The organism is Mesorhizobium kowhaii (genome assembly GCF_003253745.1).
Taxonomy (GTDB): domain Bacteria; phylum Pseudomonadota; class Alphaproteobacteria; order Rhizobiales; family Rhizobiaceae; genus Mesorhizobium; species Mesorhizobium kowhaii.
The window spans coordinates 1-230686 of sequence record NZ_MZXV01000062.1 but is presented as its reverse complement, the minus strand read 5'-3'; the positions used below and the strand labels follow the sequence as shown (position 1 = coordinate 230686).

204 protein-coding genes, 7 tRNA genes and 6 pseudogenes (1 of these 217 cut by a window edge) are annotated in these 230686 nt (G+C 61.4%); 117 read left to right on the top strand and 100 right to left on the bottom strand.

What is annotated here, in order from left to right; genetic code table 11:
• The 4 genes from B5V02_RS29105 to B5V02_RS29090 all read right to left on the bottom strand — a co-directional run.
• Window positions 1-715: the 5' portion of an ABC transporter permease gene (locus tag B5V02_RS29105; RefSeq protein WP_111547454.1), read on the bottom strand. The gene continues 155 nt to the left of window position 1, outside the view; only the first 715 of its 870 coding nucleotides appear in the window; the start codon lies at window positions 713-715; its stop codon lies beyond the left edge, outside the window.
• Window positions 712-1659, bottom strand: coding sequence for an ABC transporter permease (locus B5V02_RS29100; protein ID WP_111547453.1), 948 nt, complete (start codon window positions 1657-1659; stop codon window positions 712-714). Before B5V02_RS29100 ends, B5V02_RS29105 begins: the two co-directional genes overlap by 4 nt.
• 82 nt (window positions 1660-1741) lie before the next feature.
• The gene (locus B5V02_RS29095; RefSeq protein ID WP_111547452.1) at window positions 1742-3220 is read right to left on the bottom strand and encodes an ABC transporter substrate-binding protein; all 1479 of its coding nucleotides are present in this window, start codon (window positions 3218-3220) and stop codon (window positions 1742-1744) included.
• A 162-nt stretch (window positions 3221-3382) separates the two neighbouring features.
• Complete coding sequence (locus tag B5V02_RS29090) at window positions 3383-4663, bottom strand: acetylornithine deacetylase/succinyl-diaminopimelate desuccinylase family protein (protein ID WP_111547451.1); 1281 nt, start codon at window positions 4661-4663, stop codon at window positions 3383-3385.
• Between the two features lie 221 nt (window positions 4664-4884).
• Between B5V02_RS29090 and B5V02_RS29085 the strand changes: the two genes are divergently transcribed.
• The 3 genes from B5V02_RS29085 (at window position 4885) to B5V02_RS29075 (ending at window position 8265) form a co-directional block, all read left to right on the top strand.
• On the top strand, window positions 4885-5313 hold the full coding sequence (locus B5V02_RS29085; RefSeq protein WP_111547450.1) for a L,D-transpeptidase: 429 nt from the start codon (window positions 4885-4887) through the stop codon (window positions 5311-5313).
• A 370-nt stretch (window positions 5314-5683) separates the two neighbouring features.
• On the top strand, window positions 5684-6892 hold the full coding sequence (locus tag B5V02_RS29080; protein WP_111547449.1) for a carboxylate--amine ligase: 1209 nt from the start codon (window positions 5684-5686) through the stop codon (window positions 6890-6892).
• 185 nt (window positions 6893-7077) lie between these two features.
• The gene (locus tag B5V02_RS29075) at window positions 7078-8265 is read left to right on the top strand and encodes an NAD(P)-binding domain-containing protein (protein WP_245446253.1); all 1188 of its coding nucleotides are present in this window, start codon (window positions 7078-7080) and stop codon (window positions 8263-8265) included.
• On the opposite strand, the gene B5V02_RS29070 is transcribed toward B5V02_RS29075, so the two are convergent.
• The 11 genes from B5V02_RS29070 to B5V02_RS29020 form a co-directional block, all read right to left on the bottom strand.
• Complete coding sequence (locus tag B5V02_RS29070; RefSeq protein WP_245446251.1) at window positions 8244-9194, bottom strand: class I SAM-dependent methyltransferase; 951 nt, start codon at window positions 9192-9194, stop codon at window positions 8244-8246. The two genes, B5V02_RS29075 and B5V02_RS29070, sit on opposite strands and share 22 nt — an antisense overlap.
• Complete coding sequence (locus B5V02_RS29065) at window positions 9187-10176, bottom strand: lipid A biosynthesis lauroyl acyltransferase (protein WP_167458718.1); 990 nt, start codon at window positions 10174-10176, stop codon at window positions 9187-9189. Before B5V02_RS29065 ends, B5V02_RS29070 begins: the two co-directional genes overlap by 8 nt.
• A gap of 13 nt (window positions 10177-10189) precedes the next feature.
• Window positions 10190-11218: a zinc-binding dehydrogenase gene (locus B5V02_RS29060; RefSeq protein WP_111547447.1), complete on the bottom strand. Its 1029-nt coding sequence runs from the start codon at window positions 11216-11218 to the stop codon at window positions 10190-10192.
• A 36-nt stretch (window positions 11219-11254) separates the two neighbouring features.
• Entirely contained in the window at window positions 11255-12526 is a 1272-nt protein-coding gene (locus B5V02_RS29055) for a beta-ketoacyl-ACP synthase (protein WP_111547446.1), read from the bottom strand.
• A 54-nt stretch (window positions 12527-12580) separates the two neighbouring features.
• Window positions 12581-13771: a beta-ketoacyl-ACP synthase gene (locus tag B5V02_RS29050; RefSeq protein WP_111547445.1), complete on the bottom strand. Its 1191-nt coding sequence runs from the start codon at window positions 13769-13771 to the stop codon at window positions 12581-12583.
• A gap of 56 nt (window positions 13772-13827) precedes the next feature.
• Window positions 13828-14109 carry an acyl carrier protein gene (locus B5V02_RS29045; protein WP_010909964.1) on the bottom strand — a complete coding sequence of 94 codons (282 nt, stop codon included), beginning with the start codon at window positions 14107-14109 and terminating at the stop codon, window positions 13828-13830.
• A gap of 278 nt (window positions 14110-14387) precedes the next feature.
• Window positions 14388-15530 carry a slipin family protein gene (locus B5V02_RS29040; RefSeq protein WP_167458717.1) on the bottom strand — a complete coding sequence of 381 codons (1143 nt, stop codon included), beginning with the start codon at window positions 15528-15530 and terminating at the stop codon, window positions 14388-14390.
• Window positions 15531-15900: 370 nt separating this feature from the next.
• Window positions 15901-15967, bottom strand: a tRNA-Met gene (locus tag B5V02_RS29035).
• 1 nt (window position 15968) lies between these two features.
• Window positions 15969-16043: transfer RNA gene (locus B5V02_RS29030), tRNA-OTHER, on the bottom strand.
• Window positions 16044-16272: 229 nt separating this feature from the next.
• Window positions 16273-16821: a histidine phosphatase family protein gene (locus B5V02_RS29025; protein ID WP_111547444.1), complete on the bottom strand. Its 549-nt coding sequence runs from the start codon at window positions 16819-16821 to the stop codon at window positions 16273-16275.
• Window positions 16822-16918: 97 nt separating this feature from the next.
• Window positions 16919-19939, bottom strand: a complete 3021-nt coding sequence (locus tag B5V02_RS29020; protein ID WP_111547443.1) for a caspase family protein — start codon at window positions 19937-19939, stop codon at window positions 16919-16921.
• Window positions 19940-20066: 127 nt separating this feature from the next.
• Between B5V02_RS29020 and B5V02_RS29015 the strand changes: the two genes are divergently transcribed.
• From B5V02_RS29015 to B5V02_RS29005, 3 genes are all read left to right on the top strand, one after another.
• Window positions 20067-21017, top strand: coding sequence for an AEC family transporter (locus B5V02_RS29015; protein WP_111547442.1), 951 nt, complete (start codon window positions 20067-20069; stop codon window positions 21015-21017).
• Between the two features lie 196 nt (window positions 21018-21213).
• Window positions 21214-22671 (top strand): NAD-dependent succinate-semialdehyde dehydrogenase, encoded by a 1458-nt coding sequence (locus B5V02_RS29010; protein ID WP_111547441.1) that lies wholly within the window; start codon window positions 21214-21216, stop codon window positions 22669-22671.
• A 91-nt stretch (window positions 22672-22762) separates the two neighbouring features.
• Window positions 22763-23785, top strand: a complete 1023-nt coding sequence (locus B5V02_RS29005) for an aldose epimerase family protein (protein ID WP_111547440.1) — start codon at window positions 22763-22765, stop codon at window positions 23783-23785.
• A gap of 9 nt (window positions 23786-23794) precedes the next feature.
• Here the strand turns inward: B5V02_RS29005 and B5V02_RS29000 are convergent, their stop codons facing one another.
• Window positions 23795-24718, bottom strand: coding sequence for a sugar kinase (locus B5V02_RS29000; protein WP_111547439.1), 924 nt, complete (start codon window positions 24716-24718; stop codon window positions 23795-23797).
• A gap of 151 nt (window positions 24719-24869) precedes the next feature.
• Here B5V02_RS29000 and B5V02_RS28995 point away from each other — a divergent pair, with 151 nt between their 5' ends.
• Both B5V02_RS28995 and B5V02_RS28990 read left to right on the top strand, forming a co-directional pair.
• Window positions 24870-25319: a FixH family protein gene (locus B5V02_RS28995; protein WP_111547438.1), complete on the top strand. Its 450-nt coding sequence runs from the start codon at window positions 24870-24872 to the stop codon at window positions 25317-25319.
• 7 nt (window positions 25320-25326) lie between these two features.
• Entirely contained in the window at window positions 25327-26526 is a 1200-nt protein-coding gene (locus B5V02_RS28990) for a cytochrome-c peroxidase (protein ID WP_111547437.1), read from the top strand.
• 1 nt (window position 26527) lies between these two features.
• On the opposite strand, the gene B5V02_RS28985 is transcribed toward B5V02_RS28990, so the two are convergent.
• Window positions 26528-26980, bottom strand: a complete 453-nt coding sequence (locus tag B5V02_RS28985; RefSeq protein WP_111547436.1) for an Lrp/AsnC family transcriptional regulator — start codon at window positions 26978-26980, stop codon at window positions 26528-26530.
• Between the two features lie 162 nt (window positions 26981-27142).
• On the opposite strand from B5V02_RS28985, the gene putA reads away from it, so the two are divergent.
• Window positions 27143-30754, top strand: a complete 3612-nt coding sequence (gene putA / locus B5V02_RS28980) for a bifunctional proline dehydrogenase/L-glutamate gamma-semialdehyde dehydrogenase PutA (protein ID WP_111547435.1) — start codon at window positions 27143-27145, stop codon at window positions 30752-30754.
• A gap of 138 nt (window positions 30755-30892) precedes the next feature.
• Here putA and B5V02_RS28975 read toward each other — a convergent pair whose 3' ends face one another.
• The 5 genes from B5V02_RS28975 to B5V02_RS28955 all read right to left on the bottom strand — a co-directional run bounded on the left by B5V02_RS28975 (window position 30893) and on the right by B5V02_RS28955 (window position 35426).
• Complete coding sequence (locus B5V02_RS28975; RefSeq protein WP_425374424.1) at window positions 30893-31207, bottom strand: VOC family protein; 315 nt, start codon at window positions 31205-31207, stop codon at window positions 30893-30895.
• Between the two features lie 59 nt (window positions 31208-31266).
• Entirely contained in the window at window positions 31267-31581 is a 315-nt protein-coding gene (gene hmuQ, locus B5V02_RS28970) for a heme-degrading protein HmuQ (RefSeq protein ID WP_111547652.1), read from the bottom strand.
• A 60-nt stretch (window positions 31582-31641) separates the two neighbouring features.
• Entirely contained in the window at window positions 31642-32427 is a 786-nt protein-coding gene (locus B5V02_RS28965; RefSeq protein ID WP_245446249.1) for a TonB family protein, read from the bottom strand.
• A gap of 318 nt (window positions 32428-32745) precedes the next feature.
• Entirely contained in the window at window positions 32746-33189 is a 444-nt protein-coding gene (locus B5V02_RS28960) for a hypothetical protein (RefSeq protein WP_111547434.1), read from the bottom strand.
• 5 nt (window positions 33190-33194) lie between these two features.
• Complete coding sequence (locus B5V02_RS28955) at window positions 33195-35426, bottom strand: TonB-dependent hemoglobin/transferrin/lactoferrin family receptor (RefSeq protein ID WP_208647155.1); 2232 nt, start codon at window positions 35424-35426, stop codon at window positions 33195-33197.
• A gap of 200 nt (window positions 35427-35626) precedes the next feature.
• On the opposite strand from B5V02_RS28955, the gene hemP reads away from it, so the two are divergent.
• The 5 genes from hemP to B5V02_RS28930 are packed head-to-tail and all read left to right on the top strand — an operon-like array spanning window position 35627 to window position 39776.
• Window positions 35627-35833, top strand: a complete 207-nt coding sequence (gene hemP, locus B5V02_RS28950) for a hemin uptake protein HemP (RefSeq protein ID WP_111547432.1) — start codon at window positions 35627-35629, stop codon at window positions 35831-35833.
• A gap of 17 nt (window positions 35834-35850) precedes the next feature.
• Window positions 35851-36912: a hemin-degrading factor gene (locus tag B5V02_RS28945; RefSeq protein WP_111547431.1), complete on the top strand. Its 1062-nt coding sequence runs from the start codon at window positions 35851-35853 to the stop codon at window positions 36910-36912.
• 11 nt (window positions 36913-36923) lie between these two features.
• Complete coding sequence (locus B5V02_RS28940) at window positions 36924-37832, top strand: heme/hemin ABC transporter substrate-binding protein (protein WP_111547430.1); 909 nt, start codon at window positions 36924-36926, stop codon at window positions 37830-37832.
• Window positions 37833-37843: 11 nt separating this feature from the next.
• Window positions 37844-38947, top strand: a complete 1104-nt coding sequence (locus B5V02_RS28935) for a FecCD family ABC transporter permease (protein WP_111547650.1) — start codon at window positions 37844-37846, stop codon at window positions 38945-38947.
• 40 nt (window positions 38948-38987) lie between these two features.
• Window positions 38988-39776: a heme ABC transporter ATP-binding protein gene (locus B5V02_RS28930; protein ID WP_111547429.1), complete on the top strand. Its 789-nt coding sequence runs from the start codon at window positions 38988-38990 to the stop codon at window positions 39774-39776.
• 29 nt (window positions 39777-39805) lie between these two features.
• Here B5V02_RS28930 and rirA read toward each other — a convergent pair whose 3' ends face one another.
• A complete protein-coding gene (gene rirA, locus B5V02_RS28925; protein WP_111547428.1) occupies window positions 39806-40270 on the bottom strand; it encodes an iron-responsive transcriptional regulator RirA in 465 nt (154 codons plus the stop codon).
• A gap of 273 nt (window positions 40271-40543) precedes the next feature.
• On the opposite strand from rirA, the gene B5V02_RS28920 reads away from it, so the two are divergent.
• From B5V02_RS28920 to B5V02_RS28910, 3 genes are all read left to right on the top strand, one after another.
• Window positions 40544-41839, top strand: coding sequence for a DUF445 domain-containing protein (locus B5V02_RS28920; protein ID WP_111547427.1), 1296 nt, complete (start codon window positions 40544-40546; stop codon window positions 41837-41839).
• 109 nt (window positions 41840-41948) lie between these two features.
• Complete coding sequence (locus B5V02_RS28915; RefSeq protein ID WP_111547426.1) at window positions 41949-42377, top strand: phasin family protein; 429 nt, start codon at window positions 41949-41951, stop codon at window positions 42375-42377.
• Between the two features lie 193 nt (window positions 42378-42570).
• Window positions 42571-43068: a MaoC family dehydratase gene (locus tag B5V02_RS28910; protein ID WP_111547425.1), complete on the top strand. Its 498-nt coding sequence runs from the start codon at window positions 42571-42573 to the stop codon at window positions 43066-43068.
• Window positions 43069-43091: 23 nt separating this feature from the next.
• Here B5V02_RS28910 and B5V02_RS28905 read toward each other — a convergent pair whose 3' ends face one another.
• Window positions 43092-44546 (bottom strand): MFS transporter, encoded by a 1455-nt coding sequence (locus B5V02_RS28905; protein WP_111547424.1) that lies wholly within the window; start codon window positions 44544-44546, stop codon window positions 43092-43094.
• Between the two features lie 132 nt (window positions 44547-44678).
• Here B5V02_RS28905 and B5V02_RS28900 point away from each other — a divergent pair, with 132 nt between their 5' ends.
• Window positions 44679-45569 (top strand): LysR family transcriptional regulator, encoded by an 891-nt coding sequence (locus tag B5V02_RS28900; protein WP_111547423.1) that lies wholly within the window; start codon window positions 44679-44681, stop codon window positions 45567-45569.
• Window positions 45570-45585: 16 nt separating this feature from the next.
• On the opposite strand, the gene B5V02_RS28895 is transcribed toward B5V02_RS28900, so the two are convergent.
• On the bottom strand, window positions 45586-46989 hold the full coding sequence (locus tag B5V02_RS28895) for an aminotransferase-like domain-containing protein (RefSeq protein ID WP_111547422.1): 1404 nt from the start codon (window positions 46987-46989) through the stop codon (window positions 45586-45588).
• A 106-nt stretch (window positions 46990-47095) separates the two neighbouring features.
• Here B5V02_RS28895 and B5V02_RS28890 point away from each other — a divergent pair, with 106 nt between their 5' ends.
• Window positions 47096-47959, top strand: a complete 864-nt coding sequence (locus B5V02_RS28890) for a DMT family transporter (protein ID WP_111547421.1) — start codon at window positions 47096-47098, stop codon at window positions 47957-47959.
• 112 nt (window positions 47960-48071) lie between these two features.
• Here the strand turns inward: B5V02_RS28890 and B5V02_RS28885 are convergent, their stop codons facing one another.
• The 3 genes from B5V02_RS28885 to B5V02_RS28875 all read right to left on the bottom strand — a co-directional run bounded on the left by B5V02_RS28885 (window position 48072) and on the right by B5V02_RS28875 (window position 50591).
• Window positions 48072-49112 (bottom strand): zinc-dependent alcohol dehydrogenase family protein, encoded by a 1041-nt coding sequence (locus B5V02_RS28885; RefSeq protein ID WP_111547420.1) that lies wholly within the window; start codon window positions 49110-49112, stop codon window positions 48072-48074.
• Window positions 49113-49240: 128 nt separating this feature from the next.
• Complete coding sequence (gene maiA / locus B5V02_RS28880; RefSeq protein ID WP_111547419.1) at window positions 49241-49891, bottom strand: maleylacetoacetate isomerase; 651 nt, start codon at window positions 49889-49891, stop codon at window positions 49241-49243.
• Between the two features lie 4 nt (window positions 49892-49895).
• Window positions 49896-50591, bottom strand: a complete 696-nt coding sequence (locus B5V02_RS28875; protein ID WP_111547418.1) for a fumarylacetoacetate hydrolase family protein — start codon at window positions 50589-50591, stop codon at window positions 49896-49898.
• 267 nt (window positions 50592-50858) lie between these two features.
• Between B5V02_RS28875 and B5V02_RS28870 the strand changes: the two genes are divergently transcribed.
• Entirely contained in the window at window positions 50859-51542 is a 684-nt protein-coding gene (locus B5V02_RS28870; RefSeq protein WP_167458715.1) for a response regulator, read from the top strand.
• Window positions 51543-51998: 456 nt separating this feature from the next.
• On the opposite strand, the gene B5V02_RS42790 is transcribed toward B5V02_RS28870, so the two are convergent.
• The 5 genes from B5V02_RS42790 to B5V02_RS28850 form a co-directional block, all read right to left on the bottom strand.
• Window positions 51999-52508, bottom strand: coding sequence for an imm11 family protein (locus B5V02_RS42790; RefSeq protein WP_425374427.1), 510 nt, complete (start codon window positions 52506-52508; stop codon window positions 51999-52001).
• A gap of 94 nt (window positions 52509-52602) precedes the next feature.
• A complete protein-coding gene (locus B5V02_RS28860) occupies window positions 52603-54129 on the bottom strand; it encodes an RHS repeat-associated core domain-containing protein (protein WP_111547415.1) in 1527 nt (508 codons plus the stop codon).
• A 59-nt stretch (window positions 54130-54188) separates the two neighbouring features.
• Window positions 54189-54620 carry a hypothetical protein gene (locus tag B5V02_RS40235; protein WP_146606172.1) on the bottom strand — a complete coding sequence of 144 codons (432 nt, stop codon included), beginning with the start codon at window positions 54618-54620 and terminating at the stop codon, window positions 54189-54191.
• Window positions 54621-54650: 30 nt separating this feature from the next.
• Window positions 54651-55991 carry a hybrid sensor histidine kinase/response regulator gene (locus tag B5V02_RS28855; protein WP_111547414.1) on the bottom strand — a complete coding sequence of 447 codons (1341 nt, stop codon included), beginning with the start codon at window positions 55989-55991 and terminating at the stop codon, window positions 54651-54653.
• A gap of 1 nt (window position 55992) precedes the next feature.
• Entirely contained in the window at window positions 55993-57177 is a 1185-nt protein-coding gene (locus B5V02_RS28850; protein WP_167458714.1) for an FIST signal transduction protein, read from the bottom strand.
• Window positions 57178-57425: 248 nt separating this feature from the next.
• Between B5V02_RS28850 and B5V02_RS28845 the strand changes: the two genes are divergently transcribed.
• From B5V02_RS28845 to B5V02_RS28830, 4 genes are all read left to right on the top strand, one after another.
• Window positions 57426-57926 carry a (2Fe-2S)-binding protein gene (locus tag B5V02_RS28845; RefSeq protein WP_111547412.1) on the top strand — a complete coding sequence of 167 codons (501 nt, stop codon included), beginning with the start codon at window positions 57426-57428 and terminating at the stop codon, window positions 57924-57926.
• A 117-nt stretch (window positions 57927-58043) separates the two neighbouring features.
• Window positions 58044-60395 (top strand): xanthine dehydrogenase family protein molybdopterin-binding subunit, encoded by a 2352-nt coding sequence (locus B5V02_RS28840; RefSeq protein ID WP_111547411.1) that lies wholly within the window; start codon window positions 58044-58046, stop codon window positions 60393-60395.
• Between the two features lie 11 nt (window positions 60396-60406).
• Window positions 60407-61204, top strand: coding sequence for an FAD binding domain-containing protein (locus B5V02_RS28835; RefSeq protein WP_111547410.1), 798 nt, complete (start codon window positions 60407-60409; stop codon window positions 61202-61204).
• Window positions 61205-61607: 403 nt separating this feature from the next.
• Window positions 61608-62630, top strand: a complete 1023-nt coding sequence (locus tag B5V02_RS28830; protein ID WP_111547409.1) for an acyltransferase family protein — start codon at window positions 61608-61610, stop codon at window positions 62628-62630.
• A gap of 41 nt (window positions 62631-62671) precedes the next feature.
• On the opposite strand, the gene B5V02_RS28825 is transcribed toward B5V02_RS28830, so the two are convergent.
• The 3 genes from B5V02_RS28825 to B5V02_RS28815 form a co-directional block, all read right to left on the bottom strand.
• Complete coding sequence (locus B5V02_RS28825) at window positions 62672-63157, bottom strand: SRPBCC family protein (RefSeq protein WP_111547408.1); 486 nt, start codon at window positions 63155-63157, stop codon at window positions 62672-62674.
• Between the two features lie 93 nt (window positions 63158-63250).
• Complete coding sequence (locus tag B5V02_RS28820; protein WP_111547407.1) at window positions 63251-63748, bottom strand: GNAT family N-acetyltransferase; 498 nt, start codon at window positions 63746-63748, stop codon at window positions 63251-63253.
• Window positions 63745-64545 carry a copper homeostasis protein CutC gene (locus tag B5V02_RS28815; RefSeq protein WP_111547406.1) on the bottom strand — a complete coding sequence of 267 codons (801 nt, stop codon included), beginning with the start codon at window positions 64543-64545 and terminating at the stop codon, window positions 63745-63747. The genes B5V02_RS28820 and B5V02_RS28815 overlap by 4 nt, the downstream gene beginning before the upstream one ends.
• Window positions 64546-64714: 169 nt before the next feature.
• Between B5V02_RS28815 and B5V02_RS28810 the strand changes: the two genes are divergently transcribed.
• Together B5V02_RS28810 and B5V02_RS28805 are read left to right on the top strand one after the other, a co-directional pair.
• The gene (locus B5V02_RS28810) at window positions 64715-65143 is read left to right on the top strand and encodes an SRPBCC family protein (protein ID WP_111547405.1); all 429 of its coding nucleotides are present in this window, start codon (window positions 64715-64717) and stop codon (window positions 65141-65143) included.
• 106 nt (window positions 65144-65249) lie between these two features.
• Entirely contained in the window at window positions 65250-65705 is a 456-nt protein-coding gene (locus B5V02_RS28805; protein ID WP_111547404.1) for a carboxymuconolactone decarboxylase family protein, read from the top strand.
• 69 nt (window positions 65706-65774) lie between these two features.
• On the opposite strand, the gene B5V02_RS28800 is transcribed toward B5V02_RS28805, so the two are convergent.
• On the bottom strand, window positions 65775-66206 hold the full coding sequence (locus tag B5V02_RS28800) for a cupin domain-containing protein (RefSeq protein ID WP_111547403.1): 432 nt from the start codon (window positions 66204-66206) through the stop codon (window positions 65775-65777).
• Between the two features lie 118 nt (window positions 66207-66324).
• Window positions 66325-67158: a PA3715 family protein gene (locus B5V02_RS28795; RefSeq protein ID WP_111547402.1), complete on the bottom strand. Its 834-nt coding sequence runs from the start codon at window positions 67156-67158 to the stop codon at window positions 66325-66327.
• Window positions 67159-67465: 307 nt separating this feature from the next.
• Between B5V02_RS28795 and B5V02_RS28790 the strand changes: the two genes are divergently transcribed.
• The gene (locus B5V02_RS28790; protein ID WP_146606171.1) at window positions 67466-67777 is read left to right on the top strand and encodes a hypothetical protein; all 312 of its coding nucleotides are present in this window, start codon (window positions 67466-67468) and stop codon (window positions 67775-67777) included.
• Window positions 67778-67792: 15 nt separating this feature from the next.
• Here B5V02_RS28790 and B5V02_RS28785 read toward each other — a convergent pair whose 3' ends face one another.
• Window positions 67793-68065, bottom strand: a complete 273-nt coding sequence (locus tag B5V02_RS28785; protein WP_167458713.1) for a hypothetical protein — start codon at window positions 68063-68065, stop codon at window positions 67793-67795.
• A 377-nt stretch (window positions 68066-68442) separates the two neighbouring features.
• On the opposite strand from B5V02_RS28785, the gene B5V02_RS28780 reads away from it, so the two are divergent.
• On the top strand, window positions 68443-68745 hold the full coding sequence (locus tag B5V02_RS28780) for a DUF1330 domain-containing protein (protein ID WP_111547648.1): 303 nt from the start codon (window positions 68443-68445) through the stop codon (window positions 68743-68745).
• A 189-nt stretch (window positions 68746-68934) separates the two neighbouring features.
• A complete protein-coding gene (locus B5V02_RS41220; RefSeq protein WP_146606170.1) occupies window positions 68935-69342 on the top strand; it encodes a hypothetical protein in 408 nt (135 codons plus the stop codon).
• 824 nt (window positions 69343-70166) lie between these two features.
• Here the strand turns inward: B5V02_RS41220 and B5V02_RS28765 are convergent.
• Window positions 70167-70242 (bottom strand) — tRNA-Gly (locus B5V02_RS28765).
• A 157-nt stretch (window positions 70243-70399) separates the two neighbouring features.
• Here B5V02_RS28765 and B5V02_RS28760 point away from each other — a divergent pair.
• Window positions 70400-70684 (top strand): hypothetical protein, encoded by a 285-nt coding sequence (locus B5V02_RS28760; RefSeq protein ID WP_245446247.1) that lies wholly within the window; start codon window positions 70400-70402, stop codon window positions 70682-70684.
• Between the two features lie 49 nt (window positions 70685-70733).
• On the opposite strand, the gene B5V02_RS28755 is transcribed toward B5V02_RS28760, so the two are convergent.
• The 5 genes from B5V02_RS28755 to B5V02_RS40225 form a co-directional block, all read right to left on the bottom strand.
• A tRNA-Gly gene (locus B5V02_RS28755) sits at window positions 70734-70809 on the bottom strand.
• Between the two features lie 1249 nt (window positions 70810-72058).
• Window positions 72059-72352, bottom strand: coding sequence for a hypothetical protein (locus B5V02_RS28745; protein WP_208647154.1), 294 nt, complete (start codon window positions 72350-72352; stop codon window positions 72059-72061).
• Window positions 72353-72626: 274 nt separating this feature from the next.
• Window positions 72627-72974: a hypothetical protein gene (locus B5V02_RS40230; RefSeq protein ID WP_146606169.1), complete on the bottom strand. Its 348-nt coding sequence runs from the start codon at window positions 72972-72974 to the stop codon at window positions 72627-72629.
• An 80-nt stretch (window positions 72975-73054) separates the two neighbouring features.
• Complete coding sequence (locus B5V02_RS28740; protein ID WP_111547398.1) at window positions 73055-73306, bottom strand: hypothetical protein; 252 nt, start codon at window positions 73304-73306, stop codon at window positions 73055-73057.
• A complete protein-coding gene (locus B5V02_RS40225) occupies window positions 73303-73536 on the bottom strand; it encodes a hypothetical protein (protein ID WP_146606168.1) in 234 nt (77 codons plus the stop codon). The genes B5V02_RS28740 and B5V02_RS40225 overlap by 4 nt, the downstream gene beginning before the upstream one ends.
• Window positions 73537-73871: 335 nt before the next feature.
• Here B5V02_RS40225 and B5V02_RS41215 point away from each other — a divergent pair, with 335 nt between their 5' ends.
• Window positions 73872-74327 carry a hypothetical protein gene (locus tag B5V02_RS41215; protein ID WP_111547397.1) on the top strand — a complete coding sequence of 152 codons (456 nt, stop codon included), beginning with the start codon at window positions 73872-73874 and terminating at the stop codon, window positions 74325-74327.
• Window positions 74328-74564: 237 nt separating this feature from the next.
• The gene (locus tag B5V02_RS28730; protein WP_146606167.1) at window positions 74565-74888 is read left to right on the top strand and encodes a hypothetical protein; all 324 of its coding nucleotides are present in this window, start codon (window positions 74565-74567) and stop codon (window positions 74886-74888) included.
• Here B5V02_RS28730 and B5V02_RS40220 read toward each other — a convergent pair.
• The 3 genes from B5V02_RS40220 to B5V02_RS28715 all read right to left on the bottom strand — a co-directional run bounded on the left by B5V02_RS40220 (window position 74864) and on the right by B5V02_RS28715 (window position 76294).
• Entirely contained in the window at window positions 74864-75082 is a 219-nt protein-coding gene (locus B5V02_RS40220; protein ID WP_146606166.1) for a hypothetical protein, read from the bottom strand. The two genes, B5V02_RS28730 and B5V02_RS40220, sit on opposite strands and share 25 nt — an antisense overlap.
• Before the next feature lie 169 nt (window positions 75083-75251).
• Window positions 75252-76202: a hypothetical protein gene (locus tag B5V02_RS28720; protein WP_146606165.1), complete on the bottom strand. Its 951-nt coding sequence runs from the start codon at window positions 76200-76202 to the stop codon at window positions 75252-75254.
• A 17-nt stretch (window positions 76203-76219) separates the two neighbouring features.
• Window positions 76220-76294, bottom strand: a tRNA-Asn gene (locus tag B5V02_RS28715).
• Between the two features lie 224 nt (window positions 76295-76518).
• Here B5V02_RS28715 and B5V02_RS28710 point away from each other — a divergent pair.
• Entirely contained in the window at window positions 76519-76776 is a 258-nt protein-coding gene (locus B5V02_RS28710; protein WP_111547644.1) for a hypothetical protein, read from the top strand.
• A gap of 16 nt (window positions 76777-76792) precedes the next feature.
• Here B5V02_RS28710 and B5V02_RS42315 read toward each other — a convergent pair whose 3' ends face one another.
• On the bottom strand, window positions 76793-76927 hold the full coding sequence (locus tag B5V02_RS42315) for a hypothetical protein (RefSeq protein ID WP_281004996.1): 135 nt from the start codon (window positions 76925-76927) through the stop codon (window positions 76793-76795).
• A gap of 307 nt (window positions 76928-77234) precedes the next feature.
• Between B5V02_RS42315 and B5V02_RS28705 the strand changes: the two genes are divergently transcribed.
• The 4 genes from B5V02_RS28705 to B5V02_RS28690 all read left to right on the top strand — a co-directional run bounded on the left by B5V02_RS28705 (window position 77235) and on the right by B5V02_RS28690 (window position 80685).
• Window positions 77235-77308, top strand: a tRNA-Cys gene (locus tag B5V02_RS28705).
• 90 nt (window positions 77309-77398) lie between these two features.
• Window positions 77399-78067: a protein-L-isoaspartate O-methyltransferase family protein gene (locus B5V02_RS28700; protein ID WP_111547393.1), complete on the top strand. Its 669-nt coding sequence runs from the start codon at window positions 77399-77401 to the stop codon at window positions 78065-78067.
• A 178-nt stretch (window positions 78068-78245) separates the two neighbouring features.
• Entirely contained in the window at window positions 78246-79637 is a 1392-nt protein-coding gene (locus B5V02_RS28695; protein ID WP_208647153.1) for a TolC family outer membrane protein, read from the top strand.
• A gap of 214 nt (window positions 79638-79851) precedes the next feature.
• The gene (locus tag B5V02_RS28690; protein WP_111547392.1) at window positions 79852-80685 is read left to right on the top strand and encodes a PopZ family protein; all 834 of its coding nucleotides are present in this window, start codon (window positions 79852-79854) and stop codon (window positions 80683-80685) included.
• 127 nt (window positions 80686-80812) lie between these two features.
• Here B5V02_RS28690 and B5V02_RS28685 read toward each other — a convergent pair whose 3' ends face one another.
• Complete coding sequence (locus tag B5V02_RS28685) at window positions 80813-81445, bottom strand: bleomycin resistance protein (RefSeq protein WP_111547391.1); 633 nt, start codon at window positions 81443-81445, stop codon at window positions 80813-80815.
• A gap of 309 nt (window positions 81446-81754) precedes the next feature.
• Here B5V02_RS28685 and B5V02_RS28680 point away from each other — a divergent pair, with 309 nt between their 5' ends.
• The 4 genes from B5V02_RS28680 to B5V02_RS28665 all read left to right on the top strand — a co-directional run bounded on the left by B5V02_RS28680 (window position 81755) and on the right by B5V02_RS28665 (window position 88987).
• Window positions 81755-84538: a valine--tRNA ligase gene (locus B5V02_RS28680; protein ID WP_111547390.1), complete on the top strand. Its 2784-nt coding sequence runs from the start codon at window positions 81755-81757 to the stop codon at window positions 84536-84538.
• 359 nt (window positions 84539-84897) lie between these two features.
• The gene (locus B5V02_RS28675; protein ID WP_111547389.1) at window positions 84898-86145 is read left to right on the top strand and encodes an OmpP1/FadL family transporter; all 1248 of its coding nucleotides are present in this window, start codon (window positions 84898-84900) and stop codon (window positions 86143-86145) included.
• Between the two features lie 291 nt (window positions 86146-86436).
• Window positions 86437-88161: a dihydroxy-acid dehydratase gene (gene ilvD / locus B5V02_RS28670; RefSeq protein WP_111547388.1), complete on the top strand. Its 1725-nt coding sequence runs from the start codon at window positions 86437-86439 to the stop codon at window positions 88159-88161.
• Window positions 88148-88987 carry a tetratricopeptide repeat protein gene (locus B5V02_RS28665; RefSeq protein ID WP_111547387.1) on the top strand — a complete coding sequence of 280 codons (840 nt, stop codon included), beginning with the start codon at window positions 88148-88150 and terminating at the stop codon, window positions 88985-88987. Before ilvD ends, B5V02_RS28665 begins: the two co-directional genes overlap by 14 nt.
• Window positions 88988-89029: 42 nt before the next feature.
• On the opposite strand, the gene B5V02_RS28660 is transcribed toward B5V02_RS28665, so the two are convergent.
• The 4 genes from B5V02_RS28660 to erpA all read right to left on the bottom strand — a co-directional run bounded on the left by B5V02_RS28660 (window position 89030) and on the right by erpA (window position 90992).
• Window positions 89030-89347 (bottom strand): hypothetical protein, encoded by a 318-nt coding sequence (locus B5V02_RS28660; protein WP_167458711.1) that lies wholly within the window; start codon window positions 89345-89347, stop codon window positions 89030-89032.
• Window positions 89348-89434: 87 nt separating this feature from the next.
• Entirely contained in the window at window positions 89435-90229 is a 795-nt protein-coding gene (gene xth, locus B5V02_RS28655; protein ID WP_111547386.1) for an exodeoxyribonuclease III, read from the bottom strand.
• Between the two features lie 17 nt (window positions 90230-90246).
• Window positions 90247-90642: a VOC family protein gene (locus tag B5V02_RS28650; RefSeq protein WP_111547385.1), complete on the bottom strand. Its 396-nt coding sequence runs from the start codon at window positions 90640-90642 to the stop codon at window positions 90247-90249.
• Between the two features lie 2 nt (window positions 90643-90644).
• Window positions 90645-90992, bottom strand: a complete 348-nt coding sequence (gene erpA, locus B5V02_RS28645) for an iron-sulfur cluster insertion protein ErpA (RefSeq protein ID WP_111547384.1) — start codon at window positions 90990-90992, stop codon at window positions 90645-90647.
• 102 nt (window positions 90993-91094) lie between these two features.
• Between erpA and B5V02_RS28640 the strand changes: the two genes are divergently transcribed.
• The 14 genes and pseudogenes from B5V02_RS28640 to B5V02_RS28575 all read left to right on the top strand — a co-directional run.
• Complete coding sequence (locus B5V02_RS28640; RefSeq protein WP_111547383.1) at window positions 91095-92309, top strand: deoxyguanosinetriphosphate triphosphohydrolase; 1215 nt, start codon at window positions 91095-91097, stop codon at window positions 92307-92309.
• 75 nt (window positions 92310-92384) lie between these two features.
• Window positions 92385-94142 (top strand): arginine--tRNA ligase, encoded by a 1758-nt coding sequence (gene argS / locus B5V02_RS28635; protein ID WP_111547382.1) that lies wholly within the window; start codon window positions 92385-92387, stop codon window positions 94140-94142.
• Between the two features lie 103 nt (window positions 94143-94245).
• Complete coding sequence (locus tag B5V02_RS28630; RefSeq protein WP_111547381.1) at window positions 94246-97704, top strand: SPOR domain-containing protein; 3459 nt, start codon at window positions 94246-94248, stop codon at window positions 97702-97704.
• Between the two features lie 132 nt (window positions 97705-97836).
• Window positions 97837-98856 carry a beta-N-acetylhexosaminidase gene (gene nagZ, locus B5V02_RS28625; RefSeq protein WP_111547380.1) on the top strand — a complete coding sequence of 340 codons (1020 nt, stop codon included), beginning with the start codon at window positions 97837-97839 and terminating at the stop codon, window positions 98854-98856.
• Between the two features lie 60 nt (window positions 98857-98916).
• A complete protein-coding gene (locus B5V02_RS28620; protein ID WP_111547641.1) occupies window positions 98917-99717 on the top strand; it encodes a segregation and condensation protein A in 801 nt (266 codons plus the stop codon).
• Window positions 99714-100478: an SMC-Scp complex subunit ScpB gene (scpB, locus tag B5V02_RS28615; RefSeq protein ID WP_111547379.1), complete on the top strand. Its 765-nt coding sequence runs from the start codon at window positions 99714-99716 to the stop codon at window positions 100476-100478. The genes B5V02_RS28620 and scpB overlap by 4 nt, the downstream gene beginning before the upstream one ends.
• Before the next feature lie 169 nt (window positions 100479-100647).
• Complete coding sequence (locus B5V02_RS28610; protein WP_095087696.1) at window positions 100648-100869, top strand: twin-arginine translocase TatA/TatE family subunit; 222 nt, start codon at window positions 100648-100650, stop codon at window positions 100867-100869.
• Between the two features lie 30 nt (window positions 100870-100899).
• Window positions 100900-101697 carry a Sec-independent protein translocase protein TatB gene (tatB, locus tag B5V02_RS28605; RefSeq protein WP_111547378.1) on the top strand — a complete coding sequence of 266 codons (798 nt, stop codon included), beginning with the start codon at window positions 100900-100902 and terminating at the stop codon, window positions 101695-101697.
• Entirely contained in the window at window positions 101694-102557 is an 864-nt protein-coding gene (gene tatC / locus B5V02_RS28600; RefSeq protein WP_111547377.1) for a twin-arginine translocase subunit TatC, read from the top strand. Before tatB ends, tatC begins: the two co-directional genes overlap by 4 nt.
• Before the next feature lie 350 nt (window positions 102558-102907).
• Entirely contained in the window at window positions 102908-104212 is a 1305-nt protein-coding gene (gene serS / locus B5V02_RS28595) for a serine--tRNA ligase (RefSeq protein WP_111547640.1), read from the top strand.
• The gene (surE, locus tag B5V02_RS28590) at window positions 104212-104970 is read left to right on the top strand and encodes a 5'/3'-nucleotidase SurE (protein ID WP_111547376.1); all 759 of its coding nucleotides are present in this window, start codon (window positions 104212-104214) and stop codon (window positions 104968-104970) included. Before serS ends, surE begins: the two co-directional genes overlap by 1 nt.
• Window positions 104967-105626: a protein-L-isoaspartate(D-aspartate) O-methyltransferase gene (locus tag B5V02_RS28585; protein WP_111547375.1), complete on the top strand. Its 660-nt coding sequence runs from the start codon at window positions 104967-104969 to the stop codon at window positions 105624-105626. The genes surE and B5V02_RS28585 overlap by 4 nt, the downstream gene beginning before the upstream one ends.
• Window positions 105627-105743: 117 nt before the next feature.
• A complete protein-coding gene (locus B5V02_RS28580) occupies window positions 105744-107273 on the top strand; it encodes a LysM peptidoglycan-binding domain-containing M23 family metallopeptidase (protein WP_111547374.1) in 1530 nt (509 codons plus the stop codon).
• Window positions 107274-107468: 195 nt separating this feature from the next.
• Window positions 107469-108398, top strand: a pseudogene (locus tag B5V02_RS28575) (translation factor GTPase family protein); the annotation flags it as partial.
• Between the two features lie 21 nt (window positions 108399-108419).
• Here B5V02_RS28575 and B5V02_RS28570 read toward each other — a convergent pair.
• Complete coding sequence (locus B5V02_RS28570) at window positions 108420-109295, bottom strand: ATP-binding protein (protein WP_111547639.1); 876 nt, start codon at window positions 109293-109295, stop codon at window positions 108420-108422.
• Between the two features lie 282 nt (window positions 109296-109577).
• On the opposite strand from B5V02_RS28570, the gene yajC reads away from it, so the two are divergent.
• From yajC to B5V02_RS28540, 6 genes and pseudogenes are all read left to right on the top strand, one after another.
• Window positions 109578-109919 (top strand): preprotein translocase subunit YajC, encoded by a 342-nt coding sequence (gene yajC, locus B5V02_RS28565; protein WP_010909882.1) that lies wholly within the window; start codon window positions 109578-109580, stop codon window positions 109917-109919.
• Window positions 109920-109970: 51 nt separating this feature from the next.
• Window positions 109971-112523 carry a protein translocase subunit SecDF gene (gene secDF, locus B5V02_RS28560; protein ID WP_111547373.1) on the top strand — a complete coding sequence of 851 codons (2553 nt, stop codon included), beginning with the start codon at window positions 109971-109973 and terminating at the stop codon, window positions 112521-112523.
• A gap of 28 nt (window positions 112524-112551) precedes the next feature.
• Window positions 112552-112944: an Mth938-like domain-containing protein gene (locus tag B5V02_RS28555; protein ID WP_111547372.1), complete on the top strand. Its 393-nt coding sequence runs from the start codon at window positions 112552-112554 to the stop codon at window positions 112942-112944.
• A gap of 1 nt (window position 112945) precedes the next feature.
• Window positions 112946-113788, top strand: a complete 843-nt coding sequence (locus B5V02_RS28550; protein ID WP_167458710.1) for a phytoene/squalene synthase family protein — start codon at window positions 112946-112948, stop codon at window positions 113786-113788.
• A gap of 93 nt (window positions 113789-113881) precedes the next feature.
• On the top strand, window positions 113882-114304 hold the full coding sequence (locus B5V02_RS28545; protein WP_342633884.1) for a hypothetical protein: 423 nt from the start codon (window positions 113882-113884) through the stop codon (window positions 114302-114304).
• Window positions 114304-115254 (top strand): annotated as a pseudogene (locus B5V02_RS28540) (sterol desaturase family protein). Before B5V02_RS28545 ends, B5V02_RS28540 begins: the two are co-directional and overlap by 1 nt.
• Before the next feature lie 8 nt (window positions 115255-115262).
• On the opposite strand, the gene B5V02_RS28535 reads toward B5V02_RS28540, so the two are convergent.
• From B5V02_RS28535 to B5V02_RS28520, 4 genes are all read right to left on the bottom strand, one after another.
• Complete coding sequence (locus B5V02_RS28535; RefSeq protein ID WP_111547370.1) at window positions 115263-115571, bottom strand: type II toxin-antitoxin system ParD family antitoxin; 309 nt, start codon at window positions 115569-115571, stop codon at window positions 115263-115265.
• A gap of 77 nt (window positions 115572-115648) precedes the next feature.
• Window positions 115649-117061, bottom strand: a complete 1413-nt coding sequence (gene trmFO, locus B5V02_RS28530) for a methylenetetrahydrofolate--tRNA-(uracil(54)-C(5))-methyltransferase (FADH(2)-oxidizing) TrmFO (protein ID WP_111547369.1) — start codon at window positions 117059-117061, stop codon at window positions 115649-115651.
• A 374-nt stretch (window positions 117062-117435) separates the two neighbouring features.
• Window positions 117436-117576, bottom strand: coding sequence for a DUF1127 domain-containing protein (locus B5V02_RS28525; RefSeq protein ID WP_013895120.1), 141 nt, complete (start codon window positions 117574-117576; stop codon window positions 117436-117438).
• A 48-nt stretch (window positions 117577-117624) separates the two neighbouring features.
• The gene (locus B5V02_RS28520; protein ID WP_013531315.1) at window positions 117625-117765 is read right to left on the bottom strand and encodes a DUF1127 domain-containing protein; all 141 of its coding nucleotides are present in this window, start codon (window positions 117763-117765) and stop codon (window positions 117625-117627) included.
• 238 nt (window positions 117766-118003) lie between these two features.
• Between B5V02_RS28520 and B5V02_RS28515 the strand changes: the two genes are divergently transcribed.
• The 3 genes from B5V02_RS28515 to B5V02_RS28505 all read left to right on the top strand — a co-directional run bounded on the left by B5V02_RS28515 (window position 118004) and on the right by B5V02_RS28505 (window position 121308).
• Window positions 118004-119122 carry a DUF2157 domain-containing protein gene (locus B5V02_RS28515; protein ID WP_111547368.1) on the top strand — a complete coding sequence of 373 codons (1119 nt, stop codon included), beginning with the start codon at window positions 118004-118006 and terminating at the stop codon, window positions 119120-119122.
• On the top strand, window positions 119119-119703 hold the full coding sequence (locus B5V02_RS28510) for a GDYXXLXY domain-containing protein (protein ID WP_111547367.1): 585 nt from the start codon (window positions 119119-119121) through the stop codon (window positions 119701-119703). The genes B5V02_RS28515 and B5V02_RS28510 overlap by 4 nt, the downstream gene beginning before the upstream one ends.
• Before the next feature lie 156 nt (window positions 119704-119859).
• Window positions 119860-121308, top strand: coding sequence for an aromatic amino acid lyase (locus B5V02_RS28505; RefSeq protein ID WP_111547366.1), 1449 nt, complete (start codon window positions 119860-119862; stop codon window positions 121306-121308).
• A 36-nt stretch (window positions 121309-121344) separates the two neighbouring features.
• On the opposite strand, the gene B5V02_RS28500 is transcribed toward B5V02_RS28505, so the two are convergent.
• Window positions 121345-121429: transfer RNA gene (locus B5V02_RS28500), tRNA-Leu, on the bottom strand.
• A gap of 374 nt (window positions 121430-121803) precedes the next feature.
• Between B5V02_RS28500 and tig the strand changes: the two genes are divergently transcribed.
• The 5 genes from tig to B5V02_RS28475 all read left to right on the top strand — a co-directional run bounded on the left by tig (window position 121804) and on the right by B5V02_RS28475 (window position 126717).
• Window positions 121804-123264 carry a trigger factor gene (gene tig / locus B5V02_RS28495; RefSeq protein WP_111547365.1) on the top strand — a complete coding sequence of 487 codons (1461 nt, stop codon included), beginning with the start codon at window positions 121804-121806 and terminating at the stop codon, window positions 123262-123264.
• A gap of 164 nt (window positions 123265-123428) precedes the next feature.
• A complete protein-coding gene (locus tag B5V02_RS28490) occupies window positions 123429-123950 on the top strand; it encodes a hypothetical protein (protein ID WP_111547637.1) in 522 nt (173 codons plus the stop codon).
• A 193-nt stretch (window positions 123951-124143) separates the two neighbouring features.
• Entirely contained in the window at window positions 124144-124524 is a 381-nt protein-coding gene (locus B5V02_RS28485) for a c-type cytochrome (RefSeq protein ID WP_111547364.1), read from the top strand.
• A 66-nt stretch (window positions 124525-124590) separates the two neighbouring features.
• The gene (locus B5V02_RS28480; RefSeq protein ID WP_111547363.1) at window positions 124591-125526 is read left to right on the top strand and encodes a heme o synthase; all 936 of its coding nucleotides are present in this window, start codon (window positions 124591-124593) and stop codon (window positions 125524-125526) included.
• A 378-nt stretch (window positions 125527-125904) separates the two neighbouring features.
• Window positions 125905-126717, top strand: a complete 813-nt coding sequence (locus B5V02_RS28475; protein ID WP_111547636.1) for a DUF2189 domain-containing protein — start codon at window positions 125905-125907, stop codon at window positions 126715-126717.
• A gap of 55 nt (window positions 126718-126772) precedes the next feature.
• Here the strand turns inward: B5V02_RS28475 and B5V02_RS28470 are convergent, their stop codons facing one another.
• The 13 genes from B5V02_RS28470 to B5V02_RS28410 form a co-directional block, all read right to left on the bottom strand.
• On the bottom strand, window positions 126773-127246 hold the full coding sequence (locus B5V02_RS28470; protein ID WP_111547362.1) for an aminoacyl-tRNA deacylase: 474 nt from the start codon (window positions 127244-127246) through the stop codon (window positions 126773-126775).
• Window positions 127247-127289: 43 nt separating this feature from the next.
• The gene (locus B5V02_RS28465; RefSeq protein WP_111547361.1) at window positions 127290-127691 is read right to left on the bottom strand and encodes a cytochrome C oxidase subunit IV family protein; all 402 of its coding nucleotides are present in this window, start codon (window positions 127689-127691) and stop codon (window positions 127290-127292) included.
• Between the two features lie 9 nt (window positions 127692-127700).
• The gene (locus tag B5V02_RS28460) at window positions 127701-128420 is read right to left on the bottom strand and encodes a heme-copper oxidase subunit III family protein (RefSeq protein ID WP_111547360.1); all 720 of its coding nucleotides are present in this window, start codon (window positions 128418-128420) and stop codon (window positions 127701-127703) included.
• 13 nt (window positions 128421-128433) lie between these two features.
• Window positions 128434-129138: a cytochrome c oxidase subunit 3 gene (locus tag B5V02_RS28455; RefSeq protein WP_111547359.1), complete on the bottom strand. Its 705-nt coding sequence runs from the start codon at window positions 129136-129138 to the stop codon at window positions 128434-128436.
• The gene (gene ctaD / locus B5V02_RS28450) at window positions 129135-130904 is read right to left on the bottom strand and encodes a cytochrome c oxidase subunit I (protein ID WP_111547358.1); all 1770 of its coding nucleotides are present in this window, start codon (window positions 130902-130904) and stop codon (window positions 129135-129137) included. The genes B5V02_RS28455 and ctaD overlap by 4 nt, the downstream gene beginning before the upstream one ends.
• Before the next feature lie 21 nt (window positions 130905-130925).
• The gene (locus B5V02_RS28445; protein ID WP_111547357.1) at window positions 130926-131810 is read right to left on the bottom strand and encodes a cytochrome c oxidase subunit II; all 885 of its coding nucleotides are present in this window, start codon (window positions 131808-131810) and stop codon (window positions 130926-130928) included.
• 212 nt (window positions 131811-132022) lie between these two features.
• Window positions 132023-133339 carry a M20 family metallopeptidase gene (locus B5V02_RS28440; RefSeq protein WP_111547356.1) on the bottom strand — a complete coding sequence of 439 codons (1317 nt, stop codon included), beginning with the start codon at window positions 133337-133339 and terminating at the stop codon, window positions 132023-132025.
• Complete coding sequence (locus tag B5V02_RS28435) at window positions 133339-134298, bottom strand: ABC transporter permease (RefSeq protein WP_111547355.1); 960 nt, start codon at window positions 134296-134298, stop codon at window positions 133339-133341. Before B5V02_RS28435 ends, B5V02_RS28440 begins: the two co-directional genes overlap by 1 nt.
• Window positions 134295-135281, bottom strand: coding sequence for an ABC transporter permease (locus tag B5V02_RS28430; RefSeq protein ID WP_111547354.1), 987 nt, complete (start codon window positions 135279-135281; stop codon window positions 134295-134297). The genes B5V02_RS28435 and B5V02_RS28430 overlap by 4 nt, the downstream gene beginning before the upstream one ends.
• Before the next feature lie 8 nt (window positions 135282-135289).
• Entirely contained in the window at window positions 135290-136276 is a 987-nt protein-coding gene (locus B5V02_RS28425; protein ID WP_111547353.1) for an autoinducer 2 ABC transporter substrate-binding protein, read from the bottom strand.
• Window positions 136277-136310: 34 nt separating this feature from the next.
• Complete coding sequence (locus B5V02_RS28420) at window positions 136311-137081, bottom strand: ATP-binding cassette domain-containing protein (RefSeq protein ID WP_111547352.1); 771 nt, start codon at window positions 137079-137081, stop codon at window positions 136311-136313.
• Window positions 137082-137108: 27 nt separating this feature from the next.
• Complete coding sequence (locus B5V02_RS28415; protein WP_111547351.1) at window positions 137109-137885, bottom strand: glutamine amidotransferase; 777 nt, start codon at window positions 137883-137885, stop codon at window positions 137109-137111.
• A 72-nt stretch (window positions 137886-137957) separates the two neighbouring features.
• Window positions 137958-139076: a PfkB family carbohydrate kinase gene (locus B5V02_RS28410; protein ID WP_245446276.1), complete on the bottom strand. Its 1119-nt coding sequence runs from the start codon at window positions 139074-139076 to the stop codon at window positions 137958-137960.
• 178 nt (window positions 139077-139254) lie between these two features.
• On the opposite strand from B5V02_RS28410, the gene B5V02_RS40215 reads away from it, so the two are divergent.
• Entirely contained in the window at window positions 139255-139542 is a 288-nt protein-coding gene (locus B5V02_RS40215; RefSeq protein WP_146606164.1) for a hypothetical protein, read from the top strand.
• On the opposite strand, the gene B5V02_RS28405 is transcribed toward B5V02_RS40215, so the two are convergent.
• Window positions 139521-140294: a hypothetical protein gene (locus tag B5V02_RS28405; RefSeq protein ID WP_111547349.1), complete on the bottom strand. Its 774-nt coding sequence runs from the start codon at window positions 140292-140294 to the stop codon at window positions 139521-139523. The two genes, B5V02_RS40215 and B5V02_RS28405, sit on opposite strands and share 22 nt — an antisense overlap.
• A 452-nt stretch (window positions 140295-140746) precedes the next feature.
• On the opposite strand from B5V02_RS28405, the gene B5V02_RS28400 reads away from it, so the two are divergent.
• On the top strand, window positions 140747-141613 hold the full coding sequence (locus tag B5V02_RS28400; RefSeq protein WP_111547348.1) for a class I SAM-dependent methyltransferase: 867 nt from the start codon (window positions 140747-140749) through the stop codon (window positions 141611-141613).
• A gap of 594 nt (window positions 141614-142207) precedes the next feature.
• Complete coding sequence (locus tag B5V02_RS28390; protein ID WP_111547635.1) at window positions 142208-144790, top strand: bifunctional diguanylate cyclase/phosphodiesterase; 2583 nt, start codon at window positions 142208-142210, stop codon at window positions 144788-144790.
• Window positions 144791-145089: 299 nt separating this feature from the next.
• Here B5V02_RS28390 and B5V02_RS28385 read toward each other — a convergent pair.
• Window positions 145090-145257, bottom strand: a pseudogene (locus tag B5V02_RS28385) (JAB domain-containing protein); the annotation flags it as partial.
• Window positions 145258-146139: 882 nt separating this feature from the next.
• Window positions 146140-147057 (bottom strand): AraC family transcriptional regulator, encoded by a 918-nt coding sequence (locus tag B5V02_RS28375; RefSeq protein WP_111547633.1) that lies wholly within the window; start codon window positions 147055-147057, stop codon window positions 146140-146142.
• A gap of 134 nt (window positions 147058-147191) precedes the next feature.
• Between B5V02_RS28375 and B5V02_RS28370 the strand changes: the two genes are divergently transcribed.
• The 3 genes from B5V02_RS28370 (at window position 147192) to B5V02_RS28360 (ending at window position 148697) form a co-directional block, all read left to right on the top strand.
• Window positions 147192-147932, top strand: coding sequence for an SDR family NAD(P)-dependent oxidoreductase (locus tag B5V02_RS28370; protein WP_111547347.1), 741 nt, complete (start codon window positions 147192-147194; stop codon window positions 147930-147932).
• Between the two features lie 175 nt (window positions 147933-148107).
• Window positions 148108-148347 (top strand): VOC family protein, encoded by a 240-nt coding sequence (locus tag B5V02_RS41960; protein WP_245446244.1) that lies wholly within the window; start codon window positions 148108-148110, stop codon window positions 148345-148347.
• 5 nt (window positions 148348-148352) lie between these two features.
• On the top strand, window positions 148353-148697 hold the full coding sequence (locus B5V02_RS28360; protein ID WP_111547632.1) for a nuclear transport factor 2 family protein: 345 nt from the start codon (window positions 148353-148355) through the stop codon (window positions 148695-148697).
• Between the two features lie 787 nt (window positions 148698-149484).
• Here the strand turns inward: B5V02_RS28360 and B5V02_RS28355 are convergent.
• On the bottom strand, window positions 149485-149718 hold the full coding sequence (locus B5V02_RS28355; protein ID WP_111547346.1) for a DNA-binding protein: 234 nt from the start codon (window positions 149716-149718) through the stop codon (window positions 149485-149487).
• Between the two features lie 387 nt (window positions 149719-150105).
• On the opposite strand from B5V02_RS28355, the gene B5V02_RS28350 reads away from it, so the two are divergent.
• The 8 genes from B5V02_RS28350 (at window position 150106) to B5V02_RS28315 (ending at window position 155800) form a co-directional block, all read left to right on the top strand.
• The gene (locus B5V02_RS28350) at window positions 150106-151392 is read left to right on the top strand and encodes a sensor histidine kinase (protein ID WP_111547345.1); all 1287 of its coding nucleotides are present in this window, start codon (window positions 150106-150108) and stop codon (window positions 151390-151392) included.
• Between the two features lie 21 nt (window positions 151393-151413).
• Entirely contained in the window at window positions 151414-151638 is a 225-nt protein-coding gene (locus B5V02_RS28345; protein ID WP_111547344.1) for a LacI family transcriptional regulator, read from the top strand.
• Between the two features lie 549 nt (window positions 151639-152187).
• A complete protein-coding gene (locus tag B5V02_RS28340; protein ID WP_208647152.1) occupies window positions 152188-152568 on the top strand; it encodes a hypothetical protein in 381 nt (126 codons plus the stop codon).
• A gap of 40 nt (window positions 152569-152608) precedes the next feature.
• Window positions 152609-153178: a MotA/TolQ/ExbB proton channel family protein gene (locus B5V02_RS28335; protein ID WP_111547342.1), complete on the top strand. Its 570-nt coding sequence runs from the start codon at window positions 152609-152611 to the stop codon at window positions 153176-153178.
• Window positions 153171-153761 carry a hypothetical protein gene (locus B5V02_RS28330; RefSeq protein ID WP_111547341.1) on the top strand — a complete coding sequence of 197 codons (591 nt, stop codon included), beginning with the start codon at window positions 153171-153173 and terminating at the stop codon, window positions 153759-153761. The genes B5V02_RS28335 and B5V02_RS28330 overlap by 8 nt, the downstream gene beginning before the upstream one ends.
• The gene (locus tag B5V02_RS28325) at window positions 153758-154273 is read left to right on the top strand and encodes a hypothetical protein (RefSeq protein ID WP_111547340.1); all 516 of its coding nucleotides are present in this window, start codon (window positions 153758-153760) and stop codon (window positions 154271-154273) included. Before B5V02_RS28330 ends, B5V02_RS28325 begins: the two co-directional genes overlap by 4 nt.
• A gap of 6 nt (window positions 154274-154279) precedes the next feature.
• On the top strand, window positions 154280-154654 hold the full coding sequence (locus tag B5V02_RS28320; RefSeq protein WP_111547339.1) for a DUF1275 family protein: 375 nt from the start codon (window positions 154280-154282) through the stop codon (window positions 154652-154654).
• 219 nt (window positions 154655-154873) lie between these two features.
• Entirely contained in the window at window positions 154874-155800 is a 927-nt protein-coding gene (locus B5V02_RS28315; protein WP_208647160.1) for a ring-cleaving dioxygenase, read from the top strand.
• 75 nt (window positions 155801-155875) lie between these two features.
• Here B5V02_RS28315 and B5V02_RS28310 read toward each other — a convergent pair whose 3' ends face one another.
• Together B5V02_RS28310 and B5V02_RS28305 are read right to left on the bottom strand one after the other, a co-directional pair.
• Entirely contained in the window at window positions 155876-157306 is a 1431-nt protein-coding gene (locus B5V02_RS28310; protein ID WP_111547337.1) for a glucoamylase family protein, read from the bottom strand.
• A 241-nt stretch (window positions 157307-157547) separates the two neighbouring features.
• The gene (locus B5V02_RS28305; RefSeq protein ID WP_111547336.1) at window positions 157548-158183 is read right to left on the bottom strand and encodes a response regulator transcription factor; all 636 of its coding nucleotides are present in this window, start codon (window positions 158181-158183) and stop codon (window positions 157548-157550) included.
• A gap of 341 nt (window positions 158184-158524) precedes the next feature.
• Between B5V02_RS28305 and B5V02_RS41955 the strand changes: the two are divergent.
• Window positions 158525-158806 (top strand): annotated as a pseudogene (locus tag B5V02_RS41955) (response regulator transcription factor); the annotation flags it as partial.
• On the opposite strand, the gene B5V02_RS28295 reads toward B5V02_RS41955, so the two are convergent.
• Window positions 158769-165140, bottom strand: coding sequence for an ATP-binding sensor histidine kinase (locus B5V02_RS28295; protein WP_425374426.1), 6372 nt, complete (start codon window positions 165138-165140; stop codon window positions 158769-158771). The pseudogene B5V02_RS41955 and the gene B5V02_RS28295 sit on opposite strands and share 38 nt — an antisense overlap.
• A gap of 533 nt (window positions 165141-165673) precedes the next feature.
• Between B5V02_RS28295 and B5V02_RS28290 the strand changes: the two genes are divergently transcribed.
• Complete coding sequence (locus B5V02_RS28290) at window positions 165674-166696, top strand: IS110 family RNA-guided transposase (RefSeq protein WP_111547631.1); 1023 nt, start codon at window positions 165674-165676, stop codon at window positions 166694-166696.
• Between the two features lie 1197 nt (window positions 166697-167893).
• On the opposite strand, the pseudogene B5V02_RS28285 reads toward B5V02_RS28290, so the two are convergent.
• The 10 genes and pseudogenes from B5V02_RS28285 to B5V02_RS28240 all read right to left on the bottom strand — a co-directional run bounded on the left by B5V02_RS28285 (window position 167894) and on the right by B5V02_RS28240 (window position 175579).
• A pseudogene (locus B5V02_RS28285) lies at window positions 167894-168183 on the bottom strand (hypothetical protein).
• Between the two features lie 58 nt (window positions 168184-168241).
• Window positions 168242-168472, bottom strand: coding sequence for a helix-turn-helix domain-containing protein (locus B5V02_RS28280; protein ID WP_111547630.1), 231 nt, complete (start codon window positions 168470-168472; stop codon window positions 168242-168244).
• A gap of 719 nt (window positions 168473-169191) precedes the next feature.
• Entirely contained in the window at window positions 169192-169710 is a 519-nt protein-coding gene (locus B5V02_RS28275) for a Dps family protein (RefSeq protein WP_111547333.1), read from the bottom strand.
• Between the two features lie 67 nt (window positions 169711-169777).
• On the bottom strand, window positions 169778-170458 hold the full coding sequence (locus B5V02_RS28270) for a YoaK family protein (RefSeq protein ID WP_111547332.1): 681 nt from the start codon (window positions 170456-170458) through the stop codon (window positions 169778-169780).
• A gap of 89 nt (window positions 170459-170547) precedes the next feature.
• Window positions 170548-171048 carry a DoxX family protein gene (locus B5V02_RS28265; RefSeq protein WP_111547331.1) on the bottom strand — a complete coding sequence of 167 codons (501 nt, stop codon included), beginning with the start codon at window positions 171046-171048 and terminating at the stop codon, window positions 170548-170550.
• A 15-nt stretch (window positions 171049-171063) separates the two neighbouring features.
• On the bottom strand, window positions 171064-172953 hold the full coding sequence (locus tag B5V02_RS28260) for an amidohydrolase (protein ID WP_111547330.1): 1890 nt from the start codon (window positions 172951-172953) through the stop codon (window positions 171064-171066).
• 27 nt (window positions 172954-172980) lie between these two features.
• The gene (locus B5V02_RS28255) at window positions 172981-173268 is read right to left on the bottom strand and encodes a XapX domain-containing protein (protein ID WP_111547329.1); all 288 of its coding nucleotides are present in this window, start codon (window positions 173266-173268) and stop codon (window positions 172981-172983) included.
• Between the two features lie 65 nt (window positions 173269-173333).
• Window positions 173334-173981, bottom strand: coding sequence for a hydrolase (locus tag B5V02_RS28250; RefSeq protein WP_208647159.1), 648 nt, complete (start codon window positions 173979-173981; stop codon window positions 173334-173336).
• A gap of 274 nt (window positions 173982-174255) precedes the next feature.
• Window positions 174256-174900, bottom strand: a complete 645-nt coding sequence (locus B5V02_RS28245) for an NADPH-dependent F420 reductase (protein ID WP_111547327.1) — start codon at window positions 174898-174900, stop codon at window positions 174256-174258.
• A 127-nt stretch (window positions 174901-175027) separates the two neighbouring features.
• On the bottom strand, window positions 175028-175579 hold the full coding sequence (locus B5V02_RS28240) for an Rrf2 family transcriptional regulator (protein ID WP_245446242.1): 552 nt from the start codon (window positions 175577-175579) through the stop codon (window positions 175028-175030).
• 548 nt (window positions 175580-176127) lie between these two features.
• On the opposite strand from B5V02_RS28240, the gene B5V02_RS28235 reads away from it, so the two are divergent.
• The 6 genes from B5V02_RS28235 (at window position 176128) to B5V02_RS28210 (ending at window position 183639) form a co-directional block, all read left to right on the top strand.
• Window positions 176128-177084 carry a patatin-like phospholipase family protein gene (locus B5V02_RS28235; protein WP_167458707.1) on the top strand — a complete coding sequence of 319 codons (957 nt, stop codon included), beginning with the start codon at window positions 176128-176130 and terminating at the stop codon, window positions 177082-177084.
• 79 nt (window positions 177085-177163) lie between these two features.
• Entirely contained in the window at window positions 177164-178339 is a 1176-nt protein-coding gene (locus B5V02_RS28230) for an HlyD family secretion protein (RefSeq protein WP_245446273.1), read from the top strand.
• Window positions 178339-180681 (top strand): ABC transporter permease, encoded by a 2343-nt coding sequence (locus tag B5V02_RS28225; protein WP_111547324.1) that lies wholly within the window; start codon window positions 178339-178341, stop codon window positions 180679-180681. Before B5V02_RS28230 ends, B5V02_RS28225 begins: the two co-directional genes overlap by 1 nt.
• Window positions 180617-181648 carry an HlyD family secretion protein gene (locus B5V02_RS28220; protein ID WP_111547323.1) on the top strand — a complete coding sequence of 344 codons (1032 nt, stop codon included), beginning with the start codon at window positions 180617-180619 and terminating at the stop codon, window positions 181646-181648. Before B5V02_RS28225 ends, B5V02_RS28220 begins: the two co-directional genes overlap by 65 nt.
• Before the next feature lie 16 nt (window positions 181649-181664).
• Window positions 181665-182102: an ABC transporter permease gene (locus tag B5V02_RS28215; protein ID WP_111547322.1), complete on the top strand. Its 438-nt coding sequence runs from the start codon at window positions 181665-181667 to the stop codon at window positions 182100-182102.
• Window positions 182103-182124: 22 nt separating this feature from the next.
• Entirely contained in the window at window positions 182125-183639 is a 1515-nt protein-coding gene (locus B5V02_RS28210; protein WP_111547321.1) for a cyclic nucleotide-binding domain-containing protein, read from the top strand.
• Between the two features lie 395 nt (window positions 183640-184034).
• Here the strand turns inward: B5V02_RS28210 and B5V02_RS40210 are convergent, their stop codons facing one another.
• Window positions 184035-184340, bottom strand: a complete 306-nt coding sequence (locus tag B5V02_RS40210) for a hypothetical protein (protein ID WP_146606163.1) — start codon at window positions 184338-184340, stop codon at window positions 184035-184037.
• 403 nt (window positions 184341-184743) lie between these two features.
• Here B5V02_RS40210 and B5V02_RS28205 point away from each other — a divergent pair, with 403 nt between their 5' ends.
• The 12 genes from B5V02_RS28205 (at window position 184744) to B5V02_RS28155 (ending at window position 200621) form a co-directional block, all read left to right on the top strand.
• A complete protein-coding gene (locus tag B5V02_RS28205) occupies window positions 184744-185505 on the top strand; it encodes an ATP-binding protein (protein ID WP_111547320.1) in 762 nt (253 codons plus the stop codon).
• Between the two features lie 34 nt (window positions 185506-185539).
• The gene (locus B5V02_RS28200; protein ID WP_111547319.1) at window positions 185540-185755 is read left to right on the top strand and encodes a hypothetical protein; all 216 of its coding nucleotides are present in this window, start codon (window positions 185540-185542) and stop codon (window positions 185753-185755) included.
• A 276-nt stretch (window positions 185756-186031) separates the two neighbouring features.
• A complete protein-coding gene (locus B5V02_RS28195) occupies window positions 186032-187411 on the top strand; it encodes an NAD(P)/FAD-dependent oxidoreductase (RefSeq protein ID WP_111547318.1) in 1380 nt (459 codons plus the stop codon).
• 64 nt (window positions 187412-187475) lie between these two features.
• Complete coding sequence (locus tag B5V02_RS40860; RefSeq protein ID WP_167458706.1) at window positions 187476-187643, top strand: hypothetical protein; 168 nt, start codon at window positions 187476-187478, stop codon at window positions 187641-187643.
• A 181-nt stretch (window positions 187644-187824) separates the two neighbouring features.
• Window positions 187825-189045 (top strand): acyl-CoA dehydrogenase family protein, encoded by a 1221-nt coding sequence (locus B5V02_RS28190; protein ID WP_111547317.1) that lies wholly within the window; start codon window positions 187825-187827, stop codon window positions 189043-189045.
• Window positions 189046-189113: 68 nt separating this feature from the next.
• Window positions 189114-189917: an enoyl-CoA hydratase-related protein gene (locus B5V02_RS28185; RefSeq protein WP_111547316.1), complete on the top strand. Its 804-nt coding sequence runs from the start codon at window positions 189114-189116 to the stop codon at window positions 189915-189917.
• A 39-nt stretch (window positions 189918-189956) separates the two neighbouring features.
• Window positions 189957-191183, top strand: coding sequence for a CaiB/BaiF CoA transferase family protein (locus B5V02_RS28180; protein ID WP_111547315.1), 1227 nt, complete (start codon window positions 189957-189959; stop codon window positions 191181-191183).
• A gap of 70 nt (window positions 191184-191253) precedes the next feature.
• Window positions 191254-192039 (top strand): enoyl-CoA hydratase, encoded by a 786-nt coding sequence (locus tag B5V02_RS28175; RefSeq protein WP_111547628.1) that lies wholly within the window; start codon window positions 191254-191256, stop codon window positions 192037-192039.
• A gap of 76 nt (window positions 192040-192115) precedes the next feature.
• A complete protein-coding gene (locus tag B5V02_RS28170) occupies window positions 192116-193060 on the top strand; it encodes a 3-hydroxyacyl-CoA dehydrogenase (protein ID WP_111547314.1) in 945 nt (314 codons plus the stop codon).
• 3 nt (window positions 193061-193063) lie between these two features.
• Window positions 193064-194044 (top strand): 3-hydroxyacyl-CoA dehydrogenase NAD-binding domain-containing protein, encoded by a 981-nt coding sequence (locus tag B5V02_RS28165; RefSeq protein ID WP_111547313.1) that lies wholly within the window; start codon window positions 193064-193066, stop codon window positions 194042-194044.
• Window positions 194045-194142: 98 nt separating this feature from the next.
• Window positions 194143-195795 (top strand): fatty acid--CoA ligase, encoded by a 1653-nt coding sequence (locus tag B5V02_RS28160; RefSeq protein ID WP_111547627.1) that lies wholly within the window; start codon window positions 194143-194145, stop codon window positions 195793-195795.
• A gap of 551 nt (window positions 195796-196346) precedes the next feature.
• On the top strand, window positions 196347-200621 hold the full coding sequence (locus tag B5V02_RS28155; RefSeq protein WP_167458705.1) for a PAS domain-containing protein: 4275 nt from the start codon (window positions 196347-196349) through the stop codon (window positions 200619-200621).
• On the opposite strand, the gene B5V02_RS28150 is transcribed toward B5V02_RS28155, so the two are convergent.
• Complete coding sequence (locus B5V02_RS28150; RefSeq protein ID WP_245446270.1) at window positions 200512-200835, bottom strand: response regulator transcription factor; 324 nt, start codon at window positions 200833-200835, stop codon at window positions 200512-200514. The two genes, B5V02_RS28155 and B5V02_RS28150, sit on opposite strands and share 110 nt — an antisense overlap.
• A gap of 414 nt (window positions 200836-201249) precedes the next feature.
• Between B5V02_RS28150 and B5V02_RS28145 the strand changes: the two genes are divergently transcribed.
• The 9 genes from B5V02_RS28145 to cyoD all read left to right on the top strand — a co-directional run bounded on the left by B5V02_RS28145 (window position 201250) and on the right by cyoD (window position 210369).
• Complete coding sequence (locus B5V02_RS28145) at window positions 201250-201888, top strand: response regulator transcription factor (RefSeq protein WP_111547310.1); 639 nt, start codon at window positions 201250-201252, stop codon at window positions 201886-201888.
• A 168-nt stretch (window positions 201889-202056) separates the two neighbouring features.
• On the top strand, window positions 202057-202683 hold the full coding sequence (locus B5V02_RS28140) for a helix-turn-helix domain-containing protein (RefSeq protein ID WP_146606162.1): 627 nt from the start codon (window positions 202057-202059) through the stop codon (window positions 202681-202683).
• Window positions 202671-203177, top strand: a complete 507-nt coding sequence (locus tag B5V02_RS28135) for a sigma-70 family RNA polymerase sigma factor (RefSeq protein WP_111547308.1) — start codon at window positions 202671-202673, stop codon at window positions 203175-203177. The genes B5V02_RS28140 and B5V02_RS28135 overlap by 13 nt, the downstream gene beginning before the upstream one ends.
• Before the next feature lie 214 nt (window positions 203178-203391).
• Window positions 203392-205104, top strand: coding sequence for a thiamine pyrophosphate-dependent enzyme (locus B5V02_RS28130; RefSeq protein ID WP_111547307.1), 1713 nt, complete (start codon window positions 203392-203394; stop codon window positions 205102-205104).
• Window positions 205105-205472: 368 nt separating this feature from the next.
• The gene (locus B5V02_RS28125; protein WP_111547306.1) at window positions 205473-206504 is read left to right on the top strand and encodes a heme o synthase; all 1032 of its coding nucleotides are present in this window, start codon (window positions 205473-205475) and stop codon (window positions 206502-206504) included.
• 1 nt (window position 206505) lies between these two features.
• Window positions 206506-207384, top strand: a complete 879-nt coding sequence (gene cyoA, locus B5V02_RS28120) for a ubiquinol oxidase subunit II (RefSeq protein WP_208647151.1) — start codon at window positions 206506-206508, stop codon at window positions 207382-207384.
• Window positions 207381-209357 (top strand): cytochrome o ubiquinol oxidase subunit I, encoded by a 1977-nt coding sequence (gene cyoB / locus B5V02_RS28115; protein ID WP_111547304.1) that lies wholly within the window; start codon window positions 207381-207383, stop codon window positions 209355-209357. Before cyoA ends, cyoB begins: the two co-directional genes overlap by 4 nt.
• Window positions 209354-209980, top strand: a complete 627-nt coding sequence (gene cyoC, locus B5V02_RS28110; RefSeq protein WP_111547303.1) for a cytochrome o ubiquinol oxidase subunit III — start codon at window positions 209354-209356, stop codon at window positions 209978-209980. Before cyoB ends, cyoC begins: the two co-directional genes overlap by 4 nt.
• Window positions 209977-210369: a cytochrome o ubiquinol oxidase subunit IV gene (gene cyoD, locus B5V02_RS28105; RefSeq protein WP_111547302.1), complete on the top strand. Its 393-nt coding sequence runs from the start codon at window positions 209977-209979 to the stop codon at window positions 210367-210369. The genes cyoC and cyoD overlap by 4 nt, the downstream gene beginning before the upstream one ends.
• A 244-nt stretch (window positions 210370-210613) precedes the next feature.
• Here cyoD and B5V02_RS40205 read toward each other — a convergent pair whose 3' ends face one another.
• Window positions 210614-210808: a hypothetical protein gene (locus tag B5V02_RS40205; protein WP_146606161.1), complete on the bottom strand. Its 195-nt coding sequence runs from the start codon at window positions 210806-210808 to the stop codon at window positions 210614-210616.
• Window positions 210809-210933: 125 nt separating this feature from the next.
• Complete coding sequence (betI, locus tag B5V02_RS28100; RefSeq protein WP_111547301.1) at window positions 210934-211566, bottom strand: transcriptional regulator BetI; 633 nt, start codon at window positions 211564-211566, stop codon at window positions 210934-210936.
• A 119-nt stretch (window positions 211567-211685) separates the two neighbouring features.
• On the opposite strand from betI, the gene B5V02_RS28095 reads away from it, so the two are divergent.
• Entirely contained in the window at window positions 211686-212711 is a 1026-nt protein-coding gene (locus B5V02_RS28095) for an alcohol dehydrogenase catalytic domain-containing protein (protein ID WP_111547300.1), read from the top strand.
• A gap of 51 nt (window positions 212712-212762) precedes the next feature.
• Here B5V02_RS28095 and B5V02_RS28090 read toward each other — a convergent pair whose 3' ends face one another.
• Window positions 212763-213425, bottom strand: coding sequence for a TetR/AcrR family transcriptional regulator (locus B5V02_RS28090; RefSeq protein ID WP_111547299.1), 663 nt, complete (start codon window positions 213423-213425; stop codon window positions 212763-212765).
• A complete protein-coding gene (locus tag B5V02_RS28085) occupies window positions 213407-215311 on the bottom strand; it encodes an alkyl/aryl-sulfatase (RefSeq protein ID WP_167458704.1) in 1905 nt (634 codons plus the stop codon). Before B5V02_RS28085 ends, B5V02_RS28090 begins: the two co-directional genes overlap by 19 nt.
• A gap of 138 nt (window positions 215312-215449) precedes the next feature.
• On the opposite strand from B5V02_RS28085, the gene B5V02_RS28080 reads away from it, so the two are divergent.
• The gene (locus B5V02_RS28080; RefSeq protein WP_111547626.1) at window positions 215450-217015 is read left to right on the top strand and encodes an ABC transporter substrate-binding protein; all 1566 of its coding nucleotides are present in this window, start codon (window positions 215450-215452) and stop codon (window positions 217013-217015) included.
• Between the two features lie 453 nt (window positions 217016-217468).
• On the opposite strand, the gene B5V02_RS41950 is transcribed toward B5V02_RS28080, so the two are convergent.
• The 3 genes and pseudogenes from B5V02_RS41950 to B5V02_RS28065 all read right to left on the bottom strand — a co-directional run bounded on the left by B5V02_RS41950 (window position 217469) and on the right by B5V02_RS28065 (window position 220581).
• Complete coding sequence (locus B5V02_RS41950) at window positions 217469-217702, bottom strand: MerR family transcriptional regulator (protein WP_111547297.1); 234 nt, start codon at window positions 217700-217702, stop codon at window positions 217469-217471.
• A 619-nt stretch (window positions 217703-218321) separates the two neighbouring features.
• Window positions 218322-219323: an ornithine cyclodeaminase family protein gene (locus B5V02_RS28070; protein ID WP_111547296.1), complete on the bottom strand. Its 1002-nt coding sequence runs from the start codon at window positions 219321-219323 to the stop codon at window positions 218322-218324.
• Between the two features lie 185 nt (window positions 219324-219508).
• Window positions 219509-220581: pseudogene (locus B5V02_RS28065) on the bottom strand (IS630 family transposase).
• Window positions 220582-220989: 408 nt separating this feature from the next.
• Between B5V02_RS28065 and B5V02_RS28060 the strand changes: the two are divergent.
• The 3 genes from B5V02_RS28060 (at window position 220990) to B5V02_RS28050 (ending at window position 229183) form a co-directional block, all read left to right on the top strand.
• Window positions 220990-223974 carry a TrlF family AAA-like ATPase gene (locus B5V02_RS28060; RefSeq protein WP_111547295.1) on the top strand — a complete coding sequence of 995 codons (2985 nt, stop codon included), beginning with the start codon at window positions 220990-220992 and terminating at the stop codon, window positions 223972-223974.
• Window positions 223975-224456: 482 nt separating this feature from the next.
• On the top strand, window positions 224457-225716 hold the full coding sequence (locus B5V02_RS28055; protein ID WP_111547625.1) for a metallophosphoesterase family protein: 1260 nt from the start codon (window positions 224457-224459) through the stop codon (window positions 225714-225716).
• Window positions 225713-229183 carry an ATP-binding protein gene (locus B5V02_RS28050; RefSeq protein WP_111547294.1) on the top strand — a complete coding sequence of 1157 codons (3471 nt, stop codon included), beginning with the start codon at window positions 225713-225715 and terminating at the stop codon, window positions 229181-229183. The genes B5V02_RS28055 and B5V02_RS28050 overlap by 4 nt, the downstream gene beginning before the upstream one ends.
• Before the next feature lie 153 nt (window positions 229184-229336).
• On the opposite strand, the gene B5V02_RS28045 is transcribed toward B5V02_RS28050, so the two are convergent.
• On the bottom strand, window positions 229337-230272 hold the full coding sequence (locus B5V02_RS28045; RefSeq protein ID WP_111547624.1) for a LysR substrate-binding domain-containing protein: 936 nt from the start codon (window positions 230270-230272) through the stop codon (window positions 229337-229339).
• Between the last annotated feature and the right edge of the window lie 414 nt (window positions 230273-230686).

Below are 230686 nucleotides of genomic sequence, written 5' to 3'. Positions count from 1 at the left end.
CCCAGCTCGGCATTGGCGGCTGCGCGCCCAGACCCAGATAGGAAAGCCCGGCTTCGGCCAGGATGCCCAGCGCGAACTGGATGGTGCCTTGCACCAGGAGCAGCGTGGCAATGTTGGGCAGCACATGTTCGATGCTGATCTGCGTGCTGCTCTTGCCGGCGGCGCGCGCGGCAAGAATGAACTCGCGCGGCCAGATCGCCAGCGCGCCGGCGCGGGCGACGCGCGCAAACACCGGAATGTTGAAGATGCCGATGGCGATGATGGCATTGACGGCGCCCGGCCCGAAGATGGCGGTGATCATGATGGCCGACAGCAGAGCAGGGAAGGCGAAGACGAGGTCGTTCAGCCGCATCAGCGCCTCGTCAACGAGGCCGCCGCGGGCCGCGGCAAAGGCGCCGAGCGGCACGCCGATCCCCATGCCGATGCCGACCGCGACCAGCGCCACGGCAATCGAATTGCGGGCGCCGACCATGACCATCGACAGGATGTCGCGGCCGAAATGATCGGTGCCGAACCAATGCGCCAGCGAGGGGGCTTGCGTCTTGTCGGCGATCACCAGTTTCGTGACGTCGTAGGGTGTCCAGGCGTAGGAGACGATCGCCATCGCCAGGATCAGCAAGGTGATGAAGAAGCCGGCAACGAAAGCGGTATTCCTGAACGCCTTGGCCAGGATGCTGCCGAACTTCTCCTCGGGGATGTCGATGTGCAGCGTCATTGCCGGCTCCTAAGGCGCGGATCGACGACCGCATAGGAGAGATCGACGAGGAGGTTGACGGCTATGACGGCGGCGACCAGCAGCATGACGACGCTTTCGACGACGATCAGGTCGCGCTGGGTGATCGCCTGGAACACCAGCCGGCCTAGGCCGGGCAGATAAAAGACATTCTCGATGATGATGGTGCCGGCAAGCAGGAAGGCGAACTGCAGGCCAAGAATGGTCAGCACCGGAATCATGGCGTTGCGCAGCGCGTGCCGCCACAACACGGCGCGGTAGGGCAGGCCCTTGGCGCGGGCGGTGCGGATATAGTCCTCGTTCAGCACCTCGATCAGCGCCGAGCGGGTGACGCGCGCCAGGATCGCGGCCTGCGGCAAGGCAAGCGCCACTGCCGGCAGCAGCAGCGATTTCAGCGCCGGCCAGACGCCGGCGCTCCAGCCGGGAAAGCCGCCGGCGGGAACCAGCCGCAGCCAGACGGCGAAGACATAGATCAGCATCAGCGCGAACCAGAAATTGGGGACAGCGACGCCAAGCTGAGCGGCGCCCATCGCCACCGTGTCGCCGGCCCGTCCGCGACGGCTGGCGGAATACAGGCCGACCGGAATGGCGATGACGGTGGAGAGTGCCAGCGCAATCAGCGCCAGCGGCAGGGAGACGGCCAGCCGCTCGCGCACCAGATCGATGACCGGCACCGAATAGGTGTAGGAGCGGCCGAAATCGAGGCTGAGCAGGCCGCCGGTCCAATGCAGATAGCGCCAAGGCAGCGGCGCGTTGAGGCCCAACTGGTTGCGCAGCAGCTCGACCTGGTCGGCGCTGGCGTTCATGCCCAGCATCAGCCGGGCCGGATCACCGGGCAGGATCTCCAGCACGGCGAACACCACCATGGATGCCAGCACCAGTGTGGCGACGGCGATGGCAAGGCGCTTGAGGAGATAGGCGGTCATGGAAGGTGAACTGAAGAGATCGAGCGCCCACACTGTCGCTGGGGCGCGAAGGAGCGCAAGCGTCGCCTTTTGGCCAACAGCCTCACTCGCTCCACTTCACCTTGGTCAGGTCGTTGGCCTGGATCGGCGCGTTTTCCCATAACCCTTGCAGCTTGGCATCCCAGACGCCGACCTTGGGCAGTTCGAAGAGGAAGCCGACCACGGCATCATCGGCCAGGATCTTCTGTGCCTGTCCCAGCAATTCCTTGCGCTTGGCCTCGTCGGAGGTGAGGTTCAGATCGGCAATCACCTTGTCGAAGGCCGGATTGTCGTAGTTGAAGTAATAATCCTTGCGCGAATAGATATCGATGTCGTTGGGCTCGGTGTGCGAGACGATGGTCAGGTCGTAATCCTTCTTGGTGAACACCTGATCCAGCCACTGCGCCCATTCGACCGGGATGATCTCGAGATCGATGCCGACGTCGCGAAGTTCCGAGGCGATGATCTCGCCGCCGAGCCGCGCGTAAGAGGGCGGCGGCAATTTCAGCGTCGCCTTGAAGCCGTTCTCCAGTCCCGCTTCCTTCAGCAGTTCCTTGGCCTTGGCGACATCATGCGGATAGCGGCCGGTGAGGTCGAGATAGTCCTTGTTGGCCGGTGACATGTGCGAGCCGATCGGCACTCCGAGGCCGGCCGAGGCGCCGTCGATGATCGCCTTGCGGTCGAGCGCATAGGAGATCGCCTGCCTCACCTGCAGCTTGTCGAAAGGCGGCTTCTTGTTGTTGATCGACAGGATGGTTTCGCCCTCGGTTGCGCCGATCACCACCTTGAAGCGCGGGTCGTCCTTGACCTGCGCGACGCTGTCGGCATCGAAGAACGGGAAAGCCTGGATGTCGCCCGAGAGCAGCGCGGGCACATAGGCGGCGGCATCCGGCACGATGCGGAACTCGGCCTTGTCGAGCGACGCCGGCGTGCCCCAGTAATTGTCCGATTTGACCAGCGTGATCGACGATCCCTTGGCCCAGCTCTGGAATTTGAACGGGCCGGTGCCGATCGGCTTCTCCTTGTTGGTGTCGGCCGATTCAGGCGCCACGATCACTGCGTCGCCCCAGCCCATATTGTAGAGGAAGGAGCCTTGAGGGTTCTTCAACGTCACCTTGACCGTTGCCGGGTCGACCACGTCGACCGTTTCGATGGCGGCGAACAGGCCTTTCTGCGCATTGACCGAGTTGTCGGCGCGGGCGCGGTCCAGCGAGAATTTCACGTCGCTGGCGTCGAAATCGGTGCCGTCGTGGAATTTGACGCTGGTGTGCAGCTTGAAGGTGTAGACCTTGCCGTCATCGGAAATGGTCCAGCTTTCTGCCAGATCCGGCAGCACCTCGCCATTCGGCCCGATGCGGGTCAGGCCCTCGAACACATTGGCGTAGAGAACCTCATCGATGGCCGCGGCAGCACCGGCGGTCGGATCAAGATGCGGCGGTTCGAGCGGAATGCCGATGACCAGGTCGGTTCGCGCGGCAAACGCCGAGGTGCCAGTGGCCAGCGACAGCATCGCAGCCGCCAGAATGGTTTTCCACAATCTCATCGTGCAACTCCCCATGCGTTTCAGACACGTGCTCAAACCGGGGCGATAGAAGCGTGATTTTGCCACGGAGTAAATTGCGTTTCGTTCTGCCCGGCGGGATGGCCGGGAATGTTTTTGCCGTGGCAGCCCTGTCTGCAGGTCGAAGCTTGTTGCGATGCAAAGCTATCCCGCTTCTGTGCCGCGCAGCAGCACATTGAGCCCGATCGCCATCACCTTGGCAGCCTCCACCATGTCCGATATCCCGACCCATTCGTCCGGCCGGTGGGCGAGGTCGAGAATGCCGGGGCCATAGGCGATGCAATCATAGGTATGGCCGATGCGGGCAATGTGCTTCTGGTCGTAGGTGCCGGGCGAAATGACATAGTCCGGTTCGCGGTCGAAGATCGCCATGATGCCTTGCGCCACCGCCTTGACCACGGGCGCGTCGCGATCGGTCATCAGCGGCAGCACTTCCATCAGGTCGCGGATATCATAGTCGAATTTTTTCCGCTCGCGCTTCAACCGGTCGAGAATGCCGGTCACTTCACCTTTGACCGTGTCGAGGTCCTCCTCGAGCAGGAAGCGGCGGTCGATGGTCAGCCGGCAGGAATCGGGCACGTTGGGCGAAGGCAGGCCGGGTCGGAAATCCTCGGTCTGGCCACCGTGGATGGAGTTGATGTTCATGGTCGAGCGCTTGGCGCCTTCGGGCACGACCGGCATGCGCGTCATCTTGCGCTCGAGCGCGGGGAACAGTTCATCCTCGAAGGCCTGCAGTACGGCGCCCATATGGCGTACCGCATTGTCGCCGAGAAACGGCATCGAGCCATGCGCGATCTCGCCCTTGGTTTCGATCTCCGCCCACCAGACGCCGCGATGACCAAGGCAGATGCGGTCCTTGTTCAGCGGCTCGGGAATAATGACGTGGTCGACCCTGGGTTTCGAGAAATAGCCGAGCCTGGCCAGATGGGCGACGCCGCCGAAGCCGCCGGACTCCTCATCGACGGTGCCCGATATTTCGATGGCGCCGGGAAAGTCGGGAAACACCTCCAAGAAGGCTTCGGCGGCAATGACCGAGGCGGCCAGGCCGCCCTTCATGTCGCAGGCACCACGGCCGTAGACCTTGCCGTCCCGGACGACGCCGGCAAAGGGATCGACGGTCCAGCCTTCGCCCGCTTCGACAACGTCGATATGCGAGTTGAAGTGGACGCAGGCGCCAGGCGAGCGTCCGTCGAAACGGGCAACGACATTGACACGCGGGTAGCGATCGGTGTCGCCGGGCGTGCCTTCGGCGCGGATGAATTCGGTCTCGAAGCCGCTCTTCTTCAGCCGCGCACTGAGATATTCGGCGCATGGCCGGTAGGCCTCGCCCGGTGGGTTGATGGTCGGAAAACGGATCAGGTCGGCGGTCAGCGCGACGACATCGTCGCGCCGGTCATCGATTGCCTTGAGGAGTCGCTCGTTCATGCGACGAGTTGAGCAGCGATATCTGCGATTTTGCAAGCCCGCTGGTGATCAGGCCCGTGCGGCGTGTCGTTGCGGCAACTATCGCGCGAAATCGTTCAAATTCGCTGCTTTGGATTGGCGAATTGGTCAAGGAGTGTGTGCTATCCGTTCACCTGCCATTAAAAAGATGAAAAATAACGTGATGGCAGGCAAGTAAGGGGCAATCAAAGGGGTTTGATCGCATGAAAAAGACAGTTCTCATGGCAGCCGTGTTTGTCGCGATGCTGTTCGGTGCCGCGGGGCAGGGTTGGGCAGCCAGCCTCGTTGCAAGCATAGACGTGTCGTCGCAGACGATGACGGTCAGATATGGCTTTTCGGTTTATCGATGGAGCGTGTCCACCGCGCGACCCGGCTATTTCACGCCGCGCGGCACCTATCGGCCGCAACGCACGGCCCGGATGTGGTATTCGCGCAAATACCATATGTCGCCAATGCCTTATTCCGTGTTCTTCCGTGGTGGCTATGCCATCCACGGAACCGGCGCCGTCAGGCAGCTCGGCAGGCCGGCATCGCATGGCTGCGTGCGGCTGCACACGGCCAACGCCGCAGCCTTCTATTCGATGGTGCGGGAAGTGGGTTTCGGCAACACGCGGATTGTCGTGACGAACTAGTGCCGTCGGGCATCGTCCGGATCGCGGCGCAGTTTTGTCTTATGTTAGCCGGTTCAACGTCGGTGGATCGCTGAACCGGTCTAACTTGTTGCTTTTATGCACACTTTTCCTGAATTGCCATGGCCGTCGAGGCCAGTGGCAATTCGGGACGCGTACATTCCTGGCATAGTCACTGCCGGCTACTGGGGCCTCTTTCTAAAGCGGCGCCAATTTTCATTACCATGTAGAAAGCATTGGTATGAGACTTTCCGCCGGTAGCGGCGGCACCTGGGCGACCAGTTTTCTATATTAGATGTCTCTTACTTTTTGCAGGCCAGGAAATCGGTAACCAGAAGTCTTGCCGCTGCGTACCGATTGTCGGAATTGACGGATGCTCTCCCAGCTAAAAATGGACGATCGTGTTTCCAGTCGGCCCGCCGGGGTGGTTATTCTTGGTGGGGCGCACGGGACTCTGGCGCTGGCCAGGAGCCTTGGCGCGCAGAAAGTGCCGGTCTGGCTGATAAGCGCCGACACGCCTTTTCCCCGCTTTTCGCGTTACGCTCATCGGCAGATGACATGGCCAGGCCCCGAGGATGACGGCGCCGTTGCCTTCCTGCTCAAGCTGGCTGAGACCCAGGGATTGGACGGCTTTCTCCTGATTCCCGGCGGCGACCCTGAAGTTCGCTTTGTGTCGCAAGCCATCGAGCAACTGTCCGATGTATTCGACGTTGTGCTGCCACCGTGGCAGCAGCTGAAATGGGTTTGTGAGAAGCCGCTTCTGTATCGCCGTGCCCGCGAACTGGCACTCGCCATTCCGCTGACCTTCGAGTTTACTTCGCTGGAGCAGGCAAGGGCCGCCGAGCTTCGCTTTCCCGTCATCCTGAAGCCGAACATGGGCGGCCGCAGCCGTTTCGCTCGCGCAAAAGCCATTCTTACCAACGACCAGGCGTCGTTCTTGACAGCCTATAAATGGGCCGCCGAAGAGATCGGTTTCGAGAATGTCGTCGTTCAGGAAATGATACCGGGGGGAGGCGAAAGCCAGTTTTCCTACGCGGCGCTGTGGAACCGGGGCGCGCCGGTAGCCGAGTTTACCGCCCGTCGCAGCCGGCAATATCCGGTCGATTTCGGCTATACCAGCACGTTCGTGGAGGTCGTCGACGAACCGCAACTGATCGACGCCGCGCGCCGGCTTCTTGGATCGATCGCACACCACGGACTGGTGGAGGTCGAATTCAAGCGCGACCGCCGCGATGGCTCGTTGAAGATACTCGATGTCAATCCGCGGCCCTGGACATGGTTTGGGCTTGCCGCTGCCGCGGGCGTCGATCTCGGCGCCATGCTTTGGGCAATCAAGTCGGGCCACGAGGTCGGCGCGGTCTCGGCGCGGCCGAATACGTCCTGGATGTATCTGGTTCGGGACATGGTGGCCGTCAGCAAGTTGATCTCAAGTGGCCGGCTGACAAAGCGGGCCTATTTGCGCTCATTTGGCTCGGTACGGGCATGGGCAACATTCACGGCAAGCGACCCGATGCCGGGCCTGATCGACATACCATTGACTGTGTGGAGAGTGCTGACGAGGCGGATACTTCGTACGCGGTGAAATCAGTGCCTGGCAATGCCGGATAAGCTGCCGGTCAGGTAGAAGAATGCTGACTATTTCCGCAATCTTAACTCAAGGACGTTTAGGACGGCGACGTGACTGAGTGAGTTTCCGGTCGAGATCCGGCTTGCAGAGATCCACGAGAACCATGACATGACCGCTCCCATGCCCAGACCGATTGCGAGGTGGCTGTGATCGGTGCCGGACCGTTCGGGCTGGCCGTTGCTTCCGCCCTCAAGGCGGCGGGCATTGAAACGCTTGCCCTTGGCGGCGCGATGTCCTTCTGGCGCGACCACATGCCAAGAGGCATGAGACTGCGCTCACCCTGGCATGCGACCTATATCGGCCACACCAAAGGTGCGCTCTCGCTCGATTCCTACGCAGCGTTCCTTGGAATCTCGCCGCGCGAACCGCTGCTGCTCGAAAATTTCGTCGACTATGGACTGTGGATACAGGCCCAGACGGTTGCCGATCTGGATACGCGCTGGGTTAGCCGCGTCGAGACGGCGAAGGGAGGGTTTCGCCTCGCTCTTGCCGATGGCGATGCCGTCCATGCGCGGCGTGTCGTCGTTGCCACCGGGCTGATGAACCAGCAGATGATCCCCGCCGTCTTCAATGGATTGCCCGCCGAACTGGTCAGCCATGCCAGCGAACATGCCGGCTACGAGGCCTTCCGCGGCAAGCGGGTCGCCGTCATCGGGCGCGGGCAGAGTGCCTGCGAATCCGCGGTACTGCTCAAGCGAAGCGGGGCGGATGTCGAACTTGTCTGCCGTGGCGACATCCATTGGCTTGGGTATCGAACGCTGTCGGGAAACAAAAGCTGGAGTTTGCGCGACTTCGCTTCGGAGCGCCTTGCGTCCCCCTCCAGGGTCGGCCCCTTCCCACTGTCCTGGCTGGTTGAAGCTCCAGGCTTCGTGCACCGGTTTCCGGAGGCAGCCAGAGACGGGCTCAACCTGCGCAGTCTTGGGGCAGGCGCGTCAGGCTGGCTGAAGCCGGACTTCGACGGAATAAAAGTCAATGCCGGCAGCAGGATTGTTGGCGCGGCCGCCAAAGGCCACGCCATCGAACTGCGGTTCGAGAAGGATGCCGCCACCTTCGATCACGTCCTGCTGGGCACGGGCTACCAGATCGATGTTGCCAGGCTCGGGCTGTTCGCGCCCGATGTGCTTGCCGCGATTGCGCGCCGGGAAGGCGCTCCGGTGCTCTCCGCGGGATTCGAGTCGAGCATTCCTGGCCTGCATTTCGTTGGCGCGAGCGCCGTCGGCAGTTTTGGCCCCCTGATGCGTTTCACCGCCGGCACGCCATACGCCGCGCGCAACGTCACCCGTTTCGTCAAGGCCAGAGGCAAGGGCTACGCCGCGGCGCGAAACTGAAAGACCGCGTAGTCGATGGTTCGGATCGCGTCGAGGAAACCGGGCATCGGCGGTACAGAAAGTTCCACGAAAATGCCGGCTTCGCGGATTGCGGGCCTTGCCCAATCGATGGCGCGGTGGCTTGAGCTTCCGTAGACGATGAAACAGTTCCGCGGGCGCCGTTCGAGCGACGACACGAGATTTTTCAGCACGATGTCGAAAACGTCCTTCGAAAAAGGATTGTAGAAATAAACCACCAGGGGCGCATCGGGAAATTCGTAAGCTGCTGCATCCGCCTCGACGACACTGAGTGCCCGGCATTTCTGCGACGGATCCCTGAAGCGCTTTATGTTGCTTCTGGCGATTTCGACCAGCTCGCGTGCGAACTCTACCCCGATGATTTCTGCAAACGGATATCGCGACGCCAGCAATAGCGTTCGCGATTTTCCAGAGCCGATATCGATGAATGTATGGCCCTGGAGATCTTGGGGCAGCGACTTCATGATGAAATCAAAGGTTCTTGGCGAGGTGCATACGGCTTCGTTGCCCTTGTTGCGATGCGGGCCAACGACATCCAGCGCGGCGAGCTGGATTGAGCCAGCCGTATCGACATCGTGCCGGCGATCCCATTTTCGCGCGAGGCGGTCGGCGACGATATAACGGACGTTTCGCAAGACAAAGCCAACGCTTGCGCCAATCCCATGCCGACGAACGAGCCTGATCGGCTCCAGCAAGCCCCGCTGGCGGATATAGGACCAGGCCCTGCCAAAACGGCCGAACGAACGGTCTTCGAGGCTATCCCGGTCCAGGCGACGCGTTTCGAGACTAACCATGCAACGGGTCCAGCCGATGAATATCTCTGAGATATTTGCACCCCGGCCGTTTAAGATTCCCTGACCAACAAAGCTACGAATGTCAGGACCGGTAAGCCAATCAACGGGCTCAGGCACCAGCGACTGGCGCTTTTGCCTGCGTGGGCCGCTTTCCCCGCCGGCCGCCGCCGATCTCCCACCTTTTATGGAACCACATCCACTGGCCGGGATCTTCGCGTACCCACCGCTCGACTACGTCGTTGAGAAGCTGTGTGGTGGCGTGGACATCAACGATGCCGTCAGCGGTGCGCGGCAAGATCAGCCTGTCCTCGATCTCGAGCCGGAAGCGGTTGCCCGGAAGCCTGACGCAGCGCGCCGGATAGACGTCGCAGTCGTAGTGACGGGCAAGGGTGCCCAGGACGCGATTGCTCTGGCAGGGACGGCCGAAGAATGTCGTCTCCAGGCCGTTGGAGAATTTCTGGTCGACCAAGACGCCGATGTTGCCGCCGTTCTCCAGGACGCCGGCCAACGCGAACGAGGCACCGGCCATCGATGGCAGCAATGAGCCCATGGTCGAGCGGCGCGTCGAGAGGATGTAGTCGGCGAGATAGGGATTGTTGGGCGGGCGAAACAGCGCCGTGATGTTCATGCCGAAGGTCGCGGCGGCCACCGGCAACAATTCGAAATTGCCGAGATGGCCGGTGAAGACGATATGCGGCTGCTTTTCGGCGGCGATCTCGACGAAGTGTTCTATCCCCTTGACCTCGACCCGTCCCGGGCTGGTGGCGGCGGGGTCGTAGTCGAACAGGGCGTCGAGAAAGATGTATTCGGCGGCGAGGCGGGCCATGTTGCCCCACATGTCCGATGCGATGGCCTGGATCTCGGCTTCGCTCTTTCCCGGATAGGCCTTGCGCAAATTGTCGACGGCGACCTGATGGCGCCCCACCCGGGGGCCGACACGGCGTGCGACGCGGTCAGCGAAATTCAGCGCGCTGTCGGCCGGCAGCAAGCGCAGGACCGAGATGATCAGCATCGCCGCACGTGCAACCAGCCAGTAGTTCAACTGGCGCAGCTGCCTGCCATAGCGAAATTTGAGATCCCGGCGAAACTTCTTGAACACTGAGGTCAAGGCTCTATGTGACGCGCAGGATGATCTTGCCGAACACGTCGCGGCCTTCCATGCGCTTCAGCGCGGCATCGATATCGCCGAAGCCGACTTCGGTGTCGATGACCGGTGCGACCTGTCCCGCCGCCATTTTCTGCATGGCGTTGGCCATGTTCTCCATGCGGCAGCCGAAGGAACCGAGCAGTTTCAATTGCTGCTGGAACAGCTGCATCAAATTGATCTGCGTCGACACGCCCGAGGTCGAGCCGCAGGTCACCAGGCGACCGCCGCGCTTCAGGCACAGCATCGAGGCGGCAAAGGTGTCGGCGCCGACATGTTCGAAGACGACATCGACGCCCTTCTTCTTGGTCAGCTTGCGCACGACGCCTTCGAAGCGGTCGTCGCGATAGTTGATGACATGGTCGGCGCCGAGCGCTTTGGCCTTGTCGATCTTGTCGTTCGAGCCGACCGTGGTGATGATCGTGCAGCCCATCCGCTTCGCCAGCTGGATGGCCGCCGAGCCGATGCCGGAGCCGCCGGCATGGACAAGGATGGTCTCGCCGGGCTGCAGCCTGGCGTTGTCGAACAGCATGTGCTCGACGGTGCCGAAGGTGACTGGCGCCACCGCAGCGCCGATATCGGTCACGCCGGGCGGGGCGGGGACCAGCAGGCGCGCCGGCAGGTTGATCTTCTCCTGCGCGAAGCCGTCGAGATGGAAGCCGTGAACGCCCGAAACATGTTCGCAGAGATTGTCGCGGCCTTCGCGGCAGGCACGGCAAAGGCCGCAGGTGCGCGCGCCGTAGATCGACACCAACTGTCCGGGCAAGAGACTGGAAACGCCGGGACCGACCGCCTCGACCTCGCCGGAGGCTTCCGCGCCGACGACCAGCGGCAGCTTGCGCTTGGCGAAGGCCATGCCGCGCCAGCCCCAGACGTCGATGTGGTTCAGCGCCACCGCCTTGATGCGCAGTGTGACTTCGCCGAGTGCCGGCGGCGGAGGAGGCGGCAGGTCCACCGTCTCAAGACGGCGGTCCTCGATAAGTTGCAGTGCGCGCATGGAGCCTGTCGGTTCTGATTGGCGGAAAAAGGTCGCTTAGACCGGTTCCCGCGCCATGACAAGGCAAGTGTTCTGGCCGCCGAAGCCGAAGGAGTTCGACAGAACGCTGCGGACCTCGGCGTTGCGCTTCTTGTTCGGCACCACGTCGAGCACGATCGCCGGGTCGGGATTGTCGTAGTTGATGGTCGGCGGAATGACGCTTTCGCGCATCGTCATCAGCGAGAACGCCGCCTCGACAGCACCGGCCGCCGACAGTGTGTGGCCGATCATCGACTTGTTCGACGAGACCGGCATCGAGCCGATCCGCTCACCGAACACCGTCGACAGCGACAGGTGCTCCATCTTGTCGTTTTCCGGCGTCGAGGTGCCATGGGCATTGACGTAGTCGATCTCGTCTTTGCCCAGGCCGGCGTCGGCAAGGGCGGCACGAACCGCCGCGATCGCCGGCGAACCGTCCGGCTTGGAGCGGGTGCGGTGGAAGTCGTCGGCCTTTTCGCCACAGCCGCGCAGAATGCCGAGGACGGTGGCTCCACGGGCAAGTGCTGCTTCCAGCGATTCCAGCACGAGCGCGCCGGAGCCTTCGGCCAGCACGAAGCCGTCGCGATCCTTGGAGAAGGGTTTTGATGCTTTTTCCGGGATGTCGTTGTGGGTGGAAAGCGCCGACAGCAGCGAGAAACGGATCAGTGCCTCGGCGGTCGCCGAACCGTCGGCGCCGATCGACAGCGCCCGGTCGCATTCGCCGCGGCGGATCGCCTCGACGCCGAGCTGGATGGCGGTGGCGCCGGAGGCACAAGCGGTCGACAGCGTGATCGGCAGGCCGCGCGTGCCGAAGCGGTCGGCGAGCCGGTCGGCGATCGAACCGAATTGCGTGGTCTCGAAAATGTCTGTCACCTTCAGCCCGCGCGCCACCCGCAGCAGCCTTTCGGCGCCGGCATCCTTTTTGTCGGAATTGTAGAGCGAGAAGCGTTCGTGCCAGTCGAGTTCGACCGGTGGCGAAGCAAGGAACAGAGGACCACCGAAGTCACTGGAATTGAGACCGGCTTCGGCCACGGCCTCGTGCGCGGCGGTTTCGGCAAGCTCATAGGTGAGGGGGCTGGCACCTTTCGAACTCGACGCCAGGAAGTCGACGGTGCCGGAGATGCGGGTGTTGAGATGGTCGACCGGAAAGCGGGTGATCGGGTGGATGCCCGATTTGCCGGAAGTCAGCGCTGCCCAATTGTCGGCCTTGCCGACGCCAAGCGAGGTCACCACGCCGATGCCGGTGACGGCGACGATTGGCCTGCCCATGTGATCGTTCAGATTGGCCATCCGGGAGCCCTCGACCTTCTAGTCTCGTTACAGCATGGATTGCGGAGCGCCGCCTCAGGCGGCGTTGACCAGCGCCATGCCCTCGAATTGGTGATAGCCGATAGCCGTTGCAAGGACGGTTGCGGGAACGCCTTCGAATGGCGTCTCGGCAGCGGCATCAAAAACGGGGTAGGCGGCCTTGCGGTCGATGGCGAGTGCGGCCAGCGCTACGGCGAACGGAAACTGCGCTTCCTTCATATGTCCGGTCAGCGTCGAGAAGCCGCGAGAAGCGATCGCCGGATTGGCATCGAGCGCTGCTTTCTCGGCGGTGGTTGCGGCATGCGCGCCCGACGCGCCCGACAGGGCAAGCAGCTTGCCGTTCGGCAGCGCCGCTTGGCTGAGCAGCGCGGCGATCTCCGCGTCGAGTTCTCCGCGCCGCCGCCTGGCGCGGCCGGAGACGATCGGCCCGAGCTCGGCATAGATCTTGCGCCCACGGCTTGTCGCGTGTTCGCGCTGCTCCAGCACCAGGAAGGCACCGCCGGAGCCTGACACCACGCCGCCGCCTTCAGCGCCCTGTCTTTGCCAGACCGGCTTCCACGGGCCGCGATGCAAATAACCGGCAAGCTCGTAGCCGAGCAGCATGTCGGAATGTTCGGTCTGGAAGGCGCCGCCGACCAGGATATGCGTCGACTGGCCGGAGCGGATGCGCGCGGCGGCCGTTTCGACGGCGGCGACGCCCGCACCTTCCTCGCCCATGAAGGTTCTAGACGAGCCGGTCACCTTGTGGACGATGGAGATATTGCCGGCGAGCAGATTGGAAAGCTGCGCCAGGAACAGCGTCGGCCGCAATTCGGTGGTCAGCTTCTCGTTGAGCAGCACATCGCGGTCGTTGCGGCTTTCCGAAGCGGCGAGAATGGCGGCGTCGACCGCCTCGTCGCGCTCGCCGCCACCGGCGGCCACCACCATGTCCATGGTTGCGCAGAGGTCGTCATTGCCCTTGATGCCGGCATCGTCCAGCGCTAGGCCGGCAGCATAGGTGCCGAGCCTCTGCCAGGTCTCCATCTGACGCTGGTCGCCGCGCTTGGCGATCTGCAGGTTCCAGTCGATCTCGGGCAGCGGATGGACAGTGTAGGGCGCGAAACGCGCGGCTTCGAGCACCGGCTGCAGACCCGGCTGCGCGAGCTTCTGCCAATGGGCGTCCGGACCCTCTCCCAGCGAGGAGACAAGGCCGATACCAGTGATGACGACGTCGTGGGGGCTGCTCATGGGCGGCTTTGTGGGTCAGGCGGCAGAGCGCGTCAAGGTCGCGCGCTCAACTGACGTCAGGCGGTCTTGGCGGCGACCAGCGCGTCGATCTTGGCGCACAGGTTCTTCATGACGAAGTAATCGTCGGTCGAAGCCTTGCCGTCATTGACCTCCTGGGTCCACTTTTCCAGCGGCACCTTGATGCCGAATTCCTTGTCGATGGCGAAGACGATGTCGAGGAAATCGAGGCTATCGATGCCGAGATCGTCGATCGTGTGGCTCTCGGGCGTAATGGTGTCGATATCGATCTCGCTGGTGTCGGCAATGATCTTGGCGACTTTGTCGAACGTGGTGGACAAGGGCTTTTCCTTCGGTTGCGGGCGGAATCTGTCCGCATGTGTTTGGGCGCTGTCTAATCGGTTTTTCCCGGCAGGAAAAGGCCTGATACGCCGGGCGCAGATGGGAAGCGCCCTATGGAAACGCAAGAAGAGCCGCCGGTTGACCGGCGGCTCTTCCCATTGACGTTACGTCAGCTTAAAGCGCGTCGCGTTGAAAACGGATTCATGCGACGCGCTTTAAGTCTTTTTTCCATGCATGTCGTTTTCCCAAAACCGGACCCACTTTTGGGCGACATGCATTAGCTGTCGCGGAGCTTGACCAGGTCGTTGAGCAGTCCGCCCGTTCCATTGTGGACGGTCAGCCGCTCGACCTTGCCGGCGATGGTTTCCAGAGCCTCGAGCTCCTTCAGCCGCAGCATCACCGGGTTCTCCGCCATCACCCGGGCCGTGTTGAGCAGCGAACGCGTGGCGTTCGTCTCCTCGCGGCGGCGGATGATGTTGGCCTCGGCCTGCTTTTCAGCCGACACCACCTGGTTGAGGATCTCGCGCATCTCGCCCGGCAGGATGACATCCTTGAGGGCGATATCGCTGACCTCCACACCGATCTCGGCCATGTCGGCGCGGGCCTTGGCCGCCGCTTCCTCGTCGACCGTCACCTTCTTTTCAAGGATCTGGTCGAGCGTCAGCGCGCTCAGCGTCTTGCGGAAGGCGTACTGCAGGGCGCGGTAGAGGGCTTCGGAGAAGTCCTTGACAGCGCTCACCGCCTTGACCGGATCGACGACCCGGTATTCGGCGGCGATGTTGACGCGGATCGTGACGCGATCCTTGGTCAGCACTTCCTGCCCGGCAACGTCGAGCGACTGGCGCTTGAGGTCGACGACCTTGATCTGCACCATGCGTCCGACGTTCCAAAAAGCATGCACGCCCGCCGTCAGCGTCCTGACCAGGACACCGTCGATGAACAGCAGTCCGGCCTGGCCGTCGACGACCGGATGGACGGACATCAATTCCGTCTTCCGGGCCTGGCCGAGCCGGCGCATGACCGCCGCATCGATGGCGAGATCGGCCGACGTGTCGATCGACGTCACCTTCCACGGACCGGCATCCGTCCACAGCACGAGCTTGCGATCCGGCGCCAGCACGGCATGCAGGTTGCCGTCACGCTCGATGACGGCGACGTCCGTGCGCCCGGTGCGAACGACGGTGAAATGACGCGCGGCCACATTCGGGAGCTTGTCGAACAACGCCTTCTCGTATGCCGAAACGAATTCCGGGTTCTTCAGATCGTGCCGTGACACCTCAAGGCTTCCGCGCCGGTTGGCGAGCCAATATTCGCCCGGCAGCAGGACAGCCTTGATCTCACCCTTGTAGAGGGTGAGGGCACGTTCGTTTTCCCTTACGAGGGCGCGCTCGCGTCCAAGAACCTTGTCGAGAATGGTCATTGTCTTACTCCTGTCGGGCATGGCCCCATGCGAGGCGTCAAGTCATGCGTCGATCTTCCCTTCGTTTCTCGTTTCACATCGTCTCTAACGTCATGGTCCGGGCACGAATGATCCGGGGACTGGTGGCATCAATCCGTGGCGGGCCCTCGGGAGCGGATCGCGGGGCAGGGAAGCGGGCGCCGGAGGCCTTGGCCTCCCTTGCCGGCGACACTGCGCCTTGACCATCACCGCGGGCCTGGCCGCGAGCCGATGGCGAAAGACTCTCAGGATGATCCGCGCCCGAGGGCTTGGATCGTCCGTCAGGTCTTTCGCATTCCAGCCCCGGACCGTTTTCAGATAACACCTGGCAGGGTGCTGGCTTGTCAGCCAATGGAGAAGGAATCGAACCTTCGACAGTCAGATTATGAATCTGATGCTCTAACCAAACTGAGCTATCCGTGGTGCGGATGAAGGGACTCGAACCCCCGACCTCCGGACCCAAGTCCGGCGCTCTCCCAACTGAGCTACATCCACGATCCCAATCCCCCAAGCGGCACCGTATACAGGGCGGCAAAGCCGCCTGCACGGGCGGAGACGAGAGCTCCAACCGTTGTGCTCACTTCGGTTTTCGTGACCGGGTGCGCGCCTATAGACCCTGCGACGGGTTGTCGCAAGCGGCATCGTCGTGGCCTATTTACGGCTTCTTTCAGCGGTGGCATTTCGGCAACACCGCGCCCAACGTCGACGACGAAGCGCCAGCCTGTCAGAAGGTGACCCGGCCGAGCACGCGCAGGCCGTCGCCCTGCGGCTCGACGACCACGGCCTCGCCTTCGCGCGGCGAGACGCCGGTCAGCGCCACGATGTCTTCCAGATGGGTGACCATGACCAGATTGTCGGAGCCGGAATAGGCGCGGATTTCCTTCATGATCGCCGCGATCTGCGCGGCTTTCTGCGTTTCATCGCCCTTCAGGAGATCGAGCGGCGCGAAGAGCTCCGGCTCGGCCTCGAAAGCGATGCGCGCGGTGTCGAGACAGCGGCAATAGCGGCTGGACAGCACACGCTCGATGGGTGCCGCGCGGGCGGCAAACAGGGCGCCGATCTTGCTCGCCTGCTGCTTACCGCGCGCCGACAGGTTGACCTGGGTGGCACAGCTGTCGATGTCGAAATTGGCCGGATCGGTGGTGCCGGTGACCATGGCATGACGCAGCAGCACGACGTGGCCGCCATCGCGCAACAGCGCCCAGCCGGCGTCTGTGGCGTGGGCTGCGGCCGGGATGGCGAGCAGAAGCAAAGCCAGCACAAATCGAATCATAGGCTATCCTTCTCCGGTTCCCGGCAATGGGTTCCGGTGACCGGACCTATAGGGACGGTAAAGCCAGCCGAAAGACAAGGTGCGGTCGGGTGGAGCCCTACTTCTTCGCCATTTGCTTCTTCGCCAGATCGATCTTCTTGTCGGTCAGCGGGATGGGCATCGTGTAGCCGGCTTCGGTAAAGCCCTGCTTGGCGCTCTCGAAGAATTCGATCGCTTTTCGATATTCGGCCTTGCCGCCGCCATAGCTGGCGCGGTTCCAATGGATGTCGCCGAGATTATTCTGTTCGAAGGCCCACTGCATCGGCTGGCTTTCGCGGGTGAACACCTTCAGCGCTGCCGTGAAGGCTGCCTCGGCATCGCTGAGATATTTGTCGGTCCGCTGGAGATTGCCAAGGTTGAGCAGGCTCATGCCGATGCCGTTCTGGGCGTTGGCCCAGTCGACGGGTGCGGCTTCGATGGTCAACACTTCAAGTGCCGCCCGCCGCGCGGCGATGGACTCAAGCAAGGTCTTAGGGTCGGCGTTGCTCATGCTCAGCCAGTGCAGCGTCGAGCCGAGGCCCGCCTGGGTCAGCGCCCATTGCCGCGGGTTCGTCTCGCGCTTGTATTCACGCAACGCATCGCGAAAGGCGGCGATGGCCTCGCCATAGTATTCCGGCTTGTCGGTCACGCCGCCGAGAAGCCGCAGCGTGTTGCCAAGACTGTACTGGCTTGCCGCCCAGTCGAGCGGGAATTTTCGTCTGACATAGACCTGTCGGGCTGCCCGGAACGATGCGGCCGACTGATCGAGCATGGCCACATCGCGGGTGCGCTGGCCAAGCGTCTGATAGATAGAACCGAGATTGTTCTGGGCGGATGCCCAGTCCTTCGGAAATCGTTGCCGGGTAAACACCGTCAGCGCATCGCCATATGCTGAGGCAGCCTCTTCGAGCGCATCGGTGCCCATGTCGAAGCGTGCGACGCCACTCAGCGCGTTGCCGAGGTTGAGCCGGGTAGTCGCCCACGCCACCGGAAAGGTTTCGCGGGTTCGCACCTTGAGCGCTGCGCGGAACGCATCGGCCGCCTCATCGATCTTTGCCTTGTCGTTGAGCTGGATGCCAAGCGTCACAAGCGTGTTGCCGAGATTGTTCTCGACCATCCCCCACTCCACCGGAGTTTTCTCGCGTGTGTATTCCTCAAGTGCCAGCCGGTAGGCAGCCTCCGCTTGCGCCAGATGTTCGCCGGCTGGCTCACGCTCGGACAGCGCGTAGAGCACGATGCCGAGAATCATCTGCGACGACGCCCAGTCGAGAGGTACCTTGTCGCGCGGTCGTTTCTCCAGCGCGGCGCGCATTGCCGTCACCGCTTCATTCAATCGCTTCGGGTCGCTCTGCCGTTCGCCGATCGTCAACAGGACATTGCCGAGATTGCCTTGGGCCGCAGCCCAGTTGATGTCATCCTTCACGCGTTCGAACACGACAAGCGAATCGCGAAAGATCTGCGCCGCTTCTTCGAGATGCGCGGTTTCGGTCTCGCGCTCGCCGATGGTCTGCAGCACCACCGCCACGTTGTTGCGGGTGATCGCCCAGTCGCGGTTCTGTTCGCCATTGGGGATGAAGTTCAGGATGACGCGATAGGCCTCGATGGAATGCTGCAGGGCATCGAGATCGCCGGTGGCATTGCCGGAAGCGTTCAGCGCCTCGGCTTCCTGGCTCTTGTAGTTCCAGCGCAGCTTGTCGTCCCACTTTTCGGCCAGCGAAAACGCCTTGGCGTAATCGCCGGCGGCGGACTTGTAGTCGAAGACCAGCGCCGAGGCATCGGCCCGCCTGGCGTAGATCGCGGCATCGGCAAGGCGCTTCTGCTTGACGAGGCCTTCAGCTTCATCGACCACATCGCTTGTCTGCTCGACCCGGCCGACCGCGTCATCCAGGAATTTGCGCGCCGTCACGATGGCGCCCTGGCCGATGGCCTTGTCGGCGGAGGCGACCAAGCGTTTGATCTCGGGATCGTCGGTGCGCAGCGCGGCGCGCTCGGACATCATCTTCTTCAGGCGCTCGGCCTGGGCGTCGAGCACCTTTTGCAGATCTGTCGGATCCTCGGGGATTTTTTCCGTGCCGAGCGCCTTCAGCACGCCATAGAGCGCGTCGAGCGGCACGCCTTCCTGCAGCGAGGCCAGCTCTACTTGCGCCCGCTTAGGGTCGGGCAGGTCGGAAATGGTCAACAGCAGCTGCCGCCGCTCGCCAGTGATCAACCCGTCGTCGCCGGTCGGTTCGGGTGGTGCAATGCCGAAATAGAGCAGGCGGCGCAGGCTCTCATTGACCCAAGGGCGCTGCTTGGCCTTGGTGTCGAGATAGACTTCCTCCGTCACCATGCGCATGACCGAGCCGAACTCGGTGCCTTTCATCGCCGCGAGATGACGCAGCAGGGCGGCCGCGTAGGGGCTGTTTTCGCCAGCGGCGCCATCGAGCGCCGGGCGACCGGGTTCGGCGGCGAAGCCGACCACGGTGCCCAGGCTCGCGTCTGTCGCCGGCGTGTTGCCGAGAGCCTTGGCGCCGCGCACCGGTCCCAGCCCGCCGGCACCAATCGGCGAGGCGGAAGCGGTCGGCGCGCGTCGCACCATGGCGTCCGCCGGAAACGGATTGGTGCGGCAGGCATCAAGCAGCACGATCGTCACCGGCACGGTCTTTTTCAACGCGTCCATAACGGCGGAAATCGGCACCAGGGCCGCGTCGGCATCTTCCAGGGACGATATGTCGGCATCGACCGGAACCAGATAGTTCTCGCCGCCGGCCTCGATGCCATGACCGGAATAGTAGATGAAGGCGACATCGGCGCCTTCGGCATCCTCGACGAACCGTTCGAGGTCGCGCTTCAGCTTGGCGGCGTCGCGGTCGGTGACGTTACGCGCGTCGAAGCCGAGGTCGGTCAGCATCTTGGCCACGTCGCGTGCGTCGTTGGCCGGGTTGGGGAGGGCGGCGATGTGTTCGTATTTCGACTGGCCGATGATCAGCGCCACGCCCTTGAGGCTTTTCGTTTCGGCGGCCTGAAGCGCTGTCGCCGCAAGGCAAAACAGCACGGCGACGAAAGCTGTCAGCCACGCCTGCCGGACAAGATTACGCTTTGAAGTTTCGACAAAGGCCATTTGTCATTCGCGCCCGCCCTGATAATCCAAACCCTCTATAACGCTGCCAGTCTACCATGATCAAATTCGGCATGATCAAATTCAGGCGCGATTGCGCCGCGACCGTGGCTCGCCTATCACGGGAAAAATGTCTCCGCTCACCGAAACCGTCCTTTTCGTCTTCAGCCTTGTCGCGATCGGCTATCTCGCCGGGTTCACCGGCTATCTCAGACCGGCGAGCGGCGAGGGTATATCCGATTTCGCGATCAGCGTGGCGATGCCGCTGCTGTTGTTCCAGACCATGGTGAATGCCGATTTCCACGGCGTCGCGCCATGGTCGCTGTGGGGCGCCTATTTCGCGGCAGTGGCGATCACCTGGGCCGCCGGCCATCTCGTCACCACGCGGATCTTCGGACGGGATGCACGTGCCGGGGTCGTCGGCGGCGTGTCGTCGGCCTACTCCAATGTCGTGCTGCTCGGTGCTCCCTTCATTCTCGGCATTTTCGGCCCGAGCGGCTTCGAAGTGCTGTCGCTGCTCGTCTCCGTGCACCTGCCGATCATGATGATGGCTTCGATCGTCCTCTTCGAGATGTTCGGTCGCGGCAGCGTCGAGACCATGCATCCCCTGCGCATCATCCGCAGTTTCCTGAGACGGCTGTTCATCAATCCGCTGATCATCGGCATTCTGGCAGGGCTCGCTTGGCGCCTCAGCGGCGCGCCGCTGCCCGACCTTGTCATGCGGCTGGTCGATGCGCTGGCCGATACGGCCGGGCCGGTGGCGCTGTTTGCCATGGGGCTCAGCCTGCGCCGTTTCGGCATTTCCGGCAATGTCCGGCCGGCGCTGGCGCTTTCGGTGCTGAAGCTGTTCCTGATGCCGGCGCTGGTTCTTGCCTTCGTCTGGCTGCTCGGCTTGCCGCCCCTGACGGCCAAGGTGGCGGTCGTGGTGGCGGCGCTGCCATCCGGCATCAATTCCTATCTCATCGCCGTCCAGTTCAACACCGGCCAGGCGCTGGCGTCGAACCAGATGACCATCGCCACGGCCTGCGCCGCCGTCACCACGGCTTTCTGGCTGACGGTGGTCGTGCAGGTTTTCGGGTAGGGATATTTGAGACCCGTTCATGCCTGCCAGCCCTCGTCTCCCGCTGGCCCAACCCCTATATGCCATCTTGCGATTGCTTGCCGGCCTTGCCCTAGGTAAAGAGCAGTGGCTTTGGTGTGCCGGCTTCAGTCCATTGCGCACGCTCGCCGAAGACTTCACAGACCGGCCCGTCAGTGCGCCAAACGGAGGATAGACCATGCTTCAGAAAACCAGCCATTTCATGCGGCAGGCCAATCTCATCAATGGCGAATGGGTGCAGGCCGACAGCGGCCAGACGGTCGATGTCAACAATCCGGCCACCGGCCTCAAGATCGGGACCGTGCCGAAGTCGGGCAAGGCCGAGACCCGCCGCGCCATCGAGGCCGCTGAAACCGCCTTCAAGTCGTGGCGCAAGACGACCGCGCTCGAGCGCTCGAAGCTGCTGCGCAAGCTGCACGACGCGATGATGGACAATCAGGATGTGCTGGCCGAGCTGCTGACCATCGAGCAGGGCAAGTCGCTGTTCGAATCGAAGGGCGAGATTGGCTCGGCCGCCTCTTATATCCTGTGGTTCGCCGAGGAAGGCCGCCGCACCTACGGTGACGTCGTGCCGTCGCCTTGGGCCGACCGCCGCATCCTGGTGACCAAGGAACCGGTCGGCGTCATCGCCGCCATCACGCCGTGGAATTTCCCGTCCTCGATGCTGGCTCGCAAGCTCGGACCGGCACTTGCCGCCGGCTGCACCGCGGTCGTCAAGCCTGCGTCGCAGACGCCGTACTCGGGTCTGGCCTGGGGCGCGCTTGCCGAGGAAGTCGGCTTCCCCAAGGGCGTCATCAACATCCTGACCGGTTCGGCCAGCGAGATCGGCGACGAGATCTGCGCCAATCCTCTGGTGTCGAAGATCACCTTCACCGGATCGACCGAGGTCGGTAAGCTTCTCATCCAGAAGTCGTCCGTCACCGTCAAGAAGGTGTCGATGGAGCTCGGCGGCAACGCGCCGTTCATCGTCTTCGACGACGCCGACCTCGAACGTGCCGTTGCCGGTGCGATCACCGCCAAGTACCGCAACTCCGGCCAGACCTGCGTCTGCACCAACCGTTTCCTGGTTCAGGCTGGCGTCTATGACAAGTTCGTCGAGAAACTCGCTGCCGCCAGCAACGGGTTGAAGGTCGGTTCCGGCCTCGAGGACGGCGTCCAGCAGGGACCGCTGATCGACGAGAAGGCGGTCGAGAAGGTCGAAGAGCTAATTGCCGACGCCACTGCCAAGGGCGGCAAGATCGTTGCCGGCGGCAAGCGCCACGCGCTCGGCGGCTCGTTCTTTCAGCCGACGGTCATTGCCAACGCGACACCCAAGATGCGCTTCATGAAGGAAGAGATCTTTGGCCCGGTCGCCCCGGTGTTCAAGTTCGAGTCCGAGGAAGAGGCAATCGCGCTCGCCAACGACACCGAATTCGGCCTCGCCTGCTATTTCTACACCGGCGATCTCGGCCGCGCCTTCCGCGTCATGGAAGGGCTGAAATACGGCATGGTCGGCGTCAATGAAGGCCTTATCACCACGCCCGAGGCGCCGTTCGGCGGCGTCAAGGAATCCGGCCTCGGCAAGGAAGGCGGACATCAGGGCATCGAGGATTACCTTGACACCAAATATGTCTGCATCGGCGGCCTCGGCCTCTGATACACTATCCCCAGGTGGGCAGATATGTGACCTGCTCACCTGGGTCGAGAAAACCAGCCGAAATCCTCTGGATCAACTGGCGTTTGCGGGCATGGCAATGAAGGACGGCGAGGTTTTCGGCACGACGCAGGCAGGCGAGCCGGTGCGTCGCTTCACGATCAGGGGCGGTGGTCTCACCGCCAACATCATCGGGCTGGGCGCGATCATCCAGGATTTGCGCCTCACCGGGCACGATGCGCCGCTGGTGCTCGGCTATAACAATTTGGAAGCCTATGAGACCGACACCGCTTTCTTCGGCGCGGTCGTCGGCCGCTATGCCAATCGCATCCGAGACGGCCGCTTCACCATCGCCGGCCAGCGCTATCAGACCGAACGCAACTTCCTCGACAAGCATACGCTGCATGGCGGCTCGCAAGGCTATTTCCACCGGCCGTGGACGGTTTCGCTGCATGGCAGGGATTTCGTCACGCTGACGCTGCATGATCCCGACGGCACGATGGGCTTTCCCGGCGCGCTCGACGTCACCTGCACCTACCGGCTGAAGATCCCCGGCACGCTCAGCGTCGAACTGACCGCGACCTGCGAGGAGCCGACGCTGTGCAATCTCACCCAGCACTCCTATTTCAACCTGGATGATGGTGGCGCTGGCGACATTCTCGACCACAGGATGATGCTGAATGCCGGCGCCTATCTGCCGGTCGATGGCGACATGATCCCGACCGGCGTGGTCAAGCCGGTTGACGGCACGCCCTTCGATTTTCGTCAGGCGCGGTCGCTGCGCATGGAGACCGAGGGCGAACAGCTGCCCTACGACCAGAATTTCTGCCTCGCTCCGACGCGCGGGCCGCTCAAGCAGGCGGCTTGGACGCAAGGGGCGAGTTCCGGTGTCGAGATGGAGGTCTGGACCACGGAGCCCGGAGTCCAGCTCTACACCGGCCAGTACGTGACGCCGCGCAAGGGGTTGGAAGGACGAGACTACAAGGCCTTCTGCGGTTTCTGCCTGGAGCCGCAAGTGTGGCCGGATGCGCCGAACCGGCCGTATTTCCCGCAGGCAACGCTGTGGCCGGGCGCGATCTACCATCATGTGACGGAGTATCGGTTCCGGCTTCCGTAGTTCTTCAGATCATTCGTTTTCGAACGCCGCTCGCAACGTCTCGAACGGCGCCAGCGCGCCGCGCACCTGTACCACGGCGGCGGCGACGCGATGGGCGCGCAATGCGGCATTTGCCGGGGCGTGGCGGGCGAGGCGTGCGGCCAGATAGGCGCCATTGAAGGAATCGCCGGCGCCGGTTGTGTCGACGGGTGCCTCGACATGGATCGCCGGCACGTCGTGCAATGTTCCGTTTTCGGCAATCAGCGCCGGCGCCTCGCCGTTCTTGACGACGACCTCGCTGACCATTTGCCCGAGCCGTTCGGCGGTCGCTTGCGGCGTTGCATCCTCAAACAGCATCTGCTCGTCGGGAAAGGTCGGCAAGGCGATGTCGGTGACGGCAAGCGCTTCGGCGATCGCTGCCTGCGCATCCTCGCGCCGGCGCCAGAGCCGCGGCCGGTAGTTGGGGTCGAAGGCGACAGTCGAGCCAGCCGCGCGCGCCTTGGCCACAGCCGCCAATAGCGTGGCGCGCGCGGCGTCCTCCAGAATTGCCAAAGTGATACCGGAAAAGTATACAAGCGACTGATTTTCCAGGTTTTTCGACAATGCGGCCGGATCCGAGGCGAGCTGCCGGGCGGCGGCGTCGCCGCGCCAGTAGGTGAAGGAGCGCTCGGCACCGGTCAGTGTGATCGCATAGAGGCCGGGCCTTGCCCCCGCTATGATCGGGCTGGAGCCGATGCCGATGCCGTTTTCGGCGAAGAAACCGATCTGGCCTTGCGAGAAGGGATCGTCGCCGAAGGCCGAGACATAGGTGGCTGGCCGCTCAGTGCTCAACGCGTGCAGCGCCCACAGCGTGTTGAACGTGTCGCCGGCAAAGCCCATGCGCCAGTTCGGCCCCGTCTGGCCCGACAGTTCAAGCATGCATTCGCCGATCGAGGCGACGCCGTTTCCCGCCATCTACAATCCTCCAATGATCCCGGTGCTGTAGCTTTTTGCCACCGGCAGCGCCATGCTTGGCAAGCAGGGTTTTTTCCGCCACAGCGTTTTCCCACAGGCTGGCGGGACGCGATCCGTCCGGCAAAACGTTGTCTGCAGAAGAGGAACCGGTTTGGCATCGTTATGGCGTTATCTTCTGGCGGGTCTTGGTCTGGCTGCCTTGCTGGTCGGCATTCTCGCGGTCGTCTATCTGACGGCGCCGCGATCGTCGCAGCCTGCCGTCCCGGATGTGTCGCGCACGAAGAACACCGACAACGGGCTTTTCGTGGCAAGCTTTTCGCCCGAGCGGGGCGTTGTGCGGCAAGGCGAACTGGAATCCTGGCTGCTGACCCTGAAGACAAAAGCCGGCGCGCCGGTGGAGGGGGCCGCGATCGCGATTTCCGGCGGCATGCCGCAGCACAATCACGGCCTGCCGACCAGCCCGCAAGCGACCGACTATCTCGGCGACGGGCGCTATCGGATCGAAGGGGTGAAATTCACGATGAGTGGCTGGTGGCAACTGCACTTCGCCATCTCGGCCACGGCCGGCTCCGACACGGTGCTGTTCAACGTGGTGCTGTGAGCGACCGATGAGGCACTTTCCGCGTGTTCTGACGCTGATGGTGGCGGTCATCCTTGCCGGGTGCGGAGAGCCGGATTTTTCCGATACCGAAAAGAAGACCATCGCCTCGCTGGCGCTGTCGGCGCTGCCGTCGCTGAAGCCCGACACCACCAATCGTTTTGCCGATGTGCCGGCCGCTGCCGCTCTCGGCTCGACGCTGTTCTTCGACCAGGGGATGAGCCGTGATGGCACGGTGTCGTGCTCGACCTGCCACAAGATCGACCGCCAGTTCCAGGACGACCTGCCGCAAGCAGTCGGCGTCGGCCACACCAATCGGCGCACCATGCCGCTGGCCGGCGTCGCGCGCGATCCCTGGTTCTTCTGGGATGGCCGCCGCGACAGCCTGTGGGCGCAAGCGCTGACGCCGCTCGAAAACCCGCTGGAGCAGGCGGGAAACCGCGCCGCCTATGCGCATTATATCAAGGCGCGATTCGGCGAGCGCTATGAGCGCATCTTCGGGCCGCTGCCCGATTTCGCCGGCATGCCGTTGAATGCCAGCCCGCTCGGAAACGATGCCGAGAAGGCCGCCTGGAACGCGATGAGCGGCGCGCAGCGCGACGCGATCAACGGCGTCTATGCCAATATCGGCAAGGCGATAGCCGCCTTCGAACGGTCGATCGAGCCGGCGCCGACGCGCTTCGACCGCTTTGCGCTGGACCTCGTCACCGGCGCCGAGCCAAAAGGCGATGCGGCCTTTTCCAAGGAGGAAATCCTCGGTCTGAAACTGTTCATCGGCAAGGCCAATTGCGTGACCTGTCACGATGGCCCGCGCTTCACCGACAACAGTTTTCACAACACCGGCGTGCCGCCCGTTGCGGATCTGCCGCCGGATCGCGGCCGCATCGATGCGGTGGCGCAGGTCGAGGCCGACCCGTTCAACTGTTTAGGCGCCTTTCGTGACGGCGATGCCAGCGCCTGTGGCGAGCTGCGTTTCATGGTCAAGGACGCGCCGCAGCTGATCCGGGCCTACAAGACACCGTCGTTGCGCGGCGCGGCGACGCGCCCACCCTATATGCATGCCGGGCAATTCTCGTCGCTTGACGAGGTGGTCGCGCATTACGCCAAGGCAGCGCCCAGTGTCGAGGGGACATCCGAAATCCATCCGCTGGAGCTGTCGGACCGCGAACGTGCGGCACTGGTGGCCTTCCTGAAGACGCTGGCGGAGTGATCTACCGGTCCTTCACCGTCTCCATCGCCACGAAGGTCGAGGTCTGGGCGACATGGGGCAAGGCCGAGATGCGCTCGCCAAGCACGCGGCGATAGGCGGCGATATCCCGGGTGCGGACCTTCAGCAGGTAGTCGAAGCTCGACGCCATCATGTGGCACTGCTCGATCTCCGGCACCCCCTGCACGGACCGGTTGAAGGCATCGAGCGCGGCTGATCGGGTGTCGGACAGTTTCACCTGGACGAAGGCGACATGGCCTTCGCCCATGCGCTCGCGGTCGATGATCGCCTGGTAACCCCTGATGTAGCCGTCCTTCTCCAGCCGCTTCACCCGCGCCTGTACCGGCGTCTTCGACAGGCCGACCTTTGCCGCCAGTTCGGACATCGAAAGCCGGCCATCGCTTGCCAATGCCGACAAGATGTTCCTGTCGATGCGGTCCAATTGGTCTTCTGTCATCGAAAGTGCAGTCCATCTGCCAATTCTGGACCGCAATGATAGATCGAATGACCCAAAGTGTCGATTTCTTCGGACCGACTGAAATTCGCACCTGTGCTAGCTTGCGCCATTCGGTCCGGTGACCGCCGGCCCGATCCCCTTTGCTCGATCCATGGGACCGCCATGCCAGCGCTTGATGCCATCCGCCAGCAGATCCGCGCCAACTATCTGCCCGACGAAGACGAAGCCGTGAGGCGACTGGCCGAGGCGACCGGGCTTTCCGCGAAAGACCGCAAGGCGATCTCGGCCCGCGCCGCCGATCTGGTGCGGGCGGTGCGCGGCTCATCTGATCCAAGGCTGATGGAAGTGTTCCTCTCCGCCTATGGCCTTTCCACCAAGGAAGGTGTGGCGCTGATGTGCCTGGCCGAGGCGCTGCTGCGCGTGCCCGACACCGAGACGATGGACGATCTCATCGCCGACAAGATTGCGCCGCACGACTGGTCGGCGCATTCCGGTGGTTCGAGTTCCATCTTCGTCAATGCCTCGACCTGGGCGCTTATGCTGACCGGCCGCGTCCTCGATGAAGGCGAGGGCGGCATCGAAGGCACGCTGCGCTCAATGGTGCGCCGGCTGGGCGAGCCGGTCATCCGCAAGGCGGTGGCCGCAGCCATGCGTGAGATGGGCGAGCAGTTCGTGCTCGGCCGTACCATCACCGAGGCCGTCAAGCGCGGCCGGCCGATGACGCAGAAGGGCTATCTCTATTCCTTCGACATGCTGGGCGAGGCGGCCCGCACCGAGGCTGACGCGCTGCGCTATCACAAGGCCTATGCCGACGCGATTTCCTCGCTCGACGCGGGTTCCAACGGGCCGGACATTCGCCAGAATCACGGCATCTCGGTCAAGCTTTCGGCACTGCATCCGCGCTACGAGGTGGCGCAGAAGGACGAAATGCTGCCTGTCTTGGCCGAGCGGCTGTTGTCGCTGGCACTCGCCGCGCGGCATTCGCGCATGGGCCTCAACATCGACGCCGAGGAGGCCGACCGCCTCGATCTGTCGCTCGATGTGATCGAGCGCGTGCTGGCCGAGCCGGAGCTTGCCGGCTGGAACGGCTTTGGCGTCGTCGTCCAGGCCTATGGCCCGCGCGCCGCCTTTGCCATCGACTGGCTCTATGCGCTGGCCAAGAAATACGACCGCACCATCATGGTGCGGCTGGTCAAGGGCGCCTATTGGGACACCGAGATCAAGCGGGCGCAGACGCTCGGCCTCACCGGCTATCCAGTCTTCACCCGCAAGGCCAACACCGATGTCTCCTACATGGCTTGCGCCAAAAAGCTGCTGTCGATGACCGACCGCATCTATCCGCAATTCGCCACCCACAACGCCCACACCGTCGCCGCCATCCTGTCGATGTCGGGAGACCGCGATTCCTTCGAGTTCCAGCGCCTGCACGGCATGGGCGAGGCGCTGCACGAGACCGTGCGCCGGTCCGAAGGCACGCGCTGCCGCATCTATGCGCCGGTCGGCGCGCATTCCGATCTGCTTGCCTATCTGGTTCGGCGGCTGCTGGAGAACGGCGCCAATTCCTCCTTCGTGCATCAGCTGACCGACGAGGAGGTCGAGCCGGAGGACATCGCCCGCGATCCGCTCGAAACGGTCGAGGACCAGGGCCCCGCCGCCAATCCGGCGATTGCCCGGCCTTCCCAGATCTTCGGCGCTGGGCGCCGCAATTCGAAGGGTTTTGATATCACCGACACGGTGACGCTGGCGGCGATCGACAAGGCCAGGGCGGCGTTCGCAGGCCCCGACCGCTGGCATGCCAAGCCGATCACGCGGGCCGCCGGCTATGGCAAGCAGCGGCCGATCGTGAATCCGGCCAAGCCTTCCGAAGTGGTCGGCACGGTCAGCGAAGCCACCGCCAAGCAGGTGGCGACCGCCGTGCGCATTGCCGTCGAGGCACAGCCGACCTGGGCAAAGCGTCCTGCCGCCGAGCGCGCCGCCATCCTCAACCGCGCTGCCGATCTCTATGAGGCCAACGCCGTCGAGTTCTTCGCGCTGGCCACCCGGGAAGCCGGCAAATCGCTGGCCGACGGTGTGGCTGAGGTGCGCGAGGCGGTCGACTTCCTGCGCTATTACGCTGCCGAGGCGGCCATTGCCGAACCGGGCACGCAGGCGCGCGGCGCCATCGTCTGCATTTCGCCGTGGAATTTTCCGCTCGCCATTTTCACCGGCCAGATCGCGGCGGCACTCGTCACCGGCAATTCGGTGATCGCCAAGCCGGCCGAACAGACGCCACTGATCGCTTTCCGCGCCGTCGAAATGCTGCGCGAGGCCGGTGTGCCGGAAGATGTCATCCAGCTTCTGCCTGGCGACGGCCCCTCGGTCGGCGGCCCGCTGACTGCTGATCCACGCATTGCCGGCGTCTGCTTCACCGGCTCGACCGAGGTCGCCAAGCTGATCGAGAAGCAACTGGCCGAGACAGCCGCGCCCGACGCCATGCTCATCGCCGAGACTGGCGGTCTCAACGCCATGATCGTCGATTCCACCGCGCTGCCCGAACAGGCGGTGCGCGACATCCTGGCCTCGGCCTTCCAGAGCGCTGGCCAGCGCTGCTCGGCGCTGCGTGTGCTCTATGTGCAGAAGGACGTCGAGAAGAAGATGCTGGAGATGCTGAAGGGCGCCATGGAGGCGCTCAGCATCGGTGACCCCTGGCGGATTTCGACCGATGTCGGCCCGGTCATCGACGACGAGGCGCAGACTTCGATCCGCGAGTACTGCACGAAGATGGGACTGCAGGGCCGGCTGATCGCCAAGCTCGAAGCACCGAAGGATGGCCGCTTCGTCGCCCCGCATGTCTTCCGGGTCAAGGGCATCGAGGACATGGAGCGCGAGGTGTTCGGGCCGGTGCTGCATGTCGCCACGTTCGATGCCGACGAGATCGATGCAGTCATCGCCGCCATCAACCGCAAGGGCTATGGCCTGACCTTCGGCCTGCACACCCGCATCGAGGGCCGCGTGCAGCATTTCGTCGACGGCATCCATGCCGGCAACATCTATGTCAACCGCAACCAGATCGGCGCCGTCGTCGGTTCGCAGCCATTTGGCGGCGAGGGGCTGTCAGGCACCGGGCCGAAGGCCGGCGGCCCGCACTATCTCCGCCGCTTCCGCAAAGGGCCGGAGGCCGGCACGCACATTGCCGAAGGCCACAAGGTGACGGCGACCGAACTAGCCGACAATCTGCCCGATCCGACGTTGGGCGGCTGGTCGACGCGGCCCGACCGGGTCGCCATTCTAAGGAAGCATCTGCGCGGCAAGGGTGCGGCGGCGATTGGTGCCGCCGCCGGCATCGACTTCGGCCAGGTCGACCTGCCCGGGCCGACCGGCGAGGCCAACACGCTGTCGCTGTCACCGCGCGGAAGGGTGCTGTGCCTTGGCCCGGATGGCGACACGCTGCTCGCGCAGACGATCCAGGCGCTCGCTGCCGGCAATGCGGTGCTGGCGGTGGCGCCCGGCGCACCGGCGGCACTCTCGGCGTTGACCGGCAAGGGCCTGCCGCTGGCCGCCATAGACGGCCGGCCTGATCCGGTCGAAGCGCGCTCGCTGCGCGTCGATGTCGTTGCTTTCTCGGGCACACCGGAGGCTGCCCGTATCGTGCGCAAGGTCATCGCCGACCGCACCGGCCCAATCGTGTCGCTGGTCAGCGAGGTGCTCAACCCGGCGGCCTATGCGCATGAACGCGCCGTCTGCGTCGACACCACCGCGGCAGGCGGCAATGCCAGCCTGCTGGCCGGCTCCTAGAGCGGTTCATCGTTTCACGGAAACGCAGAACCGCTCTATCTCTTTGTTTTGACGCAATTCCCTAAGGGAAAGCGCTACGCGCTTTTCCCGGGAAAACCGTTTCACACTTTTCCTGGAATTGCTCCAATGGCCGGCTGCTCACACCTCTTCGGGTGCGCAGCCGAACCTCAGCAAATTGCCGTGCGGGTCCCGGATATAGAATTCCTTCATGTTCCACGGCCGCAAGGTGAACGGACTGAGCTGCCCCACCCCGCGCGCTGAAAATTCGGCATGCAGTGCCGGCACCTCGCCGCCCCTGATGTAGCAGGACGAGACTTCTGGAAGCTTGCGGTCGTCACTCTTCCAGAAATGGATTTCGATGTCGCCACGGCGCACGATCAGATAGTCGTCCATCTCCGGCTCGACGACACCGAAGGCGAGCTCGTCGCGATAGAAATCGCGGCGTCTCCACAATGTCGGGTGAGGGCAGGACCGGAATGCTGCGCGCGGGGTCCTCGCGAGGCTTTGTCATCTCAGGCACCTTCCACGACGGAAAAGCCCTCGAATTGCGGATGGCCGAGATAGTGGACTTTCGTCGTGCCGACATTTCTGTGGGCGGCGCGAAAATTCTCCGATTTGGTCCAGGCGACAAAATCATCGTGGCTCGCCCACACCGTGTGCGAGGCAAACAGCGTGTAGCCTTCAGCCTCGTTGACCGGGCCGCGCAGCAGATGGAATTCCCGGAAGCCTGCCATCTCCGCAAGGCTGGAATCGCGGTTCTTCCAGACGGCTTCGAAGTCAGCCTCCGAGCCGTTCTGCACCTTGAAGCGGTTCATGGCGATGTACATGGCGGTTCCTTTCATGCGGATGTTGATGGTTGGCGCCGCAGCAGTTTGTTCTGTGCACATTCAAAATGGGCCGATTTCGGCCTCGAACACCAAACTATTGCTTGCGGCTTGTGATGGAATTGGCGGGAAGGGCGCAGCCTTGCGGACGATGCCGAGCACGACTTGATCGAAGTTTGGCGATCCGGAGCTCTGCAGAATGCGCAGGTCATCGATGCCGCCACGGCTGCCTATGGCGAATGTCACAACGGCATTGTTGCGAGCGGCCAATTGCACTGAAGGCGGAACGCCACGATTGACACGGCTGAGCTTTCTGATGACGTCGCCGCGGTAGCTGTCTTCCGCGGCGCGGCCTGCCTCTTTCTGCTTTTTGCCCTTGCTGGCTGCCTGCGCCAACCGGTCCTGGCCGTCCGCCGTGCCGCGCTTCTCATCCGATTGGCTGGTTCTGGGCGGCGCGGCTGCCGGACTTGGCCTGGCGCTTGGGATCGGTGGCTGCTCTGGAACGGCGGCAGGCGCCTCGGTACTTTCGGCCTGAACAGTCGGCTGTGCCGGCGTCTCAGTCTTCGGAGCCACGCTCTGGTCATCGGAGCGTGGGGCGCCGGCCACCAGTATGTCCGGCGTCACCGCTGGTTGTTTAACGGCTTCCGGCAAAGGCTCGACGGGCTGCTTTGTCGCGTCCCTCGCGGGCTGGGAAGGTTCGGTTGGTGGCGTCGGCCTGGCTGCCTTTACCGGCTCTGGTTTGGTCGGTTGCGGGTTCGGCACCAGCGTGACCTTCATTACTGCCGGTTCCCGATCCAGTGCGCTGCCGACAACATTTGTGCCCGACTGATCGCTGCCTTCCGACTGCATGGCGCCCTGGGTATCGAATGTCCCTGAAGGCGAAATCAGAAAAGCCGCCGCCACCGCGGCATGGAGCAGGCAGGAGGCGACGATCGCCGCCGTCCATTTGCGGTTCCAGGCCGATGGCCGCGGCGGCGCAAGCGGCTCGGCTGGTACTATCGCCAGCTCAGCGCCGGCTTCGGGGAGAGGACTGATGTCACGCATGTCGCGGGACGAGACCTGCAGCGACCCGTGCGGATTTGTCAAATCAAGATCGCTTGGTCCAAACGACAAGCCGGCCGAGGCCATGCCACTGCGTTTTGCAGGAATGCGGGATGCAGTCCCACTTCAGACGCCGAAAGCGATACCGGTCTTGGTGTCCGTCTTCAGCTTGCGCATGCAGGCATTCGGTTCAACGCCGGTGCCAGCGCATTCCGTTGCGCTGTTGATCAGCACGCGGCTGACCTTGGCGCAGTCGGTGCCGGCCAGGTCAAAACGTGTCACCTTGGTCTTGCCCGCCGGCAGTTCCTTGAAGTCGAGGACGGTCAACCGGTCGACGACACCGGCTTGGTTGAACAATGCGATCTCGAACGCCGCCTTGGAAAGGTCGGCGCCAAGATTGTTGCTGACCACGAAGGTCAGGCGGCAGCCCTTGTCGGAGGCTTGCGCGCCATTGAGTTCGAGGGTCAGTGCGGGGACCGGCACGGACTGCTCAGCCCACGCCGGAACCATCGCAAGCGACATCGCCAACGCCGAGGTCAGCAGACGAAGCGATGTCGTCAAGCTCGTCATTGCCGTCAGCCTCCAAAGCGCATGGTTGCCGCCAGCTTCAGCGTGACGCCCGGTTCGTAGACCGCAACCGTGGTGCTGCCGTTCAACGGGTTGGCGTATTTGACATCGAACAGATTGTCGGCGCGGAAATCGACCTTCAGATTGTCGGTCGCCTGATAGCTGGCGAAGGCGTTGACCAGCGTATAGTCCTTGGCCACCGCATTGCCCTTCGGCTTGCCATTGTACTGCACCTCGCCGCCGACGGTGAGCTTGTCCTCGAGGAAGCGCAGGCCGAGCTGGGCGGTGACCTGGGAGGACGGGATGGTGGCCAGATCAGCCCGGTCACCTTCATAGGATATGGTGTGACCATTGATGATCGAGGCGGAAAGTCCGGCGTAGCCCCACGCCGCATCGTAAACGCCTTCCATCTCGAAGCCGTTGATCTTGGCCTTGGCGAAATTCTGGTACTGGAAGCAGATCGGGATGCCCGGGCCGAACGGACAGCCGCTGGTCGGGTCGAACGGCGACAGCGTCACGCCTTCGATATAGTCGTCGACGTTGTTGTTGAAATAGGCTGCCTTGAGACGGAGCGCGTCGCCGGCCTCCAGGATGTCATTTTGCTTGTAGTTGACGCCGAATTCCGTCGTCTTGGCGGTTTCAGGCCGCAAATTGGGGTTGGGCAGGAACGGGAAAGAGACGCCCGCCGGATGGTTGCCGCTGATCAGCGTCTCCGTCAGCGAGGGCGACCGGTAGCCTTCCGCGTAGGTGCCGTAGAACTGCAGGCCGGCAAGGCCAGCGCTTTCGAAGGGCGAGACGCCGACGGTGATGCGTGGCGACACCCTGTCGCCCGATGTCTCGTGGGTGTCATCCTTGAGGCTGTAATTGTCGTAACGCAGCCCGGCGATGACTTCGAGCCAGTCCCAGGTGAGCTTGTCCTGGACATAGGCGCCGGAAACGTTGCGCTTGCCCGAAGGCGTGTAGAAACTGTCGCCGCCGGCTGTGCCGCCGGTCTTGACGTTGTCGCCTACCCAGTCACCGCCATAGGTCAGTTCGTGCGCGACGCTGGCAGTCTCGAATCTGGACGTGTTCCAGATGTCGATGCTGGTCGTGCCGACATCGAAGGTCGACGTCGAACCTGTCGGCAGTACCACGGGAAGACCGGTGACTGGGTCAAAGCGGTTCTGCGGGACAAGGCTGGTCAGGTCGAGGTTGGTCTTGTTGTAGGAGGTGTTGATGTGGAGATCGAGCCAGCTCTTGTCTTCGTCGGTGACGTTGTAGCGGGCCGTGAAGGTGTTCGACTTCAGGTCGACATCATTCACCGGCACGCCGCGGCTGATCTCGTTCCAGCCATCGCTTGAGCCGACCCAGCCGAGCTTCAGTTCACTGTTGTCGGTCGGCCGGATGGTGGTCTTGAGCAGGCCGCTCAGCACATCGAAGCCGGTGCCCTTGACGGTGTCGCCACCGCCATCCTTGTAGTCGTCATAGTTGCGGTAGACGATGTTGCCGAGCGCGTCCCAGTTCTCGTTGAAACGATAGGCGCCGGAGGCGCTGGTGGTCCAGCCCTTGCCGTTGCTCTCATAGCGTCCGGTGACGGAACCAGCCCATGTCTCGTCCGGCTTGAGGAAATCCTCAGCATCCTTGGTGTCGAAGAAGACGACGCCACCAATGGCGCCCGAGCCATAGGTGTTGGCGACAGGACCGCGGATCACGTCGACGGATTTGACGAGCTCCGGATCGATGTAGAAGGTCGACTGCGTGCCGTGGTCGGAACGCTGGAAATTCTGTCGCGCGCCGTCGACGATGACCGCGACGCGGCCGAAATCCTGCAGACCGCGGATGTTGATGCTGGTGCTGACGCGCCTGGCGTCGGCCTGCGCCGCGACACCGGGCACACCCAGCAGCATCTCGTTCGGCGTCGTCGCCATGCGGCGGTCGAGCTGTATCTGGTCGACATGGCTGGCCGAAGCCAGGGATTCGATCGCCGTCTCACCGGTGCGGCTCAGCACCAGGATCTTGTCGAGCAGCGTTGCGCCCGCCGGGGCAGGCTTGGCCTCTTCAGCCTTCTGTGATTGCGCCGCCTGCTGTTCCGCGGTCGGCTCGGCCGCCTGCTGGGCGCTGGCCGGTGGCGTCAGCAAAGCGACTGCTGCCACGCTTGCCAGCAAGGCCGCCATTCCTCTTGTCGTGGATCGCCCGCCAAGACCTTGATCAGACGGGCCGATGTCAAACCGGCCGCGCCATTCCCAATTCATCAACCCCATGCCCCAACTCCAAAGTCCAGGTTCGATGCTGGCTGGCCCGGGGCTGGCTGGCATTTTTGATCGTGTCCGGCGTCTTAAATCTTGACTCGTTTGCTCCGGTATTGCACTGACTAATAAACATGATTATTCAAGTCAAGAAATGAATCGGCATTAATGCAACGCCTAGCCAGACGCCCGGCACAGGAAAGGGATCGATCCAGATGAACACGCACAATCCCAATGACTTTCGCTATCGCGTCCGCCGTTCCGACGATACCTCCGCCCGTTTCGACCGGGTTCCGCTGGCGGTGCGAACCCTCTCCAGCAGCACGTTGTTCCAGGGCGAGCACGAGATCGGCATCGAGCATCAGGGTGCGCTCTACCGGCTGAAGATCACCCGCCAGGGCAAGCTCATTCTCAACAAGTAAGGCAGTAGGGACGAGACATGGACCAGCGCGTAAAACCCGCCCCGCATGAAATCCGGCGGGCACGGACAGAGAATCCGAAGACGCGCGAGCGGGATCTGGCTGCTCAGCTCGGCATTTCGGAGGCCGAGTTAGTCGCCGCGCATTGCGGCGACGGCGTCGTCCGCATCGAGCCGCGCGTCAACGATCTCTTGACCGGCCTCGAAGCTGTCGGCGAAGTCATGGCGTTGACCCGCAATGAAAGTGCGGTGCACGAGAAGATCGGCGTCTATGACAAGGTCGTCACCGGCAACCATAATGCCATGGTGCTCGGCGAAAACATCGACCTGCGCATCTTCCCAAAAATCTGGGCGCATGGCTTTGCCGTGGAAAAGCGCGATGGCGACGACATCCGCCGCAGCCTGCAGTTCTTCGACGCGGCCGGCGAGGCGGTGCACAAGGTGCATCTGCGGCCGGCCTCCAGCCTCTATGCCTATCAGAAGCTGGTCGCCGCGCTCGAATCGTCGAACCAGGAGCCGACGGCCGATATTTCAGGGCACATCCCAGACGACGAGGTCCATGGCGGGGAAACCACCGCCAATCTCGACGACCTGCGCGACCGCTGGAGCCGGCTGACCGACGTGCACCAGTTTTTCGGTATGCTGAAGACGCTGAAGCTCAGCCGTCGGCAGGCTGTGCGCATGGTCGGCCAGGACTATGCCTGGCTGCTCGACAACGATGCCGTCCGCGCCATGTTCCATCATGCCGCCGAGGGCGAGATGCCGATCATGTGCTTTGTCGGCAATCGCGGCTGCATCCAGATCCATTCCGGTCCGATCAAATCCATCAAGCCGATGGGACCATGGATCAACGTGCTGGACGAGACCTTCCACCTGCATCTGCGAACCGACCACATCCACGAGGTCTGGGCGGTGCGCAAGCCGACCAAGGACGGTCATGTCACCTCGCTCGAAATCTATGATGTCGACGGCAAGATGATCATCCAGTTCTTCGGCAAGCGCCATGAGGGCGAGAGCGAGCGCGACGACTGGCGATTCCTGGCAGAAAACCTGCCGCGCATCCCAAGCCCGACCGCAGCCTGAGGACGATAGAAATGGTTTCCTTTTCCAGACTGGCGCCTGTTCTCAGGTTGGCGCTTGGGCCGGCGATCGGTCTTTCCCTGGCTTTTGTCGCGCTGCAATCTAGCAACGCCACCGAGGGCGCGACCGTCTTTGCCGATCCCTCGAAGATAGCGGCCATTGGCGGCTCCATCACCGAGATCGTCTATGCGCTCGGCGAGGAGAAACATCTGGTGGCTCGCGATTCCACCAGCCTTTATCCGAAAGCCGCGCTTGACCTGCCTGATGTCGGCTACATTCGCCAGCTGTCGCCGGAGGGTGTCCTGTCGGTCAATCCGACCGGCATCCTGGCGCTGCACGGCAGCGGTCCCAAGGAAGCCGTCGATGTGCTGAAGAAGACGAGCATCCCGTTCATCGAAGTGCCGGAGCATTATAGCCACGAAGGCATTCTGGAGAAGGTCCGCATCGTCGGCAAGGCGCTCGGCGTCGACGCCAAGGCTGAGGTGCTGGCCAGGGAGCTTGATGCCAAGCTCACCGCCGCCGAACAGCAGACGGCATCGATCAAGCAGCGCAAGCGCATCCTGTTCGTGCTGTCGATACAGGGCGGCAAGATCCTGGCCGCTGGCAGCGAGACCGCCGCCGACGGCATGGTCAAGCTGGCGGGCGGGGTCAATACCGTGGAAGGCTTTTCCGGCTACAAGCAAATGTCCGACGAGGCGATCATCACCGCCAGGCCGGACGTGATCCTGATGATGAGCAATGCCGGGCCTCCGGTATCGGACGACGAACTGTTCGCCAACCCGTCGATCGCCTCGACGCCGGCTGGCACCGCACGCAAGCTGATCCGCATCGACGGCGGCTATCTGCTAGGCTTCGGGCCGCGCACGGCCGACGCCATCCACGACCTCGCCGTCTCGCTCTATGGCGGGCAGGTCACGGACTGAGCGGGCAGATGATGGTCGATCAATCGATCGCCGGCCCGGTGAAGGGGATGACCGGCACATCCGAAGGCGACCGCTCAGGCCGCGCCCGCATCGTCATCCTTCTGCTGTGCCTGGGGCTCGTCACTGCCGTGCTGCTGTCGCTCACGTCGGGAGCGTCGGACGCATCGGCCGTCAACGTCATCGGCGACTGGCTGTTCGGCACCGTGCCGGATGACGCCGCGCTGAGTGCCCGCGACAGCCTGATCGTCTACGACATCCGCCTGCCGCGCGTCATCCTCGGCATGCTGGTCGGCGCAGCGCTTGCCGTCTCCGGCGCGGTCATGCAGGGGCTGTTCCGCAATCCGCTCGCCGACCCCGGTCTGATCGGCGTTTCGGCTGGCTCCAGCCTCGGCGCGGTTGCCGTCATTGTGCTCGGCGCCACGGTGCTGGCACCGGTGACGGCCTGGGTCGGCACGCTTGCGCTGCCGCTGGCGGCATTCTGTGGCGGGCTTGCCACGACGCTGGTGCTCTATCAGGTTGCGACGCGGCGGGGACAAACCTCGGTCGCCACCATGCTGCTCGCCGGCATTGCGCTCGCGGCGCTTGCCATGGCGCTGACCGGCATCCTCATCTTCATGGCCGACGACCGCCAGTTGCGCGACCTGACCTTCTGGCAACTCGGATCGCTCGGCGGCGCGACCTGGGCGAAGATCGCTTCGGTCGGGCCGATCATCGTGCTGGCGCTGGCGGCAATGCCGTTCCTGGCCCGCGGCCTCAACGCACTGGCGCTGGGCGAGGCGACCGCAGGTCATCTCGGCATACCGGTGCAACGGCTGAAGTACACGGCAATCATCGGCGTCTCGGCGGCGGTCGGCGCCTCCGTCGCCGTCAGCGGCGGCATCGGCTTCGTCGGCATTGTCGTGCCGCATCTGCTGCGCCTGCTGATCGGTCCCGACAATCGCTACCTGCTGCCGGCGTCGGCGCTGCTCGGCGCGTCGCTGCTGCTGTTGGCTGACGCTGTCGCGCGCACCATCGTGGCGCCGGCCGAGTTGCCGATCGGCATCGTCACCGCGATTGCCGGTGCGCCGTTCTTCCTGTGGATCCTGCTGCGCAAGCGCGGCGTCGTTGATTTGTGAAATTTTGGGATTTGTGAGATTTGGGACCTGTGAGGCTTGGATGATCGAGGCAAGGGATGTTTCGGTGGCGATCGCCGGCAAGCGCATCGTTACCGGTGTCGATTTCACTGCACGCCCCGGCGAAGTGGCGGCAATCGTCGGCCCCAACGGGTCCGGCAAGACGACCTTCCTCAAGGCGCTGTCCGGCGAGCTTGCTTACACCGGGCGTGTCGCCCTCAACGGCCGCGATCTGTCGGCCATGAAGCCGGCCGAAATCGCCACACAGCGAGCGGTGCTGCCGCAAGCGACGACGCTGTCGTTCCCGTTCACGGTGCGAGAGGTGGTCAAGCTCGGCCTTGTCGGCGGCCACTCGGGTGTCCTGCCGGGCGAGGATGCGCGACTGCCGGAACGGGCGCTGGAGCGCGTCGACCTCGACGGTTTTGCCGGACGTTTCTACCAGGAGCTTTCGGGCGGCGAGCAACAGCGCGTCCAGCTTGCGCGCGTGCTGTGCCAGGTCTGGGCGCCGGTGCTTGACGGCAAGCCGCGCTATCTGTTCCTCGATGAGCCGGTTTCCAGCCTCGACATCAAGCACCAGCTGATCATCATGAACATCGCCCGCGACTTCGCCAGACGGGGCGGCGGCGTGGTCGCCATCCTGCACGACCTCAATCTGACGGCCATGTTCGCCGACCGGATCTTTGTCATGCATCGCGGCAGGCTTGCCGCCACCGGGTCGCCGCAGGACGTGCTGAGCGACGACCTGATCGAAAAAGTGTTCGACTGCCGGCTCAGGGTCGGCGTGCTGCCGGCCGGCAACATGCCGTTCGTATTGCCGCAATCAGCGGCTTAGGCCTGACCCCAGACACGGGATGGCCGGAATCAGGCAGCGGGCGCGCGGCGCTCTGCCAGCATGTCGATGCCGAGCAGGCTGCGCACATTCGGCCGCGCCGCCACGAGATCGGCGATGGTGTAGCGCTCCAGCACCGCGAAGAACGCGTTCAGCGCTTCGCGCAATGCCGAGTTCAGCGCACAGCTGTCGACCAGCGGGCATTCGGCGGCATCGTTCTCGAAGCATTCGGCCATGGCGAAACTCTCTTCGGTCACGCGCACGACATCGAACAGGCTGATGGATTCGGCGGCACGGCCAAGCCTGACGCCGCCATTGCGGCCACGCACGGTCTCGACCAGGCCGTGCTCGACCAGCGGCTGCAGGATCTTGAACAGGAAAAGCTCCGACACCGAGTAGGCGGCCGCGATCTCGGGGATGCGGCTCAATCGGTCATTGTTGGCGGCGCAATACATCAGGATGCGCATGGCATAGTTGGTCTGGCGCGTAAGCCGCATTTTGTCCTCACAAGGCGCTGGTGCGGTAGAACCACGCCAGATTTCAAAACTTTGCTGATGCGGCTTTGACCCGAAATTCGGATTCGCCACATTGGCCTGAGCGGAATATGGCCTATACCTTGGAACAATTCCAGACTAGCCGGCACAATAGATGAACATTCTCGTCAACTTTGTGTGCGCAGCCGGGCAAGGCGCGGGCGAAACCGGCTGTCACGGGCATTTTGCCTGATGAAACACTAAATAGGCCCGAGATTGACGAGGAGCGGCTCATCCATGTCACAATCGGCCCAGTCCCTGGCGTCTGTCCGTTTCGATGCCGACGCGGATGCCAAGCTTTCCGCCTTGCGGTGGACAAAGTTCGTCGCGGCGGCGGCACTGGCGGTTTGCGTGCTGGTGTTTGCGGTCGCCAAATCGTTCGAGACCACCTATCCGTGGCTCGGCTTCGTCGCTGCCTTTGCGGAGGCCGCGACCATCGGCGGTCTGGCCGACTGGTACGCGGTGGTGGCGCTGTTCAGGCGGCCGCTGGGGCTGCCGATCCCGCACACCGCCATCATCCCCGAGAACCAGAGCCGCATCGCCGACAATCTCGGCCGCTTCATCGAGGTCAATTTCCTGGCTCCGGAACCGGTGCGTGAAAAGCTTGCCGAGGTCGATTTCTCGGCGCTCGTCGCCGACTGGCTCGCCGACGCCGAACGTGCCGCCGGCTTGTCGCGCTTCGTCGTGCGGCTGGTGCCGCAGACGCTCGCCGCTGTCGAGCAATCCGGCCTGCGTGGCTTCGTCACCAGCCGCATGCTCGAGCAGATCGAAAAGGTGCCGCTGGCGCCGCTGGCCGCCGAGCTGTTGTCGGCGCTTACCGACGATCGCCGTCACCAGAAACTGTTCGACGAATTCACCAAGGTGATCGGCCGGTTCCTCAACGACGAGCAGGCGCTGGCGACGATGCGCGAGAAGATCCGTGAGGAACTGCCGTCGCTGTTCAACCTGTTCCGCGCCGACGCTTATCTCCTGAAGAAGATCGTCGCCTCGGCCGGCTCGCTGCTCGACGAGGTGCGGGCCGATCCCGACCACCCGATGCGCGCCGAATTCGACCGTTTCGCGCGGGCCTTCATCGAGAAGCTCAGGACATCGAAGCAATATGCCAAACGTGCCGAGAAGCTGAAGCGCGATTTCCTCGCCCGGCCGGAGGTCAAGGGATTGGCCGGCGACATGTGGGCGAGCCTCAGCCAGTTCATCGAGCAGGACGCCAAGGCGCCCGAGTCGATTATCCGTTCGCATCTCGCCAACATGTTCGTCGAGGTCGGCCGCCATCTTGCCGGCGATGCGCAGATTCGAGCCGACATGAACCAGGGCTTCGTGGTGGCGCTGGCTTCGTTCGTGGAGAGCCAGAAGAGCGGCGTGTCGAAATTCATCGCTGACCAGGTCAAGCGTTGGGACCTGGCGCAGCTGACGCGGCTGATCGAGATGAACATCGGCAGGGACCTGCAATACATCCGCTTCAACGGCATGATCATTGGTGGGCTTGCCGGTGTCGTGCTCTATGTTGCTGAGCGGCTGTTCCTCGTCGGCTGACGCGTTCGAGCCTGGGCCGATTCCACTGCGTTCGAATGGACACCCGGCACTTCGGTGCTATTCTCCCGTCCGGGAGCCCAATCGGCGGCGACAGGGGGAGAATACCATCATGGCCAAGCAACCGGAATCCGATTCCTTCATGGATATGTTCGGCAAGTTCGGCCGAGACCTGAAAGTGCCCAACGTCGATGTCGAGGCAATCCTCGCGCATCATCGCAAGAACCTCGAAGCGCTGGAGAAATCGGCCCGAGCCAGTGCCGCCGGCGCATCCTCGCTGTTGTCCAGGCAGCGCGAAATGCTGCAGGACACGCTGCGCGAAGTCACCGAGATGGCGCAAGGCTACAGAGCGCCGGGCAATCCGCAGGAATTGATGACCAAACAGACGGAGTTCGCCAAGAAGTCCTTCGAGGCCGCGTTGAAGAATGCCGGCGAAGTGGCTGAACTGGTCAGAAAATCCGGCACCGAATCGATTGACATCCTGCGCACGCGCATCAAGGAGGCGATGGAGGAAATCCGCGCCGGCTACGACAAGAAGTAGCGGTCTCCAGCCAAGGTGGCTTTGTTTGCCGCCGGCAACCCGAAAAGCCAGGAAATTCCGATTTGCCCTGCCACTGCGCGGGCGGCATGGCACGATTGCGGCCGAAATGGGCGGAACGGATTCGCGCAGAGCGAATTGACAGGGGCCGCCAGTTCGTGGTCCGGAGGCGTTGGAAGCGATCGGGAAACCAGGAATGACTGAAATACGGCCCAAGACGCCGCCGACCTACGAGCAATTGAGGGCGATGGTCGGGCAGGAGCTTGGCGTGTCGGAGTGGACGACGGTCGACCAGAAGCGTATCGACCAGTTCGCCGAATGCACCGGCGACCATCAATGGATCCATGTCGATCCCGAGAGGGCGAGACGGCAAAGCCCGTTCCGCACGACGATCGCGCATGGCTACCTGACGCTGTCGATCATCGGCGCGCTGGCACTCGACATGGGCATCGTGCCCGAAAACACCCAGGCTGCCTTCAACTATGGCTTCGACAAGGTGCGTTTCCTGGCGCCGGTCAAGGTCGGGGCGCGCATCAGGCTGCGCTCTACTCTTCTTTCGATGGAGGACAGGGGGCCTGGCCAGTATCTGATGAAGGCGGCCAATACCGTCGAGATCGAAGGCGAGGAAAAGCCCGCCCTGACAGCCGAAACACTGGTCATGCTCTACGAGCGCCGCAAGCGGGCAGGGGCCTGAACGGCCGGCAGTCAGGTCGTGCGTTACGAAACTCTGGACTCTGCGCGGCCAGCGGCGCGGGCCGAGAGCAGTGCAAGGAACAGCGCGACCAGCGCCAGCGCCGTTGCGGTCTGAAAGGTGACCTGCATCCCGTGGGCGGCGGCCTCTGAACTCAGAATATCCTGGCCAATGCCTTGCCGTTCCTCGGCCGATGCAATGGCGAAGACGGCACCCATCAATGACGCGCCGGTGATGAGGCCGAGATTGCGCGAAAGATTGAGCAGGCCGGAGACGACGCCGCGCTCGCCAGCGCCAACACCGGTCATGACAGCTGCATTGTTGGACGTCTGGAACAGCGCGTAGCCGATGCAGGTGACAGTGATCGGAACGACATAGCTGGCAATGCCGAGTTTCGTCATGGCGAGCGACAGGAGGAAAGTGCCGGTAGCGAGGCAGAGCAGGCCGGCGACCATCATCCTGTGGGCTCCGAAGCGATCGGTCAGGCGTCCGGCCAGCAGCGCCGCCAGGGTCGAGACAAGCGGACCGGTCGACAGCACCACGCCGACCATTGCGGCATCAAGCCCAAGCGCGCGTGACAGATAGAACGGGGCAACCACCAGGGTCGCCATCATCACGGTTGCGACGATGAGGCTCATGGCGAGGCTGGCGCTCAGCTGGAGGTCACGGAAGCCGGCAAACTGGATCAAGGGGTTTTTCACTTTCGCCTGCCCAGCGGCGAACAGGATGACGCCGATGCCGGCAGCTATCAGCAGGCCGAGGTTGAGCGCGCCGAAATCGCCTCTGCCAAGCGTCATGGCCAGCGCATAGGCGGCCAGCGTCAGGGCCAGCAAGGCGGTGCCCACGGCGTCGAACTTGCCTCGATCAGTCTGGGCTGCCTTGCTGCGGGCCGGCAAGGCACGATAGGCGAGAGCGAGGGTCAGGACACCCAGCGGGACATTGACAAGGAAGATCGATCGCCAGCCGAGACTGGCGATCAAAATGCCGCCGAGCGACGGCCCAAGTGTCGTGCCGATCGCGGACATGGCGCCGAGCAGGCCCATGGCGCTGCCGGTTTTTGCCTTGCTCACGGTTTCGGCGACAAAAGCCAGCGTCAGCGCCATCATCAGCGCCGCGCCAAGTCCTTGCACGGCCCGCGCGGCGATCAGCAGCCAGAGTGTTGGCGCGAGGCCGCAGAGTACCGATGCCAGCGTGAACAGCGCGATGCCGCCAAGCAGCAACGGCCGGCGCCCGAATATGTCGGCCAGCCGTCCGGCGCTGACGATCAATGTGGTGATGGCGAGCAGATAGGCCAGAACAACCCACTGCACCGACTGGAACGAAGCGCCGAAATTCTGCATCAGCGCCGGCAGGCCGACGCTGGCAATGCTGGTTCCAAGCGACGACAGCAGCGTGGCGAGCGAAAGGCTTGCCAGCGCCCAGCGGTCGGATTGGACTTGTGGCGGCGCCGATACGCGCCGATTTTGCTCAGCGATTGCCAAGGCGACCTCCTTTTCATCGGCCTCCAGAACCGGAGCTATGCGAGATCTAGTCTCTTGGCTGATGTGGCGGAAGGCGCAGCATTTGCATCTTATTCATGCACCAAACGCCATATCCCATGCTATGATCGGCCGATGGTATCGCCCGATCTCAATTTGCTCGTCGCTCTCGACATACTGCTAACCGAAGGCAGCGTGGCGCGCGCCGCCAGCCGGCTGCACCTCAGTCCCTCGGCGATGAGCCGGACGCTGGCGCGGCTGCGCGAGGCAACGGGCGATCCGCTGCTGGTTCGCGCCGGCCGCGGTCTGGTTCCGACACCGCATGCGCAGGAGTTGCAGCAGCAGGCTGGTCGCGTCGTTCAGGATGCGGAAGCACTGCTGCGCCCTGCCAAGCTCCTCAACCTTTCGGGCCTCGCCAGGACCTTCACGCTGCGCACCAATGAAAGCTTCGTCGAGGAGTTCGCGCCGCGCCTTGTCGCCCGCATCGAAGCGGAGGCGCCTGGCGTGCGGCTGCGTTTCGCGCCGAAGTTCGACAAGGATGTCACTTCGCTGCGCGAGGCGGCGATTGACCTGGAAATCGGCGTCGCCGGCCAAACCGGACCCGAGATGCGCATCCAGGCCCTGTTTCGCGACCGCTTCATCGGTGCCGTTCGATCTGGCCACCCCCTGAGCGAGGGCGTCGTGACGCCGGAGCGCTACGCCGCCGGCCGCCACATCAGTGTTTCGCGGCGTGGCCGCGAGAAAGGGCCGATCGATGAAGCCCTGGAACGGCTTGGCCTCCAGCGGACAGTCGTGTGCATGGTTTCCGGCTTTTCGGCCACGCTTGCCATGGCGCGCGCATCCGACCTGATCGCCAGCGTGCCCGAGCGGCATACGGAAGGCGCACGCACCGGCATGCACAGTTTTCCGCTGCCGGTCGCCACCGTGGGGGTCACCATCTCCATGCTCTGGCACCCGCGTCTCGATGCCGATCCGGCACAGCGGTGGTTGCGCGACTGCGTGCGTGAGGTTTGTGCGGCCCGCTGACCGACACCGCGCAACATCACCGCGCCATCGCCGCCTCAAGCACCTTGAAAATCCGCTCGTCCGCGCACTGGGCGACGTTGAAGCGCAGGAAACGGCTGGCTGTCTGGGACAGGCTGAACGCATTGCCGGGCGCCAGCACGACGTTGTCGGCCAGGGCGCGGCGGGCGACTTCGGCCGCATCGACGCCATCCGGCAGGCCGCACCACAGGAACAGCCCGGCCGGCTGGTCGATCCAGGGCGTGATGCCGATTGCCTTCAGGCGGGTGCTCGTCTCGCCCATGGCGCGCGAAAGCCGCGCCCGCAGCAGATCCATGTGCTTGCGGTAGCTGCCATCCTTCAAAAGGGTCAGCACCAGTTCGGCCGCCAGCCGGCCGCCGCCGAAGGTGGTGGCGATCTTGAGGTCGGTCAGGCGCTCGATCCAGTTGCGGGGCGCCGCGATGTAGCCGCAGCGAACCGACGCCGACAGCGTCTTGGAGAAGCTGCCGATCTGGACGACCCGGCTCAGGCCATCGAACGCCGCCAGCCTGGGGGCGGGCGCATGTTCGAAATCGGCGAAGATGTCGTCCTCGACAATGGTCAATTCCGACTGGTCAGCGAGCTTCAGCAGCCGGTGCGCCGTGACCGGCGACAGGATCGCGCCGGTCGGGTTGTGGATGGCGGAATTGGTGATGTAGAGGCGCGGCCGGTGCTCGGCCAACGCCTGCGCGAACAGGTCGATATCAGGCCCGGACGGCGTGTAGGGAACGCTGACGACCTTGGCCCGGTGGGCGCGCAGCAAAGCGTGAAAATTGAAATAGCAGGGGTCGTCGACCAGTACTGTATCGCCGGGTTCGATCAGGAAACGGCACAGGAGGTCGATGGCCTGCGTGCCCGATTCCGTCAGCATGATCTGTTCGGGAGAGGCTTCGATGCCATGTTCGGCCATGCGCCGCGCCAGCAGGTTCCGCAGCGGCGGCAGGCCGAGCGGCGTACCGTAGTCGGCGAGCGCGACATCATCGGCACGCGCCACCGTGCGCAGCGCGCGGCGCAATCCTGCCTGAGGCATCCACGCGGCCGGCAGCCAGCCGCAGCCGGGTTTCAGACTGTCATCGCCTGCTTCCAGCGACTGGCGCGAGATCCAGAGCGGATCGACGGCGCGGTCGAGCCGCGGGCCAATCTCGGCCAGAGACAGCGGCGCCAGCGAGCCGGCGGCATAGAAGCCTGAGCCCGGCCGGGAACGGATCGCGCCTTCGGCGGCGAGCCGCTCATAGGCTTCGACCACGGTGGATTTGGACACCTGCATGGATTTGGCAAAGGCGCGGATCGACGGCAATCGCGCTCCGGGGGTCAGGCTGCGCGCGGCAATCCGCTGGCGGATGGTCGCCATCACGCTCTCGACCAGGGTGAGTGTGCCTTCAGTTTCCAGCGTGAGTTCCGTCATCCGTACTGCTCGATCTACCATTACAGTTTTGTGAAATTGTACTCCATTGTCTCTGGTGACGCCATAGGTGGCGGCCCGATAGAGGGCGGAAGAAATGGAGCCTGCAATGGACAAGACCGCGAGCGGCTGGGTGAACGGATTCATCGGCGTGTTGATCTTCAGCGGCTCGCTGCCGGCGACGCGTGTGGCGGTGATGGATTTCGATCCGATATTCCTGACGTCGGCCCGAGCGGCGATTGCCGGATTGCTTGGTCTGGCAATGCTGTTCCTGTTCCGGCAGAAACGTCCGGAGCGCGGGGATCTGCTGTCGCTGGCGATCGTAGCCCTTGGCGTGGTGGTCGGCTTTCCCTTGCTGACCGCTCTGGCGCTGAAGCACGTCACCACGGCCCATTCCATCATCTTCGTCGGCCTGCTGCCGCTGGCGACGGCCATTTTCGGCGTGCTGCGCGGCGGTGATCGTCCGCGCCCGGCGTTCTGGCTGTTTTCGTGCGTGGGCAGCGCGCTCGTCGCGGGTTTTGCCCTGATGCAGGGCGTGACGGCCTCGCCGGTCGGCGACGGTCTGATGCTGGCCGCCATCGTCGCCTGCGGCCTGGGCTATGCCGAGGGTGCCGCGCTGTCGCGCAAGCTCGGCGGCTGGCAGGTGATCTGCTGGGCGCTGGTGCTGTCGCTGCCGATCATGCTGGTGCTGACTTTCGCGACGCTGCCACCATCCTTTGCCGGCGTCGGCTCCAACGCCTGGATCGGTCTCGGCTATGTGTCGCTGTTCAGCATGCTGATCGGCTTCGTCTTCTGGTATCGCGGCTTGGCGCAAGGCGGCATCGCCGCCGTCGGGCAGTTGCAGCTTCTGCAACCCTTCTTCGGCCTCATGCTGGCGGCGACGCTGCTGCATGAGCAGGTCAGTTCGCTGATGGTCGTCGTCACGCTCGGCGTGGTGCTGTGCGTGTTCGGCGCGAAGAAGTTTGCGAGATAGTTCGGGAGGGCGGCTCCCGTCACAGTGTCTCTTTGTTTTGACGCAATTCCCTAAGGGAAAGCACTACGCGCTTTTCCCGGGAAAACCGCGTCACACTTTTCCTGGAATTGCTTTAGAACTTCGTCACCACACCGATACCGATGCCTTCGAAGCCGCCCATCGCCATCAAGGCCGCGGGCGCCTCGTCGAGGCTGATCTTCTTGCCGACCAGCAGTTCGGGCTTGAGCTTGCCGGTGCGGATCATCTCCATCATCGCCTGGTAGCGGTAGGCCTGCATGCCGTGGCTGCCGAGGATTTCGAGCTCGAAGGCAATCACCTTGTCCATCGGCACCTGCGGGCGGGCGTGCTCGCCCAGCATCAGGCCGACCTGCACATGGCGGCCGCGCCGGCGCAGATTGGCGATCGAGTTGAACGAGGTGGTGGGGTGGCCGAGTGCGTCCATCGACATATGGGCGCCGCCATTGGTGATCTGCTTGACGGCCTTGACCACATTCGGCGTTTTGGACGCATTGATGGTGGCGACCGCGCCGATCTTTTTGGCGAAATCGAGCTTCTCGTCGGTGAGGTCGATGGCGATGACATTGGCGCCCATGGCGCTGGCGATCATGATCGCCGACAGGCCGACGCCGCCGCAGCCATGCACCGCCACCCATTCGCCGGGTGTAACCCGGCCCTGGTCGACGATGGCGCGAAACGAGGTGACGAAGCGGCAGCCGAGGCTGGCGGCGGTGGCGAACTCCATCTCGTCGGGCAAGCGCACGAGATTGGTGTCGGCGTGTTCGATGGCGACATATTCGGCGAACGAACCCCAGCCGGTGAAGCCGGGCTGCGTCTGATGCTCGCAGACCTGGTGATTGCCCGATGAGCATTCGAAGCAGCGGCCGCAGCCGACGGCGAACGGCACGGTGACGCGTTCGCCGGCCTTCCAGCGGGTGACATGCTTGCCGGCTGCCACCACGACACCGGCCAGCTCATGGCCCGGCACATGCGGCAGCCGGATGCTGTCGTCATGGCCCATCCAGCCGTGCCAGTCGCTGCGGCACAGCCCGGTCGCCTCAACCTTGATGACGACGCCATCGGCGGCCGGCTTCGGATCGGGAACGGTCTGGATCGTCGGCGCTTCGCCGAATTTCTCGAACACGACGGCTTTCATTGGCAACTCCCACCTTCACACGCCCTGCAGGAAACGATAGCCGATTCCCTGTCCGGTCAAGCGGAAATCGATTCCGCCAGACGGACCGGCCGGTCGCGCCGGCGCGCTGACGCTAGGCGTCGGCGGCCTTATTCGGCATCGATCTGGTTCTCAGGTGCTGCCTTCTGGAAGGCCGGCAGCGCCATGCAGGCGGTGTTGATGCGCGCGATCGTCGGGTAATGCGTCATGTCGACGCCGAAGCGGGCATTGTTGGTGACCTGCGCGGCCAGGCAGATGTCGGCCAGGCCCGGCGCCTCACCATGGCAGAATGTGCCGGTCTCGGCCGAGGCAGCCAGGATTTTTTCGAGCGGCTGAAAGCCTTCGTTCACCCAGTGGCGGAGCCAGTTGGTGATGTCCTGGTCGCCGGCGCCGAACAGGGTGCGCAGGGAGGTCAGCACGCGCAGATTGTTCACCGGATGGATGTCGCAGGCGATCATCTGCGCCAGCATCCGGACCCGCGCCCGGCCAAGCGCGTCCTTCGGCAGCAGTGGCGGTTCGGGGCTGGTCTCGTCGAGGAATTCGATGATCGCCAGCGATTGCGTCAGCAGCGTGCCATCGTTCCAGACCAGCGCCGGCACCAGACCCTGCGGATTGACCGCGAGATAGGCTGGCTCCAGATGCTCGCCATGGCGCAGATGATGGGGGACGTAGTCGTAGCTCAGCCCCTTCATCTCCAGCGCGATCCGCACCCGATAGGAGGTGGAGGAGCGATAGTAGTTGTGCAGGACGATGTCGCTCATGCGCTCACTTCGGCTGGCCGATGGTCACTTCGATCGTGCCGATGCCGTCGACGCCGCCGGTCATCGTGTCGCCCGGGCCGACCGCGCCGACGCCGGCCGGCGTGCCGGTGAAGATCAGGTCGCCGGGCTCGAGCTCCATCGCCTCACTGCAGATCGACACGATATCGGCGATCGGCCAGATCAGCTCGGCGAGGTCGGCATCCTGCCTGACCTCGCCGTTGACGGCGAGCCAGATGCGGCCCTTTTGCGGGTGGCCGGATTTCGCCGCGGGGACCAGCGGGCCGCAAGGCGCGGAGCGGTCGAACGCCTTCGACCAGTCCCAGGGCCGCGCCATCTTCTTGGCTTCATCCTGCAGATCGCGGCGGGTGAGGTCGATGCCGACGCCATAGCCCCAGACATGATCCAGTGCCTGTTCGCGGCCAATGCGAAAACCCGGTCTGCCGATCGCGGCAACCAGCTCGATCTCGTGGTGCAGATTGGCCGTCAGCGGCGGGTAGGGGATTGTGGCGCCGGAATCGACCACCGCGTCGGCCGGCTTGGTGAAGAAGAAGGGCGGATCGCGCTCGTCATTGCCGAGTTCGCGGATGTGGGCGGCGTAATTGCGGCCGACGCAGAAGATGCGGCGCACCGCAAAACGTTCAGGCGAACCTGCAACGGCCACCGATGAAATTGCGGGCGAGGGAAGGACGAATTTTGTCATGCGGGTCTCTGCTTGGTTGCCGGGACATTCGACCGATTTGGGCGCCCGGGCAATCGAGAAAGCGCCGGCGGCGCTTTCCGACGGAGATGGCGATATACTATTTGGCAATAATCTGGCCATGGTGGCGAGGTTATTCTAAAGCGCGTCGCGTTTGAAACGGATTGAGGCGCCGCGCGTTAGGTTTTTGTCTCATGCATGGCGTTCACCCAAAACCGGGGCCACTTTTGGGCGACATGCATTAACCGCTCCTGAACTGAAATGAACCCCATGACAGCAATCCACGATCGCGCCCGGTTCCTGATCATCGACGATCACCCGCTGTTTCGCGAGGCGCTGCACAGCGCGGTGCAGATGGCCTATCCGGAAGTCGACACGGTGGAGGCGCGCTCGATCACCGAGGCGCTCGATCTTCTGGCCGGCGCCAAGCCGTTCGATCTGGCGCTGCTCGACCTCAGCATGCCCGACGTGCACGGCTTCGAAGGCTTGTTGCAGCTCCGGACGCGCTATCCGCGCCTGCCGGTGGTGATCGTTTCAGGATACGAGGAGCCGAAGATCATTTCCGAAGCGCTGTCCTATGGCGCTGCCGGCTTCATCCCGAAATCGGCGCGCAAAAGCGACCTCGCCGCCGCCATACGCTCGGTGATGGAAGGCGCGATCTATGTGCCGGAAACCTATGAAGGCCGCACGCCGGACGCCGACAGCATCGACCGCGCCGACATGGTGCAGCGCCTGTCGACGCTGACGCCGCAACAGCTGCGCGTGCTGCAGATGCTGCGCCAGGGCCTGCTCAACAAGCAGATCGCCTACGAGCTGCAGGTGGGAGAGACCACGGTGAAGGCGCATGTGTCGGAAATCCTGCGCAAGCTCAATGTCTACAGCCGAACGCAAGCGGTGATCGAGGTGTCGAAGCTGGACAATGCGGAATTGTTTCGCGATCAGGCGGGGTTTTGAGGTTTACTCTCCACCGTGGGGAGGGTCGATACGCGAAGTGGAGCGGGGTGGGGGCAGCGCTGGCCATGCTTCACGTGGCGCGGCAGGCCGCATGCCTTGCGCTAGTTATGCAGAAGTTTGCGCGAAACACCGAGCTCGCGCGGCAAAGGCAACACAGCCTCCCCGCCTCAAGCCGCTTGATCGCCGCCAAGTTAAAGGGCGTCGGAGACGTTCTAAACGTCATTTTGTCTGTCATTGGTCATCGTCCACGATAACCTGTCACAGAAATTGACGTGTCTCACTTACGGGGTGCAGTCCAGCACTGTCACCATAATTTTGTCACTGCAATCTAAGAGATGCACGGGGCGGTCGGTTGCTCTCTGAAATACGCTCGCCCAGCGTCAAACACCCCAGTGATGGCAGAGTATATAATTCGATCCAATCCGAATTCGGTGGTGGGCGGCAAAAATAAAGCAGCTAGTTGACAATTCGTCGACCCATTGTTGGGATGTCTTCTGGTCGGAAAAACATACCCGATTCGCCAGTTTCAGCCAGAGCGTTTCTCAATTCGTCCGAAATTACTATGTGGTTTAGCTGCTGTTCATCCCGAGCCAAATGCGTGCTTCCCAAGCATTTTTCATAGTGAACATAATAGTTGCATGAAATTATAAGAGTTATATCCGGCTTTTCTATTTTGCTTGTTACGCCAGACCGATCAGGATCTATACAGCGCACCCGGCCGAATGGAAGAACCCAGGAGAATTTTTGAGTTTCGCCATCTCTAGCCATCAGTGTTATCGGCAAAAATTGAACAAGTTCCTTTGGTACAAATCGTAAAATGATTTCTTGCCATATTAAGTCAACGGCCGGGGGGTCTCCAGTGGGTGGACAATGGAGGCTCTCGAAATTTTTCAAGTTTGATTTAGCCCGATACAGCGGGCGCCCCAAAATTGGATCAATTGGAACTGACGTCAATGTGTCTGCCATTCTCACTGGAGAATTGTAGTCGAACTCCGCTGGCTCAAAATCCGTATCCAGTCTATCGTACCATACCCATGCCATATTCGTTCTCTACCATTAACTACTTATTTGGAACTGAATCATTTACACCGAACCCACTATTCCCATCCGACTTTTCTGTTGTTGTTTGCTTATCTGTTGTCGTTTCTGGTTTTGCCTTTGTCAACGCATCAGGATTTTTTTCAACGTACTCTTTCATCCGAGATCGAAGCGCAGCCACTTCTTGACGTGCTTTATCAGGTGTAATTTGGCGTGTCTCCAGCAAGTGATTTATCGTATCTAGCTGGCGGCGAACATCGGCATTGTACACGCGATGGGCGTCAGTAAATCCTCTCTGAAGAGCAGGCATAAGATTTTCCTTAGCGTCTAAGTTAATATCCAGGGCCTTTATCAAAGGATGGTTTCTAAATGTATTGGATATGATGTGGTGATCGTCTATCCTTGCCGGCCATCCCATTCTTGCGGAAACCGCAGCGGTTGCGGTATATTTTCCGAATGCTGCGAATGTGTCATCGAAAGCGGTGGGTGTGGTATTCGAGAAATTTGTGACGACGTCTGCATATGGGTCATACGCGGCGCCTACCTCAACGATGGGACCTGCGACCATGTTCATCGCAGACGCGACTGAATTGAGCGCTACGTCTGCGTTGCGATAGCCGGTGTCGAATGGCCCAATTGGGCCCCCACCCCAGTACCCAGGATCGCCGTCTGCGTGCCCATTGTTGTCCGCCTTATTGACTGGATCATTTCCGGCATACGCATACCGATTGGTACCGACGCCCGGCAATGTCGGGTCCCAATCGTCCGGCGAAATAAACCTCCCCAGCACCGGATCCATGTATCGTGCATTGAGATAGAGCAACCCGGTCTCGGGATCGAAGCGCTCGCCGATGTAGCCCTTCTGCGTCTGGAAGCCTGTGTTGAGGCGTTCGCCATAGGTGGCGTAGTTGGTCTGCTCGAAAATGGCGCCCGCGGCATCGGTGACCATGCGGACCGAGGCCAGGTGATCGCGGTGCAGGAAGTATATGGCGCCGTTGACAACCTTGACGTCAGGATGGGGATACCGGGTGTAGATTTCCGCCCCCGGTGTTTTCGGATCGATCTCGACCGACGCGTCGGGATAGAGCGTGGTGGCGAAAGCGGAGGTCTTCTTCGCCCGAGCCCCGTCGGGTCCATAGGCGAGATTGACGGTGTTGGATGAGAGCGTGATGGTCTTCAGCCGATTGGCCTCGTCCCAGACCAGCGTTCTGGAGCCGTCTGATGTCATGTTGCCATTGGCGTCATAGGCCAGCGTCTTGGTGCCGACCGAGGTTGGCGCATGCGGACGAGGTGCGCCCCCCGAGGGGTAGACATAGGTGCCCACCCGCGTCCGTGAGGTCATGTTGTCGTTGGCGGCATAGACGAAGTTTTCGTCGAGCGCGTTGTTGCCGGCATTGTTGGATGAGGTCAGCCGGTCGGCGCCGTCATAGACATAGGTCCAGCTGTCGGCGGGCGTCCGCCCGGAATACGGTGACAGTGCACTATTTTTTCGCGCAAAGTGTGCGGGTGGAGTGCAACGATGGTCGAGCGGGGTATGGTAAAAGTGCACTGTAACTGTAGTTCGTAATTCGCAACGAAGGTCGCGCGAGGCGCGTATTCCTCGGTTGCTCAGGGCACCACGTCAGCGCGCATCAGCGTTACCATCCTTATCCGATCTGCATGGGCTTGATATGAGACATGTATTGAATGATGCGCCTCGTCAAATCGGTCCCAGGGGCCATATTCGCCCAAAATAGGATCTCTCCGCGCCTCGCCGCTTTTCGAGGGCGCACCAAGGTTACTCAGCACGTCGTCGCGACTCCATAAAAATGGGATACTAAAGAGATCTCGATCCAAATTGCCAGATTCTATGAATATGGTGTCTATCTTTTCATCATCATCGCAGATGATAGAAAACTTATTACGTGCAGAAACGTAATTTATACGGATTTCTGGAAGGTCATCATCAACAGTTTTTTTGAATTTCCAGGATTTAAACGGTGGTGACGTCAAAAGTAACGATACCGGCTTTCCCAGATAGCTAAGAATTGTATTAGTCATTCCGGTCCCACCGCTCCTTCGTGAGGGAATCTAAGCCAGCAGATGCGCCAGCAGCGCCCTCAATTGTGCCGGCTTCAGCGGCTTGCGCATCAGTTCGATGCCGCCCGCGCGCGCCGCCTTGGCGACGGCTTCCGAACTGTCGGCGGTGACGATCAGCGCCGGCACGGCGCGGCCGAGATAGTCGCGGACCTCGGCGATGGTGGCGGTGCCGAGATCGCCGCCGTCGAGATGCTGGTCGGCAATGACGATGTCGGGCACCCAGTCGGTGTCGCCAAGCATGTCGAGGGCGTCGTCGGTCGAGGTCGCGGCCCGCACCAGGCATTGCCAGCGCTCGAGCAGGAAGGTCATGGCCTGCAGCACCTCGACATCGTTCTCGATCAGCAGCACCTTGGTGCCGAACAGGCCGTAGCCGCGCGGCCGTTCCATGTCGGCGCTGTTGGCGATGGCGTCGGCCGGGGCGCCGATGCCGACGGGAACATCGATGTGGAAGATCGTGCCGCGGCCGACCTTCGATGAAAATGTCACGGGATGGCCGAGCGCGCTGGCCATGCGGCGCACGATGGCAAGCCCGAGCCCGAGACCGCCGCCGTCCAGCTCTGCATTGGCCGACGAGGTGCCGCGGTGGAATTCCTCGAACACCGCCTCGCGCTGGTCTTCGGGAATGCCGCAGCCTGTGTCGGCGACGTCGATGCGGATGGTGTCGCCGCGATGCCTGGTGCCGACGAGCACGCCGCCCGAGCGTGTATAGCCCAGCGCATTGGAGAGAATGTTCTGCAGGATGCGGCGCAGCAGCGTGCGGTCGGAGCGGACCACGGCGTTGACCGGCCGGAATTTCAGCGACAGTCCCTTGAGTTCCGCCACCGGCTGAAAGTCCGAGCGCAGCGACGAGAACAGCGCCTCCAGGCTGACGTCGCCGGTCTCGGCCTGCACCACGCCGGCGTCGAGCTTGGAGATGTCGAGCAGCGTGCGCAGCAGGTCCTCCATCGTCTCCAGCGAGCGCTCGACCTGCCGCACGAGCTTCCTGCCTTCGTCGCTGGTCTGCACTTCGGCGAGCGCCGAAACCGAGAGGTGGGCGGCATTCAGCGGCTGCAGCACGTCGTGGCTGGCGGCGGCGAGGAAGCGGGTCTTGGACAGGTTCGCCAGTTCGGCGTTTTCCTTGGCGGCGCTGAGGTCGATGTTCGATTGCTCCAGCCGGCGCAGGGTCGAGTGCAGCTCCTCGGTGCGCGTACGCACCCGATTTTCCAGCGAAATCGCGGTCTGGAACAGCGAGAAGGCATTGCCTTGCTGGTCCATCGAGCGCTCGACGCGGCTGACAAGTGCGGCGTTGATCTTCTTCAGCTTTTCAAGGTCGTTTATGTCCCTCAGCGGCATCTTATTCCGCCGCCTGTCGTTGGCCAAAGGCGATGCCGGTGAAGGTCTGGTTCAAATGCATCGACCGGTACTGTTCGCCATAGGTGCCGAAGCCGATGACATTGTTGACCCGGTAGAGCTCCGAGATGTCGCGAAAGACCTGGCGGTTGCGCGCGTCCAGCCGGCGCAGCACGCAGTCGAAGCCGAGGATCATGTCGATGCCGCCAAGCCGCTCCTCGACATCCCGCAGTGCCGCGCGCGTCGATTCGACCATGTCCTTGGGCTGGGCGATCGACAGCACGACGCCGTCGTCTATGGCGCAGAAGAACGACAGCGAGCCGTCGGGATGCATCTTCTGGATCGACCGGCAATAATATTCGCCGCCCACCTTCACCACCACCGGATGCGAGGCGAAACTCAGCGGCGTCAGCGTCTGCGGGACAATGCCGACGGACGCCGCATATTCCTCCGCTGCATTGGTGGCGTTGAACTCGCTAACGATGCGGTGATCGGGATCGGACGCCGTGACCACCAGCTTTTCATCGGTGGGAACGAAATTGTCGGTCTTGAAGACGTGGAAGGGAATTTCGGTGGCGATCAGCACGATGATGGCGCTGTCGGAGGTGACCTTGCCGTTCCAGATCAGGCGCGTCGTCTCGAACTTCAGGTCATCGCCGGCCGAGCCGCCGAGCAGCGGTATGTCGTCGAGGCCCCAATGGATGGCCGAACTCACCGCTTCCTCGGCATAGGAGAGCCCGTCGATGAAGCAGAGTGCGAACGTGCCTTTGGTGCGGTCGCAACCCAGGTGCGCGCGCAGCGACCGCCGCAAAGCCTCGACCTCGCTGGTGATGCTGTCCATGCCCGACGAGGACAGGTTGTCGACCATCACGCTGACGGCGGTGAACGCGGCGGATGGAAGCAGCATGGCGAGCACATGGCCGTCCTCAAGGCCTTGCGGCGTGATCTCGCCGGCGGTCGAGCAGCCCGCGTGGTGGAGCGCCGGCGCGTGAGTCATGAGCGCCTGGGAAAGAGTGTCGGCCTCGACAAGGCTCTGGGAAAAGAACAGCAGGGCGAAGCCGGCATCGATTGCCGCGGCCTCCAACGCGATCGCAGTGGCGAACGCGTCCATGTCGGGCTCATCCGTGGTGAGCGCCGACAGGCCGCATGCATAGCGCGTCCGTGAACTAGCCAGCTGCGTTCTCCGCATTTCCTCCGACGCTGTTTTATGCGCGTCGGGCGCGCGGGCGTCTGACAACATTGTTGCCCTCAAACCATGTTTTGGCAATGGGGCGACCGGGGCTTCACGTTTGGGCTCGGCCATGACCGAAAGTACAATGTAACGATTTTTAGACGTGCTGTTTTTTGTCCGTTGTGCAGTGTACGAATAACGCATGGCCGAAGCGCCAACACCGCGTCGGCAGCGTGATGACCAAGGTTGATACCCAGGGAGGAACCATGTCGGACGTTTCGTTGATGGTGAACGGAAAGCGGGTCAGCGGTGCTGCCGAGGACCGAACACTTCTGGTTCACTTCCTGCGGGAGAATCTCGGCCTTACCGGAACGCATGTCGGTTGCGATACCTCGCAATGCGGCGCTTGCGTCGTCCATGTCGACGGCAAGGCGGTCAAGTCCTGCTCGATGCTCGCGGTGCAGGCTTCGGGCTCGACCGTGGTGACGATCGAGGGCCTGGCCAATGGCGCCGATCTGCATCCGGTGCAGGCCGCCTTCAAGGAACATCACGGGCTGCAGTGCGGCTTCTGCACGCCGGGCATGATCATGACGGCGACCGACATGATCAACCGCCACCCCGAAGGCCTCGACGAAGCGACGGTGCGCACCGAGCTCGAAGGCAACATCTGCCGCTGCACCGGCTACCACAACATCGTCAAGGCGATCCTCGCCGCATCGAAGACGATGTCCAAGGGGTCGAAGGGCAAAGCGAAACAGGCTGCGTGAGATAGACAAGGCAGTAGGGCAGTAAGGCAGTAAGGCAGTAGGGAACCAGCAGCCAATTTCCCTACTGCCTTACTGCCCTACTCACCTGCTCCCCTAAAATTTCGGGAGGAATTTCTGATGGGTATTGAAGGTGTTGGCGCTCGGGTCGCGCGCAAGGAAGACAAACGATTCATCACCGGCGCCGGCCGCTATGTCGACGACATGGTGGTTCCCGGCATGAAGCACGCGGCCTTCGTGCGCAGCCCGCACGCGCATGCGCAGATCAAGAAGATCGACGTCAAAAAGGCGCAAGCCATGCCCGGCGTCATCGGCGTGCTGACCGGCAAGGAGCTCAAGGCCGACGGCATCGGCAACCTCATCTGCGGCTGGATGATCCATTCCAAGGATGGCTCGCCGATGAAGATGGGGGCGTGGTCGCCACTCGCTTTCGACCGGGTCCGCTATGTCGGCGATGCCGTCGTGGTCGTCGTGGCCGAGACCAAGGGCCAGGCGCGCGACGCTGCCGAGGCGGTCGAGATCACCTACAAGGAGCTCAAGGCCGTCGTCGATGCGTCGAAGGCGATGGACAAGGGCGCGCCGCAGATCCACCCCGAGGCCGACAACAACCTGATCTTCGACTGGGACATCGGCAATGCCGACGAGACGGCCGCGGCGTTCAAGAAGGCGGCCCATGTCGTCAAGATGGACATCATCAACAATCGCCTCGTGCCCAACGCCATGGAGCCGCGCGCGGCTCTTGGCCACTACGACAAGGCCGAGGATCATTACACCTGCTGGACGACGTCACAGAACCCGCATGTGGCGCGGCTGGTGATGAGCGCCTTCTACAATGTCGCGCCGGAAAACAAGCTGCGCGTCATAGCGCCCGATGTCGGCGGCGGCTTCGGCTCGAAGATCTACATCTATCCCGAAGAGATCGTCTGCCTGTGGGCGTCGAAGAAGACCGGCGTGCCGGTCAAATGGGTGGCCGATCGCACCGAGAGCTTTCTTACCGACGCGCATGGCCGCGACCATCACACCCATGCCGAAATGGCCTTCGACAACGATCACAGGATCCTCGGCCTGAAGGTCGAAACCAAGGCCAATCTCGGCGCCTATATGTCGCTGTTCTCGTCGGCGACGCCGACCTACCTCTATGCGACGCTGCTGTCGGGCCAGTACAACATCCCCGCCATCCACGCCAATGTGAAGGCGATCTACACCAACACCGCGCCGGTCGATGCCTATCGCGGGGCAGGGCGGCCGGAAGCAACCTTCGTCATGGAGCGCATGATGGAGACCGCTGCGCGCCAGTTCGGCGTCTCACCCGCCGAGTTGCGCCGCAAGAACTTCATCACCTCATTCCCGCACCAGACGCCAGTCATCATGTGCTACGACGCCGGCGACTATGCCGCTTCGCTCGACGCGGCGATGAAGGCGTCGGACTATGCCGGCTTTGCCAAGCGCAAGGCCGCCGCCGCCAAGAAGGGGCTGCTGCGCGGCATCGGCATGAGCTGCTACATCGAGGCCTGCGGCATCGCGCCGTCGGCGGCTGTCGGCAGTCTTGGCGCCGGCGTCGGCTTATGGGAATCGGCGGAAGTGCGCGTCAATGCCGTCGGCACGATCGAGGTGCTGACCGGCTCGCACAGCCATGGCCAGGGCCATGAGACGACCTTCGCGCAACTGGTCAATGAGCGCTTCGGCGTGCCGCTCGATTCCGTCTCGATCGTCCATGGCGACACCGACAAGGTGCAGATGGGCATGGGCACCTATGGCTCGCGCTCCGGCGCGGTCGGCATGTCGGCCATCGTCAAGGCGCTCGACAAGGTCGAGGCCAAGGCCAAGAAGATCGCCGCCCACCTGCTCGAGGCGGACGAGGGCGACATCATTATCGAGAACGGCGCGCTGAAAGTCGCCGGCACTGACAAGAACGTGCCATGGTTCCAGATGGCGCTCGCCGCCTACACCGCCCACAATCTGCCGGGCGGCATGGAGCCCGGGCTGAAGGAGACGGCGTTCTATGATCCGTCGAACTTCACCTTCCCGGCGGGCTGCTACATCTGCGAGGTCGAGGTCGACCCGGAAACCGGCATGACCGAGATCATCCAGTTCGTCGCCGCCGACGATTTCGGCAACATCATCAACCCGATGATCGTCGAGGGCCAGGTGCATGGCGGACTGGCGCAAGGCATCGGCCAGGCGCTGCTCGAAGGCGCCCACTATGACAACAGCGGCCAGCTGCTGACCGCGAGCTACATGGACTACACCATGCCGCGCGCCGGCGACCTGCCGTCGTTCAAGGTCTCGACCTCTAACACGCCATGCCCGGGCAATCCACTCGGCATCAAGGGCTGCGGCGAGGCCGGCGCCATCGGCTCGCCGCCGGCGGTGATCAACGCCATCACCGACGCCATCGGCAGCAACGATCTTGCCATGCCGGCATCGCCGTCCACCGTGTGGGCAGCGATTCGTGCGACGACGAAACACTGAGGAGGAAGAGCATGTATTCGGTCAACTATCACCGCGCCGCCTCGGTCGCCGATGCCGCCAAGCTGATCAAGGCGGGTGACGCCAAGCTGCTTTCGGGCGGCATGACGCTGATCCCGGCGATGAAGACGCGGCTTGCCGCGCCCTCCGACCTTGTCGACCTGTCGAAGATCAAGGAGCTGCAGGGCGTCAAGGTGTCGGGCAAGACGGTCACCATCGGTGCTGCCTCCACGCATTTTGACGTTGCCAATGACGAGAAGCTGAAGAAGGCCTGCCCGGCGCTTGCCCATCTGGCGTCGCTGATCGGCGATCCGGCGGTGCGCCACCGGGGCACAATCGGCGGCTCGATCGCCAACAACGATCCGGCGGCCGACTATCCGGCGGCGTTGCTGGCGCTCGGCGCCACCATCGTTACCAACAAGCGCGCGATCGCCGCCGACAAGTTCTTCAAGGGTCTGTTCGAGACGTCGTTGAAGGACGGCGAGATCATCACCGCGGTAAGCTTCACCGCGCCGGCCAAGGCGGCCTACGAAAAATTCCGCAACCCGGCCTCGCGCTATGCGATCGTCGGTGTGTTCGTGGCCAAGGGCAAGGATGGCGTCAGTGTCGCCGTCACCGGCGCCGGCGATGATGGCGTCTTCCGTTCGAAGGAGATCGAGGCAGCACTGGCCAAGAATTTCGCGGCCTCGGCGCTCGATGGCGTGAAGGTACCGGCGAAGAACTTGATGACCGACATCCACGCGTCGGCCGACTACCGTGCCAATCTGATCGCGGTGATGGCCAAGCGCGCGGTGGCTGCCGCCAACGCCTGACGCTAGCGCGGTTCGCCGTTTCACGGAAACGCCGAACCGCTCTATCTCTTTGTTTTGACGCAATTCCCTAAGGGAAAGCGCTATGCGCTTTTCCCGGGAAAACCGTTTCACACCTTTCCTGGAATTGCTTAGCAGTTGCGGACAAGGAAAGGGGCCGCAGCGGCCCCTTTCTCGCGTGCGGCGGCCTGTAGCTGTCCCGTTCCCGATAGAAGCACTGCCGCGCACCACCCTTTGTTTCAAGCAATCCGGACCGATACTTCCCGTGGACCAGCGCCAGCGGCAATCTCGCACTTGCACAAAGCGATATTGCACTGCACTATACCGGTGACCAAGCGCGAGCCGGGTTCGGAGTGTCATCACGACCTGCGACCCTTTTCGCATATTTCAATGCGAAGGGAGCGGCATGACCGACATCTCCGCGACGCATGTCGTCCCGTCCCGACCCGTCGCCGACAGAGCGGCCAGAACAAGACTGGCCTATCTCGATGGCTGGCGCGGCCTGTCGATCGCCCTGGTGCTGATCGGCCATTTTTTCCCCGTTCCCGGAATCAATCTGGGCGTGCTGGGCGTCGAATTCTTCTTCGTGCTCAGCGGCCGGCTGATGGGCGAGATCCTGTTCATCGAGCGCTACCCGCTGAAGAAATTCTTCAAGCGCCGCTTCTCCCGCATCTATCCCGCACTTCTGGTCTTCGTGGTCGTCGTGATGATTGCGCTCTCCGGCACATTCATCGCCTTCAAATGGAAAGCGGCGCTGACGGCGCTGACATTCACTTACAATTATGCCGGCATTCTCGTTACGCGGGCAGGCGCGCTCGACCATATCTGGTCGCTCTGCATCGAGGAGCACGCCTATATCATCCTGGCGCTGATCAGCGTCGTCGTCTCAAGCCGCTCTCGCGTCGTCGTGCTGCTCCTGGCGCTGGCCTTGCTTGCCATGGCCAACGGCGCGGTTTCGTACTGGGTGTTCGGGATGGACTACGAAACCACCTACTGGCGCACCGATGTGCATATCGCGTCGATCCTGCTGTCGGCCTCGATCTGCCTGCTCAAGGCCGACGGCAGGCTGCCGGCGGTGTTCAGCGGCAAGCATGTGGCGCTGGCGGCATCGATCTGCGCCATTGTGCTGTTCCTCGATCGGGTGCCGACGCCAATCCACTATCTCTTCGCGGTGCCGCTGCTGGCGCTGGCCGTCAACGCGCTCGATTTCAGCCCGCGCTATCTGAGCGGATTGTTGTCCTCCTGGCCGATGGCGACGCTCGGGCTGTGGTCGTACTCGCTCTATCTGTGGCAGCAGCCGTTCTACAAATTCGTCTATGAGCAAGGCAGCGCGCCGATCCCGATGCTGGCCGGGGTCTTTGTCTGTGCGCTCTGCAGCTACTACATCATCGAGCGACCGGCACGCGAATGGCTTAACCGCAACTGGTGACGTCTACACGGCAGTCGTATATTGGAATTTAGAGGCCGTGGTTAAGCCGATCGGCTCTTTTTCTCGATCAGATACCGCCGCAGGCCGGCTTCACCGCGCGGCGTTGTCCAGCGATGGTTCCAGGCGAAGGCCGGCCGCAGCAGCGGTGCGAGAAATTTGAGGATCGGTCTCAGCACCGTGACCTGCCAGGTCAATTGCACATGAGTGCCGGTGCCGGACGGCGACAATTCCGCCCGCCACAGCCCGTCGAAATCGCCAAGGGTTTTCACCACCACCAGCCGGCCGGGTTCGAGTTCAGCGGCCTCGATGATGAAGTTCAGTTCGTAGGGCAGGGCGCCTCGAGCCCGTGCTCTTGCGCGCGAACCGATGGTCGCCTTGCCCTTCCTGTCGAGTGGCACCACGTCTTTGTAGACGTCACCCCACCAGAGCGGCAGCAATTCGGCATCCGAGAGCACCTCCCACACTTCCTGCGGTGTGCCCTCGGGGATGTGCCAGCTTTCGTCGAAGCGGAAGACGTTGCTCGGCATCGCATTTCCTCCGGTTGGCGGAAACATTCATATTAGCTGCGGCTTCTTTGTGTGGCCAGCGCCAGCGGGTCAGGCGGAGATCTGCCTGACGTATCAGACGGAAATTCGTCTGACGTAATAGCGCACCGCCTTCTTGCCGCCGTGGATGACGGCGTCGCCGGCTTCGGCGAAGCCGAGTGCGGCGTGGAAGGCATCCGAGGCGGGGTTCGGCGGGTCGGTGTTGACCTCGCAGGTGACCAGCGTGTGGCCGGCGCGCTCAACATGGCCGAACAGATCCTGATAGAACCGGCGCGCATGGCCGCGGCCGCGCGCCTGTGCCGCCACGACGACACGGTCGACATAGACGAAGCGGGGGTAGCGTTCGCGGAACCAGACGAAATTCGGGCTGTCGTAATTGGCATCCTGGTCGAAGGTCATGATGAAGGCTTCGAGATCGCCGATGCGCCGCGTGTAAAACGCCTCGCCGAGCAGGAAGGACAGCCGTTCGGGCTCCAGCCACGACAGTTCGGCCGCGTGCTCGTTGTTGAGTGCAAGGATCGCCGCTTCGTCTTGCGCCGATACACGGCTGATCGGAGCAGGGGTCGCGCTCATGCCTTCGCAGCCGCAATGGTGGCCGCCACCAGGTCCGTGTCGGTCAAGGTGTTGCGGTATTCGCGGTCGAGGTCGGAGCCGCCCATGCCGACATGCGGGTTGCGGTAATCCATGGCGCTCGGTACGTCCTTGAGGGCGGCGAAATGCATTTCGGCCAGCCCGGTTTGTCTGCGCACCTCGGCGATGTTGCTGAGGTCGAGCCCGCCGCAGCCGAGGATGACGATGCGGTCGCCGGCCTGTCGCACCAGATCCGCCAATAGCGACATGCCCTCGACCGCCGTATCGCGCTGGCCACTGGTCAGCACGCGGCCGACCTTGCTGCGGATCAGCGCTTCGAGCGCCTCGACCGGGTCGCGCGTCATGTCGAAGGCGCGGTGGCATGTGACGTTCAAGGAGCCGGCAGCCTTCGTCAATTCACTCATGCGCGCCTCGTCGATGGTGCCGTCGGCGTTCAGGCAGCCAAACACCACGCCGGGCACGCCGAGGTCGCGCAACGCGATGACATCGGCGAGCATCGAGGCGTATTCGGTGTCGCTGTAGAGAAAGTCGCCGCCGCGCGGCCGCACCATGACATGAAAGGGCACGGTCGCCTGGTCGAGGGCGGCGCGCACCGTGCCGAGGCTCGGCGTGACGCCGCCTTCGATGAGGCTGGCGCACAGTTCGACCCGGTCAGCGCCGGCAGCCTGTGCGGCCAGCAGGCCGTCAATGCCTTCGACACAGATTTCGATAAGCGGCAGGCGAGTTTCTTTGGTCAAGGGGGCGATCCAGTTCCATGATATCGCCGCCAGCCCTAGCATCAGGCCGGTTGGCGCGAAAGCGCGAACAGCGCGCCGCTATTTGGGCCAGGCGGCATTTCCCCGATTGACACTCTCATAACCAATAAGTTATGGATTTACCCATAATCGGCGGGTTATTGATCTCGCTTGGACAACGCGGTTTCGTTCTTGATCGACATGGAGAGTGGCCATGATTGAAACCAAATCGATCGTCGTCGAACGTCTGATCCCGCATGCGGCCGAAAAGATCTGGCGGGCGCTGACCGTGCCCGAGCTCGTCGCCGAATGGCTGATGCAGAATGACTTCGTGGCGGAAGAGGGACATCGGGTCACCTTGCGGGCGACGCCGGTGCCCGGCTGGTCCGGCGTGACAAACTGTGTGGTGCTGCGGGTCGAGGCGCCGCGCCTGCTGGCCTACAGCTGGGGTGACGGGACGGAATCGGACAGCGGGCTGAAAACGGTGGTGACCTGGTCGCTCACGCCCGAGGGCGCAGCAACCCGGGTGCGGATGGAGCAGTCGGGATTCCGGCCCGCCGATGAGCGCGGATATGTCGGCATGGGAAGCGGCTGGCCGCGTATCCTCGAGCGGCTCGAACAGGTCGCCGCAAAACAGGGCTGAAGCGCGACATCACCAGACGACACCCATCAAACTCAAAAGCCTGGATGCGCGGCATCCGGACCGACAAGACACGCCCTGACGAAACACCTCAAAAAGGAGAAAGACCATGCAAGCAAGAATCAAGAATCCGGTGGTGCTCATTCCCGGCTCCCTGCAGGCGCTGCTGGCGCTGGATAAGTCGACCGAGGCGGCCGAATTGCCCTATGTGACGCGCAAGCTCATCCATCTGCGCGCCAGCCAGATCAATAACTGCAGCCTCTGCGTCGACATGCATGCGCGCGAGTTGAGGAAGGCCGGCGAAAAGGACGAGCGTATCTTTGCCCTCGCGGCATGGCGAGAGACGCCGTACTTCACCGATGCCGAACGCGCGGCCCTGGCGCTGGCCGAGGCCGGCACAAGGCTCGCCGACCGGCCCGATGCGGTGCCGGACGATGTCTGGGACGAAGCCGCCCGGCACTATGACGAAAAGGCGCTTGCCGCCCTGGTCATCCAGATCGCCCTGATCAACGCCTTCAACCGGCTGAACGCCACGACGCGGCAGATGGTCGGCGCCTGGGGGTGAGCCCCGGGTCGGGTGGTTGTGCGCGACGCACACCTCCCGGCCCAACCGGTCGCGGATCACCCTTGGCCGCTACTGGCGCAACTCCGTGTTCTTGGCGCCTTCCTCGACCTGATCGATCACCAGCAGCTTGACCGGACCATCGCCGATGTTGGTGGCCTGGTGCCACTGGCCGATCATTTCGATGATGAAATCACCGGTCTTGTAGGTATTGCTGTTGCCGGTCTCGACATTGGTGACCTTCAGCGTCCCGGCCTGAACGTAGGCATAGCGCGGGAAGGGGTGCCTGTGGACCGGCAAGGTCGCACCCGGCGCGATGTCAAAAGTCGACACCAGAACCTGCACGTTCTTCTGCGGCAGCGTGATCGGCTGGCCGGATGCGGTTGTCGTGCGTGATGCCAGCGGCGTCACGACGACGGGGGTGCCGCTGCTGTCCAGCGCGAGGGCGGGGGGTGCAAATGACGCGACCGCCAGCAGCAGCCCTGACATCAGAATTTTTCGCATGATTCACTCCACCCCCGCGCCAGCATCGCTCGGCGGCCATCCGCATGCAAGGCATGCCCCTCACTCCGCTTGCGCCTCGTCCGATTGGAACGACGATCCATCGATGCGAGCGGCTTTCTCACGGCTCCATTGCCTTGAGCGCCGCCGGAACCGGATAGCGGCTGCCGTCGTAACGCAGCCGGTAGGTCCGCTTCACGGACTTGCCGGGATGGGATTGGCACTCGCCATTCTTGTCGGGGGAGGGTTCGTCGGTATCCGCCCGCTCGACCACGATGATGTCGCGATAGCCGTGATGGCTCGCCGCGCCCATCGCCAGGCTGACCTGGCTGGAATGAAAGGATCCGGCGCAACTGGCGTCGCCTTCGCCGCCATTGCCGGCCACGGCAAGGCCACCGAGCACCAGACGCAGGGCATCGCCGGCGAGGGCATAGAGCCGCAAGCCGGTTTCGTTGAAAGGAGTGGCCTGCGAATGGGTTGCCAGTTCGATGCGCAGGCCAAAGGCCGTGACGTCGGGCGCCAGCCCATAGCGACCGGTATCGAATTCAACCTTGCGGATGGCGATGGCATCATCGGTCATCAGCCCGGGCTGGAGCAGGCGCTGGCGCACCTCCAGGCTCTTCCTGTCGACGACCAGAAGCTCGATATCGCCAACATGCCTGTCTTCGCTGGCTTCGACGCTGTCCATCAGCGGCACTGCGACCAGCAGCAGCTCATCATGGGCAGGCCAGATCTTGCAGACCAGGCCAAATGGCGTTTCGCCGTCTGGGAGCGTCAGCGGGATGCTGATATGGGGTTCGAGGGTCAACGAAGCGCCGTCGATGCTCCTCTGTGCCTTGGGATAGGCCTGCAGCACCAGGGCGACAACATCGCCGCAATCGCTGGCCGTGGCCCAGCCGGGCGACAGACCGGCAACGGCGAGGCCGAGGAAGAGGGTGCGCAACAATATTCGCATGGGATTCTCACGTCGCAGGGCCGAGTTCGCTTGGCGATCTGCGTGTACCACAGTTTCATTGCTGAATAGCTTTTGCGGGCATTGGATGTGACGAACGGTATTGTCGCCAGGGCTATTGCTCGCCAGGAGGCACCGGGGGCCGCCCGGCCTGTGCAGGCGGCTTCTGCCAAGCGCCTTATATTAGCTAGAAACGATATATTAACGGCTGTGATGCAGCCTTTCCCCAAGGGGACGGGAAACACCTCCTCATCGACGTTCCAACGCGCCCTTGGAGCAGCGGGACGCTTGACCAATGCGGAGCAAACGCATGAGTGTCGGAACAGCTCTCGAACAATTGCTGCGGTTGATTTATCGCCGAGCCATGAAATTGGCGGCGTTGCCGGAGGATGAGAGGGATTCACACTACGATCTCATTCGCCTCTCATGTTGCGCGGCCGCCGAGCACATTGGGCAAAGTCCCGACGAGGCAGCCATCACGGCAAACGATATGGTTGCATTTGTTCGCGCACTGGTCGGGATCATTGAGGTGGGTTGCGGATCAGACCAAGCGCGAAGTGCCGATCTCCCGCCGCCGGCACGCCATTTTGGTAGCCGGGAGAATGGCACTACGCGCATCTAGGGATGGCGCTTAGTGTCATTGAGGGGATAGGTGGACGAGTTTCGGCGACCGCAGTTCCTGGGCCATTTTTGCTGCCTGGAAAGATGTCATCAAAACGAAGATAGCCTCGCCCTCAGTCGGGTTGATCGTCAGGACCACACGGCCGAGCTCGTCGCTCATGGCGCAAGCCCAGTCTTTGACCGCGATCACCTCTTTCCCAGCCATATGCTCCACCGTCTCGCCATTCGATGCGCTTACCACGGTGGCGTTGATCGCCAACCTGTCATCGGTATCGATCTCCGGCGCCAAGCAGAGGATTCTGACCCGGCCGGCCCGTTAGTCAAGAGACTGCTAATATAATCCGTTTGACTAAGGGGGTGTCACATTGGAGTAGGGGCAGGAAGCGGAAATCGCTGCTTTTAACATTGCTCGGGCGATAGTCCGCGCAGGGCGCAAGTCGGAGCGGAATCGCGACTGGAAGCCGACTTTCGGTTAGCTCATTACGACGTTCACCAAGCCATCCGAAGACACCAAGAGAGCGGTGCTAGACGCGCGCTCGACTGGCATTAATATGCACTCATGCTAATGTAAGCGAAGCATGCAGCGACACGGGGCGGCCTCTTGTGCCGGGCTAAAGCTTGGAGCGCGCAAAGGTTCGGGCCGCTGTTGAGAGGGAGGGAGCACAAATGGCCGCCTATCTGATCGCGGATGTAGACATAAAGGACGCTGCCGTGTTCGAGGAATACCGGCGGGATGTGCCGGCCACCGAGGAGCGCTACGGTGGGCGATACCTGGGTCGTGGCGGTGCGACTAAGGTTCTGGAAGGTGATTGGGAGCCACACCGTTTGGTTATTATCGAATTCCCCGACATGACGTCATTGATGGGCTGGTACAATTCGCCGGAATACGCCCGCCTTATCGAGATCCGCAAGCGTTGCGCCAGCACCAGAATCATTGCGCTCGAGGGGATCGCAGCACCCGCTGTGTGACGATGTCGTGGCTCACTTTGGCGCCGTCATCATCAGACAGAAGCCGGTCGTTTTTTGCGCGAAGTCCGCACACCGCGAAAGCGGGTCTTAGGGCCGGCAAACCAAGGACATCAGTCTTAATTGCGTGACTACTCTTGAGAGGGCGGCGCGGCTGGCAAACATATGCGCCAATGCTAATGTACGTGAAGCATGAATGAAGGAATGCAAGAGGATCGAACTGCCAAAGCTGGATTACGCGGGGGATATATGCGCAGGTCTGTCAAAATTCTCATCCCAGCCTTGGCCATCGTTTCGACTGAGGCCATGGCTCACGAGTGGTATACGGGGAAGACGGACCCCGTCACAGGCTTCGACTGCTGCGGAGGGTCAGAGTGCGCACCGATCCCGGAATCTGAAGTCAAAGAAATGCCGGGCGGCTATATCTATCTCCCCACCGGCGAGTTCATCCCGTATCTTCGCGTACAGCATAGCCATGATCGGCAGTTCCACCGTTGCATCTATCAATCGGAATTTCTCAACCTGGATCAGGGAAGTTTCAGAAAGGGTGACACCCGCTGTTTCTTTGCGCCGCATACCGAGATCGGCGCTGCCTTTTAAGTCCGAGTTGGTGAGATCACGCCGAAGGTAAAGCGCTGACGGGACCGGTTTTTTTTACCGGGGCGGTCCAGCAACTTGCTAGGGGACTAGCGCGGTGGCCGCTGGGCCTGGGCATCTTTACGCCCAAGCAAATGGACGCGATGCGCGAAACCAAGGCCGAAAAGCCACAGCAGCCAATCATCATCCACCATATGCAAAATGTGCGTTCCGTTGGCGTCACGCCATCACCGGCCAGTCAGGCAGAGATGCGCAGACAGACAGCTCTTGGCATTCAAGACGCCATGAGGTCCGTCAATGGTCGATAAGGCTGCTGCCTAGCGTGCCTTCACCCTTTCCGCTGGCGGCGTCGTCATGCGCAAGATGGCGCTATCTATTATATTCGCCAATGCTAATATAAAAATGACGTGACGTCATGTCCGCGCGTCTGGGGATGCGCAATGGAGGGGTTCCAATGAAAGTGGCTATATTTTGCGCTGCTATCGTGATCGCTGCGAGTGGTGTCGCCGTTGCCAAGGAGAAGAAGGTGGCAGTCAGTGACGCTGCTGCCTTGTGCTCGACCAAACATTCGGCCAAGAAGCCGGTTCCAGAGTTGGACTGCAGTTTGACCGGAACTGCCACGTCGTCAGACAATGGCGCACAGCCGGCAAAGCCGCGTCTCGGATACGAAGCCAGTCCGTGGTTCACAATTGGCTTTTGACTTTCACTCTGTCGAAGGGCATTCGGCCATAACTGGTGGCTAATGCATGTCGCTCAAAACCGGGACCACTTTTGAGCGACATGCCCTAGAGGCGGGCTGCGTCACGGTGGCGGGCTTTTTAGGACTTTGGTGCACTCGGCAGGGCTCGAACCTGCATCTGCCCGGGAGAGGTCCCGCTCTGTCCTAGATTGAGCTACGAGCGCTAATTTTGGCAGGCTAAAAGAACAGGGTCGTTCGAGCAATTTAGAGATTGGGGTATCCGGCACATGCATTGGAAGTAGGTCAAGGTGCGGTGAGCTGGCACTTTCGCCTGCTACCGCATGGTGGCGGGCTTTCCGTATGGTAAGTCTCGCAACAGCCATGGCAGATACCATGGTGCCCTCACCAAAGGAGGGATCGATGGTTTCGGCTATTGCAAGTCAGCATCGGCAGGTACCGGAAACTCAATTGAAAGCGGCAAAGCCAGAAACAGGTGAAGGATTTGCGCCAGGCAAGAGCGCCGACAGCGTTGGACATCGTGCCAAGGCAATGGTTGCCGAAACGGGCGACACAGATCCGAACTCGCAGGGCAACGCCGCTTCGAAGATCGCCAGAATGGACATCACAGTCTTGGCGCCGCCGCCCGAAGAAACACCTTTGGAATAGGCCAGACCCTAGAGGCGGGCTGCCTCACGGTGGCGGGCTTTTAGGACTTTGGTGCACTCGGCAGGGCTCGAACCTGCATCTGCCCGGGAGAGGTCCCGCTCTGTCCTAGATTGAGCTACGAGCGCTAATTTTGGCAGACTAAAAGAACAGGGTCGTCCGAACAATTAGAGATTGGGGGTAATCGGCACATGCATTGGAAGTAGGGGGCAAGGGGTGCGATGACCTGGCAATTTCGCCCGCTGCCTCACGGCGGCGGGCTTCTGCATAAAAGCGCAAAGGAACGAGTCGGCCAGCGTTCGCGTTATTCACGATTCGAACCGATGGAGGTAACCGTGAGGAAGCTGATACTCGCATCCGTGCTCGCATTTGCCACCACAGCCGCTGTCACTTCACCGACGCAAGCGCAATTTCTCTTCTCGCCCTTCGGGGGCTATTATGGTGGCTACGGAGATTTCCCCCTGCCATATCGCCACTATTATAGCCGGGATTACTACGGCGACCCATATTACGACCCGTATTATGCGCCATACCGCCCGTACTACCGATATCACCACAGGTATTACCATCGGTATTACTATCCACACCGGTATCACTACCGCCACCATTACTACTACCACCACAGGCATTACCACCACCATCACAGGCACCACTACCACCACAGGTACTATTATAGGTAGGCCATTGACGTAAGTGTCGGGTAAAGTTTCCGCAACGATGGCCCGGTGGCTGGCCTAGTCCCCTTCGTGTGGCGCGGTCGAGCCGACAAGTTGGCATCGGCCGACGATTTCACCGTTGGGAGAGTTTGCCAGCCTGTCGGTAGGGATGCTTGGCATTCCTCAAGCGATGAATACATTGCCGGCACCAAATTAATAGGCCGGCAGACCGAGGCATCTGGGCTGCATAAAAGCAAAATCATCACTGCCGGGATCACTGGATCCATTCTTGCCGGCTCCCAGGTCGCACAAGACTTGCCGATAGTCGCAGGAAACCGTCCGGGAATCAAAGCGCGACGCGCTTGGCCAATTGTTGCCACCGCGAAACCCAAAGGTTTTTCAACCCCTCCGAAGCGGGACGTGGCACGGAATTCGCGACTGCATCGTCATATCAGGGAGAGGAGTCAAAATGATGCGTCAAGACGGAACAACAGCGCGAAAAGCAGCAACACGGTACGTGCCAGAATGGCGCCTCAACAAGAGAACGTTTGAGGTTCCGTACCTCATGAAGCTCGGCAACATTGGCCGCCGCGCTGGCTTTGATCGCTAGGCATAATGGGGACAGAGACGAAATCACTGCCGAGCTGTTTTCGCAAAGAGGTCGATCACAATAGCTTTCAAAACACGATCCGCCTAAGTCGTTCTGACATTCTGCCCAGTCCTACGGGCTGACCAGGTTGCCATAGACGACGACGTGATGCTCGACGAGTTCCAGCTTATTGATCAGGTAGTGATCGTCCTCGGGATAGTAGTGGGCCCGCTCAGGTTGTTCGCCCGCATAGGCCTTTACGGCTTCCATATCGGTCCACCAACTCAGAGCGCATATCTCCGTAACGCCGTCGCCAAGGTCGCGCAGCGTGATCTGGTGACCGAGATTGCCCTTGGTGGCGCTAAGCTCGTCGCCACCAGTCCCTGCCACGTAGCGCGAGTATTCGGCAGCCATCTGAGTGCGCACCGTCCCACACCATCTCCGAAGAATTACCTGTTCGACCATAGCCTTCAGCCTCCGCTACCTATCCCGCCGCCCTTCGCCAGCCTCACCCCAGCGCCGCCGCCATTCTCGGGGATGAACTCGACGCCGGCGGATTCGAGGGCGCGGCGGATGGCTTCCACCGTGCGGGAACTTGACGCCAGCGATTATGACTTCCCCGGCTTTATTGAGGGCGGGCAAGGTCTCTAATCATTCCGCATGCGAAACGATCAAGCCCGCTGCCCGCTTGGTGGCGGGCTCATTCTTGGGGCATCCCATGTAACCGTTGGTAACGCAGTCTTGCCTGATAGCGATGCGCTTTCATTAACGCCTTGCGCTTTGGACTCGCGAAACCTCTGCCGCCATTGTTGGCTTTAAGGTTCCCAGGATTCTTCAGGCAGCTTTGCATAAAAGCGGGGTTAGGCCCATTTCCTGCAGCTCTCACTCTAGTTCTGCAGATCCTAATTGCGGCCTGTTGATCTGGGGTGAGATTGGCAAATTGCTCTGGTGTCAGCCTTTTGTGGCCGGTGTTGGTTTTAGCGGCGTTGGCCGGAAGGCAGAGCACAGAGAGTACTGTCATCGCTACAAGAGACATCGAGATTTTCATAGCGGCCTCCGTTCGTGTCTGCGGCCCCAGACTAACCTTCTACCACGCTTAAAGCCCGCTGCCGGTGGTGGCGGGCTTCTCTATTTTCTGTATCGCCCTTTCTCGCACCAATAATGGACAACGACACCCGGTTGCGCCTGAAACAGAACGGCTGCAATTTGACAATTCTCGCGGTTGTAGGCCTCTGCCTCCATCGCATCGAACGTCGCCACATGGATCCGCATTTCGGCGGCAGCAGAGCTTCGGTAGAGCGTGTAGGTAACGGAGTCGTCCGCCATGGGCGCGCAGCCGGCCACGGCTGAAACCAGTACCACGGCGCGGAAGAACCTCATTTTTTCAATATCATTGGTGCAGCAAGAGGCAACCATGTGATTTCACCGGTCGCGGTACGCACCAAGAACCATGTCTGTGCCGTCTGCCGGTCGAGTAGTACGGTTGTTGATTGCGACTGGCTCGGGTTCATGTAAGCCGCGATCGATCCCTGTGAAACCTGATAGCGAGGTTCGCTGTTTGAGCATCCGGCGATGGCAGCCACAACTGTGCCCAGAACCGCACTTCGCATGACGACCCCTCCATGTCGCGTCCATGTCACAGCCGCCCAGCCAAGGCCATCAGCAAATTTGCTGAATCTTTAGAATAGCATAAGTCTTTGAAAAGATTTGGCTCCCCGGGCCGGACAAGTTAGATAAATCGAACCGGGCGCCAAAGTGCGAGAAAAGTCTTTATTTACAATCGCTTGTTGCGACCGCTTCCACAAAGCATCTACCGCCTTGGTGTATCTCAAGGGGTAGCAGCGGTGTATCTCTCAGTCAAGATCGGTTCCGCCACTCGGTGAGCGCCGATGGATAGCCAGCGTTTGGTCTCTTGATGAGGTCTAAACAGCCCCTATGATGGCGCTTGCTGGTCCCTCCAGCGTATGGGAGAGCGTTCAAGGACGAGGAATACTTCTCGTACCCAAAAGAGGAGCTTCGCCCTCGGTGCCTCGCGCTTTACGAGAAGGAAAGAGCCGACGGTACCGAGCTTCCGGCCATCATCGGCTTGCTCAGGGACCACGTGGAGCGGGAGGAGGAGCGGCTTCGGGTTGAGCAGGAGGAACGGTATAAGAGATGGCGTGAAGAGGACCGGATGGCTCGCGAACAGTGGACCCAGCTCCAGAAATCTCCTCATTGGTTTTGCCGGGCCAATGGCAGGACATACCGCCTTTCGCCAACGAAGGACAAAATGTGGAACCTCTACCGAGTTAGTTCGGTCTCGGAGGACGACGAGAAAGCCTTGATTGGGAAGTACGGACGGCGCGGCGACGCGACGAAGGTGGTCTCACAAATGGCCTATCAGCCCGAGCCGAGGTGGTAGCTGGCCGGAACGGCAACCCAAAGGCCGCCGGATTAGGCGAAGCTCTCCGGATTTCCTGAGACTGGGGTGTGGTGGAGCCGTGGGGGGTACGGGGGGGCTTCGCGCGGGCTGGGTATCCGATCCCCCGCTCAGAGATTTCTATCAAACATTCCTGACCACCCCGGGCCGGCCACTGGCGAGTTTGTTAGAACTGATGCATATTTAGGAGCGCTGGGGATACTATTGGGGGATAGGACCGTGATTATAGTCACCGACATGACTACCGCGCTTCCTGTCGTGATTGGTGCGTTCGTCTTATTGGCGCTCATAGGCGGTGCCTACCTCTTTGTCAGTTGGCGTCTGCAGGTGGCTGATGACCATGTACAGGCATTGCGCAGCAGGATGAGGGTACAACTTGATGAACTCAGGGACGCCATGCTTGAAGACATGGACGCCAGAGCAGAGACACTGTCCTCGGCAAACGAGGGCGCACTCTATGATTATTCGAGGCAACTCTTGGTACGCGCTGTACAGTATTTCGAGGCCGATGGTAGTTTTCAGTTAACGTTCGGCGGCGTGTAGCTCTCCCACCGCGATAGAGCGGTCTCGATGTCGAAGCGGGACGCCTCGAAGTTGGTGCCGGTGATGACCTTGTTTTTGCCGTCGATCAGCCGATACAGCTCGTCGTTCTCGACATCGTCGACAGGGTGGGTCGATCGCACCACCCGCAGCCATAGCGATCGTGCTCGATCGCAAACGTCCTTGACCCGGCTCATTTCTTCCTCCCGTCAGTCTCCGTGCTGCTCGAGGTTTTCATCGCACACGCGGTCTCGGCCGGGCCCGCCCGGGCTCGGTCGGTGCGCTCAACTTGCTCCTGATCTGTCCTCCCGTCAATGTCGTCGCATCCAGTCAGGTCACCGATGAGGCAGAGAAAGCGCGATTGATCTATCGCTCGCATATGGCTGCAACCTCGTCCAGGGTGAATGGCCGACGCTTGTCCTTGTCGGGTTCAGCCCGGTCCTTCGGCGCAGCCTCCAAGTTCATAAAGGGGTTGGTGGCGCCGGCTAAGTCAAATTCCCTTATGGCGTGGTTGATGACCGCGCGGACCACGTTCAGGTAGCGGTCAACGGAGGACGCTTTGCGCCCATCGAGCATGTGATCGCGAACTTCCTTGGCGTCCTCGCGCTTAAGGCTTGCCAGCTTGCGGTCTTTGCCAAGTGCCTCCACGACGAGCTTGAAGACCCGCTCAAGCTCCATCTGCTTCGTCTCGTCCTCCCCAACGCGCTCCTTAAGATAGAGCCTCTTGGCATCCTCAAGGGTCGGGGCTGGCGTACCCGATGGGTTCAGCATCAGCGCGCGCGCCAATGCGGTGTCTGCCTCGGTTGGGAGGAAATCGGGGAGGGGGAGGTCGTCGTCGTCGTCGTCATCCTCGACGCTGTCGAAATCTGGAACGTACTTGCGGATAATCTTCTCGACAGCCTTCATTCTGGCCTGCCAGTCCGTGTCATGCTCGATCTCGTCGACAGACGGGAAGTCGCGGTCTTGGCGGAAGCCCATCTTGCGGGCAGCGGCTATACCGTCGCGGAAATGACCCCATTCAGTTGGGGTAGGTCCATTGGCGCGCTTGATCGCATCGGCCAAGAGTTTCTCAGCCTCAGCGTGAACTCTCGGATATTTCCTGAGGGCCTCCTGCTCGGTGGCCCCAAGCGGCACGAGGTGTTCTCGCTTGCCCAAAACGGTCCGAAGTTCTTCAGGGATTTTGCGTCTGTAGCGCCATCCGGCTTTGCCGCGTTTCTTTATGTGCTTCACGTCAATCTTTATGCTCAGGGTACCCCGCAGTGTATCGCGCGGTGTATCTCTGGGGAAGCGGAAACCCTTGCAATCCTTGGGTTTCAAGACATTTCTGATGATAGTGGCTCCCCGGGCCGGATTCGAACCAGCGACCAACCGGTTAACAGCCGGTTGCTCTACCACTGAGCTACCGGGGAACAGAGGCTCTCATGTGAGTGGCGCAGCCTATAGCAAACCCTTTTCCGCTTTGCAAAGAAGCATTTCGCATTTTTCCGAGGCTTTTTCGCTCAGGCGTTTCTCGCAATCGTTCGCGGATGCCCTCATATTAGCCGTCTTGCTGGTGATATGGAACCGAAAGCGCGGTTGCGGCTTTGGTTCAACGATGCTCCTAAACGGTCAAACGGGTCAATCTTTCGAGACGATGACAGCACAAGACAACCAGATGCCGGCGCGGAAAATCTCGGTTTTCGGGCGCGAGTTCAAAATGCCGCGCTCGCGCGGGCTCAGAATCGCCATCGGCATCCTGCTGACCATTGGCGGCATTCTCGGTTTCCTGCCGATCCTCGGTTTCTGGATGGTTCCGCTCGGATTGCTGGTGCTGTCCTATGAATTCGCCATGGTCCGCCGCCACCGGCGCCGCTTCGTTGTCTGGTGGCAACGACGCCGCCGACCGGATTGAGGCCGACAGCGCAGTCTCAGCGGCCGGCGTGCTCTTCCAGCGCTTCGCGGATCTGCTTGAGAATCGCCGCGGCTGAAGCGAGCTTCGCCCGGTCATGCGGCAACAGGCTGCTCGCGCACCCAATGCACAGACGGTCGATGGCGTAGCGCAAAAGCTCTTCGCACTGCGGCAGCGACAGGCCGACGCCGCATTCTTGTCTTCTGTCGTATCTTTTGCTGCCACTGTCGGACGCATGGCTTGTCTCCCGCCGTGCTCAACGTATGGGCCGTTGATAAGTTTCTTCCGGCGGCGAGCCATGCTTAACGACCAGCTAACGTATCGTCGTGAGGCCTGGGCCTGGCAGTTGACGGGATGCTGCCCGAACCGGCGCGGAGGAAACCGCTCGGAATGCACGGTGGCCGCTTGACGGCATTTTCGCCGCAACCTATTGGAACCGGGTGGAACGCCGGGAGCAATGAGGCCTCGTGGCGGAGTGGTTACGCAGAGGACTGCAAATCCTTGCACCCCGGTTCGATTCCGGGCGAGGCCTCCAATGCCCGGGTCCCTGCGCACCAGCGCCGGGGCCTGAAGTTCCGATCGTAATGAACCGCGGTTCTGGCGCGGCAAGCGGATTGGTTGGAACATGAGCGCTGATTTCTCCGAGCTTCGCGTCAAGATGGTCGATGGCCAGGTTCGCACCACCGATGTGACCAGCGCGCCATTGCTCGACGCAATGCTTGTCGTGCCAAGAGAAATCTTTGTCGGCGCCGACCAGCGCGATCTCGCCTATATCGACGAGGACATCCGCATTGCCGCCGGCGCGGACGGCGCGCGCTACCTCATGGAAGCCTCGCCGCTGGCCAAGCTTATGCAACTGGCCGAGATCAGCCCGGCCGATTCGGCGCTCGATGTCGGCTGCGGCACCGGCTATGCCTCGGCCATCCTGTCTCGGCTGGCGAAGTCCGTGGTGGCGCTCGAAAGCGATTCGGCGCTGGCCGAAACGGCCAGATCGACGCTTTCGTCGCTAGGCTGCGGCAATGTGACCGTTGTCCAGGGGACGTTGTCGCAAGGACATGCCGCCCAGGCGCCCTATGACGTCATCTTCATCGGCGGCAGCGTCGCGGACGTGCCGGCGCCGCTGCTCGACCAGCTTGCCGAAGGCGGCCGACTCGTCGCCGTCGAAGGGCAAGGCAATTCCGGCGTGGCCCGACTTTTTTTTAAGGCCGGGGGGGTTGTAACCGGAAGACGCGCGTTTAATGCGGCAATTAAGCCACTACCGGGGTTTGAACGTATTCGTGCCTTCGAATTCTGAATGATTTTGCCTTGCAGGAGAGGCTTTGTCATGGTCGCTTGCATTTGAAATTGTTGCTGATCCGCAAACTGGGGGCGCTTTGAGGCTGAGCAGCAGGGAACATTGAACACGCGGCGCCGGCTGCTCAAAAGGAGAAGCTGGCGTGGCGTGGTTCCTATGGAAAACGAATGAGGGATACATGGTCCTGCCTATACGCAAGAGTCTTTTCGCCGCCGTCCTCGTTTCCGCGACCGCGCTTTCTCCTTTCTCGGCCTCGGCGGAATCCATCCTTGGTGCGCTTGCAAAGGCCTATCAATACAATTCTTCGCTGAATTCGGCCCGCGCCGGCGTCCGCGTCACCGATGAGAGCGTCGCCATCGCCAAGTCGGGATGGCGCCCGACCATCAACGGGTCGGCGAACATCGACTATTCCAGCAGCCATCTCAACGGCACCAACTCAAGCGAGCGGCTGACCACCGGCAATTTTGGCGTCCAGATCAATCAGACGCTGTTCGACGGTTTTCAAACCAAGAACAATGTCGCCGCCGCCGAAGCGCAGGTCCGCGCGTCTGTCGAAAGCCTGCGCAACACCGAAGAGAACACCCTGTTCAGCGCGGCCCAGGCGTACATGAACGTGATTCGCGACCGCCAGATCGCCGTGCTGACCGAACAGAACCTGCAATTCCTGACCGAGACGGCGCGCGCGGCGCGTTCGCGTTTTGAGGTTGGTGAAGGCACGCGTACCGACGTCGCGCAGGCCGACGCTTCGCGGGCCGCCGCCGTGGCATCGCTGAGCGCCGCCCGGGCGCAGGCGCTGGCCAGTGCCGCAAGCTATCGCCAGATCGTCGGCGACGAACCGGGCAAGCTCAAAGCCGCTTCGCCAGTGGCAAAGCTGTTGCCGTCGAGCCTCGCCGCTGCCGTCGGGGCGGCCGCGAACGAGCACCCGGCCATCCTTGCCACCCAGCATCTGGTCGACGCTGCGGCGTTTTCGGTGAAGTCGGCCGAAGGCGCGCTGCTGCCGCAGCTGTCTGCCAATGCGGGCGTTTCAAGCGCTTATCGCAACACTGTGCCGGGCGTCTTCGCGTCGCAGGACGGCACCACCAATTCGGCCAGCATCGGCGCCACGCTGAGCATCCCGATCTATTCCGGCGGCCGCACCTCGGCGATCGTGCGCCAGGACAAGGAATCGCTCAGCCAGGCCCGCATCGAGGTCGATGTCAGCCGCGACCAGGTGCGCCAGGCCGTCACCGCCGCCTGGACCGAGTACACCGCCGCGCAGCAGCAGCTGACAGCCAACAGGCAGGTGATCGAGGCCGCGAAGCTTGCACTGAGCGGCGTCATCGAAGAACGCAATGTCGGCCAGCGCACCACGCTTGATGTCCTCAACGCACAGGCGACGGTCATCACCGCCGAGATCAACCAGGCCGGCTTTGAACATGATGTGGTCGTGGCGAGCTATGCCATCCTGCAGGCGACCGGCCGCCTGTCCGTCGACCGCCTTGGCTTGCAGGTGACGAAATACAGACCTGAAGAGCACTACAACGCGGTCAAGGACAAATGGATCGGCTTGCGCACGCCGGACGGCCGCTGAGAGGTTCGGCTCGGACTTTTCGGCCCTCTGCTTGAGCGTGCTCTTTGGCTTCGCTGCCCGTCGGTTCGGGATCTGGTCCAATCTGTTGAAATCGCACAAGTCCCCAGATTGGGGATTCTCGTGCGGCGATCCGTCGGTTACGCTGTCGTCATGATTCGATCCGGCTTGCCGGAGCGGGAATCTGCAACGGGTCACAAGGGCGGCGGATGTGACGATGGCAACGGCAAGCAGCGCACAGCGCGAACCTTCCATGGAAGAGATACTGGCTTCCATCAGGAGGATCATCGAGGACAGCGACGGCGGCCGCAAGCAGCCGGGCGACGCCGATGAGTTGCGCCAGGACCTGGAGCCGGCGTCAAGCGCCGATCCAGTTGCCGATGTCGACGCATTCCGTGCCGACCTGCATGCCGCCCCGGAGATCAAGAAGCCGGTGACGCTGGCGGAAGTCCAGGCACAATTGCCAAAGGCCGAGCCGGTGATTGCGCGGACGGAAACGCCTGTGCGCCCCGAGCCCGCCCCGGCAAAGCCATCGATGACACTTGCAGAGGTTAGCGCCCGGGTCGCCGCCGAGCCGACCCCGCCGGCCACGGCCGACGCGCCGGCAGCGCGTCCTATCGCGGCAACCGATACCCCCGTTGCCGACTGGCGGCGCGAGATTGCCGCGGTTGGTGAGCAGGCGAGGGCGGTGCCTGACAGGAGCGAGGCACGCAAGCCGGTTGCCCAGCCGCCGGTGGAGACTCCAAGGGACGAACCGACTGCGAAAGCAGCCGTCGAGCCGTCTCGTCCAGGCGCAGGCGTTGTGCAACCGGCGGCGGCCAGCGATGCGCCGCGCGTGGCCATCGTTTCCGAGCACACGGGCCGGCAGGTTGCCGCCGCCTTTGGTGAGCTTTCCGATGCGTTTGCCAGCCGCAGCAAGAAGACATTCGACGAGATGGCCGAAGAAATGCTGCGGCCGATGCTGCAGGATTGGCTGGATAACAATCTGCCGACACTGGTCGAAAGGCTGGTGCGCGAGGAGATCGAACGCGTGGCGCGCGGGGCGCAGTAGTCTCCCACACCGATCACCCTTGAAACGCCGCCCTTAGAGCGGTTCAGTGTTCGATAGAAACGCTGAACCGCTCTAACCATTTGTTTTTACGCAATTCCGGACGGAGGCGGCGTTTCTGTTGACAGGATCAGTTCACGCTGGTCGCGAAGCAAATGAGGTTGCCGTCGGGATCCCTGACGATGAACGTGCGGGCGCCCCACGGTTCGGTTCGCAATGTCTGGTGGAAGGGAGCCTCGGCTGCCTGAAACTCCAGGAACAGCGCCTTGATGTTGTCGAGAACGATCGTCGCCGCCAGCAGGTCATCGGCCGGATTGGCGGCGAACGGAGGCTTGTCGACATGGCGCAGGTTGAGCCGCACGCCATCGCGGATGATTTGTGCGTAGAAGGGCGGCTCGCCATAGGTGAAGCGCGTCTGAAAGCCGAGCTTTTGCCGGTAGAAATCACAGGCCGCTTCGATATCGGAGACAAAGAGCTGTGGTTCGGCAAAGGCCAGGAACGGTCTTGCGGCATCTGTTGCTGTGCGGTCGGTCACGGTTTGAAGGCCTTTCTTCAGCGCCTGCCAGCTCTCGAAACCTGACTTCCTGGCGACCAGTTCCTGGGCATCGGCAAGCTTGAAGCCGTGATCGAGGATCTGGCTGTCGGTCAGATGGCGGAAGCGCGGCAATATCGATCCAATCGCATCGGCGACGGGATAGTACCGTTCGCGATGCCATTTGAGATAGAGCTTGGCCTGTTTCTTGTGGTGTTCGAGGGTCGGCATGGGCGCATTGCGGGGTTGAGGTGGCGTAGGCGGGCAATGCCCCTCCGGCCGGAAGCCGATGCGCCCTACAGCAGCGTTGGCAGCGTATTGCGGCGGCACCTGCCGGTCAAGGCGCGGCGCCACGCCTTTCCCCGGGGAACAGGCGCCTGCTATTCTGATCGATCAATCGCAAATGGGTCTTCCTTGACCTGATCCAGGCCGTGTCTATTTGACGTTGAGGGTCCGAGGCAGCCCCTGCGGTTGACTTGGCCAAAACCTTCCGATTTACACCGGACCAGCAAAACTCCCGACAGCGCGGACCATTTTCCCATGCTTGAAAAGACCTACGACGCAAAAACCGTCGAGCCGAAGATCGCCAAAGTCTGGGAAGAGGCCGACGCGTTTCGCGCCGGTGCCGGGGCCGAGGAGGGGGCGGAAGCCTTCACCATCGTCATCCCGCCGCCGAACGTGACCGGCTCGCTGCATATGGGCCACGCGCTCAACAACACGCTGCAGGACATATTGGTGCGCTTCGAGCGCATGCGCGGCAAGAACGTGCTGTGGCAGCCAGGCATGGACCATGCCGGCATCGCCACGCAGATGGTGGTCGAGCGCCAGTTGATGGAAAAGCAGATCCACCGCCGCGACCTGACGCGCGAGCAGTTCATCGAGAAAGTGTGGGAGTGGAAGGCCGAATCGGGTGGGGCGATCTTCAATCAGCTGAAGCGGCTCGGCGCCTCGGCCGACTGGTCACGCGAACGCTTCACCATGGACGAGGGCCTGTCCAAGGCGGTGCTCGAAGTGTTCGTCACGCTCTACAAGGAAGGGCTGATCTACAAGGACAAGCGCCTTGTGAACTGGGATCCCAAGCTGCTCACTGCGATCTCCGATCTCGAGGTCGAGCAACAGGAGGTCAACGGCAATCTCTGGCACTTCCGCTATCCCATCGAGGGCCAGGTCTTCGATCCGGAGAATCCAAAAACCTTCATCACCGTGGCGACGACACGCCCCGAAACGATGCTGGGCGACACCGCCGTCGCCGTGCATCCCGACGACGAGCGTTTCCGGCATCTGGTCGGCAAGAACATCGTCCTGCCGATCGTCGGCCGCAAGATCCCGGTGGTGGCGGATGAATATTCCGATCCGGAAAAAGGCTCGGGCGCGGTCAAGATCACGCCGGCGCACGACTTCAACGATTTCGAGGTCGGCAAGCGCCACAAGCTGCCGGCAATCAACATCCTCACTGTCGGGGCGGCAGTAAGCCTCAAGGACAATGAGGATTTCCTTGCCGGTCTCGAGGTGACGCCGGAGCGGCAGGCGGTCTGGGATGAACTCGACGGCCTCGACCGCTTCATTGCGCGCAAGAAGATCGTCGAGCTGATGGAAGAAGGCGGCTTCCTGGAAAAGGTTGAGCCGCATCGCCACGCGGTGCCGCATGGCGACCGCGGCGGCGTGCCGATCGAGCCGTTCCTGACCGAGCAGTGGTATGCGAACGCAGCCGAACTCGCCAAGCCGGCGATCGCCTCGGTGCGCGAAGGCCGCACGAATTTCGTGCCGAAGAACTGGGAGAAGACCTATTTCGACTGGATGGAAAACATCCAGCCCTGGTGCATCTCGCGCCAGCTGTGGTGGGGTCACCAGATTCCGGCCTGGTATGGGCCGGACGGGCGCGTCTTCGTCGAGAAGACCGAGGAAGAGGCACTGAGTGCTGCGATCGAATATTATCTGGCGCTGGAAGGGCCGTGGAAGGCCTGGGTCGAGGACAAGCTCGAGAATTTCAAGCCGGGCGAGATCCTGATCCGCGACGAGGACGTGCTCGACACCTGGTTCTCGTCGGCGCTGTGGCCGTTCTCGACGTTGGGCTGGCCGGATGAGACGCCCGAGCTGAAGACCTACTACCAGACCGACGTGCTGGTCACCGGCTTCGACATCATCTTCTTCTGGGTCGCCCGCATGATGATGATGGGCCTGCATTTCATGGACGAGGAGCCGTTTCACACCGTCTATGTCCATGCGCTGGTGCGCGACAAGAACGGGCAGAAGATGTCGAAGTCGAAAGGCAACGTCATCGACCCGCTCGACCTCATCGACGAGTACGGCGCCGATGCGTTGCGTTTCACGCTGACGGTGATGGCAGCGCAAGGCCGCGACGTGAAGCTCGATCCGGCGCGCATCGCCGGCTATCGCAATTTCGGCACCAAGCTGTGGAACGCGACGCGCTTCGCCGAGATGAACGAAGTCGCGCGCAATGACGATTTCTGGCTGAACGATGCCAAGCTTGCGGTTAACCGCTGGATCCTCACCGAACTGACGCGGGCCGCGCGTGAGATCACGGACGGCATCACCTCATACCGCTTCAACGAGGCGGCGGGAGCCGCTTATCGCTTCGTCTGGAACCTGTTCTGCGATTGGTATCTGGAATTGCTGAAGCCGGTGTTCATGGGCACGGACGAGGCGGCCAAGGCCGAAAGCCGCGCCTGCGTCGCCTTCGTGCTCGACGAGATCTACAAGCTGCTGCATCCGATGATGCCGTTCATGACCGAGGAGCTGTGGGCGCAGACCGCTGGCGAAGGCAAGGAGCGGCCGTCGCTGCTGTGCCATGCGGCGTGGCCTTCGCCGGACTTCGAGGACGCCGACGCTGCCGCCGACATCAACTGGCTGGTCGACCTCGTCTCCGGCATCCGCTCGGTGCGCTCCGAGATGAACGTGCCGCCGGCTGCAATCGCGCCGCTCGTCGTGGTCGGCGCCAACGAGGTGACACGCGAACGGCTCGTTCGCGAGGATTCGGCGATCAAGCGGCTGGCGCGGGTCGGCGACATCTCTCTGGCCGATGTCGCGCCAAAAGGCTCGGCGCAGATCGTGCTCAACGAGGCGACCATCTGTCTGCCGCTTGGCAGCCTGATCGACCTCGCCGCCGAGGCGGCACGGCTGCAGAAGGAACTGGCCAAGGTGACCGAGGAAATCGCGCGCCTGCACAAGAAGCTGTCGAACGAAAGATTCGTCGCCAGCGCGCCGGCCGAGATCGTCGATGCCGAGCGTGAAAAGCTCACCGAATATCGCGACGCGCAAGACAAGCTTTCGGTGGCGTTGACCATGGTTCGCGACGCGGGTTGAGGGGCAGATTCGTGGTGCTTCGACCCGTCTCGAAATCGGAGCTTTTTGCCTCGAAAATAGGCATTCCGTTGCGTTAATGTTGACGTAAACGGAAAGTTTTGGCCCCATTGTTGCCATAATGTAACAATGGGGCCCTGGAACCCCAAAACCTACTATTTTTGAACCTTTTGGGCCGTTTTTTCTCCCGTTTTGAGGGCGGCACACGCACCAGATGCTGTTTTTCGGCCTAACGGGACCAGCTTGCATTATGTCAAAAATGCGCTTGGCGAACATGTACATGTACGCCCCATGAATTCGTTATTGCACCGTTAACCTGAATTGGTTCTAGCTTGCCGCACTCGAATTCGGGGAGGACATTCATGACTATTTTGCGACTGAAAGCACTGCTGGGGGCGGGGTGCTTTTCGCTGGCTTTGATCGGGACGGCGACAAACTCGGCGCATGCCGGCGGCATCGAGCGCGGCGGCTACGACATCGATCTTCTGTTCGATCCGGCTCCGTTCGCCACCGAAGCGGAATCGACCTATGTGATGCCGCAACGCAAACTCAAGAATGGTGTGGATACCGACCCGAGCGATGGCAATCTGACCTTCCTGGGCAGTTCGACGAAAGACAGCGAGAGCTACTGGGTGCCGCGCATCGGCGTCAAGGCTGAGGTGGTCAAGGGGATCGACTGTATGTTCGACTATTCCCAACCTTGGGGCGCGCACACAAATCCGGGTCTGTGGGCCGGTGCCGAGTCCAATATGGAAACCGACATCAAGAGCAACAACTACGCCGGCACGTGTTCCTACAAGATGGATGCCGGCAAAGGCCAGATTCGCTTCATCGGCGGCGTCTACTACCAGGAAGTCTATGGCTTCAAGGAAGACCTGGTGTCGCCGCTGGTGCCGGACTTCCAGGGCACCGGTCGTGTTGATCTCAAAGGTACCGGCTGGGGCTGGCGCGCCGGCCTCGCCTATGAAATCCCTGAGATCGCGCTGCGCGCCAGCCTGGTCTACAATTCGCGGGTCAAGCTCGACAACATCTCAGGCACACTGGACCTGACGCATGTTGGCAGTGTCGTGCTGCCGATCTATGGCTCAACGCAGTACATGCCGGATACTGTAGAATTGAAGTTGCAGTCGGGCATCGCGCCCGGCTGGCTCGCCTTTGGTTCGCTGAAGTGGGTCAATTGGAGCCTGCTGCAAAGTGTTCCGATTTGCGTCGTAGGTACTCCCGCCGCGGCATGCGTTACGGGTGATGCTCTGCATTCAGGCCAGATCACATCGCTGGACCTGATGTACCGTGATGGTTGGACCGTCACCGGCGGCATCGGCCACAAGTTCAACGATGCGTGGAGTGCGGCCGGCCAGCTTTCCTGGGATCGTGGCACTTCGCATGGCTATGGCTCGCAGACTGATACCTGGACAGCGGGCGGCGGCGTCGCCTACACGCCCAAGCCCAACATCGAGGTGCGTCTGGCTGGCGCGATCGGCGTGATGACCAGCGGTCATTCGGGAACGGTGGCTGGCGAGAACGGTTTTGTGGCCGGCGAGGAAGTCAGCTATGACTTCGGCAACGATCTGGTCACGGCGATTTCGGGTGGTCTCAAGATTAAGTTCTAAGTCTCTGGAAAATCGAATGAAAAGGCCGGGCATTGCCCGGCCTTCTTCGTTTGTGCCGATGTTGTCGCCGGCTCCGTCATCCAAGCTGCGTTGCATATAAGCCGCACCGCTTTCGCCTCGTGCGATTGTGACGTTTTGGCAACACTTTCTGAACAACCCCTGCGCTACAAATCCCGCCAAGGAAATTGCCCATTTCCCGCCATAAACCCGGCGCAACTCGATCTTGCCTCGGGACACGCACCAAAAGGCTCGGCGATGGGGCAGGCCGCACCGCCTGCGGCAAGGAAGAGTATGGACGCCAAAGTTATTTCCAAGGCCAAGCTCCCGAGCCGCCATGTGACCGTCGGTCCGGCGCGTGCGCCGCACCGTTCCTATCTCTATGCGATGGGGTTGTCGGCGGCCGAGATCGCGCAGCCGCTGGTCGGCGTTGCGTCCTGCTGGAACGAGGCCGCGCCCTGCAACATCTCGCTGATGCGCCAGGCGCAAGTGGTCAAGAAGGGCGTCGCGGCCGCCAGCGGCACGCCGCGCGAATTCTGCACCATCACCGTCACCGACGGCATCGCCATGGGCCACCAGGGCATGAAGTCGTCGCTGGTGTCGCGCGAGGTCATCGCCGATTCGGTCGAGCTCACCATGCGCGGCCATTGCTACGATGCACTGGTCGGGCTTGCCGGCTGCGACAAGTCGCTGCCCGGCATGATGATGGCCATGGTGCGTCTCAACGTGCCGTCGATCTTCATCTATGGCGGCTCGATCCTGCCCGGCAGCTATCGCGGCCGCCAGATCACCGTGCAGGATGTGTTCGAGGCGGTCGGCCAGCATTCGGTCGGCACGATCGGTGATGCCGAGCTGCTTGAAATCGAGCAGGCAGCCTGTCCGTCGGCCGGCTCCTGCGGCGCCCAGTTCACCGCCAACACCATGGCCACCGTTGCCGAGGCGATCGGCCTGGCGCTGCCCTATTCCTGCGGTGCGCCGGCACCTTACGAGATGCGCGACCGTTTCAATTTCGCCTCGGGCGAAAAGATTATGGAACTGATCGCCAAGAACATCCGGCCGCGCGACATCGTCACGCTGAAGGCGCTGGAAAATGCGGCGACCGTGGTTTCGGCCACCGGCGGCTCGACCAACGCCGCGCTGCACCTGCCGGCGATCGCCCACGAGGCCGGCATCAAGTTCGACCTGTTCGACGTGGCAAAAATCTTCGAGAAGACGCCTTATATCGCCGACCTCAAGCCGGGCGGAAAGTATGTCGCCAAGGACATGTTCGAGGCCGGCGGCATTCCGCTCTTGATGAAGACGCTGCTCGACCACGGCTATCTGCATGGCGACTGCCTGACCGTAACCGGCCGTACTTTGGCCGAAAATATGGAGCACGTTGCCTGGAATGAACATCAGGACGTGGTCCATCCCGCCGACAGACCCATTACCAAAACCGGCGGTGTCGTGGGGTTGAAGGGAAACCTTGCCCCCGAAGGCGCGATCGTGAAGGTCGCTGGCATGTCGGAACTCAAATTCTCGGGTCCGGCGCGCTGCTTCGATTCGGAAGAGGAATGTTTCGAGGCAGTGACGCAGCGCAATTACAGGGAAGGCGAGGTTCTCGTCATCCGCTACGAGGGGCCGCGCGGCGGCCCGGGCATGCGCGAAATGCTGTCGACGACGGCAGCCCTCTACGGCCAGGGCATGGGCGGCAAGGTGGCGCTGATCACCGACGGGCGCTTCTCGGGCGCGACGCGCGGTTTCTGCATTGGCCATGTCGGGCCCGAGGCAGCCGTGGGCGGTCCGATCGGGCTGCTCAGGGATGGCGACGTGATCTCGATCGACGCAGTGAACGGCACGATCGAGGTGGCGTTGTCCGATAGCGAACTGGCGGCGAGGGCCAAGACCTGGAAGGCGCGCACGACCGATTATCAGTCGGGCGCGATATGGAAATATGCACAGACGGTTGGGCCGGCGCGCGATGGCGCGGTCACCCATCCGGGCGGTGCGAAAGAAACACACTGCTATGCGGACATCTGAGTTGTTGAGGTCGTCTGTCTTTTCGGCACTGGTCGTGTTCGCCACTTTTGGCGCGACCTTTGGCGCCGTGGGCCAGGCTATGGCCTTCGACGACAAGGTGTTCGACGACAAGACCGGCGTGAAGCCGCAATCCAGCCCATGGGCGGTGTTCCAGTTCGGCTTCTCCGCCTACAAGAACGGCCACAAGGAACAGGCCGCCGAAGCCTATAAATACGCGGCCGAGAACGGCCAGATCGGCGCCACCTGGAAGCTTGCCCGCATGTATGCCGAGGGCGACGGCGTGGCGCGCGACGACTACGAGGCGTTCAAGTTCTTCTCGGAGATCGTCGACCAGGATGTCGAACCCGGCTCGCCCGAGGAAAGCTATGTCTCCGACGCGCTGGTGGCGCTTGGCGATTATCTGCGCAAGGGCATTCCCGGCAGCCCGGTCACCGAGAACGAGGTGGCGGCCCAGGAATATTACATGCGCGCCGCCGCCAACTACCGCAATCCGAACGCACAGTTCGAGATGGGTCAGATGTTCCTGAAGGGCGAGGGCGGCGTGAAGGCCAGCGTCAAGCAGGCCGGGCGCTGGTTCCAGCTTGCCGCCGAGAAGGGCCATGCCGGCGCCCAGGCGACGCTCGGCCATCTGTTGTTCCAGAGTGGCAAGATCGTTCGCGGCCTGGCGATGATGACCGCGGCGCTCGAACGCGCTTCGCCGGCCGATCAGCCGTGGATCCGCGGCATGCAGGAAGAGGCATTTGCCACCGCCGGCGAAGCCGACCGCCGCACCGCGATCTCGCTGGCGGATGACATCCTCACCAAGGGCGGCAACGCAGACCAGTAGTCTCGCGACCGCGCCGGCCTCACCAGAAGCGCTCGATTTTGATCAGTTCTCGGTCGGTTCCGTCGGCACCATGCTGGGGTCCGGCGTTGAGATCGGCGTCACATGCAGATGCGGCGCCATCGTGTTTTCAGGGCAGCTATCCCCGACCTTTGTCCACGATGTGTTGTTGAGCACCATGTCGCAGCGGGCAAGATGGCTCTGGTCGGCAATCGTCAGGCAGGCGACCTGACCAACCGGATACGATTTTCCATTGGCCAGGCATTCCTGATCGGCAAAGGCCGCTGCAGGAGCGGCCATGGCAAATGCCAAGCCGATCGGACAAAGAGCAATTCGGATGGTCATGGGAACCCCGGCCGCCATGATGATCCCTCATCATGCGCCGGAATGTGGCTATATGAGGTCAAGCGCAGGGATGACCGGCGTCAGGCTACAGAAAGGCCGCCTCTGTCAGGCAGGCTGCAGCGCGAGATCGATCGCCACCGGCACGTGATCGGACGGCTTTTCCCAGGCGCGCACATGCTTTTCGATCGAGGCGGAAGAGAACCGGTTGGCGGCTTCCGGCGACAGCAGCAGATGGTCGATGCGGATGCCGTTGTTCTTCTGCCAGGCGCCGGCCTGATAGTCCCAGAACGTGTAGGTGTCGGACGCGTCGGTGACCGCGCGCACCGCCTCGGTGAAACCAAGATTGAGCAACCGGCGGAAGGCCTGTCGCGTCTGCGGCTGGAACAGCGCGTCGCCCAGCCAGTTCTCCGGAAACCTGGCGTCGATCGGCTCGGGAATGACGTTGTAGTCGCCGGCCAGAACCAGCGCCTCTTCCAGCCTCAACCGCTCCTGCGCCCAGCGCTCCAGCCGCGCCATCCAGGACAGTTTGTAGGGGAACTTCTTCTCGTCATCGATCGGATTGCCGTTCGGCAGATAGAGCGAGACGACGCGCAGCGCGCCCTTGTCGGTCGAGAAAACGCCCTCGATGAAACGCGCCTGCTCGTCGGCATCGTCGCCGGGCAGACCGCGATTGACCTCGTCGAAGCGCAGTTTCGACAGGATGGCGACGCCGTTGAAACCCTTCTGCCCATGGGTTTCGACATTGTAGCCAAGCGCCTCGATCTCGGCACGCGGGAACTGCTCGTCGACCGTCTTGATCTCCTGCAGGCAGACGATGTCGGGCGCGCTCTCCGTCAGCCAGTGGGTGAGGTTGCCGATGCGGGCGCGCACGCCGTTGATGTTCCAGGTGACGATTTTCATGGCAGTCTCGATGCTGTTCAGTGGGGCTCTTGCGGCGGGTGGCGTTCGACCAAGCCGATCGTATTGCCAGCCGGGTCCTTTAGGAAGGCCATCCATTCGCATTCCCCCGCCGGACCGAACTGGCCTTCGGTGTCACGATGGACGAGCGTCGGTGGCGCGGTGAAGGGGACGCCTGCGGCTTTTGCTTCGGCGTGGAAATCGTCGAGGCCTGATATGTCGAGATAGACGGTTCCGGCCGGTATGCCGTCGGTGAACAGCAAGCGCACGTCGCCGGCCATGATGAAGGCGATGCCCGGCGGATCGAAGCGCGCATGCAGGTTCATGCCGAGCACGTCGCGCCAGAAAGCCAGCGTGGTATCGAGGTCACGTCCGGCCGACAGCGCGATCTGACGGACCGCGCCGATTGCAGACATTTCTATATGGAAAAGCTCGTGCCGCAGCCGCAGGAGGCGACGGCGTTCGGGTTCCGGATCTGGAACGACTGGCCCATCAGGTCGTCGACGAAATCGATCACCGAACCGCCCATATAGACCAGCGACAGATCGTCGATGAGCACCGTGGCGCCATCCTTCTCGATGGCGACGTCGTCGTCGTTGCGCGTGTCGACCAGGTCGAACTTGTAGGAAAAGCCGGAACAACCGCCGCCTTCGACCGAAACGCGCAGCGCCGTCTTGCCGGCTTGCCCAGAGACAATCTTGGCGATCCGCTTGGCGGCGGCCTCGGTCATATCGACTTTCATGGCAGTCTTGGCATCCGCGCCCATGGGCGTCACCTTGCTTTCGGTTTCACATGATAGGTATGAAGCGCGAGCGGCCAAGTCAACCAGGCCCAAGCCAACTAGACGAAGTCAACTGCGGCATCGATCATGAGCAACGAGTTGGGCGACATCGGATTCGGCTATCGGCCGCGCGCGGCCTATGCCTGCGATCCGGCAAAGTCGCGCGGGCGGCTTTTCGACGAAGTGGAAAGCCCGACGCGCACGCCGTTCCAGCGCGACCGCGACCGTATCATCCATTCGACGGCGTTCCGGCGGCTGAAACACAAGACGCAGGTCTTCATCGCCCATGAAGGCGACCACTATCGCACCCGTCTGACCCATTCGATCGAAGTGGCGCAGATCGCGCGCGCGCTGGCGCGAGCGCTGCGCGGCGACGAGGATCTCGCCGAAGCGGTGGCGCTGGTGCATGATTTCGGCCACACGCCCTTCGGCCACACCGGCGAGGATGCGCTGAACGAGAAGATGGCCGCCTGGGGCGGCTTCGACCACAACGCGCAATCGCTGCGCATCGTGACAAGGCTGGAGGCGCGCTATGCCGAATTCGACGGGCTCAACCTGACCTGGGAAACGCTGGAAGGCCTGGTCAAGCACAATGGACCGCTGATCGACAGCAATGGCCAGGGTTTGAAAGGGCCGGTGCCGCAGGCGATCCGCGATTATTCTGAGCTGCACGACCTCGAGCTGGACCGGTTTGCCGGCATCGAGGCGCAATGCGCGGCGATCGCCGACGATATCGCCTACAACACACATGATATCGACGATGGCTTGAGGGCAGGGGTGCTGACGCTGGAGATGCTGGAGACGGTCTCGCTGCCGGGAACGATCCTGAAGGGCGTGCGCGCCCGCTACCCGGCGCTCGATGACGTGCGCACCGGCCACGAACTGATGCGGCGCCAGATCACCGCGATGGTCGAGGATGTCATTGTTTCCACCACGGCCAATCTGGAGCGGATCAGGCCGCAGAACGCCGACGCGGTGAGGGCAGCCGGCGAGACGATGGTGACTTTTTCGACCGAAATGGCTGCCTTCGAGAAGGAACTGAAGGCCTTTCTCTACAAGCACCTCTACCGGCACGCTGAGGTGATGCGGGTGCGCACCGATGCCGAGCAGATCGTCAGGGACCTGTTCGACGTCTATTTCGCCGATCCGCGCGCCATGCCGGACGGCTGGCGCGAAGGGCTGGATCGGGCCGACGATCGCATCAAGGCGCGCAGCGTGACCGACTTCCTGGCCGGCATGACCGATACCTACGCGCTCAAGGAACATCGGCGTTTGTTTGACCGCACTCCGGATTTGAGCTAGGGCGGGCTCGATTTTGCCGGCCAACGAGCCGGATTCGCTACAAAGCCGCCAGAGTCAGTCCCCAGAGTCACACAAATGAACATCTTCGCCGATTTCACCGCGCGAATCACCAAAGCCGTCGAAGCGCTTGATCTGAAAGACAATGACGGCGTTTCGCCGGACCTGTCGCGCATTGCCGTCGAACCGCCGCGCGACGCCAGCCATGGCGACCTAGCGACCAATGCGGCGATGGTGCTGGCCAAGCCGACCGGCCAGAATCCGCGCGTGCTGGCCGAAAGACTGGCGCAGGCGCTGCGAGAGGACAAGGACGTTGCCGCCGCCGAGGTTGCTGGTCCCGGCTTCGTCAATCTCAGGCTCAAGGATGGCTTCTGGCAAGCGCATCTGACCGCGCTGCTCGGCGAAGGCCGCAACTACGGCCGCTCGACGGTTGGCGGTGGCAGGAAAACCAATGTCGAATATGTCTCGGCCAATCCGACGGGTCCGATGCATGTCGGCCATTGCCGGGGCGCCGTGGTTGGCGACGCGCTTGCCAACCTGATGGCCTTCGCTGGCTACGACGTGACCAAGGAATACGTCATCAACGACGCCGGCTCGCAGATCGACGTGCTCGGCCGTTCGGTCGTGCTGCGTTACCGCGAGGCGCTTGGCGATGACATCGGCGAGATTCCGGCCGGGCTTTACCCTGGCGATTACCTGGTTCCTGTCGGCCAGGCGTTGGCCAAGGAGTTTGGCCGCTCGCTGCTGCAGATGCCTGAAGACGAGGCGCTGGCCATCGTCAAGGACCGCACCATCGATGCGATGATGGCGATGATCCGCGAGGATCTGGCGATGCTCAACGTGCATCACGACGTGTTCTTCTCGGAACGCACGCTGCACGCCGACAACGCAAAGAAGATCCGCTCGGCGATCAGCGACCTGACGCTGAAGGGCCATATCTACAAGGGCAAGCTGCCGCCGCCCAAGGGCGAGAAGCCCGACGATTGGGAGGATCGCGAGCAGACGCTGTTCCGCTCGACCGCCGTCGGCGACGACATGGACCGGGCGCTGGTGAAGTCCGATGGTTCGTTCACCTATTTCGCTGCCGACGTCGCCTATCTCAAGGACAAGATCGATCGCGGCTTCGTCGATCTGATCTACGTGCTGGGCGCCGACCATGGCGGTTATGTCAAGCGGCTGGAAGCGCTGGCGCGGGCGATTGCCGGCGACAAGGTGAAACTCACCGTGCTGCTTTGCCAGTTGGTGAAGCTGTTTCGCGAGGGTGAACCGGTGCGCATGTCGAAGCGGTCGGGTGATTTCGTGACGCTGCGCGAAGTGGTGGAGGAGGTCGGCCGCGACGCGATCCGCTTCATGATGCTCTATCGCAAGAACGATGCGCCGCTCGATTTCGACTTCGCCAAGGTGACCGAGCAGTCCAAGGACAACCCGGTGTTTTATGTGCAGTATGCCTCGGCACGCTGCCATTCGGTGTTCAGGCAAGCGAGCGAGCAGCTGGGCGAGGCCAATTTCGACCGCAACAGCCTGGCGTCCGCTGTCGCTTTGCTGACCGACGAGGGCGAGATCGGCCTGATCCGCAAGCTTGCCGAATACCCGCGTCTGATCGAGTCCGCGGCACTTGCGCTGGAGCCCCACAGGCTGGCATTTTACCTCTATGATCTGGCTTCTAGTTTCCACGGACACTGGAACCGTGGCACTGATAACCCGGACTTACGTTTTGTTAAGGTTAACGACCGACAATTGACGCATGCCAGACTAGGGCTGGTGCAGGCTGTTTCGGACGTTCTGACGTCCGGCCTGACGTTGATCGGAGCCGCCGCGCCCACCGAAATGCGTTAGGTTTGACTAAAAAACCTGTCACCTTTTGCCCACATTGCGCTGGTAAGGGCCAACCCTACGCGACGTCCATGGCGTCCGAATGAGTGCGAGTTCGGGAACAATAATGGCAGACAGAACCCAGCTGAGAGCAGCCGACAACAACGACATCGCTGAAGATGATCCGTTCGCGGAACTGACCAGGATCATGGGATTCGACCCGCGCCAGCCGGTCAAGCCGCAAGCGCCCGCCCAGCCGAAGGCCCCCGTCGCCGATCAGCCGGCGCAGGAGGACGATTTCGAGATCGATCTCGAGAAGGAGCTGATGGGTGATTTCGGCGCTGATGACAGCGACGCCGCCCCGGTCGCCGAGACTCATGAGCCGACGTTCGAAACGGCTGAGGCCGGCGCGATCGACGACGATCTTGCGGCATCTCTCGACGACGATTTCCATCTGGACATGGCGGATGTCGACGACCACACACCCGTCGCCGGCCATGGGGATGTCGCCAGCAACGGGGATGTCGCCGGCTATGCGGATTTTGGCGCTGCCGAAACCGTGCCAGCTGTCGAGCCGGCTGTCGATTCTGATTTCGACAATGCTGTCGCCAGTTCGCTCGAAGACGTTTCGCCCTTCGAGGACGATCAGCCGATGGAGGACGAGCTTGCCGCGTCGCTCGATCATGACTTCCGGATTGACGACGAAGCCGACGAGGTCCAGCACGCCGCGGCCATTGCGGACGCTCCTGCTGCTGTCGAGCCGGCCTCCGATCCTGAATTCGACGATGCGGTTGCGATCTCGCTCGAAGACGAGCTGATGCTCGACGACCATTCTGCGGCCGAACAGTCCTACGAGCAGTCCTATACGGCTGCGGAATCGGTCGAATACCCCATGCCGGCTCAAGCGACTGCGCGTGACGCCGAGGCAATCTCCGATGAGGATTTTGGCTCCGCCGAGGATTTTGGCTCCGACGAGGATTTTGGGGGCCATTTCGACGACGCCATGGCTGATGTCGACATGGATTTTGCCAGTCGCGGGGATTTTGACAGTCGCGTGGATGAGCCGGTCGCCTTCGATGAGCCGGAAGCGCATGATGTGCTTGCCGATACGGCGGACGCGAAGGGCGAGATTTCCAGCCCTGAAGGCGCGTCGGACGTGGGGTTCGACCTGAACCTGGACCACACGTTTGCCGAGACGGCCGAAGAGCCGGTCGCTGAGGTTGCCGCCGCTCCGGCCCAGCCTGTGGCGCCAGCCGCCGTTGCGGCCGAGCCGGTGCACGCGCCGATCGCGGATGAACGAAGCCTGGAAGACGAGTTGAATGCGCTGCTGGGTGCCATGACCGCACGCCCGGTGCCGGTGGCCAGGGAGCCTGTCACGGCTCAGCCGGCTGTCGCCGCTCAGCCGCCTGTCGCCGCAGCTGCGGAGACCATTGAGGAGCCGGCCGATCTTGCCGGCGACCTCGAATGGGATCTCGACGAACACGCGCCTGAGGAGCAGCACCGCCTTGACGCTGCCCAAGCCGCCGATGTGGATCTCGACGATCTGCAGCTCGATGACCTTCAGGACCAGGATCCGGGCTCGGATGTCACCGCGCATGGCGATGTCGAATTCGACAATGATGCGTTCGACGCAGCTTTGGCCAACAGCCTGGATTCGCGCGACGCGGCCGCTTCCCGGCACGATCAGGACAATTCTCTCGATTGGCTGGCGGAACGTTCCGAGGCGACGGAGCCGACCCGTTCGTGGAGCCGCGTGACGCCGGTTCCGCAGCCGGCGTTTAGTGCTCAGCCGACCGCTTCGATAACGCCCCAGGCCGCAGCGCCGGCAGTCACTGCTGCGCCGTCCTACCGTTCGAGCGAGCCGGTCGAGACCGTCGCCCATGCAGCCCCTGTATCGGTGCCGCAACCGCGACAGTCCCCGCGCTATGAAGACATGCCTGATGTCGAGACAGTCGACGTGCCCGAGCGTGTCGTGGCGCTGGCGGATGATCTCGACATTCCGGAACTGCACTTCGAGGAAGACGAGCCGGCGACGCCTGGCTATGACGATCTCGACGCCGAGTTCTCGAGTCTTCTCACCGAAATGAACGCGGTGGAGGTCGCCCCCGCTCCCGCAAGCAGCGCCTCTTACAGCGATGAATCCTACAATGCTGGGTTCAATCGGGGCTATGAGGAGCCCAAGCCGGGTTATGACGATATCAAGCCGGGCTATGACGGGGTCAAGCCGGCCTATCAGCCGGAAGCGCGGACCTATGCGGCGCGGCCAATGGAAGTGCCTGCCCGCGCTACTGCGTCGGCCGGCTATGCCGATGCCGCCAGCTTCGACCTCGGCAATTTGCCCGGCAGCCAGCCGGTTTCGCAGGCGGACGATTTCACCGTCGACGAACTCGACTACGATCCTGAACTGGACGAGGCGATGGCTGTTCCGGGTCTCGGCGAGCGGGACGCCGCGAGGCCCTCGCGCCGGCGTGGCCTATTCATTGCCGCGATTGTCGGCGCGGTGGCGGTCGCTGGCGGCCTTGGTGCCTTTGCGCTGTCTTTCGGCGGCAAGGGTGGCAGCGAAGCACCGGTGATCGTCAAGGCCGACAACGCACCGATCAAGGTCAAGCCGGAAAATCCGGGCGGCACGGTGGTGCCGAACCAGGACAACAAGGTTTACGACGCGGTGGTCAAGGGGACGAAGCCCGCCGAGCCGGTCCAGGAAAAACTAGTCACCAACGTCGAAGAGCCGGTGGATGTGCAGGCGAAGGATCCCGCCCGCGCCATCGATCTTTCGCCTGACCAAAATGCTGCGGCAGCTGGAACGGATGACGGCAACGCCGCGCCGGCCGCCAGCGCTGCACCGGCCGACAATGCAGCGCCGGCACCGAAATCCGAGGATCGCATCGCGCAGGTGCTGCAGGATGCCGACAAGGGCACCAACGCCGATGTCGTCGCCGTTGCGCCGCGCAAGGTGAGGACCATGGTGGTCAAGTCAGACGGTTCGCTGGTGCCACGTGAGGATCCGGCGCCCGCTGCACCACAGGTGGCGGCCGTTGAGCCGGCCGACCCGGCGCCGCAGCAGGTTGCCCCGTCGGCCCAGGCCGATGCGGACCAGACCGGCACCGTGGCGCCGGCCACCGCCCAGGCAGATGACGAGCCGGCCCTCAAGCCGGCAGCCAAACCGGCAGCAGCGCCAAAGGCCGAGGCCAAGGCCCAATCTTCCAGCACGCAGTCGGCCAACACGCCGGCCAAGGTTCCGGTCGCGCCGCAGCGCCCGTCCGACCAGCCGGTTGATGTCGTCGGCGAGGTCAAGCCCGACCAGGTTGCATCCATCGATCCGGCGTCGACCGCCACCGGGGGTGGTTCGTGGTCGATGCAGATCGCTTCGCAGCCGACGGTCGAAAGCGCCCAGTCCAGCTATCAGGATTTGCAGCGCCGCTACGGCAGCGTGCTTTCCGGCCGCACCGCCAACATCGTCAAGGCGGAGATTGCCGGCAAGGGCACGTTCTACCGTGTGCGCGTGCCAGCAAAGTCGCGCAACGACGCAATCAACCTGTGCACCAGCTACAAGGCTGCCGGCGGCAACTGCTTCGTCTCGCGCTAGCGGCCGAACCAACCAATAAGGCCGGCGCGGTCTCAGACCGCGCCGGCCTTTTTCATATGGAAGAGATATGTCTTCAAGCGCATGCGGCCGGGGACGATTCCCTTTGATCGCGCGAAGCCCTAAACTCCCGGCATGACCGAATCAAAATCCATGATCCTCGGCTGTGCCGGGAAATCGCTCACTCGCGAAGAAATCAATTTCTATCGCAATGAATGCCCGTGGGCCTTCATCCTGTTTGCGCGCAACATTGGCGAGACCGAGCAGATCCGCGATCTGGTCGCCGAGATGCGCGACTGTATCGGGCGCCCGGACGCGCTGGTGTTCATCGACCAGGAAGGCGGCCGGGTGCAACGGCTGCGGCCGCCACTGGCGCCGAACTATCCGGCCGGTGGCGCGCTCGGCGCGCTGTGGCGCGACGATCATGATGCCGGCGCCCGCGCGGCCTGGCTGATGGCGCGGCTGCATGCCTTCGACCTGCTGCGCTACGGCATCACGGCGGATTGCCTGCCGGTGCTCGACGTGCCGATCGAAGGCGCCAGCGACGTCATCGGCGCGCGCGCCTATGGCAAGGAGCCGCGACCGGTGATTGAACTTGGCCGCGCCGCCGCCGAGGGGCTGATGTCGGGCGGCGTGCTGCCCGTCATGAAGCACATTCCGGGTCATGGGCGCGCCTTTGCCGACACGCATTTCGAATTGCCGACGGTGGACGCATCGCTCAGCGACCTGCAGCGGCATGATTTCGCCCCGTTCCGGGAGCTCAACCATCTGCCGATGGCGATGACGGCGCATGTCGTCTACAGCGCCATCGACCCGAAGAACCCGGCGACGACCTCCGGCAAGGTCATCGACGAGATCATCCGTCGTGAAATCGGCTTCGACGGGTTGCTGATGAGCGACGACACCTCGATGAAGGCACTTTCTGGGGATTTCCCGACAAAGGCGGCCTCGATCCTTGCGGCGGGCTGCGATCTGGTCCTTCACTGCAACGGCGTTTTCGAGGAGATGGCCGGCATCGCATCGCGGACCACGGGGCTTGAGGGCAAATCGCTGGAGCGCGCCAAACGGGCGCTGACCTATATCAGGAAACACGACGCGGCTGAAGAAACCGAGATACGCGCAGAATTCGCCACCTATTTCGATGCGGTGGCCTGACAAAGGAAGCGAGAGAAAGTGGCGGAAACATTGGAAAGCAAGGCCGCGAAGGCCGCACCGATGGACCGTCTGTGGGCCGAGAATGACGATTCCCGCGTCACCGGCGACCCGTCGCTGGTCGTCGATGTGGCCGGCTTCGAAGGTCCGCTCGATCTTCTCCTGCATCTTGCCCGCACCCAGAAGGTCGATCTGGCGCGGATTTCGATCCTGGCGCTGGTCGAGCAATATCTGACCTTTGTCGAGACGGCGAGGGCGCTCAGGCTCGAGCTTGCCGCCGACTATCTGGTGATGGCGGCGTGGCTGGCCTTCCTCAAGTCGAAGCTGCTCATTCCCAAGCAGCCGGGCGACGAGGGCGAAAGCGGCGAGGAACTGGCGGCGGTGCTGCAGTTCCGGCTGAAGCGGCTGGAGGCGATGCGCGACGCCTCGGCGCGTCTGGTCAACCGCAACCGGCTCGGCCGCGACGTGTTTGCGCGCGGCATGCCGGAAATGGTCATCGTCGAAAAGCGCAATGCCTATTCGGCGTCGCTCTACGATCTCCTGACGGCCTACGCCCAGCAGCGGCAGAAGCAGGCGATCAACAATGTGACGATCGCCAGGCGCGGTGTCTGGTCGCTCAAGGACGCGCGCGATATCCTGACCCGCCTGGTTGGGTCGCTGCGCGACTGGGCGACGCTGGAAAGTTTTCTGATCGAGTACATGACCAGCCCCGAGGAGCGGCGCACGGCGATCGCCAGCTCCTTTGCGGCCACGCTGGAACTGGTGCGCGAAGGCAGCATGGACATGCGGCAGGACGAAGTGTTCGCGCCGATCTATTTGCGCGGCCGCGTGCAGACAATCAAGGCAGTCGAGGTGGCATCATGAGCGAACGCGCCAACGCTTCGGTTCTCCCGTTCAAGGTCGATGATGAATCGGAAGGGGAGTTGTTTTCCCAGGAACCGGCCGAGCAGGTCCAGAACCCGGCCGAGCGGCTGCATATGGCGGAAGCCGTGCGCATGGCCGAAGCGATTGTGTTCGCCAGCACTGAGCCGGTCAGCGAAAAGCAGCTTGCGGCGCGCCTGCCCGACGGCATCAACATCGCCTTGGCGATGGCCGACCTGCAGCAGATCTATGCGCGGCGCGGTGTCAATCTGGTGCGCGTCGGTGATGCCTGGGCGTTCCGCACCGCCGGCGACCTGGCTTTCCTGATGAGCCGCGACACGGTGCAGCAGCGCAAGCTGTCGCGCGCGGCGCTCGAGGTGCTGGCGATCATCGCCTACCACCAGCCGGTGACGCGCGCCGAGATCGAGGACATCCGGGGCGTCGAAACCTCGAAAGGCACGCTCGACACGCTGCTGGAAACAGAATGGGTGCGCATGCGCGGCCGACGCAAAACGCCGGGACGCCCTGTTACCTATGGCACGACCGAGACCTTCCTCGACCATTTCGCGCTGGAGGAAATCCGCGACCTTCCCGGCATGGAGGAACTGAAGGGGGCAGGGCTGCTTTCGGGTCGCATGCCGTCGAATTTCTCCATTCCGCAGCCGCCGGCCGACCCCGATGCGCTGACCGACGACGAGGATGCGCTGACCGATATCGATCTCGAGGAACTCGGCCTGCTGACGCCGCGCGTCACGGAAGATTGACTGGCAATAGCGGCCAATCTGTCGAGGATGCGCGGATTCGTAGCGGGCCGTCACGCCGAAAATGCGTGACATCCGCCACCCTTTCATAAACTCTGTCGCAGTTGTGTTTGAATCCCAACGCGAAAACGCATAGATCATCGCCAGGGAAAACATTCGAGAGAGATTTGCTATGGGTTCATTTTCGATTTGGCACTGGATGATCGTGCTCGTGATCGTGCTGCTGGTGTTCGGCCGCGGCAAGATTCCGGAGCTGATGGGTGACATGGCCAAGGGCATCAAGAGCTTCAAGAAGGGCATGGCGGACGACGACGTTGCCGAAGACAAGCGCACCGTCGAACACCGCGCCGACGAGACCGTTTCGGCCGCGAAGGAAAAAGCCAGCAAGAGCTGAGCCAAAAAGTTCTAGTCGGAACAGATAGCCATGTTTGAAGTCGGCTGGACCGAAATGCTGGTCATCGCGATCGTCATGATCGTGGTCGTCGGACCCAAGGATTTGCCCAATATGCTGCGGACCTTCGGCCGCACGACGGCGAAGCTGCGCGCCATGGCGGCCGATTTCCAGAAGCAGTTCAACGAAGCCCTGAAGGAAGCCGAGCTCGACGACGTCAAGAAGTCGGTCGACGAGCTCAGGGGTCTCAGTCCGATGGCCGAGATCAGGAAGCAGCTCAATCCGTTCGAGCAGGCGGCAGCCGATGTGCGCTCAGGCGTCGACGCGGCGATGAAGCCGAAGCCGGCCGATGATCCTGCAACGCCTGCCGCTTCGACGTTGCAGCCAGCCGAACCGTTGAAGAACGGCGCTACGACCATGCCTGGCGTCAACGGGCCGGAAGCGGCACCAGCAGCGCCGATTTTCCCGGCAATGACCGATGAATCAGTGGTTACGGCATCGGTGCCGGCAGAACCGGTTGTGACGGCGAAGGTGTCGGCGGCGAAGAAAGTGGCCAAGGCTGCGCCGGCAGAGGCGACACCAGTTGCAAAAGCGCCTGCCAAGGCGTCGGCAAATGGCGCAAAGGCTTCCGCGTCGGCGAAAGCGGCGACCGCCAACGCAACGTCGAAGGCGTCGCCAAAGGCGGTGACGGCGGCAAAGCCTGAAACACCCAAAGCCAAGAAGCCCGCTGCAGCCAAGACGATCGCGACCAAGACCGTGGCGAAAGCCGAGCCGAAGCCTGCACCGGCGAAGAAGCCGGCGGCCAAAAAGACGGCGGGAGCCGTCAAGTGAGCGTTTCGGACAAGGAAAAGGATGAGATCGAGAAATCGTCGGCGCCGCTGATGGAGCATCTGATCGAGCTGCGCCGGCGGCTGATCTGGTCGATCGGCGGCTTCTTCGTCGCCTTCCTGGTCTGCTTCTTCTTCGCCAAGAAGCTGTTCAATCTGCTGGTGGTCCCGTTCAAATGGGCGACGAAATGGGCCGGCCTTGATCCACACAAGGTCGAGTTGATCTACACCGCGCCGCAGGAATTCTTCTTCACCCAGGTCAAGCTGGCCATGTTCGGCGGCATGGTCATCGCCTTTCCGCTGATCGCCACGCAGATCTACAAGTTCATCGCGCCCGGCCTCTACAAGAACGAGCGCAACGCCTTCCTGCCTTTCCTGATCGCATCGCCGGTCCTGTTCCTGATGGGCGCATCGCTGGTCTATTTCTTCTTCACGCCGATGGTGATGTGGTTCTTCCTCGCCATGCAGCAGGCCGGCACAGACGATCAGGTGCAGATTTCGCTGCTGCCGAAAGTGTCTGAATATCTCAGCCTGATCATGACGCTGATCTTCTCCTTCGGCCTGGTGTTCCAGTTGCCGGTGGTGACCAGCCTGATGACGCGCGTCGGCATGCTGTCGTCCAAGGCGCTGGCTGAAAAACGCAAATGGGCGATCGTCATTGCCTTCGTCGTCGCGGCGGTGCTGACGCCACCCGATCCGATGAGCCAGATCGGTTTAGCCATTCCGACCATCCTGCTCTACGAGGTCTCCATCTGGGCTGCCCGACTGATCGAACGCGATCAGGAAAAGCAGCGGGTGGCGCGCGAGAAGCAGGCCGCGGCGGAAGAGGTCGCTGAGAAGCCGGCGGACGCATCTTCCACGTAGGCTAATTGCGCGGCGACCCGCCGGGATCGGCGGGCCTGGAATCATTGCTTTGTGACGGCAACTATGCTATGGATGTGGGTATGGTGCTGATTTGCGCCAGCGACCCGCCGCAGAGGCGGGTTTTTTATTTCAGGCTCTCGCCATCCCCGGTCGAAAGCTCGCTAAAGCGAGCTCGAGCCCTGGCTTCAGCACGCCCGATCTTGCATCGATCAAAGATGCGGTTTACGCCCTCTGGCCTGAAACGCGTCGAGAAATCGACGATGTGTTTCAGGCTTTATTCTTGAGCGTATCGTAGCGCAAAAACCGCCATGCGCTTTTGGGCGACATGCTACCGCAGGAGCTTCCAGACCATGCTTGACATCAAGTGGATTCGCGACAACCCGAAGGCCCTTGTCGAGGCGCTGGTCAAGCGCTCGTGGTCGGCCGACGATGCGCAGTCCACGGTTGATGGGCTGATCACCTCGGACGAGGCACGGCGCGAACACGTCACCGAGCTGCAGACCAAGCAGGAGCGCCGCAACGCCGCCTCGAAGGAGATCGGCAATGCCATGCGCTCGGGCGACGCAGCGCTTGCCGAAAGACTGAAAGCCGAAGTCGGCGAGATAAAAACCTTCATCCAGAATGGTGAGGCCCGCGAACGCGAGCTCGACAAGGCGTTGAACGACGAGCTGTCGGTGCTGCCCAACGTGCCGTTCGATGATGTGCCGGTCGGCAAGGACGAGCACGACAATGTCGTCAAGCACATCGTCGGCAAGCTGCCGACGCGTCCGAACTGGGTGAAGGAGCATTTCGAGATCGGCGAAGCGCTCGGCATGATGGATTTCGAGCGCGCGGCGAAGCTGTCAGGCTCGCGCTTCACCGTGCTGAAGAGCGGTCTGGCACGGATGGAACGCGCGCTCGGCCAGTTCATGCTCGACCTGCACACGACCGAGCATGGCTATGAGGAAGTCATCCCGCCGCTGATGGTCAAGGACGACGTTCTTTTCGGCACCAACCAGTTGCCGAAGTTCGAGGAAGATCTGTTTTTCACGCCGCACGGGGAGGGCAGGCTTGGCCTGATCCCCACCGCCGAAGTCCCGCTCACCAACCTGGTGCGTGAAGAAATCACCACGCATGAAAAGCTGCCGCTGCGCTATACCGCGCTGACGCCGTGCTTCCGCTCGGAGGCCGGCTCGGCGGGGCGCGACACGCGCGGCATGCTGCGCCAGCATCAGTTCTACAAGGTAGAGCTGGTCTCGATCACCGACCAGGAATCGTCGCTCGCCGAGCACGAGCGGATGACGCAATGCGCCGAGGAAGTGCTGAAGCGGCTTGAGCTGCCGTTCCGCACCATGACGCTGTGCACCGGCGACATGGGCTTTGGCGCGCGCAAGACCTATGACATCGAGGTCTGGCTGCCCGGCCAGAACGCCTATCGCGAGATCTCGTCCTGTTCGGTGTGCGGCGATTTCCAGGCGCGCCGCATGGACGCCCGCTACAAGGACAAGGACGGCAAGGGCAACCGTTTTGTCCATACGTTGAACGGTTCGGGCACTGCGGTTGGCCGCGCGCTCATAGCCGTCATCGAAAACTACCAGAATGAGGATGGCAGCGTAACCATTCCTGAAGTGCTGCGGCCTTACATGGGCGGCCGGGAAAAGATCGAATCGAAATAATGCGTATCCTCCTGACCAATGACGACGGCATTCATGCCGAGGGCCTGGCGTCGCTCGAACGCGTCGCGCGCACGCTGTCCGACGATGTCTGGGTGGTGGCGCCGGAGCAGGACCAGTCCGGTTATGCGCATTCGCTGTCGATCTCCGAGCCGCTACGGTTGCGCAAGATCGGCGAGAAGCATTTTGCCGTGCGCGGCACGCCGACCGATTGCGTCATCATGGGCGTCAAGAAGATCCTGCCGGGCGCCCCCGACCTGATCCTGTCAGGCATCAATTCCGGCGCCAACATTGCCGACGACGTCACCTATTCCGGCACCGTCGCCGGAGCCATGGAAGGCGCGCTGCTCGGCATCCGCTCGATCGCGCTCAGCCAGGGCTACAGCTATGTCGGCGAGGATCGTGTCGTCCCTTACGAGACGACCGAGGTGCTGGCGCCGGCATTGCTGAAGAAGCTTGTCGCCACGCCGCTGCCGGACGGCGTGCTGCTCAACGTCAATTTTCCGAACTGCCTTCCCGAAGAAGTCGCCGGCACAGTGGTGACCTCGCAAGGCAAGCTCGTGCACAGTCTGTGGGTCGACGAGCGCCGCGACGGGCGCGGCCTGCCTTACTACTGGCTGCGCTTCGGCCGCGAGCCGGTCGAAGGCAAGCAAGGCACCGACCTCCATGCCTTGCGCAACAGGCTGGTGTCGGTGACGCCGTTGCAGCTCGACCTCACCGCGCATGAAATCCGTGACCAACTGAGCAAGGCGCTTGCATGAACCAGGGCCTCCCAATCGATGACCGCGAAGGTTTCGCCGCCTTTCTGCTGCGTTTGCGCGGCAGGGGGACGGTGCCGAAGGCGCTGATCGCAGCTTTTGAGGCGACACCGCGGCGCGGTTTCCTTGGCGCCCAGTTCCATTCGATCGCCTGGTCGGACCACATGCTGCCGATCGAATGCGGCGAGGCGATCGAAGGTGCTGATCTGCAAGCTGCGGTGATCGCAGCCCTCGCCATCGAGCAGGGCAACCGCGTGCTCGAGATCGGCACCGGCTCGGGCTACACGGCGGCGGTGATGTCGCGGCTGGCGGCGCGGGTGGTCACCGCCGACCGCTACAAGACGCTTGTCGAGCAGGCCAGGCAGCGCTTCGAGGCGCTCGGCATCGGCAATGTCATCGTGCGCCATGCGGATGGGTCCGGCGGTCTGCCGAACGAAGCGCCGTTCGATCGCATCGTCGCCTGGGCTGCCTTCGACAGCCTGCCGCGCTTCCTGCTCGACCAGTTGTCGAGCGGCGGCATCGTCATCGCTCCGATCGGACCCGAAGAGGGCGAGCAGGTGCTGGCCAAGCTGACCAAGGTCGGCAGCCGGTTCGAGCGTGAGGACATCGGCCTTGTGCGCCTGCAGCCGATCCTGCGCAGCGTCGCCGCCGTCATTTAAGTTCGTCCTCTAATATTTTAAGAAAAATTGCATCGGATTCCATGAGGTTAACCGACGAGTAACATTAACGCGCTTTAATCATACCTAGTTTGTACCGGGTATGTGCGGGTCAGTGCGATGCAACTCAGTGTTTTGAAGACAAACGGCCGCAATCTGATGCGTGGTTGCGCCGTCCTCATGGTCGCAGGTGCTGCGGCGGGGTGCAGCTCCCAGGCTTCACGCTTCAACAGTGTCGATGACGTCTTTACCTCGTCGACCAACAATCAGCGCGCCATCATCAACAAGCAAGAGCAGGACGCCGTGCAGCCCTATCCGGGCGATGTCGCGGCCGCTCCGGTCGACGGCAGCCATACGCAGTCGGTCAGCCGCTCCAGTCTCGAGCCGGTCTCGACGAGGCCGCTGCCTCCGCCCGTTGCCCAGGCACAGCCGGCTCCCGCACTGGCGCCTGCTTCAAAACCGGTACGCACCGCATTGGCCCCGGCGCCGCATGTCGACAGGACCACGACCGGCACCGTCGCTCCGGCGGCATCGCCGTTCAAGGTCGCGCAGCCCGACGCACCGCGCGTGGCCGCGGCGGGCACTCCGCATGCAACCGAGATCGTCGTCAGGGATGGCGAAACGATTTCCGGACTGGCGCAGCACTACAAGGTGCCGGCCGACGTGATCATGAAGGTCAATGGGCTGAGCGCGACCAAGGGGCTGAAGACGGGCCAGAAGCTGGTCATCCCGGCCTATGCCTATTCGAGCAAGGCCGAGCCGAAAGTCGCCGATGCCAAGCCGGCGAAAGACGGCAAGCACGACCTGCCGGCCACTGCGCCGGACAAGGTCGCCGTGCTGCCGCAGCAGCCGAAGCTCAAAGAGGGCAAGTCCGCTGCTCAGGTTGATGCTTCGGCCGCCGCAAGCCAGCCCAAGGAGCCCAAGACCAAACCTCAGGTGGCCGCGGCCAAGGCGACCGGCGCTGCCGGCACCTATACGGTCCAGTCAGGCGACACGCTTTCTTCGATTGCCAGGAAGACAGGCGTCGGCACTGTTGCGCTGAAGCAGGCCAATGGCATGCAGAACGGCTTGCTCAAGATCGGCCAGACTTTGAAGGTGCCGGCCGGCGGAACCGCGACCGTGGCCAGCGCCAAGCCGGCGAAGATCGATCCGGTGACCACGGCGACCACGCAGCCCGCGGCAAAGACGACGCCGTCGGAAACGCTGGCGTCCTACACGCCGCCAAAGAAAGATTCGAAGGTCATCCAGCAGGCCGAGGACGACGACGCGGTTGCACCGGATGCAACCGGCATCGGCAAGATGCGCTGGCCGGTGCGCGGCCGGGTGATCTCCGGTTTCGGGTCCGGCAAGGACGGCGTCGACATCGCCGTGCCGACGGGCACGCCGGTCAAGGCTGCCGAGAACGGCGTCGTCATCTATGCCGGCGACGGCCTCAAGGAATTCGGCAATACGGTGCTGGTGCGCCACGAGAATGGCCTGGTCACCGTCTATGGCCATGCCAGCTCGATCGAGGTTCAGCGCGGCCAGAAGGTCAAGCGCGGCCAGGAAATCGCACTGTCGGGCATGAGCGGCACGACGGACTCGCCGAAGCTGCACTTCGAAGTGCGCAAGAACTCCGCCCCGGTCGATCCGTCGGGCTATCTCGAATAGAAAAAAGCGATTTTGCGGGCCGCCTGACCTCCAGTCCGGCCCGCCGGCTTAGCCCGCCCCGCAAGGAGCGGGCTTTTTCAGTTTGCCGGAATTTACGTCTTTCCATGCATGTCGTTGTCCCAAACCGGGCCACTTTTGGTAACGTGCAGCAGGGACAAAACCCATCATGCTGAGTGAGTTCGGCCGGTTGCGGACATCTGCTCACCATGCGATCCTGTCGCCATGATGGAAAAGTCCACTGCGCCATGGCCTTTGCTGCAAATCGCGATCGAGCCGAAGTCGAAGGCCGATCAAGAGAGGCTGCTTGTCGCCTTGTCGAGGTTGGCCGCCGAGGATCCGTCCTTCCGCGTCAAGACCGACGAGGAAAGCGGCCAGACGATCATTTCCGGCATGGGCGAGCTTCACCTCGACATCATCGTCGACCGCATGCGTCGCGAGTTCAAGGTCGAGGCCAATGTCGGCGCGCCGCAGGTGGCCTATCGCGAAACCATCACCCGCCGGCACGAGCAGGACTACACGCACAAGAAGCAGACCGGCGGTACCGGTCAGTTCGCCCGCGTCAAGATCGTCTTCGAGCCGAATCCGGACAGCAGCGAATTCGAGTTCGAAACCAAGATCGTCGGCGGTGCCGTTCCGAAGGAATACATCCCCGGCGTCGAAAAGGGCATCAACAGCGTCATGACCTCGGGTCCGTTCGCGGGCTTCCCGATGATCGGCGTCAGAGCGACGCTGATCGACGGCGCTTACCACGATGTTGACTCCAGCGTTCTGGCCTTCGAGATCGCCGGCCGCGCCTGCTTCCGTGAAGCCGCACCCAAGCTTGGCGTGCAGCTGCTCGAGCCGATCATGAAGGTCGAAGTGGTGACGCCGGAAGACTATGTCCGCAGTGTCATCGGCGATCTGAACGGCCGTCGTGGTCGGATTCGAGGACAGGAAAGCCGCGACCTGACAGTCGTTGTCAATGCGACAGTGCCGCTCGCCAACATGTTCAAGCTGGAGGATACGCTCCGGTCGCTTTCGAAAGGGCAGGCACGCTTGAGTGCCGGCTATTCCGGATACGCTCCCGTTCCTCCGCCTGTGCCTGACGACTTCGACCCGCCGCCGGCAATGGCCATTCGTGCCTGACTTCCGCTTTCGCCGCTTGCTCTAATCCTTGAGCGGCTTGCCGAGCCGGCCGGCCAGATCCTGGGTGAACTGCCAGGCGACGCGGCCCGAGCGGCTGCCGCGCGTCGTCGCCCATTCCAGCGCTTCGGCGCGCAGCTGCTCGGGGTCGATGGCGAGGTCGTGATGGCTGATATAGCCGTCGATCATGTCGAGATATTCGTCCTGCGAACATTTGTGGAAGCCGAGCCACAGGCCGAACCGGTCGGACAGCGAGACCTTTTCCTCGACCGCCTCGGACGGGTTGATGGCGGTCGAGCGCTCATTGTCGATCATGTCGCGCGGCAACAGATGACGGCGGTTCGAGGTGGCATAGAAGATGACATTGGCCGGGCGGCCCTCGACGCCGCCTTCGAGCGCCGCCTTCAGCGACTTGTAGGAAGTGTCGTCGTGGTCGAAGGAGAGGTCGTCGCAAAACAGGATGAAGCGGAAGGGGGCTGCCTTGAGCAGGCCCATCAGTTTCGGCAGCGTGTCGATGTCCTCGCGGTGGATTTCGATCAGCTTCAGCGGCAGGTCGGACTTGGCCCTGGCATTGATCTCCGCATGCACGGCCTTGACCAGCGACGATTTGCCCATGCCGCGCGCGCCCCACAACAGCACGTTGTTGGCCGCGTAGCCGGCAGCGAAGCGTTCGGTGTTGTCGACAAGGATGTCGCGGACGCGGTCGACGCCACGGATCAGGCCGATATCGACGCGGTTGACCTTGCGCACCGGCTCCAGATAGCCCGGATCGGCCTGCCAGACGAAGCAGTCGGCCTCGCCGATGTCCGTTTCAGGCACTGGCGGCGGGGCGAGGCGGCTAACCGCCTCGATCAGGCTGTCGAGCTTCTTGTTGAGGGCGTCAATGCTGCTGTCGGTCATGTCAGTCTTTTGTTTTTCGCGTTCTGAAGTGGGGAGCGTGCCGATTCCGTCGGGTTCGAAACCGGTTGCAACCTTTTGTTCGAGCGTGATCTTTTTCGAAAACCAGCTCGTGCTATTCGCGATCATGCTCTAACACGGCTCAACAGGCCGGAAAAGCAGCCGATTTGGCCGGCCACGCAGTTGCATTGACAACTTTACCGACTATATTCCGGCCAAATTTCAAGGGGCCGCCAAACTCCACAGGACGGTTGGCGGCTGTTTTCAAAATTCAGGAGTACCTCGATGTTCGTGACACCGGCATACGCCCAAGGCATCGGCGGCGCCTCTCCCGATATGTTCATCAGCATTTTGCCGTTTGTCCTGATTTTCGTAATCATGTATTTTCTGATCATCCGGCCGCAGCGCACGCAGCTGAAGAAGCGCGGCGAGATGCTGGCCGCGGTTCGTCGCGGCGACACGGTCGTCACTGGCGGCGGCTTCGTCGGCAAGGTGACCAAGGTGATCGACGACAATGAGCTCGAGATCGACCTCGGCGGTGGCACCAAGGTGACCGCATTGCGTTCGACGATCGCCGATGTGCGCGTCAAGGGCGAGCCGGTGGCGAACCAGAACGCCAAGAAATAACCGAATTTCAGGCGGAGCGATCCGCGGACACGCTCTGACGGACGACGCCATATGCTGTATTTTTCGCGCTTCAAGATGATCCTGATCTGGGTGGCAGTGGCCATCACAGTGATCCTCGCCGCGCCCAATCTCATTCCCGCCACCACGTTGGCGCAACTCCCCAGCTGGGTGCCGAAGCGGCAGATGACGCTCGGCCTCGACCTGCAGGGCGGCTCGCACATCCTGCTGGAGATGAATCAGAACGATCTGATCAAGGACCGGCTGGAGACGACGCGCGACGAAATCCGCACACTGCTGCGTGACGCCAAGATCGGCTATACCGGCCTTGCCGGCACGGGGCGGACCTTGCAGGTCCGCATCACCGACCCTGCCCAGCTCGATGCCGCCAAGAAAGCGCTGAAGCCGCTGACCGATCCGGTCGCTGCCGGCCTGTTCACCGGCGGCTCCATCCAGGAAATGACGCTCGATGATTCCGAGCCCGGCCTGCTCAAGTTCAACGTCACGGACGCTGGCATTAAATACCGCACATCGACCGCATTGACGCAGTCGATCGAGGTGGTCGAGCGTCGCGTCAACGAGCTCGGCACGACTGAACCCATTGTGCAGCGGCAGGGTGACGACCGGATCCTTGTCCAGGTGCCGGGTCTGCAGGACCCGCAAAGGCTGAAGGAGATCCTTGGCCAGACCGCCAAGCTGACCTTCCAGATGGTCGACCAGTCGATGCCGGTGCAGGACGCGCTCAACGGCCGTCCGCCCGCCGGTTCGTCGGTGCTGTATTCGCAGGACGATCCGCCGGTTCCCTATCTGATCGAAAACCGCGTCATCGTTTCGGGCGAAAATCTCGTCGATGCCCAGGCGACATACAATTCGCAGAACAACGAGCCGGTGGTTTCGTTCCGCTTCGATTCGAAAGGTGCGGCGCGCTTCGGCCAGGCCACTGCGCAGAATGTCGGCAAGCTGTTTGCCATCATCCTCGACAATCAGGTGATTTCGGCGCCGCAGATCCGCGAGCCGATCCTCGGCGGCACCGGCCAGATCTCGGGTAATTTCACCGCCCAGAGTGCCAACGACCTCGCCGTGCTGCTGCGCGCCGGCGCATTGCCCGCGACGCTGACGGTGATCGAAGAGCGTACCGTTGGTCCGGGGCTCGGCCAGGATTCCATCCATGCCGGCAAGGTCGCCGGCATCATCGGCTCGATCCTCGTCGTGGCCTTCATGTTCGTTGCCTACGGCTTCCTCGGCTTCCTCGCCAACATCGCGCTGGCGGTGCACGTGGCGATGATCGTCGGGCTGTTGTCGCTGCTTGGCGCAACGCTGACCTTGCCCGGTATCGCCGGTATCGTGCTGACCATCGGCATGGCGGTCGATTCCAACGTGCTGATCTACGAACGTATCCGCGAGGAGCGACGAAACGGCCGCTCCGTGATCCAGGCGATCGACACCGGTTTCACCAAGGCGCTGGCGACCATCGTCGATTCCAACGTCACCTCGTTGATCGCCACGGTGGTGCTGTTCTATCTCGGTACGGGACCGGTCAAGGGCTTTGCCATCACCTACGCCATCGGCATCCTGACGACTGTCTTCACCGCTTTCACCTTCACCCGGATGCTGGTGTCGATCTGGCTGCGTCGGGCGCGCCCGAAGGAACTGCCGCGTGCTCCGGTCACATTCGTTCCGCCGGGCACCAAGATTCCCTTCATGGGCATCCGTCGCTGGACTTTCACGCTCTCGAGCGCACTTTCGATCCTGTCGGTGGTGCTGTTCACAACCGTCGGCATCAATTACGGCATCGATTTCAAGGGCGGTTCGCTGATCGAGGTGCAGGCCAAAAGTGGCAACGCCGATATCGCCGACATCAGAGGCCGACTTTCGGACCTCAACATCGGTGAGGTCCAGGTGCAGCAGTTCGGTGCGCCAAACGATGTGCTGATCCGCGTCGGTACACAGGATGGCGGCGAGAATGCCGAGCAGACGGTCATCGACAAGGTGCGCGGCGAACTGCAGGACAATTATGATTTCCGCCGCGTCGAAGTGGTGGGGCCAACGGTTTCCGGGGAGTTGGCCAAGCAAGGCACGATCGCCATGGTGATCGCGCTGCTCGGCATTCTGGTCTATGTCTGGTTCCGCTTCGAATGGCAGTTCGCCGTCGGCGCCATCATTGCGACGGTGCACGATGTGGTCATGACCATTGGCTTCTTCGTCATCACCGGGCTTGAGTTCAACCAGTCCTCGCTGGCGGCGATCCTGACCATCATAGGCTACTCGCTGAACGATACGATCGTCGTCTATGACCGCGTTCGCGAGGATTTGCGAAAATACAAGCGGATGCCGCTGCCGCAACTCTTGAACAACGCCATCAACGAGACGCTGTCGAGAACGACGCTGACCTCGGTGACGACAATCCTGGCGCTGCTGGCGCTGGTGCTGTTCGGCGGCGAGGTGATCCGCTCGTTCACCATGGCCATGCTGTTCGGCGTCGTGTTCGGAACGTATTCGTCGATCTTCATCGCGGCACCGCTGCTCATCCTGTTCAAGTTGCGGCCGCAGGCCTCGACCTCGGATGAGGAAAAGCCGGTCGGCGGCGGCAAGACGGTCGCGACCTGAAGCGCGGCCCCGAAGGGGTGACAGAACGGTGACCGGCAAAGGCATCGTCATCCGCGAGGCGCATTTCCCCGGCCGCGCGCCGATCGAGGCCTATGGCAATGGCGGGTTCCGCTTCGCCGACATGTCGCATCGCGGCTCACTGCTCTGCCTGCCATCCGGCATCCATGGCTGGGAGCCGGCGGATCCTCTGGCGCTGACGGTGGCCGATTTCGACAGACTGCTGGCCGAAGCCGACAAGGTCGAAATCCTTCTGGTCGGCATGGGCAGGGACCTCAGGCCATTGCCGGCAGCACTGCGGGCCGCGCTGAAGGCGGCAGGCGTTGCGTCCGACCCGATGTCGACGGGTGCCGCGGTGCGGACCTACAATGTCCTGTTGGCGGAAGACCGCGCCGTGGCCGCCGCGCTCATCGCCGTCGATTGACATGTCCGAGAATGCCAAAATCGTCATGGACACGGTGCGCGCCGCCGACCACGACCGCTATCTCAACGCGCTCTACGCGCCGGCTGACAAACGCGACGCGCTGTTTTCGCTGTACGCCTTCAATGCCGAGATCGCAGGCATTCGCGATCGCATCCACGAAGCGCTGCCGGGCGAAGTGCGGCTGCAATGGTGGCGCGATGTCATTGCCGCCGGCGGGGAGGCCGGCGCCGGCCATCCTGTCGCCGAAGCGTTGAATGCCACGATAGCAAGGTACAATCTGCCGAAACTGGCCCTCGACAACATGCTCGAAGCCCGCATTTTCGACCTCTACGATGATCCGATGCCGTCGCGCACCGATCTGGAAGGCTATTGCGGCGAGACGGCAGCCGCACTCATCCAGCTTGCGGCGATGGTGCTCGATCCCGCCGAGGCGCCGCGTTTTGCCGAGCTTTCGGGCAGGGCAGGCTGTGCACAGGCGATGACCGGCCTGCTGCTTCTGCTGCCGCGGCACCGCAAGCGCGGACAGTGTTTTATCCCGGCCGATATCTTTGCCGCGGCCGGATCGTCGCCGCAGGAGTTCGTCACCGGCGACGGCGGTCCTGGCGCCAAACGCGCGGTGGCGGCAATGATCGCGCTGGCGCGGGATCATCTTTCAGCCTTCGAACAAGGCGCATCGGCTTTGCCGGTCTCGTTGTATCCGGCATTCCTGCCGCTGACCCTGTCGAGTGCCTATCTCACGAAAATGGAAAGTGGCTCGCCGCTCGACGGTGTGGCGCGGCTGTCGGCCTTGCGCCGGCATTGGCTGCTGCTGCGTCGCGCGAGCAAGGGCTGGCCGATACTTTGACGTAAACGTCAATCATGCTAGGAGTCTCCGAGCCAAAACTGTTGCCATAGACAACAGACCGGCCGGAGGAGATACCCATCCATGAGCTTGCCTTTGCTGGTCGCGATCGTCGCCCTTGGCATTGCGCTGTCGGTTGCCGCGGTGCATTTCACCGGTGGCAGCAAGACGTCCACGCTTACTAGCGCAGGTCAGGCGCAGAGCCGTTTCGCCGAGGATTTTCCTGATGAAATGGCGACGATGGTGCGCCTGACGGCGGATGCCAGGACGGCGTTCCTCGATCTCGGGCGAGGGCGCATCGGGATCGTTCACAGTATCGGCGGCTGTTTTTTGACCCGCATCGTCACGCCTCGGGACGTCACGGCTTTGACTGCCGGCGACGCAAACTCGGTCTCGTTTCAGCTTGCCGACTGCACCTGGAAGGGTGGCCGCTTCCACTTTGCCAGCGCAACAGATGCGCAAGGCTTGCTGAACGCGCTTGAGCCGCACCGTTCAAATTCCACTGGGGAGGCGGCGTGATGGACAGCTACAACTTTCCGCAGGTCACCCAGCTTGCCATCCCGTTCTTCGTTGCCGCGATCCTGATCGAGCTCTGGCTGGTGCGCAGCGGCCGCGCCAAGGGCTCGTTCGAGACGCGCGACACGCTGACCAGCTTGATGATGGGCACTGGCAATGTCATCGCCGGGTTGCTGCTGGGCGTGGTGTCCTACTGGGCGCTGCTGTGGCTGTGGCAGTTCCGCGTCTTCAATCTCGGCCTGTCGGTCTGGGTGTTCCTGGCCGCCTTCCTGCTCGATGACCTGCGCTACTATGTCTATCACCGCATCGCGCACAGGGTGCGCTGGGTGTGGGCCGAACATGTCAACCACCATTCCAGCCAGCACTACAATCTGTCGACAGCGCTGAGACAAAGCTGGACCGGCCTGTTCACCTTCATGTTCGTGCTGTAGGCGCCGCTGGTGCTGCTCGGCTTCCATCCGGCGGTCATTGCCTTCACCTTCGGCTTCAATCTGGTCTGGCAGTTCTGGATCCACACCGAGACGATCGGCAAGATGTGGGGCTGGTTCGAATTCGTCTTCAACACGCCGTCACACCACCGCGTCCATCACGCCACCAACCCGCGCTATCTCGACGCCAATTATGCCGGCACGCTGATCATCTGGGATCGCATGTTCGGCACCTTCGTCGAGGAGCTGGAAGAGGACCGGCCGCGCTACGGCATCGTCAGGAACCTCGGCACCTTCAATCCACTGAAAGTGGCGTTCCACGAATGGATCGGCATGTTCAGCGATGCCTTTGCACCGGGGCTGACCTTGAGCGATCGTCTGAACTACCTGATCAAGCCGCCGGGCTGGAGTCACGACGGCTCGCGCGAAACCTCGGAGAGCCTGAAAGCTGCCTATGTCAGGAGAAATCCTGACGAGGCCGGCAAGCCTGGGCTGCCGGCGGCGAGTGCCGAGCCAGCGGAGTAGCCTTGTCGTCAGGTTGGCTCGCTCGAACCGCCAGTTGGAGAACCACTTGCGCTTGACCTCTGGGCGATGAGTTCCCGTAGCCGGGTATCAACTTCTTCCATTGAAAGGTTTGGCCTCGTGTCCTCGATCGACGCCTTCACTCGCGCCCTAATCGATGCCATGCGCTCGGCGTGCTCTTCCTCTTCGCGCTGGAAAGCGCGAAGCGCGGCGCGGATGACTTCACTGGCCGATCCGAAGGAGCCGTCCTCGACTTTCTCGCGGATCATACGCGCCATGGCAGGCGTGACGGTGACGGACAGTTTCTCGGCGGATTCCATGACTGTGTCTCTCTCAGGCTGAAGTGGGATACTATCCTACTTTATACCTGAGGTCCAACCAGGGACGGAAAGATTGTTTATTCCGCTGCTTCGGCCGTTTGCGCCGCCAATCCCAGCCATTGCCGGCAGTCGGCGCGTGCACGTGCGGTTATCCCTTGTCGCTTGGCGACGGTCTTGTCCTTGCCGCGCAGGCGCTTGCCTTCGATTTTCGGCGCTTCCATCGGCGGGAACAGGCCGAAATTGACATTCATCGGCTGGAAGGAGCGTTTTCCCGGTTCGTCATCGGACACGATGTGGCCGCCGGTGATGTGATTGAGCAGGGCGCCGAAGGCTGTGGTGAGCGGTGGCAGGGATGGTGCATGGCCGAGCCTTTCGGCGGCGGCGAAGCGCCCGGCGAGCAGGCCGATCGCAGCGCTTTCGACATAACCCTCGCAGCCGGTGATCTGGCCGGCAAAACGCAGGCCGGGGCGCGACTTCAGCTGCAGCGAGGCGTCGAGCAAGGTCGGCGAGTTGATGTAGGTGTTGCGATGCAGGCCGCCGAGGCGGGCGAAGTCGGCGTTTTCGAGGCCCGGAATGGTGCGGAACACGCGCACCTGCTCGGCATGCTTCAGCTTGGTCTGAAAGCCGACCATGTTGTAGAGCGTGCCCAGCGCGTTGTCCTGCCGCAGCTGGACGACGGCATAGGCCTTCACCGTCGGATTGTGCGCATTGGTCAGCCCCATCGGCTTCATCGGCCCGTAGCGCAGCGTCTCGACGCCGCGTTCGGCCATGATCTCGATCGGCAGGCAGCCGTCGAAATAGGGCGTGCCTTCCCATTGTTTGAATTCGGTTTTCTGGCCGTCGACCAGCGCCTGCACGAAGGCGAGATATTGCTCCTTGTCCATCGGGCAATTGATGTAGTCCTTGCCGGTGCCGCCGGGCCCGACCTTGTCATAGCGCGACTGGAACCAGCAGGTGTCCATATCGATCGTGTCGAAATGGACGATCGGCGCGATGGCGTCGAAGAAGGCCAGCGCATCGGCGCCGGTCGCCTCCGCGATCGACTGGGCAAGCGAAGGTGCGGTCAGCGGGCCCGTGGCGATGATCGCCTGATCCCAGTCCGCCGGCGGCAAGCCCGGCACTTCCTCGCGCTGGATGGTGATCCGCGGATGCGCTTCGAGCCTTTTCGTCACCGCGTCGGAAAATCCGTCGCGATCGACGGCAAGCGCGCCGCCGGCCGGCACCTGGTTGGCGTCGCCGGCGCTCATGATCAATGAGCCGGCCAGCCGCATTTCGGCATGCAACAGGCCGACGGCGTTGTTTTCGGCGTCGTCGGAGCGGAAGGAATTCGAGCAGACCAGTTCGGCCAGACAGTCGGTCTTGTGCGCATCGGTGCCGCGGACGGGCCGCATTTCATGCAGGATGACGGGCACGCCAGCCTCGGCTGCCTGCCAGGCGGCTTCGCAACCGGCGAGGCCGCCGCCGATGATGTGGATTGGATTTTTGCTCATGAGCGCCGGAATAATCGCTTGGAGCCGTGATTGCAATTGCCGTGCGTGGCGCGGGGCAAACGGCTGCGGGCGCAACCAAACCCTGAAAACAACAACACCCGCCGGGGGAGGAGGTCCGGCGGGTGTCGTTTTTGGGGTCGACCCTCGGGAGGAGGTGAAGGCCGACCGTATTCGTCATCGCCGGGGAGGAGGTCGGCTTTGACGAAATCTCTTTCGCCATTTTTGAAAGGGGCGAAACCCTTTTGGGAAACAACGCCCGCCGCGGGAGGAGGTGCGGCGGGCGCCGTTTTGGTGGTCAACCCTCGGGAGGAGGTGAAGGTTGACCGGATCCGTCAGGGTCGGGGAGGAGGTCGACCCTGGCGAAATTCTGTTAGTTAGATCGCCCGGCGAGCGACGATCTTGATTTCGTCGCGGACGATACCGAGATCATGCAGCTGGCGGTTCGAAAGGCGACCCAGCTCGGTAACCGTCTCGCGATAAACGCGCCAGTTACGATAGTTGCGGATCAGGTTCATTGTCGTTCTCTTTTCAAAACTTGTTCGGACCATTTGCGGTCCGAAGAATTAGACCGCCTTGCGAGCGACGTAAGGAATGTCGCTGCGGCTGATGCCGAGGTCGGTCAGTTCACGGTTGCTCAGGCGGCTCAGCTCGGACACGGTGTCCCTGTAGCGGCGCCAGTTGCGGTAGTTGCGGATCAGGTTCATGGTATTTCTCGTTTCGTCTTTCTTTCGGATCATTCCGTCTTTGTGTACGAACCATAGATAGGCGGGCCTATATCGATTTAAAAGCGCTATGGCTGCATGGCAGCAATGCAAATTGTGCAATGCAGCATTAACGCGCGTTCACGGACCTGACACAAAGAAACCCGAATCGGAAAATGCCGTTGCGCCAACGGTTTGACCGGGTCGGCTGAAAAAAAGACCAAACTGGGGGAGAAGCGTGATGGCGGGCTATTCGTCACGAGTGAGGGCGGATATCGCGCGCTGGCGGCAGGCCGGCCTGATCGATGCCGCCACCGCCGATTCCCTGACGCGCGATGTCGAGGCCAACGAGCGCAAATCGCTCAGCTTCGGCTCTATCCTGGCGATGATGGCTGCCTTGCTGTTCGGCGCCGCCATCCTGATTTTCGTCGCTGCCAACTGGGACGCCATCCCGCGGCTGGCGCGGGTCGTGGCACTCTTTGCCATCATCCTTGGCGGCTATGTCGGCGGTGCGCTGCTGAAGACGCGCGACCATGCGGCGATCGGCGAGGCGCTGTGGATCGTGGCCGCAGCGGCCTTCGGCGGCTCGATCGCGCTGATCGGGCAGATGTATCATCTCTCCGGCGACGAGGCGTCCGCCTTGGTCACCTGGGGCGCGGGCACGGCATTGGCGGCGGTCGCCCTGCGTTCGAACCCGCTGACCGTGGCTGCGGTCGGCATTGCCGATGCCTGGCTGTTCCTCAAAGGCTTCGATTATTACGGCCGCAGCGAATTTCCGCATCTCTTCGTGGTCATGGCGATCGTGCTGTTTGCCGTCTCGTTCTGGACCCGCAGCCAGCCGGCGCGGCACCTGATCATCCTGTCGCTGCTCTTCTACCTCGTGCTGTTTGCCATGGATCACGCGACACTGCAGGTGGCGATCCCCCTGGTCATCGTCTCAGCGCTGCTGTTTGCGGCTTCCGTCTTTGCGCCGGAGCCGGTCGACAAGATCGTGCAGCTCGGCGGCCGCTTGCCCTTGCATGCGCTGCTCGGCTTCCTCACCGGCCTGGCGATGGTCCAGTTCGAACTGGCCGATGAAAGCACCTACAACAGCGGATTCGCCATCGCTTCGGTGATTGCGTTGGCAGGCATCGTCGCTGCAATCGTGCTGGCAGGGCGGGAAAGCCGCGGGTTGCGCTGGCTTGCCTATGCCGGCTTCGCTTTCGAACTTGCCGTCATCTATGTGGTGACGTTGCAATCGATGCTCGATACGGCCGGCTTCTTCCTTGCCGCCGCGGTGCTGCTCGGCATCCTTGCGATCGTCATCATCCGCATCGAAAAACGCATGAAGAGCCCAGTCGCCAAGGGAGCCACGGCATGATGACCGGAAAGAGGCTGATCATATCGGCGCTGGTGCTGGCGCTCGTCCAGATAGGTTTCCTGAGCTGGATCATCGCCGGCCGGGCAGCGATCCTGCGCAACGGCAAGGAAGTCCTGCTGAAGATCGAACCCGTCGATCCCCGCGATCTCCTGCGCGGCGACTACATTATCCTCGGCTATGGGATTTCGCGGATACCGGTGAAAATGATCGCCAACGTCCCGGCCGACAAGCTCTCCAGCGACGACACGTCGATTGTCGTCCGCTTGAAGAAGGGTGCCGACGGCTATTGGCAGCCGACCACCGCCTGGTTCGGCAAGGCGCCGACGCCGGCCACCGCTGACGAGGCCGACATATCAGGCCATGTCGCCGAGGGCTGGGATCTTCGCAGCGAAGGCATGACTATTGCGCCGGATTATGGCATCGAGCGCTTCTATCTGCCGGAAGGCGAGGGGATGGCGATCCAGAACGACATGCGGGTGCGCCCGTTCGGCATTCGCATCGCACTTGCGGGCGACGGCACCGCGCAGATCAAGGCGCTGGTGGACGGCGACAAGACGCTGTTCGAGGAACCGCTTTATTAGGATAGAGCGGTTCATCATTTCACGGAAACGCCGAAGCGCTCTATCTCTTTGTTTTTGACGCAATTCCGGACGGAAAACCGTTTCACACTTTTCCTGGAATTGCTCTAGTGATGTCGACCGCGATGGTCGACGGAAGCCCTCAGCCCGGTAAGAAGCATGCCAATCACCCTGTCGACGCGTGAAGACATCAACCTCGACACCGTTTTCCGCGTCGCCTGGAAGAAGGACACCGTGGAGATCGGCGAGAAGGCCTTGCAGCGCATCGCCGAATGCCGAGCCTCGTTCCTGAAGCTCATCGAATCCGACCCGCCGCCGGTCATCTATGGCGTAACCACTGCCATGGGGGAGCTGGCGAGCCGCAAGCTCGAACTTGACGAGCGGGATCGCCATGCGCGCATCAAGGCGTTCGCCGCTGCGACCTCGTTCGGCGATCCCTTGCCCGATCGGGTGGTCCGGGCGATCACGCTTGCCCGACTGACGAACTTCATCGAAGGCAACGCAGCCACCACGCCACGCATCGCGCTCGCTGTTGCCGCGATGCTCGACGGCCGCCCGATGCCAACGGTACCGGCCTCCGGCCAGGGCGGCGCCGGCGAGATCCTGGCGCTTTATCCGTTGTTCGCCGAGCTTTCGGCGCGCTTCGATCTGGAAGTCAAGGAACGGGGCTCGTTGATCAACGGCTCGCCCTGCGCCGCCGCTTTGGTGGCCGACGCGGCGCTTGCGGCGCGCCGCCGCATCCGGATGGCGCACAAGGTGTTCGCGCTGTCGATCGAAGCGTTTCGCGCCCCGCTCGAGCACTATGACGCGGCGCTTGACACGCTCTGGGGTGATCAACATGAAGCCGCGGCCCTCCAGGGGTTGCGGGAATTTCTGGTTGGCGCCGGAGACGGGCGGCGCAATTATCAGGCGCCGGTCAGCTACCGGATCGTGCCCCGCGTTCTCGGCCAGGCGCATCGTGCGCTGTCGTCTGCCGAGCGGGCGGCCACCGTGTCGCTGGCCTCGATATCGGACAATCCGGTCTATATCCCGCCGGACGATGCACATCCGCTCGGCCGCTGCATCAGCACCGGCGGCTATCACAATGCCATGGCGACACCGGCACTGGACGATCTGGCGGCGATATGGGCCGATATCTGCCTTCTCTGCGACCGTCATGCCTCCAAGCTCCTGAACGGCAAGGTGTCGCTGCTACCCGATCTTTTGATGACCGGGCGGCATTGGGCCGACAGCGATGGCCACGGCAGTGTCGGCTATGTGCCGATGGCGATCACCGGCTATCTCGAGCAGGCCAAGCTCGCCGCGCAGCGTACCTTCATTCCGGGAACGGAATCAGCCGGTGCCGGACAGGACGATGTCGCCACCACGGCGTTCTTCGCATGGACCAAGGAGGCGACCGCCGGCCGCTGCGTCGATGCGGCAATGGCGATGCTGGCGATGATGGCCTCGCAGGCGCTGCACGTTACCGAACGCGCGCCGCCGCCAGCGCTTCAGGTCTTCGTCGATGAAATCAGAGCTATCGTGCCGCCTGTCGGCGACGATCGTGTGCTGGGACCTGAACTGGCGAACCTAGCCGCGTGGTTCACAGGGAGAGTGTTCGAGGCGTAGGCACCGATGCCAGGAAGAAAGTCGTGGCCGGTGAATTGGTGCGGATGAAGGGACTCGAACCCCCACGCCTTTCGGCACTGGAACCTAAATCCAGGGCGTCTACCAGTTCCGCCACATCCGCATGGACCGGCAATCCCATGTAGCCATCATTCTGTCAATGTCAGGAACAAGGTTGGGGTCAGGAACAAGTCCGGGTCAGGGCCAAAATGTTGGTTGTTCGCCGAAATGCGAAGATGGTTGAAAAATAGCCCCGCCTGTGACAAAAGGCGTGTCGAATGTGACGGGACGCGACGATCCGCTTCTGCAAAATGTGATAAGAAGTAGGAAAAACAAGAACTTATTCACATTTTGGAACGCAGTTTGGGAGAATTTGAGCCGTATTTTCGGTCAAATTGCCAGGTTCCGTACCAAAAGCCATTCCCGGCAAGATTATACCGGCAGGCTGTGAACGGCAGAGGCCGTGGCAGTCTCATTGGTGAAAACAAAGGTTATACGATGCAGGTCACCGAAACGCTCAACTCCGGTCTCAAGCGCGAGATCAAGATCACCGTGCCGGCCGGTGACATGGAAGCCAAGCTGATGGCGCGGCTTTCGGACGCCAGGAACAAGGTCCGCATCAACGGCTTCCGTCCCGGCAAGGTGCCAGTGCAGCACCTGCGCAAGGTCTACGGCAAGTCGTTCATGGCTGAAGTGGTCAACGAAATCCTCAATGATTCGACCCGCACGATCATTACCGGGCGTGGCGAAAAAGCTGCCATGCAGCCCGAAGTCATCATGACCGAAGACGAGAAGGAAGCCGAGAAGATCCTGGCCGGCGGCGCCGACTTCGAATTCCGTCTCAACTACGAGATTATTCCGACGATCGAGATCAAGGATTTCTCCGACATCAAGGTGACGCGCCAGGTGTTCGACGTGCCGGACACCGAGATCGACGAGCAGGTCCAGCGTGTTGCCGAATCCGCACGCAGCTATGAGCCGAAGACCGGCAAGGCCGCCAATGGCGACCGCGTGACCATCGACTATCTCGGCAAGATCGCCGGCGAGGCCTTCAATGGCGGCGCCGGTACCGATCAGCCGCTGGTGCTGGGTTCGAAGGAGTTCATCCCCGGCTTCGAGGATCAGCTGGTCGGCGCCAAGGCCGGTGACGAAAAGCAGGTCACCGTAACCTTCCCGGAAAACTACCAGGCGGCGCATCTTGCCGGCAAGGAAGCGACCTTCGACGTCACCGTCAAGGAAGTGTCCCAGCCCGGCGAACTGGAAATCAACGACGAGACCGCCAAGAACCTTGGGCTGGAGTCGCTTGAGCGCCTGCGCGACGTCGTGCGTGGCCAGATCGAAAACCAGTTCGGCGCCATGACGCGCCAGAAGGTCAAGCGCCAGCTGCTCGACCAGCTCGACGCGTCCTACTCGTTCGAGGCGCCGTCGAAGCTCGTCGACGCCGAGTTCAACAACATCTGGGCTCAGGTCAATCGCGACCTGGAAGCAGCCGGCCGCACCTTCGCCGACGAAGAGACGACGGAAGAAGAGGCACGCGCCGAATATCTGCGTCTTGCCGAGCGCCGCGTGCGTCTTGGCCTGGTGCTGGCTGAAATCGGCGAGAAGGCCGGCGTCACGGTATCGGACGAGGAGTTGCAGCGCGGCCTGTTCGAGCAGGTGCGCCGCTATCCGGGCAACCAGCAGCAGGAAGTCTTCGAGTTCTACCGCAGCAACCCGGAAGCGTTGAACACGCTGCGGGCGCCGATGTTCGAGGAGAAGGTGGTCGACCATCTGCTCGGCCAGATCTCGGTCACCGACGTCAAGGTCAGCAAGGAAGAGCTGATGGCCGACGACGAGGAGGCCGAGACCGCGGTCAAGGCGAAGCCGGCGAAGAAAGCCGCCGCCAAGAAGGCTGACGACGCGGAAGAGCCCAAGAAAAAGGCAGCGCCGAAAAAGAAGGCCGCCAAGGACGCCGAATAACACGAGCATTTCGTTGAAACAGGAAAGGCCGCCTTCAAGGCGGCCTTTTTCGTTGCGAAACTGCAACAGCCGGCACGCTTCGCGAGCGACGGCCCGTAGCGATACGAAACTTTGATCACTATCTGCGTTTCTATCGCAAGCCGCTTGGGTTGTTGGAGGGCGTGTTGAGACTGTTCGTCGAATTGGGACACGCTGCGGCAATGGCGCTGGTCCTTGTCTCGGTCTGCGGCATTGCCCGAGCCGATACGCTTGACAATTGGCGGTTCGAAACGGCCGAAGATGGTCTCGTCACGGCGTCGCTTTATGCCACCAACAAGTTGATCACCGGTGGCGGCGCGTTGAGCTACAGCCCGGTCTTGACCATCGCCTGCCGGGCAAACAGCGAACCGCATTGGACCGAATGGCTGCAACTGAACGACGCCGTCTCGGCCAGCCGCAAGATCACCATGTCGATTACGCTCGACCAGGGCAACAAGTTCGATGAAAGCTGGTCGGTCGGGACGCGCGGCCGGATGCTGGTGCGCGACGGCGCCGACGGCATCAAACGGCTTGTTGCAGCCAACCGGCTCCGGCTTTCCTGGCGGTTCGGGCTGCTGTCGGGGCGCGGCGAGGCCGATTTCAACCTCGCCGGGTTCGGTGAAGCGGTCAACCAGGTTGCCGGCAGCTGCAACACCGACGTACCTTGAGCCACTGCGGACCACCTAAACCTTTGTACAGTCGACTTCTTCTATCTGCCGGCCAGATTCAGTGGTATACAGGTGCCGCAATTCGATTTGGGGGGAGAAGCGGATAATCTGTTCTGCCGTGCAAGGCGCATTGCCGGTGATACCGGCATGCGCAGATCGTCTCAGGCACATTTGACGATCAGGGAGGAAAGTCATGCGCCTAGTCGCGTTTTTCGCCGTCGTGTCTTTTGCAAGCTTCGTCGCGAATCCATCGCAGGCTCAGGATACTGCGGCTGGCGAGAAGGTCTTCACCAAATGCAAGGTCTGCCACATCGCAGACGAGGATAAGAACAAGATCGGTCCATCGCTGCACGGCGTCATCGGCCGCACCGCCGGTACGCATCCGGATTTCAAATATTCCGATGCCATGATTGCGGCTGGCAAATCCGGCGTCAAATGGGACGAACCAACACTGACGGCCTATCTTCACGATCCCAAGGCCATGGTCAAAGGGACCAAGATGGCGTTTCCCGGCCTCAAGAACGATGCGGACGTGGCCAACGTCATTGCCTATCTGAAAACGTTCTCCAAGTGACCTGGCTCGCTCGCGCGCCTTCAGTTCAGGGTCACGGCTTGGCTTGCCTGCTTCCATCGGTCTGAGATGTCGACTAGGGAAAACCGCCTCAAGGATACCGGCATTCGCCTCTCGGAAGCGACGGCGGGTGATTTCTTCGCGCTCTTGAAGCCGCGGGTCATGGCGCTTGCTGTGTTCACTGCTTTCGTCGGCCTGATGGCGGCGCCTGGCGCGATGAATCCGGTCATCGCCGTGATTGCAATCGGTGCGATTGCGATTGGAGCAGGAGCGGCCGGGGCCCTCAACATGTGGTACGACGCGGACATCGACGCGCTGATGTCGCGCACATCAAAGCGGCCGGTTCCGTCGGGCCGCGTCACGCCAGGTGAAGCTCTCGGCTTCGGCCTGGTGCTTTCCGCGCTTTCGGTCATGACGCTCGGCGTGCTGGTGGGCTGGCTTGCCGCATCGCTGCTGGCCTTCACCATCTTCTTCTACGTCGTCATCTATACGATGTGGCTGAAGCGCTCGACGCCGCAGAACATCGTCATCGGCGGCGCGGCGGGTGCCCTTCCTCCGATGATTGGCTGGGCGGCCGCAACTGGCGCCATCGGCGTTGAGAGCCTCATCCTGTTTCTGATCATCTTTCTGTGGACGCCGCCGCATTTCTGGGCGCTCGCGCTGTTCAAGGTCGGCGACTACGCCGCTGCCGGCATTCCGATGATGCCGAACGTGGCCGGCCAGGCCTCGACCAGAAAACAGATATTCGCCTATTCACTGCTGCTGGCGCCAATCGGCGTGCTGCCCTGGGTGTTCGGATTCGCGAGCGGGTTCTATGGAATTGTTTCGGCTGCATTGGGCGCGGGTTTCATCTGGCATGCCTGGAAGGTTCTGGTTGTTCCAGACAAGGAGATGAAGCCTGCAAAGGCGCTGTTTGCCTTCTCGATTTTCTATCTTTTCGCGATCTTTGCTATACTGCTTGCCGACACCATTGCAATGCGGGCGTTCACGTCAACCGGAGGTTGACGGCATGACCGCTGTTGTCGGATTGCTCGCCGCGACGGCCGGTCTGTAATTGCTGCATTGAAGACGTTGCAGACCAGGATCGGCTCGAACATCACGATGGTATTGCACAGAATCCCAGGATCAGCAGAGCGACTATGCCAAGGCCGAGTATGAGAAGCGTCCTTCCGTCCATGACCTTCACCTTTGATCTCAGGAGAATATCGAAAAAAGACCACCAGAGCTAGCCAGACGCCGGAGCTCTTTTGACAAAGGGCGACAAGTCTCTGGCAAGAGAGTATGCTGATTCCGGTGCAGGTCGCGGTTTTGCGTGGCCAGTCACGCAGAACGACAGCACCGCGAAACCGCGACCTTACCGGACCTGGTCTGGAGGGAATGGTCATGGCAAGCTTTCACGTGATAGCAGGCGCCAGCGAGACGCTGGAACATACCAAAATTCGAAAAATCGGTGTTTCCGACCTTTTCGATGCGCTCAAGCGGGGCGTCGACGATTTCATGGTCAAACCGTCGCACATCGTTTTTCTCTGCCTGATCTATCCGCTCGTGGGCGTCGTTCTCGCCGCGTGGACGTCGGGCAACAATGCGTTGCCATTGTTGTTTCCGCTGGTGTCCGGCTTTGCGCTGATCGGTCCATTCGCGGCGATCGGCCTCTATGAAATCAGCCGCAGACGGGAAGCCGGGCTCGACACCTCCTGGAGGCACGCTTTAGAGGTCAGGAATTCTCCGGCCCTGCCGGCCATCGCGGCGGTCGGGATCATGCTGTTTGCAATCTTCATCGCCTGGCTTTTGACCGCTCAGCTATTTTACCAGTTTCTCTTCGGCCCTGCGCCGCCGGAATCGATATCCGGCTTCATCAATGAAATATTTGCCACCGGACGCGGCTGGACGCTGATTATCCTGGGGCACGTCATCGGCTTCGTCTTCGCCGTGGTGGTGTTGTGCACAACGGTCGTCGCCTTCCCATTGTTGCTCGACCGCGACGTCGGCGCCTACGAAGCCATCCACACCTCGGTGCGTGCGGTGCTGGCGAACCCGATCACCATGGCTGTCTGGGGACTGATTGTCGCCGTAGCCCTGATCATCGGCTCGCTGCCGGTGTTCGCCGGGCTGGCCGTCGTGTTGCCGATCCTCGGTCACGCCACCTGGCATGTCTACCGCAAGGTCGTGGAGTCGCCCGCCAGACCGGCGAGTTGAGGAATTCTGCCTCACCGCACCGGCGAGGATGCCGGTGCAAGTCTGATCGAAGCCGTCAGTAAGCCGGGTGACTGAAGCGGGCCTCGTATGCACCCATGGTCAGGTTTCGGAAATCCTTGCCGCTGACATGCACCAGCGTTCTATGGTCGCCGCCTTCGAAGTAGATATCCGCGGCATCGCCAAGGCTTTCATCGACAATCACCGGCACGTCATAGGCTGCGCCGATCGGCGGGATGGCGCCGGTGTCGCAATCAGCGAAGAGCAAAATCACCTCGTCTTCGGAGGCGAGCCCGAGACGCTTGTCCATAACGTCTTGCAACCTGCCAAGTTCGATCCTGTGGGTGCTGGGAACCACGGCCAGCGTGTAGCCGAGCTCGTGGTGAACAACCACGGATTTCGCCATTATGCTGCCGGGCACATGCGCGGCTATCGCCGACTGCCGGCTTGTTGACGTGCGATGATGAGCGACGGTGTCATAGGAAATTCCCTTGCCGTCGATGAAGTCCTTCAGTCTCGTTGCGATCGTCATCTTGGCCTCCCTTGCCGGAGTGAGCGACGCACGGGTTTGCGCGTCAGTGCCCGGATCCGAAAAACGCCAGCCTGGTGAAAAGGGTGTAGTCGGCTTCGAAGACCATCATTGTCGTGAACACCAGCACCAGTATCGGCGGCAGGATGATCGCATAGGCCAGCGCCAGCCGCTCCCAGGCCATGTGCATGAAGACGGCGACGATCAGCCCTGCCTTGAGGATCATGAAGATCAGGATCAGCGACCATCTGAGATAGCCTTGCAGGCCGAAATAATCGACCAGGTACGAGCAGGTGCTGAGGATGAACAGCCAAGCCCAGACCACCAGATAGAGCTTGATGGGATGTTCCTGATGCTCGTCGGCGTGGGCGACGGCCGCCGGCGCCTCATGTGCATGACTAGCGTGTAGCGCGTGTTGTCCGAGGCCGTTTGCGGTTGCTTCTGCCATGTCTGCCTCTCACCAAAGATAGAAGAATGCGAAGATGAACACCCAGACCAGGTCGACGAAGTGCCAGTACAGCCCCATGATCTCGACATTCTCGTAACGGCCCGTGCGGCTGGTGAAGAAGCCGCGTCGTCCGGTGTCGAAATCGCCGCGCCAGACCTTTCGCGCCACGATGATCAGGAAGATCACCCCGATCGTCACATGAGTGCCGTGGAAACCGGTGATCATGAAGAAGGACGAACCGAATTGTGCGGCGCCCCAGGGATTGCCCCAGGGCCGTACCCCTTCAGTGATGAGCTTGGTCCATTCGAAGGCCTGCATGCCGACAAACGTCGCGCCGAGTGCCGCGGTCAGAAGCATGAGGATTGCCGTCTTGCGGCGGTCGCGGCGATAGCCGAAATTGACCGCCATGGCCATCGTTCCGCTGCTTGAGATCAGCACGAAGGTCATGATGGCAATCAGGATCAGCGGGATATCCGAGCCGCCGATGCGAAGCGCAAAGACTTCGCTCGGATTGGGCCACGGCACGCGTGTCGACATTCGCGCGGTCATGTAGGAGAGCAGGAAGCAGCCGAAGATGAAGGTGTCGCTGAGCAGGAAGATCCACATCATGGCCTTGCCCCAGGACACGTTCTTGAACGCACGCTGATCCGAGGACCAGTCGGCGGCAATGCCTTGCCAGCCTGAGGGCCGTGGCTCCGTCTTGCCGATATGCGTCAGTGTCTCTGCCATCCGCTTGATCCCTTCAGGTCAGCAACTGTCGGCAAATGTCGATGAACGTAGCGGCCCAACCGGCCAGCAGGGCAAAGATGGCGAGCCAGACGAAGAGCAGGAAATGCCAGTACATGGCGCACAGTTCGACGCCGAGGCGAAGCCGCTCGGGTCGTGCTCCGTTCCATGCGCCGACGGTTGTTCTGCCCAGGCCCACCAGCCCGCCCAGTATATGCAGGCCATGCATGCCAGTGATCAGGTAGAAAAAGCTGTTGGCCGGATTAGAGCTTAGCAGATAGCCATCTTCGGTCATCTGCCGCCATGCCATGAGCTGTCCGATCAGGAAGGCAAGCGCCGTGAGCCCGGCCGTGGCAAGGCCAAGCCTGACCATGTCGATCTGACCGTTGCGTGCCGCCACCACGGCGCATTGCAGCGCGATGCTGCTCAGGACCAGCACGCCTGTGTTCAGCCAGAGCAGGCGCGGCAACGGCAGAGGCCGCCAGTCCGACAGGCCCATGCGCATGAAGTAAGCGCTGGTGAACAGCGAAAATAGGCAGCCGACCACGGTGAGGAAGACGCCGAGGCCGATCTTGGCGGTGGGCAGCGCCGACCGGTCGAGGCCGACAAGATCGCCGGCCAGACCTTGCTCGAGCCATGGCTTGTTCGTCAGCCTCTGGTGCGAAAGCCACCATCCGGCAAAACCGGCGATGACGAGCAGGAAGACCAGGATGACGCTCATGCCTGCTCCCTCGAGGGGCCGAAGGAGCCCGGCATGTTCTGCGGGATGAAATCCTCCTTGGCGCCCGGTACGCTGTAGTCATAGGCCCAGCGATAGACGATAGGCAGGTCCTTGCCGAAATTGCCGTGCGCCGGCGGTGTTTGCGGGGTCTGCCATTCGAGGGTCGTCGCCCGCCACGGATTGCCGCCGGCCTCGCGGCCATGGCGGATGCTCCAGATCAGATTGAACAGGAACACCATTTGGGCAAAGCCGACGATGAAGGCCATGATGCTGATGAACGAGTTCAGGTGGTGGGCCGACTCCGTCATGATGGTCATGTCGGTCAGTTCAGCGTAGCGCCGCGGCACGCCCATCAGGCCGAGGTAGTGCATGGGGAAGAAAATCAGGTAGGCGCCGAGGAACGTGACCCAGAAATGGAACCGGCCCAACGTCTCGTTGAGCATCCGGCCGGTGACCTTCGGGTACCAGTGGTAGATCGCGCCAAAAACCACGAGGATCGGGGCGACACCCATGACCATATGGAAGTGGGCGACGACGAACATCGTGTCGGACAGCGGAACATCGACGACGACATTGCCGAGAAACAACCCGGTCAGCCCGCCATTTACAAAGGTGACGATGAACGCCAGGGCAAAGAGCATGGGTATGGTGAGATGGATGTCGCCACGCCATAGGGTCAGCACCCAATTGTAGACCTTGATGGCGGTCGGAACGGCGATGATCAGCGTCGTGGTGGCGAAGAAGAAGCCAAAATAGGGGTCCATGCCGCTGACATACATGTGGTGCGCCCAGACAACGAAGCTCAGCGCGCCAATGCCGACGATGGCCCAGACCATCATGCGGTAGCCGAAGATGTTCTTGCGTGCGTGGGTGCTGATCAGGTCGGATACGATGCCGAACGCCGGCAGCGCCACGATGTAGACCTCGGGATGGCCGAAGAACCAGAACAGGTGCTGGAACAGGATCGGACTGCCGCCATTGTGCTGCAGTTGCTCGCCCATCTCGGAGATCGCCGGCATGAAGAAGCTAGTGCCGAGGGCGCGGTCGAGCAGCATCATCACGCAAGCGACGAACAGCGCCGGGAAGGCGAGCAGCGCCATGACGGTCGCGGTGAAGATGCCCCAGACGGTCAGCGGCAGGCGCATCATTGTCATGCCGCGCGTGCGGCCCTGCAGCACAGTCACCACATAGTTCAGGCCGCCCATCGTGAAGCCGATGATGAACAGGATCAGCGAGGAGAGCATCAGGATGATGCCCCAGTCCTGGCCGCCTGGTGTGCCGCTCATGATGGCTTGCGGCGGGTAGAGCGTCCAGCCGGCCCCGGTCGGTCCGCCGGGCGCAAAGAAGCTCGACACCAGAACCAGCACGGCGAGCAGGTAGATCCAGTAGCTCAGCATGTTGACATAGGGAAAGACCATGTCACGCGCGCCGACCATCAATGGGATCAGATAGTTGCCAAAGCCGCCGAGGAAGAGGGCGGTGAGCAGGTAGATCACCATGATCATGCCGTGCATGGTGATGAACTGGTAGTAGGCTTCCGGTGTGATGAAGTCGAACGTACCGGGGAAGCCGAGCTGCAGCCGCATCAGCCAGGACAGCACCAGGGCGACCAGGCCTATTCCCGTCGCCGTCGCCGAATACTGTATGGCGATGACCTTGGCGTCCTGCGAGAAGACGTACTTCGTCCACCAACTGTGCGGATGGTACAGTTCGACTTCCGCGACTTCGGCCGGCGGGATGCCATCTGCAGGCGTGATGTCGACCATAGGAACACCTCCGTGTCCTTTTCAGCGAGACCCGACCGTTTCGAGCTTTGCTGCAATTTTCAAACCTGACGCCGCCGTGTTGCCCGGCGCCTGGTCTGCCGAGCCCGTTTGCTGGGGTGCCGACAACTGGGCGAAAGTCTGCTGCTGGCCAAGCCAGGCCAGGTAGTCTTGCTGGGTGTCGACCATGACCACACCATGCATCAAAGGATGGCCTTGGCCGCAAAGTTCGGCGCACAAGACCTGAAAGGTTCCGGTTTTGGTCGGGGTGAACCAGAAATAGGTGACCGAGCCCGGGATCATATCCATCTTGGCGCGGAATTCCGGCACATAGAAATCGTGCAGCACATCGATCGAGCGGAGCAGCATCTTGACCGGTTTGCCGACCGGCAGATGCAGATCGGCCGCCTCGACCACGACATCGTCCTGACCATTGGGATCGCTGGCGATCACGCCCAGCGGATTGTCAGCGGTGACGTCGCGGGTGTCGGATGTGCCAAGCTTGCCGTCCTTGCCGGGCAGGCGGAAACTCCACTGCCACTGCTGGCCGACGACTTCGACGTCGGTTGCGTCGCTCGGGACGTTGACAAACCGGCTCCAGACGAACAGGCCGGGAACCAGCAACGCCGTGACCCCAACCGCGGTGACGATAGTCAGCCACGATTCGAGCCGTTTGTTCTCCGGTTCGTAGGCGGCCCGGTTTCCTTCCCGATGACGGAAGCGGAAGACGCAATAGGCCATGAATAGAACCACGGCGGCGAAGACGACGCCGGTGATCCAGAAGGTGATGATGATGGTGTTGTCGATATAGCTCCAGTTGGAGGCAATCGGCGTCCACCACCATGGGCTCAGGAGGTGAAACAACACCGAGCCCACGACGACCAAAACGAGTACAAGCGCTACGGCCATGTCCCGTCCTCCCGGCATTCGAGGGCGCGCGAAGCTGTCCCGACCAATGCCAAGGTCATCATGCTTGATTTGCGATCGGAATTCCAGAGCCGACTATCTTGACGGGAAAAATGCCGTCTTTTGCCGCCGCGACCCTTCGAAAAGCCCGTTTCCGGATCAGCAGCAGGCCGTTCATGCTGGATTGGCCTTTCCGCCCGATGATGTTGCCGCCGCTAGCGGCACCATTTCTGGACGGCGATTGCAATTGCCTTTGTACAATCGACGAGATCGCGCACCGAGACGCGTTCGTTCGGCTGATGCGCTTGCGCCGGATCGCCAGGACCGAAGTTGACGGTCGGGGTGTTGCCAAGGCCGGTCGGCAGGCCGATGTCGCTGTGCGCGCCAAAGCCACTCAGGACCGGCGACAGATTGGCTTGCTTGACGGCCTGCTGGAAGACGCCGACGAAGGGATTGTCCGACGGAATCTCGGCGCAATCCGCATCGAGGATCCACTCGACCCGGGCAGGATGCTGGCGCAGATAGGGATCTGCCTGACAGACATTGGCGATATGCTCTTCGATTTCGCGCTTGACGTTGCCGCCCAGCTTGAACTCGTCATGCTCGCTTGGCAGATACTGCGCGTCGATGATGATCTCGCCGCGCCCCGCCATGGAGGAGGGATGTTCGCCGGCACTCATCTGGGTGACGATGATCTGATTCGGCAGGTCCATCAAAGGATGGTTCTTCTTCGGATCGAACATCCAGCGCCGGTTGAGAATATCGATGCCGTCGAGGATTTGCCGGCAAAGCTGGACAGCATCGACCGGGCCGCTCGAATACCAGGCATTCGGCGTCAGTTCCGCGTGCCCGCCTATGCCGTCGATGATGATCCTTCCCCACAGAATGCCGTGGCAAAGCGGTGCGATTTTGTTTGCCGTCGGTTCGGTCATGATGCCAGCGTCGGCGTGAAAGCCGCGATCGACCATGGCGAGCGAGCCCATGCCACCGATTTCCTCATCGACGACGGTGGTGAAGACGACGTCGCCGGACAGGGGAATGTCGAGCTCCTTCAGGATCTCGAGGGCCATCAGCATGCAGGCGACGCCGCCTTTCATGTCGACCGTGCCGCGGCCGTGCAGAAATCCGTCCTTGAGGACTGGCTGGAACGGGTCGGTCGTCCAATGGCTGGCGGCGCCCGGCGGGACGACGTCGATATGGCCGGTAAGCATGATGGAACGTCCGCCGCCCGTGCCCTTCAAGACGCCGCCGAGATTGGGTCTGCCCTCGAACGTCCGGCCCTTGTTGGCGCCGGCGCGCCCCTTGTATTTTTCGTAGAGCGCCGGGCCGTCCGGATCCCACAGATCGGTCGAGAAGCCGAGCGCCTCTAGGCGCTTTTGCAGATACAGCTGGCAATCACGCTCGCCGGGGCCGGCATCCCTGGGATTCGATTTCACGATCGAGGGGAAGGCGACGAGATCGCTCAGCGTTTCGACGATGCGATCGGCGGTTGCCTCGACGCGCGCGGCAATGATCTCTTCCATGGACGGCATTATGATCTCCAACGTTGGGAAAGTCGGTCGGCGAGAAGGACGAAAACAAGAAGGGCGCCGACAATTCCCACCTGCCAAACCGTGTTGATGTTCAATTGCAGAAGACCGGTCTTCAGCGTGACCAGCAGCAGGACGGCCGCGAACACGCCGCCAACGCCCCCACGTCCGCCGGTGATGGCTATGCCCCCGAGCATGGCGGCAGTCAGCGATTCGAGCTCGAGGTTCTGGCCGATATTGGGCCTGCCGCTGCCGAGCCAGGCGATCGAGACGAGACCGGCGGCGCCGGCAAGTGCGCCACTCAAGGAGTAGAGAATGAAGCGAACCCGGTCGACCGGAATGCCGACCAGTCTGGCCGAGCGTTCGTTGAAGCCCATCGCGTAGATCCAGCGCCCCCAGGCGGTCGAGAGCAGCACCAGGCCGGCAAGCGCGAAGCACGGGATCGCAAGGGTGAGAAAGGGCACTGGGATGCCCATGACGACGCCGCGCCCCCACAGGAGCAGCCAGGAGGGCACGCCCGCCTGCGCCGCGCCGCCGGTGACGGCAAGAGCAACGCCGGAATAGACGAAGAATGTGCCCAGTGTCGCAATGAAGGGCAGGAGGGCGAGCCCGTTGACCAGCCATCCGTTCAAGGCGCCGAGCATCGCGCCGGCAAGAATGCAGACGACAGGCAGCAGAACGGGCGGCAAGCCCAACTTGACGGAAAGCATTGCAACGATGGCGGAGAGCGAGACCGCGCCGCCGACCGACAGGTCGATGCCCGCGCCGCCGGCCAGGATGACCAACCCCTGTCCAAGTCCAACCAAGGCCAGGATCGTCGAGAATTGCAGGATGGTGGTGACGGTGCCGAGATTGTAGACCGAAGGCTTGAGCACCAGCAGGCCCAAGATCACGATCAACCACAGCCCGCACAGCAAGGCCAGGGTGAGGGCCGGGCCCTGCAGATTCCTGAGCGTCTTCATGCGCGGGCTCGCAGGAGCTGGACCAGAGGGAAGCGATTGGAAACGGCTTCGAAGCCAAGCACGCCAATGATGAGAATGCCGGTGACGACAGGCTGCCAGAGAGAAGGGACACCAATCAGAAGCAATCCGTTCTGGAGAATTCGCAGGAGAAGCACACCGAGCACGGTGCCGATCAGGCTGCATCTACCGCCCAATATGCTTGTGCCGCCGAGTATGACCGCGGCAATGGCATCGAGCGCCAGCGTGCTGCCGATCGTCATTTCCACATTGCGGTAGGTGGCGACATAGAAAGTGGCGGCGATGCCGGTCAGGACGCAGCTGATGACGAAGGTCATGAAGCGGGTCTTGATCACCGGGATGCCTGACAGCCGCGCCTTTTCCTCCGAATTGCCGATCGCCAGCAAGTGCAGCCCATAAGGGGTTCGCCGCAACGCCAGCCAAACGGCCAGATAGGCAATCGCAATCACCAGGGCAGGGACGGGGACGCCAAGCACGGTGGTTGCAAGCAGATTGGTGAGGCTCGAGGGCAGGCCGGAAAGCCATTGCCCGCCGAGAAGGACGAAGACAGCGGTGCGGTAGACGCCGAGCAGGCCAAGCGTTCCGACAATCGCCGGAACGCGGCCGAGGACGACGACGGTGGCTGTAACACACCCCAGCAGCGCGCCGACCATGGGGCCTGCAACAAGCGCCAGCAGCGGATTGCCGCCGGCACCAAGCACGCGACCGATGGCGATCGCCGCGAGCCCCATGACGATGCCGATCGACACATCGATGCCGCCCATGGCGAGCAACAAGGTCATGCCAAGGCCGATCAGCAGCAGTTCAACGCTGTTGCGCAGGACCGTGGCTGCATTGCCAGAGGTCGCGTAATGGGGCGATACGACAGAAAAGAGGATGATCGCCAGCAAACAGGCGACAAGCAGAGACCACTCCCGCCCGTTCATGGAGAAGATACCGTTTCCAAACTGTCGCACCGCGTACATGCCGGAGCTCAGAAGTTGAACTTGTCGACGTTGTCCTTGGTAAAGACAGCCGGCGGTCCGAGCAGCAGAATGCCCTTCGCGGCATCGTAGGTGACCGGCTTGTCGAGGCCGGCAATCTTGTTTTCCGCCTCGAATGCCTTGCCGTCGATCAGCTGCTTGCCGGCCCAGACGGTGAGATAGCCAAGCTGCTCGGGATCCCACAGCACGGTGAAGCCGAAGGCGCCGCTCTTCAGGTAGGAGCGTGCCGTGTTCGGACTGCAGTAGCCCGCGCCGATGACGGAGCCGATCTTGCCGGCGGTCTCGATTGCCTGGGCAACACCCGGGCATGTCGAGGATGCGACTGCGATGATGGCCTTGATATCGGGGTTGGCGGCCATGAGATCGCCGGAGATCTGCGCGGCGCGCTCAGCGGTGCCACCGGCGAATTGCGGCGCGAGCAGCTTCAGCTTCGGATATTTGGCGGCTGCCTCTTTCTGCATGAAGCCGATCCAGGCATTGAGATTGGACGCCGTTGCTTCGCCGGAGACGATACCGATCGTCGCGTCCTCGCCAACGCGCTTGACGAGTTCGTCGATGATCGTCGTGCCGAGGCCTTCGTCGGTCGCCTGGGCCACATAGACCGCGCGGCCGCTGTCGGGCGCATCGCTGTCGCTGGTGAACAGCTTGATGCCCTTCGCCTTGGCGCTCTCGACAACAGGGGCGATGCTGGAGGCATCAAGGACGCTGACCGAGATCGCCTCGACACCCTGATCGATCAGGTTCTGGACGATCTGCAACTGGTCGACCGGGTTGGTGTCGACGGGACCGGAATAGATGAAATCGACGCCCAGATCCTTGGCGGCGCGATTGCCGCCGGCTTCCATGGCGTTGAAATAGGGAATGCCTATCAGCTGCGGGACGAAGGCGACCTTGTGTTTGTCCGCGGCGTGCGCTGCCGTCGCAACGACGAGTGACAGTGCGGAGGCTGCGAGCACTTTCTTGAACTGTGAAAGCATTGTGGTTTGATCCTCTCTGGAAATGACGTGCGTTTCAGTTTGGTTTTTCAAGCGCCCGCACGTCGGGATGAGCGCCTGTTATGAGCGAAACGACTTCCTCGTGATTGGTCTCGGCCGCCAGCCGTTCGGCCACCTTGCGGCCGCGCCGGAACACCACGATCCGGTCGGCAACTTCGAAAACTTCGGAAATGTTGTGGCTGATGAGGACGACGGCACAGCCACGCGCGGCGAGCCGCCGCGTCAGCGCCAGGACCTTGCGGGTCTCGGCGACGGCAAGGGCTGCCGTCGGCTCATCCATGATGACCAACCTGGCATTGAGATTGAGCGCCCGGCAGATGGCCACGGCCTGGCGTTGGCCACCCGACAGGCTGCCGACCGGTGCTTCCGGATCGGAAATATGGGCGTCGAGTTCTTTCAGCAGGCCATCGACGCGCTGGCGCATTTCCTTGCGCTTGAGAAAGGGTATGCCCAAAATGGAGCGTTTCAATTCACGGCCGAGAAAGACGTTTTCGGCAATCGACAGGTTTTCCGAGAGCGCCAGTTCCTGGAAGATCGTCGCGATCCCCGATGACGCTGCATCCTTGGGCGAGGAAAAAGCCACCGGACTGCCCTCGATGACCAGTTCGCCATCGCTGGGCGGATGGGCGCCCGCCAGGATCTTGATGAAAGTCGATTTGCCCGCGCCGTTGTCGCCGAGCAGCGCCAGCACCTCGCCGGAGCGGATTTCCAGGTCGACATTGGCAAGCGCGGTCAGCGCGCCAAAGCGTTTGGCGATGTTCCTGGCCACAAGAAACGGTTCTGTCATGGCGGTTCCCCCGGCGACTGCGGTTGGCTAGACGGCCTTGCTGACCCAGCGGAGCACGTTGGTCCAAAGGCGCGCGTAGCCGGGCCATTCGACAAAACTGTTTGGCAGCCAGTGCGGACCGATATCCGACGTCCAGACCAGCGTGCGCCCTTCGCCATGACGTCCGGTGACCAGCAAGGGATGGCTGCCCTGGTCCTGCGGCAGCCGCGCCAGAACCTCGACATCGTCCCGATCGCGAGCAACGACCTCGTTGGCGCCGAGCAGCAGCGGCCAGTCGCCTTCGATGCCGGCAAAAATCGGATGATCCCTGGGGCCAATGATCGAAGGCCGAAAGCCTTCGGGAATTTCAAGCCGGTCATCGTTGGGAAGGCAGGTCACCGGCAAGGCATCCTCGACTGCCGTGCGATGCCAGCGGGCCTTGCCGTCGATGCCCTGGAAGCTGAAATAGCCGCCGATCATGATCAGGCCGCCGCCAGCCAGCGTCCAGTCGCGCAAGAGTTTGACGCGGTTGGGGACCGTCTTGCCGTGCAGCCAGACATCGGGATGGAGCAGGAGCGAGTTGGCGCCAATGTCGGACAGGATGATCGCCTTGTATTGCGACAGGCCCTCCATGGTGAAAGGCAGCTTCTCGACAGCCTCGTGGGCCGGCATGTAGTCGAGATCGAATTCACTGTCTTTCAAGGCGTCAACCAGAGGCGTTGCCCCGAGATGAAAGGTGACGCTGCCGAACTGATCGAACCCCTTGTAGTGGGTCGCCGAACTCACCCAGCTCTCGCCGACCAGAAGGACTTTCGTTTTCGTCATGACCAAACTCTCCTGATGTCGCCAGATGGGATGGCTGTCTGCTATAGGTCGAAAAGTCGATAAGCCATTGATTCAGCTTGCTATCATGGCCTTGTTCTCCAAGGCGGCAGCCTTCAATGTTGCAAAGTCCGCAATGTATCCTTGCGCGCCTTCGACCGTTGTCGTCAGGCTCGCACCAATCGCCGCATGGCGGGCGGCATCGTCCAGCGACGCGCCGTGCAGCCACAGGCTGAGGAAGATTCCGGCAAAGCTGTCGCCAGCGCCCGTCGCATCGACGCGATTGACGGGCAGTGCCGGCACCTCGATCTGCGGGCCGCCGTTTGCCGGAAATACGACCGCGCCAAATTCGCCGAGGGTGAGCACAACCGTTCCGCGCCGCTTGATGCGTGACAGCATCAGCCGCACCTCTTCGATCATTGTCGCCATCCGGGTGCGAAAGTCGAAAATCTCCCGCATCATCACGTCGTTGATGAAGGTCAGGTCGATCTGTCTGATCATCTGCGTGAAGGTTTCCGGCGTGCGCGCGCTTTTGGGCAGGCCGGCAGAATGCAGGCTCACCTTCCATCCGGCCTGATGAAAGCGCGCGATGGAAGCGGTCATCGTTTCATAGTGAAAGCCCTCGATGTGAAGGCAGGCGGGACGTTGCTCGGGCTGGATATCGAGATTGGCGGTCAAATCGACCTCGCCAAGCTCAAACGGTTCGCTGATGATCGTGCGGCTGCCATTGCGCTCGATAATCACGATCGCCTGCGAGAGGCGGTTGTTGGGCGTGCTGCGGATCGGCAAGGCATGGACGCCCAGTTTCGAAAGCGCGCCGAGCGCCCAGTCGCTCTCGGCATCCTCGCCGACCGCTGTCGCCAACTCCACGTCAAGAGCGTAGGGCGCTCCGACGCCGGCGGCAGCAACCGCGAGATTGGCCGCTGGCCCGCCCAACGCCTTTTCGATGTGGCTGGCGGTGATCCGGTCGTCGCGATGCGGCAATACGTCGACCCGGCACAGGAAGTCGACGCTCACCCGGCCAGCGACGAGAAGCCTTGGCAGATGGTCCAGATTTTTTGGCCTGCGTGGCGCGCGGCCCGGCAGCGAGCGCGCAAACGAGCTCGGCCGGTACATCAGTGCGGCAACCGCCTTCTCGATGCGGTCGCGCGTGCCTTCCTTGAGGCCGGCCGTCCCATTGATGAAGTTCGACACCGTTCCGATGGAAACACCGGCGGTTCGTGCGACATCCGCTATGGTTGGGCGCTTGCGTTGCAATTGCCTGGTTCCGATTGAAGCGTTTCAAACGGTAGCAGCGGATATGCCGCCCCTCAACGAAATTATCTTCTAAAGAATGGGAGATTATTCTTCACACTTGGAATACTGTCCTGAATTGAAGCTGATTTCTGGATCGCTCTTTCCGAAATTGAACAATTTTCAAATTTTCAGCAAAGAGATTGTGCATACGAATTTTCTGCATCTTATTCGATCGGCGTGGCCGATCGGGCGTTCGGCGCAGGTCCGATTTATCGGCAATGGATCACGCCGGGGGCGCGTTAGCGACCGGCTTTCTTCTCAATGGCCTGGAAACGGCAATGCCGCCGGGCAAAGCCCGGCGGCATCTTTCTCTGACTGCTACCGCAGTTTGGGTCGCGATGCCTACGGTGTCTCCGCCGCTTGAAGCGCGGCGGCCATTTGGTCGATCTTGTCGGCCAGGACACCCTCGGCCCAAGCCGTGACATCGGCGTCGACAGGCTTGTTGGCCATGTCCGTCAGCGCCGCGTCGAGCGATGCCGGATCGGTGCCGACCGTTGCCGCGTCAGCGTCCGCCTGGGCCTGGGCGGCCTTCGCGTTGTCGGCGTCGACAATGGCCTGCTGAGCAGTGATCTGATCCTTCAGGGCCTGGATTTGTGCAGGCGTGGCGGACGGGTTCGCCTGCAGCGCGGTCAACTGCGCATTCAGGGTGTTCAGCTGAGCCTGCGCGTCGGCCGCTGTGGCGGCCGCCGCGTCAGCCGCGGCCTGGGCGTTCTTGGCTTTCGCGGACTGCGTCACGAAGGCCTGAATGGCAGCGAACTTCTTGCTCTTGGAGTTCATATAGGCGTTGATGTTGCGCTGCAGCGAGTTCAGCCGGCCGAGCTTGGCATGGATGTTCTTGTCCTTGGGTACGGACGCGACCTTGGTAGTCGTATCGACCGTGGTGTCCGCCTTGGCCACATGCCCTGGGGCCGATGCGGACTTGCCATGCGACGCCCCGCTCTTGCTATGCGAAGCCCCACTCTTGCCATTGCCATTGCCGCCGGCATTGCCACCGCCGCCATTGCCGTTGCCACCACCGTTGCCATTGCCACCGCCGTGCCCGTTGCCAGCGAGCGCCGGAGACGCCAGAAGCGCCAATGCGGCAAGCGCCGCGAACAGAGTTTTTCGGTTTGTCATGGTGTCTCCTCGGGAATCGCCACCTCCGCCCAACCGCTAAAGCAGCGTCGTATGAGAAATCGCTAATTGTGCGGAGTAAACTTTAGACAAAAGCGGTTTCAATCTGCGATCTGGCAGCCTGCATGCGCCATAATTATTTGATATTCCATACAAATCGACCGCTGCGGCACTGAAGTCCCATGCCTGCCAGACCATAGTCCTAGCTGCCAACCAGCGGCACGGTGACGATCGTCGAGTGGTCTGTCGGAAAGGCGTTGAAATAAGGAAGTCGGTGGGCGCGATCCAGCGCGGCGCCACTCACCTTGGAAACCGGTGCCACCTCTTCGGGGTATGGGCTTTGCGACGTAGGCGCACCGCTCGCCGGCCTCGGATTGACGCGCGACTCTTTCGCTGCAAAGGTATATTAACGATTTGTTTACCAGCGTCAGTCATGGCTGGGAATTGGGGGAAATTTGGAACCGTTTCTGGGTGCCAACCGACTTAATTGGGATGATCGGGCCGAACTGCATTCGACCGACACAACAGGCAGCTACCAGATCGAAAATGTGCTGGCAGGCGGGTCCAATCTCTATGAACTGGAAACGGGCGAGGTCGGTGATATTGTCGGCAAGGATGTCGTCCATTTGCAATGTCATATCGGGCTCGACACGATCAGCTTGAAGAATCTCGGCGCGGGCAGCGTGACCGGCCTCGACTTTTCACCGATGGCGATCGCAGCTGCGCGGGATTTCGCTGCGAAGGCAGGCACTGACGTACGCTTCGTGGAAGCGCCATTATTCGAGGCGGTCGAAGCGCTCGGCCGGACCTTTGACATCGCTTACGTTACCTGGGGTTCGGTAAACTGGCTGGATGACGTGTTCCGCTGGGCGCGGGTTGTTGCCGATCTTCTGCGACCAGGAGGCCGGCTCTATATGGCCGAGGGCCATCCGTTGATGTTCCAGTGCGATCGCAAAGCTGCGGCGCTGGAGTTGAAGCACGACTGGCGGACGCCAACAGCTCGACCACTCGCCTGGAACGAGGAACGGACCTATACCGGCGACGACCGCGTCTTGAAACATCCTCGCTATTATGAGTGGATTCATCCGATCAGTGACGTGGTGAACGCGCTGATTTCAGCGGGGCTGACGCTCGATTTTCTGAATGAGCATGACACGGTTTCGTGGCAGCACTTTTCATTTGCAGTGAGGGCCGGCAAGGATATGTACGGCTTGCCAAAGACCTCTCCCAAGATCCCAATGGCCTATTCTATTGGCGCGACGAAGCGTAGCGTCGGCAAGGTACCATATCTTGTTGCTCCTAAAGCGATTGAGGGCCACTAGCCGCACTGTTGAGCATGGACGACAGACCCGTCGCCTGAGCTTCTCTGCTTGAGGCAGACCTGCTCGTGAATGGTCAGAAGCGGCTGGACAACCGGCAGAAACTCCTGACAAGCAACCATCGCCGAGGCTTCTCGTCTGAACGGTGATCCCATCGATTCTCTGAAGTGCAGCCCGTAGTCCTTCAGTATCGCCCAGCTATGGTGCCGACAACTTAGCTGCGTCAGTGGCCGAGGCAGCGTGAAGATGTCAAGTGGAGCCGGCGGCTAAAGCGCGTCGCGTCGAAACGGATTCATGCGGCGCGCTTTAAGTCTTTGTTTCCATGCATGTCGTTGCCTCAAAACCGGGGCCACTTTTGAGCGACATGCATTAGTTCCAACCATTCCGGAGGGACCGGGAACGACATCAACGGTCGGAAAGTGCAAAGTTTTCAGGACTGTGAAGTTCAAAATTAATTAATGAAAGCTAATGTTCCATCGGCGGGTCGATCCGAGAACCTGAATAACACAGGGGAGTTTCACCCTATTGGCTCTTTTCGGCGCTAGGTTCGGCGGCATAAAGGATGCCGTTTTTTCCTCGGCAAATATTCCGGCCGCAGTGGCGGTTTTGGTTATTGTCATCAGCGCAGCGTATGCCGACCATCAGAACAAAATCGTCTCGGACCAAGCCGCCCGCGCGGATGTCCTGGTCAAGGTCAATCTGATCCGCGCCAAGCTAGAAGGGAACATCAACGGAAACCTTCAACTCGTGCATGGGCTAGTCGCGACGGTCGTGACAGAACCCTATATGGGACAGCAACGCTTCGCTTCGCTCGCGAGCAACCTGTTTGGCGGGGACTCGCAATTGAACAATATTGCCGGCGCGCCCGATCTGGTCGTTTCCTTGATGTACCCGCTAAAGGGCAACGAGAAAGCGGTGGGCCTCGATTACCGAAAGGACGATCGGCAGCGTGAGGCCGCGCTACGGGCGCGAGACGAGCGCAAGTTGATTCTTGCCGGTCCCGTCGACCTGAAGCAGGGAGGCCAAGGCTTCGTCGGCCGTTTTCCGGCTTTCGTGCGGAGTGCGGGCAACACGGAAAGGTTCTGGGGCATCATTTCCGCCGTTGTCGACGTGCAGCGCCTTTACAAGGCGAGCGGCCTGTTTGACGATGATCTCGGGATTGACATCGCGCTCATCGGTAAAGACGCCCTCGGCCCAAGCGGAGATCAATTCTACGGCGATGCGGGCGTCCGCAAAAGCAATCCAGTGACGGCCGAAGTTCTGCTCCCGTCAGGTTCGTGGCAGATCGCAGCCATCCCCAAAAATGGCTGGCCTTCGACGCCCAGCAACGCGTGGTTCTTGCGCGCGATCATGGCCGCGGCCGGGGCGCTGGTTGTGATCCCATTCTTGGTCACAGGTCGTCTGATTGGCGAGAGACAGCGCAACTATGCGGAACTGCGTCGATTGTCGAGACGCCTAGAACTCGCTTTGGAGGCGTCGGCTATTGGCGTTTGGGAACACGATCTCGCGACCAATGACCTGTCGTGGGACGACCGCGTCAATGAAATATATGGCAAACCCAGCGATGGAGGACGTCGCGGCTACTCGGATTGGGCGGGCGCAATTCACCCCTTGGATCTAGCCGGCGCCAACGCAGATTTCGACAGTGCTGTGGCCAGCCGCGGAACATATTCGTCGGAGTACCGGATTGTTCGTCCGGATGGCGAGATTCGTCATGTCCGATCCAAGGCGACCATATACCAAGCCCCAAACGAGACGCCCAAAATGATTGGTGCGGAATGGGACGTGACAGCTGACGTCCTGCTAAACAGCGATCTGGTTCGCGCGAAACAATTGTCCGAGTCGAAAAATGCAGAACTCGAGGCGGCCAAGGCGCGCATAGAGCATATCGCGCTTCACGATTCGCTGACCGGTTTGCCCAATCGTCGTTACCTCGACCAGCTGTTGGAAGAGTACGCAGCAAACGCCAGGCGCGACGGCGGTTATGCGGCCCTGCTTCACATCGACCTGGATCGGTTTAAGCACATCAACGATACGCTTGGCCATGCTGCGGGTGACGCGATGTTGGTTCACGCATCTGCCGTCCTCCGATCCAAGGTCGAGGATGGGGGATTCGTCGCTCGGATCGGAGGAGACGAATTCGTCGTCCTGTGCACGGTGTATGACGATATCAAGCAACTGGCGCTGCTGGCTGACCGCGTCATCAGCCAGATGAGCGAACCCGTTTACTACCAGGGCCATCGATGCCGTTTTGGTGTTAGCGTGGGAATTGCAGTCGACAACGGAAAAGACGCCGAAGCCAAGCACCTGCTGGTGAACGCCGACATCGCGCTTTACCAAGCCAAGAGTCGTGGGCGCAATCGACACGAATTCTTCACTGAGGCGATGCAAAGCGAAATCGTCGACACAAAGCGGATTGCCGACGAAGTTCTCGGCGGCCTTGAGCGCAACGAGTTCATAGCCTTCTACCAGCCCCAATTTAGCGCAAAAACGCTCGAAATTGTCGGAGTCGAGGCGCTTGCGCGATGGAGACACCCAAAGAAGGGTATTTTAGCGCCGGATGTATTCCTAAGAATTGCAGAAGAACTAAATGTCGTCTCGATGATCGATCGAACCATACTGAACCAATCTCTTTCAGATTTTGAAGACTGGTCTGCTGCGAATCTTCATATACCGCGTGTATCAGTTAACGTTTCGGCGCGACGCCTCCAAGACGAAGAGCTTATAAAGAGCTTGACAGAACTAAATATCAAGAAGGGAACAGTTTCGTTCGAGCTTGTTGAGTCAATTTTCCTTGACGAAAACGATGATTTGGTAACTTGGAATGTCGATCAGATTAAGCAACTCGGCATTGATATAGAGATAGACGATTTTGGTACGGGCTATGCCTCCATAGTCAGCCTACTCAAGCTACAGCCTCGCCGACTGAAGATTGATCGGCAGCTGGTCATTCCAATTGTCAACTCGCCGCAACGAAGGCAGGTTGTTTCGTCGATCATTGAAATCGGCAAGTCCCTGGGTATCGAGGTCATTGCGGAAGGCGTCGAGACGATGGAGCACGCACGGGTACTCAAGGGCTTGGGCTGCGACATACTGCAAGGCTATGCCTTCGGGCAGGCGTTGGATTCCGATGGCCTAAAGGCCTTTGTTCGATCTCGGCGTCTACGCGCGGCCAGCTAGGTGTCAGACCCGGCGTTTGACTGGCACGATTGGGTCGACTGGGCTATCCCCGCCTTCGGCCATTCCCGTGGCCGCGCTGGTGCATCATTTCGTGCTGAAGGAAGAGCTGCTCGAACGCATGCTCTTCAGACGTGGCAGCAATAGCGCACCCCGGGGACTGCCGCATTAGCCCGGTTCATTCAGGGCAGCAACAAGACCTAAAGCGCGTCGCGTTTGAGCGGATTCAAGCGACGCGCTTTAGGTCTTTGTTTTATGCATGTCGTCCTCCCAAAACCGGGGCCACTTTTGGGCGACATGCATTAGATCAGCAGCAGGCCCTTCATGCTGGAATGGCCTTTGCGCCCGATGATGATGTGGTCATGCACGGCGATGCCCAGTCGCTTGGCCGCGTCGACAATCTCCTTCGTCATCTCGATGTCGGCGCGCGACGGCGTCGGGTCGCCTGACGGATGGTTGTGGATCAAAATACTATGATCAGATTCGTCATATCTATCAAATGCTTGCATGCCCATGCTGAAGAGGTGGTGCCGTTAACTGGGGCATGTATCGAGTGACCAGTGGTGATCTTTCATGGTTGGGCATGATCGCAATTGCTCAGTACTCTGACGTCCCGATCAACCACGGATTCCGAACGCCTATCTATCTAGCCAGCGACCTCGGAACGACTGAACTGCCTCTCTGCTACTCTGACGGTGCCGCCTTTTCTCGCGGCAGTTCGCGTGTGGGTCTGCAGACGACGAGGATCGATTTGTCCCAGCGATCCAACTCGACGCCCGGATAGAGGATTGCTTTGCCGATCTAAGGAACGATGGCCCGATCCGCGTGCAACGCCAGTTGCGAAGAGTCCCTTCGCTTACCTGTCCGCGATAGCGAGCGATGACTTCTTCAGGGGTGAGGTAGTTCGGGTCAGGCATGGGCGTTATGGATAGCAGAGTTGTGCAACAGCTTGTTGCACCCGCGACCCCGTCGGATCGAGACCTGAGGAGAATGCCGACGCCGTCACCGCGGACTTCTCGTCATGACCCGAAGCTGCCAATGAAGGGCTCAGGCGATGATGACCGCTTTGCGCCTAATGTCGGCCGTTGAGATCAGCTTTGCCGCTCACTGAAAGCCGACATCCCAAGTGATCACTCTGGTTCGTGGTCGCGCCGCTAGTGTTGAAAAATCCGGGCATCGACGAACCAGCATCGAAGATAGAGTTTCATTCCTCGGGAAGGCTTGTTGCGGAATCAGGAATCGCCGTCAGAGCCGCAGCGAAATGCCGTTCTAAGTTGATGCCGTGTGGGGCTGCGAGGCCCCGCCTTTGGAGTCTCGTCGCCAAGGGACTTGGAGTTACGTTGCTATCACCTTCACCCACTCGCGACCGGGGACACGCATTCGGAATGAAGTGGATCTTTCCGGCGTAGTCGCGCGGCATCCCGGGAGGGGGCCAAGCCGAACTGACGCGCATACTCTCGGCTGAACTGGTTCGGACTTTCATAGCCAACACCAAAGGCGATGGATGTGGCGCTGCCTTCTCCGGCAATGAGAAGAGATCGAGCGTGAAGCAAGCGCACACGCTTCTGGTATTGTAGAGGGCTGAGCGCGGTAACCGCTTTGAAGTGACGGTGGAAGGCGGAGACACTGAGAGCCGCCATATCCGCTAAAGCCTCGACGCGAAGCGGCTTGGCGAAATTCTCCCTGATCCACAGGATGGCGATACCGATCCGCGAAAGAGCGGTGTCGGGAGTCGCGATATCACGAAGCATCCAGCCAAGCGGCCCCTGAAGCACACGGAATAGGATCTCGCGCTCGTAGGCCGGTGCAAGGGCCGCGACCTCGTCCGGATGATCAATTAGCCGGAGAATGCGAACCCAGGCATCCAGAAGTGCGGGCGTCACCGGTGCGACAGAGAAACCGGGGCTGTAGAGCTCGCCCCCGGCAGGTTTGGGCAGATCGGCCAGCAGATTCGCGACGATGGCTGGCTCCAGCGTCAAACTGATCGCCAGATAGGGTTCTCCGTTTTCGGATGGATACACTGAGCCGACCGCCGGCAAGTCGACTGACATTACAAAGTAGGTCGCGGGATCGTACCGAAACGTCCGGTCGCCCACTGTCATGGTCTTTGATCCCGCCAGGATCAGGTTGACCATAGGATCGTAGACGGCGGCGAGTTGATGCTCGGGGATCTCGCCCTGCACCATTGCGACGCGCGGAATACCCGTTTCGGTGAGGCGGTTCTCTGCTCTGGAGGCCAGTTGCCGGAGTTCCTGAAGCTGTGTGTCCATAAGCATCGTTGTTTCACAGCAGCGTGCCGCAATCAATCACGAAGCAGGAATAGGCAACATTCGAAGAGAATCGTGAGAGCGGTCGCGGGGTGTCTACGGCTATTAACTGATCATTCCAATCCAAGGAGAACCAAATGAGTATCGTCATCATCACTGGCGGCAGCCGCGGTCTCGGCGCAAGTGTAGCGGTCCAGTGCGCCCAACGCGGCATCGACGTCATCCTGACCTACAACAGTAACCCGGACGCAGCCGCGAAGGTCGTCAGCGCGGTTGAAGCGGATGGCGGCAAGGCGGTCGCCTTGAAGCTCGACGTCGGCGACAGCGCGACATTCCCGGCGTTTCGCGATGCAGTCCTCAAGACCTTCAAGGCTTGGGGTCGCGCGGACTTCGACTTCCTCGTCAATAATGCCGGCTACGGTCTCTACAACCCGATCGCGACCGTGACCGAGGATGAGTTCGACGGGCTGTTCAGGATCCACCTCAAAGGGCCGTTTTTCCTGACGCAGACGCTGCTACCGCTGATGGCCGAGGGCGGACACATTATCAACGTGGCCAGTGCTACGAGCCGGGTCGCCACCGCCGGCGTTGCGCCCTACGCCTCCTTCAAGGGCGGGCTTGAAGTTCTGACGCGCTACATGGCCAAGGAATTCGGAGAACGTCGAATCCGCGCTAATTCCATCGCGCCGGGGGCCATACGTACCGAGCTTGGCGGCGGGCTGAACGACGAGTTCGAAGCCCTGCTTGCCAGCCAGACCGCCCTCGGACGCGTCGGTGAACCGGACGATATTGGCTGCATGGTCGCCAGCCTTTTGTCCGACGACAATCGCTGGATCAATGCGCAGAACATCGAAGTGGCCGGCGGATACATCATCTAAATCGGGAGAACCTTATGCTCGATCACATCTTTCTCACGGTCAGTGACACCGATCGTTCGATCGCCTTTTACGCGAAGGTAGTCCCGATCCTCGGATCACCAACCCCCTCGACTATGACGGCAAGGATGGCCCGGCGGGTCATGCAGACCTCAAGGGCTTTGGCGCCAGTGGGCGAATGTTCTTCTGGCTGAAGCAAGGGACAGCTGCGCCCGGCGCTGTGCATGTCGGCTTCGCGGCAGATTCCGAAGCGATGGTGAACGATGCCCATGCCGCCGCATTGGCCGCTGGGGCGACCGAGATCCATCCACCCGGACCGCAACTTCACTACGATCCCCGCTACTACGCCGCCCAAGTCAGGGATCCGGACGGCTACAGCCTCGAGTTCGTCCACAAGAACTGGCAGCATGGGAGTTGAATGCCATGACCGAAAACAGCGCTCTGCGCGCAACGGTGGACACGTTAATTGGCGCCACCAATGCCTTCGACGTTGAAGCCGCCCTGGCTCTGTTCACGCAGGATGCGGTTATCGACGATCCATCGGTGGGCGAGAGGTTCCTCCGACATGCCGGCATCCGGGACTACCTGGAGCGGTTCTTTGTCGGCTATCACACAGTCACCCGTGTCCAATCGGTGGAGTTCCTCAGCCAGGCCCAGGCTCGCGTGCGGGTCGATTTTACCGGCGACTTCGGTCACGAGATCGGATTTCTGGAGATGTCCATCGATGCCGATGGGCTGATCGTTCGCATCGACGCTCATCTCGAATGAGTCGACCGGCCCTAGGCTTGCCGCTCCGCCGGGAGGCAACAGGCCGCGAAGCCGACAAGAAATTCTCTCCGACCCACAGCCTCAAATCTACCCTGCCATTGCTTTGCGCCGGTCCAAGACCCGGACGGCCCCGAATTTGTTTACAGGAATTGGCAGTATCAACGTGAAGAACCTGATGATCTTATGGCGCGAGTGGCTATACCCGCCGGAGATTTCAGCGTCTGCTAAGTGTCAGCTGCGGCTATCACGACTGTGACCTACACGTCCGCTCTTACCTATTGAACGCCAGAAGCTGCCAGTCCGCTTTCGGCCAATCTCAGTCATCCGATCACAGGCAGAGGCGTGAAATCGGCGTTGCATTGTGGGGCAGGGAAGGGCGCATTTCTTCCCCCAAATAACGACCTCACAGGACAACTGGCTAATTTCGTTTTCTATCAATCCGTCGCGCGCCAAGTTTGGCCCGCGACAGAGATGCTCAAGTCACGCATTTTAAAAGCGATTTTGATTCGAGCGTGACGCGGCGTGATCCAGCATGCCCGACGGGTATCGAGCGGGTTCGTTGTGGATCAAAAGACTATGATCAGAATCAGCATATCTATCAAATGCTTGCATGCCCATGCTGAAGAGGTGGGGCCGTTAACTGGGGCGTGTGTCGAGTGACCACTGGTGATCTTCCACGCTTGGGCATGATCGCATTTGCTCAGTACTCTGACGTCCCGATCAACCACGGATTCCGAACGCTTATCTATCTAGCCAGCGACCTCGGAACGACTGAACTGCCTCTCTGCTACTCTGGCGGTGCCGCCTTTTCCCGCGGCAGTTCGCGTGTGGGTCTGCAGACGACGAGGATCGATTTGTCCCAGCGATCCAACTCGCCGCTCGGATAGAGGATTGCTTTGCCGATCTTGAGGAACGATGGCCCGATCCGCATGCAATGCCAGTTGCGAAGAGTCCCTTCGCTTACCTGTCCGCGATAGCGAGCGATGACTTCTTCAGGGGTGAGGTAGTTCGGGTCAGGCATGGGCGTTATGGATAGCAGAGTTGTGCAACAGCTTGTTGCACCCGCGACCCCGTCGGATCGAGACCTGAGGAGAATGCCGGCGCCGTCACCGCGGACTTCTCGTCGTGACCCGAAGCTGCCAATGACGGGCTCAGGCGATGATGACCGCTTTGCGCCACATTTCGGTCACCCCGGCCGACTTGACCGCTTACTAAAAGCGGACATTGCTGGTGTCGACGCTGAGCTCGCGGTTGGCGCCATGTCCAGACCTACGGATCGCCATCAGAACTGTCGCGCATCGACCCCTTGCGGAAGTAGCTTCCCCTCGGCTGAACTTCGCGCTCTTGCTATCGCGAACTGCGGCTGGTGCTACTATGCTCCCTCATCGCCTAAGCCGAGGAATTGCTCATGAACCAGAGTATCCACGGAGAAGGGACCGCTCCTGAGCCCGAAGATCGGGTGACCGAACTTATCGAGCAACAGACGGCGATCTCGGAATTGCTGCGCGCCATTGCCAACTCGCCTCACGACATGCAGCCCATCTTCGATGCCATCCTCGACAGCGCCACACGTCTCTGTCGAGCAGACATATGCAGCTTACGTCTCTCCGAAGAAAGCGGCCTTCGTCGCGTGGCGATACGAGGGGACCCCCTTTTGGTCAGCCAGGCGTTATCATTTCCAGCGCTCGCAGAAAACGGGAGCCATCTGAGTCAAATAGCCACAAGCAGATTACCCACCCACATCCCCGACTTCGCAGTAGTTGACGGCGATCTTCGGGATGATTTCTGGAAAGCTGTGGTGAATGCAGGTTTTCGAACGAGCCTGTTCGTGCCGTTGCTCAAAGACGACGAGATAGTCGGGATAGTTACTCTGGGCCGCAAACAGGTGCAGCCGTTCACCGACAGGCAGATCTGCTTATTCAGGGACTTCGCTGCGCAAGCCGCCATTGCCTTGGAAAGCACCCGTCGCGAGCGGCAGTATCGGGAGGCGCAGATGGCTCTGGCGCATGCCAACCGCGTCGCTACCATGGGCCAGTTCACCGCCTCGATTGTTCATGAAATCAAGCAGCCCATCGCAACGGCACGCAACAACGCCGTTGCTGCACTGCGGTTTTTAGACAGAAGCCCACCCGATGTGGCGGAGGTGAGGGAGGCGCTCACCTGCATTTTGGACGACAACGATCGAACCAACGACATCGTTGACAGGATCGAGTCCCTCATCAAAAAGGCACCACCTCGGAAGGAGACCGTCGACCTCAATGCGGCGATCCTGGACGTGATCGCCCTAATTCACGGTGAATTGGTCAATGCCGGCGTCACGGTGGCCACGCAACTGGCGGGCGGGTTGCCATACATCCAAGGCGATCGGGTGCAGCTGCAACAAGTGATGTTGAACTTGATCGTCAATGCTATCCAGTCGATGAATGCCGTTGAGGACGGCAAGCGGGAATTACACATCAGCACCGTGAGTATGGGGCCGGAGGGCGTGGGCGTCGCCGTGCGGGATACCGGCCAAGGACTGCGCCCAGAGAGCCTACCGCGTCTCTTTGAACCCTTCTACACGACCAAGCCCGACGGCATGGGCATGGGCCTCTCGATATGCCTCTCGATTGTCGAAGCTCATGGTGGGCGGCTGTGGGCCACCAGCTGCGAGCCGCGGGGGGCTCTCTTTCAGTTTACGATTCTCGCTGACTAAGCCGGCATCGATCGGCCGGACGTGGTCAACCCCTTCTTCTCGCCGGCGGCGTGCGGTGCCGAAATGACAGCGCGCAAAGCCGGTTACCGCGTGCTGTCGCGCAACACCGAAGGTGACCTGAGGCTGGAGCGCGATTTCATCGAGGATCTGATCGCACACCGGGTCGAAGGGCTTCGGCGCCAGCCAACGACGAGTCCCGGCATGGTGTGTTTCCATTTCCACGCCATGATTTCCCACCTGTCCTGATGGACCGGGCCTTGCTCAATCTCGATTGCGCTCTGGTCGTCTCCGACGGTGCGGCGGGCACGCGCAAGCTGGTCGAGCATCTGATCGCCAAGGCCATGGTGACATCGGGCATGTCATAGACGCTGACGACACGTCGACCGGCCGCGAGCGTCTGCGTGGCTATCATGAAGCTCTGGCCGCCGCCGGCATCGCCTATCGTGAGGAATTGGTCTTCCGCACGACCGTCGACCAGATCGGCGGTCACAGCGCGGCACAACAGGTCGTCGCACTCGCCATGCCCGCGCACTGGACTCTTTGAGCATGATCGGCTCCGATCTAGCAGCACTGTACAAGCATAATTCCCCTGGGGCATGTAACGTTGAGGAATGGACGCCGACCCTGACGACCATACTATATTGTGCTCTATTCGCATGAGCTTGGAGCAGCATGATGGCGTCAGGGCCATTGCTGAGCTGTTTAGCCAAACTCAGGACAAGGTCGGCGTATTGCACTGAATTCAACCGCAGCGATGGCTGAGAGGTCGGCCTTCGCCCGAATTCGGAGGTCCCGATGTCCAACGAAGCTCCCTTACAGATCAAAACACGTTTTGCGTTGACGCGTATCAAAGCGATGGGCGCAGCAGTCTCGCTGGTCGCCATCGCTGCCATACCGGCGGCGGCGGCGGCAACGCCAGCGGCCACGGAGAGCGGGTCGCCTTCTTGCGCCCCGCGGCCGGAACTCCTGAAACAACTTTCCAGCCGATTCAAGGAAGCGCCCGTTGCTCTCGGCCTGGCCAAGAACGGCTCGGTCATTGAAGTGCTGACCAGCGAAGACGGCGAGACCTGGACGATCATGGTCAGCCAGCCGAATGGCCCAAGCTGCCTCGTCGCGGTCGGCGAAGGCTGGGAAGAACTGAAACGGGTCGGCGCCAAGGGCGAGCGCGGCGCCTGATCGCCTGCATCGCGTGGGTCGCAAAAGAAGGAACGTCAAGATGGTTGATATCTATTCCCGCGAAAGCGCACCGCGGCAGAAGCCGTGGCCCGGTCCGATTGCTCAGAGGCTATGGCCAGAGCAGGCAGCTGACCTGGGATCGCACCCCATTGCCCGCAGGCTGTCGGAAACTCACTCCGACCACGGCGCTCCAAAGGCGTTCCTATCGCGGTTCATCGTTCTTCAGGCGATCGGCGTCGCTGGAATCGCCGGGCTTTGGGCCGTCGGTATTGCCGGCAGACCCTTCGCCGGCAACAACGCGTTTCTGTGCTGGTTGATCGCAGCCATCGGCGCCCTGGGCATTTTGTGCGTTTTCCTTCGGCGCTGGCGCGATGTCGATTGGCTGGCGACCCATGTGGTGCGGATCGGGCTGCTCGGAACCGTGGTTGGGCTCATCGTCGCCTTCTCGGCGGCGCGTACCGGCGGCTCGGCCGACCCGAATGCGATCCGGCCGATGATCGCGTCGGTCATCGACGGCATGTATGTCGCGCTCTATGCGACGCTGCTCGGCATAGCCACGAACCTGTGGCTGAAGATCAATCTTCGCCTGCTGGGCAACTTCGATGGATGAGGAAACCCTAACCGTCTGGCTCGACACCGCTCTCCTGATGCTCGGCGGCTTCGTCCTCATGACGGTGCTCATGATGACGGTGATGAACCCGCCTGCCAAGGCCAGCGAGGCCGATGGCGTCACGGCGCCCGGAAACGTCACCGTCGAGACGCAATGGCCCGACAAGCTCGACGCCGATGTCGATCTGTGGGTCCAGGCGCCCGGCGATGTGCCGGTCGGCTACTCCAACAAGAGCGGCAAGGTATTCGATCTGCTGCGCGACGACCTCGGCATGGCGCAGGACATGACCGACTCCAACCATGAAGTCGCCTATTCCCGGGGCGCTCCCGCGGGCGAATACGTCGTCAATGTTCACATGTATCGCGGCGTCAACGTCACATATCCCGTCCCGGTGAAGATCAGCGTCAATGTGAAGGCCGATTCCACCAAGTCGTCAGCGCCGCTGGCCACAACGAGGGTCCAATTGCGCAAGCCCAACCAGGAGCTTACCGCCTTGAGATTCCGGCTCGATTCGACTGGCCAACTGGTGCCGGGCAGCATCAACAGCATCTTCAAACCCCTACGCGTGGCGGCCTCCCAATGATGATCGCTCCCGTCATATTCGCCCTGCTGCTGGGCGCGTTCATCTTCGTCATCTTGCCGCATGCAGGCATTGCCCGCCGCACCCTCTCGGTAGGCATTTTCCTGGCGCTGATCACCGTCGTCTATGTCGGCGCCAGCGAGCTTCTTGGCCGTCCCAAGCCGCTGACGCTCGAGTGGCGCGACACGGCAAAGGCGCAGGTGGTGGGCGCCGTCCCGGTTGAGAACCAAGCCATCTACGTGTGGCTCACCACGCCCGGCTCGACTGAGCCGCGCTTCTATGTACTGCCATGGAGCCAGCAAGCCGCGCAACAACTGCAAGATGCGATGGGCAAGGCGGAAGCCGACGGCACCGGGGTAGAAATGAAGATGAAGGGCACTGACGCCGGTCTCGATACACGCGAGCCGATGTTCTACGCATCGCCTCAGCCGGCCCTGCCGACAAAGGACTATCAGAGCGGCGTCAGCCCCCTCGTCTATACGCAGCCCGGCCGCACGGCCGATGGGACACTCTAACTGAGCATGCCCACGCCAACACATCCGTCTCACTCGCCGGCCGCCATCGCCATCGGGATAACCCTCGTAACGGCCATGGCGATCCAGAACACGCTGCATCGCGCCCATCTTTCCAAGCTGCCGCCGACGACGCTGATGACCAGCACGACGACGCAGATCATGATCGATCTCGCCGAGCTCATGTCCGGCACGGCAGCCGAGCACGGGCGCGAGGTCAAGGAGCGGTTGAAGCGCATGGCAACCAGCCTGCTGAGCTTTGCAATTGGATGTGCGGCCGCAGCAGTCGCCTTCGTGGCTTCCCCGACCTGGTGCTTCGTCGTGCCTCCGGTTCTGGTCGCCCTCAGTTTCCTGAACCCTTCCGGCGAACCCTCCCAGGCGTGAGTCCGACAGTGTCAATGAAACACGCCATGCAAAACAAAGGACTGGGCGGTTTTCGCATCAATCCCCGAATGGCGGATGTCCGCTCCTACACACCAGGAACTGTCTCATGAACACGACCATCAAATCACGCAGAGCTTACGACCTGAAGACCGCGGAGCGACCTCGGCAACTTCCAGGTCGGGCCTATTCAACGCAGTTGGTGATACGATGACGACAACCATCGCGGGCTTGCATCACGTTACGGCGATCGCGATCGATCCGCAGGCCAACATCGACTTTTGTACCAGAGTGTTGGGACTGCGCCTCATCAAGGAGACGGTCAATTTCGACGATCCGAGCAGCTATCACTTTTACTACGGCGATGACGCGGGACGCCCCGGAACGATCCTCACCTTCTTTCCAGTCGCTACGAGTGCCCGTGGGCACAGGGGAACCGGCATGGTCGAAACCACGACTTTCGCCGTTCCGGAAAATTCGCTTGAACGATGGATGACGCGGCTGGCCGAGCATGCGATCGAGTTCGACGGGCCGTTCGAGCGCTTCTCCCACCAGGTCATCGCCTTTCGTGATCCGGATGGGCTCGCTCTGGAGCTGGCCGCGCTCGGAGCGCCCAGTGAAGCCGACGCGCCCGATGCCATTCGGGGGCTCGACGCCGTGACTCTGTGCGTCGAGGCGCCGGAGCGCACGGTGCGGCTGCTGACTGAAACCTTCGGTTATCGGCATGCCGGCGAAAGCTCCGGCCGCGTCCGTTTCCGCGCGGCTGGCGAGGCCGACACCGCGATCGGAACCGCGGTAGATATCCTATGCCAGCCCGATGTTCAGCGCCACAAGCGGGGCGGCGGCACGGTCCACCACGTCGCGTTCCGCGCGCGGAACGACGAGGAGCAGAAAATCTGGCGGGAACAAATCCTCGCGCTTGGCTTCAATGTGACTCCGGTTCTCGATCGCCGTTATTTCCGGTCGATTTATTTCCGCGAGCCTGGCGGGGTCCTGTTTGAAATTGCAACTGATCTACCTGGTTTTGCAGTTGACGAGACGGCCGATCGTCTCGGTACGTCGTTGAAGCTGCCGCCCTCGCTCGAGCCTTCGCGCGTTGACATCGAACGCCGGCTACCGCACATCCGCCTGCCCGGTGCTGAGGGATGAGTGCGTCGCGAATTCGGGCACTGTGTGTTCCATATCCAGACCATCGCGGAGAAGTTGATCATTGATGCGGCAGACCTACCCGCCGGCAGCCGTCGCCCGCTGAGAAAAGCCGAGCTTGGCGAGGCCGACCCGGATCTCCGGACAGCTCATGAATAGCCGCCACAGGAGCCCGCTCCGGTAATTCTCGATCATGACGACGATCGGCCCTTGGTCGATGGCGAGATAGGAGTCCGCGTACCAATCCATCGCCGGGCTGAATGCGTCCCTGAAGCCGTACTCGCCCCAGAGCCGGTCGCCCCGCGAAGCGAAGTGGCGTAGCGCCCGCTTGCATTCCGCCGGGACGTAGGGAAAGGAGCCGAGTGCACCTGTGGGAGCAATCACGCCATGGTCCCGGTCAGGAGCGTGCGCAACGTAGCCGTGGATACTGTCGCTCGCGGTCAGACCCCAACACTCGGCACTATAGCCGTCGAATTTCTCGGGATTGCGGATGCAGTGCGCCTGGTTGATGCGGGTATAGGCGACGGTCTGCCGCCAATAGTCGGCGTAGCAGTCGCGAAGCCGCCTGGGGTCCAGCCCGAGGAATGAATAATGCGCGAAGAACAGGGGGCCGCCATGATCGGGTCCAAGGGGGAGTGGTATGCCATCGAAGCTCCGCCCGTTGGCGAAGGCCTCGCCGGTCGCCCAGCCCTGGTGATAGACGCTCGGGTTGATCGAATGGCGTGGGGCGGAAGCAGCGAGGACGAATGCGATCAGGCATTCGTTCCAGCCGTGGATCGCGTGGTCCATCGCCCATCCGTGCACCGGGCTCCAATGCCAAAAAAGCGAGTCGGAGCCACGGGTGAACCAGTCCCATTCGACGTCCCGCCAAAGCGTATCGATTAGGCTGCGTAAGACGCGCTCCTTGGCTTCCGGGCCTCCGAAATACTGCCGCGCCGAAAGCAGCCCTACCATCAGATATGCCGTCTCGACGATGTCGCCGCCGTCGTCGCATTGACTGAACGGAATGGTTCGGCCGCTGTCGCCATCCATCCAGTGAGGAAAGGCGCCGTGGTGGCGCTCGGCCTCGCCGAGAAAGCACACTATTGTCATCAGGCGATCGAGAGCAGCTCGCCGCCCGATCCACCCGCGCTCGACGCCAGCAAGGATCGCCATGATGCCGAAGCCGGAACCGCCGGTCGCGACGACATGCAGTGTCGCGTTGCTCCGCTCTCGCGCGAGGCCGCTCGTCGGATGGCCAAAATCCCAGAAATATCGGAGCGTCTGTCGCTGGACGGTGTCGAGGATCTCTTCCAAAGACGCGTCAGAGCGAGGGGCGCCGTGGCTGATGGAAATTCTGAGCGGTGCTTCGACCGCGACCGCGACGACGCGGGCGCCGCCAAGACCGTGCGACGTCCCTCCATGGCCGGGAGGCAGCCAGTCGCTCTCTACTTTGAGCGCGTGCGACGCCGTGTTCTCGAGATCGATTGGAGACGAGAAATCTGTAGCCTCGCTGTATGGCCTGTCCATGTCGAACCCTCGACAAACATTTCGCACCAGTCGGGTCGAATTTTCATGTGCCGCTCTCCAAAAGAGACGAAACACGGAGTCGACCGTGGTGAGGTGCAGTTTGACGATTTGGAATGCCGCGATCTATTGCACGCGGGTGGCGCGGAATAGCGTCATGGTTCACTGCGCTGAACTTTGGATTACACGCGAAGGACGGCAGATCGAATGCCAATAAAATCACCACTGCCAGCGCGCCGTAGGCTTAGGAGTGTTGCGGCTCCTCGAGCACCAGCTGCAGCTTTTCCGCCATTCGGCTGAGCGCGAGAAGTGAATTGGCCTTCATCTTTCGCATCAGGCGGCTGCGGTGGACCTTCACCGTGGCTTCGGCGATGCCGATGTCGCCGGCAATCTGTTTGTTTAGGCGACCGCGCGCGACCTCAATCATGATCTCGCGCTCCCTGGGGCTCAGCGACGCGAACCGCTCCCTAAGAGCGACCAAACCCTCTTCATCCTCGCGCCTGGCACGATCGCGAGAGAGGCCGAGCTGAATGGCGTCGAGGAGCTCCTGGTCGCGGAACGGCTTGGTCAGGAACTCAATGGCACCACCCTTCATCGCCTGCACCGACATGGGAATATCCCCATGGCCGGTGATGAAGATGATTGGGATTTCCCTGTTCGCGATGGTGAGCTGACGTTGAAGATCAAGGCCGCTTCGGCCCGGCAATCTGACGTCGAGCACCAGGCAAGTGGGACCATCCGGCGGCTCTGCTTCGAGAAACTCGGGGATGGACGCAAACAGCCGGGCATCGAGTTCGAGCGATCGCAACAGGCGCCCGATCGAGGCTCGCAGGGCTGGATCATCGTCGATGACCAGGATGATAGCGTTCGCGTCCGACATTGCTGCTGCTCACGATCAAAGACGGGCAAATGGGCCTTTGTCTCGGTCTGCAAGGTTCGCGTAACTCCTCCTCCGCAAACTTAGTCCTGACCGATGGACGTGAACAGTCACATTTTTCCTTAAGGGTGCGCGCGGCCGTAAACGAGCGTTTATGCGCTCTACTATCCGCTTGGTGAGCATCCTCCCATACAGCTGCGGAATTCGCGTCCTGGCATAAGCCAAAGTTTACAATCGCCGGTATTGCTCCACCATCACTCTTGGGCGCACGCTAACTTGTCGCATGGGGGTGCGGGGCATTGTCGCGGCGCCGCATTGCAGTCCTGCGCACTTCCGGAGCGCATATGCCGGTGGCGTCGTTGGTCTCAGTCGTCGATGACGATCAGTTCTTTCGCGAATCCATGAGGAGGCTCATGAGATCGCTTGGCTACGACGTCGCAGCCTTCCCCTCGGCAGCTGATTTCCTCGCATCGCCTTGTCTCGCCGAAACCGCCTGCCTGATCGCTGACATCAATATGCCGGCGATGACGGGGTTCAAACTTTATGAGCACCTCAAGGAGGCCGGTTGCGCGATTCCGACGATCCTCGTTACCGCTTATCCCGACGACCTCGACCACGCCCGCGCATTGAACGATGGGGTCGTTTGTTACCTTCGTAAGCCGTTTGATGAGCGGCATTTGATACGGTGTCTTTGCGCGGCTCTCCAGTCTGGGCGGCCGAGCGACGAGAATTCGTGAGTTCCTTGCCTTCGCCGGGCAAGGAGAACTGAAATACGGCGCCTCTGGGCTCGTTCGCGTCAGCCCACAGCCGGCCCCTATGGGCATCGATGATCGATCGGGAGATCGATAAGCCCATCCCTACTCCGCTCGCCTTGGTGGTGTAGAAAGCCTGGAAGACGCGCTCGCCGTGTTCCGGATCAATGCCCGGCCCAGTATCGCGCACGGACACGAGAACGCCACCGGTCCCGGTTTGCTCAGTGCTGATCGACAACTCCCGCCGCCCCTCCTCGACCGTGCTCATGGCTTCGATCGCGTTCAGGATCAGGTTCAGAACGACCTGTTGCAGTTGGACACGATCCCCCTCGACGGGAGCTAGCCCCTCCATAAGGCGAGTCTGGACCGAGACTCGATTCTTGGCGAATGCGCTTCGCGTCAAGACAATCACGTCGTTGATCGCCTCGTTCAGATCGAAACGGGACTTTCGCGGAGGCGCCTTCTTGATCTGGTCACGGATGCGGTCGACGATATCCCCGGCTCGATCCGCATCGTCGACGATACAGGCGAGCGCTTCTCCGATTTCGCCCAGATCCGGCGATTTTCGGTCCAGAAAATGCATCGCGGCACGGGCGTTGTTGCGCGCCGCAGCAATCGGTTGTGTGATTTCGTGAGACAGTGAGGCGGCCAGCTCGCCCATCACGCTCACGCGGTTCATGTGGGCGAAATCCGATTGCATCTGATCCAATCGCGCCAGGGCTCGTATGCGATCCTCGATGTCTGTTAGTAGAACGTACCAGCGCATGATGCGCCCGGTGTCATCGCGAACAGCCCCGCCGCGGGTCTCAAACCAGCGATATTCGCCGTCGAAGCGGCGCAAGCGTTGTTCGAAATGGTATGGAATCTTGGAAGCCATCGCTCTTTTGAAATTTTCAAGCATCTGGGGAAGGTCTTCAGGATGCACCATATCCGTTGCTTGCCAGTCCCTTTGCTCGACCAGCGACCGGCCAAAATACTCGAGGCATTGGCGATTGACGGTTTCGACTTCACCGTTCGGGGTCATGATCGCAACGAGACCCACTATCCCGTCGAGTGCTGAACGTGCACTTCGTTCGCTTTCACGCAGCGCCTGCTCGGCGCGGACGAGTGCTGTCACGTCGGTGCCGGTGCCACGATAGCCACGGAATTCTCCGTCGGCGTCAAACATAGGCTTGCCGCTAGTGGCAATGTAGCGCGCCGAACCATCGTCGGCTGCAACGCGGAAGACAAAACCGCGAAACGGCTGGTGGGTCTCGAGGGTGGCGATGTGCCGGCGCCACTTCTCGGGCTCCTCATCGAGGTCGGTAGCGAAGTCCCATCGCGTCAGGCCGATCCGGCGTGCGGGGCTGGTACCGAAGATCGCCAGTTGCTCCGACAGATGGATGAAACGATGGTCCGGTCCGGTCTCCCAAAGCCAATCGGAGGCAATCTCGGCGTAGTCGCGAAAGCGCTGCTCGCTCTCGCGAAGCGCCTCTTCGGCCCGCTTGGCTGCGGTGACGTCCGTCACCGCGCCAAGAAACTCGATGTTGCCCGGTGAGTCCTTCACCGCGTGAGCCACGGCGTGGACTTGTTTCACCGCGCCGTCCGGCATCAGCAATCGATACTCATGAGAAAAATCCTTCACGTCTCTGGCCGCACTGTCGATGGTCTGTTGCACGGCAGCACGATCGTCCGGATGGGTACGTTGAACGACCATCTCGGTGGTGACGGAAGGAGCCTTGTCGTATCCAAAGATCCTGAAAGTCTCGTCCGACCAGATGACCTCGCCGGTGGCGATGCTCCAGCCGAAGCTGCCGGTGCGGCTCAATCTCTGAGCTTCGGCCAGATAGGCCTCGCTGCGTCGCAGTTCCTCCTCCGCTCGCTTGCGTTCAGAATAGAGGCGGGCATTTTCCAGCGAAATCGCGGCTTGCGAGGCCAGCAACTCAAGCACCGCCACCCGGCTCGAGGTGAAGGCGTACGGCGTCAGGTTGTTCTCAAGATAGAGTGCGCCGACGAGCTTCGTCTGTTTGACGACGGGCAGGCACAGGACGGACCTGGGGTGCTTTTGCCGGACATACTGATCGTCCGAATACAAGTTCCTGACCGAAGCGTCATCAAGCACCACCCTTTCCCGCGTCCGGAGCACGTAGTGAAGTGCGGATAAGGGGAGAGCCACTGGCCCTACGGCCATCTCTCGAACAGAGACCTCAATTCTGCCGTTGCTGGTGATGGCCTCCGCCACAATCTGCGGCTCGTCGCCCCTCAGAAGGATGAGCAGGCCACGCTCGGCACCCGCATGCTCGAGCGTGATCGTCATCAGGGTTTCAATGAGCTTGTCTAGTTCGATCTCACCAGACACCGCCTGAGAAGCCTTGACCGCCGTCTCGACGTCCAGTTGCGCGACGGGCGCGCCAATAGTCGCGGCGCGCGAGGCCGGGGTCCCTTCCTCCTGCAGGTGCGGATAGTGGTCTTCGAGTTGCTTGACCTTGCCGAGTGCGCCCCATCGGAGATAGCAGTGCCGGGCGTCCCGCAGACAGACGTGCGCGAACCTCTCGAAGCCTCGCGCGGCATAGAACCGCGCGGCCAGCTCCTGGGCCAGCCCCTCGTTCTGCACGAAACCGTTCTCCCGAGCCGACTGAATCGCCTGCTCGTACAAGCGCATCGCATCGGCGTCCCGCCCTTCCAGGCGGGTGATCTCGGCTGACACGAGCATTTGCTTATCGGCGAATGTCGGTGGATAGTTTTCAGCCCATTCGCGCAGCTGCTCCTGGTGCGCTGTCAAGACTTCGCGCCATTCTTGCTGCTGGTTGGCCGAGCCATTCTCGTAGCATGCCGCCACCGTCAGCGCGGAGTAGTAAAAGTAGTCGAGCCGCTGGATATGGATGGCTGAGGCCCAAAGCAGGGCCTTAGCCTTGTCGGCTGACGCGAGCGCCTCAGCGTAGTCGCCTGAGAGGAAGCGCGCCTTCAGCTTAAGGATCCAATAAAAGCAGACGGTTGTGGGCGTTAAGGTCCCCACTAGCTGCGCTTCGAACGCCGTCTCGTCGAACTGCTCGTCGCTGAAGGTGGAGAAGCTCGCAGTCCGTCCCTGCATGGTTGCGATGAAGCGTTGCTGACTCACAATGACGGCGGCGACGTCTTGGAACCGGGCTTTCCGGACGAAATGCAGGCTCTTCTCCGTTTCGCGCCACACCGCGTCGAGCGGATCGTTCCGCAGGAGAAAATCTGTGATACTTTCGACCATGCTGAAGCAGGCGTAGGTCAGATCCCCCGCCTCAATCGCAGTGCGAAAAGTAGCACTCATGAAATCGATCGCGGTCCCGATTGGCTGGGTCCAGAGCGCGGCGATTCCCGCGGTCTCGTAGACTTTCGCCCGCGCGGCGATAAAGCCGCGCTTGTCAACGAGGGCGCAGGCGAGGCTGGCGAAACGGTGCGCATCCGGATAACGGTGAAACAACGGGCCGAGGATCTGTCCTAGAAGGGCATAGCCGAGCGGGGATGCGTCGCTAATTCCGTGCTGCATCCCCAACTTCGCCATTCGACAAGCAATCAGGCAATATAAGTGGAGGTCGGTAAAGTAGGCGGCCGGGGTTAGGGCCGAGAGCACCCGCATGGCAGCCTGCAGTTCCGGATTGGTCATCGGCGGCAGATCGATCAGGCTCTCGATCGGCCGCCCGTCCAGGGTCTGCCAAACCGACTCGTACTCGGCCTGCACCTGCTCCCAGGCCGGGTGTGCAGGCAGGTCAATGTCCAGCAATCGCAGCCCGCTGAGCGCGCTGTCCACGGCATGCGCTGTTTCGGACCTCGCGGTACAGAGCGAAACGTTGAGAACGTAGACAGCCGCCCGGTCGACCTTCGACACCGATCGTCGCATCAACTCCGCGATCAATTGCTCGGCTGTTTCGAAGCCGCCACTCAGAACGTCGCACTCCGCGCGTTCGAGCCACAGGCTGAACGTCAACTCGTACCGGCTGCCCCAGTCGCTTTCGTCCAACAGCGCCATGCCGGCCGCCAGATACACGCGCGCCGACGCATAGGCCGCCGACGCCTTGGCTTTTCGCCCGGCGCGCAGATCGATCGCCGCCACTTGCGCTTTTTCGTTCTGGTCGATCAGCCGTGCGGCGCCTCGACCAAACTGGTTCGCCACATCGAACAGATTCTCGACGAGTTGGTCCGCCGTCATGCTCGCAAGCAACGCGCGACCGATTCGTAAGTGGACGTCGGCACGGCGCTCTTGCGGGATCAGCGAATAGGCCGCCTGCTGGATCCGATCGTGCAGGAACGAGTAGGCGCTCTCCTGCCGCAGGACGAGGCCCACGTAGACGGCCTCCCACAGCGCCGCGTGCACCGCCTCTTCTGTCTTCTCGCAAACAAGAGCCAAGGTGCCGACATCGGAGGCGTTACCAATGCAGGCGAACTGTTTCATCGCTTCCTGGGTGGGGAGGGAGAGCCGCTTCATCTTTTCGACAAGGAGATCCGCCACGTTGTCGGTGTAACTCCTGGCCTGCATGCGGTTTATATTCCATTGCCAGGCTGGCCCAACTGGGTCAAACACGAGCAGCCCGTCCTCGTTCAGCGCCGTCAGGAACTGGATCGCAAAGAATGGATTGCCGCTGGTCTTCTCATGCACCAGTTGCGCCAGGGGTCGCGCGCGTTGCGGCTCGCAATGCACCGCGTCGGTGACCAGTCGGCCAATATCGTCGAGCTCCAGAGGCGTCAGCACGATCTCCTCGATCCTTGCTCCCGCCTCGCGTATCCGGTCGAGCGTCCGTATGAGCGGATGCGCGGGGCCGACCTCGTTGTCCCGGTAAGCCCCGACCAGCAGCAGATGCCGTACCTCCGTGTGGGTGACCAGATGCTCGAGAAGGTCGAGTGTCGCGGCATCCAGCCATTGCAAATCATCTAGGAACAACGCCAGTGGGTGCTCTGCTCGCGCGAACACGCTGAGGAAGCGCCGGAAGACCAACTGGAAGCGGTTGTGTGCATCCTGTGGAGGCAAGTCCGCGACCGGCGGTTGTTTCCCGATCACGAGCTCCAATTCGGGAACGAGGTTGACGATCAACTGGCCGTTGGGGCCGAGCGCCTCGCTGAGCGAGTCCCGCCAACGGCCAAGTTCGGTTTCACTCTCACCCAGAACGGGCCGCACGAGGCTCCGAAAGGCTTGGGCCAGCGTGGCATACGGAATGTCGCGCTTGTACTGGTCGAACTTGCCCGACGCGAACCCCCCGCGTGGCGGGACGAGCGCCTTCTGGAGTTCATTCACCAGCGACGACTTGCCGATGCCGGCATACCCTGAGACGAGCACCAGTTCGGTTGTGCCATTCGCCACGACCCGGTCGAAGGCGCCAAGCAGCGTCCCGATCTCATGCTCTCGGCCGTAGAGCGTCTCCGGCGTCACCAGACGGTCCGACACGTCGCTAACGCCGAGGGGGAACGGCTCTATGCGACGATGCGACTGCCATTGTGCCAGGCACGTGCGCAGATCGACCGAGAGACCGGCGGCGGTCTGGTAGCGGTCCTCGGCGGTCTTGGCGAGGAGCTTCATCACGATTGCCGAGAGCGGTTCCGGGATGGCCGCGATCCAATCGCGGGGGGGCTTCGGCTGCCTGGCAATGTGACAGTGCACCCATTCCATTGGATCCGAGGCGGTAAAGGGAAGTGCACCTGTGAGCATCTCGTAGAGGGTGACCCCAAGGGCATAGAGATCGCTGCGCGCATCGATCGAGCGGTTCATCCGGCCCGTCTGTTCGGGGGCCATGTAGGCGAGCGTTCCGGCGATCACCTCCGGCGGCGCGGGCGCCTGGCGCTCGCGTGGCAGACGCGAGGCGATGCCAAAGCCCGTGAGCCAGACGCCGCCGCTTGCAGAGTCCACCAGGATGTTGGCCGGCTTGATGTCCTTGTGGATCAGCCCGCGCACGTGCACCTGGCCGACTGCGGCCGCGAGCGGGATGGCGATGCGCAGAAACTGTGTCACATCCATCGGCTGGCCGAGCGTCTGATCGAGCGGCTCGCCGCCGGGATCCTCCAGCACCAACGCGGTGCGGCCCTCGTGGCGGGACAAGTCGACCGGCCGGACTGCCCAGTCGGGATTCAGTTCAGCCTTGAGCTCATGTTCATGTTCGAGCCGCTTGACAGACTCTCGCGCGGAGTATTCCCCGATGGGCGCGACCAGCAAGATCGGGTCCAAGCCGTCGCCTGAGCCGCGGTAGAGTGCGAACTCGCCCCTCCGCAACGCCGAGAATACATACCCCGAAAGCTCCGTCAACAGGGCCTCCTGTCAGCCCCTTTGGTACTCAGCATCACCCTTTGGTACAGTGACTAGTTTTGCTCCTGCTCGTCAATCCATCCAACCGAGGCCGAAAACATGCAACCGCCGGACGATCGAGGTCACGGAGGGCCTTTTGATGCGAGCATACGGCGAACTGAAACGTCGCGCCAGACGCGGCATTGCGCGAGGCCAGCGACGTCCGCCGTGGAGGGCCGCTTACCTACCGCGCCAGCTCTGAGACTCGGCCTCTGGTGGGCCGAGGTGCTGTTGACAGTAGTCTTTCGTCCACATCCAGAGATGCGACCCTTCATTTATCCCACTCCCTGAAATTTCTTGACCCCATTTCTACAGCATCTCGCCACCGAGGGAAGTGAAGCACCAACGTCAGCTTTCCTATGATGCTTGCCTTCAAGCAGTCAGTCCGCTTCTGATGCGGTGGACGGCTCTCCTCCCTCCCTGCGGTATGTTCGGGGGATCAGAGATGGAGGAGCGCTATGATGAGCAACGTTATGACGGTCGGTCTGGATATTGCGAAGTCCGTGTTTCAAGTGCACGGCGTGGATGCGGTTGGTGAGGTTTCCGTTCGCAGGAAGCTGACGCGTGGGCGCGTACTGGCGTTCTTCGAGAGCTTGCCGCGATGCTTGGTGGGGATCGAGGCGTGCAGTTCATCGCATTACTGGGCTCGCGAACTGATCGCACGTGGCCACGATGTGCGACTGCTGCCGGCACAGTATGTGAAGCCCTATCTGAAGCGGCAGAAGAATGATGCTGCAGACGCAGAAGCCATCTGCGAGGCCGTGACACGGCCGACTATGCGCTTCGTGCCAGTGAAGTCGCCCGACCAGCAAAGCGTTATGATGCTGCACCGCGTCCGGTTGATGCTCAACCGCCAGCGCACTCAGATATCGAACGCATTGCGGTCACACCTGTCTGAGTTCGGGGTCGTGGCGCCGATCGGGCGTAATGGAATTGAGCAACTGCTCGTGGTCATCAACGACGAGAACGACGCCAGGATACCCGCTGACGCACGGCTATGCCTGCGCATGCTCGAGGCGCAGCTCAAGGTCGTGAAGGAACAGATCCTTGAGAACGATCGCCGGGTCCGGGCGAGTGCGCGAGGGACCGAGCTTGGCCGGAGGTTGATGGAGATCCCGGGCGTCGGCCCGCTGCTGGCGAGTGCATTCGTGGCTACGGTCGCCGATGCGCATGCGTTCAAGTCGGGGCGCAGTCTGTCGGCATGGATCGGGCTCGTGCCGAAGCAGAACTCAAGCGGGGGAAAGGAGAGGCTCGGCAGCATCTCCAAGGCCGGCAATCGCTATCTACGACAGTTGCTTGTGGTCGGCGCGATGGCGGTCATCCGCTATGCCGAGCGGAACGGGACCAGGAGGCCATGGCTTGTGCAGTTGATGGCGCGGCGAACGACCAAGGTTGCAGCAGTTGCGCTGGCCAACAAGACTGCCCGCATGGTCTGGGCACTGATGACGAACGGCGAGCGCTACAGGGAGCCGCTCATCGCATAAACCGAGCCAAAGGCGAGCGATCGCTGACGAGGTTGGAAAGGGCGGACAGGAGCTAATGCACAAAGCCGGTTGATACCGCCGGATCAGGAGAACCCACTTGGGCCGTGCACCTCGAGTGCGAGCTTACGATCGGGACCTGAGCCGCGCGAATGGCATTATGGCCAGCGGCACATGAAAGGCCGCACCTACAGGTCGGATACATGGCCGCACCAACCAGCAACTGCAAAAGCCGAACGAACCCCTTGCCAACGGAGAGCCGTCCATACACGGCCCATTTCAGTCATCCCGATCGCGGGCCAGTGGGGCCGTTTCTGAGAGCAATATATCGTTTCAGCGAGCGGCGATTGCCGATATCTCCGGCGCTCAGCAGGTTCGTCAAAGGGTGCAGTGACGCGAAATCGACGCTGCGTTGTGGGGGGAGGGAAGGGCGCATGTCTTGCGCCGACAACGCCCTCGCAGGTCGCTGGTTATATTGCGATCTATCACCCGTCGCACGACGGTTGGGCAAACTCGCAAATCTATGATTTCAGGGGAAATTGGATCGAAGCGTGACCAACCGTGATCCACCGTGGTCGTAGGGTGTCGAGCGGGATCGTTGTGAGTCAAAAGACTCTGATTGGAATCGTTATATTTATCAAACGCTTGCACGGAGATCGTCGACGGCTGGGACCGTTAAGTGGGGTGTGAATCGAGTGACCACGTGTGATCTTCCACGCTTGGGCATGATCGCATTTGGTCAGTATCCTGAAGTCCCGGTCAATCACGGGTTCCTAACCTATCGCTCCGCGCCGGCGAGCGCCGGCGCTCCAACGACAGAACGGCGCATAAACCGCAGTCCTGCGCGCGTCCGCAACAGCGGACGATTGGCGCGCGTAGGACGGAGGAAATTCGCCCCCGCCGCGGGCGGTGAACGGGGCAGCCGTAGGAGCGTCAGCATAGCGCCGGCCGCAGGACGGGACGCGGGACCGACTGTCCCCGTCCGCGGTGGTCCGGCTGCATCAGGGATCGCACGGGCTTGGTTCTACGACAGCCCGCCCGAGGATCGGCGGCGATGCTCGCTGGTTGCGACCCTTCGCACATCTTCGGCATGGCTCCCGCACCGGCGAAACTCGTCCACGCGCGCCAAACTGATCCGCTAGGCACCTAGTCCTCACAACGGAGCGGTCGGTGATTTGGAAAGACGAATGATCGTAGCCGCTAAGCGCTTCCGTCCGTTTCACTCTCTTCATCGATCACACGCACTGGCAGATACGCGTTGGTTTCCAACCACTCGCGCAAACGATCCGAATGAGGTCCGACTTGCCAATTTCCATCTCAGCTGCGATCGAGTTGAGCGCGTCCTCAGTCGCCGGTTCCAGCGGCACGCCGGCGATGTTTCGGAGCATTAGTGCAGCGCGACGCAGAATGATTTGCAGATCCGCGCGCGACATGTCCGCGATACGATCTGCGGCGCTTTCAAGCTCTTCCGCAACCGACAGGCGCGTCATTTCAACGACTCATTTGAGCCCATCAGCATTTCCGAACTTGAATGCTCATCAGCGATTTTCACTCTTCGTCACGCGAGCCCACTGCAAGTCGATTTGGCGCACGACATGCTACCGTATTCTTTTGATCCCAAGCTTCAAGGTGTTCGACGGGATAGAGGACGGCTTTGCCAATCTTCATGAAGGTCGGTCCGACCTTCATCGCTCGCCAGTTTCGCAGTGTTCCAACCGAGACACCGCCGCGATAACGGTCAGAGACTTCCTCGGCAGTTAGGTATTTCCTCTCATCCATTGAGTTCTCCATCCATATGGTCAGCTATCGCTACTGTGCGCGTCTCAGAGGGCAACGCTCTGGGGGCGATCCGCCTGGCATTTCGATTCAATCAGGCACGACAATGATCGCGAATTCTCAATCACCCGGCCACACGGAAATGAATGGGATCAGTTGCGCGAAGATGGAAGGGGTCAAGCATAGGGCGTAGTGCTGGAGGATATCGCTGGATAGAAATCGGATGGTCCGCAACCAAGATAGCATGCCTTGACCGAGGCTCGGACTAGCCGATCCAGTGTAACAAAGCTTAACGCGTCCATTGATGGACTGGGCAGACAGCTGAGTTAAATCAAATAGTTATGAAAGATTGTGTGCAAAAACTGCACTCGAAAGTTCTGCTTCTCTTCTATTTTCAGGGCTGCGAAAGAGTGGCCGTTTCGGCTCATTAGGAGCCTTATTGCTGGCGGCTATGACCCAATTCCACGAGCTTGCGCACCGGGGTACCCGTGCTTGGCAATATGTCCGTTTGCCAACGCTCTACTGTCGGTGCCTCCGGCTCAACTCGTTCGCTTTTTGTTTTACCAACGTTAGAAATCCCCCACGTTTTCCGAACGCAACCGGCGTTCGGATTGCCGCGTCGGTCGGACCTCGAGAAAGGTCAAACTCCACACCTAGAAACCCGGCGGTCGACCTTGCTTACGGTCAATGTTGCTAGCCGAGAATTAATGACTCCGCTGCGGTCATCTGTTGGTGTCGCGGAGCGTCTCGAACAGAAACCAGACGCGCTTCTCGCCCTCGTCGATCCAGTTCTCCAGAAGGCTTGCGGTGGCGACGTCGCCATATTCGTCGCAGAGATCGTGCGTCGCGCGCATTCTGGCGACGAGTGTTGCATTGTCCTCGCGCAGTTCGGCGAGCATTTCGTGCGGGTGGACGAAATCCGCATCGTTGTCCTCGAGCCGCTGCCGGCGGGAGATGTCTCCGATCGACCTAATGGTGCAGGCGCCGAGCGCGCGCGCCCGCTCTGCCAGCGGATCGGTCATCGCAATGATTTCCGCGCCCTGGTCATCGAGCAGACGGTGGTAGTCGCGGAAATGGGGACCCGACGTGTGCCAATGGAAATTTTTCGTCTTCAGATAGAGCGCAAAGATGTCGGCAAGCAGCGCAGTTGCGGCGGCGCCGATGTCCCTCGTCGCTTGCGCACCGAGGCCGGTCGGAGTTTTCAGGTCGTAAGCTATGCGTGATTTGGCGGTCGTGTTCATGAGACAGTTCCTGGTGTTGTAAGGGCGGACATCCGGCCGCTCTCGGGGGAATCTTGACGTTCGCGTATCACGCCTTGGAGGGCTCGGCCGAAGGGGCCAGGAAGCTAAGGCCGACCAGCACTGGTGGCACGACGAAGCACCAGGTCGGGGAAGCCACGAAGGCGAGTGCTCCGGCCGCGCATCCAATTGCGAAGCTGAAGAGGCTGGTTGCCATGCGTTTCAGCCGCTCCTTGACCTCACGCATGTGATCGGTTGCCGTGCCCGATATGAGGTCAGCGAGATCGATCATGATCTGCGTCGTCGTGCCGGTCATCAGCGTCGTTGGTGGCAGCTTGGAAAGATGGGCCCGATGCAGCCCGTTCTGGATTGCCATAGCCGTTACGAGGGTCATCCCGATGCCTATCGCGGCCACCGAGTCACCATTCGAGACAGGGCCGTGAACGTAGGCTGCGATGGCGGCGATCGCGAACAGCACAAACATGAGGGACAGGAGAGTGACGATGGCTCTTCGTCCCGAAAGCTTGAGCCGCAGGAACAGCACACTGGTGAGCAGGATGACGATGCAGAAGACCGGCAATGCAAGCAGCTTCGCGATAATTCCTGTCGTTCCGAAGACGAGCGCGGCACCCAGCGTCACGAAGTTCCCTGTGACATGGGCAGTGAAGAGGCCGGCAAGGGCCAGGAAGCCCATTGTGTCGACGTAGCCGCCGTTGAAACTGAGAAGGACGCCGAGCGATGGTCTGGCCATGAAGATCTCCGCTTACGATATATTTCCTCTGACGATTCGCGCCGAAGTCGGGGTGTGTGCAAGCAAAGATCGTTCTCAGACCCTCGCCATCATTTGAAACTACCCTTTGTGGGAGCGGCATCTCTTCCGAAAGAACGGTATTGGGTCGGTCCTGAAGTCCGGCGATTTGCGAGGTCGTTGCTGGCAACGAAGACAAAGGCTCCGGCAAGCCCGACATGCTCGAAGAAAGCATTCATGGCCATTGACTGCTGGAGGCCGGGCGGCAGTTCCCAGAAGCGCAGGGCGATCCATGTCGCGGCCAGCGTAAAGGCGGCAAGCGCCAGCGCTCCGATCCACCGCCAGTAACCGGTCAGAATCAGCGCCGACATCGCGAGTTCGAAGACGATGACGGCGAGGGCGAAGAACGGTGCTGGCTGCAGTCCGAAATGCGCCATCTCGGCAATGGCGCCGCCGAAATCGAGCAGCTTGACGATTGGACCCTGGACATAGGCGGCACACAGCGCGAGCAGCGCGAGTAAGCGCAGGACAGGTGCTGTGAGCAATCTGCCGACGAAACTCTGTTCAATCGCAGGGATAGCATTCGTGTTCATGAGTGGCTCCCTCTATCAGACGGCCCAACAACTGCAGCCCAGCGCGCCGAAAAAGCCCTTGAGGTTGATCACCGGCAGCTTCGAAGTCCAGGCACCGGCATGATCGTGACCATGCAGGCCGCAGGCGGATGAACAGCCGCAGGAGGTAATCGCGGTCCTGCGCAGCGAATGCCGACCGGCACCGTTTGCCTCGCCCCAGGCGCCATAGCCGCCAAAGACGCGGACCGGTGACCAGTCCGGCATCGCTGGCGGAATGTCGCTCTCGTCGAGGGCGGCGAAGTCACCAGCGCCATAGACCACCTTGCCCCCTACAATGGTGAGTTCCGAGGTGAGAAAAGAGATCTCTTCCTCGGCACAGGCAAAGAAGTCCTTGTCGGGAACCATGAGATCGGCGAGATGGCCCTTTTCTATCCGGCCTCTCCTGCCTTCGTCGTTCGAGAACCAGGTGACATTCTCGGTCCACATGCGAAGAGCCGTCTCGCGGTCGAGGCAGTTGCGGCGCGGGTAGATCCGCATACCGCCGACAGTGCGCCCGGCGACCATCCAGGAAAGCGAGACCCACGGATTGTAGGACGCGACGCGGGTGGCATCGGTGCCGGCCGAAACGCGGACACCTTTTTCCAGCATCTTTGCCATCGGCGGTGTCGCCTCGGCGGCACCCTGGCCGTAGCGCTCGACAAAATACTCGCCCTGGTAGGCCATGCGGTGCTGGACGGCGATGCCGCCACCCAAGGCTGCGACCCGGTCGATCGATTCGTCGGAAATCGTCTCGGCGTGGTCGAAGAACCAGTTCAGGCCATCGAGCGGAACATCCTGGTTGACCTTCTCGAAGACGTCGAGCGCCCGGCTGATGGTCTCGTCATAGGTGGCATGCATCCGCCAGGGCCACCGGTTCTGTGCAAGGATTCGAATGACTTCTTCCAGGTCGCCTTCCATTTCCTGCGGCATGTCCGGACGCGGCTCGCGGAAATCCTCGAAATCGGCGGCCGAGAAGACGAGCATCTCGCCCGCGCCGTTATGGCGGAAATAGTCTGTCCCCTGTTTGTATTTGACCGAGGTAGTCCATTTCAGGAAGTCGTCCTTCTCTTCCTTGGGCTTCTGCGTGAACAGATTGTAGGCAAGCCGCACCGTCATGAGGCCGTCATCGGCGAGCTTCTGGATAACCGCGTAATCGTCTGGATAATTCTGGAAGCCGCCGCCGGCGTCGATGACGCCGGTCACGCCGAGCCGGTTCAGTTCGCGCATGAAATGGCGCGTGGAATTGACCTGGTAATCGAAGGGCAGCTTGGGACCCTTGGCAAGTGTCGAATAGAGAATGCCGGCGTTCGGCTTGGCGAGCAGCAAGCCGGTCGGATTGCCGGCCGCATCGCGGCTGATTTCGCCGCCGGGCGGGTTCGGCGTGCTCTTCGTGTATCCGACAGCACGAAGGGCCGCGGCATTGAGTAAAGCGCGGTCATAAAGGTGGAGAATGAAGACCGGGGTGTCGGGGGCAATCGCGTTGATTTCCTCGATTGTCGGCAGGCGCTTCTCGGCGAACTGGTGCTCGGTGAAGCCGCCGATGACCCGCACCCATTGCGGCGGTGGGGTGATTTCCACCTGCCGCTTCAGCATCGCCATCGCGTCGGCCAGCGAGCGGATGCCGTCCCAACGCAGTTCCATGTTGAAGTTCAGGCCGCCGCGGACGACGTGAGTATGGTTGTCAATCAACCCGGGCAGCACGCGCTTGCCCTTCAGGTCGACAATCCTCGTCCTGGCGCCAGCCAACGCCATGACCTCCTGGTCGTGGCCGACAGCAAGGACCTTTCCGTCCCTGATGGCGACAGCGCTCGCAGTCGGATTGGAACGGTCAAGGGTGGTGATCAGCCCATGATGCAGGATCAGGTCTGCTGTGTCGCCTTCAACCATGATTCATTGCCTCGCAAATGTTGGAATTCAGCCCTGTGTGCTCTTGTTTGCGCGCAGGGCTTCCGACGGCCCGGATGGCAAGCCGCCTTGCGGCAAATGCCCGAAGACATGGGGACGCACCTGATGCAGCCACGAAAGAGCCGCCGGCTCGCTGCGCCACATGTTCTTTATAAGCGGCGGAAGCTGCTCGCCGACGAGAATGCCAAGAAGACCGACAAGCGCGATGATTGGCGGGGCCGGGGAGCGGACGTTCAACAGTCCATAAATGACGCCCACGAGAAGGCCGGCGGCAAGCGAGATGACATAGGGTTTCATCGGACGCTCCGGGAGAATGGAAGGGTTGTGGCGCCGGCGAAATCGCCAGCGCCATTCCGGACAGTTCAGCCTTCGTGCGCGCCGAGCATGGTCTTGGCATAGATGACGCCGAGGCCGTAGGCGCCGCCGAACTTCTTGGCGATACCGGTGGTCAGTTCGTAGGTATCGCCGCGTGCCCAGTCGCGCTGCAGCTCCAGAAGGTATTGCAGCGATGTCATCGGCCGTACACCGGCCTGGATCATCCGCTGCATGGCGCGCTCATGCGCTTCGTCGGAGACGTCGCCGCAGCCGTCTGCAATCACGTAGACTTCGAAGCCCTGATCGAGCGCGGAAAGCGATGGACCGACGATGCAGACGCTGGTCCAGAGGCCGCACAAGACCAGACGCTTCTTGCCAATCGCATTGACTCGGCTGATGACGGCGGCGTCTTCCCAGGTATTCATGGAGGTACGGTCGAGCAGCGGCTGACCGGGAAAGGCAGCGGTGATCTCGTCGAACATCGGTCCCGAGAAGGTCTTCTCGGCAACCGTGGTCAGGATCGTCGAAACGCCGAAGCCGGCAGCGGCATGGGCGACCAGCGCGGCGTTGTTGCGCAGCAGGACGGCATCGATTGACTTGGTGGCAAAGGACATCTGCGACTGGAAGTCGATCATGATCAGCGTGTGGTCCTTCGGCGAAATCAGCTCTGAACCGGGTGTCGGAGTGGCATTCAACGGCATGGTCGTCCTCGTTTACAAATGGATTGACGTTCGGTGCAGAGCCTTGACCGGCAAGCATTCTGCGCTTGCGCTTCTCTCTATCGAGAGCGTCGGGTAGCCTCGTTTTCCGTGAGGCGCACTTGATCACGCCTCGAAATTCAAGGCTTGTAGGAAGCGTCCGCGCTTTTGACGTTTCACGCAGGATTGCCGACCGCCTTGTCCGCGATTGCGGGGCGGCCTGCGTATCCGGTGTCATCCACCTTGGTCTGGACTGATGGAACCGCGATGTTTAGATCTTGACGAGGTTAATGGCCGCAAGTGCACCGAACGGTAGCGAAGCCAGTGGTCCGCCGATGTCGAGCCCCCCGAGGTCGATCGGGAAATAGCCGGTCTGTTCAAGAAGCTTGCGGACTTCAGTCTTCGCGCCGGTATCGTCGCCCGAGTAGAACAGAACCTTCTGGGCACCCAACGCCGTTGGTTCCGGCAAGGCGTTGACGTCGAGATGGTTGAATGCCTTGACAACGCGCGCACCCGGAACGAGCCTGCGGAACACTTCGCTTGAATGCTTGCCGCCGAGATCGATTGCCTTGATGCCATAGGCAGCGAGCGGATTGTTCGGGTCTTTCGCGTCGGGCGAATCCGGGTCAAGAAACGCGACAGGATTGGTGCCGTCAATCACAATGCGGTTGCCCCAGTCGGGCAGGCCGGCTAGCGCCTTCTCAAGATCAACCCAGCGCAGCGCCACCAGGACGATATCGGCGCTCGCGGCCTCCTTCACAGTCCCGGCCTTGATTGAAGGGCCAAGCTCCGCGACAAGGCCCGCCAATGACTCCGGACCGCGGCTGTTTGCGATCGTGGCCGAGATACCATGCTTTGCCAGCAATCGCGCCACGTTGGAACCGAGAGCGCCTGCGCCGATAATGCCGATACTCATTTTGTTTCTCCTGTTGATTGTAGGGCCGGGTTTCTTCGAGACGGCAAAGCCCAGCACCGTCCGCTCTCTGCATTTTGGCGATGATAGTATGTAATTGACACAATTACATTTTGATCCAAAAAAACTCTCACCACACCAGCGGCATAGTGAACTTCCCAAGGCGCGCCACCTCAGAAGCGATATCGGCGATCGTCACCTTCGCCAGTTCGTTCTCGAGACTTTCACGAGCGCGCATCAATGTCGGATTCATTGCCTCCAAAATATTGCCGCCAACCGCGCAGTTCTCGCAAGGCGGTGTCCGATGCAGGGAGAACAGCTCTGTGTCCTCAACCGCTTGATAGACCTCCAGCAGCTTGATCTTCTTCGCGGGCCTTGCCAGCATCGAGCCCCCGCCAGCGCCGAGCTGCGATCGGGTCAGGCCGGCATCGCTCAAGCGCGACAGCAGCCCCCGGATCACGACCGGGCTCGTATTGGCGGAATAAGCGAGAGCGTCGGAACGCATCGGCTTGCCATCGCCGACCGCCAGCGCGGTGAGGATGTGAACTGCTACGGCGAAACGTGTGCTTGTTGGCATGACCTGACCTGTAAGTGTGTCAATGCTACTATTACAGAAATTGGGCATGGTCAATACGCCGTTCGCCTTGCTTGACAGGTGATCCGCGCTGGAAATCTCTGCCATTGGTCACGCCGATCCTGCATGAGACGTCAAAATAGCCGGTGCTTTGTACAAGCGCCGACAATCAACCCGTGGTCAAAAGGTCCCTCGTAAGCAGCGCGAGCGCGACACGGTGAGCGGTGACTTGCCGCAAGCCCCTCTCGCTCGACGCCAGCGGCCTTAGAGAGGAAGGATCCATGACCACAGTCCGGACCTCATGGTCAGCGGAAGGCGGCTCGTCCCGGTCATTTTCTTTCTGCCTCGCCTATGCAGGCTGTTCTGCGGCCGCAGGCATCCTTCATCGTGTCAGCAACCTCGTACCGCGCCCCCATAGGGCAGGGAGGCTCACGAGAATAATTGCGCTCAGCTTGTGCGCTAGCCAGCTCACCGCATGCATTGCAGCCTTTCCCAGGGATAGCGTCCCACAGCAATTTGCGTCGGCGGCCGAGCCACCAGGCTATCAGCGCGACATTCGGATCTGGGGCGATTCCTACGCCAGCTATCCGGCCGGCCGACTTGTCCGGTTCCACGACGAGCGACTGAAAGCGTCGAAGGCCGATCCGTCCATAAACATGAGAGAGCTCAACGCTCTGACGCTGTCGGGCGGTGGCAGCAGCGGCGCCTTCGGCGCGGGGATTCTTGCCGGCTGGGCGAAAGCCGGGACCAGGCCAAAGTTCGACATCGTCACCGGGATCAGCGCAGGCGCGCTCATTGCACCCTTCGCTTTTCTGGGGCCAGCCTATGACGGTGTGCTCAAGGATGGTTTCACCGAGGTCAGCGACGCCAACATCTATACAAGGCACAGCCTTCTCGGAGCGCTCTCAAGCGGCTCGTTCACCAGCAATGCGCCGCTCGCTAAGATGCTCGACGAACACATCACCGACGACATGCTTACGGCGATCGCCAACGAGTACGCCAAGGGACGTCGCCTGTTTATCGGCACGACCAACCTCGACGCCGACCGGGCCGTCATCTGGGACATGGGCGCCATCGCAGCGAGCGGGCGGCCGGATCGCAAGAAATTGTTCAACGAGGTTATCCTCGCCTCCACGTCCATTCCAGGCATCTTTCCACCCGTCAACCTGGAAGTGACCGCGGCCGGCAGAACCTATCACGAGATGCACGTCGATGGCGGCACCGCCAACGAGGTCTTCCTCATGCCAGCCGGACTGACGCTGGGCAAGCTCGACAAGACATTCCACACTAAGGTCAAGGCGCGATTGTATGTAATCCGCAACGGCCGAACCACCCCGGAGTACAGCTCGGTCAAGGCGAGCTTGCCGGATATCGCCGAAAAGGCGGTGTCATCGCTGATCAAGACGCAAGGCATCGGCGATCTCTATCGGCTCTACGCAATCGCCAAGCGCGATGGGATCGACTTCAACGCCATAGACATCCCGCCGGACTTCACCGTGGAAGCGAAGAGCCCGTTCGACAACCGGTTCATGCGAGCGCTCTACGCTGAAGGCTACGAGATGGGCCGCGGCGGCGTCCCGTGGAAAAAGACACCGCCTGGATTTTCCAGATGAGCCTGCTGTTGAAACGACCCGATGACAATCGCCATCAGGCATTGTCCAGACCAAACGATTGGAGACCCAGGTGTCGGACATGTCGCGTGACCCGATAAGCAAGACATCGGATTCGAGTGGCGAGTCATTGCCGCCCGGGACCGGCGCGCCGGTGGCGCGTCTTGACGGTCTTGGAACTCCGGACCGAAGCCTTGGAAGCCCTCAAGCTGAATTGCTGCAACCGGATCTTGACGCGTCCAAGCCAGTCCAACTCGCCGCCGCCGAGCCGTCCAGAACCTCGAAAATGGCGGCGGCCATCGTTGCGCTCACGGCGCTGGCGATCGTCGGTCTGTCATTGTGGTATCTCGTTCAGCCGCAGCCGCTGCTTGTGCAAGGCGAAGCCGATGCCACGCGCATCGATATCGCGGCTCGCATCGATGGCAGGGTCGGACAGCGACCGGTTTCGCGAGGCGACAATATCACAGCCGGGCAATTGCTGGTGGCGATCGACAATCCGGAGCTGTTGATGAAGCTCAGCGAGGCGGAGGCAGCAAAGGTCGTCGCTCTGGCGGACTTCACGCGCATCAAGGTCGGCACGCGCGCCGAGGTGGTTGCGGAACGCAAGGCTGCGGTCGCGTCAGCACAGGCCAATCTGACGCTTGCCCAGCAGACTTACGACCGGGTCAAGCAGGTCACCCAGGGCGGCTTCGAGCCGGTCGCCAAGCTCGACGAGGCGACCGCGTCGCTCGACGTGGCGACGCGAACCTTGGAGCAAGCAAAGCTCGCCTATCAGGAGGCTGTCGCTGGCTATACCGCCGAGGAGCACGGCGTGGCGCAAGCTGCGGTCGCCAAGGCCGAGGCGGCGATTGCAACCCTGCAAGCGCAGGTCGACGAGATGACCGTCAAAGCACCGATTGCCGGGCAGGTCTATCAGGTCGGCGCGGAGCTTGGCGAATATGTCTCGCCCGGAGTGCCGTTGCTCTCGCTGGTGGACCTCAGCGATGTTTGGGTGGGCTTCGATCTCCGCGAGGACCTGATCAAGGATCTGAAGGTGGGAGACCGGTTCACGGTTAGGATCCCTGCACTCGGTGACATGCCGGCAACTGTGGAGGTGCGGACCATTGCCACGCGTGGCGAGTATGCCGGATGGCGCGCAACGCGCGCGACCGGCGACTTCGATCTCAGGACCTTCGAGGTCAGGGCCTATCCGGTCGAAAAGCTCCCCGACCTCAGGCCCGGCATGAGTGCTTACGCCGATTGGAAGGGGGCGCACTGATGCCGGGTGTGCGTCGTTTCGGCATTGTCGATGTCGCTGTCCGCGAGGTGGCCTGGATTCGCCGCGACAAGGTTGCCCTGCTGCTCGTCGTCTTCATACCGTTGATTGCCTTTGCGATCCTTGCCGCCACATTCAGCAATGCGGTCATCCGTGATCTTCGGGTCGACGTGGTCGATCAGGACAGGACGAAGACGTCCGAGACCTTTGTGCAGGCGATCAGCGCTGCGCCGGGCGTCACCGTGGCGAGACGTTCCTCCGATCTCAACGGCGCCATGCATGCCGTTCGCTCCGGCGAGGCCATTGCCACGGTCTACATCCCCGAGAATCTCGAACGCGACATCGCAGGCGGGCGCCGGCCGCAGGTCGTGATCTTCTTCAACAAGCAGTTCTTCACGCCTGGCAACGTCGCCTCGAGTTCGCTGCAGGCGGCGCTGTCGGCAGCCATCGCTGACCTGCCGGCCGGACCACACACCGCCGCCTTCAAGCTGGGTCCGCTTGTCGTCGAGCAATACGTTCTCACCAACCCTGCGCTGAACTATGCGCAGTTCCTTTTGCGAGCGATCCTGCCGACGGTGCTCCATATCGTGATCGCAATCTCCGCCGGCTATGCGGTCGGCTCCGAGTTCGGGTCGCGCAGCATGCGGGAATGGCTGGCGACGGCCGGCGACAGCATGCTGATCGCGCTCGTTGGCAAGCTGGCACCTTATTTCGTCATCTTCCTCGTCATGATGGCTGTCGGGCTCGGGATCATTCACGGCATTTTCGAGATACCCTTCCGCGGCGACCCTATGCTGGTGGCCGCCGGCGCTTGCCTGCTGATCATTGCCTATTTGTCGTTGGGCGCGCTGCTGCAGCTTCTCGTCAGGAACCTTGCCTTTGGTCTCAGCCTGACCGGCATCATCTGTTCGCCGGCGTTCGGCTTCGCCGGCGTCGGTTTTCCGGTGTTGGCCATGAACATCTTCTCCCGTGCCTGGGGGGCAATGCTGCCGCTGCGCTGGTACATCCAGATCCTGTTCGACCAGGCGGCCCGTGGCGTACCGGCAGGCGATTCCGCCGAGCCTTTCATGATGCTGGGCGGATTGGCGGTCATCTATTTCGGCCTGACCTGGCTGAGGTTGCGATCTGTTGCTCGGCATCCGCGGCCAAAGCCGGTCGAAGCCCCCGAACAAGACAGGTCGGAAGGAAGGATCGGAATCGTTCGAGCATTCACCGACGAATATGGCTGGATCATCCGCGACCGCATGGCCTTCGGTCTGATCGTTGTGGCGCCCATCGTTTACGGTGTGTTCTACCCGCAACCCTATCTAGGCCAACTTATCAAGGACATCCCCATTGCCATCGTGGACGACGATTCCTCCGATGTCAGCCGTGCGATCATCCAGGCGGTCAATGCCGACGAAGCGGTCAAGGTGGTGCTTCGACCGACGACGTTGGCCGATGCGCAGGCCGCGCTCGCACGCCGGGAAGTGTTCGGCATCCTGAGTATTCCGGCGGGAACCGAACGCGAGATCCTGAAGGGCGATCAGGCCAGACTGCCTGCCTATGTCGATTCAGCTTATTTCCTGCTCTACAACCGGACGCTGCAGGGTATTCAGGAAGGCGTGGGGGCGGTCACGGCGGATCTCGCGGCGCGCAGCGCCCGCCCGGATGGAAGCCTCTACCGCGCGGCTCTCGCGCAAAGCTCGCCTGTGGAGATTTTGAACCAGCCGCTGTTCAATCCCACCGGCGGTTATGGCAGCTATGTCGTTCCAGCCGCTTTTATGCTGATCCTGCAGCAGACCCGGCTGATGGGGGCGGCTACGGTGGCCGGGGTGGCCTACGAGCAGGGCGGCCGCGGCGCTCGCCGCCGTCGTGGCACCTTGTCGGCGGTGTTAGGTCAAAGCCTCGCGCACCTGCTGCTTGCGTTGCCGGGTCTGGCGCTGTTCCTCATCGTGCTGCCGAGGGTCTACGGCTTTTCGGCAACCGATCATGTGCTCGACCTGATCGTCCTGGCCATCCCTTTCATCCTCTCGATCAGCCTGCTCGGCCAGTTCGTTGGCAACTGGTTCAAGCGGGGCGAAACGGCGGTTCTGCTGTTCGTTGCGATCAGTCTTCCGATCTTCTTTCTGGTCGGCGTCGCATGGCCGCTGGAAGCGATCCCGGCGATGCTTCGCACAGCCAGCCTTATCCTTCCAAGCACCTTCGGGATCGATGGGCTGGTGCGGGTCAACCAGATGGGAGCGACTTTGACGGACGTCTGGAAAGACTGGATAGGGCTGTGGGTGCTGACCGGCGTTTATGCAGTCCTTGCTGTCGCCTCAGCCAGAATTGCCGCGGGTTGGAGGGTGTCCGATGCTCGCTAGACCGCGATATGGTTTTGCAATCGCATTGGCTGCGGCAGGCGCGATACTATGCAGTGCCTGGCAAGCGTCGGCAGAACAGGCAAAGCCACCGATCGCCGGCATGGTCCGGCAGACCGAGATTCGCATCGCACCCGAGACGACGGGGCGACTGGCGACGATAGCCGTCATTCCAGGCCAGCATGTCCACAAGGGCGATCTTCTTGCTGTGCTTGACAACCCGGAACTGACAGCAGCCGTTGGTGAAGCCAAAGCCGCCGCGGCGAGCGCCAAGGCAGAGCGGGATCGGGTCTATTCCGGCCTGCGGGCGGAAGAGGTGGCAATTGCGACCCAGGCCGTCCAGACGGCGCAAGCCAATCTTCTGCTCGCCCAGCAACGGTTTGATCGCGCATCGGCACTTGCCGGCAAGGACTTCGCCAGCAAACAGACGCTCGACGACAGCACGGCCTCGCTTGCAAAGGCGAAAGCTGACCTTGATCTCAAGCAGGCGCAGGTTGCAGAGGCAAGTGCTGGTCCCACCGCCGAGGAGCGTGCTCTGGCAGATGCCCAGGTAACGTTGGCCGAGGCGACAGTCGCCGATCTGCAGGCCCAGTCGGACAAGACCCGACTGACGGCCCCGACGGACGGTGCAATAGGCATCCGCGTTGCCGAGCCCGGCGAGGTCATCGGCCCGGGAAAGCCGGTGATGACGATGGAAGCGGATGGTCAGACCTGGTTCGCTTTCACGCTGCGTGAAGACGATCTTCATGAAATGACGCTCGGCAAAACGGTAGCGCTAACTGTGCAGGGCGGGCGCCAAATCGATGCTCGCGTGACGGAACTGCGCCCATTGGGGGAGTTCGCGACCTGGCGCGCGGCCCGTGCCGTCGGCGACCATGATCTCAATTCCTTCCGTCTCCGCCTTGATCCAAACAGCAGTGCCGAAGGACTGGAGCCCGGCATGACTGTCTGGCTCACCGCCCGACCGTAGGACTTGAGGTCGTCGGATGAAGTCGGTCGTGGCCGCGGCAGGAGGACCCGCAAAGCTGCCGTCGGCTTTGCGCGCCATATTCAGAAGGGCAATCGTCCGCGACCTTCCCGTAGAGGTGGTGGATTGGGATGGATCGAAAGCGTCCGGCAGCTTCGTTGACGCGATCCATTCGGCACCCGGAGTCAAGGCGACGATGCGCTCCTGCGATCTCTGTGGGGCCGAGACTGCGGTGCGTTCCGGCAAGGCCATCGCCGCAGTCTACATTCCTGAAAATCTCGAGCGCGACATCATGCGCGGGCGGCAGCCGCACGTCACCGTCTTCTTCAACAAGCAGTTCTTCGCAGCCCGCAACACAACTTCCAACTCAATTGCGGCGGCAGTCTCGTCCGCCACCGCCGATCTCGCGGCAAGTCCCGCACAGCGGGGCTTTCACACCGGGTCCTCTTATCGTTGAACAATATTTGGCTCCCAATCCCATGATCACCTACGCACCTCTTTCCGAAATCATCGCCGATCCCATCGTCCAGACCGGCGTGCTCGCCACGCTTGGCGCGCTGGTCACGCGCATTCTGCTCCGCAGCCGCCCGACGCTGCGTCTGATCGGTCAGCTGGCATTCTTTTTGGCGCTCACGGTGCTGCTGCTGTATCACGGGATCATTCCGTACGAGGTCGATCCGGCCAACATCTCAAGCGTGCGGCGCGTCTTCATAGGCATCGTCAAGGTGATCTGGTGGATCAACGCCGCATGGTCCCTGATCAGCATTGTTCGGGTTTTTCTGATCTTCGAACGGCAGCCGCGAGAGGGTCGGCTTCTTCAGGAACTTGTTGTCGGCGTCATCTACGTGGCAGCAGTCCTGTCGATCATCGCCTATGTCTTCAACGTCCCGGTCGGCACGCTGATAGCCACGTCAGGCGCGGTCGCCATTGTGCTTGGCCTTGCCTTGCAGAGCACTCTGGGCGACGTCTTCTCGGGTGTCGCGCTCAACTTCGCCAAGCCCTACGGAATCGGCGACTGGCTGGTGCTGAGCAACGGCTTCGAAGGCAAGGTGGTCGAGACGAATTGGCGGGCCACCCATCTTCTGACAGGTACAAACGATCTAGTGGTTGTCCCCAACAGCGACCTTGCAAAAGCAAGGCTGACCAATCTCAGCAGTCCCGAGCGGAGCCATGGCGTGACGCTCACGGTCCGTTTTCGGCCGACCACAGCGCCGTCGACGATGGCCGATGTGATGCACTCGGTTCTCCTGAGCAGCAATTCGATATTGGCGCAACCCGAGCCGAGTGTACAAACAGTGTCGCTGGACGGAGGCGCGGTGGAACTGGAGCTTGCTTTCAGGGTCGCAGACAGAGCCCTTGCCGGCAAGGCAAAGAGCGAGGTCTTCGACCTGATCTTCCGTCATGCAAAGGCGGCCGGACTCACTCTTGCTGCGCCCTTGGGAGCAGGTGGTCCGGCATCCCCGGAACCGAACGGGGTCGAACTGCCGTTCGGCTTCCACACCACGCCACGGCGGCTTCTGGACGCGATCCCCCTGTTTGCCTCGCTGACGGAGGATGAGAAGGAAGCGCTCGCCTCGACAATGACGCGCCGGACCTTCCGAAAAGGTGAGACCCTCGCAGAGCAGGGCGAGGTGCTGAAGTCGCTTATGATCGTTCGCAGCGGCGTCGTGGCTGTAAAACGGCACGAGGGCGCGCGCGAGACGGAACTGGAGCGTCTTGCGCCGGGTGACTGCCTCGGCGAAGGCGGCCTTCTGACTGACGCCGGTGAGTTAGGCAGCGTCAAGGCTCTCACCTTCGTGGTCGTTTATGAGGTCACGCAGGAGGGCCTGGCGCCGCTGATGCGAGATCGCCCTGCAATCGCCGACGAGCTGGCTTTGCTTCTGTCAAAGCGGAACGCATCGGAGCAGCTGCGACTCGGCCGGGGCGACGGAGCGGACGCGGCGGCGACGATACCGCCCCTGCGCGCGCGCATCAGACAGTTGTTCAAGCTCTGAGTTTGTAGGACCAATCCCGATTAACGCGCGAAAGAGCTATCATAGCGCTGCGGTCGGGTCGGTTGATTGCAGTTGAGGTCACGGCCGGGGCGGCGAGTGCCAGCTATAAGCCGACCGTGATCGCCGCAGTTATGGGGATCGCCGCGGTCGCCAGTCCGATCGTGTCGCTGATCAACGCGCGTGCGGCATCTGCCCCCGCATTGATGACGCTCTTCGGAATTATCGCAATGACGCCAAGAGGGTGGAGGTGATGGCCGGTACCCTGAGGCAACAGCAGACGCTCCCGACGAGCCGGCCAAAGGCTTCACGCATGGTTTCGCTCTAGGAGAGGAATGCTGCCGTCTCGCGATGCGGCCGGCTCCGTGGCGGGTCCCCAGGTGGTTCCGCCCCCTTCGTCAGAGGCGCTTAAACGTCTTGGTGACCGTTGCGCATCGGTAGACGTTGCACGAGCCATCTTCCGCAGGCACCTGCGTCAGCACAGCTGTTTGATCGGCACTGCAAGACTGACGATCACGCACATATAGGTCGTAAAGCGCTAATTTTTCTACACCTGACGAGGGGTGTCGAAGAATGGAGTGCTGCTCCAACTTAAGGGCTGAATCAATCGCACCACATGACATCTGCGATATGTTGTGCCGCTCAATCGCTGCTGCGTGCGTGGTGAGAATGCTCATTACAACAAGCGTCGCGATACTTCTCATAGATGCTCTCCATTCGTGCTGATTTCGACGGCGACGCGTATTCAGTTCGATGCCCGGACATCGTTTGTCCGGGCTTTCAGTCGCTCGATCGTTCTGCCGAGAGCTTACCGGTGCCAGCCTGAATTGATTGTATCGGCATTGCGTCGGCTGCATGTCCATGCTCCGAACAGCGATGTCATCGCGCCAAGGCATCGGTCGGGCATGCTTTGCCGAAGGGTGGCCGGCCACGTCAGGGTATCGATTGCGACGTCGATACATTTGGAGCATCGCCGAACTTGCCGAGAGGCCGGAAAGATCCCGCGAGAAACGTCAAAAGATCAGATGCTGCGTACAAGCCCTGAATCTTGAGACGTGATCAAATGCAACTCACGGAAACAATTTCCACTCTCGATGGAGAGAAGTCATGGCCGACAATCTCAACATGACGTCCGGGCAGCGCGCCACTGACGACAATATAGCCCAGCCAGCAGTTCCTGATCCGCGCGTGTTGCTTGCCTCCATTGTTCATGATTTCAACATATTGCTGACGCCGATCGTGTCCGTCCTGGAGGAGATGCAAGGTCGCGGGGCAGGAACGGCGCGGCAACTGAAAAAGATTGACGGCGCGATTTACTGTGCTTTTCGCGCCAAAACGCTGGCACGGCAACTGCTCGACTTTGCGAGCCCCCGACCGGTCAAGCTTGCGGCGGTCGATGTCGGTCGGCTTCTGGAACGACTCGAGGCGCCGCTTGCAAGCTTGTTGTCGACGCATATTCGTCTTGACCTCGACATCGCTGAGGATCTCCCCAAGGCCTTCATCGACCAGCAGCTGATCGAGCGGGCCTTGCTCAACCTCGTTTTGAACGCCCGTGACGCGATGCCGGCTGGGGGACGTGTGACGATCGCTGCTGCGCAGGATCGCCCATCCCCCAGTCGAACGTACGCAAGCGGCTCGATGATCCGCGTAACAATTTCAGACTGTGGCATCGGCATGGATGAGGCGACCCTGAAAATGGCCGGGGAGCCTCATTTCTCGACCAAGACAAATGGAACGGGCCTCGGCCTGGCGACCGTCAGGCAAATCATGGAACGCCAAGGTGGCGGGCTGTCGGTCGCCAGCGCGCCTCGTCGCGGCACCACCATCGACCTATGGCTGCCGGTGATGTCAGCGTCATTCGCCTATTAACCTTGCCGATCAGCAGGACCAAAGGAGACGTACAATGGATGTCCGCACTCTGATCATCAAAGTTGGTTCGACCGCCCGCGACTTCTTCTGGCCGCGCTACCGGCCGGAGCTGTACTACATGCGGGGGGCTGGACCGGCTACTGCTCGCCATGCCGTCATGGTTCAGGCGCGCCAACTGCCGATTGCGCTGCGTGAAGTGCAGCGTAAGCCTGTCCTGGCGACGCGCTCGCACTCGTCTCGCCAGCGCTGAGCTTAGTCTATCAGCGCGCTATTCCGCGGGTTGTCGGCTTCCCTCGCCGAACAAGCTACGCGAGCGCGCCACGTGATCCCCAGTTGGCTCTGCCAGCCTCGGGCAATTCCAAGGCTTCCTGCCGGGCGAACAGCTTTTGAATCGGCGCGACTGAATGTGGCAGCCCGCTTCGGGTCGCAGCAAGTCCTTACAAGAAAGCCTGCCTCTCGCGAGCTATTCCATTGCGTGGTCGTCAGATCGGCCTGTTGCACGACCCGAACCATGAGGTGATGAGCAATGTTGGCTGTGACCGAAGCCTCTGAAAACGCCGTTGACGGTGAAGGTTCACGCACCGCGCGGCCGCGGGTCGTTATCCTGGGCGCCGGTTTTGCCGGAGTTGCCGCAGCGCGGGCCCTCAAGAAATCCGATGCCGACGTGGTTCTGATCGATCGCCGCAATCATCATATCTTCCAACCTCTGCTCTATCAGGTGGCGACCGCAGTGCTTTCACCGTCCGAGATCGCCGCGCCGATCCGGCAGCTGGAAGCGACGCAAGCCAATTTGGATGTGATGCTCGCCGACGTCGTTGATGTTGATACGACCCATCGCACGGTCGATGTCATCCTTCCCGGGATAGGCACTCGCAAGGTGCGGTTCGATCTCCTCGTCGTCGCGACAGGCACGCGTCCGAGCTATTTCGGTCACGACGAGTTCGCCGCCTTTGCACCGGGGATCAAGAATCTCACCGACGCCGAGACGATCAGAACCAAGATCCTGAGCGCGTTCGAAATGGCAGAGGCGACCGATGACGAGAATGAACGCGCCCGCCAGATGAATTTTGTGCTCGTCGGTGCTGGACCGACAGGTGTCGAACTCGCGGCATCGATTGCGCAGATGGTGAGGGTCACGCTGCGTCGGAATTTCAGGCAGATCGATCCGGCAAGCAGCACCATCACCTTGATCGAGGGAGGCGACCGGGTTCTTCCGAGCTTTGCTCCGTCACTGTCGAAAAAGGTTGCCAGACACCTTGCCAAGCTCGGCGTCAAGATCTTGCTCGGCGTCAAGGTCGACCGTGTCGACGCACAGGGTGTGATCGCGGGAGGCGAAAGAATTCCAAGCGCGACCGTGTTGTGGACGGCAGGCATGGCTGCATCACCGATCATCCAGATGCTCGGTACCAAAACGGATCGCGCGGGCAGGGCGCTGGTCGAGCCTTCCCTCAATCTACCGGGTCAACCAGAGATATTCGTGGTCGGTGACGCTGCTTCCATACAGCAAGACGGACGACCCGTGCCCGGCGTTGCCCAGGCGGCCATCCAGCAAGGGCGTTATGTCGGGCGTCTGATCGCCGATCAAATCAGGGGGCGCGAACCAAAGCGGGCGTTCCGGTATCGGGATAAGGGCAACATGGCGGTTGTCGGCAAGAACTTCGCCATCCTGGAGTCCGGTCATCTCAAGACGGCTGGGTTCCTGACATGGTTTATATGGGCTTTCGTTCATCTGTTGGCTCTCCCCCAGCTTCAGAACCGCTGGCGGGTTCAATCACAATGGCTGTGGTCGTATCTGACCGGTCAGCGCAGTTCGCGGCTGATCTCCGAGGCGCCGCGCTCTACAATTTCTGAAGCGCCGCGACCCGCAGATGCGGCGGTCACGACCAAACAAACCACGGCGCCGTAATCCATCTGCTGCGCGAAGCGACGATCTCTCGAAGCGGCCGCGCCGGTGTCGGACGTGACGTCGCTTGGCTCCGGCGACCTTCCTTGCCGTGCCGCTTGCGAGGCTCTGCGTGGAGCAGCGCTACGATGTGTTCGTCGAAATTGAGCGAATTGCCGGGCGCAGTTCCCTGCCATTTGGCAGTTACGGCCAAACCGTGCTCGCCGGGCGCTACAAAATCACCGGTCATTCCTGATTTCTGATCCCGCTCCGGGCCGCAATTCACGCCGCTCCATGCACGAACCCCGGATCCGTAAGATCGGGCACAGGCGTCCTACCCGCGGCAGAGTTCTCCAAGAAGAAAGCGCCCGCCGAAGCCATAGTCCTGCTCACACACTTCATTCCGAGAGATCGGACAATCGAGCAGGAGAACGAGGATGGCAGTGGCGACCGCAAGCAAGGAGGACAAGCAGGCGAAGCCTTTGCCAGCGCCGAACAGCGACTTCTATCAACTTGTCGATGTCCTGACCCCCGACGAATTGGCCGTGGTCAAGAAGGTACGGGCCTACATGGAGAGCAAGGTCCAGCCGATCATCAACAAATACTGGTCCGAAGACGCGTTTCCCTTCGAGCTGCTGCCTTCGTTCAAGGAGCTGGGACTCGGCGGCCTTGGGTACGAGGGCTACGGCTGCGCCGGCGGAAGCCAGAAGCTCTTCGGCTTCGTCGCAATGGAGTTGGCTCGCGTCGACGCTTCGTTCTGCACCTTCTTCGGCGTGCATAGTGGTCTCGCCATGGGCTCGATCTATCTCGACGGCTCCGAGGAGCAGAAGCAGAAGTGGCTGCCGCCGATGGCGCGCTGGGAAAAGATCGGCTGCTTCGGCCTGACCGAGCCACTAGTCGGTTCGGGCACGAGCGGAGGGCTGACCACGACCGCCAAGCGCGAGGGCGACACGTGGGTGCTCAACGGCCAGAAGCGCTGGATCGGCAACGCGACGTGGTGCGACGTGTCGATCATCTGGGCGCGTGACCTTGCCGACAATCAGGTGAAGGGCTTCATAGTCGAGAACAAGACGACGCCCGGATTCAGCGTCGAAAAAATCGAGCACAAGATTGCGCTCAAGGTAGTCCAGAACGGCCAGATCACACTGAAGGATGTCCGCATACCGGAAGCCAACCGCCTGCAGGGCGGCAATTCGTTTCGCGATACCGCCCGCGTGTTGCGGATGACGCGCTACATGGTCGGCTGGGCGTCGACCGGCATCCAGATGGGCGCGTTCGAAGCAACGCTGAAATACACGCAGGAACGTCTGCAGTTCGGCAAGCCGATCGCTTCGTTTCAGATGGTGCAGGACATCCTCGCCAAGATGCTCGCCAACGTGACCGCGTGCCAGTGCCTGATGGTCCGCCTGGCGCAGATGGATGACGAAGGCAAGCTCGCCGACCACCACGCCTCGCTGGCCAAGGCGTTCTGCACGGCAAAGTCACGCGAGACGGTTTCGTGGGGCCGCGAGTTGCTCGGCGGCAACGGCATCGTTGCCGACTACAATGTCGCGCGCTTCTTCAACGACGCCGAAGCGCTCTACTCATACGAAGGCACCTATCAGATGCAAAACCTGATCGTCGGCAAAGCCATTACCGGCCTCGGCGCATTCGTGTGAGCAGCGGCGAGCCAGGGTCGCTCCCCCCGCCCTGGCTCGCCCCCCCTTTCCTGAACAGGAGTATCATCATGGCCGTGGAAACGGCGGGCCTGGCGCTCGCAAACGTCCTCTATGCGAAGAAGGGCAATATTGCCTACGTCACCGTCAATCGCCCAAAGGTCCTCAACGCGCTGAACACGCCGACATGGTCGGATTTGAGAAAGGCCTTCGAGGACGCTCGCGACGATGCCGCGATACGCGGCGTCATTCTGACGGGCGCCGGCGACAAGGCTTTCGTCGCCGGCGCCGACATCAGCGAGCTCGCGCGGGTCTCTGCGTTCGAGGCTGAACAGTCCAGTCGCTTCGGGCAAGGGGTGCTGGACCTCGTTGAGAATCTCGGCAAGCCGGTCGTTGCGGCCGTGAACGGATTTGCGCTCGGCGGTGGCTGCGAGACGGCGATGGCCTGCACCATCAGGATCGCGGTGGAAGCAGCGCGGTTCGGCCAGCCGGAAGTCACACTGGGCCTGGTGCCCGGTGGCGGCGGAACGCAGCGACTGCCGCGGCTTGTCGGCAAGGGCCGCGCCCTTCAGTTCATCCTCTCGGGTGAGATGATCACAGCACAGGAGGCGTATCGCATCGGTCTGGTCAACGAGATTGTTCCGGCCCCTGAGCTGATCACACGCGCCGAGGCGATCCTGCAGAAGATCGCCGCCAACGCTCCGATTGCCATCAGGTTCGCGCTCGAGGCGGCAAACAAGGGGATGGAGACGAGCCAGGGCGAAGGCCTGCTGCTCGAGGCCTCCTACTTCGGGCTGTGCGCCGCAACCGAAGACAAGAAGGAGGGCACGACCGCCTTCCTCGAGAAGCGCGCGCCACAGTTCCGTGGACGCTGAACGAACCCGACGCATACGAATTCAGAAAGGACAGCCCATATGGCAACCGACAACATTTTCGCCGGACTGAAGGTGGTCGACCTGGCCAGCTTTATCGCGGGGCCGGCCGCTGCGGTCATCCTGTCCGATTTCGGCGCCGACGTGATCAAGGTCGAGCCACCAACCGGCGACACGTGGCGCATTGGCTATAAGGTTCCGCCGCAACCGCGGTCAAAAGACAACTATCCCTGGCATCTCAACAATCGCAACAAGCGTGGACTGTCGCTCGACCTGAAGTCGCCGCAAGCGCAGGAAGTCCTGCGGCGGCTGGTCGTGTGGGCGGATGTTCTGATCGTCAACACGCCGCACCCAGCCCGCGAAAAACTGAAGCTCGGCTATGACGATGTCGCGCCGTGGAATCCGCGCCTGATCTATGCCGACGTCACCGGCTATGGCGACAGCGGACCCGACGCCCAACTCCCGGGCTTCGACCTCACGGCGTACTGGGCGCGAAGCGGCCTGCTGTCGCTGACGCGCGATGCCGGTGCCCCACCAACATTCCCGGTTACCGGCAGCGGCGATCATGCCACGGCGGTCAGCCTCTATTCGGCAATCGTCACCGCGCTCTACCGGCGTGAACGCACCGGAAAGGGCTCGTACGTTACCACCTCGCTGCTCTCTGCAGGCGTCTGGGCTTCCGGAGTCATGGCACAGGCAGCACTCGCCGAAGCCACGTTCTTCCCGTTGCACGATCGCGCCAACCCGCCGAACGCGACGTTGAACGTCTATCGGGCAGCTGACGACACATGGTTCCTGATCGTGCTGACGCCGGACAAATGGCCGGCTCTGTCCAATGCGATCGGCCGTCCGGATCTCTTGGCGGATGCCCGCTTCGCGGACCCTGCGAAACAGGCAGCGAATTCGGGGCAGCTCACCGCGATCCTGGATCAGACGTTCGCCGCGCAGCCGATGGCGCACTGGATCGAAGTCTTCGAACACGCCCATCTCACCTTTGGCGTGGTGCAGGCGCCTGCCGACGTGATCAAGGATCCGCAGCTCAAGGCGAACGACATTGTCGTGCCGTTGGAGGGCGCCGGCGGCAACCTCAACCTCACGATCGGCAGCCCGCTGCAGGTGCATGGCGTCATCAAGGCTCCGGCCCGACGCGCGCCCGAGCTTGGTGAGCATAGCGAGGAGATCCTGAAGCAGCTTGGCTTCAACGCCGGCGAGATAGACAGCTTGCACGCCGGCGGCACCGTTCCGAAGGCGCCAGGGCGTGCCGCCTAGAGCAAAGCACCGCAGCTGCTCGAGCTTTGCCGAGCTTAAACAGATCCTGGACGGACGGGAGTTGAAGACGATGGATGAGATAGTGACGGAACGGTCCGAAGGCATACTTCGCATTGAACTCAACCGGCCGGAAAAGAAGAACGCGCTGACTTCGGCCATGTACGCGAAGCTCGCTGATATCTTCAATGAGGCGGGCAGGGACGACAGCGTCCGCGTCGTGCTTTGGCACGGCGCAGGGGATGCTTTCAGCGCCGGCAACGATATCCAGGACTTTCTGAAGAATCCTCCAGGCGCTGGAGAATCTCCCCAGGCTCGACTCATGAATGCGCTGGCTGATTTCGGCAAACCGATCGTTGCGGCCGTGCGCGGCGCCGCAGTCGGCAGCGGAACCACCGTGCTGTTGCACTGCGATTTCGTCTATGCGGGCGAAAGCACCAGGTTCCAGATGCCTTTCATCAACCTTGCCGTGGTGCCGGAATTTGGCTCGAGCTACGCCGTTCCGGCTGCGATCGGGCACATCCGTGCGGCTGAGCTCATTCTGCTGGGATCGGCGTTCGATGCCAGGCGCGCCGCGGAGTTGGGGTTGGTCACGCAGGTCGTGCTCGATGAGAACCTGCTGCCGGTGGCGACCGAAACGGCGCGCAAGCTGGCAGCGAAACCGGCTGGTGCGCTGCAAGCGTCCAAGCGACTTCTGAAGCGTTCCTTCCGCGAACAGGTCAAGGCGGCGATGCAGGCCGAGAACGAGGCGTTCAGCGTCCATGTCCGCTCCGAGGAGGCGAAGGAAGCGCTGACGGCCTTTGTGGAAAAGCGCCCTCCTGACTTCACCAAAACCAGGAAACCTCCAGCGGCCGCGTAGCGCCGTTGGCGACGATCGAATTTGCAGGATGCCGCACTTCGGTATCGAGGCCCCCAGGCCGTAAAAGGAGAGACCCATGAACGACGCTTCCGCGACGAAGTCGAAATCAACATCGGGCAGCAAGGACACGGTTGGCCGGTTGTTCGTTCTCGAGGCGAGTGGTGGGCGCATTCACGCGATGAACTCGGACGGCTCCAGCCCGGAGGTCATCGTCACCGGCTGTCGAGTTCCTGATGGCATCGTCGTCGATGTCGCGGCCGGCCATTTCTACTGGACCAATATGGGCGTGCCCAACCTCAACGACGGCACCATCGAACGCGCCGACCTCGATGGCAGCAATCGCAAGGTCATCATTCCGCAGGGCATCACCCACACACCCAAGCAGATCCACCTGGAGAAGCGGAGCGGCAAGCTCTACTGGTGCGACCGCGAGGGCATGCGGGTCATGCGTGCAAACCTCGATGGCACCAATGTCGAGACGCTGGTCCAGACGGGTGAGGGCGAAGACGACAGCCGAGATCTCACCAAATGGTGCGTCGGTATTACGATCGATCCGGTGCGTGGGCACATCTATTGGACGCAGAAGGGTCCAGACAATGCCGGCCTCGGCTGCATCTTCCGGGCAGGCATAGAGATGCCCAAGGGCGAGGATGCCGCCAGTCGCACGGACATCGAAACATGGTTCGATGAGTTGCCCGAGCCGATCGATCTCGAGCTCGATCTCGAAAGCCGCTTTCTCTACTGGACGGATCGCGGCAATCCGCCGGCTGGCAATACCGTCAATCGTGCCTCGATCGATGCGCCCGCCAGAAATGGCTACGCACCGGAGCTCCTCGTCGGCGATCTGATGGAAGGCATCGGTATCGCGCTCGATGTTCCCGGCAATCGGATGTTCTTCACCGACCTCGGCGGCTCCGTTTATGTCGCACAGCTCGATGGTTCCAAGAACCGGGCGTTTCTCTTCGCCCAAGGTAACCTCACCGGCATTGCCTACGCCGAAATCCCCTCGAAGGAGAAATGAACCATGGCTGGCAGCAAACAGATCTCTCAGGTCGCCATTATCGGTACTGGTGTCATCGGCGCGAGCTGGGCGGCACAATTCCTGGCAAAGGGCCTCGATGTCGTGGCGACCGACATCGCCCCCAATGCGGAAGCGTCGTTGCGGCGCTTCGTCGAAGCGGCCTGGCCGGCGCTCGACAGGCTGGGGCTCGCCCCAGGGGCATCGCCAATGCGGCTGACCTTCAGCGCCGACATGGCGGAGGCCGTCAAGGGCGCCGACCTCGTCCAGGAGAACGGACCGGAGCGGATCGACTTCAAGAAGAAGCTGTACGGCCAGCTCGACGAACTGCTGCCGTCCGATGTGATCATCGCCTCGAGCTCGTCCGGCCTGACGATGAGCGAGATCCAGTCGGGGTGCCCGAACCACCCCGAACGCTGCGTGATCGCGCATCCGTTCAATCCGCCGCATCTGGTGCCATTGGTCGAGATCGTCGGCGGCGCCAAGACATCCGAGGAGACGATCCGGCGCGCATCGGAATTCTACACGGGTCTGGGCAAGAAAACGGTCCGCCTGCACAAGGAAGTGCCCGGGCATGTCGCCAATCGCCTGCAGGCAGCGCTTGCCCGCGAGGTGTATTGGCTGGTTGGCGAGGGCGTCGTCAGCGTCGCCGACGCCGACACCGCGGTCTCCTGGGGTCCAGGATTGCGGTGGGGCATCATGGGCCAGGTTCTGCTCAATCACCTCGGCGGCGGCCAGGGCGGCATGGAGCATTTCCTGCAGCAGTTCACCGGTCCGATGTCGGCCTGGTGGAAGGTGCTTGGTTCGCCGGAACTGACGCCGGAGCTGCAGAAGAAGCTGGTCGATGGAGTTCACGCCGAGGTCGGCTCGCGGTCGATCGACGATCTGGCCGCGGAGCGGGACGAGGTCCTGCTTGGACTTCTGGAATTGCGGAACAAGGCGGATGCGGAAGCGGCGCGGTCGAGCAAGGCCAACCGCGTCGCCTAGAACCGAGGCGGGCCAAGTGAGGCCCGCCATCATCAAGCCATTTGGCCGGCGTCCTCGCCATCGCGCGCCGACGCGTGACACACATCGAGGACGCCGCCATGGCAGGAACGCCCATACAAGTCGCCGGGTCCGCCTATCACTATCCGCTGCTCATCAAGCAACTGTGGCATACACCGCTCCTGCAGGCGCCCGATCAGGAGATCGTCTATCGCGACAGGGCGCGGTTCACCTACCGACAGCTGCGCGAGCGCATCGGGCGGCTGGCCTACAGCCTCGACAGGCTTGGTGTGCGCGCCGGCGACACCGTCGGCGTGCTCGACTGGGACAGCAACCGGTTCCTGGAGGCCTACTTTGCCGTCCCCATGATGGGCGCTGTCTTGCAGACGGTGAACGTGCGTCTGTCGCCGGAACAGATCGCTTATACGATCGATCACGCGGGCTCTTCGGTGCTTCTCGTCAATGACGATTTCGTCCCGGTTCTGGAAGGCATCAAGCCGCAGCTGCCCAAAGTGAAGACGTTGGTCCTGATGTCGGACAGAACGGCGCCTGAAACAGGCAACCTTTCCTTCGCCGGCGAATATGAGGAGCTGCTGCGCGGCGCTTCGCCCGACTACGATTTCCCGGACTTCGACGAGAACAGGATTGCCACCACCTTTTATACGACCGGCACAACGGGTTCGCCGAAAGGTGTCTACTTCAGCCATCGCCAGCTGGTTCTCCATTCGCTCGCTGAAATGGCCTTCCTCGGCAGCGCTGCGAAACAAGGCCGGTTTTGCCGCGACGACGTCTATATGCCGATCACTCCGATGTTTCATGTCCACGCCTGGGGGTTTCCGTGGACGGCGACGCTGTCCGGCGTCAAGCAAGTGTATCCGGGACGTTACGATGCCGCCGTGCTCCTCAGGCTGATCAAGACCGAAGGCGTAACCTTTACCCACGGTGTGCCGACGATCCTGCAGATGCTGCTTGGCGCGGCCACGGCGGCAAACACCGATCTCGCCGGCTTGAAGATGGTGATCGGTGGATCCGAACTGCCGAAGGGGCTTGCCAGGCAGGCGCTGGCGCTCGGCGTCGATGTCTATGCCGGCTACGGCATGTCGGAGAGTGCACCACTGCTTTGTCTGGCGCAGGTGAAATCCGCGGATCTGGCAGGCGGCTCCGATGAGGAGATCGATATCCGCACCAAGGCCGGCATGGCCGCGCCGCTGGCCGACATCCGTTTGCTCGACAGGGACCGCAGCGAGCTGCCGCATGATGGGAAAACGCCTGGCGAAATCGTCGTGCGCGCGCCGTGGCTCACGCATGGCTATGTCGACAATGCCGAAGCGTCAGAGCAATTGTGGGCCGGCGGCTATATGCACACCGGCGACATCGGCGTCATCGAGCCCGGCGGATACGTCCGCATCGTCGACCGGATCAAGGACGTCATAAAGACCGGTGGCGAATGGGTGTCATCGCTGCAGCTCGAAGATCTCATCTCGCAATGCGAGGGTGTGTCGGAAGCCGCCGTCATCGGCGTCAAGGACAACAAATGGGGCGAGCGGCCGCTGGCGCTCATCATCCGGGACGCACACACCGGCGGCGATGTGAGCGACACGCAAATAAAGGCGCATTTGAAAACCTTCGCCGATGCCGGCGTGATCTCGAAATTTGGAATTCCGGACAAGATCCTGTTTGTCGATGCGCTGCCCAAGACAAGCGTCGGCAAGTTCGACAAGAAAAAGCTTAGAGAGCAATACGGCGAACACTGACGCATAGTCGCACCCACGGATGCCGAAGCGCAGAACGCGCTGCACGCTATCGCAACCCGGGACAGGCGAGGACTGTTTGGGCCGCCTTGCGCGTGGCGATGGAGTGCGCAGAAACAACCAAATAGCAGCAGGTAGATGCAAGCGACGGGTATCCCTCCCGGCTAAGCTTCTCGCTAATATACCGACAGCGAACAGGCCGTTTTCGGGCCCACTTCCGCCATGAGAAGCGAGCAGCAGATGAACCGGTTCGCTGCATTTCGGACAAGCCCTCATCATCGCATACATGGGATTGGCGGGGTGAACTCGCCTGCTCAAGTGCATTCGCACGATTTTGCCCACACCAGCCTTGCAGAGCGTTGGTCTCGAAGGATGAGGTGAGACCCCCGGAATTTTCGCCAATCGCCCGAATGAGGCGAGGGGATATGGTCCGTTTCCGACGTAACGGGTAAGATGACCGTGCCACCTTTGCCGGATCGTTAGCGGTCCTCTGCGACATGGCCGTCTCCGGCAACAGGCAGGTCCGAATCTGGAGTCCGGCCATGGAGCGACCCGTGTCAAAGGACGGTGACGGAGCCGAAGCGGCTCCGTTCCGCAGCGAGCAAGAGCTTCGCCTGTTGGTGGAAACGCTTCCGACGCTGGTGTGGCAAGCCGAGCCCGAGGGCAATATCGAGTACGTCAACAAGCGTGTGCTCGACTATTTTGGCGCGCCGCTGGACGAAATCACCGGCTGGGGATGGGTGGATAGAGTTCATCCCGATGACGTCGCTTTCAAGGTGAAGAACTGGCTCGCAAATCTCGAGACCAAGAGTCCTTCCGATGTGGTCTGCAGATTTCGCGGAGCGGATGGCCAGCATCGCTGGTTCAATGTTCGTGGAGCACCACTGAAGGGCAGCGATGGCCGCGTTCTCCGCTGGTACGGCGTCCTGATCGACGTTGACGATCAAAAGAACGCGGAGGAGGCCGTTCGGGAGAGCGAATACAAGCTCCGTCAGATCTTTGAGACAGTGCCAGGACTCATCTGGTTGGCCGAACCCAACGGCAACATGTCCTATGTCAACCAGCGCATCTTGGACTATATCAGCGCGCCATTTGAAGAAACTATTGGTAGTGGTTGGGAAACATTCATACACCCCGACGACCGTCCGGAAACGGCAAAAGTTTTCCAGCAGGCAATCCAGAACGTAACTTCCTACGAGATTGTGCACCGTCTGCGTCGGTCGGATGGCGCATATCGCTGGCACCATACCCGTGCCGAACCTATGCGAGATCAACAGGGAAACGTCATCCAGTGGTACGGCCTTTCTGTCGACATCGACGAAGCCAAACGAGCCGAAGACCGTCTGCGCCGCAGCGAGGCCATTCTGGCCGCGGCACAGAGGCTCAGTCACAGCGGTGCTTCGGCCTACAACGGCTCGGCATCTCTCTATTGGTCGGAGGGAGCGTACCGCATCTGGGGGTTTGACCCGGCGCAAGGCATTCCGGATCGCGAAGCCGTGTTTCAACGGGTTCATCCCGACGACCGGGACAGGATGCGTGCGGACATCGACCGCGTGCTCGTCGACCCAACAGGCTCCTCGAACGCGTTCAGAATTGTTCTGCCCGATGGAACGGTCAGGCATCTCGAATCCATCCGCGAGCCCGTGTTTTCCGCGAGCGGGGAGTTTCTCGAAATCGTCTCTGCGCAGCTCGACGTGACGGAGCGCAAGCAGGCCGAGCAAGCGCTGCGGGAAAGCGAACAAAAGCTCCGTCAAATCATTGAAACCGTGCCGAGCTTGCTCTGGTCACTGGGGCCCGAAGGCGAACAAACTCGACTCAATCAGCGCGCATTGGACTATATCGGTGTGCGATTTGAGGATCTCGTGCGTCTTGGTTGGCAGAAATTCCTCCATCCCGATGACCTTGCAGAAACTGCAAAGGCTTTCTCTCACGCAATCCAGACCGGAACTTCCTACGAAGCTGTGCATCGTATACGTCGGGCCGACGGCGAATATCGTTGGCATCATGCTCGTGGTGAGCCTCTGCGCGACGAACAAGGATGCATTGTCCAGTGGTACGGCCTGTCGGTCGACATCGATGAAGCCAAGAAGGCCGAAGAGCGCCTCCGCCGCAGCGAAGCCCATCTGGCTGAAGCACAGAGACTCAGTCGCATCGGTGCGACGGCAGCCAACAAGTCGAAGGTCCTCTTTTTCTCGGAGGAGGCTTACCGCATCTGGGGTTTTGATCCGTCGCTGGGTATTCCGAACTTTGAAACGATGGCCGGACGGCTTCATCCAGACGACCGGGACCGGGTGCTTGCAGGGGTTCAACTCGCGTTCACCGAGAAAAGGGCCTACTCGCACAGCTACAGAATCGTCCTGCCCGATGGCACTGTCAAACACCTCGATTCGATCGGTGAACCTGTGTTGTCCGCCAGCGGAGAGCTTTTCGAGGTTGTCGCCACACAGATGGATGTCACGGAGCGCAAGCGGGCCGAAGAGGCCTTACGGGAAAGCGAGCATAGGCTTCGTCAGATCTTCGAAACGGTACCAGGTCTGCTTTGGTCAACGGATCCCGTCGGCGAACCGACTCAGGTCAATCAGCGCATGCTGGACTATACCGGCATGCGATTCGAGGATTTCATGAATGGCGGCTGGGAGGCCTTCCTGTATCCCGACGACTTTCCTGAAACTACAAGGGCCTTCCAAAATTCAGTTCAGACCGGAACCTCGTACCAGGCAACGCATCGCCTTCGTCGAGCGGACGGCGAGTTTCGCTGGCACCATACGCGTGGCGAGCCTCTACGCGACCGGCAGGGACACATAGTCCAGTGGTATGGCCTGTCTGTCGACATTGATGAAGGCAAGAAAGCTGAAGAGCAGCTACGCCGCAGCGAGGCCTATCTGGCTGAAGCGCAGAGGCTGAGTCACAGTGGTGTGTCGGCCTACAACGAGACGAAGATTCTCTACGGATCGGACGAGACTTACCGCATCTGGGGATTCGATCCGACCGAGGGGGTTCCGAGCCGCGAAGCCGTATTCAAACGAGTCCACCCGCTCGACGTCGACCGGCTGAACGCCGTGGTTCAACGCGCGGTGGGCGAGAAAAGAGGCTATGAGATCGGGTACAGAATTATACTGCCCGACGGGACGGTCAAGCATCTCGAAACAATTGGCCATCCTATGTTCTCCCCCAGCGGGGAACTTCTCGAGATTGTCACGACGCAGCTCGACGTGACGGAGCGCAAGCGCGCCGAGGAAGGATTGCGGCAGAGCGAGGCGAAGTTCCGTGACTTCGCCGAGACCGCCTCCGATTGGTTTTGGGAGATCGATGCAGACTACAAGTTCACGATGCTGACCGAGAACGCGTTTGGCTCGGACGCGGCGCGTCGAATCGGAACGTCGAGCTTGGACTACGTGCTCGACCTAGAAACGGAACCGGAGAAGTGGCGGGCAGCTTTGGCAGCCATTGATGCCCGCGAGCCGTTTCGTGACTTCGTATTTTGCGCTGTGGGCGGCGATGGCGCTCCGATGCACGTGAGGGCCAGCGGCAAACCGTTGTTTGACTCCAATGGAGAATTCCTTGGCTATCGAGGCACCAGTACAGACGTGACAGCCATGGTGCGCGCGCAGGAAGCGCTGCTTGAGAGCGAACGACGTGCACGTTCAGCAATTGACGGGATAGCCGGTCTCATCACGGTCAACGACCCCAGCGGTAACCTTGAGACCGTCAATCGCCAGGTCCTAGAGTATTTTGGCCGCTCGCTGGAATGGCTGAAGAACTGGGGGACAAACGATGTGGTACATCCTGAAGACCTTCCCCGTATTTTTGAAATTTATAAGAGAGCGACGGTCTCCGGAATCCCTTTCAGCTACGAAGTACGTCTGCGGCGCTTCGATGGCGAATATCGGTGGTTTGACAACCGTGGCGTCCCAATTCGCGATGACTCCGGGCGAATCGTGCGTTGGTACGTTCTGCTGACTGACATCGAGGATCGCATACGAGCGCTGACGCGACTGGATCAGATGCAATCGGATTTCGCCCACATGAACCGCGTGAGCGTTATGGGAGAACTGGCTGCCTCGCTGTCTCACGAAATCACACAACCGATTGCTGCGGCGCGCAACAACGCCCGTGCGGCCATACACTTCTTGGACAGAAATCCGCCGGATCTGGACGAAATCCGCGAAGCGCTCGCCTCCATCGTCGACGATGCCGACCGGGCCGGAGGTATCATCGACCGTATCCGTGATCACATTAAGAAAGCACCGCCTCGAAAGTCCCGTTTCGGCCTGAACGAGGCGATCGACGAAGTGATCGGATTGGCACGAAGCGCTATCACCACGAATGGAGTCACAGCCCGAACCCGCCTCGCGGAGGCACTGGTTCCCGTCGAGGGTGATCGTGTTCAACTGCAACAGGTCGTTCTGAACCTGATCCTGAACGCTGTCGAAGCCATGAGCACGGTCGAGGCGGGGCCGCGCGAGTTGTTGATCAGCGCCGAGCAAACCCAGACCGGTGACGTTCGCGTGTCCGTGTGCGATTCAGGGCCGGGCATCGATCCGGACCATCTTGAGCGGGTTTTCCAAGCGTTCTACACTACGAAGTCGAACGGCGTAGGGATGGGACTGTCGATCTCCCGTTCGATCATCGATGCCCATGGCGGCCAGCTATGGGCAGAAACGATCGCATCAGGTGGGGCCGCATTTCGGTTCTCCTTGCCCGGCGCCGGCAGGAACCTCACGAATTCTCGCCGCTCGGCTGACCGAACTGGAGAGCCTCACGGAGATACCGTATCAGATGCCGCTCATCAAACGGCTTACGGAGGTAACAAACGACCCCATCGTTGATCGCACGAGCCTTGTCAAGGTCGTCGGGGTAGGCCGTAACGAGGATCGTAGGAATCGCATGACCCGCTTCTATCAGATGCTCATGGAGTTCCAGCCCGGTCATCACCGGCATATTGATGTCGGCGATCAGGCAGGCGGTTTCGCCGAGACGAGGCGACGCGAGGAAATTGGCCGCCGAAGAGAAGGCCGCTACGTCATAGCCAAGCGATCTCATGAGCCTCGTCATGGATTCGCGAAAGAATTGATCGTCATCGACGACTGAGACCAACGACGCCACCGGCATAGGTCTGCTCCGGATTGCGCACGACCTGCAATGCGGGCGCCCCGACAACGCCCCGCATCCCATGCGATTGGGGTCAGCCTGCGCCAAAGAACGATGCTGGAGCAATACTGGTCTTTGTAAACTTTGGTTTATGCCAGAAAGCGAATTCCGCAGCAGTACTGCTGGATGCCCACCGGGCAGATGACAGAGGCCATAAACTTTCGTTTACGCCCGCGCGCATCGCTGACGGAGAATGAGACTGTTCACGCCCACTGGCCGGGACTAAACTTGTAACAAAGGAGCACGCGAACCTTGCAGACCGAGACAAAGGCTCACTTGTCCGCCCTTTGATCGCGAGCAGCACCAATGTCCGACGCGAACGCTACCATCCTTGTCATCGACGACGACGCAGCCCTGCGAGCCTCGATCGGGCGTCTGTTGCGATCGCTCGACCTAGAGGCTCGGTTGTTTGCGTCGATTTCCGAGTTTCTTGAGTCGGACCCACCGAATGGTCCCACCTGCCTGGTGCTCGACGTCAGAATGCCCGGACGAAGCGGCCTTGATCTTCAACGCCAGCTCGCCGCGGTGAACAGGGAGATCCCGATCATCTTCATCACCGGACATGGCGACATCGCCATGTCCGTGCAGGCGATGAAGGGCGGCGCCATTGAGTTCCTGACCAAGCCGTTCCGCGATCAGGAACTCCTCGACGCCATCCAGCTCGGCCTCGCGCGTGATCGAGCCCGGCGGGAGAATGAAGAGGGTCTGGTCGTCCTCAGGGAGCGCTTCGCATCGCTGAGTCCCAGGGAGCGCGAGATCATGATCGAGGTCGCGCGCGGTCGGCTCAGCAAACAGATTGCCGGCGATATCGGCATCGCCGAAGCCACTGTGAAGGTGCACCGCAGCCGTTTGATGCGAAAGATGAAGGCCAATTCGCTTCTCGCGCTCAGCCGAATGGCGGAAAAACTGCAACTCGTGCCTGATGAGGAACCGCAGTACTCCTGAGGCGCAGCCGCGTCGACCGGGGTTGTTCCAACGACATTCGGTCTGCGGTTATTCCCGGTGTAAGCCAAAGTTCAGTCCAGTGAAACCATGACCCTATTCCGCGCCACCCGCGTGCAATAGATCGCGCCACTCCAAACCATCAAACTGCCTGTCACCACGGCCGAGTTCGTGTTCGGCTCTCTTGAGAGCCTGCATGAAGCTCGCCCCGGCTGGTACGCAGTGTTTGTCGAGGGTTCGGATATGGAACGGCCATACAGCGATGCCGCGGATGTTTCATCTCCAATGGATCTCGAGTTTGGCTCGTTGGCAAACAGCCTCGTGTTGTTGCTTGAAGCAGCCCAAAGCGAGATCGAGCATGACCAGGACGCGGCAAGGACATCGCTGGCAGCCGCGTCATCCATTCTCCAGCTGGAAATCGAGCGTCGTTCAGGCGTCAACAATTCCAGAACGGGTGGATTGGCAGGTTGGCAGATCGCCCGGGTTCGTTCCTTCATCGACCGGAACCTGCATCGAACGATCCACGCGAGTGATCTCAGCGAGGTTGCGCGGCGGAGTACAGCCCACTTCTCACGCTCGTTCAAACAGGCATTCGGAGAACCGCCGCACGCCTACATTGTGAGGCGACGGTTGGAGGAGGCCTCTCACCTGATGCTGACCAGCCCAGCTTCGCTCAGCGAAATCGCCCTGACCGTCGGGTTTTCCGACCAGGCACATTTGTCCAAGCTTTTCAGGCATGCCTTTGGCCAAAGCCCGGCTAACTGGCGTCGCGAGCGCGAAACCTTGTGGCGCCGCTGAGGCGGGCAATCAATGAGGAGATTCCTCGGCTGCGCCGCCATGCGCGCTCGCTGCTGCGCGACCGCGACGCGGCTGACGACCTCGTGCAGGACTGCTTGGAAATGGCGCTGTCTCGTTTCGAGAGCTGGAGATCGGGCGAGCCGCCGCGACTCCTGTTGTTGACGATTATGCACCAACTCTTCGTCGATCAGCTGCGTCGCACCAGGCGCCATGTCCATGCCGAGGCGCTGATGCCCGAGACGATTGACGCGGGCGCCGCTCCGGCGCGGCAGCCCGATAAGGTCGCTGCGGCCGAGGTGCTGTCGGCCCTGCAGCAGATTGCCCCAGAGCGACGCGCCGCGCTGACGCTGGTCGCTGTTGAGGGCCTTTCTTATGCCGACGCAGCGAATGTGCTTGGCATTGCGCTCGGCACGCTTGCGTCGCGGATTGCAGGGGGAAGAGAGGAACTGCGATCGATTCTGGGCGACGACCATCCGCTGCATAGAAACTCGTGAAGCGGGGCGGTGTCTGGCTTTTCGCCGAACGCAGTTCAATGGTCGACGGGACGGATCACGGATCGCAGCACCGTGGCGCATTTTTTTGTGACGCGTGTCTTTGCCAAACCACAGCAGCAATCTGATCCAAGTCCTCGCAGTCCCAACCAAGATCAGCCATGGGCGAACCCCGCATATTGAGACCCTAGAGGGGTCTCATCAGGTGTTGGACGGCATGAGCAGGCAAGTAGCAGATATCATCGTTGAAACGCTGCAGAGCGCAGGCGTGGAACATTGTTATGGCGTCGTGGGGGACACTCTCAATCTGATCGCGCGTTCGCTCGAGCGAAGCAAGATCGAGTGGGTATCGGTGAGGCACGAAGAGGCCGGCGCCTTCGCCGCTCAGGCCGAAGCGCAGCTGACGGGCCACTTAACGGCCGTCGCCGGAAGTTGCGGTCCTGGTAGCCTCCATTTCATCAACGGGATTTTTGAAGCAAACAGAAACCGCGCGCCGGTCATTCTCATTGCGAGCCAGATCATTCGCGATGAGTTGGGCTTCGATTTCATCCAGGAAGTCGATTTTAAACAAATCTACAAAAGCTGCAGCGTCTTCTGCGATATGATCTATACGCCGGAGCAGGCGCGGCGCAAAACCGTCATCGCTTGCCAGACCGCCTTGTCGAAGCGGGGTGTTGCCGTTCTCATCGTGCCGGCGGACGTTTCGGCGTCGACTGTACCCGACGACATACCGTACGCAGTTCATCTTTCACAGCCCGTTGTTCGACCGAGTGATGGTGATCTCGACGAAATCGCGGGGATACTCAACAGCAGCGGAAACCTTGCCATCTATGGCGGATCCGGCTGCCAGGGGGCGCATCAGGAAGTCCTGGCCGTCGCCGAGAGGCTGAAGGCCCCGATCGCTCATACCTCGCGCGGCAAAGACTTCCTCGAATTCGACAATCCCTACAACATCGGCATGACCGGGATGCTCGGCAATGAGGCCGGCTATCACGCCTTGCTCGACTGCGACACGCTGCTTCTTCTGGGGGCCGATTTTGCCTGGCGGCAGTTCTATCCCGACTCGGCGAAGATCGTTCAGGTCGATATCGACCCGACACATCTGGGGCGACGGCATCCGATCACAAAGGGTGTTGTTGGCGACGTGAGAGCAACCCTGGAGGCGTTGCTGCCGAAACTGGTCGAGCGCACCGACGCCTCCTTCCGTGACCAATATGTGCGGCGCTACGCGAAAGCCAGGCAATCGGAAAAGACCAAAGCTGTCGCGGGTCACGGCGGCTGTATTCCCGGAACCTATCTTACCGAAGCGATCAACCGGCATGCCGCAAAGGACGCGCTGTTTTCCGCGGACGACGGCACGCCGGCCGCCTGGCTTGTTCGATACATCGAAACCAATGGTCAGCGGCGCACGTTTGCCAGTCTGCTGCATGGAACCATGGCCGGCGGGATGCCGTCAGCCCTTGGGTTGCAGAAGTCTCAGCCAGGCCGCCAGGTCATCTGTCTGGCCGGCGATGGCGGACTTTCAATGCTTTTCGGTGACCTGATGACCGTGGTCCAGGAGCAACTACCCATCAAGATTGCAGTGTATGACAATGGCAAGCTCGGCTTCGTGGAGATCGAGCAGAAGGCCGAGGGCATGCTCGACACGTTCACTCGGCTGAAGAACCCGAACTTTGGCGGCGTCGCGCGCGCGCTGGGTCTCTGGGGCCAAACCGTCTCCAAGGCGGACGACCTCGAAGGCAGCGTTAAAGACTGGCTTGCGCAACCGGGGCCTGCGCTGCTGCACGTGCATGTCAGCCCGTTGCAACTGGTCATGCCACCCTTCATGGCCGCGGCCCCAACAGCTGGCATGGCGCTTTATTCAGCTCGCGCCGTCTTGCACGGCCGAGGAGGGGATGTCTGGGAAATGGTCAGGGAAAACTTCCTTTGACGTGGCTTCGCCATGCCGAGCAAATCCGGCTCTGTTGCTGTCGGCGATGATGTCGACAGCCCAGCGGCTTACGGAATTGGCGTTGGGCTTGGCGCCGGTTTTTTCCACTGGATCGTCATGGCACTGAACCGCGTGAGCGCGGCGAATAGCCTTTCCCGAGACAGGGTGCGTCTGTCTCGCCGACAAACGCACGTCTCCGACGACCAAAGCAGAAGTGCCATTGCAGCCCCTTCTTTGAGCACGATCGGCCCCGGTTCAGCAGCACCGTACAAGCATAACTCACTTGGACGATGCAAGTGTGACGAACGGAGACCGACAGCGATGACGATATTAACGGCCTCTATTCGAATGAACTCGGAGCAGCAGGAATGAGTGTCAAGACCATTGCTGACCAGTTTAGCCAGGCTCGCGACGAGGCCGGCATATTGCACATTCGTGCAATTGATTTCTGCATGCTCATGAAGCCGCGCGTTATGGTTCTTGCTGTCTTCACCGCGTTCGTTGGATTGACCATCGCCCCGGGTAACCTGCATCCGCTCAACGCGTTCGTCGCAGTTCTCGCGATTGCTGCGGGGGCCGGCGCCGCCGGCGCGCTCAATATGTGGTACGACGCAGACATTGACGCGGTGATGACGCGCACTGCGATGCGGCCAGTCCCCCGCGGCAAGGTCTCGCCGATCGAAGCTCTCGTATTCGGGATTGTTCTTGCGGTAGCGGCAATCGCGGTACTTGCCCTGGCGACCAACGTCACAGCGGCCGCGCTGCTCGCGCTCGCAATCCTGTTCTACGTCATTGTGTACACGGCGTGGCTGAAGCGGCTCACGCCCCAGAACATCGTCATCGGCGGTGCTGCCGGCGCCCTGCCTCCGGTCATCGGCTGGGCCGCGGCAACTGCTCAAATCGGGATCGAACCGCTGGTCCTGTTCTTCATCATCTTCCTCTGGACGCCGCCGCATTTCTGGGCTTTGGCCCTCAACCGCAGCGATGAATATGCGCGTGCCGGCGTTCCCATGCTGCCGGTCGTTGCAGGACGCGCCGCAACGACGCGGCAGATTCTGATCTATTGCGCGCTCTTGTCCGCGGCTTCCGTGCTGCCGTGGGCGCTCGGGTTTGCCGGCCCGATCTACGGCGCGACAGCCATCGCATGCGGCGCAAATCTTGTCGCACTCGCGATCCGGTTGTATAGCAGCGACAAGGCCGACCGCCGCGCTCCTGGCCGCCTGTTCGCGTTCTCCATTTTCTATTTGTTCGTGTTGTTTGCAGCGCTTCTGGTCGATCACGCCGATCAGCCGCAGCGCTCCACGCCTGTGTCCGGTTCCCGGACTGTCCATGCCGAAGGACTGCCCCGCGCAGCCCTAGCCGCAGGCACATACATCACTATCGGCACAGATGAGGTTTGATATGCGGCTCAGGTTGCTCGCTACCAGCTTGATCAGTGCGCTAACACTCGCGGGCTGTTCGGAAGGCGTTCTCAGTCCACAAGGACCTATTGCCTCTGCCGAGCGGCAGGTTCTGTTCAACTCGCTCGGCATCATGCTCGCGATCGTGATCCCGACCATCCTTGCCACGCTCGGGGTCGCCTTCTGGTTTCGGTCGTCGAATAGGCGCGCTCGCTATAGGCCCGATTTCGAGTATTCGGGCCGTCTCGAGCTGCTTGTCTGGTCGATCCCTGCCATGACCGTACTGCTGGTTGGCGGCGTTGCCTGGGTCGGGGCACATGACCTCGATCCGGGCAAGCCGATTGCCTCCACGATCGACCCTGTCAGGGTCCAGGTGGTCTCGCTCGACTGGAAATGGCTGTTCATCTATCCCGACCAGGGCATCGCAAGCGTCAATCGATTGACCATTCCGGCTGGCACTCCTGTCAGCTTCGAACTGACCTCCTCGGGCGTGATGAACAGCTTCTTCGTGCCGCAGCTCGGCAGCCAGATCTACACCATGGCGGGAATGATGACGCGCCTTCACCTGCAGGCCGATCATCCTGGAACCTACCGAGGACTGTCGGCCCAGTATAGCGGCGAGGGTTTCGCCGACATGCGGTTCGCCGTCGATGCAGTGCCAGAAGCAGCCTTCTCACAGTGGGTGAACGCAACGCGCGACGCTGGTCCGATGTTGGACGCGCAAGCCTATGACGATCTGGCCAAGCCAAGCGAAGCGATTGCGCCCTTCACCTATCGAGGCGTCGCTTCCGACCTATTCAACCAAATCGTGAGCTTAGCGGCGGAGCCGAACGATCCCGCGCGGCTCGCAGATCTGGCGACACAGAGGACAGACAAATGAACCTACTTGGCAAGCTCGACTGGAGCGCCATCCCCTTCGACCAGCCGATCATCATGGGAGCAGGGGCCTTCATGGTGCTCGCCATCGTTGGCATCCTGTCGTGGGTCACGCTGAAAGGCTATGTGCCGTATCTGTGGCGCGAATGGATCACATCCGTCGACCACAAGCGGATCGGCGTCATGTATTTCCTGCTGGCGCTGGTCATGCTGCTGCGTGGATTTTCCGATGCCATCATGATGCGGGCGCAACAGGCCGTCGCCGCCGGCGGCGCTCAAGGATACCTGCCGCCGGAGCATTTCGATCAGGTCTTCTCGGCGCACGGCACCATCATGATCTTCTTCGTGGCGATGCCGTTCGTCATCGGCTTGATGAACTTCGTCCTGCCGCTACAGCTTGGCGTGCGCGACGTCGCCTTCCCGACGCTGAACTCGGTCAGCTTCTGGCTGACGGCCTCGGGCGTGCTGCTGATCAACATCTCTCTGGTCGTTGGTGAGTTCGCCAAAACGGGATGGATCGCTTATCCGCCGCTCAGCGAGCTGCAATTCTCGCCAGGTGTGGGTGTCGATTACTATCTGTGGTCGCTGCAGATATCCGGCGTCGGCACGCTGCTGACGGGGATTAATTTCGTCACCACGATCCTGAAATTGCGGGCACCGGGAATGGGCTACATGCGCATGCCCGTCTTCTGCTGGACTTCACTTGCGGCGAATTTGCTCATCGTTGCTGCCTTCCCGGTCCTGACCGCCACCCTGGGGATGCTGCTGCTCGACCGCTATCTCGGCTTTCATTTCTTCACGGTCGACGGACAGGGCAACGCGATGATGTACGTCAACCTGTTCTGGGTCTGGGGTCATCCCGAGGTCTACATCCTGATCCTTCCGCCATTCGGCATCTTTTCGGAGGTTGTCTCGACCTTTTCGGGCAAGCCGCTGTTCGGCTACCGCTCAATGGTTGCCGCGACGATGGCGATTTGCGTCCTCTCGTTCTTGGTCTGGCTGCATCACTTCTTCACCATGGGCGCCAGCGCCGACGTCAACGGCTTCTTCGGCATCATGACCATGATCATAGCGGTGCCGACGGGCGTGAAGGTCTTCAACTGGCTGTTCACCATGTATGGCGGACGCGTGCGCTTCGAGGTGCCGATCCTGTGGTCGATCGGATTCATGGTGACTTTCGTCATCGGCGGTATGACCGGCGTTCTGATGGCGGTGCCTCCGGCCGATTTCCAGCTGCACAACAGCCTGTTCCTCGTCGCCCACTTCCACAACGTCATCATCGGCGGTGTCGTGTTCGGCGTTATGGCGGGCTACAATTACTGGTTCCCCAAGGCATTCGGCTTCAAGCTCGACGAGCGCTGGGGCAGGGCATCGTTTTGGTGCTGGTTGATCGGCTTCTACGTCGCCTTCATGCCGCTTTACGTGCTGGGCCTGATGGGCATGACCCGGCGCATGCAGCACTACGACAATCCCGCCTGGCAGCCATGGCTGGTCGTGGCAGCGATCGGCACCGTGATCATTTTGGGCGGCATCGTCAGCCAGATCGTGCAACTCGTCGTCTCGATCCGCCACCGCGACCGGCTTCGCGTGACCGGAGATCCGTGGAACGGCCGCACGCTGGAATGGTCGACCGCGTCGCCGCCGCCGGCCTGGAATTTTGCGGTACTCCCGCAAGTCGCTGAGCGGGACAACTATTGGGTCACGAAGCAACGCGCCAACGCTGAACAAGTGCCGCCGCTCCAATACGAGCCGATCGAAACGCCGAAGAACAGCCCAGTCGGGTTCGTCAACGCCTTCTTTGCCGTCGCCATCGGCTTCGCGCTGATCTGGCACATCTGGTGGATGGCCGGGCTGGGGCTATTCGGCACGTTCCTGACGATCCTCATCTTTGCGTTTCGCGATGAGGACGAGACCGAGGTGCCGGAAGCGCAGCTTGCCCAATTCGATCGGGCTCACCAGTCGGAGGTCGCGATATGAATGTTACCGCTGCCGTTGAGGCCGGTGAACCACTGCCGAGCGCGAGCGAAGCCGGTCCGGCCCCAAAGCGCGTTGTTGTTGCTTACGGCTTCTGGATCTTCCTGCTGAGCGATATCGTCATGTTCTCGGCGCTCTTTGCGAGCTATGCGGTCCTCCGGCATGCCACCGCGGGTGGCCCGAGCGGTGCTCAGCTGTTCAACCAGACCAGGGTCGCTATCGAAACCGCCTGTCTCCTAGCGTCGAGCTACACATGCGGGCTGATGGCATTGGCGGTCAACTCGCGAAGCCGCCTCGGCACCTATGTGGGGGCTTTGCTCACATTCGTCCTCGGAGCCGCGTTCCTCGCTCTCGAGATCCGCGAATTCGCCGACATGATTGCGCAAGGCGCGAGCCCTCAACGCAGCGCATTTCTATCGTCGTTCTTCGCTCTCGTTGGCTGTCACGGAGTGCACGTCGCCGCTGGATTGGTCTGGCTTGCGGCGATGATGGCGCAGGTCGCGGTGAAAGGGTTTCGGCCTGCCGTACTGCGTCGCCTGCAATGCTTTTCGCTCTTCTGGCACGCGCTCGACATCGTCTGGGTCGGGCTGTTCACGGTCGTCTATTTGATGGGAGTCACCCCATGACTGCAACGAGCTACAATCGCGCTCCCGGAGACCGGTCGATAGTAACCGACAAGGAAGAGCCAATCTCCGCTGGCGCCCTCGTCTACACGCTCGGGCTGGCACTGGCGGTGATCATGACAGCCCTGTCGTTCTGGGTGGCCAACACATCATTGCTCTGGGCAGCCGGTGTCCCCCTCGGCCTTGCCGTCCTCGCGATCGCCCAGATGGGCATTCACCTCGTGTTCTTCCTGCACATCACGACCGGCCCGGACAACACCAACAACGTGATGGCGCTCGCGTTTGGCGTGCTCATCGTCCTGTTGGTGATGGCCGGTTCCCTGGTGATCATGACCAACCTGAACGGCAGCATGATGCCTGCCGATTTGATGGATATGCAGATGCACTACTGATCATCTTTCGCGAAGCAACCTCGGCAAGTTCGCCGCCTGCGGCGCTGCACAGTGATCAGTGCCGCGGAGAGTGCCTGTTTGCGCCGCTGGTCCGACCTCGACGGTGTCGATCCGGACGGTTGTGAGCCAAACCATCAAGGACTAAATCGTTATATTAATCAAACACTTGGTATGTGCCGAGTCACCGGTTGTGATCTTCCACGCTTGGGCATGGCCGTATTTTCTCGGCACCCTGACGTCCCGATCAATCACCGCTTCCGAAGCTTTTAGACCTTGGATGGGCATTCACAGCCTCGATTATGAAGATCCACACGTCGGGATCGGCGAGGATGCCGCCATCATCATCTACCTGAAATATTGGTTCGCCGTTGGCGTCCACGAGCGAGGAATAATCGCCTTCTCTATCGAGGCGCCACGGACGAGGAGCTTTGTTCGTCATCGTCATCACCTATAATGCTTCGGCCTATTGTCGAGAATATTCCGTGGAAGAATCTCGTCAAAATGGTTGATAGGCGCGGACCTTCCGCTCACGATGCCGTGCATCATAGCTGGGATCAATCAGACCTAGAGTAGCTCCGCAGTCGGTTTGCGAAGTTTATCCACCATGTCCACGCCGAGCGCCTGCTCGGCATACTCCGTCAGCAACGAGATCGCTTCAGCCGCGGTCAAATCTTCGCTGTGGCCTCGCCTAAGCCAAAGTCCGTCGATCATAGCCGCAAAGCCCTGGGCGAAGCGATCAACACGATTTGGAGTCAGAACACTGTTTAGTGCGGAGGAAAGGTTCGACCGCAGTCTGCGGTAGAAGAGCCGCTGAAGCATGTTGTATCGGGCGTTCGACGCTGCAGCAGCATAAAAAGATACCCAGGCGTTGGCGGTATTTGCGTTATAGGACGCTTCAGGAAAATTGCCTTCTATTATGGCCATCAGACGCTGCCAGTTGGTCTTCGCCTGGCGCAACCGGACAACAACATCGTCCATAAGAACCCGGTTTGCATAGCGCACCATTTCGAAAAGCACCTCATCCTTGTTCTTGAAGTAGTAGGTCAGGATGCCTTGCGACATGCCGGCTTCCTGACAGATCCTTGTAGTTGTTAGGCCATTCAGCCCGCTCTTGAGGAACACGCGGTGCGCCGCCTCGATCAGTTCGACGCGGCGGATATCTTCGATTCGGGTTTTGGTCTTTGGTGCAGATTCCATACCTTATGTTTATTCCAACAAAAAATTGTACGCGCTAACAATTTCTTATATTGATAAGAAATTGCACCGCTGTAGCTTGGCCTCAGGCCTAGATCCGCAAGCGGCCGGTAGGAGAGAACATGAACCCCAGCATGATGAGCGCGGCCGTTCTGGTAGCACATCGGAAAGCGCTCCAATTGGCTTGTCTGCCGGTTCCCAAGCCAGGTCCGAGAGAGATCCTGGTCCGGCTGGAGGCCTGTGGCGTTTGCCATACGGATGTCCACATCTGGCAAGGCGATGTTCGACCAACTGATGAGCCGAGGCCATTTGTTCTGGGGCATGAAGGGGTTGGTAGGGTGGTGGAACTCGGCGGAGACGTCGATAATTGGAAGATCGGTGAATCCATCGGCGTGCCGTGGCTTCACGACACCTGCCAGACCTGCGACGAATGCATCGCCGGGGCCGAACCGTTTTGCCAGGCACAGCGCGCCCATGGTCTCAATGTTCCAGGCGCCTTCGCGGAATACGTTGTCGTCGATTCCCGCTTTGCAGTGCGTCTACCGGAAGGGGTAGACCCTCTGCAAACCGCCCCGGTCATGTGCGCCGGCGTCACCGCCTTTGGCGCCGTACGCCGCGCGAACGTCCGCATCGGCGAGACCGTGGCTGTCTTCGGCTGCGGCGGACTTGGGCTCTATGCGGTTCAGATCGCTGCACGGGCAGGAGCCCGGGTCATCGGCATCGACCGCGATCCCGAAAAGCTTCGCCGTGCCCGGGAGTTGGGCGCGGTTGCGACGTTCCTCGCCGATGAGATGCTCGAAGCAGCGTTCGACGCGGAGCATCGGGCCCACGCCTGTATCAATTTCGCGCCAACGGCCGTCACATGGAAAGCCATGGTCTCTGCCGTCAGGCCGCGCGGACGTATTGTGGCCGCCGCCATGGTCTCGCAGGCAGTTCCGCTAAATCAGGAGTGGCTAACGGCTACGGGTGTGACAATCACTGGAACAAGTGTGGGAACGCGTACTGAAATGCAGGAGACGGTTGCAATCCATGCCGTTCGCCCGCTGCGCAACGAGATTGTGCCCATCACGCTCAAGGAAGCGTCCACGGCGCTGGAGGCTCTGGCCAATGGGCGCGCGGCCGGCCGGTTTGTCATCGACTTTCGATAGGGCTGCGAACCGACAATCGAACAAGCCCGGCAACCTCGATCCGGATCTCACTCAGGCTGGGTGTCTGTAGAGTAGAATAGCCTTCACCACACCAACGAGAGAGCTGTGTGAGCCGGAGTCGTTGAGCTTGAGCGGCCCGGGCTCGTGCAGGATCATGTTGATGAGCGCGCCATATAACATCTGCAGCGAGAGCCGTATTTGCTCGTCGGCGCCGCCGCCAAGTTTTGGTGACAGCAAGGACACAATGATGTCGACGAGTTCCCGCCCGGTGCGGCGCGCCGGCTCCCAGATTTCAGGCTTCGCGGCTGAGTGGACCAAGGCAGCGCGTAGCACGCCCTCCGCGTCACCGCGGAACGTCTCGATGACAAAACGTACAATGGCTTCGATGGCGTCCTCGGCCTCAATCTGTTGCCAAGCCTCGGGTAGGAATTTTTGTCGGGCGTCCTCGACCTGTGCGCTGAAAAGATACTCCTGCAGCAGGATAAGGAACGCCTCTTTATCCTCGAAACGAGCATAGAAGGTTCCCACCGAGCAACCTGCCTCCTCGGCGATGTGCCCGATCGTCATCTCATCGAAGCTTTTGGTGCGGAGCAACCGCAGACCGGCCGCAACCAGCGCATTGCGCTTGGCGAGGCTTCGGGGCTGCTTGCTGGGATGAACGCCGGTAATGCCTTGCAAGTACGGCCTCTCACGGTTCACCCGGGCTGCGCGCATGATCGCTCTCCGATTTTGAACGCACGGCCAGCGATCGAGAAGTTGTCTGGAAAGGTCTCCATGACCGACCACATGGCATCGAATGTCGCTCGATCTCCCGTTATAGCCATGGGTAGCTTCGTCGGATGCACCTGCTCGTAAATCAGCTTTGTGAGGGTATCTCTGGTCAATGCCACCTTTACCTCTGCTGTTACGCCATTCACGAGGTTCAAAACCCCGTTGTTCAGATGTGTCGTGAACTCTTCTTCGGTATCGGTCACCTGCCAGGATAGCAATATGTCCATCGTGGCAGCTTTCGCTCCAATGACACGGATAGCCAGGTAATCGAACAAGGCCCGCAAGGGAATCCTCGTGGAAAGATCGGCCGAGTCACGGATTGCACCGGCCTGCTGGACATCCCCAGCCAGTTCTTTCGCAGCCGACAAATGGGCGTTGCGCCAGGTCGCATTTTCGCAGGTGTAGCCGAGCGTCCGATGGGCGACTGCGGCCAGGGAACGGGCCTCGGCACAGTGCGGATCCAACCAGAGCACGTGGTCGAGAATCTGGACGACCCATCGAAAATTGCCGGCATTCAAATCGTCCCGCGCGCGCTTGAGCACATTCGGGATGCCGCCCATGTAATCTATCATCTTTGCAGCCGCTTCTCGCGGCGGCAACGAATTCAACGTCGCGGGACTGCCGTCATACCAGCCCAGATAGTGCTGAACTATCGCGCGCACATTCTGGGATACAGTGCCGTAGTATCCACGCAGATGCCATTGGCGGGCGAGACTGGGAGGCAATTCCACCATGCTGGCGATCTCGTGAGCGCTATATCCCAGCTTCATCATCCGGGCAGCCTGGTCATGCATGAATTTCAAGGCATCGCGCTGTTGAGCAATGAAGCTGCGCACATTTTTCTGGCCCCACCGTGGCCAATGATGGCCGCCAATCACGACCTCCGCATTGACAAATTGCAGAGCGCGATCGACCGAGTCGCTCCAAAGGGACGCGTCACGGCTGAGCGATCCCCTGATCGTGTAGACGTTGTGAAGCGATGCATAGCAGTTGTCGGCTACATGCAGCACACAGCTCGCAGGCAGGTAGACATGCATGCCGGCTGGCGCTTCGCCTGGCGCATGCTGGAATAAAAAGTCCACGCCATCTATGGTCAGGCGCCCGCCTTCGCGCCCTATGTGGTCTGTTGGTGGAAGATAGCTGACCTTTCCGCCTTCGGTCGCCTTGCCTAGCCCGCAATCAACATGGCCATAGGGCCCGACACCAAGATGTTCGCCATACATGTAGTTGTTGCGAGGGGCGAGGCCCTCGGATGCCACTAAGGATTCCGCTAGAACAAACGCCTCGAATCCGGCCGGCGCGACCACGCGGGCATTGGGCTCCGGGTCGACGCCTTTCGCCCCGCCCCAGTGATCCGAATGGGTGTGGGAATAGACCACGCCGACAACCGGCCGTCGGCCCAGCACCATGTTCGCGAGTTCGAGCCCAACACGCGCAGTCTCGACCGTGTTGGCAGGGTCAATGACGATCCAGCCGGTCTCCCCTGCAACAAAAGTCATGTTCGCCAATGAGTGACCGCGGGTCTGCCACACCCCGTCCGCGACTTCGAAAAGACCTCGGATGTTGTTGAGTTGGGCCAAACGCCAAAGGCTCGGATGCACCGTATCGGGCCGTTCCTTGGCAAGCATCAAATCATGGGGACGACTGTCCCAAACAATGCGTCCGGCCTCGTCCTTGATAACGAGGTCGGGAAGGTCCCTCAGCAAGCCGCGTCGGGCATCCTCGAAATCTCTCAAGTCCGCCCAATCGAATTCATTGCTTGCCGCCGCTGCTACGTTCATTTCGGCCACGCGTGCCTTCGCGGCCTCGTCAATTTTCGCGTCTTTCATGTGCATTTTCCCTGTTGAGGCAGCCAAAGGATCGGTCGGTTCCGATTCGAAACAAAATACTTGAATTCGAATTCATGTTCATACAATATGGATTGGAAATCAAAGCTCGGCAAGTCGGGTTTCAAGGGGAGAAGGCAGATGACCAAGGCTCAGGGCGGCAGCTTTTCGCGCCGGCAGTTTCTTGCAGCAACGGTTGGAGCGACCGCATTGTCGGCCGCATCCGTCCTTATGGTTCCAACGGTCAGGGCCGCCACGCCCAAGCAGGGCGGCACGCTGAGGTTCGGTGTCGGGCATGGGTCAAGCACCGACAGCCTCGACCCTGGTACCTATGACAACAATTTCACCATCGCGCTGGGTTACATGCTCAACAATCACCTGGCGGAAATCAGCGCCAACGGTGAGCTGATAGGGGAAGTGGCTGAAAGCTGGGAGCCGACGCCGGACGCCGCCACCTGGACGTTCAAGATCCGCAAGGGGATCGTCTATCATGATGGCCGGAGCCTGACGGTTGAGGACGTGGTCGCATCGGTCAACTACCACCGCGGCGAGGGCTCGAAGTCGGCGGCCCTCGCGCTGCTGAAGCCGATAAAGGACATTAAGATCGACGGACCCGACAAGGTTGTTTTCTCGTTGAATGCAGGGAATGCCGATTTTCCGTATATCATCTCCGACTACCATATTCCGATCCTGCCTTCGAAAGATGGCAAGATCGTTGCCGACAACGGAATCGGCTGCGGCCCCTACAAACTGGAGAAGTGGCAGCCCGGCATCCAGGCTCGGGTGACCCGAAATCCGAACTACTGGAAGACTGACCGCGCGCATTTCGACGCGATCGAAATGACAGCCATCGTCGACGCGACGGCGCGAACGGCGGCGATGATGAGCGGCACAATCGACGTCATGGATCGCTGCGAATTCAAGACGGTGAGCTTCCTCGAGAAGAACCCGGCCGTAAGCGTAAAGTCGATCTCGGGCAACCAGCACTACACATTCCCGATGCTGACCAACAAGGCGCCCTTTGACGATCCTCACGTTAGGATGGCGCTGAAACTGGCGTGCCCGCGCGAACAGATGGTCAAAACAATCCTGCAGGGGCATGGAGCGGTCGGAAACGACCATCCAATTGGCTCCGGAATGCCCTTCTTTGCAGCCGGGTTGCCGCAACGGACTCAGGACCTCGACAAGGCAAAATGGCATCTGAAACAGGCAGGCCTGACGAGCCTGAATGTCCAGCTTTCCGCCGCGGATGCGGCTTTCAGCGGCGCCGTGGACGCGGCCGAGCTCTATTCTCAAGCCGCTGCAAAAGGCGGCATCAAAATAGACGTCGAACGCGTTCCAAATGATGGTTACTGGGCAAACGTGTGGACGAAGAAACCGTGGTGTGCGTGCTATTGGGCCGGCCGGCCAACGGTCGATGCCATGTTGTCCCTGGCGTACCTGCCGGACGGAGCGTGGAACGACACCAATTGGAAAAACCCGCGTTTTGTGGAACTCGTCACTGCCGGACGCGCCGAACTCGACGCGAAGAAGCGGGCTCAGATCTATTTCGACGCCCAGGAAATCCTCTCAAACGATGGCGGCACGGTGGTCCCGATGTTTGCAGACTATCTGTTTGCGACATCCAACAAGATCAAGCACGACAAAATCGCTTCCAACTGGGACATGGACGGGCAGAAATTCTCCGAAAGATGGTGGTTCGAGTGAGGCAAAGTCATTCGGACCCAGCTCGCCTGCTTAAGTCGGGCCCTGTTTTGAGAATGAATTTGCCGCTGGTGCAGAGCAACGGGTAAAGCACCGGCGGCTTGTTGGTCGCGACATGAACGTCTTTGTCGCAGCCCCACAGCGGGCGGGACCGAGGGTGTGCGCAAGGACAACTCCTGGCGTGTTCAGGCGTGATCCAGAATGCCCGTGGGGTATTGAGCGGGATCGTTGTGGATCAAAATACTATGATCAGATTCATCATATATATCAAACGCTTGCGTGCCCATGCTGAAGAGGTGGGGCCGTTAATTGGGGCGTGTGTCGAGTGACCACTGGTGATCTTCCACGCTTGGGCATGATCGCATTTGCTCAGTACTCTGACGTCCCAATCAACCACGGATTCCGAACGCTTATCTATCTAGCCAGCGACCTCGGAACGACTGAACTGCCTCTCTGCTACTCTGGCGGTGCCGCCTTTTCCCGCGGCAGTTCGCGTGTGGGTCTGCAGACAACGAGGATCGATTTGTCCCAGCGATCCAACTCGCCGCTCCGATAGAGGATTGCCTTGCCGATCTTGAGGAACGATGGCCCGATCCGCATGCAACGCCAGTTGCGAAGAGTCCCTTCGCTTACCTGTCCGCGATAGCGAGCGATGACTTCTTCAGGGGTGAGGTAGTTCGGGTCAGGCATGGGCTTTATGGATAGCAGAGTTATGCAACAGCTTGTTGCACCCGCGACCCCGTCGGATCGAGACCTGAGGAGAATGCCGGCGCCGTCACTGCGGACTTCTCGTCGTGACCCGAAGCTGCCAATGAAAGGCTCAGGCGATGATGACCGCTTTGCGCCCTAAGTCGGCCATTCGTCGGCATCGTCGCCAATCCTGTAAGCTGCCGTCCGCACGTGGCTGAATGCCGAAATCGCTCGGCAGACGCCGAGTTACAAGACACCGGGTGAATATTGCCGAGTACGATTGCGGCAAGTGAGTACAATTCGGCAACTGACGTTCTCACTCCCATGCCGATCCGATTCGAGTAAGAGTATTCTCAAACGTGGAAATGTACCTGTGATTGAGCCGACGATTTCCTACCCGCTTCGGCAGCGATAGCTGACTAGTGGTGAAAACCGGACGCTTGGTACCCTGTGCGAACTACCGCAAACGGGAGGTGCTGTGTCGATCGGTCCCGCCGTCGGAATGGGCAAGCAGCGCCAACAGCTGACCTTTCTGCCCTGAAAACGCATCGGACGCGACGCCGCTGCCGTTGGAACCCGCAGGGCGAAATTGCTGATGCTCCTGATCCCAGCTCAAAGGCTATCCTGAAATCGTGCCGGTCGTCTTGGCACGATGATATGCCAGCGCAGCCAGCGCCAGGTCTCCGACGGCGAGACCTCGGAACACGAAGGCCGTTAGCTCCTGGGCACCCTCCCGGCCTGCAATCTCGCCGCACACCAAGCCCGACAGGTCACCGGCGACCAGCGCGGGCGCGACCATGGGCCTAATCATCTTGGCCTCCTGCTCCAGGTCGTCAATTACGATGCGCTGAAAAGCACCCATGCCTTCCGGTAGCCAGGGCAGGGCAAGATCAATACTGGTGACGAAAGCGCCAGGCTTCAACCACCGCGCATCCAGAAACGGGTCGAGATTCGGCAGGAGAGTCACGGAGGTCACGATGAGGTCTGCGTCGCCGATTGCTTCCCTGGGGGTTTTGCTGGCGATGGCGACCAGGCCGCGCGCCTCGGCAGCCCGGCACAGCGCATCCCGATTTTCGCTGCCGCGTCCAAAGGCGTAAATCTGACGCACGGGGAAGAGGTCGCAGAAGGCGTCCAGATGGCTGCGCGCCTCGACACCGCAGCCAATGAAGCCAATGCTGACCGAGTCCGACCGCGCCAAGCGCTTTGCCGCAACGGCGCTCAGGCCGGCGGTGCGCCGAGCTGTCACCCAATTACCCTCGACAACAGCAAGCGGCAGGCCCGTTTCACTGTCATGCAGGGTGACGAGGGAATTGATCACCGCGATACCACGCTTACGGTTGCGCGGGTTCAGGACCAATGACTTCGTGGCCACCATCCTCGGCTCGTCTGCGACCGCAAGGGTCGCCATGATGTAGCGTTCATCACCCGGAAGCACGACTACTTTCGGCGCGCACCAGACTTTGCCTGCCCGCTGACCGCGGATCAGATGCTCGATACTGTCGACGGCCTCGTGCGTCGTTATCCCCAAGCGTTCAAGAATGAACCGGGATAGGTACGGCACGCTTGTGGCTGACCCTGGCTGTGCGCTCGCCGGCAGGTTGCTGTCTACGATCGACTCCATGCTGCCTGCTCCACATCCGGGAAACCGTCAAGGCTATACCTGACAGCATCCCGGTCCATTGGCGAGCATTCTCGTGATTCCGGTTCGATTTGGGGCATTTGTTCAAATCAGCGCGGAGGATCGGATCACTGCTGCGGCAGAGCAGGAGGTCGCCGCGCTGTTCGAAGCCTGAAGGCGACGGCTGCCTAGTGGATTGAATCTAACACATGGTGCCCACGCTTGACGGCGGCGATGATGTCGTCGGGGTTCGCGGTCCAGGTGAACGGCTTGGGTTGCCGGTTGTGCTCGGCGAGGTAGCGGTTGATGGCGGCCTGGAGGTCGACGACGGAATGAAAGACGCCACGCTTGAGACGGCGCTTCGACAGTTTGGCGAAGAAACCTTCGACGGCGTTGAGCCACGAACACGAGGTCGGCGTGAAGTGGAAGGTGAAGCGCTGATGGCGGTCGAGCCAGGCCCGCACCCTGGGATGCTTGTGAGCGGCGTAGTTGTCGAGGACGACGTGGACGGCCCTGCCGGCCGGCACCTCGGCGTCGATGGCGTTGAGGAAGCGAATGAACTCCTGATGACGATGGCGTTGCATATTGCGGCCGATGACCGTGCCGTCGAGCACGTTGAGGGCGGCAAACAGGGTGGTCGTGCCGTTGCGCTTGTAGTCGTGGGTCATGGTGCCGAGCCTTCCCTTCTTGAGGGGCAGGCCGGGCTGGGTGCGGTCGAGCGCCTGGATCTGGCTCTTCTCGTCGACCGACAGCAGGATGGCGTGGGCCGGCGGATCGACGTAGAGGCCGACGACGTCGCGCAGCTTGTCGACGAACTGCGGATCATTTTGAACTGGCGCCAGCGGTGGGGCTGCAGGCCGTGCGCCTTCCAGATGCGGCGCTCCGCGCTAGCGCTGATGCTGGCGGCTTGCGCCCTCATGTCAGCGGTCCAATGCGTCGTCTCGCCGGGCGGGTCCTGCAACGTCAGCTCCACCACACGCTCGGCCACTTCAGGACCAAGCGGGGGAATGCGCGAGGGCCGCGTTTTGTCGCGCAGCAACCCCTCGAAGCCTTCCGCTGCAAAGCGCTCTTGCCAGCGCCACACGCAAGTCTTCGACTTGCCGGTTTGCCGCATGATGTCGACTGTGCCGAAGCCCTCGGCGCTCAATAGGATGATCTCGGCACGCCAGACCTGCTTCTGTCGTGTGTTGCGATCCTTGACGAGCGCCATCAGTCGCTGGCGATCGGTCGGCGAAACGGTGAAGGAAATCCCCGTGCGCACAAGCCAGACTCGCATACGCACCCCACACAGGGGAATCCCTAATCGGACTCTTATGTCAGATGGAATCCACTAGGTGGCGGCTCTGTTAGGAAAGGAACGCGCGGCGACAGGGCGCCAGATCGAGGACCTGCAGGGATCTCAGGAGCTGCAGGGCGAAGCGATGGAGCTGGAAAACCTGCTCGCGGCGCGCTTTCCGATCGACTCTTTGAACCGGTACGGCTCTGGCCCAAGCAGGAAGCGTAAATACAGGGCGTTGTTTACTCTACGGTTGGCATGTAGAGGATTGCAAGAGAATCGCAGGTCGATCGATGTTGGAAATCCCTGCTTTAGAATTAGCGGATGCGCAAGGTGGGCGAGCTGGAGGCCGAGAGCTCGCCGGACAATGGTAGCTGCTGAGACGGGGGTACAATGGGAGCAAAGCCTGGATCTCTCTGGAGGCGGTGGGACCTTCACATCCATACGCCAGGTACGAAGATGTCGAACGCATTCGGCGGAACGACCGACGATGTCTGGGACCGCTACATCGACCTCTTAGAAGCCGCACCAACTGCAGCTTTTGGGATTACGGATTACTTCAGTTGCGACAGTTCATTTGAGCTTATCGCCCGGTACAAGAAGCGATACCCGGAGTCGTCGAAGGTTTTTTTCGTCAACGTCGAACTAAGGCTCTCCGAAGCCATCAGCGCTGAGGGGAAAAGCCCACATCTCCATGTCATTTTCGATAATGACGAGGAACACTGTACTGCAGACAAAGTCTCCAAATTCCTGTCGCAACTCGTCACCAGCCGTACCAACAGCGCCGGGGCACCGGTTACATGTGCCGACCTGGTAACACTGAGCGATTTCGAAGCCGCGTCAGTGGGGTTCCGCGCGGTTGTCGAAGCGCTCGAGACCGTCTTCGGAAAGCATAAGCCATATCTATTGGTCTTCCCCGCCAAGAACGACGGAGTCAAAAGTGCCGACCAGGGTTCTCCTCGGAAAATGGCGATCACCGAGGAGATCGACAAGGGATGTCACGCGTTCTTCGGGGATGCCAAGAGCGGCGAGTATTTCCTAAAAACGAACCGCTATGACGGGTCAATTCCTAAACCGGTCATGGCCGGCAGTGACGCCCATTCATTTGCAGACATCGAGCGTTTGGAAGGTAATGTTGCGAATTTTCCCGCGACATGGATCAAGGCGGATCTCACGTTTCGCGGTCTAAGCCAGATCTGCTACGAGCCGGAATCGAGAGTGTTCATCGGTGATGAACCTCCTGTCGAGCGCCGCAAGGCTGAGCAGCCAACAAAGATTCTTTCGCGCCTCGGCATCCGGCAAAAACCTGGCTACAAAGGCGAAAAGGGCATTTGGTTCAAAAACGTCGACATCCCTCTCAATCCTGAGTTGACAGCAATCATCGGAAACAAGGGCAGCGGCAAAAGTGCGCTGGTCGACATTCTGGGCCTCCTCGGTGAAAGCAGGCTTGAATCGCACTTTGGGTTCCTAAGCGACTCCCCCCGTAACAAGAAATTCAAGCAAAAAGGGTATGCCGAGAATTTCGAGGCCGAGGCGACCTGGCACAGCAATACGTCGTCGAAAAAGAACCTTGCCGAGAGCGTCGACACGACGAGGCCCGAAACGGTCCGGTACCTACCCCAGAACTATTTCGAGCAACTAACTAACGAGATCGAAATAGACAAATTCCGTAAGGAAATTGAGGATGTCGTCTTCTCGCATGTTGAGGAGACCGAGAAAATGGAGATGGCATCCTTCAAGGAACTCCAGGACCTTAAGACCCTCCAAAGCAAGGATGAAACGAGTGCTTTGAAGGCCCGTGTCCGGCAGCTCAACAATGACATCGTTGAGCTTGAGGGCAAGTCCGCTCCACACTTTATGAAAGGCTTGCGGGCGCAGCTGGCTTCCAAGAAGGAGGAACTCCGGGCCTTGGAAGCTGCCGCTCCGGCGGAAGTGCCGAAGCCAGCCGCACAGACTCCCGAACACCAGCAACAGGCAAAAATAATCGAGGAAAGAACGGGCGCACTGGAGGTCTTGAAAGCGGCCGAAGGGAAGGTTGTTGAACAAATTTCTCAGAAGAAGAACCGACATCAACGGTTGATATCATTTAAGGACGGCCTGTCAAACCTCAGCACAGCCATCACGACTAGCACGCAGACGTTGAACGAGACTGCGAAAGGGTTGGGGCTGGACATCAATGCCATTATCCACACGCGGATCGACATTACAGCGGTTGACGCAGCGATTACTTCGGTAAGAGCCGAGATCTCATTGCTCGAAGGCCGCACGACAACCGAGATCAACAAGCAAACAGACTTCACGACCCTTGCCAGTCTGCCGGATATTCGCGCCGCGATTGATTTGCATACAAGTTGGATTGAGGAATTGCGTACCCTCCTAAGCGCGCCACAACGGCGATATCAGACATATCTGGACAAGCTCGCCGCTTGGAACGGACTCAAACTTGCGATCACCGGAGCTGACAGCGATCCCGCGCCAGACACCATTAACGCGCTTGATCAGCAAATCAAGTACATCGAAGAAGAAGTGGGTGATAAGATTGACGAAGTGCGCAAGGCGCGAACCGAGCTTGCGGACCTGATATTTTCAAGCAAAAAGAAAATCCTGAAGTTCTATACTGACGTTAAGTCGAGTGTTGAAACGAAACTAAGTGAGGTGCGCACTGAGGACTTTTCTGTCCAGATAGACGCGGCGTTCGTTCCCGATCGGGAATTTGCTGATGAGCTCCTCGGCAAAATCAACAAGTCAAGACGCGGTCCATTCCATGGCAGCAAGAACCCCGAGGGTGTCCTGCGCACCTTGCTGAACGACGTGAACTGGAATGAATTCTCGACCATTGATGCTTTCGCCGCCAAGATCGTAGAGATCATGAAGGGCAACGACGACAACGGCGCCTATTCGCTCGAAGAGCAAGTCGATCCCAAAGATTTCTACGACTTTTTATACTCCTTGGACTATTTCTCAGCGTCGTATGAATTAAGGTTGGGCAGCAAGAACCTCGACGAGCTGTCGCCAGGGGAGAAGGGCCTACTGCTTTTGGTATTTTATCTCCAACTGGACACGGACAATACGCCCCTCATCATCGACCAGCCGGAAGACAACCTAGACAATGACAGCATTTTCTCGATACTGGCGAATTGCATCCGGCATGCTAAGAAGAGCCGGCAGGTCATATTGGTAACCCACAACCCAAACCTAGCCGTAGGTGCCGACGCTGAACAGATCGTCTACGTTAAGCTGGACAAAGCGAGGAACTACAAATTCTCATATGAAAGCGGATCAATCGAGGACCCCGCCATCAACAATCGAATCGTGATGGTCCTGGAAGGGTCGCAGCCTGCATTCGTGAAACGCCGCCTGAAGTATCAGATTGCGTGAGTCCCGCCATGAGCGTCGACATTCATACATGCCAACAGGTGTAAATGGCCTGAAACAGGCGTGCCGCACCGTGGGTGGAGCTGCATTGACATCGACGATCTCGGGAGCCGTCGCACCTTTGCGGATGTGCAAGTCCGTAGATATCCGGTACGTCCATTACATGCAGCACGAAGACTATCCGCACCGGCTTGCGCTCTGCCGCGATAGCGGGAAAAGCGGTCATCTACCTCGAGTGCAGTTTCAGGACGTTTTCGCCGACCTGAGCGTCAGCTATCGGCTGCTCGGACGCTGAGAGCCGACAGTCCGCTTTACGGCCCATTTTCGGTCGGTGTTGGGTTTCTCAACGCGATATGGAACGCCCCGACACATCGCACCCAGTTTGCTCAATTGCAACCACCTCGGGCGCCAGCATCGGCTATCATGATATTGTTCCTATCGAGCCGCAGTCAAATCCCGGTATGTTTGTGGCCGGAGACCGCTCAATGGCATTTCGATTCGTCCACACCGCTGACATCCACCTCGACTCGCCATTGCGTTCGCTGGCGATGCGAAACCCCGACCTTGCCGAACTTGTCGGAGACGCCAGCCGTCAGGCGTTTGTCTCGATCGTGGATCTCTGCCTTGCGGAACGTGTCGATGCCCTGGTCATTGCCGGCGATCTCTATGATGGCGATCAGACGTCGATGAAAACGGCGCGGTTTCTGGCGTCACAGATGACACGACTTCACCAGGCCGGCATCAAGGTTTTCAAGATCCGTGGCAATCATGACGCCATGTCGCGGATATCGAAACAGCTCGTATTCCCGGACACGGTCACGATTTTCGGCGGCCGTCCCCAGTCAGTGCTGCAGACAGCCGGCGGGCTCGACGTCATGTTTCATGGCTTGAGCTTCGCGAGCCCCAAGGCGCCGGACAGCCTGCTTCCCAAGTATTCAGGGCCGCGTGAAGGCGCGGTCAATGTCGGCATCATGCATACGAGCCTGGCCGGATCGCCCGGCCACGACGTCTATGCCCCCTGCAGCGTCGCTGATCTGCACAGCCATGGCTTTGAGTACTGGGCCCTTGGACACATCCATGTCCGCCAAATCCATCCTGGGGCGAGCACCATGGTGATGCCAGGAATTCCACAGGGCAGGGACATCAACGAGGCTGGCGAAAAATCCGTCACCTTGGTGACGATACGCGACGACCGCGCCATTGAGATCGAGGAACGGCTGACCAGTATCGCGCAATTCGAGCGGCTGAACGTCGACCTGACCGGGACGGTTGAATGGCCTGAGGTCGTCGGACGAGTCCGCTCCGCGCTCGAAGATGTGCGCGCCTCCGTCAGGTCCCGCCATGTTGTGGTTCGTCTCGGTTTGACTGGAGCGTCACCTTTATCCTGGGCGCTAATACGTGACCGCGACTTGCTGCTCGCAGAAGCCGAGCAAATCGCGGAACACACCGGGGACACCTGGGTGGAGAAGCTCGAGCTTAACGTCTCTCCATCCGCAGCCGAAACATCCGAGGGCGTCGCTGATCCGATCTTCGAACTCGCTCAATCCATGCGCGCGGATGCCAGCTCGGAAGCTTTCCGTGCCGAGGCGAGGTCGTTGGTCCAGAAGATGATCGCGGATCTCCCGCCTGACGGGCGCGATTTCGCCGGTAAGGACGAGGCTGAGCTGGAGTTGTTCCTCGACAGGGTGCTTGCCAACGGCGCTGACCTGGTCACCGCCCGCCTCAAGGCCGGTGGACCACAATGAGGCTCCGGCGACTTGATCTCATCCGTTATGGCAAGTTCACCGACAGGACGATCGACTTCGGGCCGAAACCGGAATCCGGTCCCGACCTGCATATCGTCTTCGGCCTGAACGAGGCCGGCAAGTCGACCGCGCTTTCCGGCTATCTCGACCTGCTGTTCGGCATCGAGGAACGCAGCCGCTACAATTTCCTACACGAGTACAGCGCGATGCGCATCGGCGGGATGCTCGAACTCGGCGGCGCTGAGCACACGTTCACACGCACGAAACAGCGCACCAACTCATTGCTGAACGCGACTGGTCAACCGGTCAGCGAGATGGCGATATCAGTGCATCTCGCCGGGCTGTCTCGCGACGCATACGAGACCATGTTTTCGTTGGACGACGAAACGCTGGAAGCAGGTGGAAAATCAATCTTGGAATCGCGCGGCGACCTGGGCAAGCTGCTGTTCACGGCCAGCGCCGGCCTCGGGCACGCAAGTGATACATTGAGCGTGCTGGAGGCCGAGGCGGACAGGCTCTATCGCAAGCAGGCACACGGGACCGAGCTTGCGCTGCTCAAGAAACGGCTTGCGGAACTGAAGTCCGGGAAGGAGGCGATCGACACCTTGGCGTCGACGTTCGAGACCCTCGAGACAGAGCGCCTGGATGCGACAGAGAAATACAACCGCAGCATCGCCGAACGGTCGGTGCTGTCGGCTCGGCTCGACACGATCGCGAAGTATCTTCATGCGATCCCGATCCTTGCCGATATCAGACGTAAGGAAGCCCAACTAGCCGACTTGCCTGAGATCGCTTCTCCTTCACGGACCTGGACGGGCAGCGTCGCTGACATGATCGAGACCGACGCCAGCCTGAGAACGCGGCTATCGGCGAGTGTGGACGAGCTCGAGCGGGTGACAACGAAAATCGCCTCGATCGATGTGGACGCGGAGATGCTTGCGATCTCCGAACGGGTTCGCGGCCTGGCCGACCGCAAGGTGCGCCACGTCTCGGCTGGCCTTGACCTGCCAAGTCGTAGGACGGAGCTGCAAATCCTAGACAATGCCGTGGCGAACTGCCTTGCCGCCCTGGGGAGATCCTCCGAGCCCGACCCTGCCAAACTGCTTTTGCCTGCTGCAACCATTGGCGCTGTACGCACCATGGTCGAGCAGCGATCCGGGATCGTTACCAGCGTGCGCGTTGCGCGCGAGGAGGCGGTGGCATCTGCTGATGCGCTTCAGGCGGCACGGGAGCGGGTCGGCGAAGAAAGGGCGGTGCCCGAGCCTGTCAGAGCAAGGCTGGTTTCAGCTTTGTCGACGGCAAGGGCCAGCGGGCACCTGAGGGAGACCAAGGCGGCACGCGAGGCCGCAGATGCAGATGCAATTCGATGGGAGGCCGCGATCGGGCGCTTGCATCCCTGGTCGGGAGATGCTCAGGGATTGGCCAGGGTCGCCATTCCGAATGCTGGACAGCTTGGCGCATGGAAGGCGCTTGCCGCAGAGCTCGGGAAGAGCAGGGGCGTTCTTTCCGAACGTCTTGCCGAGCACCAGGGCCATCACGACTTGCTTTCGGCGCGGCTGGATGCCCTTCGTGCCTCGGTCGATGTCACCGACGATGATGCGGCGGACGCCATTCGGCGCGCCCGGGACCAGGCCTGGGCAAGGCATCGCGATGACCTGACTGGCGAAACGGCGGATGATTTCGCGGCAGCACTGGCCCGAGACGACAGCGTCGCAGCAGGCCGTCTGGCCAACGCCCGGGAGCTGGTTGAGATTCGCAGCACAAACCGCAACCTCGCGGAAACCGCGGCCACCATCGCGCATGCGCGCGACCAACTTGCACGCAACAGCTCAGATCGAAAGGCTGTGCTCTCGGAAATTCTCGCAGTCTCAAGAGATCTGCTCGGAGAGTGTCAGGAAACTTCCCCCGAACGGCTGATCGAACTGATCGAGGACCGCATTGCTGCCCGGATCGATGCGCTCGCGGCCTGGGAGGAGATCGAGCTTTCCCGCAAGAAGGCCGAGCGCGCGGTTGATGAGGAAGGCCGAATACGCCTGGAGCTGAGTGGCGCGCTGGCGAGCGTTGGCGTCGGTTCGGATCCTGGTGACAGCCTGGAAACGGTCATGGCTGTGGCAGAGCTGTTCCTTGACAGGCAATTCAAGGTGGACGCTGAGCGCACCGAGGCGCTCAAGACCGTTGGCACAAGGCAAGAGGATTTGGCCGCCAGGCGCCGAGCCATCGAAGTCGCAGAGCGGCGTGAGGATGAATGGCTAGCCGGCGTTGCCGATGCGCTCAAGGGCACCTGGCTCGAGAGCGGCATCTCGACGCCCGGCGTCGGCGGTGTCCTCGATCAACTGGCTGAACTGTCCAAATGTCTTCAAGACCGGGACGCCATGCAACTCCGTATCGAGAAGATGGAGGCCGACAGAGACAATTTTCTAGTTGAGGTTTCCGCCATTGCAGCCGAGGCAGGCGAGGCGACCAACGACGAAGAACCGGAACAGCTGGCGATTTGGCTTGCCGAGCGCCTGGAGCGCGCCGAGCGCACGCGCGAGGCCAAGGTAAGCCTCGTCAATGACCTGCAGCGCCTGCAGGATGGGCGTGAGATACTCGATGCCGAGATGTCGGCACACGAGCGCCGCAAGAACGAGGTCCTGAGCGTCTTTGGCGTAGCCACGCTATCCGAAGTCGTGCAACGCGACGAACTGCTGCGCGACAGGGATCGCCTACGCACAACCGTGGCCGAACTTGAGGAGCAGGTGTCGTCCGAGCTCGCGGTGGAAGGGTTCGAGCAGGCGCGTTCGATATTGGATCCTGTCGATCTCGACAGTCTCGCAATCGAGAAGGCCGAAGCCGAGCAACGGCTTCGCGACCTTGACGAGGCGTTACAACAACAGCTCATTCGGCAGACGCGCGCGACCGACAAGCTTGACGCCATTGGCGGCGACAGCGCTGTAGCCCGCATAGATGCCGAACGGCGCACCGTCCTTCTGGAAATCGATGAAAAGGCCGTCCGCTTTATCGAGCTGAAATTGGGAATAATGTCGGCTGGAAATGCTCTGCGCGTCTACCGCGAGCGTCATCGCTCCGGAATGATGGAGCGGGCATCAGACGCATTCGCCCACATGACGCGCGGCCAGTACTCTGGCCTGACAACTCAACCTGTGAAGGGTGGGGAAGTGCTCATCGCTTTGCAACGCGACGGGCCATCCAAGGTCGCCGACGCGCTGTCAAAGGGGGCGCGTTTTCAGCTCTACCTGGCGCTCAGGCTTGCTGGGTACTACGAGTTCGCACAGTTTCGACCCTCGGTGCCATTCATCGCCGACGACATCATGGAAACCTTCGACCATGTCCGGTCAGAGGAGGTTTTCCGATTGTTTGGCGAAATGGCAAGTGCCGGCCAGGTCATTTACCTTACGCATCACCAGCACCTATGCGAGATCGCCAAGACTGTTGTGCCGGGCGTAACGATCCACGAGCTCGGATGAGACTGGACTTTACTTGATGCGTTGCTGACATACCGTGCTGTTCGATGTTTGACCCTTTGCAGACTCTCTTTAGCCAAGTCCACGCCGGATAACGGACCTTCGAGTTGGTTATCATGACGCTGTTACGGTTATTCAAAGTAGTCTCTGCGTCCTTCAACGTGCATCTCCCTCGCTCCCATCGGCGTGATCGCCTAGCTTTTTCGATACGCGAGCGATCAGTTCGTCCACTCTTGAAAGGAATAGCTTCAGGGTCGACGATGCGTTCGCCTTGTTGTAGCCGATAACCAGATCGATCGTTGGCGCTTCACCCTCCAGCGGACGGCTTACCACGGACCATGGCATGAAGTTCTGTGCGTAGGCAGGCAAGAACGCTACGCCCCGAGTCGAGGCGATCAGAGACATTGCCATTGCGAGATTGTCCACCTCGTGGTCCGGCCTGATAGCGACATTGGACCGTTCCAGATAATCGTTGATGACGACCCGCAGGGCAGGAGCCGTATTCGATACGCTGACAAATGTCTCGCCCACAATGGCGTGCGGGTCTATGGCATCGCATGCGGCGAGACGGTGATCGCTCGGCAAGACGGCAACCAGCGGCTCCTTCGTGACCAGCCTGTAGGCTAGATCGGGTGTTTGCGCCTCCGGCCGCATGAAGGCGACGTCGAGCCTGCCCCTCGTGAGCGCGTCGGCAAGTTGCGGCGAATATTGGCTGGAGACAGTGACCTCCATGTTGGGGAGTTCATCGCGAAGAATGTGCATGGCTTCGGGCAGCCAGTCCATTTCCTGTCCGGTCAGGAAGCCAAGGGCAAACGATGGCTTGGTTGGTTCCGCGGCACGGCGCGCCGCTTCCCGGGCCGCCTCGACTTGGGCCAGCGCCAACCGGGCATGATCGAGGAAGACGCGGCCCGCAGCAGTCAGTTCGATGCCTCGTACGCTGCGGATCATGAGCTGGGCGCCAACCTCGTATTCGAGATCGCGGATTTGGCGGCTGAGGGAAGGCTGCGCCGTGTGCAGCCTTTTCTCGGCCGCCAGCGTCAGGCTGCCCTCCTCGGCGACGGCAACAAAGTAACGAAGGTGCCGTAGCTCCATAGCGCCTTCCATATTTCCAGGGCATGCCGCCCAGCTTACAAAGTCTTTTTCGCGGGCGCCAGGGTAGGCCACTCAACGATAGCACCTGCGTTCTGGTCTCGGTCTCTGAGCCGCGGGGCCAGAGGGTCCGCTCTCATACTTTGCCGGTAGGACACTAAATGCGAGGATCGCGCGGTTCTCGCAGTTTTCGCAGCGTCCGGATGCCGCCGTTTGTGATCGCTCCAGGCGCCAACGGAGGCGGATCGCATCAACGTCGACGGCTTCTCAGAATCCTCACCTCATTCGGCCGGGGGCGCACTGTTGCTGCATTCAAGACTGCACGTGCGACCCGCCGGTCCGGTGCACTTGCGTCCAGTCAAGCGCGGCCACCTCTTGTTTGACCCAAGTACAGAAGGCCTGCACATGAGGGTGCTC

Excerpts from the sequence above, each read along its gene's own strand:
- B5V02_RS28935 (WP_111547650.1), top strand. The coding sequence starts at position 37,844 with ATGGTCGATCAATCGATCGCCGGCCCGGTGAAGGGGATGACCGGCACA.
- B5V02_RS28360 (WP_111547632.1), top strand. The coding sequence starts at position 148,353 with ATGACCGAAAACAGCGCTCTGCGCGCAACGGTGGACACGTTAATTGGC.
- B5V02_RS28890 (WP_111547421.1), top strand. The coding sequence starts at position 47,096 with ATGGACAAGACCGCGAGCGGCTGGGTGAACGGATTCATCGGCGTGTTG.
- B5V02_RS28435 (WP_111547355.1), bottom strand. The coding sequence starts at position 134,298 with ATGAAGACGCTCAGGAATCTGCAGGGCCCGGCCCTCACCCTGGCCTTG.
- hemP (WP_111547432.1), top strand. The coding sequence starts at position 35,627 with ATGAACACGCACAATCCCAATGACTTTCGCTATCGCGTCCGCCGTTCC.
- B5V02_RS28830 (WP_111547409.1), top strand. The coding sequence starts at position 61,608 with ATGACCGACATCTCCGCGACGCATGTCGTCCCGTCCCGACCCGTCGCC.
- B5V02_RS28930 (WP_111547429.1), top strand. The coding sequence starts at position 38,988 with ATGATCGAGGCAAGGGATGTTTCGGTGGCGATCGCCGGCAAGCGCATC.
- B5V02_RS28795 (WP_111547402.1), bottom strand. The coding sequence starts at position 67,158 with ATGCGAATATTGTTGCGCACCCTCTTCCTCGGCCTCGCCGTTGCCGGT.
- B5V02_RS29080 (WP_111547449.1), top strand. The coding sequence starts at position 5,684 with ATGCTCTCCCAGCTAAAAATGGACGATCGTGTTTCCAGTCGGCCCGCC.
- B5V02_RS28260 (WP_111547330.1), bottom strand. The coding sequence starts at position 172,953 with ATGGTTGAAGGCGACACAGCAGACCTGATCCTGCATCATGGGCTGATC.
- cyoC (WP_111547303.1), top strand. The coding sequence starts at position 209,354 with ATGAATGTTACCGCTGCCGTTGAGGCCGGTGAACCACTGCCGAGCGCG.
- B5V02_RS28525 (WP_013895120.1), bottom strand. The coding sequence starts at position 117,576 with ATGAACCTGATCCGCAACTATCGTAACTGGCGCGTTTATCGCGAGACG.
- B5V02_RS28515 (WP_111547368.1), top strand. The coding sequence starts at position 118,004 with ATGGCGGGCTATTCGTCACGAGTGAGGGCGGATATCGCGCGCTGGCGG.
- B5V02_RS28760 (WP_245446247.1), top strand. The coding sequence starts at position 70,400 with ATGGCAGATACCATGGTGCCCTCACCAAAGGAGGGATCGATGGTTTCG.
- B5V02_RS40205 (WP_146606161.1), bottom strand. The coding sequence starts at position 210,808 with ATGACGAACAAAGCTCCTCGTCCGTGGCGCCTCGATAGAGAAGGCGAT.
- B5V02_RS28175 (WP_111547628.1), top strand. The coding sequence starts at position 191,254 with ATGGATGAGATAGTGACGGAACGGTCCGAAGGCATACTTCGCATTGAA.
- B5V02_RS28480 (WP_111547363.1), top strand. The coding sequence starts at position 124,591 with ATGTCGACTAGGGAAAACCGCCTCAAGGATACCGGCATTCGCCTCTCG.
- xth (WP_111547386.1), bottom strand. The coding sequence starts at position 90,229 with ATGAAAATCGTCACCTGGAACATCAACGGCGTGCGCGCCCGCATCGGC.
- B5V02_RS28150 (WP_245446270.1), bottom strand. The coding sequence starts at position 200,835 with ATGAGATCGCTTGGCTATGACGTAGCGGCCTTCTCTTCGGCGGCCAAT.
- B5V02_RS28200 (WP_111547319.1), top strand. The coding sequence starts at position 185,540 with ATGGATGTCCGCACTCTGATCATCAAAGTTGGTTCGACCGCCCGCGAC.
- B5V02_RS28505 (WP_111547366.1), top strand. The coding sequence starts at position 119,860 with ATGCCAATCACCCTGTCGACGCGTGAAGACATCAACCTCGACACCGTT.
- rirA (WP_111547428.1), bottom strand. The coding sequence starts at position 40,270 with ATGCGGCTTACGCGCCAGACCAACTATGCCATGCGCATCCTGATGTAT.
- B5V02_RS28375 (WP_111547633.1), bottom strand. The coding sequence starts at position 147,057 with ATGGACACACAGCTTCAGGAACTCCGGCAACTGGCCTCCAGAGCAGAG.
- secDF (WP_111547373.1), top strand. The coding sequence starts at position 109,971 with ATGCTGTATTTTTCGCGCTTCAAGATGATCCTGATCTGGGTGGCAGTG.
- cyoB (WP_111547304.1), top strand. The coding sequence starts at position 207,381 with ATGAACCTACTTGGCAAGCTCGACTGGAGCGCCATCCCCTTCGACCAG.
- B5V02_RS28240 (WP_245446242.1), bottom strand. The coding sequence starts at position 175,579 with ATGGCAGAGATTTCCAGCGCGGATCACCTGTCAAGCAAGGCGAACGGC.
- ctaD (WP_111547358.1), bottom strand. The coding sequence starts at position 130,904 with ATGGTCGACATCACGCCTGCAGATGGCATCCCGCCGGCCGAAGTCGCG.
- B5V02_RS28855 (WP_111547414.1), bottom strand. The coding sequence starts at position 55,991 with ATGCCGCTGAGGGACATAAACGACCTTGAAAAGCTGAAGAAGATCAAC.
- B5V02_RS28060 (WP_111547295.1), top strand. The coding sequence starts at position 220,990 with ATGGGAGCAAAGCCTGGATCTCTCTGGAGGCGGTGGGACCTTCACATC.
- B5V02_RS28710 (WP_111547644.1), top strand. The coding sequence starts at position 76,519 with ATGACAGCACAAGACAACCAGATGCCGGCGCGGAAAATCTCGGTTTTC.
- B5V02_RS28245 (WP_111547327.1), bottom strand. The coding sequence starts at position 174,900 with ATGAGTATCGGCATTATCGGCGCAGGCGCTCTCGGTTCCAACGTGGCG.
- B5V02_RS28535 (WP_111547370.1), bottom strand. The coding sequence starts at position 115,571 with ATGGAATCCGCCGAGAAACTGTCCGTCACCGTCACGCCTGCCATGGCG.
- B5V02_RS29090 (WP_111547451.1), bottom strand. The coding sequence starts at position 4,663 with ATGAACGAGCGACTCCTCAAGGCAATCGATGACCGGCGCGACGATGTC.
- surE (WP_111547376.1), top strand. The coding sequence starts at position 104,212 with ATGCGTATCCTCCTGACCAATGACGACGGCATTCATGCCGAGGGCCTG.
- B5V02_RS28610 (WP_095087696.1), top strand. The coding sequence starts at position 100,648 with ATGGGTTCATTTTCGATTTGGCACTGGATGATCGTGCTCGTGATCGTG.
- tig (WP_111547365.1), top strand. The coding sequence starts at position 121,804 with ATGCAGGTCACCGAAACGCTCAACTCCGGTCTCAAGCGCGAGATCAAG.
- B5V02_RS28690 (WP_111547392.1), top strand. The coding sequence starts at position 79,852 with ATGGCAACGGCAAGCAGCGCACAGCGCGAACCTTCCATGGAAGAGATA.
- B5V02_RS29010 (WP_111547441.1), top strand. The coding sequence starts at position 21,214 with ATGCTTCAGAAAACCAGCCATTTCATGCGGCAGGCCAATCTCATCAAT.
- B5V02_RS28425 (WP_111547353.1), bottom strand. The coding sequence starts at position 136,276 with ATGCTTTCACAGTTCAAGAAAGTGCTCGCAGCCTCCGCACTGTCACTC.
- B5V02_RS28840 (WP_111547411.1), top strand. The coding sequence starts at position 58,044 with ATGGGTATTGAAGGTGTTGGCGCTCGGGTCGCGCGCAAGGAAGACAAA.
- B5V02_RS28165 (WP_111547313.1), top strand. The coding sequence starts at position 193,064 with ATGGCTGGCAGCAAACAGATCTCTCAGGTCGCCATTATCGGTACTGGT.
- B5V02_RS28145 (WP_111547310.1), top strand. The coding sequence starts at position 201,250 with ATGTCCGACGCGAACGCTACCATCCTTGTCATCGACGACGACGCAGCC.
- B5V02_RS28810 (WP_111547405.1), top strand. The coding sequence starts at position 64,715 with ATGATTGAAACCAAATCGATCGTCGTCGAACGTCTGATCCCGCATGCG.
- B5V02_RS28210 (WP_111547321.1), top strand. The coding sequence starts at position 182,125 with ATGATCACCTACGCACCTCTTTCCGAAATCATCGCCGATCCCATCGTC.
- B5V02_RS28675 (WP_111547389.1), top strand. The coding sequence starts at position 84,898 with ATGACTATTTTGCGACTGAAAGCACTGCTGGGGGCGGGGTGCTTTTCG.
- maiA (WP_111547419.1), bottom strand. The coding sequence starts at position 49,891 with ATGAGCGACATCGTCCTGCACAACTACTATCGCTCCTCCACCTCCTAT.
- B5V02_RS29000 (WP_111547439.1), bottom strand. The coding sequence starts at position 24,718 with ATGGCGGGAAACGGCGTCGCCTCGATCGGCGAATGCATGCTTGAACTG.
- B5V02_RS28305 (WP_111547336.1), bottom strand. The coding sequence starts at position 158,183 with ATGTCGGACGCGAACGCTATCATCCTGGTCATCGACGATGATCCAGCC.
- B5V02_RS28320 (WP_111547339.1), top strand. The coding sequence starts at position 154,280 with ATGCCCACGCCAACACATCCGTCTCACTCGCCGGCCGCCATCGCCATC.
- tatB (WP_111547378.1), top strand. The coding sequence starts at position 100,900 with ATGTTTGAAGTCGGCTGGACCGAAATGCTGGTCATCGCGATCGTCATG.
- B5V02_RS28990 (WP_111547437.1), top strand. The coding sequence starts at position 25,327 with ATGAGGCACTTTCCGCGTGTTCTGACGCTGATGGTGGCGGTCATCCTT.
- B5V02_RS28965 (WP_245446249.1), bottom strand. The coding sequence starts at position 32,427 with ATGCAGTCGGAAGGCAGCGATCAGTCGGGCACAAATGTTGTCGGCAGC.
- B5V02_RS28780 (WP_111547648.1), top strand. The coding sequence starts at position 68,443 with ATGGCCGCCTATCTGATCGCGGATGTAGACATAAAGGACGCTGCCGTG.
- B5V02_RS28740 (WP_111547398.1), bottom strand. The coding sequence starts at position 73,306 with ATGAGGTTCTTCCGCGCCGTGGTACTGGTTTCAGCCGTGGCCGGCTGC.
- B5V02_RS28185 (WP_111547316.1), top strand. The coding sequence starts at position 189,114 with ATGGCCGTGGAAACGGCGGGCCTGGCGCTCGCAAACGTCCTCTATGCG.
- B5V02_RS28325 (WP_111547340.1), top strand. The coding sequence starts at position 153,758 with ATGATGATCGCTCCCGTCATATTCGCCCTGCTGCTGGGCGCGTTCATC.
- putA (WP_111547435.1), top strand. The coding sequence starts at position 27,143 with ATGCCAGCGCTTGATGCCATCCGCCAGCAGATCCGCGCCAACTATCTG.
- B5V02_RS28695 (WP_208647153.1), top strand. The coding sequence starts at position 78,246 with ATGGTCCTGCCTATACGCAAGAGTCTTTTCGCCGCCGTCCTCGTTTCC.
- B5V02_RS28685 (WP_111547391.1), bottom strand. The coding sequence starts at position 81,445 with ATGCCGACCCTCGAACACCACAAGAAACAGGCCAAGCTCTATCTCAAA.
- B5V02_RS28225 (WP_111547324.1), top strand. The coding sequence starts at position 178,339 with ATGCCGGGTGTGCGTCGTTTCGGCATTGTCGATGTCGCTGTCCGCGAG.
- cyoD (WP_111547302.1), top strand. The coding sequence starts at position 209,977 with ATGACTGCAACGAGCTACAATCGCGCTCCCGGAGACCGGTCGATAGTA.
- B5V02_RS28915 (WP_111547426.1), top strand. The coding sequence starts at position 41,949 with ATGGCCAAGCAACCGGAATCCGATTCCTTCATGGATATGTTCGGCAAG.
- B5V02_RS28330 (WP_111547341.1), top strand. The coding sequence starts at position 153,171 with ATGGATGAGGAAACCCTAACCGTCTGGCTCGACACCGCTCTCCTGATG.
- B5V02_RS28230 (WP_245446273.1), top strand. The coding sequence starts at position 177,164 with ATGTCGCGTGACCCGATAAGCAAGACATCGGATTCGAGTGGCGAGTCA.
- B5V02_RS28280 (WP_111547630.1), bottom strand. The coding sequence starts at position 168,472 with ATGGATGAGAGGAAATACCTAACTGCCGAGGAAGTCTCTGACCGTTAT.
- B5V02_RS28045 (WP_111547624.1), bottom strand. The coding sequence starts at position 230,272 with ATGGAGCTACGGCACCTTCGTTACTTTGTTGCCGTCGCCGAGGAGGGC.
- B5V02_RS29050 (WP_111547445.1), bottom strand. The coding sequence starts at position 13,771 with ATGAGCAGCCCCCACGACGTCGTCATCACTGGTATCGGCCTTGTCTCC.
- B5V02_RS29005 (WP_111547440.1), top strand. The coding sequence starts at position 22,763 with ATGGCAATGAAGGACGGCGAGGTTTTCGGCACGACGCAGGCAGGCGAG.
- B5V02_RS42790 (WP_425374427.1), bottom strand. The coding sequence starts at position 52,508 with ATGGCAGACACATTGACGTCAGTTCCAATTGATCCAATTTTGGGGCGC.
- B5V02_RS28680 (WP_111547390.1), top strand. The coding sequence starts at position 81,755 with ATGCTTGAAAAGACCTACGACGCAAAAACCGTCGAGCCGAAGATCGCC.
- B5V02_RS28910 (WP_111547425.1), top strand. The coding sequence starts at position 42,571 with ATGACTGAAATACGGCCCAAGACGCCGCCGACCTACGAGCAATTGAGG.
- B5V02_RS28195 (WP_111547318.1), top strand. The coding sequence starts at position 186,032 with ATGTTGGCTGTGACCGAAGCCTCTGAAAACGCCGTTGACGGTGAAGGT.
- argS (WP_111547382.1), top strand. The coding sequence starts at position 92,385 with ATGAACATCTTCGCCGATTTCACCGCGCGAATCACCAAAGCCGTCGAA.
- B5V02_RS40230 (WP_146606169.1), bottom strand. The coding sequence starts at position 72,974 with ATGAAAATCTCGATGTCTCTTGTAGCGATGACAGTACTCTCTGTGCTC.
- B5V02_RS28665 (WP_111547387.1), top strand. The coding sequence starts at position 88,148 with ATGCGGACATCTGAGTTGTTGAGGTCGTCTGTCTTTTCGGCACTGGTC.
- B5V02_RS28455 (WP_111547359.1), bottom strand. The coding sequence starts at position 129,138 with ATGAGCGTCATCCTGGTCTTCCTGCTCGTCATCGCCGGTTTTGCCGGA.
- B5V02_RS28055 (WP_111547625.1), top strand. The coding sequence starts at position 224,457 with ATGGCATTTCGATTCGTCCACACCGCTGACATCCACCTCGACTCGCCA.
- B5V02_RS28125 (WP_111547306.1), top strand. The coding sequence starts at position 205,473 with ATGAGTGTCAAGACCATTGCTGACCAGTTTAGCCAGGCTCGCGACGAG.
- B5V02_RS28875 (WP_111547418.1), bottom strand. The coding sequence starts at position 50,591 with ATGACAAAATTCGTCCTTCCCTCGCCCGCAATTTCATCGGTGGCCGTT.
- B5V02_RS28205 (WP_111547320.1), top strand. The coding sequence starts at position 184,744 with ATGGCCGACAATCTCAACATGACGTCCGGGCAGCGCGCCACTGACGAC.
- hmuQ (WP_111547652.1), bottom strand. The coding sequence starts at position 31,581 with ATGTACATCGCCATGAACCGCTTCAAGGTGCAGAACGGCTCGGAGGCT.
- B5V02_RS28335 (WP_111547342.1), top strand. The coding sequence starts at position 152,609 with ATGGTTGATATCTATTCCCGCGAAAGCGCACCGCGGCAGAAGCCGTGG.
- B5V02_RS28845 (WP_111547412.1), top strand. The coding sequence starts at position 57,426 with ATGTCGGACGTTTCGTTGATGGTGAACGGAAAGCGGGTCAGCGGTGCT.
- betI (WP_111547301.1), bottom strand. The coding sequence starts at position 211,566 with ATGGAATCTGCACCAAAGACCAAAACCCGAATCGAAGATATCCGCCGC.
- B5V02_RS28430 (WP_111547354.1), bottom strand. The coding sequence starts at position 135,281 with ATGTACGCGGTGCGACAGTTTGGAAACGGTATCTTCTCCATGAACGGG.
- B5V02_RS28570 (WP_111547639.1), bottom strand. The coding sequence starts at position 109,295 with ATGACCGACAGCAGCATTGACGCCCTCAACAAGAAGCTCGACAGCCTG.
- B5V02_RS28640 (WP_111547383.1), top strand. The coding sequence starts at position 91,095 with ATGAGCAACGAGTTGGGCGACATCGGATTCGGCTATCGGCCGCGCGCG.
- B5V02_RS28420 (WP_111547352.1), bottom strand. The coding sequence starts at position 137,081 with ATGACAGAACCGTTTCTTGTGGCCAGGAACATCGCCAAACGCTTTGGC.
- B5V02_RS28160 (WP_111547627.1), top strand. The coding sequence starts at position 194,143 with ATGGCAGGAACGCCCATACAAGTCGCCGGGTCCGCCTATCACTATCCG.
- B5V02_RS28805 (WP_111547404.1), top strand. The coding sequence starts at position 65,250 with ATGCAAGCAAGAATCAAGAATCCGGTGGTGCTCATTCCCGGCTCCCTG.
- B5V02_RS28465 (WP_111547361.1), bottom strand. The coding sequence starts at position 127,691 with ATGGCAGAAGCAACCGCAAACGGCCTCGGACAACACGCGCTACACGCT.
- ilvD (WP_111547388.1), top strand. The coding sequence starts at position 86,437 with ATGGACGCCAAAGTTATTTCCAAGGCCAAGCTCCCGAGCCGCCATGTG.
- trmFO (WP_111547369.1), bottom strand. The coding sequence starts at position 117,061 with ATGAGCAAAAATCCAATCCACATCATCGGCGGCGGCCTCGCCGGTTGC.
- B5V02_RS28660 (WP_167458711.1), bottom strand. The coding sequence starts at position 89,347 with ATGGCGGCCGGGGTTCCCATGACCATCCGAATTGCTCTTTGTCCGATC.
- B5V02_RS28835 (WP_111547410.1), top strand. The coding sequence starts at position 60,407 with ATGTATTCGGTCAACTATCACCGCGCCGCCTCGGTCGCCGATGCCGCC.
- B5V02_RS28815 (WP_111547406.1), bottom strand. The coding sequence starts at position 64,545 with ATGCTAGGGCTGGCGGCGATATCATGGAACTGGATCGCCCCCTTGACC.
- B5V02_RS28820 (WP_111547407.1), bottom strand. The coding sequence starts at position 63,748 with ATGAGCGCGACCCCTGCTCCGATCAGCCGTGTATCGGCGCAAGACGAA.
- B5V02_RS41220 (WP_146606170.1), top strand. The coding sequence starts at position 68,935 with ATGAATGAAGGAATGCAAGAGGATCGAACTGCCAAAGCTGGATTACGC.
- B5V02_RS28170 (WP_111547314.1), top strand. The coding sequence starts at position 192,116 with ATGAACGACGCTTCCGCGACGAAGTCGAAATCAACATCGGGCAGCAAG.
- B5V02_RS29085 (WP_111547450.1), top strand. The coding sequence starts at position 4,885 with ATGAAAAAGACAGTTCTCATGGCAGCCGTGTTTGTCGCGATGCTGTTC.
- serS (WP_111547640.1), top strand. The coding sequence starts at position 102,908 with ATGCTTGACATCAAGTGGATTCGCGACAACCCGAAGGCCCTTGTCGAG.
- B5V02_RS28550 (WP_167458710.1), top strand. The coding sequence starts at position 112,946 with ATGTCCGAGAATGCCAAAATCGTCATGGACACGGTGCGCGCCGCCGAC.
- B5V02_RS28700 (WP_111547393.1), top strand. The coding sequence starts at position 77,399 with ATGAGCGCTGATTTCTCCGAGCTTCGCGTCAAGATGGTCGATGGCCAG.
- B5V02_RS28350 (WP_111547345.1), top strand. The coding sequence starts at position 150,106 with ATGAACCAGAGTATCCACGGAGAAGGGACCGCTCCTGAGCCCGAAGAT.
- B5V02_RS28800 (WP_111547403.1), bottom strand. The coding sequence starts at position 66,206 with ATGCGAAAAATTCTGATGTCAGGGCTGCTGCTGGCGGTCGCGTCATTT.
- B5V02_RS28945 (WP_111547431.1), top strand. The coding sequence starts at position 35,851 with ATGGACCAGCGCGTAAAACCCGCCCCGCATGAAATCCGGCGGGCACGG.
- cyoA (WP_208647151.1), top strand. The coding sequence starts at position 206,506 with ATGCGGCTCAGGTTGCTCGCTACCAGCTTGATCAGTGCGCTAACACTC.
- B5V02_RS28475 (WP_111547636.1), top strand. The coding sequence starts at position 125,905 with ATGGCAAGCTTTCACGTGATAGCAGGCGCCAGCGAGACGCTGGAACAT.
- B5V02_RS28090 (WP_111547299.1), bottom strand. The coding sequence starts at position 213,425 with ATGCGCGCAGCCCGGGTGAACCGTGAGAGGCCGTACTTGCAAGGCATT.
- B5V02_RS28340 (WP_208647152.1), top strand. The coding sequence starts at position 152,188 with ATGTCCAACGAAGCTCCCTTACAGATCAAAACACGTTTTGCGTTGACG.
- B5V02_RS28940 (WP_111547430.1), top strand. The coding sequence starts at position 36,924 with ATGGTTTCCTTTTCCAGACTGGCGCCTGTTCTCAGGTTGGCGCTTGGG.
- B5V02_RS29100 (WP_111547453.1), bottom strand. The coding sequence starts at position 1,659 with ATGACCGCCTATCTCCTCAAGCGCCTTGCCATCGCCGTCGCCACACTG.
- B5V02_RS28920 (WP_111547427.1), top strand. The coding sequence starts at position 40,544 with ATGTCACAATCGGCCCAGTCCCTGGCGTCTGTCCGTTTCGATGCCGAC.
- B5V02_RS28070 (WP_111547296.1), bottom strand. The coding sequence starts at position 219,323 with ATGGAGTCGATCGTAGACAGCAACCTGCCGGCGAGCGCACAGCCAGGG.
- B5V02_RS28130 (WP_111547307.1), top strand. The coding sequence starts at position 203,392 with ATGAGCAGGCAAGTAGCAGATATCATCGTTGAAACGCTGCAGAGCGCA.
- B5V02_RS28085 (WP_167458704.1), bottom strand. The coding sequence starts at position 215,311 with ATGAAAGACGCGAAAATTGACGAGGCCGCGAAGGCACGCGTGGCCGAA.
- B5V02_RS28095 (WP_111547300.1), top strand. The coding sequence starts at position 211,686 with ATGAACCCCAGCATGATGAGCGCGGCCGTTCTGGTAGCACATCGGAAA.
- B5V02_RS28050 (WP_111547294.1), top strand. The coding sequence starts at position 225,713 with ATGAGGCTCCGGCGACTTGATCTCATCCGTTATGGCAAGTTCACCGAC.
- B5V02_RS28445 (WP_111547357.1), bottom strand. The coding sequence starts at position 131,810 with ATGGCCGTAGCGCTTGTACTCGTTTTGGTCGTCGTGGGCTCGGTGTTG.
- B5V02_RS28355 (WP_111547346.1), bottom strand. The coding sequence starts at position 149,718 with ATGCCTGACCCGAACTACCTCACCCCTGAAGAAGTCATCGCTCGCTAT.
- B5V02_RS28415 (WP_111547351.1), bottom strand. The coding sequence starts at position 137,885 with ATGACGAAAACGAAAGTCCTTCTGGTCGGCGAGAGCTGGGTGAGTTCG.
- B5V02_RS28825 (WP_111547408.1), bottom strand. The coding sequence starts at position 63,157 with ATGCCGAGCAACGTCTTCCGCTTCGACGAAAGCTGGCACATCCCCGAG.
- B5V02_RS28235 (WP_167458707.1), top strand. The coding sequence starts at position 176,128 with ATGAGAGAGCTCAACGCTCTGACGCTGTCGGGCGGTGGCAGCAGCGGC.
- B5V02_RS28960 (WP_111547434.1), bottom strand. The coding sequence starts at position 33,189 with ATGACGAGCTTGACGACATCGCTTCGTCTGCTGACCTCGGCGTTGGCG.
- B5V02_RS28080 (WP_111547626.1), top strand. The coding sequence starts at position 215,450 with ATGACCAAGGCTCAGGGCGGCAGCTTTTCGCGCCGGCAGTTTCTTGCA.
- B5V02_RS28620 (WP_111547641.1), top strand. The coding sequence starts at position 98,917 with ATGGACCGTCTGTGGGCCGAGAATGACGATTCCCGCGTCACCGGCGAC.
- B5V02_RS41950 (WP_111547297.1), bottom strand. The coding sequence starts at position 217,702 with ATGCCTGACCCGAACTACCTCACCCCTGAAGAAGTCATCGCTCGCTAT.
- erpA (WP_111547384.1), bottom strand. The coding sequence starts at position 90,992 with ATGGGCGCGGATGCCAAGACTGCCATGAAAGTCGATATGACCGAGGCC.
- B5V02_RS28405 (WP_111547349.1), bottom strand. The coding sequence starts at position 140,294 with ATGACAAACCGAAAAACTCTGTTCGCGGCGCTTGCCGCATTGGCGCTT.
- B5V02_RS29020 (WP_111547443.1), bottom strand. The coding sequence starts at position 19,939 with ATGGCCTTTGTCGAAACTTCAAAGCGTAATCTTGTCCGGCAGGCGTGG.
- B5V02_RS28255 (WP_111547329.1), bottom strand. The coding sequence starts at position 173,268 with ATGAAACCCTATGTCATCTCGCTTGCCGCCGGCCTTCTCGTGGGCGTC.
- B5V02_RS28955 (WP_208647155.1), bottom strand. The coding sequence starts at position 35,426 with ATGGGGTTGATGAATTGGGAATGGCGCGGCCGGTTTGACATCGGCCCG.
- B5V02_RS28290 (WP_111547631.1), top strand. The coding sequence starts at position 165,674 with ATGAGCAACGTTATGACGGTCGGTCTGGATATTGCGAAGTCCGTGTTT.
- B5V02_RS41960 (WP_245446244.1), top strand. The coding sequence starts at position 148,108 with ATGTTCTTCTGGCTGAAGCAAGGGACAGCTGCGCCCGGCGCTGTGCAT.
- B5V02_RS28270 (WP_111547332.1), bottom strand. The coding sequence starts at position 170,458 with ATGGCCAGACCATCGCTCGGCGTCCTTCTCAGTTTCAACGGCGGCTAC.
- B5V02_RS40235 (WP_146606172.1), bottom strand. The coding sequence starts at position 54,620 with ATGACTAATACAATTCTTAGCTATCTGGGAAAGCCGGTATCGTTACTT.
- B5V02_RS29095 (WP_111547452.1), bottom strand. The coding sequence starts at position 3,220 with ATGAGATTGTGGAAAACCATTCTGGCGGCTGCGATGCTGTCGCTGGCC.
- B5V02_RS28520 (WP_013531315.1), bottom strand. The coding sequence starts at position 117,765 with ATGAACCTGATCCGCAACTACCGCAACTGGCGCCGCTACAGGGACACC.
- B5V02_RS29055 (WP_111547446.1), bottom strand. The coding sequence starts at position 12,526 with ATGGCCAATCTGAACGATCACATGGGCAGGCCAATCGTCGCCGTCACC.
- B5V02_RS28265 (WP_111547331.1), bottom strand. The coding sequence starts at position 171,048 with ATGAACACGAATGCTATCCCTGCGATTGAACAGAGTTTCGTCGGCAGA.
- B5V02_RS28370 (WP_111547347.1), top strand. The coding sequence starts at position 147,192 with ATGAGTATCGTCATCATCACTGGCGGCAGCCGCGGTCTCGGCGCAAGT.
- B5V02_RS28440 (WP_111547356.1), bottom strand. The coding sequence starts at position 133,339 with ATGCCGTCCATGGAAGAGATCATTGCCGCGCGCGTCGAGGCAACCGCC.
- B5V02_RS28485 (WP_111547364.1), top strand. The coding sequence starts at position 124,144 with ATGCGCCTAGTCGCGTTTTTCGCCGTCGTGTCTTTTGCAAGCTTCGTC.
- B5V02_RS28650 (WP_111547385.1), bottom strand. The coding sequence starts at position 90,642 with ATGTCTGCAATCGGCGCGGTCCGTCAGATCGCGCTGTCGGCCGGACGT.
- B5V02_RS28215 (WP_111547322.1), top strand. The coding sequence starts at position 181,665 with ATGAAGTCGGTCGTGGCCGCGGCAGGAGGACCCGCAAAGCTGCCGTCG.
- B5V02_RS28900 (WP_111547423.1), top strand. The coding sequence starts at position 44,679 with ATGGTATCGCCCGATCTCAATTTGCTCGTCGCTCTCGACATACTGCTA.
- yajC (WP_010909882.1), top strand. The coding sequence starts at position 109,578 with ATGTTCGTGACACCGGCATACGCCCAAGGCATCGGCGGCGCCTCTCCC.
- B5V02_RS29015 (WP_111547442.1), top strand. The coding sequence starts at position 20,067 with ATGTCTCCGCTCACCGAAACCGTCCTTTTCGTCTTCAGCCTTGTCGCG.
- B5V02_RS28790 (WP_146606171.1), top strand. The coding sequence starts at position 67,466 with ATGAGTGTCGGAACAGCTCTCGAACAATTGCTGCGGTTGATTTATCGC.
- B5V02_RS28985 (WP_111547436.1), bottom strand. The coding sequence starts at position 26,980 with ATGACAGAAGACCAATTGGACCGCATCGACAGGAACATCTTGTCGGCA.
- B5V02_RS40210 (WP_146606163.1), bottom strand. The coding sequence starts at position 184,340 with ATGAGAAGTATCGCGACGCTTGTTGTAATGAGCATTCTCACCACGCAC.
- nagZ (WP_111547380.1), top strand. The coding sequence starts at position 97,837 with ATGACCGAATCAAAATCCATGATCCTCGGCTGTGCCGGGAAATCGCTC.
- B5V02_RS29040 (WP_167458717.1), bottom strand. The coding sequence starts at position 15,530 with ATGACCATTCTCGACAAGGTTCTTGGACGCGAGCGCGCCCTCGTAAGG.
- B5V02_RS28885 (WP_111547420.1), bottom strand. The coding sequence starts at position 49,112 with ATGAAAGCCGTCGTGTTCGAGAAATTCGGCGAAGCGCCGACGATCCAG.
- scpB (WP_111547379.1), top strand. The coding sequence starts at position 99,714 with ATGAGCGAACGCGCCAACGCTTCGGTTCTCCCGTTCAAGGTCGATGAT.
- B5V02_RS40225 (WP_146606168.1), bottom strand. The coding sequence starts at position 73,536 with ATGCGAAGTGCGGTTCTGGGCACAGTTGTGGCTGCCATCGCCGGATGC.
- B5V02_RS28585 (WP_111547375.1), top strand. The coding sequence starts at position 104,967 with ATGAACCAGGGCCTCCCAATCGATGACCGCGAAGGTTTCGCCGCCTTT.
- B5V02_RS28870 (WP_167458715.1), top strand. The coding sequence starts at position 50,859 with ATGACAGCAATCCACGATCGCGCCCGGTTCCTGATCATCGACGATCAC.
- B5V02_RS28630 (WP_111547381.1), top strand. The coding sequence starts at position 94,246 with ATGGCAGACAGAACCCAGCTGAGAGCAGCCGACAACAACGACATCGCT.
- B5V02_RS28895 (WP_111547422.1), bottom strand. The coding sequence starts at position 46,989 with ATGACGGAACTCACGCTGGAAACTGAAGGCACACTCACCCTGGTCGAG.
- B5V02_RS28220 (WP_111547323.1), top strand. The coding sequence starts at position 180,617 with ATGCAGTCCTTGCTGTCGCCTCAGCCAGAATTGCCGCGGGTTGGAGGG.
- B5V02_RS28850 (WP_167458714.1), bottom strand. The coding sequence starts at position 57,177 with ATGCGGAGAACGCAGCTGGCTAGTTCACGGACGCGCTATGCATGCGGC.
- B5V02_RS28510 (WP_111547367.1), top strand. The coding sequence starts at position 119,119 with ATGATGACCGGAAAGAGGCTGATCATATCGGCGCTGGTGCTGGCGCTC.
- B5V02_RS28470 (WP_111547362.1), bottom strand. The coding sequence starts at position 127,246 with ATGACGATCGCAACGAGACTGAAGGACTTCATCGACGGCAAGGGAATT.
- B5V02_RS40220 (WP_146606166.1), bottom strand. The coding sequence starts at position 75,082 with ATGAGCCGGGTCAAGGACGTTTGCGATCGAGCACGATCGCTATGGCTG.
- B5V02_RS28180 (WP_111547315.1), top strand. The coding sequence starts at position 189,957 with ATGGCAACCGACAACATTTTCGCCGGACTGAAGGTGGTCGACCTGGCC.
- B5V02_RS28190 (WP_111547317.1), top strand. The coding sequence starts at position 187,825 with ATGGCAGTGGCGACCGCAAGCAAGGAGGACAAGCAGGCGAAGCCTTTG.
- B5V02_RS29060 (WP_111547447.1), bottom strand. The coding sequence starts at position 11,218 with ATGCGCGCACTGCAACTTATCGAGGACCGCCGTCTTGAGACGGTGGAC.
- B5V02_RS28580 (WP_111547374.1), top strand. The coding sequence starts at position 105,744 with ATGCAACTCAGTGTTTTGAAGACAAACGGCCGCAATCTGATGCGTGGT.
- B5V02_RS28275 (WP_111547333.1), bottom strand. The coding sequence starts at position 169,710 with ATGAACACGACCGCCAAATCACGCATAGCTTACGACCTGAAAACTCCG.
- B5V02_RS28460 (WP_111547360.1), bottom strand. The coding sequence starts at position 128,420 with ATGGCAGAGACACTGACGCATATCGGCAAGACGGAGCCACGGCCCTCA.
- B5V02_RS28310 (WP_111547337.1), bottom strand. The coding sequence starts at position 157,306 with ATGGACAGGCCATACAGCGAGGCTACAGATTTCTCGTCTCCAATCGAT.
- B5V02_RS29025 (WP_111547444.1), bottom strand. The coding sequence starts at position 16,821 with ATGATTCGATTTGTGCTGGCTTTGCTTCTGCTCGCCATCCCGGCCGCA.